Raw genomic sequence first — 224328 nt, 5'->3', positions numbered from 1 at the left:
TCCGCTCCCTTCCATATGGTATTCTCAAAATATATAGTTCTATAAATACCTTAAATTACCACTATATTCAAGGTATATATAATATAAGTATATATTGTAAATTTATAACTCTTACTATATAATCTTGTAGAAAACGTAAAAAAAAGGAGAAAATTGATGAAAAAACTGGGGACAATTTTATTATCATTTCTGCTGTTTGTTGGCGTATTTCCAACGTCTTCATTCGCAGCCGCGTCAACATTTGACGCAGACTTCAACAAATATTTAAAATCGGTAAGCCAAACGCGAGGTTTTGAAGTAACCAAAGACGACGTTGAATATTCACTTTCACTGTATGACGATAGTCTTGAAAACTACGATACAATCGCAGATTTAGAAGATTTTTTAGGTGAACCGATTGCAGCTGACTTACATAATGTGCAAGATTTGTATGCAGATTTTGACTTAGACAAAACAAGCTTAAATGCGTTATTAAAAGAGAACGGCCAAAGCTTAGACGACTATGTGTACCTAGATGATTTATACGATGATGTCGGCTTCTATCTAGAAGGCGATGACTGGTATGAAGATGATGAGTCATATGACGAAGAAGACACTTCTTACGATGATGAATTAAGTGAAGAAGATTTAAGCGGCTTACTATCATTTATGCAGTCTGAATTAGGCTTAACTTCAGAAGAGTTAAATCGAATTGAAGCACATTTTACATCGTTAGAAGATGAGCTTTCAAATGAAGCAACGCTTAACCGCTTAGATCAATTAGGCGAGCGCTTAGCGGCATTCGAAGATTTTGATACAGCAACAGAATTATCTGCTGATCAAATCGCTGAATTAATGTCTATTTATAAAGAAATGCTATCAATCTTCCATTTAGACGCTAAATTTTCACTTGTACAAGGCGGAAATGAAAGACCGCTTTCTCTTACTGATTTAATCAACTTAGAAGAATTAAAAAATGCAAGTCTAAAAATTTCTCTTTATACAACAGACGGTGAATTTTTAGCAGACATGGTGATCACAGGCGATATGTTTAATTCTGATATCATCACAGATACAGGAAAAGAAGTAGAAAAATCTGCTGAAGCTGTAGCAAAACCAGCTCAAGCGCAAAAACCAGCAGTAGAAAAGAAACAAGAACCGGAGAAGCAACAAACGAATAGCGCTGTACAAAAAACCGTTAAAGGCGGAAAACTTCCGGAAACGGCTTCTAATTATGTAACAAATACATTAATTGGATTAGTGCTTGTAGCCGCTGGCTTTGTTCTTTTCCGCAAAGTGAGACGCGCATAAAATGGAACCAAGAAAAACAAGAAGAACAATCAATCGTAAAAAGCGGTTGATTGTTCTTTCCCTTTTAGCCGCTGTCATCTGCTTTGGTCTTTGGTTTACAACAACAAACGCCTATAAATTTGCAAGAGGCTATTTGGCATTTAAAACAATGGATACAGAAGAACCAGCCGCAGCTTCAGTTTCTAAAAGCAAGGACTCATCAACAGCAGACTCTTCTGCTGAAGCTTCTTCTGTTGAACCAAAAAAAGCGGTACACTCTCGTACTGCTAGCTCAGAAAAAAAGCCGAAAGTGTCAAATGTGTCTTATCCGAAACAGCCAAAAATCGGTGATTTAATGGGAGAACTATATATTCCTAAATTAAATGCGAAGCTGCCAATTTATCACGGTACGAACGAAGATGAATTAGAAAAAGGCGTCGGTCATTTTGCGGGAAGCGTGCTGCCTGGTCAAAACGACAATTCTGTTCTATCAGGACATCGCGATACGGTTTTTCGTAAGCTTGGCGACGTGGGTGAAGGCGATTCGCTTGTGGTAAGTACAGCAGCAGGCACCTTCACATACAAAGTAAACAAAGTACGAATTGTGGATGCGGATGACCGGACCGTTATTGTGCCAAAACCTAGAGCCACTTTAACCGTCAGCACCTGTTATCCATTTAACTACGTTGGTTCAGCACCTGAACGCTATATTTTAGTCGCTCACCTTGTTGCATCAACTACAAAATAAAAAAGCTGCCCTTAAAGAGGCAGCTTTTTTTAATGAATAGATTTCATTAGTAAATCAAACCATATTTTCAACGAAGTCGCCGTAATAACGACTGCTAAGATCACTTGCAGCGACGCTACCTTCGTCTTTTGCCCGACAAAAGCGCCAATCGGAGCTGCTAGTAAGCTTGCTCCAATAATCATAAGCGCCGGAAGCAAAAGGACTTGATGTGTCATTACTTTACCGAATGTTGTTCCCATAGACGAAATAAACGTCACGGCTAATGAGCTTGCAATCGTTACGCGCACAGGAATTTTTAACACGGTAATCATAATAGGAACAAGTAAAAATGCGCCTCCTGCTCCGACAATCCCCCCGCAAATTCCAACTAAAAACGCCAGGGCTGCTGCCAAAGGTTTTGAAAACGTCACTTCGAATGAATCGGCCGCTGGATTATTTTTTTTGGGCATAAACATTAATCCTGCAGCAATTGTTGCCATCACGCCGTAAATGAAATTGATCATTCCTTCTGAAAACGAGTTTGATAGCGTTGAACCAATGAGACTACCAACTAAGACACTGACGCCCATATATAAAATTAACGGTTTATTCAAATAGCCGCCCTTTTTATAAGCAAGAGCTCCTGAAACGGAGGCAAACAGCGACTGCACAGCTCCTATACCAGCTACTTCGTGCGCGCTGAATATTCCCACTCCTACAAGAGGCGGAACAAATAGCAACAGCGGGTACAAAACAACTGACCCTCCAATTCCAAGCATACCTGCTAAAAATGACCCGAAAAACCCGAGTGCAAATACCGTTATTAATAGTTGTACATCCATGTTTTTACCACCTGCTTTTATCAATCCAATATCATGTTTGTTAGAAAGTATGTATACATACAACGCCTTATCTCTTCTTCCATTGTATCACTGTATATGCTTCTTTTCTGTAAAAATATTGATAAAAGTGCTTTCAATTATTAATTTTTTTAATCATTAAAATCCTATCGACTTTATGCGTTATTTACGTTTAGCTCAAACTTCCTCGTTCTCGGCTCTGCTACTTGTGGTAGAATAAAGAAAAACTAGATGTTAGAACTGCCTACACGCTACGCTTATCTCAGCAGGCCCATCATCACAGGAGGCTTTCGTATGTTTGAATACAAAATTGATGACGAAGTTAGTTTGCATTTAATTGAATCAACTGACGCTTTCCCCTTGCTTTCTCTTATTAACGAGTCAAGACCTTACCTAAAAGAATGGCTCCCATGGGTAGATAGCATGCAAAGTATTGCTGACTATGATGAACTCATCCCTGAATGGAGAGCTCAATACTATAATAACCAAGGGTTCCAGGCGATCATTCGGTACTACGGAGAAATCGCCGGAATGATTGGTTTCCACGGAATTAATTGGGGAAATAAAAGTACAAGTCTCGGCTATTGGATTGGACATGATTTCCAAGGAAAAGGCATTATGACAAGAGCAGTACACGGATGCCTGAATTATGCATTTAATACGTTAAACCTTCATCGAGTCGAAATACGCTGCGGCATTAATAATGAAAAAAGCAAAGCCATCCCTACGCGTCTAGGTTTTACGGAAGAAGGCATTTGCAGAGAAGGTGAATATCTATATGACCACTACCACGATCTTGTAATTTATGGCATGTTAAAACACGAGTGGAAGCAAGCTCCTTATGCTCCGTGGCTTCTTTCTTAAAAAGCAGGATCATTTGTACAAGCTATCGTTTAAATAGGGTATAGTAAAAAGATTAAAAGAAGCTGGGACAACAATATGTGAGTTGAAGAGAAATCCGAACGAGGTTGATTCTTAATGAAGAATCAACCTCGTTCGGATTTTTTATTGTGATGCTGAACACAGGTTTCATTCAATGCAGGTGATACCAGCTGTTGATTGGAGGGCAAGACGAAGACTCCTGCGGGAAAAGCGGAATAGATGAGACCCCGCAGGGGAGAAGCGACGAGGAGGCTCATCGGCCGCCCGCGGAAAGCGAAGTCTTGTACGGAAATCAACAGCGGTGTAACAAGCGGTTCAGCTCATGTATCCAATTTGTTCGCCTTTTGATTGGAGCGATTTCGTTATGTTTCAACCTATTTTTTAATTAAAATATTGAAGCTGTTCGCGGCGAAGCTTATCTTTTTGTTTGTCCGAAATTGAGTAGTCGTAGTTATAAATAGCTCCTTCCCAATCTCCATACATTGGATTTGGAAACACAATTAGCTTTTGACCAAATGCTTCTTTTTGTTCTTCTACAAGCTTATTTCGATCGTTCATCGACTTTTTATCAAAGCCGCTAAAATCAGATAAGTTATCACCAAACAGCAGGACTACATTATGATTCGTCGCTACTTTTTGACGGCGCGTTTCTTTTCCTTCGTCTTTTGGACCTGTCAACAGCACATGGTCTTTGGTTGCTTGAGGAATATGTAAATTCTTTAGGTTTTTAATTGTTGCCTCAAGCTGAGAAGTTGTACGGCCTGAAATGTAGTAAATATCTACACCTTTTTGATCTGCATACGTCAAGAAATCGACAGCACCTGGCACTGCTTTCGCTTTTGCTGCTTGCACCCATTCATCCCACTTATAAGGGAATCCTTTACCCGTTTTGATGGCTGAAGCTTGAAATGGGCTATTATCAAGCACGGTTTCATCTAAATCCAAAATAATGGCAGGCTTTTTATCGGTACTTTTTGCAAGCGTCTTATCTAAACGAAGCTTCCCTGTATTATAGCCTTGGTAATACAAAGCTTTCATCTCGCCGGATGTCTGGTACCAAGCGTCCGCCATAATTTGCTGATCAGCTAGATTTTGAACGGGTTCTTTTTTCTCAGCAGAAACCTCTTTTTCCTGCTGAGGGGCACATGCTGTAAGCGAAAAAGCAAGTACAGCCACCCCTGTCAACGCTGATAATTTCTTATTCATTTTGCATCCACTTCCATCTCTACATATTTTCATGCTAATAATGTTATATATTACCTCAATCAAACAAAAAATCAACACAAATACGAATAATATTTTAATTAATAATTAAAATAGTTCGTTTTAACTGATATTCCTTCCCTTTTTTTGACCATTATCCAAATATTTGTTTATACATTTTCCAAAATCCGTTTTTCTCATTCTTTCTTTTTAATTTTTTTTTAGAAACATATCGGCTTATCACTCATTTGCTCCAGAAGAACTCAATAAATCTGAATTATCTAACTTTTTATCTTGTGTTAGATTCTCTCACAAAAGTGCTTTTTTTTGAAAAGATATATAGTAAAATAGATTTTGTGAATTAAAAGACGGTGTTTTCTATCGAAAGTATTGTATAAATATACAAAAGGGGATGGAGATATGAATCACGTAAAACAATGGGGATGGATTACCTTTGGCTGCTTATGCGTTGCCATCGGAATTCAATTTTTAACCGCTTCTAACCTCGTTATTGGCGGAACGGCAGGACTTGGCATTGTGCTGCAGCATTTAACCGGTATTTCATTTGGGGTATTGTTCTTTATCATCAATCTACCGTTTTATTTTATGGCTCTTACACAAATTGGACTGCAGTTTACGATAAAAAGCTTCATCAGCGTTAGCTTGATGTCAGTGATGTCCGATTTATTAGCTGCCAACTTTTCATTTGCACTTCCGCATCCGCTTGTAGCCGCGGTTATGGGCGGCATTATCGTCGGCATTGGACTAATCTTTTTGTTTCGTCACGGCTCTTCTCTTGGCGGAATCAACATGCTATGCGTGTTTCTTGATAAGAGGTTTGGCATTAATCCAGGTAAAACAATGCTTTTGACAGATGTGTTGATTGTAGGCTCTGCAACAGTGGTATTCGGCGTAGTTCAAGTTCTTTATTCATTAATCGGTATCTTCATCATGACAGGACTGCTTGGACGCTATCACAAACGCTCGCCAATCGAACGAACTGGTGAACATATCGAAGAAGAAGCCAAGCAACAAACGGCTTCAACTATGTAAAAAAACCGTGCGGAAATGATCCCGCACGGTTTTTTTACGCTTATTCTGCTACTTTTACAAGCTGTTTTCCTAAGTTTGCTCCTTTGAATAACCCAAGGAACGCTTCAGGTACATTTTCAAAACCTTCTACAACGTTTTCGCTGTACTTGATTTTCCCTTGCTGCACCCATTCGCCTAACTGCTTAATGCCTTCAGGGAATTTGTCAGCATAGTCGGCTACGATAAACCCTTTCATTAGCGCACTGTTAATTAATAAAGGTGTTTGAACACGTGGTCCAACATCTTGTTTTTCTAAGTTATACAGTGAAATTTGGCCGCAAAGTGGAATGCGCGCAAATTTATTTAATAAGCTAACAACTGCATCTGAAATCTCTCCGCCGACGTTTTCAAAGTAAACATCAACTCCATTAGGACACGCTTCTTTCAATGCTTCTTTCACATTTCCTTTTTTATAATTAATCACTTCATCAAATCCGAGCTCATCTTTTAAATAAGCAATTTTATCTTCAGAACCTGCGATGCCGACAACACGTGCGCCTTTAATTTTAGCGATTTGACCAACAACAGATCCAACAGCACCTGCTGCACCGGAAACGACTACTGTTTCGCCTTCTTTTGGCTGACCGATTTCAAGCAGTCCAAAGTAAGCTGTGAGACCAGGCATACCAAGAACGCCGATAGCCGTTGTAATTGGCGCTAGCTCTGGATCAACTTTCTGTAAGTTTTTTGCTTCTGCGGCTGAATAGCGTTTCCAAGGAAGCATACCTGTCACGATATCGCCTTCTTTAAAGCGATCTGATTTTGATTCCGTTACGCGTGCTACAATGCCGCCTGCAAGCGGTGCGTTTAGCTCAAATGGAGGAACATATGATTTTGTATCGTTCATGCGTCCTCTCATATACGGATCAACAGAAAGGTAAAGTGTTTGAACAAGTACCTCGCCTTCTTTCGCTGTAGGCATTTCAATTTTTTCGTATTTAAACGTATCTTTTGTTGGCATTCCCTTTGGGCGTTCTGCTAATAAAATTTGTTCATTCATCGATATCGCTCCTTTTTATTTCTCTGTTTTTTGTAAAATGTGCTAAACTTACCTTTGTTATTTTAAATTATATATTGTGCACAATGCAAAAAATATGATTGTGCAATAACACCGAAGGAGAAAAAGACATGGAGCTAATGCGCTGTAAAGAAAATGTTGTTAAAAAACTAAACGAGTTTGTTGAAGTAACTCCCCCCGTTATTTTGTTTAAAAAAGGCAATATGTATCCGATTAAAATGGATATCAACTATAACTGGATTGCCACGGATGAACAAGGTCATGAGCATATTGTCGCTTCAAACACAAAGAACGTGCAGGACGACTACTGGTTTAGCTACCATTTTGACTTATATTAAGGAGTTTCCCGGATTTACTCTTCATAAACGTTATATAAATAAAGTGTTGTATTAGTAAAAACAGCGCCAGAATTCTGGCGCTGTTTTTATGTAGTAATCGCAATTGTACGGGTGGTCGTTTGAACGGTCACCCCAGTTGAAGAACGGACAAAAAATTCCATTCTGACTGAGTACGTGTATGTACCAATTGATGCTACTGTATCTACCCATGTAAAAGAAAGAACATTTTGCTGAGTGAATGATAGTGTTAAAACGGCTGCAGCTCCTTGCTGTAAATTCTGTGAAAACAAAAGCTGAGAATTTCTATATACTCTAAGTGTTACCCCGTATTGATAACTAGTTAATCCAAGAGGAATGTTTGCTTCAACTGTAGCAAATCCATCTATCTTCATCTTCTGATTGTTTTTTTTGGTCTCAGCATTTACTGTTAAAATGCTCGTTTCAGAACCGTAAGTCAACGACTGCACGTTTTGAGACTGCGATGAAAATATATTCAGCTGGCTTTGAATCAAGTCTCCCATTACTTTCCCTCCCTTTATTTATATGGAATATACGGTAATAAAGTATATACTTACCTTTTGGTTTACATGACTAAGAGTTCAAAGACCTCCTTAAACCAGCTTGTTAAAACTATTTCTTAATTCACAAAAGCTGGCTACTGTAATGTTCCATTTTCTGCATCGATATCTACTTAAGATTATGTTACAATCACGGTAAAGTAATTTATGATTGATAGAATAAAAGCTAGAGCTTGAAAAATTCGAGGTGGATTATGCAAGGTAAAGTTGTATATAAAGAAGGATTTTCAGTGATAGGCATAGCAAAAAACGGAGAGTATCAAAAAGAGAATCTTTTGAAGCAAATACTTAAAGAAAAAGAAATGATTACTTCTTCAAAAGAACCTCATATGATTACAGGCATTTGCATGGCTCCGAAAAGAGAAAATTATTTTTATATTGCAGGTACAGAAGTGGCTGATACGGCTTGTATTCCAAGCGGTATGAGCGTTCATACGTTTCCTTCGTTTACATACCTGCAGTTTAAACACAGAGGTCCCATTACATCGCTTGGGTCGACGTATAACAGCATCTGGAATGAATGGCTGCCGAACTCTCCTTACAGCATGATTGAAGGTCCTGCTCTTGAAATTGTAAATACAGCTATACACGGCAATTTATATAGTGATACATATGAAATGGATATTTATATTCCCATAAAGCTTGGACATTAAAAAAGGTGAACTTACGTTCACCTTTTTCCTATTTTTGCAGCTGTTTATATAAATGATAAAGAGTAAAAACGCACTCTGGATGACGCTCTTTATGGTTAAAAAAGCCATGGGGAAACATGAGTGAAAGATTCCCTTTTTCAATTCCGGTCACATACTTGTTTTCCATAAGCGGATATTCTTTCACAACCCAGCGCGCTTCATCAATCGTAGACGTAACCACCTCACCAAAGTATACGCCCATACACTCTTCGAATTCTTCTTTTGTTATTGAAAAACAGTCAAAGCGATCGCCGTCTTCTAGATCATAGTAAAGAAGCTCTAATATTTTCAAACTTTCATCTGTAAAATCAACGGTGAATTCAGCTACCGCTTTGCTTATTTCATGAATATGATTCATGCACTGTTCGCGCACTTGATGATAGTAATAGCTAGCTTCAAACTGATGTTCACACGTCACTAGCGATTCTCCGTATGATGCTGTTAGATCATGATGCTTGCTCATGCTGACACCTCCACGCTAAGCTTATGGAGCAAGTATAACATTAACCAAGCTACTATTGAGCATCTTCCATTAACAACCTATTCGCGGCAATATTAGGTTCACTTCTTACTCATTATTCTGCCGTACACAAATCCTCCGCTAACAAGAAGAATACCGCTAATTAATACGCTGCTTAAAAAGATTTGCGAATGCATCAAGTGATTATACATCATCCACACGCTCATTTCGTCATCTCCTTTTGGCCTTTTTTAACTAGTATCCCCGATTTTCTTGCCGCACATGCCGGCATTTTCATCATTTTTTCATCAAGCCTCTATATAGTTAAAGCCGTGAAGCCAACTATCTTTTTTCATCGTTTTACTCCTTAAAAAGCCTGCTTATGACTCTAAAGCAGGCTTTTTTTATAGGTTGAAACAAGTAATTAAGCCGTCTATCCCCACTAATTGTGCATAGTAAGGTATAATTAAAGATAGTTTCACTTTTCTAAAGTGAGAAATACATAGGAGACATCAAAGGAGACATGCAAATGACAGAACTCGAAAAAGCGAAAATTCAGCACCGAAAGCTGTCCAAGGGGCAGGTATTTGGTAGGGCTATCGCCATTGCGATCGGTGCCCTGCTCATGGCCACAGGACTTGAAATCTTCCTTGTTCCAAACCACGTTGTTGACGGAGGAATTACCGGTATTTCCATCATGCTTTCGCATATTACCGGCGTAAATCTAGGAATCTTTCTTTTTGTACTAAATCTTCCGTTTGTATTTATCGGGTACAAGCAAATGGGAAAAACATTTGCCCTTTCCACTATTTTTGGCATACTGGTTGTATCCATCTTAACTTCTATGTTTCACCATGTCCCCGCGTTTACCGCAGACGTTCTTCTTGCTACCGTTTTTGGAGGGATTATTCTCGGAATTGGAATTGGACTCGTAATTCGCTACGGCGGAGCGCTTGACGGTACGGAGATACTTGCTATTTTAATCAGTAAAAAAATTCCGTTTTCTGTGGGAGAAATTGTAATGTTTTTCAACTTCTTCATTTTAGGAGCAGCGGGATTTGTGTTCACGTGGGACCGCGCCATGTATTCCATCCTTGCGTACATCATTGCGGCTAAAGCCATTGATACAGTTGTAGAAGGATTGGAAGAATCAAAATCAGCTTGGATTATTAGTGATCATTCTGATGACATCGGCGATGCGATTAATGCGCGTCTAGGTCGAGGCGTTACCTATTTGCACGGTGAAGGTGCTTATACGGGCGATGATAAAAAGGTGATTTTCTGCATCATTACGCGCCTTGAAGAATCAAAGCTAAAAACCATTGTTGAAGATTTTGACCCTACTGCCTTTTTAGCCGTTGCAGATATTACCGAAGTCCGCGGCGGACGCTTTAAAAAACGAAACATTCACTAAAAAAAACGCGCAGAAAGCATGATGCTTTCTGGGCGTTTTTATGTAAAAGAGACTTTTTGAACCCGCTTAAACCATTCATAACAAAGAAGTACAATTAAACATAAGTCGATTAAATCGCCTCCGTAATACATCAGCATAGCCCCTTGCTGCGCCTCTTCTACCGAGACGTGCATAGGCGGGTGAGCGTACACATATTTTGATAAAATACCGTGAGCGGCAAGAGCAAGACCCAATACGAACGCTCGGTGCGTAAAAGCTTTTTGATGCGGCGAAGGATCAATTGAAATCATCGATACGGTGAATAAATAGCCGGCTAAAAATACGTGAATATGTACAGCGACATGCACGAAAAAAGAGTGATGCATCATGCCATACAGACTTGTTGTATAAAGAATCCAAAGTCCTCCTACGTTAAGAACAGAAGCTGTCACCGGACTGCTGATGAACCGAACAAACCGCCCTTTTAAAAATTTTGACACCTTTCTAGCTGCATGAACCGGAAGCGTGCGAAGCAGCAGTGTAAAAGGTGCTCCTAACGCCATTAAAAGCGGAGCTAGCATACCTAAAAGCAAATGCCCTGTCATATGCGCGGTAAAGTCCATATGAGCACGAGCTGCGAGCGGTCCTGCTACAGAAGATATGGCGCATAAAATACCAAGTGTCCAGCTGGACGTCCTATATAATGACCATTTTCTATACGTTGCATTTGAAGACGTTACAGCCCACACGTATAAAAAAAAGGCAGCGACAAAAGGCAGGGCTAATAAAAGCTGAGATAGTACTTCATATTTAATCATGATGTGCACCTTGTTTACGTGTAAACCATGTTAACATGATGCCAATAAGCAGCATCAAACATGCAAGTACATTCCACGTAATGTCGTAAGGTGCAATCTTCACTCCGTACCGAATTTGGTGAAGGCCCATAAGCTTATGCTGAACGGTCCCGTCATAAAGCTGAAACGCCCCCGCTCCAAGCAATACTCCTCCTATCCACCTTTTCACCCACCAGCCGCCCCGGCGCCTTAGATCTGCCACCATAAAAAGTGATGCGATTGTAGCGAACCAGCTGAACGCATGAAACAAACCATCCGACACTAAACCAGCGGCCGTTGTGGACTTATCATAAAAATGATGCCAATGAAGCAGCTGATGAAACACTGCTTCATCAATAAAAGCAACTAACCCTACGCCAAACAAAAAGCCTGACCAGCTATTTCGAGCGCGGTGAACCACGCGCTGATTTGCAGTTGCTTCGTGCTTCTTTTCCATATATATATCCCTCCCTGCCAGTTCTTTAAGTTTATATCGATTCTAATGAACGTATACCCTATTAAAGAGAAATGAATCTATAATATGGAAAAATAGGAGCTATAACCTAACCTCGTTTTCATTATCTTTTCACCATAAAGGTATAGGATAGTATTTACGAAGCCAATTAGCATATTTTTTCATAGTTTTACTCCCTTTCTAATGACCTGTTTCCCCAAAGCAGGTCTTTTTTATATCCCGCTTCTCTTTTCACCATTTTTTCACCATAAAGGTATAGGATAGTACTTGCGAAGCCAATTAGCATATTTTTTTCATAGTTTTACTCCTTTTGAAGACCTGCTTCCCCAGAGCAGGTCTTTTTTTATATCCAGTTTCTTTTTTCATCATTTTTTCACCATAAAAGTATAAGATAGTACTTGCGAAGCCAATTAACATATTTTTTCATAGTTTTACTCCCTTTCTAATGACCTGTTTCCCCAAAACAGGTCTTTTTTATATCCTGCTTCTCTTTTCATCGTTTTTTCACCATAAAGGTATAGGATAGTACTTGCGAAGCCAATTAGCATATTTTTTTCATAGTTTTACTCCTTTGTGAAGACCTGCTTCCCCAGAGCAGGTCTTTTTTTGTTTGATGTTTCTTTTCACTGTTTTTTCACTATTGGGCGGTAAGATAGTACATGTAAAGCCAATTAGCATATTTTTTCATAGTTTTACTCCCTTTCTAGTGACCTGTTTCCCCAAAACAGGTCTTTTTTTATTTTTTCTAAAAGCTTCCATCTTTTCACCGTTTTTTCACTTTTCTTTTGTATACTAAGTTTGTCAAAGCAATTTCATCATTTTTCATAAATGACCCCTATTTATTCCCCGCTTTTTGTGAGCGGGGCTTTTTTTATAAGAAAAGCATATTTTTTAAAAAAGCTTTTCTCTTTTCACCGTTTTTTCACTTTTCTTTTATATACTGTTCTTGTCAAAACAATTTCATCATTTTTCATAGATGTACCCTATTTGCACCCGCTTCTTGTAAGCGGGACTTTTTTTGTTTTCAGATAAAAAAAGCTTAACCCGGAGGTTAAGCTTTTTTCATCTGCTTGCGAAGAACAAGCATCATAATCGTAATAATGGTAAACGCAATAAACGCTAAAAAAGGAATGGTGATAAATCCAAGCCAGTTAATATATTGACCTGAGCAAGGAACACCGCTTGTACACGTTTCAAATGCTTTAAGAGCCGGTATCTTCTGCAGGCAATAATGATAGCCTGAAAGCGCCATACCAATCACCGAAAACGGCAGGACGTATTTGTAGATGAACGTATCATTCCGGTACACGGCTACGCCTAGCACAATCGCGAGCGGATACATTAAAATTCGCTGATACCAGCAAAGTTCGCACGGGATGAAGTGAAGAACTTCACTAAACGTCAAGCTTCCAAGCATCGCGATAAGCGCTGTAATCCACCCGAAAACCAAAGACTTGTTCATTATTTGTTCTCCTTAGCCGCATCTTTGACCATTTGATCAAAGTCATCGATTGTTTTTCCTTCGAATTTTTTGCCGCCTACATAAATGGTTGGTGTACCTGTGATGCCTAAGTCATTGGCTGTCTTCATATCTTGATTAAACGCATCTTTTCCTTTTCCGTCTTTAAATGCACTCGCTACTTTTTTCGCATCGGCATCGCTTGACACTTCTTTCAGCGTATCTTCTAAGTAGGATTCCGTTAAGACATCTTTCTTTTCGTCCGCTGCGTTTTGCTTTTTATAAAGAAGTTCATGGAATTTCCAAAATGTATCGTTTCCAAGCTCTTTGTATACCGTTTCGGCGAATTCTGCTGCACGAGAGGAGTCGTTGTTGATAAATGCATAGTTCATAAAGTAGAATTTCACTTTACCTGTATCCACATAATCTTTTTGAATCAGCGGGAAAAAGGATTCCGTGAAGTTTTTGCAAGCCGGGCATTTGTAATCTCCAAACTCTACCACTTCTACCGGAGCTGACTCTTTTCCAAGATACGGCTGATTATCATATGTAAGAGCGGCCTTTTCATCTCCTCCGCCCTTTGACATATTCGAAAGGACGATTAACCCTAAAATACAGACCGCAATAATTCCAATCACCCAAAAAATCCACTTGCTTGAGGATGTTTGCTGATTGGGCGTTACTTTTTTCTTTTTCTTTGCTTTTGACACAATCTCATCTCCTTCTTTTCTTTCTCTCTTACAAACTTACAAAGCTGTTAGAGCTGTAAAAATCAGCGCACACAAAATAAAAAACACGTATAGCGACGTCAGCGTTAAAATAACAGGAGGCTGCATCGGCATTTTCGTTTCCGGATTTAAAATATATTGAATGCGATAATTAACAGACGTATCAGCAAACGATACGTGCGCACACGAGAGACTTGTCTGTCCCGTTTTCACCATTTTTAAAAGCGCGCTGCCGATGTGAGCAGGCGTGCCATTTTTCACAATGGCATCTTGATCAGCCAGCACTTCACGCATAACTTTGAAGCGTTTATGGCTCCATTTAATAAATGGAATATACCATAATGCAGAGGCAAGCGTACTTAGCAAAAACGTTTTGAGCGGGTCTTTGTTTGCAACGTGCGACTGCTCGTGATAAATAACGGCTTCGAGTTCATTTTCATCAAGCACCGACAGCAACCCTGTAGACAGGACGATATGCGGTGTAAACAGCCCCATCGTTAAGGCAATGGGCTGATCTGTTGTTAAGACCGTTAAATCCTTTCCGTACGCTTTTTGCAGGTCAGCCGTTGTTGTTTCATCTCGCAGCTTCGTAATCATTTTACGGACTTTCCGCATTTGAATCACTTGCTTTACAGCTTTAATGAACAGTACAAACATCGTGTGAAAAATAACGGCATTCAGCATGTATTCAATAAAAAACAAGCCGAAAAAGTGGGCTACTTTGTTACAAAGTAAAATTAAGTTAAACGATAAATTCCATCCAAACAGCAAATGCAGCACATACATCCCCATTTGCATAAGCAACGTCACGGCAATAAAAAAGCACAGGTTAAAAATAAGCTTAGAACGCTTTAGTATTCCTTGATTCATTGATTATTCATCCTTTTTTAACTGTTTGACTTTTGATTCGAGCATACTTAACAGTGAATCATCGACTTCTTCTAGCGCATCAAGCATATGAGTAACAGCAAGCGAGCCAAATTCATCGATCAATTCGTGCGTTAACTCTTTCGACTGAGCGTCGATAAATTCCTCTTTAGAAAGAATCGGCTGATACATCGACGTACGTCCTTTTAAACGCTTTTGCAACACGCCTTTTTCCACCAATCGATTCATAACGGTCATAACGGTGTTGAAGTTAACTGTTTTTTCTTTCTCAAGCACGTGCTGCACGTCTTTAATGGACATTTCACTTCCGTTCCATAAAGCCGTCATAATTTTTGCTTCAAGCGGGCCAAAAAAGCGATTAAGGCCGGTTTCGTTAAATTTGAATTTTTCAATTTTCATATTCGACACCTCACACTACTAATTGTAGTGTGAGGTGTCAAATCCGTCAACTTTTCCATGACAACCGCCTTACAATTGTCATAATCACTTTTTTACTTCATCGGTTAAATGCTGAATGGACAGCACAACTGTATCGAGCTTGGCTTCGATTCGGTGAAGTAAATAAAGCGTCACCACAATAGGAAACCCAACGTCTGAAACAAGCGTAAACCACTCTGCCATCTTCCTCTCTCCTTTTAAAAAAGCCCTTCGCACCTAAGTGGAAGGACTTTCATTTTTAAATCGTAAATTCGGTTACATTTCGCTCGACAATTTGGGCGCCTTTTCTGGCAACGAGCGCTCCGCCGCTTGAAGTAAAGACATCGCTTGCGATCAGCGCGTTCATTGCTGCTGTGATGGCTGCTGCGTCTAACGTATCTTTTGGTGATTCAATCGATAGGCTTACTGCTTTTTGTGACTCATTCAAAAACTGCATCGTTAAAGTTTTCATACTCTACCTCTTTTCTTATTTTAAAAGTGAAAACGTGACAACTTCGTTGATTTCAACAAGCGGCAGCGACTGCAGGCTGGCAATGGTTTCGCTTGCTGTAATGAGTGCATCTGCAGAACTTCCCGGCTGAATGTTCATATAGGATTTTGTCTTTAAATCGGGTTTTCCATCCTCTTTTATTCCTTGTTCTAATACTAAGCGAAGCTGGCTTGAATGCTGAATTTTTTCTGCCATCTTTTATTCCCCCTTTCACTTTATATATAGAAATGGAAATAGGAAAGAGGGATGATGGAAACACAAAAATTTTTGGTTTATAATGGGAGATAGTCTGAGTTAGAAAGAGGCTTTGGTAATGAGAAAGTGGAGCTTTTTATTTTTTGTTCTAGCATTCATGCATCCAGCTTCAGCACTTGCTGATGACGGTGCAGATGAAAAAAAGCTTGGTCCGTTTTACTACACGGTTTCTCATGATTATAGTCGAGAAAAATGGGATGTAGGGGTGTTAAATCAGCAAGACAAAACGAACATTCCTGAGACTGATTTGAACGATGAAACGCTAAAACTGTTTCAAAGCACGGTTGATGATTTAGCAGAGCTCGCGATTCGATTTGCTGCTATGAGCGTACTGCTTGTATGTTCACTCGTTGTTTTTACGTACTTTCGCATTCAAAAAAAACGCCCTTTTCTCCGCTTGTTTTTTATTTTTTCAAGCGTTGGCTTTCTATTTTGCGTCTATACATCATTGGAGTTATTTAAAAAAACTGAACAAGCAAAATCTTTATTTTACTTACTATGACTTGAAACCCCAAAAAAACCAGCCGATCGGCTGGTTTTTTCATGCATTTCTTACGGTTATGTAGTTCTGTTCATACGTCATTTCTTCCGTTTGCTTTTGCTGCTCCAAATGGTAATAAGCAGCGCATACTCCTCCTAGACCAGCAAGTGCTAGGACAATTAGAAGTATGGATGTCGCTTTTTTCATTACTTTTTCTCCCCTTATGTTTAACCCTACCTAGCAACGGCAGCTGTAAAAAAGAGTCCCCTTTCTCTTCTTTACTTGCTCATTACTTACGAAAGATATTATCATACTTTTTTTCATTTTTGTCATTTTTTTAGCTATTGTCAAAAAATTGTATATTTTATACTCGGTTTAACGAATGTTTAAGAAAGTCCATGGACTGGTTTTTTGAAAGCCCAAACGCCGTTACGATATAATCAACGTAGGCAAGAAGCTCGACGTTTCCCCCTAGTTTTGTTGTTTTAAATGATTGATTAAACCGATACTGCTTTTTATCTGAAAAGACGAGCCCTTCTTCTTCTAGAAATGTTTGAAACTGCTGATGCGGAAAGTAAAGCACATCATTTCGAACGTTCTCTAAATCAATTACAATAATCATGTCTTCGAGCTCAGTTTTTAATTCCATCATACAATCGATGTATCCGCCGATGCAGCTGATTAAAGATGTAAGAAAAAAGGGTCCGTTTATATATTGAAACTGCTCAAAAATCGTCTCATCAATGTAGCTTGAAATGCTGGATTTCAGCACGTCATGAATTTGTTTTGGTTCTTCCATATACGGAATAGGAATGTGAAACTTAGCTGATCCGTTATAAAACTGCTCCCACGCAATTGTTTTATCATATGCATCAATTACATCTGTGCTTCGAAAAATGATGGATTCCGCTGAATAAGAAGCTTTGACAAACGGTGTATGCAGCATCACCGTACTCTCATCGTCCAAACGATAGTGTTTTGGTTCGCTAGACTTGCTTAAAATATATTGCTTTAACCGTTCTTCTTCCATTTGTTCAATTAAATGCAAATCATATATTGGCAGCACGTACATATTACACATCCCGTAATGAATATAGCTTTTCCCGTGCATCGGCCACTTTCTGTTATAGATAGACAGTTCTTTTGTGCAAAATTCCTCTATTCGCTGCGTTTGATCCTCCGATTTTTGATAAAGACGATCTAAATGATAGCGATCATCGATTTCCGTAACCGGAGATGTGCCGCTTCCAATTCTTCTGTAAATTTTCCCGTAAGACATGTACGGAGGGTTCGGACCTTCGGGAATCCAAATAACAAAAACACCTTGCCCGGGGTGATCTTCAGGTGATAAAAAGCGCGTAACGATACGAGGAATGGGATTGGTGACATCTTTCAGCATATTATTAATAAACAGCTCATATTCCTTGCGCTCGAGCAGGTTAATGGAATGGTCGTCTTCATCTACGCCAAAAATAAGCCACCCTCCTTTTTCATTGGCAAACGAAGCGATGATATTTGGGATTTTCCGTTTGACCGTTGAGCTTACTTCGCGCTTGAACTCAAGCTGATAGCCTTCTTCTAAATGTTTTTCCATCATGCGCTGCACATCTGAAAACTCAATTTCTCCAATTGTTTTTTTCTTTCCTTCTTCGCTTATAAATGGTGAATAAAACGATTCTTCGTTCACTTGTCTTCCCCCTCCTCACCACTTCTATTTAACTTATCCATATGATGAGAAGTAAAAAGACAGTCATATTTCTTTGATTTTTTTCAAAAAACAAAATTTTTACCAAATTCATCCTGTTTTATATTATGATAGAAAAAGAGGTGAATAACATGATTGAAGCAATATTTTTAGACCGAGACGGAACGATTGGAGGCAGTAATGACATTCAATATCCAGGTGATTTTCAGCTGTTCCCCCAAGCAAAGCAAGCGATTAAAGACATAAAAAAACAAAACATTCCGCTGTTTTCCTTCACAAATCAGCCCGATGTTGCAAAAGGAAAGGTAAATAAATCACAGTTTATCTCTGAACTTTTAGCTTTTGGATTTGATGATGTTTACCTTTGTCCTCATGAAGATTCAGACGCCTGTTCGTGCCGCAAACCAAACCCCGGCATGCTGTTAAAAGCAGCGGAGGAGCACAGCTTAAATTTGGCTAACTGCATCGTGATTGGCGACCGGTGGAAAGACCTAGTAGCGGCCAGTGCAGCAGGCGCTCACTGCATTTTAGTGTTAACAGGTGCCGGGCATGACACGTTACATGAACGAGAAAAGTGGGCTGATGTACAACCAACTCTTATTGCAGCCGATATACAGAAAGCTGTTGAATTTATCTTTACATCACTGAGTTCACAGCCGATACTATCGCATTCACATACTCGTTGAACAGCTGCTCATCCTGTAATAATTGTTCATACTGCGGAGTGGTGATTTCAAGCTGCAGTCCTTTATTCCGCTGATTGTCGTTGGCGATATTTCGAGGTGAAACGCCTTTTAAATGTACGGGCGTTTCACTGATCGGAAAATTCGAAAGTGCTTGACGCACCGCTTTTTCTAACTTTTCGTCTCTTCCTCCAATATAAGTTGTACAGACATCGCTATAGGCACCGTGAAGAGAAATTGTGATCTCTGATTTTTTCACAAGATGACGCGCCATTTCTTCATCGTAGTTTGCAGACGTAACATGTAATTCAAACGGATTTTCTGTTTTCAGCGTTTTAAATACGTACACCGTTGCGTTCAGCTTTTCTGCTATTTTTTCCGCTACTTCTTCTGTCCCAATTTCCATCGTTCCTCCGTGAATCGCAAGCACGACAATTTCTCTCCGGCGAATGACACACTCTATTTCGTAATCGATTCCGGCTCGTTCACACTGAGATAATTCTTGAAAACTTTGATACACATCCCTCATCTGTTTCTTCACACCTTTCTTTTATCTTTCATATACCCAGGCTTTAATTTTCCTTTTTCTTCATATAGTAAAAGTAGTAAACGGATTAACCCTTTGTTTACGCGTTCATTTTTGTTTTTATACTTTATATTTTAGTGTGCACAAAAATTTTTTTTGAAATTCGAAATAAAAGTATTGCCAAACAAACCGTCCAGACGGTAAAGTATTCTAGGGAAAATCAAAAAGGAGGAAATTCATGTGTCTACATATGATGATATATTGCTTGCGGCCACTCAGGTTGTGCAGCGTGACGGCGTTGGAAATTTGACGCTTGAAAAAGTAGCAAAAGAAGCCGGTGTTAGTAAAGGCGGCTTGTTGTACCACTTCTCATCAAAAGATGAATTGATTCAGCAAATGCTGTATTCAGTCACCAAGAAATATGATGACGGACTAAACGTACAAGTTGAACATGACAATTCTCCTGGCAAATGGAGCCGGGCTTATCTCGCTGAGACCCTTCATGACCTTCAGCGTGAACAAGCGATGAGCGCAGGGTTGCTTGCAGGTATTGCAACGAATCCTGAACTTCTGCAGCACCTTCAAAAACACTACGAAAAGTGGCAGCACCATATTGAACAAGATGGCATTGACCCTGTCCTTGCTACCATTGTGCGCTTAGCAGCCGATGGATTATGGTTCAGCCAAATGTTTGGGCTCGCACCCGTGGATCCAGACATGCAAAAACAGATTCAACAACAACTTCGGAAATTAACAGAGGAGGGTTTTCGATGAAAGCCTATTTATTTTTAGCAATTGCAATTAGTTCAGAGTTATTTGGTACATCTATGTTAAAAGCATCAAACGGATTTACAAAATTTTGGCCTAGTCTTGGTGTTTTATTAGGATTTGGTCTTGCTTTCTATGCGCTTTCCACATCGCTTCAGCACATTCCGCTCAGCGTTGCATACGCCATTTGGTCTGGTGTAGGAACTGCTGTGACAGCTGTGATTGGTGTAGTCATTTGGAAAGAAAGCGGCAGTCTTACGATGGTATTTGGCATCGTATTAATCATTGCAGGAGTCATTCTTTTAAATTTAAAATCAGTGGCTCATTAAAAAAAGAGCCAGTAAATACTGACTCTTAAGCAAAGGAGGAAAATCGACTGTCTACTTATGAAAGTAGTATGTATCGTTTTCCTTTTTTTATACTCTTTTATAGATTAAACGGATCTAGGAATTTAACAGATGGATATTTGTCCTGGAACAAACGCCATACAAAATCGTTTTCAAACATAAGAACAGCATGCTTATCACGATCTTCTACTAGCATCACGCGAGAATCTAGCATGCGATCTTCAATTGTTGCTTTGTCTACCCATTTTGCAATGTTGTGAGACATGCGTGTGAATTCAAGATCGACATTGTACTCACCTTTCATACGATGTTCAAATACTTGGAACTGAAGTTCACCGACTGCTCCTAAAATATAATCTCCAAAGAACGGCGTACGGTAAAGCTGTACCGCCCCTTCTTGTACAAGCTGATTAATTCCTTTTTCAAAGTGCTTGGATTTCATTGCGTTTTTCGCACGAACTTTTACAAACAGTTCAGGCGGGAACTTTGGAAGAGCGTCGAATTCGAATACTTTTCCCTCTCCTACAATGGTATCGCCAATTTGATACGTACCTGAGTCATACAAGCCAATGATATCCCCTGGATACGCTGTGTCTACTGTTTCACGGCTTGATGCCAAGAACTGATGAGACTGCGCTAGCTTCATTTTGCGGTTCGTTCTTGCTAATGTTACGTTCATTCCACGCTCGAATTTTCCTGAACATACGCGTACGAACGCAATGCGGTCGCGGTGAGCTGGGTTCATGTTCGCTTGAATTTTAAAGATGAAACCTGAGAAGTTTTCATCGGTAGGCTGAACGGTGCCATTCGTTGATTCACGAGGCTGCGGCGGTGATGTTAATTGTAAAAATGAATTAAAGAAAGACTGTACGCCGAAGTTCGCAATCGCACTTCCGAAGAAAACAGGCGTTAATAAGCCTTGCTTTACTTTTTCAATTGAAAAATCATTACCTGCTTCGTCTAATAGAGATAAATCATCCACTAAGCCTGGTAAATACATTTCATCGACGTGTTTTTTAATTTCATCGTCGATATTTTCACCGTCAAAGTCTGCAAAATAAGACTCTTTGTTTCCTTGATACACTTCAATTTGCTTTGAAAAACGGTCATACGTTCCTTGGAATCGTTTCCCCATGCCAATTGGCCACGTTACAGGGTATGATTCGATACCAAGTACATCTTCAATTTCTTCAAGCAGCTCAAGCGGCTCTTTTCCTTCACGGTCTAATTTATTGATAAACGTTAGGATGGGAATACCGCGCATACGACAAACTTTAAAAAGCTTAAGCGTTTGTGCTTCAATTCCTTTTGTTCCGTCAATAACCATGACCGCACTATCTACAGCTGTTAAGGTACGATACGTATCCTCACTGAAGTCTTCGTGTCCTGGTGTATCCAAGATGTTAATAAAGTGATCTTTATACTCAAACTGCATAACACTTGATGTAACTGAAATTCCACGCTGTTTTTCAATTTCCATCCAGTCAGATGTAGCAAACTTGCCTGATTTTTTTCCTTTAACCGTTCCGGCTGAACGAATCATTCCGCCCAGTAACAGCATTTTTTCTGTTAACGTTGTTTTCCCGGCATCCGGGTGAGAAATAATGGCGAATGTACGACGTGAATCGACCATCGTTTCTTGAAGTTGGTTGCTCATACGTTTTAAAATCCTTTCTGCTCTACAATTCCTATTTTCATCATTTCATTATACGCTTTTTTTATACTGCGTGACTAGTTTTTTTCATATTTGAATACTTCTGCAAAATCAAAGAAATCGTCAACAAGGTGTAAAAAGCGAACAAGAAAAGACCCCTTTTATAAAAGGGGCCTTCTCCCAGTTTAGTTTAACGACCGACCAGAGAAACGTTCTGCTGATCGGCTTAAACTTTATAAAAAAAATTACTTTTGAACGTTAGCAGCTTGTGGTCCACGGTTGCCTTCAACGATTTCAAATGTAACTTCTTGACCTTCTTCTAAAGTTTTGAAACCTTCGCCTTGGATAGCAGAGAAATGAACGAATACATCGTCTTGTCCTTCTACTTCGATGAAACCGAAACCTTTTTCAGCGTTGAACCATTTTACTTTACCTTGTAACATATCTCTTTTCCTCCTTGTGTGACAATCCACACATTGTGTATTACTCTATTCCTGCTCTTACAATAAGTCAAGACGAACACTTCGAACTATCCTTACCGAACAAAAATAAGCACCTTTATTGTAACAAATCCTCCAAAAAATTTCAAAGGAATTTGCACATTCTTTTTGTTCGCTTCTATCCCTTACCTACAGCCTTTCTAGCCCTTTTTAAGCAGCCGAATATGAACGAATTATCCGCACTTCCTCTTGATGTTTTTTCTTGTATAACGATCCTTTAAATGGATAACGCTATAGAGATAGATACTCTTTCTATTTATGAGAAAGCAGGTGACATCACAACCTATGGAAGACATTCTCATGTCCCTTCTTAGGACCTTTGTTTCTTTTATTATCTTAAGCATTACAACTTTCCTGATTGGAAAACAAATTAACACCCATAACAATCATTTTACGTTTGCGATGTCCATCATTATTGGGTCGTTCATCGCAAATATGGGATTTGATTTAAAATTAAAATTTCTGCCGATGTTCGCTTCTTTTGCTTTTCTTGTGGCTATTCATTTTCTTTTAGCATCAACAGCTCTAAAAAGCAGGCGCTTGCGAAAATGGATTACAGGACGCCCGACGGTTATTATGGAAAAAGGAAAGCTTCTTGAAGCAAATATGAAAAAAGTCAAATATTCCATTGACGACTTGAATCAGCATTTACGAGAACTAGGAACGTTCAACATTGCTGAAGTAGAATTTGCTGTTTTAGAAGTAAGCGGAAAACTGTCGGTATTAAAGAAAACTGCTTATCAAAACATTGCCAAACAGGACGTTTTGTCTAAGCCGTTTAAAGAAATGAATTTACCGGTAGAACTCATCATGGACGGAGAAATTATTCATAAAAATTTAACACCTCAATATACCGAACAATGGATCAACCTTGAGCTTTCAAATCGTCAGCTTCAGTTGAACCAAGTGCTGTATGCAGTTGTGTCAACAAACGGCATGCTCTATGTAGATGAGTATAAAGATCAGCTGTCCGCTCCTACAGACAGAGAATAAGGTTGAGACATAACTAAACGAGTTTAATTCTCCATAAAGAATCAAACTCGTTCGGATAAAATACGTTTGTCCCAGTTTTACTGCGCCATTTCTTCAACTGTTCCTTCTTTTAAGCCATAATAGTTCCGCTCAAATCGCTTTATTTCTTGATCATAGCGGCGTACTTTTGCATCGGCTAGCTGGCGGCTTTGTTTTGTTTCTTCAAGCAGCTCGACCTGCTGATTAATTTGAAAAATAGTCGTCGTCAGCTCGTCTTGATAATCATAAATTTCATTTTGAATATCCACGCATACGGGCAAGCGATTTGCTAAAATAAAGTCCGTCATTTGCATAAGCACTTTTTTACGCTCTACTTCTTTCACTTTGCTTTTGACAGCTCGTTCTGCAGAACGGAACGTCAGCCTTACTTTAGAGAAGAAGTCACCTTTAATCGAAAGCTTGCGCTGCAGTTCTTCTACATCCTGTTTTAATGATTCATGCTCTTCAATCATTTTTTGAAGCACAAGCCCTCCGTTTAACGATGTGAGCTCCATTTCATCAAGCTGATGGCGAATGGCTGTTTTGAGCGTTTCAATTTGTTTCACCGTCTTTTTCTCCGTAGCGCGGAGCTGCTTAACATACTGCTCTGTTTTATAAATAAAGTTGTCTAACCGTTCACGATCAAACAGTGACTGCTCTTTCTTTTTTACATAATCTTGATACGTTGTGTGTACAGATGACCACTTGATCAATAGAGACTGATAATTCAACAGCTCATCCTGATGCTCAAGCTTGTACGTCCACATCAGCTGAACAACTACTAATAACAGTGGTAAAAACGTTCCAGCTTCTTTGCGTTTTGCAATAATTTCATGACTTTCAAAGCTCGCCATTAAAAAAAGCGGCGCATTCATACTAAATAGCAGTGCTGGCGGGTAATTAACGGGAATAAAGATACTCATTACGGTTGCCATAAGGCCTGAAATAGCAGGGTATGCGTGCGGAGGAAGCTGTTTGTATAGCTCGATTGTCCCTTTTTTTTGCAGCAGTTTCACAAGCGCTGCCTGCTGATAGTCTCCTAATACATCAATCATTCTTTCTTGATACATGGGAGGAAGCTGCTCAATCCAATTCATCAGCTGCTGCTGAAACACAGCTTGCTGACGATTTGTAGCAATCATGTATTGCGAATCAATTAGATGAAAGAACAGTCGGATTTGATGGCGCATCACGTCTTCTAGCGTATGACAGCGTGCAATTGAAAACAGCTCATTGTATTTAGATACAAGCAAATTTCCAATGTTATCGCTTAACTCGTACAGCTCGCCATTTGTTGTAGCATGAGAAACGGGAAGTTCAAAAAACTTCGCCATTTCAAGCAAAATATGCAGATGCATGTCTACTTCAGGCTGTTTTTCAAGCAATTTCATTTCTTCTACCAATGATGCTTGAAAATCCGTATGCTCCGTTTGCTGATACCGTGCTGACATTTCCGTATAAATGCGGTGGTCACATAACACATAAGCAGCTCTTAGGATATCGCCTTTAGACGTAAGCAACCCATACAATAACTGTTGTCCGTTCATCTTCACACCGTCCTTCATTAAATTTTCTTACTATAGCTTTCTATCATTTTATACTTTTTCTATAAATTCGATGCAATAGTTCAAATTTCCTGTTATCTTTCTTCTTGCTTTCTTAATACGAAGAGTGCCGTCCAACATGACATCAGTGCAGGCGGGATCATCCAAGTCATATATCGCCACTCACCCGTCACAAGCGCCATAATGAGAAAGATGAGCGGAAAACCTATTAGTACTATGATAACACGTGCTCGGCTTACCGATTTTTTCATCGTGCATCGCCCCTTCTGTTCGTCCCTTATTCTTATAATACCCTTTCGCTTCTATAGCATTAAACACCTTTATAAACCGTTCGTACATTTCCTTGTTTTCTAGACAGTCTATGACATAAGTTTTAAAAAAGAACAGAGGATACCTCTTACTTTGATGAATCGCGTAAGCAGCTTTTATGTTTTGACAAGCTAAATCGAGAAAAATGTGTTATGGTAAAAGAAAATTTCGTTTTTACTACCTACATTGAAACGAAAGGGTTGATCGTATGAACATTTTTTTGATTGGCGCAAGCGGCAGGACCGGACAGGAAGTAATCAAGCAAGCGATTAAAAACGGACATTATGTAAAAGCTTTTGTGCGAAATCCATCTAAGCTTAAGATAACGCATGCGAACGTACACATCATACAAGGCGACGTGCTGGATTATTATGAAGTGTGTCAGGCTATGCGAGGGTCTGATGCAGTCATTTCTTGTCTGGGAACCGAAAATCTAGGGCATTCTACCCTTTTAGTAGAAACGACAAATCTGCTGATTCAATGTATGAACGAAAACGGAATTCAGCGTATCGCCTACACGGCTTCAGCCGGAATCGACGGAGAAATTCCAGGCATGACGGGCTGGCTTGCTCAGCGTATTTTAAAAAATGTGCTTCGCGACCATCACGAAGCCGTGAAGCTCTTGAAGGTAAGCGGACTCGACTGGACCGTTGCTCGGCCAATGGGTCTAACGAGCGGTTCGTTAACCACGTATTATCGTATAGGAGAAGCTAGCATACCAGAAAACGGACGCAACATCAGCCGTTCTGATGTCGCTCATTTTCTCCTTCAAGCCGTAGAAAACAACAGGCACATAAAAAAATCACTAAGTCTTTCGTATTAAGTGTTCTAAAGGAGTGTTGATAGTGAACCTATCAAAAATTTTTCTAAAAATAAGTCTTGTACTTTTAATGGCATGCGTCTTTATTGAAGGTAATTTTCAAGTGGCGCTTGGCATCTTTGCTGCTGTTTGCATGCTTGTCATCATTTTTGCCAAGCCTCTTTCAAAATCGCTGCTTCCTGCTAATAAAAAAACAGGAAAAAAAGACCGCGAAACATTAATGATGGTCATTGGTGTCATCATTTTTATTTCAGGAAGCTTTTTTATTGCGTAGTAGCATTATAAACATCCACATTTTTAATCATATAAAGGGCTGTGCTGTAAGTCGAATATTCGCCTTATGGCGCAGCCTTTTTAGCTTTCATGAGGTCTCTTTCAGCAATAGCTTCTGTACCATTCCATTATTTAAGCAAATTACCTGCCAAACCCTCTTATGCTTTTTTTCATCAACTCACATAATATATGTAGAAGATATCGTAAGACAAGCGTCAAAAGAAAGAGGAGGAAGATAAATGAAATGCCCCCATTGCGCTTATTCTAATCCGGAAGGGGTAAAATTCTGCTTAAATTGCGGCCATGAAATCGTGGACCACGATGAAAACTACAGCATATTCTACTTGTTTGCCCATCGTGTTGATAAAATTCCAAGAAATGAACGTTCGGTTGAACCTAAATTTCGAAATATATTCTCTCGAGTCTTCCGACAGCACAGTGAAATGGAAGCTGAACGGCTTTTTATTGTAGGAACAGGGCTTACGACTCCTAAAATAGAAGAGGTTGTAAATACATGGCCAAAGCCTTGGCTTTTTGCAAGGGTCTTTCTTATTGCGCTTGTCGCATACTTAGGACTATATCTAGGCGTAAGCTTATTCGAAAACATCAACTTTATACCCGGTCTTATTGTAGTCGGTGCTTTTGCAGTGCCATTTACTACGCTCATTTTCTTTTGGGAAATGAACGCTCCGCAGAATATTGCTATTTACAAAATTGTTTATGTCGTTTTTATTGGCGGAATCCTCTCACTTTTATTAGCACTTGTGTTTTATGATATTCTTGGAAATAACACAAACGTGATCGTGATTGGAATATGTGAGGAACTGGCTAAAGTTATCGCTGTTATTTATTTTGTACGCAATCTTAAATATAGATATATCCTTAACGGACTTCTCTTAGGAGCTGCAATAGGAGCTGGTTTTGCTGCTTTTGAAACCGCTGGCTATGCTTTGCGAGCACTTCTTTCCGGCAGCTTTCACATGCTCTATTCTACAATACTCTGGCGCAGTATTTTTGCTCCTGGAGGACATGTGGCTTGGGCTGCCTTGACTGGCGCTGCCATCTGCATCGTGCAAGGAGATAAGAAATTTCAGTGGAGCATGTTGATAAAACCAAAATTTTTCGGTGTATTTTTGCTTGTCGTTTTTATGCACGCTCTTTGGGACTCACCTGTACTAGGTATTTTCCCAGCTGGACATACGATTTTAACGGTTATATTATGGATTTTGGTATTCAGTATGATTCGTATTGGGCTAAAAGAAATCGCGGATAAAAAGCTGGAGTTGACCTATTACAAAGAAAAGCCTACACCCTCATAGGAAATGTTCAGCTTGCGTTTAGCTGCTCGTTTTAACTTTTTATTACCTTTATGTTTCATTTTGAAAATTGTTGTTACAAATTGTAAAAAACAGTATTCAAATTACCTGGACATGGTATGATAACCTAAATAACATGAAAGGGTGACTTGGTGGATGAACCTAACTGAAATTAAGCATATGATAGCAAATTTAGTAAATTATAGAGATAGCGACATTACTCATACTCTTGCCAATAGGTTTACACTAAGTTATTCAAAACAATTAAACAGTTTTCAAATCTGCGATGTTGAAAACGATATCATTTATCGTTATGAAGAATCAGAAACAACTGCGTTAGCTCTGTTTAACATGATCCATACTCTTCCCAAGACCATTTACAGACATACTAATTCGTTTGAACAAGTTTAAAGCAGGCAAAAAAGCTCATTTATTAACTAACATGAGCTTTTTTCTAGTTTTTGTCTATTTCAGTTATTTATAACCTTCTTCAAAAGAAGAATATCCTTTTTAATTGCCCGTCTAATCTCTTCAGCTTTACAGCGTTTGTATTCTTGTACTAAGCGATAGAGCTCTCTTTTAAATAAAAATTCATCTTGTTGACTACTCATAGCAGCATGCCCCTTATTAGCTTTCTATCACAAGTGATTAAAGAAAGTATTCCCTTTTCTTCTTATAAAAAACAAGTAAATTCACAAATAGATGTAAAACAACCGCTTATCCCGAGTTTATGTAAACGGCGGGATGTTCTTGCATTCAGAGGAACGACAGCTGAAGAAACATAAAAAAACATTGACTACTAGCTCTCAGTCAATGTTTTTTATTTGCTTTAGCTCTAATTCATTAAAGCTAATTTGCATATTTTTATGCGTTCATGTCTCCAAGACCTGGAGCGTGCTCATTTGGCATTTCAGATAAATGAGGGACTGGAAAAGCTTCCGGTGGAGGTGTTACGCTTAGGTCTCCGCCATTTCTGCTTGGCGTCTGCCCTTGGAATATTTCTCCCATTCGATGCGGATCTAATCTAAAATCAAATTGCGTGTTATGATAGCCCATTTCGACAAATTTTCTGCATTCAGGATATTTGTTGATATCGTAATTTGGAACAGGAAAAAGCTTGCCCCAGTCCACGCCCAATGTTTCGAGAGCTTTTGCAAACGCATTTTGATGAGCATTATCTCGAACAATTAAGAAACCTAGCGTTTCTCTTAACGTTTGGTTAGAACTCATTTCGTATATTCTTGTTTTTTGTAAAACACCGGTTGATTCTAATACAACGTTATTGAGCAAATCAGCTACTAAATTTCCGTGATTATAAACCCATGATCCGTTCCATGGATTTCCGCCTGCATCCACTGGCAGTGAGCTTTGAGCGCCCATGATATAGTGATGAGGATTAGCGTGTTTTACGGCTTCATCAAGAGGAGCCTGATCTGAACCTTGACTTCCTACGCCGGCTCCGCCGGATTCATCTAACAATGCATTGATGGTATTTTGAACGAGTTCTACGTGAGCTATTTCTTCTAAAAAAACGCCTTTCATTAAATCTCGGTACTGCGTTTCTTTTCCTCTGAAGTTAGAGCTTTGGAAGAAATATTGCATCATCGTTCGCATTTCACCAAACTGACCGCCTAAGGCTTCTTGCAGTACCTTCGCAGCCGCAGGATCGGGCTTATCCGGTTTAATGCCATTAATTAATCCTTCTTTGTAATAATACATATGAAACACTCCTTTTATTGACATTGCTTGTTTTTTGAACTAACTTATGTAGAGTTTTGTCCGCTATAGGATTTTTCACTGTTTCTTTTCTCCCTAACATATTCTAGCGTGCCGTCTTTCTCATATCTGCACATAACTACTGTTTCCATATGCGACCTTTTTATTCTGGGTAGCTAAAGTACAACTTCATTGAAACATGTGGATAACACCTTTTGTTATAAGCAAAAAACTGCTCGTAGCGGTCTTTTTACAGTCACGGAACCCTGAATACTTTAAATGCAAAAAAAGAGCTGGTCAAACCCAGCTCTTTTTTTCTATTACTTCTCTATTCCTGCTTTGATTTCTTTAATCATGCCTGCCATTGACTCAAGGCCTCCTCCAGATAAATACCAAAGACCTGGATCAAGATACACAACGTGATTGTTTTTCACTGCATTGACTTCTTTTACATACTCATTTTCAACAATTTGTTTAGCGGATGATTTTTCACCAATTGCTGCGCCGCGGTCAACCACGAATAAGTAGTCCGGGTTTTGCTTAACTAAATATTCATATGCAATGCTTTGACCGTGCTTAGCCGATGGATCTAGGCTGTCGTCTGCTGCTTTGATACCAAATACATCATGAATTAATCCGTATTTAGACCCTGGACCAAATGCTGTCATTTTGCTGTCATTTGCCATCATTACAAGCGCTTTTTTATCTAGTTTGTCCGCTTGTTTTTTCAAATCTGCAATTTGCTTATCAATTGCTGCTAGCTCTTTTTTCGCTTGATCTTCTTTATCAAAAATTTGTCCTAGTACTTTTGTGTTTTCTTTAAATGACTTCATATAGTGCTGGTTGTCCGTATCGATATAGATCGTCGGCGCAATTTTTGAAAATTCATCAAATGAATCTGCTTGGCGGCCTTGAATAATAATTAAGTCTGGCTTTAGTTCTGCAATCTTTTCGAAATCAGGTTCTTTTAAGCCACCTACATTCGCATACTTATCATCTTGATACTTTGATAAATACTCAGGAATCGCTTGTTTTGGCAAGCCCGCTACTTCAACGCCTAGTTTATCTAGCGTATCAAGTGCACCCATGCTGAATACTACAACTTTTTTAGGATTTTTCTCAATTTTAATTCCGTCTTTATTGAACTGATCGGTTACCGTTACCGTTTCTTTTTGCTTACTTTCTCCACCTGTTGTTTCTTTTGCTCCTTGATTACCGCAAGCGGCCACAACAATCGCCGTTAAGACTGCTACAAACATTACTAACACTTTTTTCACTTTTGTCACCTCATGAATAAATTTTATGAAAAATAAACGCAAATACGCTGTCCGCCAACCGTTTCGATTGGAATATCCATATCGTATATATCCTTTAATACAGATGTTTGAATGATGGTTTCTGTTGGGCCTTCACGGATCACTTCACCGTTTTTAAGCGCCACGATGTAATCCGAATAGACAGACGCAAAATTAATATCGTGAATGACAATCACAATGGTTTTGCCTAAGTCTTCTACGAGACGTTTCAACAGCTTCATAATTTCAACAGAATGCTTCATATCTAAGTTATTGAGCGGTTCATCTAAGAAGATATACTCCGTGTCCTGTGCGATGACCATAGCGATAAAAGCTCGCTGACACTGTCCTCCGCTCAGTTCATCTAAGTATTTATCTTGAATACTTTCAAGCTTCATATAACTCAGCGCCTGATCAACCGCTTGTTCATCGCTTTTTGTTAACCGGCCTTTTGAATAAGGAAACCGGCCAAAATTTACGAGTTCACGTACGCTAAGTCTGATATTCAGCTGATTGGACTGTTTTAAAATGCTCATTTTTTTGGCTAAATCCGAGCTGTCAATATTCTCTATATTTTTTCCTTCTATTGATATTGATCCTGAGTCGGCTTTAATAAGACGGCTCATAATGGAAAGCAGCGTACTTTTCCCTGCTCCGTTTGGGCCGATAAATGACGTGATTTTTCCTTTTGGAATCACCACAGATGTTTTTTCTAAAACGGTTTTTTCTCCGTATTTTTTACTGACATTTGTTACTTCTACCATGATCTATTCTCCTTTAGCAGCAAATAAATAAAGTAAATTCCGCCGGCAAAGTCAATGATGACGCTCAGCGTGGTGCTGAAGGTGAACACTTTTTCAACAATAAATTCTCCTCCGACGAGGGCTATAACACTAAGCAGCAGTGATCCCATCATAAGATAGGTGTGCTTGTACGTTTTGAACAGCTCTCTCGCAAGGTTCACAACAAGCAGTCCAAGAAAGGTAATCGGCCCAACTAAAGCTGTAGCCACTGAGACAAAAATGGCGATCACAATCAGCATTTTTTTGACAAGCCTGTCATAATCAATACCTAAATTTACCGCATGTTCTCTTCCTAACGACAGAACATCAAAAATGGAGGTAAAACGCCATACGTAAATGCCAAGCAGGATAAAAATAACCGCTGCTATGTATAGCAAATCAGTATTGACATTGTTAAAGCTTGCAAATGATTTATCTTGTACAATTTGAAATTCATTCGGATCAATCAGCATTTCCATAAATGAAGACATGCTTTTAAATAACGTGCCGAACACAATTCCAACCAGTAAAACAAAGAAAATATTCTTACCGGCTTTTTTGAATATCAGTATGTAAAGCAAGACCGAAAAGATAATCATCAGCGAAACGCAAAGAAGAAAGTTAAGATTTTTGTTCATGATGACAATATTCGTCGAGCCAAAGATGTACACAATAAACGTTTGCAGAAATAAATACAGTGAATCCAGTCCTAGAATACTAGGAGTTAGAATTCGATTATTGGTAATCGTTTGAAAGATAACGGATGAAAACGCAATCGCTCCTCCGGTTAAAACAATCGCAGCGACTTTTTCAATTCTTCGCGGCAGCGTGTACTGCCAGTAGCCTAAATCATAGCTGATAAACAGCGCAGCCGACAAAATAGCCAGCGCGGCGAGAATAATAATTTTATATTTGTTATGCATAACGACCTCTCCTTATCAGCATAAAAAGAAAGATCGCACTTCCTATTACACCGACCATTAACCCAATAGAAACTTCATAAGGGAAAATAATGACTCTGCCTAAAATATCGCACGCAAGTACGAATACAGCTCCAAGCACCGCTGTATGAGGCAGGCTTTTTCGCAAATGATCTCCACGGTAAATCGATACGATATTTGGGATGATTAATCCTAAAAAAGGCAGCATGCCAACGGTCAAAATCGTAATCGACGTAATAAGCGAAACAATGACTAATCCAATGTTTACGATTTGTTTGTATTTCACGCCTAAATTGATTGAAAAGCTTTCTCCCATACCAGCAACCGTGAACTTATCTGCGTAAAGATAAGCAATTATTAAGAGCGGTATACTCAGGTATAAAAGTTCATATCGCCCTTTGACTACTAGCGAAAAGTCGCCTTGCAGCCATGAAGAAAGGTTTTGAATCAAATCGTATTTGTAAGCGATGAAGGTAGCTAGGGAACTTACGATACTGCCGAGCATTAAACCAACTAGTGGAATATAAATCGTATCGTTAAATTTAATTCTGTCTAGTATTCTCATAAACAATAGATTGCCCGCAAGTGAGAAAATGAAAGCAATGCTCATTTTTAATAGAGGACTTGCTGAAGCAAATACTAGTAGAGAAATCAACACACCAAGTCTTGCCCAGTCCATCGTTCCTGCAGTTGTTGGAGAGACAAACTTATTTCGCGTAATTTGCTGCATAATTAATCCGCAAATACTAAGGCTCATTCCCGCCATAATAATACTCAAAAGCCTAGGAAAACGACTAAAAAACAGCGTTTGGCTTTCTTCTTTTGTTAAATGAAACAGATCCATCGCTGACAGGTCTTGTACTCCTACAAAAAGAGACGAAACCGCTAGTACAGCAAACACAAGAATTAACTGATAAAACTTCAACTTTCCTTGCTCCTTTCTTTCATCTAGAAGTCTAGTTATCTCCTCCTCTATATCATATGTAAATGATTATCATTATCAATTGACTACCCCTATAATACCATTATTCTCTAAATAATCAATGGTTTTCTTAAAATTAAAGCAAAAAAATGTCTTAACAGATGGATCTGTTAAGACATTTTAAGGTTCAATTAAACTTAAGAAGAGCTGTTTCTCTCTTCATACATAAGAGATTAAAACATACCTAACTCGCCCTCATTTAAAGACGAATAATAGGAATAAATGATCTGGACTGCTTGTTTCACCGCTGTTGATTTCCGTGCAAGGCCTCGCTTTCCGCGGGCGGCCGATAAGCCTCCTCTTTGCATGGGCTCCTGCGGGGTCTCATTTGTTCCGTTTTCTCCCCAGGAGTCTTCTCCTTACCCTCCAATCAACAGCTAGAAGTACCTCTACATATACGAAACCTACGTTCACCATAACAAAAAAATCCAAACTATCAATATTAATAGTTTGGATTTTGCTTTAACCAAGATACTTTTGTAACAGACTCTTTGTATGAATATTACATATATATGAAATATATGTTTATATTTGAAAGAAATCTACTTATTTTGCAAATACATGGTTTCCGATAACTGCCGTTACTTGCTGCGTTGCAACCCATTGGCTTTCAGCGATTTTCGGATTATAGAAAAACAGCGCATCGTTTTCATGCGGGTTTGATAATGCTTCGCTTACCGCTCGTTTTGATTCTTCTGATGCAGGTTGATTAATTGCTCCGTTTGCTACTGGTGAAAATTGATACACGCCGTTTCCTAGCTGCTGATAAATAACGTCGTGAATGCTATTTGGGAATTCCGGTGAAGCTACACGGTTTAATACCACAATTGCTACCGCTACTTTTCCTTGGTACGGCTCACCTTTTGCTTCTGCCTCTACTAATCTAGCTAGTAAATCTTGATCTTGTGCAGAAGCCGATGTAGACGGAGCAGTTTGTGCCGGCGCCGGTGCTTCTCCTTGAAGTTTTAATGTTTGTCCGATGGTAATGATATCACTTTGTAAACCGTTAACAGCTTTTAACTGATCCACAGTCATGCCGTTTTGTGTTGCAATATGATATAACGTTTCGCCTTGTGCTACTGTATGTACAGATGTTGCCGGACTAGCGGCAGATTGTGCTTGTCCCTGGTCAGGAATCGTTAATGTTTCTCCAACGTAAATCATGTCGTTTTGGCGGTTATTAGCGCCTTTCAGCTCATCTACCGTAACCCCATTTTGTTGGCCAAGCCCCCACAAGGTATCTCCTTTTACGACTTTGTGCGAAGCTGCTGCTGATGCTGTTCCTTGACTTGCTAGAAATGCTACAGACGCTGCAGAAGCAACTGCCCATTTTTTTACACGTTTTTTACTCACAAAAACTACCTCCTAAAATTTGAACCTGTTATTACCTTAGCACATAGATTCGCCTTTTCATTAAAAAAAACAGTAACATTTGTTCTAATTGGATTAAGTTTCTTACAGTGCCATTCATTATGTTACAACTTTTACATGACCCTTAAAGAATATGTAGAAATATGACGATTTCATTGCGAAACGCGCTTTTTATCTGTTTACTTACATTCCTCTTTCTGTAAAAAACTTGATTTAATTATGATTAATCGCAGAGATTAAAAGGAAAACAGCAGTCAAATAGAGAAATAGTGTAACTATTGAGGAATGATTCAGCGCTTCTTTGTCAATTTACGTTTGTTTATTAATAAAGGAGGTCCATTTGGATGTGTGCAAATAAAATGTATGTAACGTATAATACGGAAAAACCGGCTATTACGATTCAAGGAGCTTTTTATCATACGGGAGGAACGCAGGAAGAGTTTTTGCGGGAATTCAAGTACTGGCTTGAATCTCACGGCTGGTCATTTATGGGCGTAACAAATGAAACGACCATGACAACGGCGAACAAAGAGTTAAAAGAAACGATGGAACAGCATAAAATAGAAGGCAAAAAAGTTCAAAGACTAGAAGATTTATAACGATTGCTTCTATGACCCTTCACACATGTCCAAACGCCAATATGTAAAAAAGCCTTTAGATGAGCTAAAGGCTTTTTTACATTAACGAGAAAGGGCGACCACCTTCTGATTTTCTACTCTCTCTTCAACAGGCTTTCTCATTTCTTTTTCCGTCCATACGCCAATGCGTTTTTGTCTTTTCCCAAGAGGCTGTTTTTCACATGCATAGCAAATTTCTGAAATATCATCAAAATGAGCTAACGACATCTTTATCCCTCCTTTTCTAAATATACACAGGCAAGTTAGTATGTTTCTTCCCTTATTTTCCAAAGCTAAACTGCTTCATCTTATATTTAAACAATTTATAAACAAACGGAATAAATAATTTCTACTTCATTATCATTTAGATTGTTTTATTTAGATATATACGGGTAAACAAAAACTACCCCACCTCACACCCTGAAGTTTGAAACTGTCACGTAAAAAAGCTGCTTTCTATACATTGCATGTATAGAAAGCAGCTTTTTTATGTAGCTAGAAAAAACGCATTGATGCATCAGCTATAACAACAGGCAACCCGCCCTTTATTTTCTAGCAGTTCATTTTTTGTAGCGGTGAATAGTATGCATGGATTCATTAAAATCTTTCATTAGACGATAAGGCTTGCTCACTAACCTTATCGGAATTCCAGTTAAAAATCTATTTATATCTTTTTTATATTCTTTTGATACTCGGTTAGGTTTAGTAGAGACACGCTTGTAGACCTCTTTATAGAACTCTTTCAAAACATCAACTTTAAATACCATTGTACGCCTACATTCTTGACACTCTACGCGTACAATTTTGCCGTTAATATAGTAAACGTGGTGAGGAAGCTCTTCTTTGCAACTGTTACAATATAAACCGGCTTCCATTTGCGTATCTTTCACACTTCCTCCCTCCCCTGATTTACATTATTTATATAGTTCATTTCTACGACTGAACAAGTACTTTTATTTCATTACCTGATAGAACGGCTTCGAATCCTTGACGCCAATAATCTAGAGGCACAATTTTAGTGATCATTTTCTCTGTATTAATTTTCTTCTCTTCAAGAAGTTTCAAAGCAATATGCCAAGAACTTGGTTTCTGAGAACGCGTGCCGATATATGTAATTTCTCTTTGAATGATAGATTCTTGATCTAAAAGGTTTAATTTTTCGGAGAAAATCCCTACTTGTACAAACGTTCCTTTTTTCTTAACCAGAGGCAAGCCTTGGTTTAACGCCTGAACAGCACCTGAACACTCAAATAATTTGTCAACACCGTATCCGTCTGTATAGGTCAGCACCATTTCTTCTAAGCTTTCTTTTTGGATATCTACCGCTACGTCAACTCCTAAGGACTTAGCTAGCTCCAATCGCTTCTGATCTTTTGTAATACCTGCTAATATAACAAACGCGCCTTGTGCTTTTACAACTTGTGCTTGCAGTAAACCAATGGGTCCTGGACCAAAAATTAATACTTTATCTTCTTTTTTAACAACTGTCTTTTCTAAAGCTGCATGGACGCAGCAAGCTAGAGGCTCAGTTAAAGCAGCTGCTTTTAAGTCGACTGTATCCGGCAGCACATGGACACTTTCTTCACGTGAAATAACATATTCAGCAAAGCTGCCGTTTATTTGTGTACCTATTCCTTTTCGATGAGCGCACAGATTATAGTCTTTTTCTAAGCAGTACTCACACTCTCCGCACGTCACAAATGTTGTTTCACTCGTTACTTTATCGCCAACTTTTACTTTTGTTACATCTTCTCCTACCTCAACGACTATACCGGAAAACTCATGCCCGAGCACAACCGGCGTCTGGGAATTTTTATATTGACCTGTAAACGTGTGGATATCCGTACCGCATATTCCGGTATACGCTACTTTAATCTTCACTTGGTTTTTCTGAACTTCTGATTCAGGGATTGTTTTTAACAGCATATTATCGTAGCCTGGCTCTACCTTCATGACTGCCTTCATTTTTTTCACTCCTTATTTGGAATTATTAATACTTTTCCATAAGCTTCTTCTCGATTAATAATCATATTAAATGCTTTTTGCGTGTCTTCTAACTTGAAGCGATGAGAAATTAACTCTTTTAATCTAATCTTTCCATTTAAAACAAAGTCAACGCTTGTTTCCCATTCTTTCCCAGGGAACGGTGCAGAATAAGAGTTCCAGAAACCTTGTAACGTAAGCTCTTTTCTAAAAATACTCTCAAATGCTGCTTCAGATAAACACACATCTGAATAAGCAATACCTAAATATCCAACTTTCCCTTTTTTACGAGTAACGAGCAGGCACTGCTCTTGAGTGACAGGGGAACCTGCGCATTCGAGTGCAAGATCCACCCCTCTCCCTTTTGTGTATTCATTAATTTTTTCAAAGACATTTTCATAACGGGCATGAATCACTTTTTCGCAACCCATGGCCCTTGCTTCTGCAAGCTTTTCACTAGAAATATCGATGGCAATGATTTCTTTTACACCTGCAATTTTCAGCCATTGAATCGCCAGCATACCAATGACTCCTGCTCCAAAGACCGCTGCGGTGTCTCCTATTTGCGGATGAATATTAAGTACTCCATGAAGCGCTACTGCTAAAGGTTCTATCATCGCTGCTTCTTCAAAGTCCATCTCTCCTACTTGTATAACATTAGAAGCTGGAATATTGACATACTGAGCAAATCCACCAAATGCTTGAGCACCAATCATTCCGTAGTTTTCGCATAACGAATACTGTCCTTTTTGGCAATATTCACATGCGTTGCACGGTTTAAACGGAATAGCAGCTACTCTGTCCCCAACGTTCAAATCTGTTACTTTTGCCCCTTTTTCAACGATATATCCAGCAAACTCATGACCCATAATGGCAGGCAACGGATACTTCCATCTGCTTGTCATTTTGTGTGTATCTGATCCGCATATTCCTGCTGCCATTACTTTTATTTTGACTTCATTCGCTCGGCAGGAATCAATGCCAATATCTTGATAAATAATTTCATTTTTTTCATGCAGCACGGCCGCTTTCATTGCCTTACCTCCTGTTTATGCCTATTTTAAAAAATAGAAGCCCACAGCTGAGAGAACTTAAGAATAAGCCAGTTAAATAAGTTTCCTCCCATGTCTAAACTTGAAATTCGTGTTGCACCTTCCGGCATCGAAAACTGAGCTCCTGATAACATTTGCGTATGCACATCTGCGAAATTCGTTGCCATGTAAAGTGATAGCGCTACCATAACGGTGCCCGAAATAAGAGAGTGTATAATATTTCCTCTTAATGAGCCCACAACAAAAGCTACATAGAAAGGAATGGTAGCCAAATCCCCAAACGGCAATACTTTATTCCCAGGCAGAATGACAGCTAAAAGTAATGTAATGGGGACAAGTAATAGTGCTGTAGCCATAACGGATGGATGTCCTACTGCAAGAGCGGCGTCTAATCCAATATATATTTCACGATCACCATATCGTTTTTGAAGAAAAGAACGAGCTGCTTCAGAAATTGGAATAAGTCCTTCCATTAAGATTTTAACCATTCTAGGCATCAAAAGCATAACCGCTCCCATTGAAATACCTACCTGAAAAACTTTACCGAGGTCATAGCCTGCTAATATACCGATTACACATCCTAAGATTAACCCCATCATCATTGGTTCACCGAAAATACCAAAACGTTTTTGAATAGATTCGGGATCTGCATTCAACCTTTTAATCCCTGGAATCCTTGATACACCCATACCTACCAAAATACCAATTGGTCCAAACGCAGCTGTAGAGCCCGTAGGAAGAGAAATTCCTTCTAACCCGTAAAATTTTTGAACCATTGGCGCCGTCTTATCTGCTACAAATAAAACAGCAATTTCATACAGAACGGTACACAATATTGCAAACCACCAGCTTCCTGTGACGACGTATCCTGTTGCACCAGCAGCGATAAAGTGCCAGTAGTTCCAAATATCAATATCAAGCGTCTTAGTCAGTTTTAATAAAAGCAAAATAATATTTACAAACAAGCAAACAGGAATTAGTATAGCTGCAACGGGAGATGCCCAAGATATTGCAGCGGCAGAAGGCCATCCTGTATCAATAACAGTTAGGTTTAGACCAAATCGTTCAACCATTGCTTGTGCTGCTGGTCCTAAGTTTTTTACAAGTAAATCAATAACTAAGTTGATCCCGACAAAACCGATTCCTATTGTAATTCCGGATTTAAACGCTTTTTTTGCACCTGTTTTAAATAACAGGCCTAAGATAAAAATGGCAATTGGTAAAATAACTGTAGGTCCTAGATTTAATACTGCCTGCACACCTGATAGAAGTTTATCCATATCCATCCCTCATTTTTCTTTGTCATTTTCTAAAATGGAGGCAACACGTGATACCTATGCTTGTAAATGCGTCAGAATTTTTTGATCCAGTGCTTCCATACCAATTCCCGTGATATAGGAGGTTGCGCTTAATGCTGGAATGCTGTACGTTGTAGGTAAAATCGTTGTCGATACAATTAAATCTGCTCCTTCTTGACGAGAGGCTACCTCAGCGATCTTACACTGCACAACTTCCGCGTTAATCCCGTTGTCTTTTAATAGATTTTCTACTCGTTCACACACCACTGTTGATGTTGCAATTCCTGCTCCGCAAGCTACTAATACCGTATATTTTTTCATTCTACTCATCTCCCGATTTATTATTTTTAATTTTCTGACTAATCAATTTGCAACTGGTTTATTTAAGGCATCTATTATTTTTTGGTCCAGTGCTTCCATGCCAATCCCTGTGATATAGGAGGTTGCGCTTAATGCCGGAATGCTATATGTTGTAGGTAAAATCGTTGTCGATACAATTAAATCTGCTCCTTCTTGGCGAGAAGCTACTTCGGCAATTTTACACTGCACAACTTCTGCGTTAATGCTGTTGTCTTTTAATAAATTTTCTACTCGTTCACACACCACTGTTGATGTTGCAATTCCCGCTCCGCACGCTACTAATACCATATACTTTTTCATTTTACTTCTCCCCTTTTGTAATAATATTTTCAACTCCGTTAAAAATAGCTTGAACGTCCCTTTGATTTTCAGCCTGTAATAATTGCTCTATTTTTTGCTGATCTTGAATTGTTTGCATCAGCTCCTGAAGTACTGTTAACTGGGTGTGAGGCTGGTTTAAACCTAATAGAAGCACAATGCGCACATCCACTTTTTTTGTATTGTCATCCATTAAATAAAACGATACAGGTTTTTGTAAGGTAACCAAACTAATAAATTGTTCAAAAACGTGCTCTGGATCTGTATGAGGGATTGCTACGCTGTAATCGCCTATTTTAAGACCTGTCGGAAAAGATGCTTCTCTTTCTTTAATTTTTGTCAGAAAATTTTCACTGACATACCCTTTGCCAAATGCCTCTTTGTACACCATTTCAAAGATATCGGTTTGATCTTTACATACACTATTTAACTTCAGTAACTCTTCTTTTAAAAAAGGCTGTAATGTCACGATTGTATCCTCCTTGCTATACATTCTGTACCATGATTAGATAGAGTGCGTTTTAATTATTTCATAGATTTTGTATTTTTCATTTAACCGTTTCATCTCATTTATTACCCCGTTCATTTCCGCTAATTTCATCAGCTGCAGCATAGCGTTTAAATGTTTCTTTTTATCAATAGCTGCGATAACAACAATAAAATGAACTTTTTGCTCTCCGCATAATAAGCCTTCTTTTAACTTAAGTAAGCTCATGCCTACTGCTTGAACACCGTCCTCAGGGCTTGCGTGAGGTATTGCAACATTAAGTCTTAGTACAATATGTGGAGACATAGACGGATATTGTTCCTGCATTTTATCAATATAAGCTTCAGTAATAATACCTTTATGTAAAAGCGGGGCAGCGGCTATTGAAATAGCTTCCTTCCAGCTTTCCACTTGATCGCGCAGCACAATTGTTTCAGGTGTAATTAAATCTGCTAAACTGTATTCTTGATTTTTACTTGTTTCGTTTAATACTTGGAGAGAAAAATAATCTTGCAGTGCTTTTTGAAGTTGAGACTTCTGATCAACTTTTGCGTATTTTTCAATGACACTTATTAACTGTTCAATGTTCACCACGGATGTATTTAAACCGAATATGGTTTGAATGACTCGCTGCCGAAGCTGGAGCTTTTGAAAATCGGAAATAAATTGTTCCACAATAAATAAATGTTTAGAAGTCTGGACAGGAACAGGAGAAAATACCATATCAAATTCAGCTTTTGATTGATCAAATTCTCGAATCGAAAGAGCTTCGTAGAAATAAAACTCTGGAAATAAATCGCGCAGCGTGTGCTCCATCAAATGTGAAATGGATACCCCGTTAGGACAAACAACCACCGCTCTCTTTTTCAGCTGTATCGTTTCGCCACTGTTAATTAAATGTCCGCCAATAAAAACGGTAATGAACATCACTTCGCTTTCAGGAATAGGGCAGCCAATATAAGTTTCAAAAGGCTTTAATGAATCTTTTACAATGTAGTGAATGGCTTCAAACTCTTCACTAACTTTTTCAATTATTGAATAGTTAGTAGTTAGCTGATATTTAATGCGGTAGTAAGCTGGTTTCATATGCAGCACTAATTTTTGAAGCAGCTTCTCTTTTTCTTTAAAAGTAATACATGCTTTTTTCTCAAATAACGCAAGGCTTTTTTTTAATGAAGATTTTAATTCAAGAGTTTCTTCATCTCTTAAAAATTGGGAGGATAGAACGTTAGAAGTAAGCAATTGTAATGTAATAAATAAACGTTCTTCCTTTGGGATACAAGCAGCATCTTCAATTAAAATTTCGGCAGCCTCAAACTCTTTTGTATCCGACAGTTCTTCATAGTCGATATGATAAGAATCTTTAATTAAGTTTCCTTTTTTAATTCGTTTTAACAAAATAGCTATTGTATATGGAAGAAGTTTTATTTTTTGATCGATAAATTGAAGTGCTAAACGCTTTTCTACTTTTTCCATTTGCTCTTTTAATCTCTTAATTTCTTCTCTTGAAATTCCTGTATATGCCTGAATATACGTCTCGCCTTGATACATGTCATATACGGTCCGGAGTACTTCAATAAGCAGCTTCCTTTTATTCCACTCACTTCCTACTATGTCGTATCCGTGCATTCGCGAATAAATAATTTCAAGATGATAACCATTTACAATTCTCTGTGTATATTTCATATCTCTTAATACCGTATTCTTACTCACTGATAGCGAGCTGGAGAAATGAAGTAAAGATAATTCTTCCTCGCTGCTTAATAGCATTAGCAAAACCAATTGAGCTCTTTCTTTTTCAGACGGAATATAACTTCCAGCAGAGTGTTCGACTTTTTCAGTAAACAGTTCCATTAGAAGAGGATCAATAATAAATTTCCCCCCGTTCGTTCGCTGAATTTTTGGGTAGTTATTACTCTTTAACCAGTCATTAATTTTTGTAAAACTGTAGCTAATCTGCCTCCGTGAAAGATGATATTTTCTCTCTAATTCTGAATTGGAAATACCTGGATTGTTAACCACTCGTTTTAAAATTAAATTGCTCCTTTCATCTAGATGCATCAATTGCTCCCCCCTTGCTTAAATTTATTCTATCACTGATCTTCACCAAAATGTTTACGCTTTCATTACCACTTCTGGTCGAATTGTTGTGCAACTTGATGGTTAACTCTTCCTTACCATTGTAGACATTTCTCTAGTACTCAGAAAGAAAAAGAAAAACTGTTTTTGACTACGAATTTTGTGTCAAAGGGAATAAAAAAACCCGACTGTTTAGTCAGGTTTTTTGTAGATATCGATTTTTATTGGCGCTCTCCTATTCCAAATACTTCTGCTACGTGATTTTGTAATTTATGCTTGTAGTGATCAATGTTTGGATGTTTAACTACATCGTGAATAGAGTATGTTGGAAGTGGACTCATACCGACGTACTGATTCATTTTATGCAAATGCATAATGGCTTCGTCTAAACTTTTTCCTTCATAGAAAGCTTCGTCATTGTTAAAAATCGCTCCCGGCGCATTCCATGTAAGAGAAAACATGTATTGTTTCCTCGTTAATAAGCCGCCTCGCCCGTATTGATTGGAACCTTTAAAGAAAATGTTATCCATATACACGCGATCAATATATTGCTTAAACTTTCCGGGAATGCTGAACCATTAAATAGGCGTCTGCATAATCACAACATCAGCCCATAGCCACTTTTCAATTTCTTCTTCTAATTCGTAGCCTTTATCAACTACCGTTGTTTTAATGTCAAATTGATCAGCGAGTAAATGCTGCATTTCATTAAAAATCGTCTGATTCAACTCTCCTTTTGACTTTTTATAATACTCGTGTCCATTAATGATTAATACGTTTTTCATGCTGACCTGCTCCTTTCCAAAATCCTTACTTCTTTATCTTCATATATCTGTGTACCCATAAAAACTGCTTATCTATCAGTACTACCTCTTACTTTGAAGTAACAAAAGGTCTAATTTACTGATTCCTTAGAAGATGTTTAACTTGTATAAAGCAAATCGTTTTTTTTAAAATCAGTTCTTTTAACCCAACAAAAAAAGCTGGCGAATTAAATTTCGCCAGCCTTTTTCCCTTTTTTTATTTCGGTTCGCCCACTTCATTTAACGGATAGTAGCGAAACTGCACTTTTCCGATCACTGATTTTTGTGGAATGAAGCCAAATGCTCGTCCATCATGACTTACAGGACGGTTGTCACCCATTACAAACAGTGAATTTTTCGGCACTTTCACTTTGCCATCAGTTGCGGGCAGCGTTTGAAGCGTAAAATCTTCCGTGAATTTTTCATTAGGTGCAAGAGATTTTTTAGATTCTTTTAAATACGGCTCTTTATAAGCTTTTCCGTTAATATACAGAACGTCGTTTTTCATTTCTACCGTATCTCCTGGCAGTCCAATTACACGTTTAATATAATTTTCATCTGCATCCGGTGCATGAAATACAATCATATCAAAGCGATCAACATCACTGATTTTATTTAAAATAACGCGATTTGAATCTTCAAACGTTGGATACATCGATTCACCGTGAACCGTAGTTGGCGCAAATAAAAAATGGCGAACTCCCACTACAATAACCAATGCAATAACAATGGACTTAATCCATGAAAACACTTCTTTTTTTACGTTATTTTTGCTCATTTCAAAACATCCCTTACGTCAAAATATACTTTCATCATAGCATCAAATAGAGGGAAAGTATAATAATAACCGAATAATCTTATTTATTACTCCCCGTTTATCACTGTGCCTTGATGGAAAAACAAGCGCCACTTTTCTTCTCTTTTTCGCCAAATAGAACTGCGAAGCGTCTTTTTTTCTGCCGTATGGTTCATAAGATGATAGGTAGTTAATACGCAGTCAGGAGACAATACGTCTACATGAAAATGAGAGATCTCAAATACATCTGGCGAAAGTACATGATTGTGATTGTAATCTTTTCGTTTCCATACCCTTCCTGAACTGCCAAACTCCACGTAACCATCTGCAAGAATGTTTGAAAGCTCTTTAGCAGAGGTTCGTATCTCTGATTTTAAGTGGCTGCATTCCAACTCATAAAATGTTCGGGTGATATTCGCTTTTTCCACGTTCACAGTCTCCTCTCATTCTTTCTTACATTTATTATAAAGGAATACTGCCGTTTTGCCTTAAACAAATAATACTCCTATCTCAAATAGACAGGAGTATTGTTTGTTTAGCTAACGCTATAGCCTCTCTTCTTACCCGCAATCCAATCGCTAATCATTTTCACGACAATTCCCATGACGAATACGGTAAGAAATGAATAAAACATCGACCAGTTCAGCAATTGGTACAAATACAGCGCTTTGAATATCGGAATGCCTATAAAAGCAATAACGGCAGACGTAATAATATGTGCGATAAAGAAAAATTTCCATTTGCTGAAAAATTGGTAGACGAGTGCGATACTTACCGGAATAATAGCAAAGTCAACCGTATTGAAGCGATCGGTAAATGGAAGCATCTGGTGAGGATAGCACCACAGATTAAAAAATTTACCGAATTCATCTACCAAGCCGACTATATCAAAGCTGATAAAAAAAACGAGAAGCATAAAAAAGAGATGCTGTCTATCAATAAAAAAGTAAAAAAGCAGCAGGAAAAGTGCATTTATCACTACTATGAGCCACCACTGAAAACTAAAAAGATCTTGATGAACCCAATAAGAAAATTCTTTTTCGTTTAAGACTTGTTGCATCATTTTAATCATTTCAAACATAGAAATCCCTCCTATCTTAGAAAGTCTTTCCATGAGGGTTTCACTTCAAACTAAAATAAAACATCGCACACAGTGCTTTTGCACCTCCTCCTTCTTCAAAAGCAGATTGTACCTACTTAGAGATTTCTATCTGTCTAGTAAAAATTTTTGTAAGAGCGCTCTTTTCATCTCAGAACCTATTGACTATTATTTTCATTTCATACAAAATTAACAATTGTGCATGGTTTACATGTTAATACGAGCAAAAAGATACTGTTTTGCAACATTAAAGGAGGAACAACATGAACATCGGTACGATTAAAAGAGAAGCTAAAGCTTCTTTAAAGAATCGCTGGGGACTTGCGATTCTACTGACGGTGGTGACGTACGGAGTATATACGCTTCTGCCTATTCCATTTGAAATTGTGGCAAGCGGAGGCTATGACAATTGGATGAAAGATGAATCTGATTCCGCTTCATGGATTTCAACTGCCTTTGCTATTGTCTTCTCGCCTCTTCTGATGGCGAACTACTGGGCATTTTTAGGTCTAGCACGAGGTGAATCTGTTCAATTGGGGCACTTGTTTAAAACATTCCAAGACTTTGGCCTTTATGTAAAGTCATTAGGAATTTATGTACTTATGACTCTTTATGTGATGCTGTGGTCGCTGCTTTTACTGATTCCTGGAATTATTAAAGCACTGGCATATTCACAAACGTACTATATTTGTAAAGACAATCCTACTTACTCGATGAATCAAGCGATTACAGAAAGCCGCAGGTTGATGAATGGTTATAAAGGACAGTACTTCCTGCTGCTGCTAAGCTTTCTTGGCTGGTTTTTATTAAGTATTATTACAGTAGGAATCGGCTTTTTATGGTCTATTCCATACCTTTCTGCTTCACTTGCTCGTTTTTATGAAAATTTGTTAAACGAACGTTCATCGCATGCTGAATAATAAAAAAATCCTCTTCATCGTGAAGAGGATTTTTTTATAAGAACACGGTTTGCATAAGTGAAGCTCTTATGTCATAAAGCTTACTAAGAGTATAGAAGAAAGGCAGGGGCTTATATGTATACTACAAGTGAGATATGTCAGCAGTTTGGGCAGATTTTAAACGCTAAAAGCAAAGTTAGTCCAACAGGATGCTCAGTGTCGCTTAAAAGAAGCTTTCAGGCTTCTGTTCAAGGGCGGAAAAGCAGCTCTGTCGTTCCTGTTGGCGTATCATTTGAGGCGATAGACGCGCAGGGAAACGCGTTAAACTTGGCTGAGATTGCTATTTTACAAGAAGAAATCCCTCGTTTTACAGAAGCTGCTGCGCGGCAAGGTCTTATCGTAAGCGCTTTGCATAACCATTGGCTTTTTACAGAACCGGTCCTTATGTATCTTCATATTCAATCTGTAGAGCCTCCTTTACATTTTGCGAAAAAAATGGCTTTTTGTTTTACAACGCTCAAGAGTCTTCCCATTCCGGCAAAGGAATAATTTATTAAACACGTCTCTTGGGTACATTAGAGAGGTGAGAGATGTTTTTTACACCTATAGATTACTAATATAGCTAAAGGAAACGTCCTTACCTTTTAAGTCATTAACAAAAGGGAGCTATGTATTGTTGAGAAGCTGCATAAAAACAAAAGCCCAGCACTTTCCTACAAGTGTTGGGCTTTTGTTTTACCTATTTTTCCGTATATCTTTTTCAATTTTCCGCAATGCTTTTTTTGATCCTCGCTGCAGATCATGCTGCTCTTTTCGATCTTTATAGCTAATAAATAATGAATCGAGGTCATAGCCTTCGGGATATAATTCAGCAGCTTTGATTTCAAGAGCTACTCGTTTAACGTTTACTTCAATTAACTCATTTTGATAGAGTACGACTATATTGTTTGTGTTATCTTTAGACTTATACACAATCGCATGATTTTCATAATCTAACAGCTTGACTCGATCTCCCATTTGGTATTCAACACGGTCTTTTTTCTTTTCCTTCAAAATAGTTGGTTTTTTTATTTTATTTTCTCTGACAACTTCTGTATCATACGATTTGCTTTCCATATAGAACTTTGCTTTTTGTAAAATCTCTTCTTCTACCTTCATCTTCTTTGAAATCCAAAGCGCATTGCTTTCTCCAGATGTGCCAATTAACAGCTGATACAGCGGTTCTAATGTTTTACTGTTGAACTGCATCGCGGCATTCATAAAGTCAGGATGAATTTCTGAGAAACGCTTAATTTCTCCGTAATGCGTAGTCGCGACCGTTATGCAGCCCATATGATAAAACTTCTCTAAAATTGCAATCGCAAGTGCAGCTCCTTCATTCGGTTCGGTGCCGCTGCCAATTTCATCAAATAGGAGCAGCGTATTGTTCGTTGCTTTTTGCAAAATAGCCGATATATTTTTCATGTGTGAGGAAAAGGTGCTCAGCGCATTTTCAATACTTTGGTTGTCGCCGATATCGACAAAAATATGCTCAAACAATGCAATTTCTGTTCCTTCATCAGCTGTAATATGAAATCCTAACATTGTAGCGAGTGTCAGTAGCCCAATCGTTTTTAAGACAACAGTTTTTCCTCCTGCGTTAGGTCCCGTAATAATTAAGCTTCGATAATTCTTGCCAATTTCGAAGTGAAGCGGAACAATTTTACCAGTTAACAGCGGGTGATATGCGCCTTTTAAATGAATATATCCATAATCATTAATTTTAGGTTCAATTCCATCTGCCTGTTTACTGTATTTTGCTTTGGCAAACACCATGTCGTATTGGCTAATTAGCTCTAAATTAATATGAATATCAGCTAGCTTCTCTAACACTAAACCTGTTAAAGACGCTAAAATTTGATATTCTTCTACCTCTTCTTCTGCTTTCAAAATCGCTAGTTCCGCATTCAGCTTTGTAATAGACGCCGGCTCTATGAACACTGTTGACCCTTTAGAAGATGTTTCAACAATCGTTCCTCCAACATGATTTTTATAGGATGCCTTGATCGGAATCGTATAGCGGTCTCCTTTTTTACTGATGAAGAAGTCTTGAATATACTCTTTGTTTTTACCGTTTCGTAAAAATTTTGCAAGCTGTTCTGAAATCTTAGCTTCCGTTCCTTCTATATGTCTTCTGATACGCTTGAGCTCTTTGCTTGCCGCAGCGTCTACTTTTCCAGCTTTAATCGCAAAATTAATTTCCTCTTCTATACTTGTCAGTTCTTTCATCGAATGGGCATAGGAACTTAAGAGCGAAGCAAAAAATTCTTTATCCACCATATATTGTTTTACTTTTCTACAGCCTTTTAAAAAATCGGATACGCGCATTAGCTCTTCGGGCTCTAAAATCATGCCTTTTTCAAGCTTTTCGATGACTCTTCCTATACCTGAGACACCTGACAGGGGAAGTGATTTCTCAGCATCTAGAAGTCTTCGTGCTTCCGTTGTTTCTTTAAGTCGGTTTTTTACTGTTTTAAGAGATGTGCTCGGCTGAAGTTTATCCATTAATTGTTTTCCCAGCTCACTTACGCAGTGAGCTTTTACGATTTCTTTTAATTGATGATACTGCAATTTTTCAAATGTCATCGTATTCATGGTTTTTCTCCTCACTATGATTTGTCATCACATATGAAGATACCTATTTATTAGAAGGCAATGAAAAAGGTAAACAAAAAAAGCTGTGGTGATCCCACAGCTTTTTGCGTTCATAAGGTGTCTAAACACATATCACGAAAGAAAGCTCTGTAAAAACAGACGCCTTTTTCGCGACAAATGCCGAACCCTTTATAAAGCATTGTAGGTATCTTCATAGGCAGTGAAATAAATCCATAAGCAAATAAAAGGTACCTTTACTCTCAAAAAAATACCCGTCTTGCTTATTTAATTTATTTCATTCAATTGTTCCTATTTAGATACTACTCCGCTCATAAAAGCACCTCATCTATATTTTAGTTTTCATTGGCTTCTAATTTACACTCTTATCATACTATATGAAAAAGCGTGCGTAAAGGAGACAGTAAAAAAGCTCAAGAGCATAACTTGAGCTTTCATGAAAAAAGAAAAAAACGAAGCAGCGCCATCATTCCAACTCCGCTAATAACGGTGAGAGATAAACTTTTTGTTTTCAGCGCAATCAGTAAGGTCGGAATGACTACGATGATGACGGGCCAGTTAATTTTCACACTGTCATTTGTTTGAATGATAAAGTTCTGTACAACAAGTGCTGTTAAAATACAAATAGGAATATAGGACAGCCATTTTAATACGGGTTCTGGCAGCGCGATGTTACGCACAACTAAAAACGGAACAATACGAGGAACTACGGTAACAAGGGCACACCCTAAAATAATGATAAGTGTTGAATAGTGGATACTCATTTATCCGTCACCACCCCAATCGTCGCTACAATAATCGTTGAAATTAAGACAGCTACATGTGAAGGTACCAAAAAAGACAGCACAATCATAATAATCGCCATATAAAGAATTAAACGTAAATAATGATTAAGTTTTGAAGGTAACACGCTTTCGATTTGTAAAACAAGCAGAGCTAAAAACATAGCCGTTAAGGCAAAATCAAATCCAAAGGCTTCCGGGTCAGATAGCAAATGCCCAAAAATGGCTCCCATCGTACAGGCGATAATCCAGCTGACGTAAGCCGTTATATTTAATCCGTTCATCCAGCGGTCATTAATTGGCTCCCCTTTTGCAATTTTATTTGAAGACACTCCAAATGATTCATCCGTCAGAAGTGCTCCAATTCCGACGTTTTTTAATAACGAATATTTTGTAAATTTAGGCGCAACCGTAGCACTCAAAAGAAAATGTCGTAAGTTAACGATGAATGTTGTGAGAATAATAGCTGAAATTGAACTGTTTGCAACCATCAGTGCACAAATAATAAACTGAGCAGCCCCGGCATACACGAGCGCTGATAATAAAGTAACTTCCATAACGGAAAGATGCGAGGACACGCCGACAATCCCGGCGGCAAGCCCTATGCTTATGTAACCGAGTAGCGTAGGGACACAGTCCTTGGCCCCTTGTCTGAACGTTAGATCCACTTTTTCTCTCTGCTGTACTGCTTTTTCTGCGATCACCGTACTCCCTCCTTTTCTGCTATATTATACATCTATACGTTATATTAAACAACGGTATGTTATACTATCTTTATAATCATTAAAGGAGTACAACAATGGACGCGATTCAAGATATTATTGCTAAAAATCTTGTTAAACTACGAAAAAATCGAAATTTGACGCTTGATCAAGTTTCTGAATTAACAGGTGTGAGCAAAGCAATGCTTGCACAAATTGAAAAAGGTAAATCCAGTCCGACAGTTACTACGCTTTGGAAGATTGCGAACGGCCTTCAAGTCTCTTTTTCTGTATTTATAAAAGAAGACACTCCGGATGTGCAGAAAGTAAGCATAAAACAGCTAGATCCCATCACGGACAACAAAGGTGATTACTTAGTATATTCTTTTTTTCCTTATCACCCGGAAAAAAAGTTTGAAATTTACATTGTCACATTAAAGCCCGGATGCGTGCATGAAGCAAAAACTCACTTAGGAGATGAATACTTACTTATTAAAGAAGGAGAATTAACGGTTCGTTTTGAAAGTGAAGAACATGAATTAGTCTCAGGAGACGCTCTGCATTTTTCAGGAAATACCTCTCACAGCTATATCAATTCATCTGTAGAAGAAGCAAGCTTTTTTTTACTTATGCACTATCCCGAATCATGAAAAAAGAGCGTACGGATCATCCGTACGCTCTTTTTTTATTAAGCTGCGTGGGCTTGTTCTTTTTTCATTTTTTTGTTTTTCATGTATCCAATACTTACAACTGCAATCGTTAAGATAACTTGAACAGCAAGATGTAAAGCTGTACTTGGAACAAATCCACCAATAATTTTATCTTCAACAATCATTTTTCCAGCAGACCATGCGAGCATCGCCGCTCCAGCGTAAATGATAATCGGAAATTTTTCCATTGCTTTCATAATAAAGCTGCTTCCCCAAATAATAATCGGAATTGAAATTAATACACCAATCATAATTGGAACAAATTCATGAGCTACACCAGCTAGAGCTAATACGTTATCTAATGACATGACCGCATCTGCGATAATAATCGTTTTAACCGCACTCCATACCGTTGCTCCACCTTGAGGGTTATCGCCGTGTTCGTGATTATCGGCTAATAATTTATACGCGATCCAGACTAGCATCAAGCCGCCGACCGCTCCGATTAATGGAATTTTTAATAATGGGACAATAATAGCCGCAAATAATAATCGAAGACCAATCGCGCCGCCTGTTCCAATTAAAATCGCTCTTTTTTGTAAGTCTTTTGGTACGTTACGAGCCGCCATTGCAATCACAATCGCGTTATCTCCGCTTAAAATTAAATCAAGAAAAATAATTTGCAGCAAACCTTGCACTGATACGCCAATTAGTTCCTCCATAGTTACCTCCACCTTCTCTTTTTATGTAACGTTTCTCCTCTAAATGTCCGAGCCTTTTCCTCCTTTTTTATAATTGAATACAAAAAAGACCCTTACCAAATAAGCGGTAAAGGTCTTGCTAACAACATAATGTCGCCAACAAAGCCGAGAGATAATCTCTGTAATGACGACTTTGCTGTTAAAGCTACTCCCCTTTAGGAGATACGTTCAATTATTTGTTTGTATTTACACCATTCATACTATAGCATCTCCTACATTCTGTCAATCATTTTTTATGTAAAACGATTGTCAACGCTTTCTCTTTCAATCAATTCATAGTTTGAAAGTGTAAGCTTTTCAACTTCTTCGCCGTTAACTAGCTTGATAATTCGCTGTGCTCCCATTTGACCCGCTTCTTTATAGTAATATTTTACGGTTGTTAAGCTCGGATGAATCACACCTGTAATTTCATAGCCTCCAAAGCCCGTAATGGATACATCTTCAGGAACGCGCAGTCCGTTTAAATAAGCTGCCTTTAACGTACCAAGCGCAATGTTATCGGTCGCACATACAATCATGGACGGGTTAAATTCTTTCATCACTGCCGTAGCTGCTCCGATTGCATCGCTCATGTTAAAGCTTGTTTCATAACAGCGGATCTCGCAATCGCTGTCTTTAAGACCTTGCTTTACCCCTTCTTTTCTCTTTACACCTACAGCTATGTCTTTTTCAGTTACGCCTAAAAAAGCAATTTTTTTATGCCCTTTTTCCCCTATGTACCTTCCAATGTCGCATGCAGCCTCGTAATCTTGGTGAATTAAACTGTGAACTTCTTTATGCTCTTGTCCAATTAGCAAAACGGGAATTGAAATCGTACGGAACGCTTCCAAATGAGCTTTTGTAATCTGAACGGCAAGCAAAATAATACCGGCTACCTTCTGCTTAGCCAGCGTATAAATATTTTCAATTTCTCTTTCTAAATCTTGATTAGAATTGGAAACAATCATTTGGTAGTGGTGGTCTCTAAGTTCTTGGTCAATACCATCTAATGTGCGGGAAGTCGCAAAAGAACCCATGCGAGGAACAATGACACCGATGATATTTGTTTTTTTTGCTTTTAAGCTTTGAGCAAAAGCATTTGGGCTATAGTTTGTTTCTTTAATAATTCCTTCAATTTTTCGTTTCGTCGCATCGCTCACAGATCCTCCGTTAAGGTAGCGGGATACAGTGCTTTTTGCTACTCCTGCAAGCCGAGCGATATCTGCAATAGTTGTCATTCTCTCATCTCCGTATTTTGTTGCTGCTTCTTTCACAGTATACACGAATATCGCGTGTATATTAAGTAACTGCTTTACTTTTTGATTCATAAGCGGTATGATAACCTAAACATGGATAATCATTATCCACATTGTACACATATGGCAGGAGATGATGTTTTTGCATATGAAAACAGGCGTTGAGCAATCGGTGTATGCCATTTTGCTGCTTACGTTTTTACCTGAAAAAGCTGTGCTGCCAGGAGATGTTATCAGCACTCAGCTTGGGGGTTCGCCTACGTATTTTCAAAAGCTTCTTCGCAAGCTGGTTAGCGCTGATTTACTTGCTTCCGTTCCTGGTAGCAAAGGTGGATTTCGCTTAAAGAAAACACCGGAAGAAATTCGTATTTATGACGTATACGTAGCCATTGAAGGCAAGCAGTCTCTTTATTCATCAAGCGGTATTTTTCACGATATGCTTAATTTAAAAGACAAAGATATTTGCTTATTATCCGATTTAATGGAAGAAGCCGAATCTTCGTGGCAGTCCATTTTAAAACGGCAAACCATTGCCACGCTTACAAATGAAATTCATAAAAAATGTCCAAAAGAAAACCTGGATAAGCTAAAAGCAACTGTAGAAGAAAAAATGGTGCTGTAGCACCCAAAGGAGATTATCATGGAAAACTTAAATAGATATTTTGATTTATTCGATCAATCACGTACAAGCGAACAAGCATTTGAAGAATTGGTGAGCCTTTTTTCAGACGATATCGTATTTGTCTTAAACGGCCACGAAAAGCAAGGCATTGAAAACTGGAAGCTGTTTGTGAAAATGGTTTTTAAAGAAAATGCTGATATTAAGCATATGTTCGAAGGCTGGAAAGCAGTTGAAGGTACGGACATGTTTGAAACGCCTTGGGCAGTATGCGGAAAACGTGCATCTGGCAGCGTATTTACTCAAACAGGAAAAGATATTGCTAAGCTAGATAAAAACGGGAAGATCAGTTATTTAGAAAACGTACCTGATGACACAAACATGTTTGATACGTATAAAAATTAATATGGAGAAAAGAAGGGCTATATAGGCCCTTCTTTTTTTACGGTGCAAACCCTTCTTGAGAAAGATAAATCATCGAAGAAGGATAAAATTTTTCAAAATAACGAATGGCTTTGATATGAATGTCTTTGTCATACCAGTCTAGGAAACCGTGCTGATCAAATAGTTCTGGCATCCCTAGCCTTTTAGACGTTTTGCCTAAGGAACCGTCTCCTAAGTACAAGGTATCAATGCAAATTCGGTCCATCATTCCTTTTATTTTCTCAGGAAATTCAGGCGTGAAAGGAAGCATTGGAGCAATGGCTACTTGCGTTGAAATTCCGCTTTCTTTTACTTCTTTCAACGCATTCATACGAAGTTTCATCCCCGGAGCATAAGGAGAAAAAATTTGTTTTACATCTTCTCGGTCCGTTTCAACAGTCATCGATACGCGAAGATCACACACTTTTTGAAGTTCTAAAAGCAAATCAATATCTCTCGTCACAAGGGGAGACCTGGTTTGAACCAATAAAAAATCAGGTGGATGATTGATCATCGTTTCTAAAAGGGCGCGCGTGATGCCTGCTTTACGCTCAGCCGGCTGATAGGGGTCTGTCGCTGAAGACATAAAAATGCGCATCGGCTGCTCTTTTTTTCGCAGTTTTTGTATTTCTTTTTGATAGACTTCAGCTGCGTTGACTTTCAGCTCTAACCACGTCCCCCACTCCATTTCTTTAAAACGCTGAATTGGCAGTTCTCGCACGTAGCAAAATTTGCAGGAGAATGTACATCCAGCATACGGATTTAAACTATGAGTATAACCGGATGCCAAAAAGCCGGTCGCTTTTGTTAAAATACTTTTCGAAACCACGTCTTTTTGGTTCATCTTTCTCACCTCTTTGTCCAATAAGTATATCAAGTTCACAAATGAAAAAACTACTTTCCACATGGAAAGTAGCCCTCTATGTTTTCAACTCATCAACTTTGATTTTCTTTTTTTTCACTTGTCGTTTCAAGTAAAGAGGTTAAATATGAATTTAACTCAAATTGGTCCTTTTCAATAAAATCAGATAATACCGGCTGCTCTTCTTTTCTCATCTTTCTCCACTCCCTTTGTTTTTTATGTATGTGTTTTCATTCATCAATGGATAAAAGTAATGTACTTAACTCTACCCGTATTAAAACAAAAATAATCATGGTATTTTATACTATTTTTTAATTTATGCACGTTTTATTTGTATATTTTTTACAATGTAACGTAAATTAATAGCAAGATTAGTAAACGTATAAACTTGATTAACAGCTCACTTCATAGAAGGAGGAATGACAAACATGAATCATGAACAAAAATCTACGCTGTCTCCTGTTTCACAAGAGCAGCAAAGCCCCGATACTCAACTAACGGAAAAAGAAGAGCGTATGCCGGAGTATACGCATACTTCGCTTAATCCAGACTCATAGAACAAAAAGAGAAATGCCTCGGCATTTCTCTTTTTGTTCTATACTTTTCTTCATTAATCATGACGTTGAGACAAATAAAGGTAAAGATAATGAACATGGCGAATGAGTACCATTATCTATTAATGACAAAGGAGAACGAGCATGAAGAAAAAAGTGATGGGAGCAGTTTATGCTCTTTTAACGCTGTTCATTTTAAGTGCCTGCAGTACCGAAGACGTTGTGACAAATAATTCAGATCCAAAAGTTTCTGTTTCTACTACAGTTAAACCGCTGACGAAAAAAGAATTTAGTGAAGTTGGAACATCAGGGTTAACAGGCCCTTCTAAAAAAGATTTTCACAAAGTACATATGACTCTTACTTTACGCGGTACGAACTACCTGTCGGATATTCAAGTTAAGCTACCTAACTATAAAGAAGCTTTTAATAACATGAAAGACGATCAGCAAACAAGATATTGGTTTGGCAGCGGTGCAGATGAAGAGCAAGAAAACAAAAACATCTATACAAGGGAATTTGTCCTTTATACGAAAGGCTTAACCGATAAGCAAATCAAAGATATTTTAGCAGCAGCTAAGGTAAAGACGTCCTGGGTGGTAAAGGATACAAAAGCGAAGGATCAATCCGAATTTGCAGCTGGTAAAAACATAAAATTTGAAGCAAAATGAGACATGCACCAATTAGCAAAAGCCCTCTTTATGAAAAGAGGGCTTTCTCTTATTATATGAAGAAGAATTACCTTGTCACCTGCAGCTAACGGTTTGGATTTGAGGCCAGACTCTCAAAGCGCAGCATATCTTCTAAGCTATCTACCCGTTATAAACGCTAGCGCATGTTCCAGGCTTTGGCTCATAGTAGCAATGATTTTTGTATTGACCAGAAGCGGGTTGACCGTACCATGTTGGAGGGCATGGAGCGGATGGATTAAAGTACCACAGTGCATATTTCCCCGGGTGTTCTCTCCAATAATCCAAATTCTTTTTGGCTAACCTTTTTTCAACACCTCTTGCTCGTTGATAAAATACATTTCCTTTTTGAACAGCCTCGAACGAATAGTTGCCTCCCTGCACCTGATAAATAACTTGCGGAACGGATCTTAAATTCTTGAAATCTAAACAGTTTGCTTTAAGGCGATTTACAATGACATTTCCAACATACAGCATGCCTTGTTTTCCTTCGCCTTCAGCTTCTGCTCTCATCATCCTTGCCATTAAAGCAACGTCTGAATCTCGATAATTTACTCTTGGCATTTTTTCACCCCAAAAATATACTATGAAAAAAAGCCGGTCTTGATGTCATTGTCCCTAAAATAACAGTAATTGAATGCTCCGCAAAAGGCTTATCCTCTTTTGTAATACAGCTGAGCAATTTGTCCGTACTGCTTCATATTAGTGAGCTTGAAGTTCATTTCTGGAATTCCTGGCTTAAACAATGGAATACCATCTCCAAGCAAAACGGGAATAACCGATATAATAAATTCATCCACCCTCTTTGCTTTTAAGAAATCAGCGAGAATATCAGCACCTCCCACCAGCCATATTTTTTTCGTATCTTGATTGAGGTTGTGGAGAAATGACGCCACGCTTTCGTTTATAAACTCCACATACTGATCTTTTCCTTGAGCTGAGCGGCTAAACACGTAGCACTTTTTATCGAGATACGGAAACTCGGGTGTGAGCTTCAGCACGTGATCGTACGTAGCCTTTCCCATAACGACCGCATCACACGTTTGATAAAACGCTTCGTAGCCGTTGTCTCCCTCTCCTTCTACACTTTCTAGCCAGTCAATTTCTCCGTTTTCTCTTGCGATATACCCGTCTAAGCTTGCGGCAATATATACGACGATTTTTTTCTTCATTCCCTTTTCTCCTTTCAACTTTACTGTTTCTGTATGATATCATCTTAATACGACACTTTTTGTCATATTAAAAGAAAAAAGGTGAAAATAAATGGCTAAGTCTAGACGGCTTGTTGATATGCTTATGTTTATTAATACAAAAAGAACGTTTACGGCAAAAGAACTAGCGGAGGAATTTGGCCTTTCTGTACGGACCGTTCAGCGCTATTTGCTGGACTTAAGTGAATTAGGACTGCCTCTTTACAGTGAAAAAGGACGGAGCGGTGGTTACAGAGTGTTAAAAAACCGTATTCTCCCTCCTATCTTGTTTACGGAAGAAGAAGCTATTTCGATCTTTTTTGCTTATCAAGCTCTGCAGTATTATCATGACCTTCCGTTTGATGCAGAAATTCATGCGGCTCTTCAAAAATTTTATGTGTACCTGTCTGAAGAAACGAAGAAAAAAGTAGATAAAATAAGTGCTCATATTGCGTTTTGGAATCCTAAAAGAAACTTAGACACTCCTTATTTAAAAGAGCTGCTAGAAGCAAGCCTTACAGGAAAATATATTAAATTTCTTTATGATTCAAAGACGGGTCAAACAAGAAAAGAAGTCAAACCCCTTGGCATTTATGCTCATAACGGCTTGTGGTACTGCCCTGCTTATTCCTGCGATAAGCAAAAAGTATTATTGTTTCGAGCAGATCGTATTCACTCGTTAAAAGTTTTAGAAAAAGACGAAAAGATGTCTCTTACGTTAAAAGAATGGCTTGAGACAGAACCGGTAAACTCACAGCCGATTTCGTTAAAAGTAACCTTGACGCACGAAGGCGTTCGTCAGTGTAAAGGCGTTCCGTGGCTTGAAAATCATGTGAAGGTAGCGGAAGACGGGGGCGGCTATATCGATACGATAACTGATGGAAATGAATTAAACTACATGGCTTCTTTTTTCTATAACTTAGGTGCTCATGCTTTAATTGAAGAACCTCAGGAGCTAATTGAAAAAATTTGCTGTCACGCAGAAGAAACGCTAAGGCGCTATAAATGAGGTGGGTTTAGTCATGTCTCAATCTGGCTATAAAAAATAACCTCCGCTAAATAGCGGAGGTTATTTTTTATTTACCCAGCCCACACGTCTTTTGCGTATCGGCCCTTTTCTTCTAGCTGCTGCAGCCATAAGCGAGCGTCTGCTTCACTTACTTCATGAACATCAGCATAGCTTTTAATAAGCGTTGCTTCAACGTCAGGTGCCATTTGGCTTCCGTCTCCGCAAATATAGAAGTGCGCTCCTTGATCAAGAAGTTCAATCAATTTCGTGCCGTCTTGTTTCATAACATGCTGAACGTATGTTTTCGGCTGATTTGGTACGCGTGAAAAAGCGGTATGAAGCGTAATGACACCTTCATTTTGTGCGTTTTCAAGCTCTTCTTGATACAGATAGTCTTCATGAGGTGAACGGCAGCCAAAGTATAAATGCGCTTCTCCAAGCGACTGTCCTTGTTCTTTTAACTGCTTGCGAGCCTGCACAAAGCCTCTAAACGGCGCGACGCCTGTTCCTGGTCCGACCATGATAATCGGTGTTTCAGGATCTTTTGGCAGCGTAAAGCCTGACTGCGGTGTGGAAACAAAGCACGTAATTGTATCTCCTTCTTGCAGCTCAGCAAGATAGTTCGACGCAATTCCTTTATATTCTCCATATCCGCTCCACGCCTCTCCTGAGACGACGCTAACCGTGATGCTTGCTTGTTTTTCATCGACGCGAGGTGATGAAGAAATGGAGTAATAGCGCGGACGCATGCTTGGAAGAAGAGCGATAAATTCGCTGAATTCCATTTCACACGCCGGATATTTTTCAAGCAGTTCAAGCATTGTCAAGCGTTTTGCCAGCACCTTTTCTTTGTACGGTTGCTTTTCAAGCAAGGCTTCAAGCTCCACTTTATGCGGCGGGCAGACCGTTTTAGCAGCCATTGCGCGAAGCTGTGTGCGCGTAACAGGATCTTGAAGCTCCACATATTGCAGAAGCTCTTCTACTGATACGGTTTTACCGAGTGGCAAATGTGCTAATTTTTCTTCTTCAGCTTCCAAACGGATTTGCTGTGATGCATCTAGACCGAACCGTGTCGTTACACGATTTACTATTCCTTCATAGTTGCGAGGAATAATACCTAAATGATCTCCTTCTTGATAAGAAACTTCTTTTGGAAGCTCAATTTCAAGATGACGCGTGCTTCGTTCACTGCCTGGTTTTTGTAGTTCTTTGCTTGCTACAACGTTCGCCGAAAAAGCACCGTGCATTTTCGCAAGCGGCATGTCCGCAGCGCTGTCGACAAATTGAAGTGAAAGCGTAGATTTATTATCTTCACTGTTTTCTATGTCGAGGTTAAAGTAAGCTGCTACGTCACTCCACATATGTTCACGCCATTCTTCGTATGTGCCTTCAAAGTCGTCGCTTGCATCTGCTTCGCCGCGTTCAGCTATGTTTTCTGCCCCTTTAGCTGCAAGCGTTTCATCGATAAAAGCAGGCACTTTTTGATACGTAGTAGCCCAGTTTTTATCGCCGCATCCAAATACGGAGTAGCGAACGCCTTCGACTTCATCAGCAGACGCTTGGTCTAACCAGTCGACAAACTGCTTTGCGTTATCAGGCGGATGTCCGTTATAAGAAGCCGTTACAATTAAAACAGCTCCTTCACGCGGAAGATTTCCTGCATGGGAATCAAGCGTTGCAACCTGAGGTGCGAATCCTTTGCTCATCGCAATATCTGCTAAATCCCTCGCCGTTCCTTCAGCTGTTCCCATATTTGAACCGTATAACACAAGCAGCGGCGTATTATGAGCGTTCTCTACCTTTTTGCATGCTTTTTTAGCAGGCTGTTCCGTGCTAGGTGAAGGAATGCCACCAAGCGGAATTTTTTTTGATTTTGCTTTTACAACAAAGCCTTCAGGTTTTAACGTTAAAGTTTCTTTAATATCCATCTCGTAGTTTGTATGATCTTCAAAATCAAAATGTTTTAGCATCATACCAAGTACAAGCGTTGCTTCATGAAGAGCGAACTGCTGACCGATACACGCACGCTGACCGTTTCCAAACGGTTTAAACGCATGCTGCGGAATCGCGCTTGGATTTTCAAAACGCTCTGGGCGGAACTCTTCCACATCGTCTCCCCAAATCGTTTTATCACGGTGAAGCTGAGGAATTAGAACCATCAGTTCATCGCCTTTTTCTAACGGATATTCTCCTCCAAGCACCGTATCCTCTTTTGCATATAGAGAAAATGCAGGAGCTGTCGGCCATAAGCGCAGCGCTTCGTTTAAGACCATGCCGACGTATTTAAGCTGTTTCACTTGTTTATAGCTTGGAACAGGATCTACTAAAACTCGTGCTGCTTCTGCTGCTGCTTTTTGTAATACATGTGGATTTTTCACTAAGAAATACAGCGCAAATGATAAAAGACCACTTGTTGTTTCGTGTCCCGCAATTAAGAACGTAATAATTTGATAGCGAATGTTCTCATCATCAAGCGGCTCACCTGTTTCTGGGTCTTTTCCGTTTAGCATATGCGTTAATAAATCATCGCTTTGTTCACCGCTTGCCTTGCGATCTGCGATAATTTTATCTACTAGATCGTTCATCACCTTAATATCTTCTTGAAACTGACGCTTATTTTCATCGTAGGCAGGATCATCTGGATTTGCTCGCTGCAGCTTGTTCATCGCTTCGTCCAGTGCACGAACCATACTTGTAATAAACGGGTGCGGCTGATCGCGATAAAAGCTGTTAAAGCGGTAATTAAAGCCGCAAAGACCGATTGTATCAAGCGTTAAGCGCGTCATATCTTCCGGTACTTCAATATGCTCATCTGCATTTAGACGCTCCCACTTTTGAATAAGCTGCACGGCGATATCGACCATCATCGCGTGATAGCCTTTCATCGCTTGCTGACTGAAGCTTGGAAGTAAGATATTATGCGCTTTTTTCCAGTTTTTTTCGTGCGTCCAGCTTGTAAATAAACCGTCTCCTGCAAAATCACGCACAAATTTAAGCGCTTGACTTAAGTTTTTATCAAAGCGGGATTCATCGCATGCTTCTTTAATTAGACGCTGACTGGATAAGTAGCGCGTCACACGTCCAGGCGCTTCAAATTTAAAGATTTCCCCTAATTCATCTGCAATTTTCATCAGCGTTTGAATCGGTTTATCTGTGTTTAATAACGGTAAGTTTTTAAGCTCTCCAAATGTTTTTGGCTGAGGCATTTCTTTAATTGTCATGTTATCCCTCTTTCACTTGTTAAGTTTCATGATTGTCTGCTAAGTGCTGCCCACAGACTCTCTTCTACGCCGGCAAGAAGTTCATCAGTTAAAGATAAATAGTCATTTTCAATCATTTCATATACTTCCATAAAGCTTCCAAATAAAATAGCAATGAGCGCATTTTCAGGAAGGTTTCTAATAATGCCTTGCTTTTGTCCTTCTCTGAAGAACGTGCAAACAAATTCCACCAGCTTTTGATAGGCTAAGCGACTCTCTTCTGTTAAAAAAGCTCCTTGACTATGAGTTTTAATAAAGCCAAGCGCACGAGGATGATTTTTAGTGAATGTCACCATACCTTCAAAGATATGATGAAATCCATCTCGATATCCTTCTCTTTCGTTAGCCAGGCCGCTTTCAATACACTGTAAAAACTCGTTTACATGCTGTTGAAATAATTCATTTACAAGGCTTTCTTTATTTTTAAAGTAGCGATAAATTGTTCCTGCTCCTACTTTGGCATTTTCTGCAATCATTGGCATCGTTGTTGCATCAAATCCTCTTTCTGCAAACAGCAGAAGCGAAGCAGAAAAAATCGCTTTTTGTTTTGTTGGAGTAGATTCCACTTTATCACCTCTTTCCAAAGACGGAATGAACGTTCATTCCGCTACAATTACAAGTATAAAAAACTGCTTCTTAATAGTAAAAAGATAACCAGACAAGTGGAAAGAAAAGGTTCTTTCAATCTAATTTTATACCATTTAAAGGTAAATAATGGAGTCTTTCAGAATATTTTATGCTTACAGAAAATTAGTCCACTTATCCCCTTGATTAACATAATTTAACACAACCTATTAAAGGAAGAAGTTTAAAGGAAAAGTAAGGTGGAAATAGAAAAGGGTTACACAAGGCGTAAAGGAGGATTAAAAATGAACCAAGCAAGAGTGATAGAATACGAAGAAATGCTTCGCTCAGCCATGCTTTCTAATAACGTAGAGTTATTAGAAGAATTACTTTCAGATGAGCTTATTTTTGTGAATCACTTTGGGCAATGGTTGTCAAAAGAGCAAGATATAAATGCTCATCGTTCAAAAAGTCTTGATATAGCGGGCATCGAAGTGTTGGAACAAGAAATTAAAATGTTTCAAGAACTTGCCGTTACGGTTACAAAAGTAGCGTTAAATGGGTCGCTGGCAACTGGTGAATCTATTGGAGGCGAATACTGCTATACGCGAATTTGGAAAGATGTTGAAGGAACATTAAAGGTTGTTTCTTGTCACTGCAGTTCTAGCGCATAATCAACGCTGCCATAATAAAAAACATCCCTCCTTTCATTTGCATTCGCAAAGAGGGATGTTTTTTGCTAGTTAAAAGATTTTCTTCCTGTCTCTGTCATCTTTTAAAATCTCCACGGCCTCACGGAAACGCTGTGAATGAACAATCTCTCTTTCTCGTAAAAATCGTAAGCTGTCGTTTAAATCAGGATCATCTGATATATCAATTAACCATTGATATGTAGCTCTTGCTTTTTCTTCTGCCGCTATGTCTTCATAAAGATCTGCAATCGGATCTCCTTTTGCCTGTATATACGTAGCGGTAAACGGAACGCCAGCAGCATTATTGTAATAAAGTGCACTATCATGGTTTACATAGTGTTCTGTCAATCCAGCTGCCTTCAGCTGCTCCGGCGTTGCATCTTTTGTTAGCTTATAAATCATCGTCGCAATCATTTCAAGATGAGCAAACTCTTCTGTCCCGATATCGTTTAGCAGTCCAACAACTTTATCGGGAATGGTATAGCGCTGATTCAAATAACGAAGTGCAGCTGCAAGTTCTCCGTCCGCTCCCCCGTACTGTTCCATTAAATATTTGGCAAGCGTTGGATTACACGTACTTACTTTAACTGGATACTGCAATTTCTTTTCATACACCCACATATAGTCCCCGCCTTTATCTGCTTATATTTGCCATGGCCAAGGGCTTGTTCCCCAGCTCCACTTCCCGTCGGTATAGCTGTTTCCATACTGCTGGAGCGGCCCGTACTTTGTTTCAAAGTTTCTTTTTAACTGCATAGCCTGCTGCGCGTATTCGTTAAACTGCTGCATAGCCTGCTGGTCATTTGGATGGGTATCTAAATACAGCGTTAATTCTACAAGTGCAAAATCAATCGCCTGTATTTCTTCTAAATCCTGATAGTACTCCGGAGGTAGTTTTTTCATTCTTCATCCCTCTTCTTATCTTTGTATGGATTTTCATAGTAGTCCCAAAAAGCCGGCCACAGCGTTCCTTTTTTTAGCGCTTCTTTCGGTGAAAACTGCTGCAGATTCGCGGGCTGAAATCCCATGTATAATTGAGGCGGCGTAGAATAATATTTAACTCCTATCGGCCGGCACGGATCATAGATACTGTGGAAAGGTTGATAGGTCTTAACCGGTGTAAACATCTTTTTTGGATTGTTATCCATGAAAAGTCCTCCTCTAAAAACACACTCTGTTTTATCCTATTCAGTTTTTATCGAGTTCATGAAGGAATTCATTCCCGACTTAAGAACCAAACTTTTCTTCATAAAAAAGACCTATGTAAAAAAAGCTATAGTTGCCCAATCCCTTTAGGCAGCTTTCTCATACTTTATAAAATAGTGATTAAGAAAATAGAGGTGCTTAAAAAATGGACATTAATTACATGGATTTTTATTTTTACCCAGCACGATTTCCTGGACCTCAACTCCCGCCCGGTCCACCTAGACCACCAGGCGGTTTACCTACACCTGACCCGCAGCAAGCTCCAACTTCCCCTCCGCCGGCATTTATTCCAGCTCAGCAAACGGCAACTCCATTTGCTGTTGACCCAGGAGCCATTTCTCTTTGTCTATTCCGCAATACGTTCATATGGCTTAGAAACGGCTCTAGCTTCTGGTATTTCCCTATTTTTGTAGGACCGCGATCGGTTGCAGGATTTAGATGGAACGGACGTTTTTGGACCATTTTCGGTGTCGATACACGACAAATTGTTTCGTTTACGTGTTTTTAAACGTTAAGAAAAGAGATTGAGATATAGCTAAATCAATACAATTTAAAGACGATAAAATGAATACATGAACTAGTATCGGTGGCTTGTTACACTGCTGTTGATTTCCGTGCATGGCTTCGCTTTCCGCGGGCGGCCGGTGAGCCTCCTCGTCGCTTGCGCTTCTACGGGGTCTCACCTGTTCCGCTTTTCCCGCAGGAGTCTTCGCCTTGCCCTCCAATCAACAGCTAGAAATAACTGAATAAATATACGAAGGCTATGTTCACCATACTAATAAAAAATCCGAACGAGTTTGATTCTCCATCAAGAATCAAACTCATTCGGATCTTCCTTCAACTAACATATTTTTATCCCAGCCTCTTTTTTGCTTACTAGCTACTATTACACGATTGTTCTTATTCCAAAACCAATCAGCAGCACTCCGCTGCATCTCTGAAAAGCTTTTTGAAACATCGGTTTTTTAAGCCATTTTTTCACGTAATCTACTACATACACTAAGATTAAAAACCAACTTACCGCTATGAGGGTAAGAATAAAACCAAGCATAAGCAGCTGCTGATTCGTGTGAGCATCCAAGTTGATAAACTGTGGCATGAATGTAATATAAACCAATACCGTTTTAGGGTTAAGAAAATTACTAAGAGCTCCCTGTATGTATGATTCTTTATAGGCGTGATTAGATGAAGGCTTAACAGCTTTTTCTTCTTCTGAAATGTGCTCCAATGAGAGCGTATTTTTTGTCAGAAATACCCTGATACCTAAGTAAAATAAATACGCGGCACCTATATATTTAATGGTGTTGAACAGATACACCGACTGCGCGATAGCAACAGACAAGCCAAGCACAGCAATTAACGTCCAAAACGTGAGGCCTGTAGCCATGCCGAGTATGGTAAAACGTCCTGCTTTTGCTCCGTGATGAAGCGTATTTTTCATGATAAGAATCGTATCAGCACCAGGTATCATTGACATAACCAGCGCCATCAGCATATAAGCAGCTAAATGATCCACAGCTCTTCTCTCCTTTTTAAGCTATTACTAGCATTCTGTTTTCTTTTCACTTTCAAAGATTTTCATGTATTGTTTTGGCGTTAGCCCCACCTGACTTTTAAAAAATCGAGTCAAATGACTTTGATCACTGAATCCAGTTAAAAAGGAGACGTCAATCGGTTTTTGTCCCTGTTCTAGAAGCTTTTTAGCCTGATTGATTCGAACTGTTTCTAAATAGCTGTATGGAGAGATTCCTTTTTGCTTTGTAAAAGAGCGCAGCAGCCGGTATTTGCTCCATCCAATTAGCTGACTTAATTCATCCAGCGTGATCTTGTTTGTATAGTTGTCTTCCAAATAGCTGCAGATTGTTTTGATTTCATAAGACGTGTCAGCAGCTGACGAAAAAAAGGAAAGGTTTGAATGATCGTGCATGAGTTCTTCTAGCAAATATAAAAATAACTCTTCTTTCTTAAACTCATGTTCACCATTTAAAATTTGCAAATGAAGCTCTTTTAAACTAGAGACAGCCTCACTTCTTTGTACCACATTGCTGTTAAAACGCGGAAGACTTTCACTGCCGTTAATGTCAAAAACAGCTTTTTTCATCGCGTCTGGCGTTACGTTAATACAGCGATAATCAAGTGTTTTGCCGTCTATTTGTTCACAGCTATGAACATCATACGGATTAAACAGCAGCAAATCGCCTGGATTAATGATGTATTCTTTGCCTTGGCAAATTAAATGACGCTGACCTTCTTCAATAAATCCAATCACATAATACTCGTGAAAATGAGCAGGAAACTTTTGCATAATTCCTTTAAAACGGTAAGCTTCAATATGTAAATCAGCGTCAACGTGCGCTGTCCGAATTTCTTTTGCCATTAATAAATCACTCCTTGTCACATCTTAAGCTTTTTAACCATACCATTGACTCGAGAATTTTTCTTGTATGATATTGCAGATAAGATTTTCTTTATTCACTTTATCCACTCACCCCTAAGAGTGATTTCTCTTCTTTCCTCTAGTAATTTTCCGCTCAAATGATAAAATATAGACACATTTTATGGATGAAAGAAGGGATACCGTGAAATATAGACAAATTAAATGGCTGATTTTGCTTCTTCCAACTCTGACCATCGCACTTTGGGAGTATGTTCGCCATGCCTTTTTGCTCCCTTACATCTCAATGGACATGGGAAATGTTCTTTCTCCGCTGCTTGTCTTTTTTGTAACGCTTGTGTTTGTCCGCTATTTATTTTCTATTTTAGAAAAAATGCAAGAGGAACTAAGGCAAGAAAAAGAAAAGAAAGCTGCGCTTATTGAGCGTGAAAAATTAGCTCGTGAACTGCATGACGGCATTGCGCAGTCGCTGTTTCTCCTATCTGTTAAAATGAACAAGTTTGGAAGAAAAAACAACTTAGAGCAGGATCCTGATTTTATCCGAATGAAGCAAACTCTGCAGCATGTTCATGACGATACGCGCCAAGCGATTACAAATTTAAAGCACTCTCCTTCAGACTCTTCAGAAAGCTGGACTGAAAGCATTCATCAATACGTCGATGATTTAACACATACTCATTTACTAGATGTCAATTTAGATTGGAGACTGTCAGAAACAACGCTTTCGAGAAAAGAAAAAAATGAGCTGTTTGCCTGTGTGAAAGAAGCTGCTATGAACGTCATTAAACATGCAAAAACAAATAAAATCTGGATTACAGCCGGTGAAACGGCAGGCGGATGGATTTGTGAAATTACAGATTTCGGTATAGGTTTCACCTCTGAATCTCTTAAGGCCGGTCTTGGCCTGCAAATTATGAAAGATCGTGCCAAAGATATGAACTGGGACTTTTCCATTCAACGAAAACAGAACCAGACCATTGTTAGTATTAAAAAGGAGGTTACGTAAATGCAGCCGTTTCGTATTTTGATTGTAGATGATCACGCTCACGCAAGAGAAGGCATTCGCGATATTTTAGAAGAATATGAAGATTTTATGATTGTTGGCGAAGGAACCAACGGGCAGGAAGCAATCGAACTAACCGAAAAATTAATGCCTGACATTGTGCTAATGGATATTAAAATGCCTGTGATGAATGGATTAGAAGCCACAAAACAAATTAAGCTTCAGTTTCCGTATGTTAAAATTGTGGTCATCACGGTTTCAGACGATATTACGGATTTGTTTGATGCGCTGAAAAAAGGCGCCCAGGGCTATTTGTTAAAAAACCTGCAGTCTGAAGTGTGGTACGACTATTTGCGTGCGTTCGCTTTAGATGAAGTTCCTATGTCAAAAGAAATTGCGTTTCAAATTTTAAAAGAGTTTCCGCAGGAAACATCGATTACAAAGCCAGACACTCCCCTTTCTGCACGGGAGCTTGAAGTGCTTCAATTAGTGGCTAAAGGGCTGTCAAACCGCGATATCTCGGCGCAGTTATTTATTTCTGAACACACGGTAAAAAGCCATTTGAAAAATATTTTAAGTAAGCTTCATTTAGAAAACCGCGTGCAGCTGACAAGCTATGCGTTTCAAAATGGCTTAATGAACTAACAGCTTTCACGAGCTGTTTTTTTATTACCCCCTTCCTCTTATAAACCCCAACAATCACTCTCAGGGGTGATGGCTAATTCTCCCTTTCCTTCTATAATAAAAGCACGTTAGTTAGTAAAAAGGAGGAAAAAACGATGCAGGAAAAGCGCGAAGAATCAGCAAGTACAACGAAAAAAAGCACGGCGCGTTCTCAAGGTCTATACAAAGCCATATGGCGCTGGCATTTTTATGCAGGTTTAATGTTTACTCCGTTTCTTCTTATATTAGCTGTTACGGGCGGGATGTATTTATTCAAGCCTCAAATTGAAGAAAAACTGTATCACGACTTCTATCATGTACAAGCTCAGTCACAGTCCGTATCCCCTTCAGCACAAGTACAGGCTGTAAAGGAAAAGTATCCAGACGCTGATGTGTTGACGTATAAGCCCAGTGATCGCTCTACTCGTTCTTCAGAAGTAGGAATTTCATTAAAAGACCATACATATACGATGTTTGTTAACCCTCACAATGGTCACATCATAGGAAAAGTAGATGATTCCAGTCGCTTGATGAATCAAATTGAAGAATTTCACGGAGAGCTGATGGCGGGAACAGCAGGTGATCGTATCGTAGAACTTGCGGCCTGCTGGGCAATTGTCTTAATTGTAACCGGCGCTTTTTTATGGTGGCCGCGCAAAAAAGACAAAATAAAAGGCGTGCTGATTCCTCGTTTTTCAAAAGGTAAAAATGTACTGATACGTGACCTTCATGCAGTACCGGCCTTTTGGATTTCAGCCGGGATGCTTTTTCTTGTACTAACGGGACTTCCGTGGTCAGGACTGTGGGGCAATGCGTTTCAGCAAGTCGCCACAAACGCAGGTGTTGGGTATCCTCCGTCTGTTTGGGTAGGCAGTGCTCCTACTTCAACCGTGCAAACAAAAGATGTTGCGGACGTGCCTTGGGGAGCTGAAACGTTAGAAGTGCCAAGCTCCACAGCTTCACAATATACAAAAGTATCGCTTGATGACATTGTAGGTATTGCAAGAGAACAGCATATGCACGACGGCTACACCATTTCTATTCCGCACGACGCTCAAGGTGTGTATACGCTCTCCGTTTTTTCACCAAGAGCTCAAGATGAAGCAACCATTCACCTTGATCAATATACCGGAGCTGTGTTAGCCGATTATCGGTACGACAACTATGGATTTATGGGCAAATTGATTGCGCTTGGTATTACGCTTCATAAAGGCACACAGTTTGGATTTATCAATCAGCTTATGGGCCTTATTATTTGTATCGGAATTGCTGGTATCGCTATCAGCGGAGCCTTACTGTGGTGGAAACGAAAACCAGCTAAAAACATGGGGGCTCCTAAAGTTCCTGAAGGAAATGCAATGCGAATCGTGACGTGTATAATCGTCGTGTTTGGTATCCTCTTTCCTTTAGTCGGACTGTCTTTGATTATCGTGTGGCTTTTAGATTTTTTTGTTATCAAACGAATTCCAGCATTGAAGCGATTTTTAAACGCATGATTGATGAAACGATGTGAGGTGCAGTGACAATGAATAAATGGAAAATGTCCGGACTAGTCATACTCAGTACGCTTGTGCTTTCCGCGTGCTCTGTAAACAGTGACGCAGACCAGCTCTACAAGCAGCAAAAGCCTCTGTCGGCGCATGTGATGCTTCCTGAAAATATAGAGCCACAGAGCACACAGGTACTAAAAGTGCACGTAATGCAAGAAAATAAAACGGTGGATGGTGCCAAAATCGTTCAGTTTAACGTGTGGAAAAAAGATGCTCCCGGTAAAGTTGAAACAATAAAGGCACATTATGACGGCAGTATGTATAAAGCAAAAGCTGCCTTTAATGAGGATGGTATTTACTATATTAAAACCGATATTAATGCTCGCGGTGAGCACATTCTTCCTACTCAGCAAGTCGCAGTAGGCAAATTATCAAAAGAAGAGTTACGTTCACTGCAGCCAGCTGAAAAAGAAACGCATCATCACCACTCTCATCATTAGACATAAGCTCACGTTCAGCAGCTGAACGTGAGCTTATGTTGGTCTTATGAATTCTAGCTAGTTCCATTATATGTTTTTACATTTTTTTCTTATTACTTTACAATAAGAGTGATAAACGTTTTATAAAGGAGTTTTACAGGTTGAAAAAAATTGTTTCTGGTATTTTAATTTTAGTAATAGCCGTTATTGTTATGATTGAAGGAAATCCGTTAGAGCAGAACTCTTCAACGAATCCCTCCTACGATGAAGTAATTACCTTCCCTGCTGATCGTTACCCTGAAACTGCAGCGCACATTCAACATGCAATCGATAAAGGAAAATCGGCTGTTTGTACAATCGATCGAGACGGTGCTGAAGAAAACCGCCGTGAGTCTTTAAAAGGCATTCCGACTAAAAGCGGCTATGACCGAGATGAGTTTCCGATGGCCTTTTGTGAAGAAGGCGGAAGCGGCGCAGATATTGAATATGTAAAGCCTTCAGACAACCGAGGCGCCGGGTCTTGGATTTCACATCAAGTAGATGAGTTTCCAGACGGTACGAAGGTTTTAATTGAAGTGAAGTAAAAAGAATGGTCATTGCGACCATTCTTTTTTTATGTTGAAAGCCTGTATAAGAAAAAGAATAAAAAAGGAAGAATTGTTCTTGCCTAAAGATACCCTTCACTTTTAAAATAAAAATGTATGTTATACATATATGCATCATCGTTTTATAGGAGGAATGAGTTTCTTGGACAATCTATGGCAGCAGTTACTTCCTGCCTCATGGCAATTAACTTTATTTATTTTCTTTTTTGTCTATATCTTGCGCTACAAACAAGAGAATAAATTCAGCATGCAGCTTCACGTGCTGCTTAAGTTTCTTTATGCCGTTATTTTAATTTTAAATGCGGTGTTGTTTTTAGTGGAAAGTCAGCGCAATTTTCTTTTTTATGCAACGCTTTTCATGAGTATCCTGACAATTATTTTGATGGAGTTCACGCTTTCTGCAAAAAAACAGAACGAGCTTGATTTTATTTCAGCCGTTTCTTGCTGTGTTCTTCCGATTTTTATTTCTTTACTTGAACTTAGTTAATGAACCAAAGGCCTCTGGTGATTCAGAGGCCTTTTTATGTTATTGATCTTTGTTGTTACGATCCATCATATCTTTTGGATCTTCTACAATATCTTCCGGATCACGGTTGTTGTCTTTTTCATCATCTTTATAGATGTTGTCATTTTTATCTACACCAGGTACGTTATTGTTGTTATTCATATTGTCTAAACCCGTGTTGACAAACGCCACGTATACTTTGTCAATTTTACTATCTGCTTCTCTCACGCGGTCCGCAATTTTTTGTTCAAAATCAGTTGAAACTTCATGATAAGTATCGCCGTTATACGTTACGGTGTTCACCTTGCCGTTATCATTGTTGTCCGCTGCGTCATTTCCAGCTAGGTCTACTGTTACATAGGCGTTGTTATTATCACGAAGCACATATGCATCATCAACTTCCTTCATATCTTCTACATTTTGCGCTGCTTCAACTGACTTGGTCGGCTGATCGGTATTATCCATTGGGATATTGTTATCAACTCCGTCGTTTGTAGAAGTGTTGCGTAAATCATTTTGAGTATTGTCCATTGCGTTATTGTCTTTATTTCCTCCGCACGCAGCTAGGCCTGAAAGGAAAAGAACCGAAGAAGCAATGATAAGTCCTTTTTTCATTTTTTCCATCTCCTTAAATATAGTTTGCAGTCGTATTATGCTTAATTATTGCAAAACTATTCAAAAGAGACGGAGAAGTGACACACCATTTTTCTAAACATACCTAACACTGCTGGCAATACTAAGAGGAATTTTCAAGGTTGCAACTTTATTTATTCTCCTAACAGCTTTCGGACAGCTATTGACAGCGTGTTTATATGACGCTCTACGTTTGTCTCCTCTGCAGCTTGTTTCTGTCCATCTACGTTGTAGACCAGAGCTGGATTTTGCGTAATTCCGTTGATCGCTGTAGCCATAAAAGCTAGCAGATCATCTGTTGGTACAGCCGGAGAAAAATTTTTTACTTCTATTTGTTCCGTAATAAAGTCGTGAAGCTTTTTTTGAATATATTTAAGGTTCGATACTTCAACTAGCTGATCTTCAATTTTCATAAAACGCTGAGGGTCTTTTGAATACAATGCTACTAGTTCAAAGTAAATTTCTCCTCCTGCTGTCATCGATTCTTGGATATGCTCTCCAATATACATAATGAAATCATGCAGCATTTCAAAGGAGTCTTTCTTTGTCTGAAGCAGGGCTTCAATTTTATCTTTTACTTTATAGCTGACGCTTTCTTGATTAAGAAGTCCGACAAATACTTCATCAAGGTTTGAAAAATATTTGTACACGCCTCCTTGACTCATTCCAGCTTCCAAAACGATATCTCGCATGGCTACATCATGCACCGGTTTGCTCTTGCATACTCTTTTGGCTGCTTCTAAAATCTCTTGCTTCTTTTTTTCAGCGTATCCTTCCCTTACTTTTGGCATTTTTTTCACGCTCGCTTACTTTTTATTTATTCCCGAATGTCTCGAGTGTATTAATAATCACCTGAGCTGCTTTTTCGGCTCCTTTTTCAGCTCGGATTTGTTTTCCGATTTCTTGTGCTTTGGATTGAATTTCATTAACTTGTGTATAGGAAATAGCTGTGGATAATTTTTCAGCCGTCAATTCTTTTCTCGGAATGGCTTTTGCTCCAGCTCCCAGCTCATAAATTTTTCTTCCCCAAGCGAATTGGTCATTTCCATAAGGAATAATAACACTTGGAACGCCAGCTCGAAGGCCTTCGGCTGTTGTTCCCGCTCCTCCATGATGAACAACGGCAGACATTTTAGGAAACAGCCACTCATGAGGGATATCTTTTACAAAGAAAATGTCTTCTGCTATCCCCTCCGTGTGATTCATTCCACTTCCTCCTGTATTGATGATACCTCGTTTCCCTGCAAGTTTTAAGGCTTTAATCACTAAAGCAGTCGTTTCGTCTGCGTTTTTTTTATCCCCAACACTTCCAAACCCAATATAAACCGGCGGTTCTCCAGCCTTTAAAAATCTTTCCAGCCTCTCTTCCGGCTGATAGCTATGATCACTGTCCATAAACCAATTTCCGTAGGAATGAACGTGTTCAGGCCAATCTTTAGATACGGAAAATACGGCGGGACTTGATGAAACAATGGTTGGGTTAGCTGCTGTACGCTGCTTTGGGTACGGACATAAAAAATCGTTAGGTCCTTCTCCATGCTGCTGAACCCAATATTTTTTTAAAGGACCACTTACTACCTTCCAAAATCCCCATTCAAAAATACGGTGCGTCAGCTTGTTATATGTTTTTCCAAACCGTGGTCGATCATAAAAGATCAACGCTGGATAATCTTTTGTTGGTGTCATTGGAAAAGGGCTCGCTAGAATGCTTGGTATATTCATCTCTTTAGCAGCAAAATAACCAATTGCCGCACCTGGATGATATACAATTGCATCGGCTCCTTTGCATGCTTTGTGCAAATCTTCTTGTATATTAATCATCATACCCATCATCTTTTCATTTTTTAAGCTTGAAAAAAATTTGAGAGGATTGTCTGCATTAATTGCGTCGTCAGCTGCTCCGCTCTCTATAATTTTAGAAACATCTCCTCGAAGCATGGCATATTCAAACCCGTACGATTCTATGAAGTTTTGGTAAGCTTCTGAAGCGGCAATTCGTACACGGTATCCTTTCTTTTTTAGCTCTAATCCTAAAGCCATAAAAGGCTGGGTGTCTCCTCGAGTTCCTGTTGTTAACATCGTAATAAGCATCATTTCAGCCTCCTTATATTAAAACGACAACTATGTCGTTTTAATATAATGTACCCTTCTCCGATTAATTCGTCAATAAAAAACGACAATATTGTCGTTTTTTATTACTATCCTTTATTTTCCTAAGGCTCTTTTCGTAAAGATTGTTGCTTTTAATTATAACCAGGAAAAATTTACTCTTTATAGTAGTGTATAAAGAGAGGTTCATTCAGCTAACGGACAGTAATGTTGAATAAGATAGGATTTACTTATCCTTAAATAAAATTTTTTCAAAACATCATAAAAGGAAGTGTGTACTATTGGGTAGTGAAAGTAAACTCACTATTTCTCCATTAAATAATGACTTAATAGAGGATATCAATATAACAAATGATTATTTTAAGCTATATGGTAGAGTTGTCCCCAGTTTACAATCAGGCAAGTGGTCTTATAAAGAAGTTCTTTTTGATGAAGCTAGAGAAACACGTTTTCCAGATGACAAACTTGATTGGAACCAATATATAAACCAAGAGGATAAATCTTTGTTTTTAGCTTATATGAATACTACTTGCATAGGACAGATTAGAATAAGTAAGGATTGGAATCGCTTCTGTTATATTGAAAACATTGCTACTAAAAAAGATTATAGAGGCAGTGGAGTCGGAAAGTTGCTTTTAAATAAAGCAGAAGAGTGGGCAAAACAAAGAAAACTTATAGGAATGTCCTTGGAAGCACAAGATGATAATCTTGGTGCATGTAGATTTTATGTGAAACAAGGGTTTATACTAGGTGGAGTTGACACACTAAAGCAGTCATATAATCCTACTATTGAAACCACTTTATATTGGTATAAGTTATTTAAGTAACAGGTACTTTAGCGGAAAGAACCTTTCCTAAAGATAAAACCGCTCTTTATAAAAAATGAAAAAGATGCTTCGCGTTTTAAGCGAAGCATCTTTTTCTATTGCAGTTATGAATGCTTACCTACTTTTTAAGTCAAACTGCTCGTGAAGCAGCTAATTTCTCGATTGGGGCTTGTTCAATGTCTGCTGCTGAAATATGCAGCAACTTTTCTAAAATAGCCGTTATGCCCTCATTTGTTTCATTACTTTTTTTGCAGTCATTAATATGCTGGTTTAATTGCTTTTTATAAGCCTCGGTATGAATGAGCCACTGACTTAAAAGCTCTTTTGTTGCCGTTCTTTCGTCTTCGCTTTTAGCTCCAAATAAGCTCTCCATATCAGGTTCTTGAATAATTAGCTTACTAAAATCTTCGCTTACTGCAAGCCAAAAATAGTTTTTTTCGTATTCGTAATATCTGTGTTCTTTTAATAAAAAGTAGCCAATTTCAAATTCAATGCGATAGAGCGGCTGATTAACTTTCGGCGCATGAAGGCTTTTAAAGTTAATATGCTCTGCATCGTCTACATAAACTTCTGAACCGTATTGGGTTTTAATAATTTTAGCGTCTACTGTATTCATGATGTTTACCTCTTTAAGGATATTATGAGAGAACGCGTGCATTCTTTTTCTAGAATGCGCACGTTCTTTATCTTTTACTTAGTTTTGAACAGCGTTTTTCCAATCAGCCGCAAACTTTTCAATTCCTTGTTCGGTTAAAGGATGTTTGACAAGCTGCTCGATTACTGAATATGGAATAGTTGCAATATGAGCTCCGGCAAGGGCTACGCGTGTAACGTGATCCGGATGTCTTACAGAAGCCGCAATGATTTGAGAGTCGATATTTTGAATGCGGAACAGCTCGGCAATTTTAGCCACAAGCTGCACGCCGTCTTCTGAAATATCATCAAGGCGACCAAGGAACGGAGATACATATGTTGCACCTGCACGAGCTGCTAAAAGCGCTTGGTTTACAGTGAAAATAAGCGTTACGTTTGTTTTTACACCTTTTTTAGCAAGGTAGCGAGTCGCTTCTAATCCAGCAATTGTCATTGGAAGCTTAATCGTAATGTTTTGATCCCCGCCGTTAATTTTGATTAGTTCTTCTGCTTGGGCAATCATGTCTTCTGCTGTTTCGGCATCCGGCGTCACTTCTGCTGAAACGGATTCTACTTCTGGAACGGTTTTTAAAATTTCTTCAATACGATCTTCAAATTTTACGCCTTCTTTTGCAACAAGAGAAGGGTTTGTTGTGACGCCAGATAAAACGCCCACTTTGTATGCTTTTTTAATATCGTCAAGGTTTGCAGTATCAATAAAAAATTTCATTTTTTCATTCCTCCATTAGTTTTTTTACTATACCCACTATTTCACTTGTTATTTCTTTTCCACAGCATGACCGCCAAACTCGTTTCGAAGCGCGGAAACTACCTTTCCTGTAAAGGTATCATCTTCAAGCGAGCGATAGCGCATCAGTAAAGACATCGCAATAACCGGCGTAGCTGTTTGAAGGTCTAGAGCCGTTTCTACCGTCCATTTCCCTTCACCAGAAGAGTTCATAACTCCTTTGATGTCATCTAGCTTAGCATCTTTAGAGAATGCATTTTCGGTTAATTCCATGAGCCATGAACGAATAACAGATCCATTGTTCCACACTCTCGCCACTTTTTCGTAATCGTAGTCGAACTGGCTTTTTTCAAGAACTTCAAATCCTTCTCCGATTGCAGCCATCATGCCGTATTCAATCCCGTTATGAACCATTTTTAAAAAGTGCCCGCTGCCTGCTTCTCCAGCGTATAGATATCCGTTTTCTACTGCTGTATCGCGGAAAATAGGTTCAACAATTTCCCACGCTTCACGATCTCCGCCGATCATATAGCAAGCGCCGTTACGAGCGCCTTCCATTCCGCCGGATGTTCCAACGTCCATAAAGTGGATTTTGTTTTCTTTTAACTCGTTATAGCGTCGAATAGACTCTTTGTAATGAGAGTTTCCGGCTTCAATAACGATATCTCCTTCAGCTAAAAGAGGCGTCACTTCACTAATAACAGAATCAACAACGGTATGAGGAACCATCAGCCATACAACTCTTGGTGTTTCGAGTGACTGAACAAGCTCCTGTAAGCTTGATACTCCTGAAGCACCGTACCCTTTCATTTGTTCAACTGCGTTTGAATTTACGTCAAATGCTACAACGTCATGACGCTGATCCAGTAAGTTTTGTCCTAAGTTAATCCCCATTTTCCCTAAACCAACTAATCCTACTTTCATGTGAACCGCTCCTTCTATTTATCTTTTTATCTTCTTATTTAAGCCTTTAGTAATTCATTTGCCTGTGCTACTACGTTTTCTTCTGTAAATCCAAACAGATTCATCACATCAGCTCCGGTTCCTGAAGCACCAAATGTGTCAACTGCTAAAACTTTTCCTTTTGGCCCTACAAAGCGTTCCCAGCCAAGTGAAATTCCCATTTCTAGAGAGATTCGTTTTGAAACAGATTCAGGCAAGACGCGATCTTGATACTCTTTTGACTGCTTGTTAAACAGCTCCCAGCTAGGCATCGCTACAACTCGTACGGATGTACCTTCACGTTCTAGCTGAGCTTTTGCACTGACCGCTAGTGCTACTTCAGAACCTGTGGCGATGAAAATCATCTCCGGGTTATCGTTTGTTTCGGTTAATACGTAAGCACCTTTAGCTAGGTCGTTGATATTTTGTTTTGTTTCTTCAAATACAGGCAAGTTTTGACGGCTAAGCACTAAGGCTATAGGACCTTCCGCTTGCTGAAGCGCATAAGCCCAAGCGCTTGCTGTTTCGTTTGCATCAGACGGACGGATTACGGTAAGCCCTGGAATTGCACGAAGAGAAGCTAAATGTTCAACCGGCTCATGAGTTGGTCCATCTTCTCCTACTGCTATGGAATCATGAGTAAACACATATGTGACCGGCAGCTTTTGCAGTGCAGCTAAACGAATCGCTGGACGCAAGTAATCATTAAAAACAAAGAATGTGCTGACAAACGGCTTCACACCGCCGTGAAGGGCCATTCCATTACCGGCCGCTCCCATTGCATGTTCACGTACGCCGAAATAAATATTTCGATTACCGAAATATCCGGGTGCGTAAGGGCCTTCTTCTTTAATGTCCGTCATCGTGGAATGCGATAAATCAGCACTGCCTCCAAAAATAGATGGCACAGATTTAGTGAAATAATTAATCGCTTCCCCGCTTGCAACACGAGTCGACATCGCTTTTTCTGATGAGAATGTTAAAATATCATTCACTTCAATTAACGCTTCGCCCGTAATGGCACGCTCTAATTCATCAGCCAGCATAGGGTATTCTTTTTGGTAAGAAGCAAACAGTTCGTTCCACTCTGCTTCTGCTTTCATCCCTTTTTCTTCTAGCTTTTCAAAATGAGCTTTTACTTCTTCTGGAACATAGAAGTTTTCTTCCGTTTTCCAGCCGTAGGCTTGTTTTGTTGCTTTTGCTTCTTCTTCTCCAAGGGGATTGCCGTGTGCTTTATTTGTTCCCGCTACTTTTGGACTTCCGTAGCCAATAATTGTTCTCACTTCAATGAGCGTTGGCTGTTCCGTGTTCTGTTTCGCTTTTTCGATGGCGCTTGTGATTTCATCCACGTCATTTCCATCTTCTACACGTAAATACTGCCAGTTTGCAGATTCCGCTCTTTTTTGGATATTTTCGCTAAATGAAAGATTTAATTCCCCGTCTAACGAAATATCGTTGGAGTCATATAAAGCAATAAGTTTACCAAGCTTCATATGGCCAGCCATTGACATCGCTTCATAAGAAATGCCTTCCATTAAGTCACCATCGCCTACTAACGTATACGTATAGTGATCAATAACAGAGAAATTTGGTTTATTAAATTTTGCTGCTAAGTGGGCTTCTGCCATTGCCATTCCGACTGCATTTGCAATTCCTTGACCTAAAGGACCTGTTGTTGCTTCTACGCCATCCGTATGGCCAAATTCAGGATGACCCGGTGTTTTACTATTTAGCTTGCGGAAGCTTTTTAAATCCTCTACTGATACATTGTATCCGCTTAAATGCAGCATGCTATACAGTAAGCTTGAGCCATGACCGGCTGATAAGATAAAACGATCTCGGTTAAACCAGCTTGAATTTGCCGGATTATGCTGTAAGTGATTCGCCCACAGCGCATAGGTCATCGGAGCCGCTCCCATCGGAAGTCCAGGGTGTCCTGAATTAGCTGCGTTCACCGCGTCAATTGACAGGGTGCGAATCGTATTAACTGCGAGTGTATCTATGTTGGTACTCATGTGTCATCCTTCTTTCAATTTGTTTGTATTAAACTGGCTGTACTTCTCGTGATTGACTTGCTGTTTCTTCATCCAACCACCATTTAAAACCGTCTTTTTCTAAAAGCTCATTTGATGCGTCAGGGCCGTGTGAACCAGCAGCATATTTGTGAAGCGGCACTGTATTTTCCTGAAATGCTTCAAGAAGCGGCTGAACCCATTCCCAAGCTAGCTCTACTTCTTTCCAATGAGCAAAAAATGTAGAATCTCCGGCGCATGCATCTGCAATAAGGCGTTCATATGCTTCCGGCGCTCCTTCTTGCTGACCTGAAAAATTAATTTGTACAGGCTCAATATGACCATGATTAAATGGATTTTTGCTGTTTAACTGCAGCGTAATATTTTCGTGCGGGTTAATTTCAATGATCAACAGATTTGGAGATGTTGTTTCTCCTTTGTCTAAGTACAACTCTTTTAGCGAGTCTTTGAATTCAATAACAATTCGCGTCGCTTTTTCCGCCATTCTTTTCCCTGTACGAATGTAGAAAGGAACGCCTTTCCAAAGCGAATTATCGATATATAGTCTGGCTGCTAAAAACGTGTCCGTCTGAGAAGATGGTGATACACCGGGCTCATTTATGTAGCTCGGCACTGAAGCCCCGTTTATTTTTCCAGCCTCATATTGACCGCGAACAACGTCTAGATCCATATCTTCTTTTACAAGCGGACGAAGCGCTTTTAACACATTTATTTTTTCGTTTCGAATATCATCAGCGCTAATGCGGGCCGGTAAGTGCATAGCCGTCATCATCAGCATTTGCAGCATATGATTTTGAACCATATCTCGAATGGCTCCTGAATGGTCATAATAGCTTGCTCTTTCCTCTACGCCGACCGTTTCACTTGCTGTAATTTGTATATTCGCAATATGTTCGTTATTCCATAATGATTGAAGAATAGGATTAGCGAATTCCAGCGCTTCTAAATTTTGTACCATCGACTTGCCAAGATAGTGGTCAATGCGGTAAATCTCTTCTTCTTTAAACGCTTTGCTTAAGTTTTCGTTTAATTGACGAGCTGACTGTAGATCATGACCAAACGGTTTTTCAATAATTAACCGTTTCCAACCTTTTGTAGCACCTAAGCCACTGTCTTTAATATGCTCGGCAATCGTACCAAAAAATTCTGGTGCAACGGATAGATAAAACATTCGGTTGCTTGGAATGTTTCGTTCCTCTTCGCGTGCTTCTACTAGATTTAACAACTTTTTATAATCTTCAGCATTCGTTGCATCCAATGGGCTGTAGCGAAAAGCTGAAAGAAAATGCTGCATAAGAGATGAATCTTTTTCGACGCGACGTGAAAAAGTATGAATAGACTCTTTTACTTTTTCCTGAAAGTCAGCGTCGGACATCTCCCTTCTGCCTAGTCCTACAACAGAAATTGATTTAGGGATTTTCCCGTCTACAAATAAATTATAGAGTGCAGGATAAATTTTGCGTTTCGCTAAATCACCTGTTGAACCGAATAAAACAAAAGTCATCGCTTCCATATCTCTTCCTCCTGTTAGGAAAAATATAATCTTTAAAAAGTAACTTTTCTTTCATTCGTTACTTTATGTAACCTATCTTATTCCTGAAATATTTTTTCGTCAAGATATAAAACTCATAAAAAATCATTTCAATTTTCTTTTGTTCTTTAAACCTTATAGCCGCTTATCTTAGATAATTTATGGAAAAATAATGAAAATACTTTTTAGTTGAATTTAAAAAATAAAACTGTTTTAATGGATTTGATAGAATTGTATGAAAGCAAAAACGCACATAATGTCTACATATGTGTCAGTGAAAATATCAAAAGGTGGAAGTAATATGGAAGCTCAGCTAATGAAGACGTTTGAAGACTTATCTGTTTTTTACATAGAAAAATCGTAAAACCATTTAAGGGAGAAAGAAAGTTTGACCTCTTTCTTTTAAGCTGCACGCACGTCTTTAATGCGTAGCTACAGCAAGAAGTATAACCATCATATAGAGACTAAAAACAGCCAGTAAAACAAGAACGGTATAGACTAATTTTTTACCTGTTTTGCCTAAAAAGTAGATGTTTACTAAACTAAAATACACGCCTGCTGCGCATAAAACGAATGCAAGAAATTCCTTGCACTCACTGGGCTTCATTTGAAAATCTGGATTATAATAAATTCCGAGGTTGTTACTAATAGCGAACGGAACAGTCCACCATCTGATTAAAACCCCTATAAACATAAATATTCCGATTACATTTAGCGTAAATTGCAGCGTTCTCTCCTTTTTCACGCTTCTTTTTGCAGATTCTTTAAAGTTTACCCGCATGCATTTCCCCCCTGATGTTTTTAACACAGTAACTGTTTTGAACAGATCTATATAAACGTTCCTTCTTCTAATTTTATACACGCTAGGTCTTACAGATGACATGATTGATATAAGAAAAGCTTCTTCCAGTTATAAAGGAAGAAGCCTTAAATAATGAGACTATATTAATCAATGCTTTCGTTCACCTCTGTATTCTTTTCTATTACAGCTCTTACTACGATGACTTTCCCATTCTCTTCGCAGAATGCCCATTTTAATGCTGTCAAAATAGTTTCCATTTACAATACGTGCTTCTCTAATTCACGCTTCTCTTAACAACACTTTTTCTCCTATTAGTTTTATCATGAGAGGCATCACCCCTTGATTTATAATAACGACGCAGAGTAACTCACCCTGCCCCACATGTAAAACACCGAGAGTGAATGCTCCCGGTGCTTTTTCTTTTCCCTTTATTTATGATCCACGTTTTCCATAACTGCAAAATAGTTACCTTCACTGTCTGAAAAATTAAAGACTTTTCCTGAAGGCATCGATACCATTTCTCCCACCGTTACGCCTTTAGCCGTTAAATCGCTGTATAATTCATCCACATTTTCTGTAAAAAACAGAAGCGAAGGAGTTCCGACGTTTAATTCTGGCTGCATTTTTGCTATTAGCTGTTTGTTATGAAGGATAATGGTTGTTTCAGCACCCGCTGCCGGCGCTAGCTCAATCCACTTCATGCCTTGTTCATTATTTTGTTCGGACATAACCTGAAATCCCATTTTTTCTGTCCAAAACTTTACCGCTTGATCTTGATCGTTTACATACACCATAATTTGACCGATTTTTTTAATCATTGCTTTCACTCCTTCGATATAGATGAAATAATTTCTTTTGCTACTGTATCTGCCGACTTTTCCTTTGTGTAAATTGTTTGCTTTGCCAGCAGCTCATTTGACGGATGCGTTACAAAATGTTTGTTAAGCTTAAAAACATCTTCATCATCCGTTATTTGCTGCAGTCTTTGATGTAATAGTTGTATGGACTCTTCTTTATCAGCACTGGGAAGCAATAAAAATAGAGACTGATAAGGTTTTAATATCTTTTCTACTTGCTGAAACAGTCCCATGTCTTCGTAGACCGAGTGACCGGCGCCAAAATCAATGACCGCATGCCTGTAATCTTCTAGTATTCTTTTAACGGCATAGGCTTCAAACGGCTTCCAATAGGCGTACATACCCTGAAACCCTTGTTTTTGTCGAATGTCCTGCTGTGTTTCTTTGCTGAAACCTATTTCCTCGTAGTAAGAAAATCGTACTTCGTCCATTGAGCACTGAGGAATACTTAGTTTTTGCGCTACTTTTTCACCAACCGTCGTTTTACCCACGCATATAGGTCCAATGAGAATAATAGGGGGTTGCATAGGCTCTCTCCTTATTTCACTTCCAATACAAACGCGTACGATGCATCTCCATTAGATACATTTTTTTGACTTTCATCCATCCACCACACTGAATATGAGTAGTAGTAGGTGCCTGCTTCAGAAGGTGCTTTCAGCTTATTTTTCTTCAGTGGTATTTCCATTTCATGGTTGTTTTGTATTTGTGCCATATGCTTTTCGTTGGGCTGTCGTTTATACTCGATAACAAGCGATAGCGATTCATTTGCTTTTACTTTAATAGGCTTTTCGTTTTTTAATAATTCCAAAGGGCCTGCTTTATCCACACACGTGTTTTTCCAGCAGTAAGTGCCAACTTTTGTGTCATAAAGATGGTTGCTTGCTTCAAGATACGCTTTTGGCGGAGATTCTTCAAGAACTCCACTGCTTGAACATCCTGTAAAGCTTGCCATGACAAGTCCAAACGCGGCTGTCTTCCATGTTCTCATTATTTCATCACCTTTTTATTATTTCTTCATGGCTTTTTCATTTCCTGTGTCTTATTTTCTTCTTTCCTAAATAGCATTGTCTTATGAGCTGAACTGCTTGAGACACCGCCGTTGATTTCCGTGCAAGACTTCGCTTTCCGCGGGCGGCCGCTGAGCCTCCTCGTCGCTTACGCTCCTGTGGGGTCTCATCTGTTCCGCTTTTCCCGCAGGAGTCTTCGTCTTTCCCTCCAATCAACTGCTAGAAGGAACAAAACAGATAAAACGATAGGCACTATCACAAAAAAACGAACCGCTCATCAAACATGTTGATGAATAGTTCGTTTTTCACTTCGTCTAACATACTTTTGTCCCAGCCTCTTTTTTAAACTTGCACGCTATCTGATTCCACTAATTTCCCATCTTCCATCCACACAACGCGGTCACATAAATCCAACATTCTTTGGTCATGGGTAACCATTACAGCCGCTTTTCCCCTTAGCTTCACTTCATCTGCAAGCATTTGAACGACCGCTCTTCCTCGCTCTGAATCCAAGCTTGCCGTCGGCTCGTCTGCGAAGATAATTTCAGGGTTATTCATCCACGCTCTTGCAATCGCTACCCGCTGGCGCTCTCCGCCGGATAGACTTTCAGGATAGTGATGTTTTCGATGGGCAAGCCCGAGCTTTTCAAGCAAATCATCCGCTCTTTTTTTTGCTTCTTTGTTTCGGTTTCCTTCTAGTTCCGTGACAAGAAGCAGCTGATCGCGAACCGTTAAATACGGGATTAAATTAGCTGATTGAAAGATAAAGCCAATTTTTTTAAGACGAATGCTGTTCATTTGCGCTGAAGACATGTTATTAATCTCGTCTCCGTCAATAATCACGCGTCCACTAGACGGTGAAAGCAGCGCGCCAGCAATGGATAAAAAGGTACTTTTCCCAGAACCAGAAGGACCGACAATCGCCACAAGCTCTCCCGCTTTTACACGCAGCGATAGATCATTTAACACATCTACAGCGTTTTCTCCGTCTCCAAACGACTTGCTAACACTCTCTAAAACTAATTTTTCTTCACTCATTAAACAGCCCTCCCAATCGCTTCAACCGCATCTACTTTTGCTACGCGATACAGCGATAATAATGAACTCAGTACAGAAACAGCTACAAACAGCGCTGAACACCCTGCGATTAGCGATACGTCTAAGTGAAACGGCATCGAATCCGGCAATACGGCTGCTACTCCGTACGTCAATCCAATACTAATAGCAAGACTGCATAAAGTTAAGACAACCACTTGAGATAAAATCGTTCGCGCTAAATAGCTTGTTTTTGCTCCTATCGCTTTTAACACGCCAAACTGATTCATTTTTTGAAGCGTCATCACGTAGAAGAAAACGGCTAGCACAAAAGCGCCAATGATAAACAAAAATGCGACCATCATTAAAAGCGAGCCTTGTTCTTCTTGATAACCTGGAATTCCTTTTAACGCTTCATCTTTACTAATCACGTCAATGTCAGACTCCTTTTTTTGAAGAGCATGTGCTTTTTTATCGTTCATGTTTAACACCACTGCATTAAACGCACCTGTGTTTTCAATTGTTTTCCACTCTTTAAGATTAATATGAATAACAGGCGCGTGACTAAACGACTGATTTTTTGTAAAACCAACAATTCTAAAGCTTTTTCCTGAAGCCGTATCTTTTATCGTATCACCTAGCTTTACTCCTTCTTCTTTTAGCGAAGAGTCCGCCACGGCTTCATGTTTCGCATCGTCCGTAATCATCTTCCCTTCTGTTACGTTCGGAGCTAAAAAGCCGCTTGTGCTTATGGCAAAAAACGAGGCGTCTATTTTTTTCGCTTTTCCATCATTTATAACGGCTGTCATCATCACACCAAGCGGCTCAGCTTTTTTCTTTCCACTTAGTTGTTGAATATCTTCTGTTTTGTTTATGGATAAAACAGAGCGCGTCAGGCGCTGATCCGCTTCTTTTTGAAGTACAACGTAATTTCCTTTCATTTCTTGAACAGCTGAAGCATTGTCAGAGGAAAGCCCCTTTGCTAAGCCCGATACAAAAAGTACAAGCCATACAATTAACACCATAATCACGCCAATGAGTAAGTAGCGCAGCTTCGCATGTTTTAATTCACGTAAAGCCAAAAACATCTTTCTTTCATCTCCTTTTTTCATTCTATTTAAAGTATAAAAACAGAAAATGAATGGAAGATGAACGGCTCATTACATTTTCGGAAGATAGACGTGAAAAGTGCTGCCTTTTCCTTTTTCGCTTTCAACGTGAATGGAACCTCCGTGCATGTCGACGATTTGCTTCACAATCGCTAAACCAAGACCGCTGCTTCCTTCCGTCCGGCTTCTTGCTTTGTCTTCCTTATAAAAACGATTAAAAATATGCGGTAGGCTTTCTTTTGACATGCCGATTCCCGTATCTTGAAACTCCACGTGGCAATACGTATCTTCCATACCAACGCGAAGAGACAGCGTTCCTCCTTCTTCCGTGAACTTTACGCTGTTAGTAATCAAATTTGTCCACACTTGATGAAGCAGTTTTTGATCGCCTGAAATCATCGTTGAAGGAAAATCCATTTCAATGGCTAATTCTTTTTCACGCCAGCTCCACTCCGTCATAAACAGCACTTGCTTGATTTGAGTTGCAACGTCAAACGTGCTTTTTTCGATATGCTCACTTTCTTTATCAAGTGAAGCAAGCGTAAGCAGCTGTTTGCTGAGGGACGACATGCGCCGGCTTTCTTCTTCAATAATAGACAGATACTCATTTCTTTGTTCATCTGAAAGGTCAGCAGAACGGAGCGTTTTCGAAAACCCTTGAATGGACGCCAGCGGAGACTGAATTTCATGTGACACGTTCGATACAAATTCCTGGCGCATCTCTTCAAGCTGCTCTAAACTTTTAGCCATTTCGGAAAAATGTGAAGCAAGCGCGCCGATTTCATCTCGGCGCTTTACGTACAGCTCAACGTTGTATTTTCCTTTCGCCACTTGCTTTGTTGCTTCCGTTAGCTTGACGATTGGTTTTACTAAATAACGCGTGCTAATAAGTACAAACAAAATACTTAATACAATCATCAGCAGTAAAATGACCGAGAAAAAAATGCGCATTTCCCCGAACTGCAGCTGAATATCAGGGCGAATAAACAGCGCTTGCTGCTTGTTACCCTCTCCTTTTAACGGCACGCCGATGGTATTAGCTAACACATTATCAAAAAACCCCGTCACAAACACCTGTGAAGGAAAGTTTGCAATTCCGTGATACATTTTGCCTTCTAACACTTGTTTGACAGCACTCTTTTCTAAGTGCTGGTTTCTAAACTCTCGTCCGTAAAACGTCTCATGTCCAGTGCTGTCCACTACATATATTTGATAGCCAAGTTTACTAATATGCTGTAAATAAGACTGTTGATCTACGCCTCTATTGCTTTCGTAAAAGCTCGCAATGTCTTTTGCCATACGCGTAAGCTTTTGATCGTTATAAGGCTTTAAGCTGTACTGATAATAAACGTTTGCTAAAATAAACGCTAGGAGACTGCTAAATACCATTACAGCAATGGTTGTCAGGACAATCCGCAAATAGAGCGTCTTCATTTTGCCGTCACCTCAAGCTTATAGCCGACGCCTCGAACCGTCGTAATGACAAAATCATCGGTATGTCCAAACCTTTCGCGCAGCCTTTTTACGTGTACATCGATTGTGCGGTTATCTCCGTTAAAATCCGCTCCCCATATCAGATGAATTAATTCTTCTCTTGTGAAAATTCTTCCTGGATAGTTCGCGAGCTGAGCTAATAATTCAAATTCTTTCATTGGAAGAATGAACAGTCGTCCGCTGCAGTGCACTTCATAGCTTTTTCGGTCAATAGAGGTGCTGTTCAGCACGATCATCTTTTCATTTACCACTTCGTATCGGCGAAGCAGTGCTTTGATTCGGAAAATCAATTCTTTTGGTTCAAACGGCTTTGTCACATAGTCATCCGTTCCTGCTAAAAAGCCTTTTTCTTTGTCTTCGAGCTGATCTTTTGCTGTTAATAAAATAATGGGAAAATCATAGTAGCTGCGTATTTCTTCGCAAACTTCATATCCGTCTTTATGGGGCATCATAATATCGACAACCGCTAAATGAATGTGCTGCTTAGCAAGCAGACCCGAAGCTTCTTCCCCGTCTTTTGCTTCATGCACCATATAGCCTTCAAGCTGCAAATAGTGACGAACCAATTGCCGCATATGCTCATCGTCATCCGCCAGTAAAATGTGAATCATTTTTTCTGCCACTCCTTTTATCAACCATTCAAAATGGCGGCCTTTTGGCCGCCATCATTTATTCTTTCAGTATCTATCTGTTTACTAGTGTAACCAAACGTAGTAGTCCTATTGCGTTTTTATTAGGATAAGGACTTATTATGAACAGCAGATGAACAGCTTGTTACAAAATCCATTCACCGCGCGCAATCATCTCTACTTTTCCGCCTACTTTAATGTGAAAAGCCTCTCCATCATAACTAGCTTTTACATACAGCAGTGAAGGTCTTCCTATTTCGTATCCTTGTTCTACACATATGTCAATAGCTTGCTGATTAAAATAACCGTATTTGACTAAATATGCTGCTAAACAGCCGTTGGCGCTGCCGGTTGCCGCATCTTCTGGAACGCCGTAATAATCAGCAAAATCTCGCACATTTACGTGATGATCTTGGTGATAGGTTTCCGGCGAAAAGACCATAATTGCTTTTGCTTCCGTGTTTTCTATCAGCTTGAAATATTTTTCTTTGTCTACATTTATCTCTTTAGCAGCTTCTAATGATGTTAAAGGGACAAGAATGACCGGCAGACCCGTGGATACTTCTTGAACGGGAAAACGCATATCGATATAAGTTTCATCAAGGTTTAACACGTCCGCCACCTGCTTTTTATCTAACACTTTCCCAAACGTCGGCTGACCTTGTGTCATCCACAGTACATCTTTTTGTTCATCGTATGTAACAGGCGTAGGACCTGCTTTATAATGAAGAGTAAGCTCCTCTGTATCTTTTTCTTCTAGTTCTTCTCGGATAACATAAGCGGTACCGAGCGTCGGATGGCCTGCAAATGGCACTTCTTCAGTAGGCGTAAAAATCCGTACATCATATTCTCCTTTTACAGAAACCGACGTAATAAACGTCGTTTCAGAGAAATTAATTTCTTTAGCCATTTGCTGCATCTCTTTGTCTGAAAGTCTTCCGGCGTCTTTAAAAACGGCGAGCTGATTTCCCGTATATTTTCTCTGTGCAAATACATCAACAATGGAATACTGAATAGTTTTCATTCCTGTGTTCCTTTCTAACGCAAATTTTTATGTACAAAATGGGTCATTACTTTTTTCTTTAAAGCCTCATATTGCTCCTCATTCGTATCCATAAACGCTTCTTCCCGACTGGATAAAATGTCTGCGTAATGGAGAGGCTCACGAAATTGTTCTTGTGTAAAATCATAGCGCTGTTCATCAAGCTGATTATAAAAATGCCAGCCTTCTTTACAAGGAGTTTTTAAAATAGCTCCTCCTTTGATATCTTGAACGACAAGAGCTGTCACTCCGCACTGTCCTTTGGCAGGATTGTCAGCCGTCCACTTCGTGCTTGAATGAATTGACCACGATTGCTGCAGGGCTCTCTTTAAACGATTCACGTTGAGCAGCTCCTTTTTCTTCAAATCTACCATATTCTTCTTTTTTATGAAAGTTCCCATTAAAAAATACACAGCGCAAATATTCTTACTTTAAAAATAATTTAAGGAAGAATAGAAAAATACTAGAAATAATGTATAATAATAGAGTCATTTTAGATGATAGATTATAACCAATGAAAGGTGTTTTAAATGGAAGAACAAGCAGTAAATGAACTCCTGTCTTTTGAAGAAGAGCATAAAGTAGTTCGAACAAATACGTCTTATTATGATTTAAAATGGGGAAAAACAGCCAATCCAGCTAAAAGCAACACGTGGAACTGGGCAGCCTTTTTTCTGACAAGCGCTTGGTTTGCATACCGAAAAATGTATAAGCACTTTTTTATTTTAACGCTTATTGAAGTAGTTTGGTTTTCCCTTTTGTGCTTTGTAGACATACCAGAGTGGTCCGATGCAATTGTGTTCGGCGGTGCTTCACTTATTACAGGGCTATGTGCCAACCGCTGGTATTATAAGCACGTTAAAAACGTGTTAGCTCGAGCCGAAGCTCAGCCGGAGCAGCGGAAAGAAGCTTATTCGCAAATAAAAGGCGGCACTCATATCGGAATTGCTATTGGTTTAAGTATCTTAGCGCTTGTGATTACGTTTGGAGTCGGAGCGGGATTATCATATTTACCAACAAAAACGAATATTAAAGATGTAGTTCGCTACGGCGATGAAGCACCCACGCTTGAAACGTATACTGACCATCCAAAATGGAGCTACATCAAGCAAGAAGGCCGTCATCACGTTGTACAATTTACCGGCTACGATTATACAGAAAAAGAGCATGTGCGCATTGTGTTTAACGTTTATTTGGATAAACAAATTTACGAGTGGGACAAAATTTACATCAACGGCAAAAAGTTAAATAAAAAAGATGCGGAAGACTATGAATACTGGATTGAAGACAGTTCAGCATATTAAAAAGGTCAGCAAAAAAGAAAGGATGAGTGCTTGCTCTCCTTTCTTTTTTGTTTTATCTTAAAGCGTCAAAGGCAGCTTAACCGTCACTACTGTCCCATTCTCATCACTTTCAATTGCAAGCTTACCGTTATGCTCATTGATGATCGTTTTACAAATAGAAAGCCCTAACCCCATGCCTGTTCCATCTTTTGTTGAGAAAAATGGATTTCCTACTTTATTAATAATAGATAGCGGAATCCCAGAGCCGGTATCTTGAATGTCAATAAGAGCCCAACCTTCCCATTCTTTGATAATAAGATTTACTTCCCCGCGTTTCTTTTTCTCCATTGCTTCAATAGCGTTTTTCAAAAGATTCATAAACACTTGTCTCATTTGAGCAGGATCGATTGATACAAGCGGAATGGCTCCTTCTATTCTTACGTTCATTTCGACATTATACAGCGCAGCTTCACTTTTCAAGAAAGCAACGGTATCATGAATAACTTCTACAATCGATACGATTTCTTTTTTGGGCGCTGTTGGCTGCGTGACAAGCAAGAAGTTGTTAATGAGTTCATTCATACGATCCAGTTCATCAAGAACAATTTTTTGAAAAGGTTCTGCCTGTTCATTTTCATTAAATAAAAATTGAATAAAGCCGCGCACCGACTGCATCGGGTTTCGAATCTCATGCGCTAACCCTGCTGCTAGCTGTCCTACGAGTGCCAGCTTATCAAGCTGCAGAATTTTCTCTTCAATTTTCGGCAAAACAGCCGCTTGATTTTTATAAATAATATGAGACAAAATACCAGCCAGACGGTTTAACCCTTGAATTTCACTTTCGCTAAACTGATAAGGATCCGGATCGACCGCACATAAGGTACCAAACATTCTCCCGTCTTCTAGCACAATAGGTGTTCCTAAATAAGAACCTACCCGGGCACCATCAATGATGGCTAAATTAGACGTTCTAACATCGCGTTTTGTATTGGGAATAACAAGGGGTTCATCACACGTGACTAAGTTGCATACCGCAAGCTCTAGCGGCAGCATCAGTCCATCCTCTACAAGGCTTCCCCCTTCTTTATTAAAGGCTTTCATAACTGAAAATTGTTCGTCGAAAATCCCTACAAACAGCGTCCTGCTTCCGACTACTTCGCTAGCCATCTGCAATACATCCCAAACGGCTTTTTCATTGATGTTCCTCTCTTCCATTACCTTAGTCACCTACTATTTAAATATAGACTGTTCTATTCTCTTATTCTCATTATAAATTTTAAATGTAAAAACGTATATCAAAATTTTAAGAACTCGTTATTTCTTCTATTTCATCATTAGGGTTAAGGATAGCCAAGACTTGATGATCTTCCCATATGCCATTAATATTTACATTTTTTCTAGCGATTCCTTCTCTATGAAATCCTGCTTTTTCGAGTACGCGCTGAGAAGGCACATTACGTGGCATGACGCCGGCTTCAATGCGGTGAAGATGCAGCTCTTCAAACGCATAGTCAACAAGTGCTTTTACGGCTTCTGTTGCGTACCCTTTCCCATTATGATGGTGATCTAAAAAATAGCCGATAATTGCGCTTTGTAAAGATCCCCGCATCACTTGAAAAAGACTAATGGTGCCAATTAATTTATTATTCTCTTTTTGAAAAAGACCAAAATAGTATTCTTGATCGTTTTTTCTGTTCTCTTCATGGCGCTTAATTTGTTCTACTTGGCCTTCTAACGTATAAAAAGAATCCTCTCGAATCATAGAAAACTGTTCAAAAAAGCCGCGATTGTCATTTTGCAGCCGAAAGCTGTTCTGCGCATCGCTGACAGTTAACGGGCGTAAATAAAGAGCGTGACCATCTATCATACTATGTCTCTCCTCTACTTCAAGAAATGTATGTATGTAAAAAAAGAAGGCTTTTTTAAAAACCTTCCATTTTCTCACATATTAAACTTTTCTTGTTTGAATGTAAAGTTCTAAATCACTGCTTTTCTTCGTTGTAATATGTTCTGCTATGATTTTAGCTAGCACCATATTATACACCGTTCCGTTATCCCCATATCCGCTTAGAAAGTAACAGTTAGGCATTTCTTCATATATTCCGATAAGGGGAAGGCCGTCATGAGTGCCTCCGTAATAAGCGCTTATGTAATAATCAGCCTCGACTTGAATATGAGGAAAAAGCTTATTGAACTCTTTTAAAAGTTTGTCTCTTTTATGAATGAGTTTGGCATCACGTTCTTGCGGCACAATCGTGTTTTCATCAAGACCTCCTATAATGACTCGGTTATCGGAAGTGGTTCTCATGTAAATATACGGTCGAGCGGTTTCCCAAATTAAATTTCGGTTTTTCCATCCTGTAAAATCTTTTACAGGATTCGTAACGATAGCATAGGAACTTGTGAGTACAGCTTTTTTCTCTCTCTTAAATTCTTGATTTTCATAGCCTCCTGCCATAATGACATATTTAGCTTTGATTTGTGATTTATTTTTGGTGAAAAACACCGCTTCATCTTTTTCTAACTTTTGACCGACAATTTCCGTTTCTTCAAACACCCGAATCCCATGCTGTTTTCCATACTCCAACAGACCAAGTGTAAAACTGTAAGGGTTCAGCTCTGCATCATTTTTAATAAGCATTGCCATTCGTTTTTTAAATCCATAGTCTTTTTCAATTTGTTCTTCTGATAAGATTTCAGCTTCAAATCCATGCTTTTGCATATAAAAATAGTCTTTATTTATCTTCGGGATATCTTCTTCATAACTTGCGTAATACAAGCTGTCTCTTCTTATAAATTGTGCATTAATCGGAAGCTTTTTAGCTGCTTCCTCAATATCTGTAATGGCCTGTTCGCACAACTTATAATGACGGACTGTTCTTTCTTCTCCAAACGTGTTGACTAATTCGTAAAACAATTTATCTCCTAAATATTGAATAAGAGAGGTATTTACAATTGTACTTCCATGCCCTGCTTTACGTTTATCAACAACCACAACATCAAGCCCCTGCTCACATAAATAGTAAGCACACTGTGCACCTGAACTTCCTCCTCCGATAATGAGAACATCGCACTCAATATCTTCCTCTAGAGACGGGTATACAGGCGGCTTCGCTACTGTTGTCTGCCAATAAGGTTTCCCAGATAATAAATCCATGCAAACGCCTCCTTTCCTCTCTCTATTATGCCCAATATCAGCTAATTTTTGCATGCAACAGGAAAGGTATTGATAAACATCATGTCGTAATCTTCTGCTTTAGACATAGACCTCCAGTAAGTGCGTAAATATATAACTTCTTTCCTACATAAAAAACTCCACGCAAAAACCACCTGGAAAATCACCAGATGGTTTTTTACATTAAGTGGGATGCACGCTCTGATTAACTGTGGATGGACATAAAGCCTTACGCTCCAAAACAGATTTCTTTATAGAAAAGAATGAGGTGAAAAATACTTCTTTTAGGATTCTTCTTTTATTTACGTTTAACAGCAGCCGCCGAAGCCATAGCCGTAACCGCCATAGCCACCGTAAGGATAACCACCGTAGCCGTAACCGCCATAGCCATATGGTGATAACAGTGAACCTGCTACTAGCCCTCCTGCTAATCCTCCTAAAAATGGACCTCCAAAACCATAGCCAAATGGTCTGCCAAAACCATAGCCAAACGGGCGTCCGAAGCCAAACGGGCGTCCGAAGCCAAACGGTCTGCCAATAAACCTTTCATCTGCGTGTTGAAGTTGATGATGATCTTGAGAATACATAGTAGGTAAAAAATGCATTTCTGAATTCATAAGAGAAACCTCCGTTTTTTTGTTTTTGCTTTCACCCATGAATATGCATTTACCTATTCGCTGTCTTGGGCAAATATCTTGGTTATGCTGAAAATAAGGGAAAAGAATTACGAAAAAAAAGCAAATGACTAGGTGTATATGAAAATGAGCTTGATTTCTCTTTAGTACCTAATACATACAAAAAGAAACGGACCCTGACTTAGAATGTTATAAGGAACGTACTAACGTGTTTATTTCATCGTAAAAAACAAGAAGCCGAAGAAAAAATTCTTCGGCTTCTCCTTCATTATTATGTACGCAGGCTAAGGAGGAAGTGGTATTAGCCTGCTTCGTTATAACATGGGGGCTCATATATGAGATCTTGGGATGATTCATCCTATGTAGGAAGTGCAAAAAAGTACCGTGTCCATCTTATTTTCTTATCTTTTTTTATTTTCATTGAAATCGTTGGATATTTTTGGAGCACTTTTGCATTTCAGGCATATGTTAAAAATGTACTCAGAACTTGGAGGTGAACTATATGGGCTTCTATGGTGGCTGTGGTTATGGCGGTTACGGTTACGGCGGTGGCGGCTGCGGATTTGGCAGTGGCTTTGCTTTGATCATCGTATTATTCATTTTATTAATCATCATCGGCTGTGCTTGCTGGGGAGGATTTGGCGGTTGCTAATCATTAGAAATAATGATGAACAGCTTCATTTTCACTAATTTTTTACCAAAAGCTAGCTTTCCACTTTATTATGAAAAAGCAGTGTCCACATAATGGGCACTGTTTTTAAGTGTGCTCATAATGAGACTCACCACTGAGAAAAAACAACATGCTTTTTAATTTACCGTTCCTTGTTTACGCCTTTTCATTACCTTATTTTCCTTGTTCATACTTCCCTTTCTTCTACATATTAATAGATAAAAAGATTAATTAAAAAGAGAGCCACTCTGCAGCTCTCTTCCCGCTTTATGTACAAAATTATACAAACGATTTTTTCAAGACGACCCGCTGATCATTTACAGTATAGCCGTTTCTTTCATAAAAAGCCTGTGCAGCTCCTCCAGTCGCCGTCAAGAGATACAAGCTGTCGATATCGTGTCTTTGAAGTTCGTTCTCAAACCGGCTTAAGATAGCTGAACCGTATCCTTTTCCCTGCACGCTTGCGCTGACGCAAAGCTCGGCCACGTAAAAGGTCATACCGCTGTATGATTTTTTCGCGTGACCTGCAATCATGCCAATTAAATTTCCTTTGTCATAAAATAAATAGCCGATAAATTTAGGCGTGTTCAGTAAATCAGTCAGCCTTTCTTTAGCTGATTTTTCCGTCCATGGTTCACCCCAAGGCTTTTTTGTAAATACATCTAGATACAAGTCAATGCACTGCTGCATATTCTCTGCAGTGAAAGGTACTACTTTTTCGATCATTTTTACGCTTCCTTTTTTGTTTAGTTTGAAGGCTTATTAACAATTCGCTCGTACATTTCCGGCAGGTGCTTGATTTTATAATCAATCGTCTCAAGCTTGTGATGAATTTCTTCAATTTCTTTTAGCACTGCTTTTTTATGATCCATCAGCATTTGAAGACTTTTATCAAGCACGGCATTCTCAAGCGTACAGTTTTCAATAAGCGTCCGAATGTCCTTGATTTGCATACCCGTGCTTTTTAAACAGCAAATTAAATCAATCCATTCAATATCTTGTTCTTTAAAAATACGATTCCCTGACGCTGTACGATCTAAAAATGGAAAAAGCCCTTCTTTATCATAATAGCGAATGGTATAAATTGTCACGTTCAATTTTTTTGCCACTTGTGAAATGGTATACGTCATACTGCTTCCTCCTATACCTTAAACTTCTCAGAAAAACATGATGAGTTTGTCTTGACCTCTAGTTATCTCGAGGATTTATTCTTTTATAGTCTTCTTCATTGCGCACTTTATGCTGCAGACTTTTTGTACAAGCAGCAACATACATTCAAATCAGAAAGGATGAATACGATGAATACTGCTCACATGATGCTTACCATTGTAATTGGTGGTTTTATTGCCTTTTTGTTAGGTCTTGGCGTCACAAAAATAATTGAGCTTCTGCTAAATCTTTTTCTAGCTTAACCAGTAGTTACTTATCGTAAAACGCAGGTAACTCCGTTCCATATCCGAACGGAGTTACCTGCTTTATTTTAAGAACTGCAGCGCTTAAGGTACCATGTTGCCAGCGGCTTTATAAATATCGTACCACTCTTGGCGCGTTAACTTGATTTCTGAACCTTTACTTGCATCTTTCATACGTTGAATATTTGTCGTACCAAGCACTACTTGGATGTTTGCAGGATGCGTTGTAATCCACGCAACGGCAATCGCTGTGTTTGTCACGCTATATTTATTTGCGATGCGATCAATCACTTCGTTTAGCTTTCCAAATTTCTCTTTATCACCTAAGAAAGGTCCTTCAAAAAATCCGTTTTGGAATGGTGACCATGCTTGAAGCGTGATTTCATTTAAACGGCAATATTCAAGCACGCTGCTGTCACGGTTCACAGCTTGGTCGATACCCATATTTAACGAAATACCAGAGTCTATGATTGGCGTATGTGCGATGCTGAACTGCACTTGGTTTACGACAAGTTTTTGGTTGATGTATTTTTCAAGCAGCTGAATTTGCGCTGGGTTGTGGTTCGACACACCAAAGTGACGTACCTTTCCGCTGCTTTGAAGTTCATTAAATGCTTCTGCTACTTCTTCAGGGTCCATTAGTGGATCTGGACGATGCAGTAATAAAAGATCTAAGTAATCTGTTTTTAAACGCTCTAAGCTGCCGTTAACAGAGTCTATGATATGCTTCTTTGAAAAGTCATAGTAATTTTCCGCTGCGTTAATGCCGCATTTGCTTTGAATCACCATTTTTTCACGAAGACTTGGGTTCATTTGTATAGCATTTGCAAAATATTCTTCGCATTGTCCTACATAATCAGGACCGTAAATATCAGCATGATCAAAAAAGTTAATTTCTTCTTCCATCGCTGTGCGGATTAGCTTCTCTGCTTCCGGTAAAGAAAGCTCTGTTAAACGCATATTTCCCATAATTAAATTTGATACGTGTAAGTCAGTATTAGCAATTGTATGATACTTCATATAAAGCCCCTCCTTGAAATGATACTACTACAAGATAAACCATAGAGTTAACTCTAGGTCAAGCAGAAAGAATAAAAGATTTTATAAGCAGCGACGATAAAACACCCTATCTTTTTTGGTAAAAAGATGAAATACTAGGTTGTGGTGTGATAAAAATCACTGCCGCTTTGCATTTCATTTAGTAGTATATGTTACGTTCTTTTCTTCCTTTTTATCGAAGCTTATTTCATACCAACACATTAATCTATCAGGCAAAGGAGCTTATCAATCACTATGCAGAAAACGAAAGCAAAACGATTTGAAATACAGTATTCCGTTCTAAAAGATGAAGCCAAAATCAAAGGAACTTTTGTGATAGAATCTGCTAAAAACCGAGATGACGCATCAAGACTTGCTAAATTAAATGTCTCTACAAAAGAAAGAGTGTTTATTCAATATGTAAAGATTTTAAAAGTTAAACGAGTTTCTACAGATTCGGCGGCAAAGTGACATTGGTTTGCTTCTTCTTTTAGCAAGCCCCCATTTATGCTGAAAGTGTCGTCTCAGAAGATACTTGTTTCGTTCGTGTGAGTAATAGAACTAATCCAATAATACAAGCTGTGCCCATCCATTGATAAAAACCAAAAGGCTCTTTCAGCCAAACAACGGTTGTGATAACAGCGGCTAAAGGTTCTAAACTTCCAAGCAAACTCGTTTCTTTAGGTGAAAGACTTTGCAGACTTTCTACATAAAACCAAAAAGCAAGCATCGTGCCAAAAATAATGACAAATAAAATATATCCCCAGGTTATTGGTGATAAGCTTGATGCTTCCCAAGGAGGATGAATAAAGCTCATTACGCTTCCCCCAATTACCATTGACCAGCCAACGATGACAAGCGAACTGTACTTTTTGATCAGCGGAACTGCATACAGCGTATAAAAAGCAGCTGCTACGCCTGACAGCACTCCCCAAACAACGGCAGATACAGGAACAGACAGCTGAGAAATAGAGCCGTTTGTTAATAAAAAAAAGCAGCCCCCCAGTGCCAGCAGAACAGTGATGACGTCTTGTCGCGTAAATATAGACTGCTTGCGCAAAAGCAAATAAATGATAATCATCACCGGTGATAAATACTGTAGCAGCGTAGCTACTGCTGCATTTCCATGCTTAATAGAAGCCATATACGTATACTGAACGGCGAGCATACCAGCTATGGCAAAAACGACGAGCTGAAAAGCTGACTTTCGGTTCTTCCATACTCCAAGTACGTGAGAATGATTCCTTTTTATACATGAAATCATTAGCAGCAAAAAACCCGCAGTGAGCAGCCGTACTGAAACAAGCCAGTCTACACTGATTTCAAATTCTTGAAAAAGCTTTTGAGCAACCGTTCCTCCCATCCCCCAACATATAGCTCCCGTTGTTACAAAAAAGAACCCTTTTTTTCTGCTGAGATCGTTCATCTTTCATCCCTCACTTTTATTATAAGAATAGTGTTATAATAAATGAAAAACGGGGCAGAAAATACGCATATTGCATTAAAAAATATAAATATATTGAGGTGTCCATGTATGCCAGCAGCGCATTTTAAAATTGATGAAAACTTAAAAGAGCTAACGACCCATCGCACTGTTGAGCTGCCAGTGGCATGTTATCAAACAACAATCAGTGATCACATAAACGGCTACATCCCTCTTCACTGGCATGATGAGCTTCAATTTGTATTGGTTATAAAAGGTAATGCGTCTTTTCAAATAAATGAAAAAACAGTGACTGTAAAACAAGGCTACGGACTGTTTATTAACAGCGAATGTCTTCATATGGCTGAAGACATACACAAATCTGGCTGCGTGTACATTTGCTTAAATGTTTCTCCTCATTTTCTTGTGCCGCAAGAGCTTTTCACAAATTACGTTTATCCCTACATTCATGCAACGAATCTATCACATTTATTCATCAGTCCAAAGCAAGCGTGGGGGAATAACGTGTTAGATTCTATACATAAGATATACACATGGATCCATAAGCAGCCGCTCCACTATGAAATAGAGATTGCCTCTGAACTCAGCATACTTTGGAAAAATGTAATTCTTAACGGGCTGCAGCTAAAATACAACGAAAAAGAAATGATCAAAAATCAGCGGATGAAGCAAATGCTGAATTGGATTCATTTGCACTTTGCTGAAAAGATTACGCTTGATGATATTGCCAAAGCGGGACAATTAAGCCGTTCTGAATGCTGTCGATATTTCAAGAAAATGTTAAAAAAATCGCCTTTGACCTATGTATTAAACTATCGAATTCAGCAAAGCTTAGTTATGCTGCAGCAAGCAGAAGCAAATGTGACGGACGTCGCCTATCAAGTAGGATTTAATAGTACAAGCTATTTTATTAATCAGTTTCGAAAAGAAATGAAGATGACTCCGCTCATGTATCGAAAAAAGAAGCTGCATATCTCATCACATCACTAAAAAACGGCGGGGCACTCACCCCGCCGTTTTTTATGAACTCTTTTTACTCGTTGATTTTGCATCAGAAATCTTCCCTAAGAAGAATCCGTCTACTTCTGCTATTTTTCCTCTCCAAAAGATCTTTCCTTTTGAAGGAGTAGACTTACTGTCTCCACAGTAGATCTTTGTATTTTTTAAATGAATAAAATGGGCTTCTGCTTCTCCGTTTGATTCGCTCGCTTCGCTTGCTAAAGAGAATTGTTCGCTTAGCGCCTGAGCCACTTCACTGCCTTCTTCAAACGTTTCGCTTAAGTAATCAAAGTATTCTTTTGCTGAAATCATGGTACCGGAAATCACAGCGCCGTTTACATTTAATGAAATATCAAGTGAAAAGCCGTGTTTATTAGAAGCTTTCACAAAGTATTCAAGCGTATTGTCTTTAGTTGAAAAAGAAGGGCCTGTACTCATGTATTTCTTTCCTCCTTTACGTCTTAGGCTGTTGTATCGTCTTCACTAGAAAGAGATGTTGCGTCATCATCTTCTTCATCCGTGTTTTTCTTTGCTTTTGTATTTTTTGATTTTTTAGCTGTTGACTTTTTTGGTTTCGCTTCCTTTTTTTCTTCTTCACTTTCCTCTTCTTCGTCTTCTTCTTCTGTTTTTACTTTTTTATTTTTTTTGTTTGAACGAGAATCTTCCTCTTCTTCCTCGCTGTCTTCGTCACTTTCACTTTCTTCTTCCTCTTCTTGCTCCTCTTCTTTTTTGTTCTTTTTACGAGGCTTAGATGTTTCTTCTTCGTTTTCATCGTCCTGCTCGTTTTCCTCGTTCTCATCGTTCTCTTCTTCGTCGGAATCTGTATCTTCCGCTTCTTCGTCTTGATTTTTATTGAGGCTAAGCTCAACAAGCATGTTCATTTTTTCTTCAAGCTGTGATAAACGGTCTTGAAGAGTTTGATTTTCTTCTTTTAACTCATCGTACTCTTGAACGTTATCGTCTTCTGTTTCGCTACTAGAAGAATTTACGTTTTCTTCATCATCTTTTGATTTATCTTTTTTAAACAAGCTTCCCGCAGATGTTTTCAGGCTGGCCACGCTGCTTTTTGATTTTTCTTTTACCTTTGTTCCTAAATCAGATGCTTTGCTTTTTAATTCGTCTGTATCAATGCGGTCAAGGAGACTTTTTCGATTTTCAGGAGTCGATACATATCCAATCGTTGCACCGATGATGCCTCCTGCTACCGCTCGTTTGATTGGCCCGCTGCTTGTTGTTTTGCTTGCTTTTGAATCGGTCTTTTCTTTTGAACCGTTTTCCTTGTTTTTGTTTTCCTTGTTTTCTACCTGTTCGTTATTTAATTTAGTTTCAGTTGCCATTGTAAATCCCTCCATTTTTTAAGTAGCGTACAGTTTTTAACGTTCTGTTTCTATTTTTTCTTCAAGCGTTTTTAACCGCTCATGCAGCATTTTATTTTCTTCTTCGAGCGCTTTACTATTGGCTCCTTTTGAACTGAGATAGGGATCATTTTCCCACCAGTCCATGCCGATTTCTTTTGCTTTATCAACCGAAGCCACAATCAAGCGGATCTTTATCGTTAATAGCTCGACATCTGCAATTCCTACGGTGATGTCCCCCGCTATGACGACTCCTTTATCCAAAATCTTTTCGAGCACATCTACAATCGTACTTGACTGCATATTATGTTCGACTGCCATACTGTTCCTCCCACTGACCGCTTAAAGCAGGCTGCCTAGCGGTCCAAGATCAATATTTAAATCTTCTGCGTCCAGACCGAACACCTCTTTCAACTCGTCCATTTTTTCTTCTAAGTTCATTAGTGCAATTCCTAAGTTTTCAATTTGTTCGTCCGTCAACGTTCCACCCTCCACCCGCCTCATGGCATGACGTTCAACGATTTGCCTCAATAGTTCAATAACTGTCATCACAAGCTGCGCTAAGCCTTGTTCAGCTTTATCAGGATCCAAGTGGATTCGTCCATTTGCTTGGCTGACCGGTTGCATCCAGTAATTCCTCCTTTTGTTTATCAAATTGTTCAGAAGTGATGGGTTTGCGATTTCCTTCTTTTGCTTGCACCAACGTTTCAACCGAAGAAATTAGCACCCGCAAATCCAAATACACTAAATCGACGCCGGCTATGGAAATGATTAAGTCTCCTTTAATGGCGACTCCTTTATCTAAAATGACATCTAAAATATCAATAAGAGCAATATCTTTATTCTCCATGGATTGTTTAAGAGACATAATGTTAATTCCTCACTTTACGCAAAGCTCGAGAAATGATAGGGCGGCCATGGTCCCGTCACTTCAAATTTCCAGCCTTTATTTTCAAGCTTTTGCTGAAGCTCTTCTATTTCGTTTACAAACTTAGTGATCTGGAGAGACGGGAGAAGAAACACACTGTTCCACGCCATTTGTTCAGCCGCGCCCGTTACGTCCTTGCTCCAATTCTTTTTAACAGAGTCATAAAGCGACAGTTCTTTTAGCTTGTCATGTATCTCTTCACACACTTTGTTTTTGTGAAGCTCTAATTCTCTTTCAATCAGCTGATCTATTTTTTTCTTTTCAAAAAACTGTCTTCCTGGTGACAATTCACTAATTTCTTCTTTTTTTGCTTTCACGCTTTCATTCGTCTCGCTGATTCCTTTTTTAAGCTCTGTATCATCACAGTAAATCTTCACGTTCCACTCTTCATTTCCTTGAAGCAGCGTCAGTGAATTCTCTAGCTTTTCTTTGTTAAGCTCAATAGCTGCCTGCAGACTTTCTTTACTTTTATAAATGGTGCAAAATTTTAATGGAATGATCGTAAATTCTTCGTACAAAGCGGCTACCGTTTCGTGATGATGAAATGCTTTTTCCTGCAGCCAGCTCATATCCTGCTCCATTTTTTCTTTAATCACTTCTTCTGAATAGGCGTCAGCATCCAGCTTAGAAACGACAGCCGTCACCTGATCAATCGTTATTGGGTACAGTGAATGTTCTCCGTCAAACCCTTTATAAGATGGAAACGGCTCTCTGGCTGCTGCTTCTTTTGTTGGAATTAAACCGTATAAATACAGTAATTCTCCCATCTAGGATTCCTCATTTCTTTTTTTTGTCAGTTCTTCCCATTGTTCAATTTCTCTGCGTTTCGCGATTTCGTACCTCATTAACAATTCATCTTCTTTTTCTTGAAACGCTTCTTCCGGAATTTCACCAAGCTCAAACATCATTTGAAGCTGAATGAGTTTTTGCTGAATCGTCGGAAGGTCATATAGCTGTTTATCAGCTTCTTCCTGTACTTTTTCGCCGATTTTTACTACAAGGTTAATAGGTGCGGTTACTAATTTGTGAAGCACGTTATTTCTCTTCTACTTTTAGGCGAATGTTCACAAAATTATAAGCAGGCCAAGGACCGCTGTAATGAAAATCGGCTTTGTCTTTCCAGTTTTCATGCGCTTCATTCACTTTTTCATCAAACGTCGCTTCATCTTCTCGGTTAATTAAGAAAGAAGCGTTTAAAAGCATTGTTTCGCCCGTTGGCTCATTTGCTTTTGCTGCTTCCGCTGCTTCTTCAAGCGGAGAGAACACATCTGTCTTGACTTCTTTTTGCAGGGAAGTAAACATCTTTTGAGCCATTCCTCCAAGCTGAATACGCTCATAATAACCGGCTGCTTCTGATTTTCCTTTTACGGATGCTGATACTTTTTCAAGTTCAGGATTTTCGTTTACTTTTTTCTCGAGCCATTCTTTTTTTCCAATTACTTTTAAACCAACTTCAATTTTTCCTTTGATCGCTGGAAACAGCTTTTCAAACTGCGGATAAAGGTTTTCTAAAAGAACTTTTACGTCTTCTTTTGATTTGAATACATTCCCAAAGCTGATTGGAATAACCGTATCATTTTTGTCCATAATCGCTGCTACTGCGTGTTGATGCATTAATAGATTTTGGCGATTAGGATGATAAATTTTCATCGGCACTTCAGCTGCTACCATCGCCGCGTCTTTGTAGCGAATCAAAAACGTTTCAGCTTTTGTTCCTTCTACTTCTACCGATCCAAAATCTTCGTCTTTATCCGTTTGAATGGCGCTAAAAATATAAATGCCCGTTTCGTTTGTTTCACTCATGTTTTCAAGCTCCTTTACTTTTCTTCAGTGTCTATATTCTTACACTCTTCTAAAATGATTTTTTCGGCTTTGCTTTTTGCATTTTTCTCATCTAAACATTTGGTAAGCGGATGATGCAGAATATCCATACATAACGTTTGAAAATCTTCATCATCTCCATCGATAGCAATGTCTTGCTGCGTAGCAAGGGTAGCGATCATAAGCGAAGCCCGCAGGCTAAGCCCGCTGCTGTTTTCGTCTCCAGAGCGGTTTCTCACATTTGCTACGAGCGTTACAATTGTGCGCGCTTCGTCTTCTTCTACATCCGTTTTCTCCGTTAAAATCGCTGTCTCTCTGTCGATGTCTTTATAATCAATAAACATAGTAATTAACCTGTCAAGAAGCGCATCTTGCGTATCATATACGCCAGCATACTCAGCTGGGTTGCTTGTGAAGATGACGCGGAAATCGGGGTGCACGCGTACAAAAGGATCGGTCATTTTCACTCCATACAGCGGCAGCACGCCTTCTTCTAATATTGATAGAAAGATATTATTCGTCGCAGGCTTAGACCGAGTAAATTCGTCGTAAATCAGCGTATAGCCGTTTTTTACGGCTTCAAGCAACCGTCCATCCTGCCAGTTTTCACTTACTTGTTCATCTTTTTTATAAACAGAACGAACATACTGGTCGATTACTTTTTTGCTCGTATAGCCCGTAAAATCGCCAATTAAATCTTTGTTGTTGAGCTCGTGATTCCCGTGCATCAGCATCACAGGACGCTTTCTCTTTTTAGCAAGCGCTCGCGCTAAAGAGGTTTTACCTCCGCCGGCAGGACCTGTAAAATGAATGGAATAGCCGGATTTTAAATAGCTCAGCGCTCTTGAAAGAACCTCTTTTGTCTCGTCATCTTGTATAAAAGCTCCACTGCCTTTTTTCCTTTTGTCTGTTAAGACGGTCATTTTTACGTTCCTCCTGCCATCTTATCGTTTATGCTTCAATGCCAATGGCGCTTCTATATCTGACGTCGAGTCGTTTGAATGAAATGACTTCTTTTTCTTTATTTAAAAAGCACTCGTATGTTCCAAGCATTTCATCTTTGGCGTATTTTTTCATATATTCTCGTTCTTCAATGACTTCAACAATAACTCTCCAGCCTTCATCTTCAGTAACTTCCACCGAGGTAATTTTATGAGGAGGAGCTACGTTTTCAGCAAAAAAGTCGTTCACGGCTTGCATAATTTTTTTAATTTCCATCTTTAGTAGCCTCCAATAGTTAGATCTAAAAGCTGGAACCACCCTCAAAAAGGAAGGTTCCATACCACTTCATATTAAATACTAAAACGCGGCTGCCCTTCACTTGAATTTGAACGTTCAGGAAGGCCGTTTTCTTCTACGTCGTCACGAAGAAGACCCACTGCTTCTGCATAGCGTAACCATGTATCAACACTGGCAATAACCACTCGTGCTTCAATTGTTAAAATTTCAATTCCTACAACAGACACTCTTGCAAACGCATCAATAACAATTCCTTTATCTAAAATACGGTCAATGACTTCTGCTAAACTTGAACTATTAGTACTTTTTTGAATAGACATATCCCATTTCTCCTTTCGCTTATGATCCCATTGTTTTTAAATCTGTAGATGATTTAATATCATTGGAACTTTTAATCTTAGTAGAGCTTTTAATATCCGTTGCTTTTTTAATCTGATTTACGCCTTTTATTTTCCGCTTGTTTTTTGACTTATCTTTATCGTCTGAAGAAGAAACTTTTTCTTGAAAGTCTTCTCCAGCTTCTTTCACATCGCTAAGCTTATCTTTTACTGATAATAAGACGTCTTGAAGCTTTTCTTTTGCGTCTTCTCCTTTGCCGTGTACCTTTTGGGCATTTTTTTCTTTCGTTTCCTGCAGTTTTTCTGACGCTTCATCCGCTTTTTCCTGCAGTTTCCCTTCGGTTTTTTCGACAAACTTTTCTTTCGCTTTTTCTTTAACCTTTTCTTCTACTTTTTCCTTAACAGGTTCAGGCGTGTGCTCCACTATTTTTTTTCCTGCTTTTAAGGCTGCTTTCTCCACATCTTTTTTATCCATGAAATTCCCCTTCAGGACGGATATCTTACTTCTTCGCGTCCATGAGTTTGTTTAGCATCTCTTCAATGCGCTGCAGCTGATCGTTCATATTTTTATTTTCTTCTTTTAGCTCTTCATACTGAGACGTTTCCATTTCTGCGCTTGCGCTGACTTCTTCCTGTGAATCTCCCTGTTCATTTGATGTTTCTTCTTTTTTCTTTTTAGGTGCCAGCAGTTTGCTTAAATTGTCTTTTTCAAGATAGCCTGTAGCCGTCTGTCTTAACGCTCCCATCGCTTGCTGCGTTAAAATATCCTGTGCGTTTCTTCTTAACTCTTGTCCTGTCGCACGTACAATTTCTGATTGTCCTAAGCGACTGAGTACTTTTTTACTCGTTTGCGGACTTGAAAGAAGTCCAATTCCCGCTCCTACTACGCCTCCTAAAATGGCAAGATTCAAAGAGTTTTGCGTTTTTTCTTCCTGCTGCTGATTTTCTTGTTTTTCACTTTGTACATTCTTATCAGTTGTTGACATATTTCATCCTCTTTTCTCTTATTATTATTTATTTAATGAATTTTCTTACGATTAAAAGACTTAAAAGCTAAACCCTGCTCCTCGCTCCTCTGTTCGACCAGGCAGCCCTTCTTCCTCTACTTTGTCGGTTAATAACCCGACCGCTTCCGCGTAGCGAAGCCACGTATCGACACTTGCAATAACGACTCGTGCTTCAATTGTTAAAATTTCAATTCCTACGAGTGATACTCGAGCAAAAGCATCGATGACAATTCCTTTGTCTAGAATTCGATCAATCACTTCTGCTAAACTTGAACTGTCTGTACTTTTTTGAATACTCATTTTTTAGCAGCTCCTTTCGAGATTTAACTAAATGAATGATGCTACTAAACAACCTGCTTAACTTTTTTTAGTAAACATACTTTTGAAATATACTTTTTAGCCCTCTTTCAAACATGAATAATTTGCTAAAAATTAATTCATGAAAAATAATTAGAAAATTATTCTACTTCGTATAATAGTTTACAGTTAATTTATGGATGTATTTTGCGCGTAAATCCCGTTGTTAAAGCTTTTATCGAAACTCAAATTCCAAAATAAAACAATAAATAAATTATTGTTACAATAATATTACATTATAATTTAAGGCATATTATCTTTCAGGTTACCCTCAAATACTTTGATATTTTTAACTATTATGGAATATTATTGTGCATGTAGTTCTTTTAAATAAAACCAGCGCATAAAAAAAGCTGCCGCACTGCGACAGCTTTCTCCTATACATAATAAGTTCTATAAAACCATTCCGGTTAAAGGCGCTTTCGGGTTTCCATCATGATCTGAGTCTTCTTTGTCTACTAAAACAAGCAGGCTGCCTTCTTTGACTGACTCATTATAGTGCTCGGCCTGCTGTTTTGGAATTCCCATACCGACTAAAATACCAGACAGACCTCCTACACTCGCACCAGCTGCTGCACCTGTTAATGTAGCTACAATCGGACCAGCCGCTACAATTGGGCCTATTCCCGGGATTGCAAGAGCTCCGGCACCTGCTAATATTCCGGTCAAGCTCCCTAACGTACCTCCGGTAAGCGCTCCAGTTGCTGCCCCTTCTGCTTTTGTATTCGTTTCTTTCTGAACTTTTTTGGTCTTTTTATGTTTACCGATGATAGATATTTCTTCTGATGCGTATCCTTCTTTTTTTAAATTCTCTACAGCATGAATTGCTTCTTGTTCCGTTTCATATACCCCCACAACATTCTTTGCTTTTGCTTCCATACTATCTCCTCCTCATTAATGTTGTGTGTACCCGGGAGTATGGCTTTGAAACGTTTTAGAGGATAAGAGGTCTTCTCTATTCTTAAATAAGTAGCCCTGCATCACTTTTCATTTAGTGACTTTCTTCTCTTCTTACCGAACAGCTTTGCACAACAAAACCCTAAGAAAATAGGCGTTCTTAGGGTTTTGACTTAAGCCGTTGCCGGATTCTTTTTCACAAATTTCATAAACAATCCGCGAACTAAAGGTCCCATAATGAGAAGCTGAAGCGGATAGGCTACGATAAAGTTTTTCATAACGATAAATGCATAGCTTAAAAGAATCGGCTCTCCGTCTAAACCTTTCGTAAGTGACATCGTAATTAATCCATATACAGACATGGAAAGCACCATTCCAATAACCATGCATGATGATAAAATCAACACGACTTTTAACTGTTTAGACTTATCAAACGGCAGTGAAAATGCTACTTTTTTTGCTACGGGACCTACTAAGAAAGTTTCGACAGCCATGGCAACTACAAATGTGATAACCAAGTTTAAAATACCTTCTGCAAGTGTGATATGCCCGATGACATCATTTATGAACATGTTATACATCGTCATCACAAGCACCATCCCTCCGCACATCATCATTCCAAAATACATACTTTCTTTTTTAGTTGTGGGCATATTCCTCATCCTTTTCATGTTTTTTACTTGGCTTAGTATAGCTTTTTATCTTCCTTCTTCGTAAGTGAACAATTTGTGAACATTCATCTAAAAAAAAGCCCTGTGACCGTAAAACAGTCACAGGGCTTTTTTTTAGACTTAAGCGGCTGGTGCTTTTTTTTAAGGAGGGCTGAGTATGGAAAATTACTCTAGTCTACATCGTTAATAAATGTTTGGAGACTTAACAAAAAACCCCCGCTCTATGAGCTAAAGCGGGGGTTGGTTTTATAGAGATTCCGTGTGGGATGCAGGCGGAATTGGCGTTTGGGTTCGAAATACTTTTTCCCATTTCGAGACGACGATACAGGCAATGGCGTGGCCTGGAACGTTAACTCCTGTTCTGGCCATATCCATGATGCGGTCCACTCCTGCAATGATTGCGACTCCTTCAGCCGGCAGACCTACTGCGTTGGCTGTAGCTAAAAGCACAACAAGTGAACCTGACGGGACAGCCGCAATTCCTTTACTTGTCATTACGAGTATAAGCATCATAAATAATTGCTGAGTTAAGGGCATGTCAATATTAAAAGCCTGTGCTAAAAAGACGCATGAAACGGATAAATACAAAGTAGATCCATCACAGTTTAACGACAGGCCGGACGGAATAACAAACGACACCACTCGTTTAGGACATCCGTACTTTTCCATACGCTCCATCAGCTGTGGCAGCACCGTCTCTGTACTTGTTGTTGAAAACGCAATAAGAAACAAGTCCCAAATCATTTTGAAGACTTCAAAATAGTTGAATTTGAACAAAAACCCAACAAGCGGAAATAAAACAAATAAAATAATAAAAAGGCCTAAAAAGACGGTTCCAATTAGCTTCAGCATCGGAAGCAGAAGGACAATGCCGTATTGCCCCACAGATGCAGCCATTAGCGCTAGTACACCAAGAGGCGCTGTGACCATCACAATTTGCGTTAATTTAAACATAATTTTAGCGGTTGATTCAAAAAATTTCATTGCAGGTTCGGATGCTTTCCCAACTCCTGAGGCGGCAACACCGAATAAAATAGCAAAGAAAATCACGGCCAGCAAATCATTTTTTGCCATCACATCTACGATATTCGTTGGAATGATGTTTAAAATCATTTGTTTAAAGTCCACGACCTTGTCGGTATACTGAGACAATTCACCGATATCTTTTTTAACAAGATGAGAAAGATCGAGGCCTACTCCGGGCTTTAGCAAATTCACTAACAGCAGACCAATCCCTAATACGATGGTAGTAATAATTTCAAACCAAATAATCGTCTTTAACCCTAGACTCCCCATCTGTTTCATACTGCCGCTTCCCGCAGCACCTATGACGATGGTTGAAAAGACAATCGGCACTACAATCATTTTAATGAGCCGGATAAACCCGTCTCCTACCGGTCTTAAAGCCATCCCGAAGTCCGGAAAAAAGTGCCCGATAACAGCTCCAATTACTAATGCAATTAAAATTTGAAACGCTAAAAATTTTTTCACATTTCTCCCTCCCCTTTGTCTTCATGAAACGGACATCAGTTCCATTAATATCCAAGTTCTCAGACACTTTAAGTAAATTCGGGACATTTAGCTAAATTCCTTCTAAAATAGACAAAACGGTCTATATATTTCACTTTGTCCGTTAAGATACATAGAAAAAAGCCAGGATGAAAGTCTTCTTCATCCTGGCTTTTTTATCGTTATGCTTTTTTCACAAACTGAGATTTTAGGCTCATCGCTCCAAATCCATCAATCTTGCAGTCAATGTTATGATCGCCTTCTACTAAACGAATGCTTTTTACTTTCGTTCCGATTTTTACAACCGATGAGCTTCCTTTTACTTTTAAGTCTTTGATGACAGTAACTGAATCTCCGTCTTTTAAAGCATTACCGTTTGCATCTTTTACAGTAAGCTGTTCTTCCGTGCTTTCTGCTTTTTCATCTTGACCCCATTCATGCGCACACTCCGGGCAGATGAACAGGTTTCCATCTTCATATGTATACTGTGATTGACAGCTTGGGCAATTAGGTACATTCATTTTCTTTTCCTCCAGCAGCAGCCCGTAACCAATGGTACGATCACGAGATTACGTTTTTTATCTGTTTTATACTGTCACATTTTTATACGTTTAACAAGCTTTTCTATTTTCTCTATGCTGATGTTTTCTTTTCCAAATAAGTGAGCCGATAAACAGAACAAAACCCGCTCCAAAGACAAGAAGCTGATCTAAATAAAGGTCACCTGTCTTTACATACCGTATAATAAATAATCCTCCAAACATGAGCATCAGCATACATGAAAACCGAATGAGGTATGAATTGATTTCCATTTTTCATTCCTCCTTTTTGTAAGACTTTTTTGTTACGAACAAAACGCGAACCATATGCCGAATGTAACTGCGTATAACGGCAAAATGACGGCTAGTTTTTGCTTCCACCCTTTAAAAAAAGAAGAATTATGAGGTGCAAACCAAAGCTCTAACGTACCGTATACCAGCAGTGCTCCCGCTGCTAGTATCGCCATCACAGTCTCTCCTAGGTCCATAGCTATTCCTCACTTTCATTCTACGCGCTTGAAACTAAACGCTGCGTCTATAATCAGTGTCATTATTATAAAAGAACTTCTAATACTCTTTTTAAACATACAATAATTACCATTATATCATAATAAAAGCACTTTTGAGACTTTTTATACATGTAAATTATTGTATAATGAAAAGTAGACACAGAGAAAAAAGGGGAGGATTTTTTGAAGAGAACTCAGCTTATTTTTGTTATTACCCTGCTTATTGAAGGGGGATTAACCTATGCGTGCTCATCATTTTTATCCGTTCGCTTTATTGAGCTTATGTTTTTTAGCGGACTTTTGTTTTCAGTTTTAACTTTTTGGTTTTCAAGCAGCGGAAGCAACAGCGCTCATTCTCACTATAACACTCACTCCATGAGGTTAATGTCTGGAGCTAATGTCGAACATAATCCGTTTCGTTTGCGCTGGACGGCTTATTTTCTTGCTTCTTTAAGCTTTACGGGAGTTGGCCTGATTTTTTTCATTCTGTTGCTGACGGACGTTATTCCTCCAGTAAGCTAAAAAACCTGCTCTTCACAGAGAGCAGGCACTTACGAGAACAGCTTGAGAAGCAGGCATTTTCGCCTTACTTTATTCGCAACAGCTTGAGTCACATGATCTTTTAAAGGCCGAGTCAATATTCGTTTCAGCGGATGTTTTAGCATTCGTTTGCTAATGGGAACTTTAAAAATGATGCTGAGAACGACTGTTGCAAAAACCGATAGCAGCAAGACCGCAAAAGGCTTTTTTTGAAACCATCTCGAAAAGATAAGCATCATTACATAAATAAGTGCTGACCACCCCAAATGCCAGCCGTGTCTAAATGTAATCCCCTTACACCTCAGACCAAGCCATTCTACAAATGAAGCTGTACATACCCATTTTACGATATATTTTACCTGTTTAAGAAGTGTAGACGGATAAGTAGCTAAGAACGACAAAATCATGAGAGGTGTAATAAACATAAGGTGTAAAATACGCAGTACTTTTAATGAAAGATGAGAAGATTTAAAATCCCAAAGCAACTTATCGTTACATAAAAAGTAATAAAGAATATTAAAAAAGCTCACGTATAAAACCCCAGCATATAGCTCGTGAATTTTTTTCCACGTTTTCTTCTGGATATTTTGAAAAATCAGCCATAGAAGGACAGAAATATGCACCTTTGTTCACCTCTCTAACGTCGTTTTTAGAACCAATGTTATTTTATTTTATTTTCATTTCGTCCTGCTTCTTTTCAATTTTCCGAATCCATCCAATCAGCAGCCGGTTAAGGTAGGATTTTAACGTTACGCTAATAAAGGTGTGGTACCACATCCAGCCTGTTTTCCATTCGATGAGCTTCGTTCGTTTTTCAGCCCATAATTCAATAAAAAACATGGGAATCGTAAAAAGTACAATTTTATATAAAATCTTTAACCCTTTATCGTGATACGTAGCCTGATTAATCATAACGGATATGCTAGGATACAGTAAAAAGTCGAACAACACATTAATTCTAAACTGTTTTTTCAGTAAGCGAGTTGGATATCGAAGAAGGCCGTGAGAGACAATAAATTTATCAATAATACCATTTGTTAAGGCATTAAATGCATAAGCCAGCAGCCAGTCTTTGATCGGTGGTTTTCTAAATAGAAAAGGGAGCATTCCCAGCCCTATAATCAGCATTGTACGTAAAAAATTCACTTCAAATTTTTTATTTCTCATAACCTTTTCGCTCCTTTCACCAAGTGTTGTTAGTATACCTTCGTGTCGATTGGCAGCTTAAGACGGTTGTTCTAATCCCGTTCTCTTTACGTACGTACATGTTTGTTTTAGTTTTCAGTTTTTTGAAGAGATTTATACATATGGTTGAGACATGAAAAAAGCCCGACTCTAATCAGTACGGGCTTCTTTCTTGATCTATTTTGTTCTTACCATCCAGCTACACAACCATCCGTTCGTGATTCACTTCCTCCGCATAGCACGCCGCTTTCAGGGTCTCTCCAAATAATCTGTCCGCGCCCAAATGCCATCGAATCCACGGCTACTTCAATTTTATGTCCTTTTCGTTCAAGCGCTTGTGCTACGTGTGAAGGAAAAGTCGGCTCAACAAGCACCGTTTTATCTTTTTTCCACTGCCATCTTGGCGCATCTAAAGCGGCTTGAGGATGAAGGTGAAAGTCAATCGTATTCATGACAACTTGCATATGTCCCTGCGGCTGCATAAAACCTCCCATCACGCCAAAGGGGCCTACAGGTTCATTATTTTTAGTCAGAAAACCTGGAATAATGGTATGAAACGTTTTTTTAGTAGGAGCAAGACAGTTATCGTGATTAGGGTCCATTGAAAAATTGTGACCGCGGTTTTGCAGAGCAATTCCCGTTTCTGGCACAACAATTCCAGAACCAAAGCCCATATAATTACTTTGAATAAATGAAACCATATTTCCTTCTTCATCAGCCGTTGCTAAATACACTGTTCCGCTTCCGACAGGTTCTCCTGCTTCAGGCTGCAGAGCATGTTCTTCTATAAGGCTGCGGCGATAGCTTGCATATGTATCAGACAGCAGTTCCCTGACAGGTACGTTCATTTTCGCTTCTTCGGTAATGTATTTTGCTCCGTCCGCAAACGCAAGCTTTATCGCTTCGATTTGTTTATGATACGTATCGACGGCGTCTTTTTCTTGAAGCTCAAAGCCTTTTACGATATTTAATGCCAGTAACGCAATAAGCCCTTGTCCGTTCGGAGGGATTTCCCAAACATCATATCCACGGTAGTGAGCGGAAATAGGATTTACCCACTCCGGTTCGTAAGCTGCCAAATCTTCTTTTGATAAAAAGCCGCCATATTTTTTGCTGAATGCATCCATACGTTCTGCAAGCTCACCTTTATAAAAGGCTTCTGCATTTGTCTCACCAATGAGCTGAAGCGTATGAGCATGATCAGTAGATGACCACATCTCTCCTGCTTTTGGTGCTCGTCCATTCGGCGCAAACGTTTGAAACCACGATTCAAATTCTTCGCTTGTATGTACTCGTTTAAACGTATCGTACGCTTGTTTCCATTGTTTAGCGAGTGTAGGCGCTAACGGAAATCCTTCTTTAGCATATTGAATAGCAGGCTCCAGCACTTGAGAAAGAGGCAGTTTACCAAATCGCTTTGATAAAGCAGCCCAACCAGCCGGAGCACCGGGAACCGTAACGGGCATCATTCCGTACTTAGGAATTTCTTTGTATCCTTTTTCCTTCAGCGCATCAATGGAAATAGACTGCGGAGAAGGTCCGCTCGCGTTTAGTCCATACAGCTGATTATTCGTCCAAACAAGCGCAAACGCGTCTCCTCCGATCCCATTAGAAGCCGGCTCTAATACGGTAAGACTTGCCGCTGTCGCGATCGCTGCATCAATAGCATTGCCTCCTTTTTTTAAGGTATCAAGACCTGCCTGCGCTGCAAGCGGCTGAGATGTGGATATCATTCCTTTCTTTGCATAAACCGGCACTCGGTAAGATGGATATGGATGATAATGCGGATCATAGTTCATAAAAGCTCCTCCTCTTTTACACTTCTTAATTTATTTTAATTTTCTAAATAATTTAACTTCTTTATTTTACCATATTTATAGCCCAGCGCCTTTCTTTTTATCTCAGAATGACATGACTTCATTTACCTAAAATTGGTATACTGATAGAGTAAAAGAATCGTCAAGGAGGATGATCTATGAAAAAAGTAAAAGCTGCCCTTCCACTCGCTGTTTCTTTAGCTCTCGGCCTTCAAGTACTTCCTATGTCCACTTCAACCATTCAAGCTGAAGCAGCGGCGAATGCTGCTCATCACTCAGCAAAAGTTGAAGTCAAACGAGCTAATTCATTTCTAACCAATCTATCGAACGGAAAAATAAAAGAAGCTACGCGCTACTTTTCCCGCAGCCTGCAGGCAAAAATGAGTGAAGATAACCTAAAAACGTGGTGGTCATCTTTAACCGCTCAGCTTGGTGCTGTAAAAAAGATTGGTACAGCTGTACAAGGCGAAGTCAATACCGTTCATCGAAATATAGACATTCCCATTAAATTTGAACACGCATCAGCTACTTTAACCGTTCGGTTTAGTCAAAATCGTCAAATTGATGACTGGCGAATTGTACCGGACGAGCGCCAGTTTTCATTTTCCACACCGCCTTATGACACCTCTAAGAACTACAGTGAAAAACAGCTTTCAATCGGCAAAGCACCTTACGAACTTCCAGCAACGCTCACTCTTCCAATACGTTCAAAGCATCAAAATGTCCCCGTTGTCATTTTAGTTCACGGATCAGGTCCTTCTGATCAAGATGAAACCTTTATGAGCTTAAAGCCGTTTCGAGATCTGGCTTCAGGACTGGCTTCTCAAGGAATCACCGTTTTACGCTACAACAAGCGTACATACGAACATACAGCTAAAATGTCCGGTGAAAGTAAGATAAGCGTTGACGATGAAACAACTGATGATGCCGTACTCGCAGTCAAAGCAATGGCGAAACAAAAAGGCATCGACAGCCGTAACATTTTTATACTAGGACACAGTCAAGGCGGCATGATGATGCCTCGAATTTTAAATCAAACGCCTGATAAAAGCGTGCGGGGCTCTGTTTTACTTGCTGCACCGAGCCGCACACTTCCAGAGTTAATGCTTGAACAATTTGCCTATCTTGTATCGCTGAATCAGCTTCCGAAAGAGCAGCTTTCTTTTTTCCAGCAGCAGTTTGCCATTTTACAAGACCCAAGCTTTTCGCCAGCTCAGCCGCCAAAAGAATTTTTGCTTGGCACGCCTTATTTTTGGTATGACTTAGCTCACTGGCACCCCGCAGAAATTGCAAAATCTCAGAAAACGCCGCTGCTTCTTTTACAAGGAGCGCGTGATTATCAAGTAACGACCGAAGATTTTGAAGGCTGGAAGCAAAGCTTGTCTCAGCGTTCCAACGCTTCTTTTAAGCTTTATCCAAAGCTCAACCACTTTTTCACAGAAGGAACTGGTGAAAAAAGCACGCCCGATGAATATTCTGTTTCAGCCAACATTCCTTCTTATGTCATTGATGATATTGTGAAATGGGTTCGTGAAACGCAAAAGTAAAGAAAAAAGAGCGGCTTTGTCCGCTCTTTTTTGTCTATTTTCTATTTAAGATGATATGCGACTGATCAGAAGAAGCGGTGGATTTTCTTCCTTTTCCCCAGCCTACAGCTTCTCGGTAACTTCCGAGCAGGTGATGATTAATTAGGTGCTGTTCATCTACTTCTGCAGTTTGTTCAGCTAAAGGCGTCACGTACAAAGCATCTACCGGACAATACAGTTCACACATAAAGCAAGTTTGACAATCGGATTGACGAGCTATGGAAGGAGCTCCTCCCATGCGAGAGCGATCAAAAACATTTGTTGGACAAACGGATACACAAAGATTGCAGTTAATACACCGGTCTTCACTAAGGAGCTCAATCATTAAATAACCCCCTTTACGTGATTAGAAGACTTTGTTCCTAAGGGTCTCGCCCAGACTTCTTGCACGCCTCCGCTTAGAATCCGGTAGTGCTGTTTGGAATCCATAAATGGAAAATCGTCACGCCGGTGCATCCCTCTCGTTTCTTTTCTTTCTAATGCACTTGTATACATCCATCGCGCCGTTGCAGTCATTGACGCAAGCTCTCGACTTCTCACGATGTTTCTTTCTTTATCATACACTCCGTTCTTCAACTCATTCCACACCGCATTTAACCTCGTCAAAGAATCTTGCAATCTTGCTTCTGAACGAAACCAGTTTCGATCATATGGAAAGACTTCGCGCTGAACCGATGCTATCATTTCTTTCGTATCAGCTGAATCAGAAGAAGCTACTGACTTTGTGATTCCTGACGCTTCTGATAAGCCTTTGGCATGTCGACTTGCAGTATTTCTCCCTTGCTTAACAGCAAATGCTGCCGCTGCTTTTCCTGACCAGCAGCCTGAAGAGATAGCCCATGCTGCATTATGGCTGCCTCCTCCGGTAAATCCTCCGCAGATTAATTCGCGTGTTGCCGCATCTCCGGCTGCATATAACCCTGGAATGTCGGTTCTACACGTTTCGTCTATAATGTGAATACCGCCTGTTCCTCTAACGGTTCCTTCAAAACGCAGAGTGATTGGAAACATTTGAGTAAAGGGATTCATATGAAGACGATCAAACGACAAAAAGAAATTTGGCTGTGATAAGCGCATTGCTTTTTGAATACGTTCATCCGCTTTATCCAGCCTTGCATAAACAGGCTGGGTCATTAACGTTCTGGCTATGATGGAACGCCCTTTATGAGAACCGGCTCCTTCAATCACTGTACCGTCTTCATAATAAAATGTAGCCCATTTATAAAATGCTGATTTTGTGATTGGAGAAAAAGCTGGCGAAATTGAATAAGCATTTGAAAACTCCATGCCGGAAAGCGACGCACCTGCTTCTGTAGCTAATAAGTAACCGTCTCCTGTTAAAACATTTGTACCGAGTGCTCCGCTCAGAAATGCACAGCCTCCAGTTGCAATCACAACTGCAGCAGCCTCCACTCTCCATGTTTCTTTCGTTTGATTATTGATTCCGCAAGCACCTGCCACACCGTGTTCATCTGCAAGAAGCTCCAGTGCCGGGCTATGATCTAAAATCTGTACGCCTGCTTTTTGAAGCTGACGCCGCATTAGCCTCATATATTCAGGCCCTTGAAGTGTCGTTCGCTGAGAAATTCCTTTTTCATCTACAGGAAACGGATAGCCAAAATGAGCTAATTCATTTACTTGTTCAAACGTACAATCAAGCACTCGTTTCATCCAGCTTCTTTCAGCTAAATATCCCCCCAGCTCTTCTCTGCTTTTCATTGCTTCCAGCTGTTCATCAGAAGTAGGTTTCACATACCAAACTCCTGTACCCGAAGGCGCAGTTGCTCCGCTCGTTCCGCAATATCCTTTATCAACAAGTACAGCTTTTGCACCTTCTTTAACTGCTTGCAGAGCTGCCCATGCACCGGCAGGGCCTCCTCCAATAATTAATACATCTGTATGAAAATGAAAGTCGGCAGTCATATACGGATCCCCCTCTTAAAATGTTTGCGCTCTCAAAAACCTTATTAAGAAAAACCTTGCTTATTATCCACTCGACTATTTTGCTCATCGCTAAATCTATACCAACTATTCCGTTCCAGAATCCAACTCTTCCATAACACCCATTCAATATAAAAAGGAGACCAGTCCATTTGTTTCACCACAATGGTCTGGCCTCCAGTTGCCTAGTAGGCGCTTTTTCGTACAGTATCATCAATACCAAGTAATTCACTTTGTTTAATTATATATTAAAAGTTTATGCTACGATTGTCAATGATTATGTTATTCTTAGAATTTATTTGAATCGTTTGTATCTCGTATTGACAACTCTATGAATTTTTTGGTAAATTAATCTCACTAAACATATAGGATTTAAAAACCGACCAGACAACTGGAGGCTCTCATTCTTTTTAATAGATGAGAGTCTTTTTTGTTTCTTTGGTTAAGGGTTTTAATACGATAAGGAGGTCAAGTATGGCAAGTGCTCAACCACACGTAATTCAATCCCGTCAAGACATTATCAACTTTGTTAATTCAAATCCAGTTACCTCTAAAAGCTGGAAAATCATTTTAGTAGCTTTAGGGGGCATTTTTGTCGATGCCTACGACTTTACCAGTCTCGGAATTGGAGCTGATCAATTAAAGGAACAATTTAACCTTTCTCCTGCCGGCCTTGGAAGCCTTACAGCTATTATGGCCTTTGGCGCTTTGCTAGGAGCTACTGTAGGAGGATATTACACGGACAAATTCGGCCGCAACAAAATGTTTTTAATCGATTTATTTTTCATGGTATTCTCTGCTCTTGGCGCTGCTTTAGCGACTGATTTAGTTTGGTTATTTATCTTTCGGTTTTTAATGGGCGTAGGGGTAGGACTAGATGTTCCGGTAGCGCTCAGCTTTATTGCTGAGTTTAGTAATTTAAAGAAAAAAGGCCAATACGTGAACTTGTGGTGTCCCCTGTGGTACGTGGCCGCAACTGTTACTGGACTTGTTGTTCTTCCTTTTTACCTGCTCGGGCAGCACGAAGACATTTGGCGTTGGTCGGTAGGATTTGGAGCTGTTGCTGCACTAATCGTGTTAATTTTGCGCTACCGCTACATGGATGAAAGTCCAATGTGGGCGGCTCATCATCTTCCGCTTAAAGAAGCTGTCAAGGTGTTAGAAAAAACCTATGACATACAAGTCACGGTGGCTAAAAACGCAAAAGAAGAACCAGTATCTCGTTCAAAAAAACTGTCTTACAAAGCTATTTTCCAAGGAAAGTATCGGGCTCGGACATTTCTAGCTTCCATCATTACGGCTACTCAAAGTATGCAGTATTTTGCAGTTGGCTTCTATATTCCAACCATCTCCACGCTTATTTTGGGCAAAGGAATGATTTATGCAATTATCGGTACTCTTTTCTTTAATTTATTTGGGATTATTGGCGGCTTTACACAATCACGGCTAACTGAACAAGTTGGCATAAGAAAACTTGCGATTACAGGCTATATCATTTGTTCTTTAAGCTTGGTCCTGATGGGACTAACAGGTGATACTCATTTTATTGCGCTGCCCATTTTATTTATTGCTTTATTTATTTTTGGTCAATCTTTTGGCCCGGGAGCGCAAGGGATGACAATGGCCACTCTTTCTTACCCTACTGAACTGCGAGGGCTAGGCTCTGGATGGGGGCAAGGAACAACGCGTATCGGCAGCATTTTAGGTTTTTACTTATTCCCGGTTGTCCTTTCGATTGGCGGAATTTATACAACATTTCTCGTCCTTACAATCGTTCCCGTTATTGGTCTGATCGCGACGTTTCTTATTAAGTGGGAGCCTATTGGCACAGATGTCGAAAAAGAAGAAGAACAAGGATTTGAAATCAATAAAAGCTTTAGTGAAAAAAGTGAGGTCTATCACTAACTATCATTCTAGTAAAACAGGCGAAACGCAAAACACCTTCAAGTATAGTGTACTTGAAGGTGTTTTTTTCTTTAAAGATCGATAAAAAAATCCTCGTAAAAAGCTATGCAAAGCGCCCCATCACTACTGTATTATAGTACTTCTCGTCTGACAGCACCTTGTCATTTTTTAATACTCCTTCTACTTCGAATCCGAACTTTTCATATAAATCAATGGCTTTTTTATTCGTTTCTAACACATTCAGCGTCATTTTCTTCATGCTCGCGCTCTCTGCCCACAGTATGGATTGCTGCAAAAAACCTTTGCCAATTCCGTATCCCCAATATTCTTTTGCGACACATACACCAAACTCTACTTTATGAGCCAATCGCTTCAACTCATTACCTTCACATCTTGAAAATCCGACAATTTCATTATGTACAACCGCTACTAAAAATAAGTTTCGTTTACTTTCTGTGTCACGTCGAATAAGTTTTCCAAAGTCGGATTCGTCCATATACCCTTCTCCTGATTCACGATCTAAGTTTTCCGTTTCTCCATCTAGCTGAACTCTTAGGTGAGACAGTTCGTTTGCATCGTTAATGTGAGCTGAACGGATGATGTACCGAAGTCCTTTTACATGGTAAATCTGCTGGTTGATGACCATCTTATACCTCCACACGTATTTCTTTCATTCAATCTATCAATTAGTTTTAATTTCCTTTATTATAAATATTATACATAAAGAAATGAAAGAGAGTTGAAGGAATTGCTTTGGTTATTGCTTTTGATTCTATACGGCATTTACAAGTTGTATAAATCAAGGAGACCGCTAACGAAGTTTGATCATTTTTACGAGAGAGCGTTTGAGCTGGAAGAGAAAAAGCGCTATGGAGATGCGCTTGATATACGTAACCAAGGAATTGAACTCCATACCCTTACCGATTTAGAACGAGCTGATTTACATTTAGCGAACGGGCGTATGCTTTTAAAACTAAAGCAATATGAAGAATCAACGAAACACTACGATGCATCATTTAAACTCGCAAAATACGAAAAATTTCCTTACTCAGAGGGATTCGACGAAGTTATTGAAGCCTACTTGTATGCGGGGCGTAAAGAAGATGCGCTGATAATAACCAATGACATGTTAAAACGGCAAAGCTATGATCAAAAATTTAAGAAGCTCGAGCCTTTAAAAGAAAAGCTTCTTTCATACGAAGACTCATGGTAAAATTAAACAAATGAAAGCGTATTATTAAGAGCGATTGAGGTGAGCATAGTGGTCATAACGATTATTGTAGGAGTGCTGGGTTTAATTGGTTTAATTGCAGCAGGATTTGCGACGAATTATAAAGATACGAAGTAAGGATACATAAAAAAGAACAAGAACCAAATAGGTTCTTGTTCTTTTTTTAACGAGCCAACAGCTTTTCAGTAACGCACAAAAACATCTTTACTCCGACTTCAAGCGAGGCTTCATCTATTGTAAACTTCGGATGATGATGAGGGTATACGATGTCATGTTCTTCATTTCGGGCTCCGATGTTAAAAAAAGCTCCTTCCGTTTCCTGCAGGTAAGCTGAAAAATCTTCTCCTCCCATTTTAGGAGACAGTGTCTTTACACGGTCTTTTCCGTATTCTTCAATGGCTGTTTCTTCAATTAACCTTGTAATTTCTTCAGAGTTAATGACAGGGTGATAGCCTTTTTCATACGTAAACGTGTACTCTGCACCGTAGGCTTCTGTTAGTCCTTTTACAATCCGGTCGATTTGTGCCGGAACTTTTTCTCGCAGAGCCGCGTCAAAGCTTCGAACGGTACCGTTCAGCTGCACTTTATCAGGAAGTACGTTGTACGTAGTTCCTCCGTGGAATTGTGTAACCGATACGACTAATTTATCGATTGGATTCGTCGTTCTTGAAACAATCGTTTGAAGGTTTGTCACAATTTGCGCTCCTACAACGATGGCGTCAACTGCTTCATGAGGCGCTGCGGCGTGCCCTCCTTTTCCTTTAATCGATATATTAAACGTGTCAGGCGAAGCCATCATAGGACCTGCAAGCACGCCGATTTCTCCGACCGGAAGACCAGAATTCAAGTGCGTACCAATTACATAATCCACACCTTCCATCACGCCTTCTTTCACAAGCTCCTGCGCTCCCCCAGGCAGCAGCTCTTCTGCGTGTTGAAAAATTAAGCGAATTTCTCCTTTAAATTCATTTCCTAACTGAGAAAGCACAGAAGCTACTCCTAGCAAAATAGCCGTGTGACCGTCATGTCCGCATGCATGCATCACGCCTTTATGAACCGAAGCAAATGAAAACGTATTTTCTTCTTCAATCGGCAGCGCGTCCATATCCGCTCGAATCGCAACTACTTTTCCCTCTTCTTTCCCTATTAATCTAGCTACCACGCTTGTTGGTGTAGGACGCGTAATGATAAAGCTTTCAAACGAACGAAGCGTATCTTCAACAAACTGAGCCGTTCGGTGCTCTTGAAACGATAATTCAGGATAGCGATGAAAATGTCTTCTCCACTCAATTACCTGCTTCTTTAAGCTTTCTGTGACGCTGTATTCACCGATTGATTTAACTGTCATATACAAACTCCCCCTTTGTTTGACTATATCGATTGGCTGGAACGGAAAGGTTCAAATTCCCGCGCAGCGTACTGCTTTCGTATGAAGTGTCGTAAAGACCACGCTCTTGTAAAATAGGCACTACTTTTTCCACAAATTGATTAAACGTCTCGCTCATAAAAGGACGAAGCACAAATCCATCCGCTGCTTCTTGCTCATGCCATTTTTGCATTTCATCCGCTACGTGCTCTGGCGTTCCTGAAAACGGCGAACGCGGCAATATTGTTTCAAGCGCCACTTGTCTTAACGTTAACTTTCGAGCAGCCGCCGCTTGTTTAATTTTATTTGTCGTGCTTTGAAAGGCATTTGCTCCGATATCCCCTAACTCTGGAAACGGTGCGTCTACGTCAAATTGATGAAAGTCATAATCATCAAAAAAACGAGCTAAATATGTAATGGCATGATCAATTGGAATTAAAGCAGCAAGCTCTCCATATCTTCTTTCTACATCTTCCTCGCTATCTCCTATAATTAAATCAATACTTGGAAAAATGAGAAGCTCTTCGGGATTTTTTGCTCTATTTTTCATATCTTGATAGAATGCCTGCGCCTCTTCTAGTGTATGTGCATTTGTGTAAATCGCATCCGCATTTTCCGCTCCGAAACCTCTTCCCCTTTCTGATGAGCCAGCTTGAAACACAACCGGATGTCCTTGCTTTGAACGAGCAATATTTAAAGGCCCTTCAACTTGAAAATGCTTGCCTTTAAACCCAAGCGTATGCATTTTTTTCGGATCAAAAAACTGACCGGTTTCTTTTTGATAGATAAAAGCATCGTCTTCCCACGAATCCCACAGCCCTTTTACTACGTCGAGATGCTCTTTTGCCATTTCGTATCGTTCGCTGTGAACAGGAAGATATCCTCTGCTGTGATTACGCGCTGCCCCTTCTTGCGGAGAAGTAACTAAGTTCCATCCTGCTCGGCCACCGCTGATATGATCAAGAGACATCAGCTGACGAGCGATTGTAAAAGGCTCACTGAAACTTGTTGAAACCGTTCCAACTAGTCCGATGTGACTCGTAGAAGCAGCAAGAGCTGACAGCAGCGTAATTGGCTCAAAACGATTTAAAAAGTGAGGAATAGACTTTTCAGATATGGCTAATCCATCCGCAATAAAGACAAAGCTGAAAAGTCCTTTTTCTAATATACGCGCTTGTTTCTTATAAAACTCAATATTAATGCTCGCATCAGGCTCTACGTCCGGATGTCTCCATCCATCCGTCGTATTTCCAAGTCCTTTAATATTTGCTCCTAGCTTTAGCTTTCTTTTTTTACTCAACGTATACTTCCTCCTTTTCACGACAAATAAAAAGAGATGCTTTGATTGTTCAAAGCATCTCCAGTCGTCTGGTCGATTATTTTTAAACGGCTATTTATTTAGAGAAAATAGCTGCTGACCTCTCATTTATTTAGCATATTTGAATAGTATACTCACTATTCCTATAAGTCAAGTTTGTTTTTGATTGAAATAGATGATTTCTTCCTTCTTTAGTTAAACTTAATTACGATTTCATTTCTTTTAAATTCCTTAAAACTCACTTTGACTATCGGAATAACCGGTGATATAACTATATGTACATTCAGCATCCATACCGCCTGTCAGGCTACTGAAGGCTCTTATTTTCTCTTCAACTTGAAGAGGGATAAGAGCCTTTGGCATTTAAGGAGATGAATGTTTTCCCCAGCTCATTTATTTTCACTACTTAACTAAGGAGGCGTTACATATGAGTTTACAATTTGCTTATTGGGCCCCGAATGTAAGCGGAGGCCTTGTCATTTCCAACATTCCTCAAAAAACAGAGTGGTCATTTGAAGCAAACAGCCGGTACGCACAAATTGCCGAGCAGGTAGGCTTTGATTACGTTCTCTTGCAAACTAGATTTTTTGCAAGCTACGGCGCTGAAAATCAACTAGAAGCTGCGACTCTCGCTTCTGCACTGGCCGCCACTACTAAAAAAATCAACATTATTACAGCGGTTCTTCCGGGGTTATGGCATCCCGGCGTATTTGCTAAAATCATTTCGACTATTGATCATATCAGCAGCGGGCGCGTCTCTGTGAACGTGGTAAGCGGCTGGTTTAAAGGCGAATTTAACGGCTACGGCGAACCGTGGCTAGATCATGATGAGCGCTACCGCCGTTCTGAAGAGTTTATTAACGTGCTTCGAGAACTATGGAAAAACGAAACGACTACGTTCAAAGGAGACTTTTACCGATTAAATGACGCACCTTTAAAACCAAAGCCTCTTCAGCCGCCGAAAATATTTCAAGGAGGAAACTCTAAAGCTGCGCGTGAAATGGCAGGCCGGGTGTCAGACGTCTATTTCATGAACGGCAACTCGATCGAAAACTTAAAAAATCAAATTGAAGACGTAAAAGCAAACGCAAACGGCCGTGATGTTCAATTTGGCGTAAACGGGTTTGTCATTGTCCGTGAAACAGAAGAAGAAGCAAAACAAGTGCTAAAAGAAATTGTTCTACAAGCAGATAAAGAAGCCGTTGAAGGGTTTGAAAGTCAAGTGAAATTTGCGGGCAAAGCTTCTCCTCAAGGTGAAGGCATGTGGGCAAACTCTTCGTTTGAAAACTTAGTTCAGTATAATGATGGTTTCCGAACTGGCCTTATCGGAACAGCCGAACAAGTCGCCAATCAAATTATCGAACTGAAAAAAATCGGTGTGGATATTATTTTGACAGGCTTTTTACATTATGAAGAAGAAATCAAAACGTTTGGCGAAACCATTATTCCGCTCGTAAGACAAAAAGAACAGGAACTAAAAGAAAAAGCGGGTGCATTATAAATAGTTTATCGTAACGAACATTAAAATTTTTGGAGGTATGTTATGTCAATCGAAGTTTCTGAAGGTCCTGTATACAATCAATCAACGCGCGCTTATTACGCATCTATCCGAAAGAAAATTGCTTCTCTTGTAGATGAAGTGATCCGGCCTAATGCAGCCCGTACAGATGAAGAAGGCGTTTTTCCACGAGAAAATTTAGAAGCGCTTATTAAAGCAGGCTGGGGAAATATTCTTGTACCAAAAGCATACAGCGGCTTAGAACTTGATCACGTGGCTTTTGCGATTGTAGCTGAGGAAATTGCAAAAGCTTGTGCTTCTACTGCTTTAGTTTACGTGATGCATGTCGGAGCGATTCAAACTATTACGCTGTACGGAAACGACGATCAAAAGAAACGCTGGTTAAAACCCATTGACCAAGGGCTGATTGGTACGTACTCTACAAGTGAAAAAGCCTCAGGAGGACACTGGTGGTACAACTTCAGTCAAGCGCAGTGAAATGGTGAAGATTATGTAGTTAATGCTGACAAATCGTTTACTACGAGCGCCGGGCAAGCTGATTTTTATATCGTCCAAACACGCAGTCCTGAAGCACAAGAAGCAACGGATATTAGCTTTTTTATTGTAGACGGGAAATCAGACGGCATTACTGCAAGTCCATGGGAAGCTCTGGGCGTTCGCGGTAATCACAGCGGTCCGATTTCTTATAAAAATGTACACGTGCCAAAAGAAGATCTTCTAGGCAGTGAAGAAACAGGTAAAGAAATCGTCTTAAACGGCGTTTCCCCTATTTATTTAATTGGCCTTGGTTCTGCTTGGCTTGGCGTAGCGGAACATGCGCTAGAGCTTGCGGTTAACCACGCAACGCGAACGATTCATCGCGATTTTAATAACCAGCTTAGCGACTATCAAGTCATTCGCCAGCAGATTGCCGAAGCAAAAGTGCTCATTGAAAGCACAAAACCATGGCAAATTGACTTGGCAGAACAACTTGATATTTTACAAGCGGAACAAAAAGCACAGGGTGTTCTTACCCTTCCGCTGACTGAATTTAAAGTTCATGCTTCAGAAGTAGCTAACAAAGCGACGCGAATTGCCTTGGATGTAAGCGGCGGATACGGCTATAAAAAAGGCCCTATTGAACGTTTGTTCCGCGATGCCAGAGCGGGCATTGCTATGGGCCCTTCTAATAATATTGCCAGAGAATGGATCGGAAAGAATCTTGTAGGACTTCCGCTTGAACTTTGGATTAAAGGCGGAGAGTAACGTTTAATATCGTAAAAAAGAGGATCTTTTAAAGAGATTCTCTTTTTTACTTTTTTAACGTAACGACTACGCTCCCTATTTTATGTCCGGTTTCTACATACTCATGAGCTTCTGGAATTTGTTCTAAAGAGTAGCATCTATCAATCACTGATTTTATCTGCCCTTCTTCCATCAGCTTTTTAAGAAGCAATAAATCTTTCGTCTGCACTTTGGCAATTCCTTGCCCTTCGACCGAAACAAAGCGTCCATTTAAGGCTAACGCTTCCTTGGACTGGTTTTTTGTGATTTTCCCAACGGCATCAAAGATAAGATCGTATTTTTCTTCTTTTTCAGTAAAATTTTCGTATTGGTAGTCGATGACGCGGGCTGCTCCTAAAGACTTTACTAGTTCACTATTTTTAGCACTGCACACGCCTGTCACTTCAGCTCCGTAATAGTTAGCAAGCTGTACAGCGGCAGTTCCTACTGCACCTGAAGCACCGTAGATAAGCACTTTTTGACCAGCTTGAATGTTTCCTTTTCTAAAAAAATGCAGAGCCGTCGTGCCGCCAAAAGAAATAGAGGCGGCTTCTTCACAGGTTACATTCTCTGGCTTTACGGCTATTGTCCCCTTTTTTGGTAAGCAGATATATTCCGCATATCCTCCGAACTTCATACCAGTCATCGCAAACAGCTGGTCGCCTTTTTTGAACCGCGTTACGTTCTTTCCGACGTCCTCTACTTCTCCGGCCAGCTCTACGCCTAGTATTGATTTTCTAGGCTTCCGTAATCCTAAAACTATTCGCATTGGAAGCCACAACAGCAGTGGACTGTTAAAGCTCCTCACTCTGCAGTCGCCCGATGTGACCGTGGTGGCATGAATTTTTATCAGTATTTCATTCTCTTTTGGAATAGGATTTTCCACTTCTTCAAGCTGAAGAACATCTGGTTTACCATACTTTGTACATACCATTGCTTTCATAACAGCTCTCCTTTTTTCACTAGAGTTCAATATATGTTTATAAACTATGCTCGTCGAAAGCTATTCTTTCACATTTTATAAAGAACGCCGGTGAATCTACTGTCACATATGGTAAATAAAAGGATATTGCTATAAAATAAGTATAAAAACAGAAAGCGTGGTACGTGTTATTGTTTAAACTTCTTTTAATTGAAGATGATGTAACGCTGTTTAACGAACTGAAAGAGCGGTTGGAGCAATGGTCATATGATGTTTATGGCATCCGTGATTTCAGTAACGCTATGCAGGAGTTTAGCGAGGTAAAACCTGATTTAGTGATTATGGATATTCAGCTGCCGAAGTATGACGGATTCCACTGGTGCAGAATGATTCGCTCTCACTCGAAAATCCCTATTATATTCCTATCTTCACGAGATCATCCTTCTGATATGGTCATGTCTATGCAGTTTGGAGCCGACGACTTTGTGCAAAAGCCGTTTCATTTTGATGTGCTTGTAGCAAAAATACAAGCCCTTCTCCGCCGCGTGTATAATTACAGCGTTGAACAAGTAAGCCTTCTTTCGTGGCAAGGCGCAACGATTGATTACGAAAAAAATAAAGTATCAACGGAATCTAAAGCTATTGAGTTAACCAAAAATGAAATCTTTATTTTAAAATGCTTAATATATAAAAAGAATACGATTGTAAGCCGAGATGAGCTGATTAATAGTTTGTGGGAAGATAAACGGTTTATCAGTGATAATACCCTAACGGTAAACGTCAATCGCCTGCGAAAAAAGTTAGATGAAATTGGACTGGGAAGCTTTATTGAAACAAAAGTCGGTCAAGGCTACGTAGCGATTGAAGAGGAACGCTATGATTAAACTCTTTATTCGCGAGCGTCTAAGCTGGATTCTTTTCTTTTTTATGATGCATCTTTTAATGCTTTTTATCGCTTATATTGATGAATCCATTCCTCTGTCTTCGATTCTTTATATCGTGTTTTTATCATCGATTATCTTTCTTATTTTTTGCGTCTTCCGCTATCAGAAAGAAACGAAATTTTACCAAGGGTTAAAAGATGAAGAGGATTTCTTTGATTCTTCTACTCTTTCTCATCCGCTGCGCCCCTTTGAAAAGATTGTTCAGCAAAATCTGATGCAACAATTAGAACAGGCGAAAAAAGATGCGGTGCAAACCCAGCTGCACGTGACGCAGGAAAAAGATGAAATGTTAGCTTGGATTCACGAAATTAAAACGCCGTTAACTGCAATGCATTTAATAATTGAACGCTTAGAAAATCGAGAAGTTAAAGCAAACTTGACGTTCGAGTGGCTCCGTATTCACTTTTTACTTGATCAACAGCTGCATCAAAAGCGCATTTTCTTTATCGAAAATGATATGTATATTGAACATCTGGATTTAGAGTCCCTTATTTTCACTGAAATCAAAACGCTGCAAGCTTGGTGTATGCAAAAAAATATTGGGTTTGATGTGGACATACAGGCAGAACGTGTACTGTGTGACGCAAAGTGGCTTTCGTTTATTATGAGACAGCTCTTAACAAACGCAGTCAAGTACAGTGAAGCATCTGACGTGATGATTAGAAGCTACAAGCACCATGGTCAAGTGTACGTCGAGATAAAAGACAGCGGACGCGGCATTTCTCCTCAAGATATGCCGCGCATTTTTGAGAAAGGTTTTACCTCCACTACTCAGCATGAAGACAGCCGTGCCACAGGTATGGGTTTGTATCTCGCTCAAAAAGCTGCGCACGCTCTTTCTATTCACATTGGCGTGCAGTCAGCTCTTAACGAAGGCACGACGTTTACACTTGCCTTTCCTAAATCAAATGATTTTGTTGATATGAAAAGCATGTGACAAAAATGTCACATGCTTTCGTCATTTGTTCGGTGAATCAAAGGAAAACGCAAGGCTCTTTTTTTATAATAAACGTATCAGATTAAAGGAGTGAGTACATATGAACATATTAGAAGCTACTAATATTCATAAAAGCTACGGAAATAAATTTAATAAACAAGAAGTATTAAAAGGTGTAGATATTACGATTATGAAAGGAGAATTTGTAGGAATTATGGGGGCTTCCGGCTCAGGTAAAACGACGCTTCTTAACGTGCTTTCCTCGATTGATAAAATCAACGGCGGAACCATCAAAATTGAAGGAAATGAAATTAGCAGAATGAAAGAAAAGCAGTTAGCAAACTTTCGAAAAACACATTTAGGCTTTATTTTTCAAGACTATAACTTACTGGATACACTGACAGTCAAAGAAAATATCCTCTTGCCGCTTTCTGTTGTCAAAACTCCTTCAGCAGTAGCTCACAAAAAATTTGACGCGCTAGCCAAACAGCTTGGCATCTATGAGCTCAAAGATAAATATCCAAATGAAATTTCGGGCGGACAAAAACAGCGTACCTCTGCCGCAAGAGCCTTTATTCATGAACCAAGCATGATTTTTGCTGACGAACCAACCGGTGCACTTGACTCAAAAGCAGCCAGCGATTTGTTAAACAAACTGACCGAGCTTAATGATAAAAGAAGCGCAACGATTGTGATGGTAACGCATGACCCAGTGGCAGCCAGCTACTGTAGTAAAGTCATTTTTATAAAAGACGGACAAATTTATACGCAGCTGTATAAAGGCGACCAAACGCGAAAAGACTTCTTTGAAGATATTATGAAAACTCAAGGCGTACTAGGCGGAGTCCAAGATGAATATTAATCAGCTCGTTTTCCGCAACTTCAAAAAGAATGTAAAAAATTATTATTTGTACGTTTTTGCACTGGTTTTCAGCGCAGCTTTATATTTTGCTTTTGTCACGCTTCAGTATGATCCTGCTCTTGATGCAACCAAAGGCTCCATTAAAGGAGGCGCAGCCGTTCGGGCCGCTTCTGTTTTACTTGTAGCCATTGTTTCTATCTTTCTATTATATGCAAACACGATATTTATCAAACGGCGCAGTAAAGAAATTGGCTTATTTCAGCTAATTGGCATGACAAAAACAAGAATTTTTCGTATCTTGACGGCTGAAAATTTTATGCTGTACTTTAGCTCATTGATTGTCGGCATTTTAATCGGATTTTCATTTTCAAAAGTAATCATCATGATTTTATTTAAAATCACCGATACAAAAGGCATTGCCAAGCTTCACTTTTCAGAAGAAGCCTTGATTCAAACGCTGATTGTGTTCGGCGTCATCTATTTGTTAATCATGACGATGAACTATCTTTTTATTAAAAGACAGACCATTTTAGCCCTATTCCGAGTTACTTCATCGACAGAAGGCAAAACGAAAAAAATTAGTATATTTGAAATTATTATTGGAATTCTTGGCATGATCTTTATTGTTTCCGGCTACTATATTTCTGCTAAATTGTTTGACGGATCTTTTACAAGCATGAATGCTTTGTCAATCGCCATGTTATCTATTTTAGCTTCAGTTATCATAGGTACTTACTTGTTTTATAAAGGCTCGATTCGATTTTTATTAAATCTTATGCGTAAAAGCAAAAAAGGCTATTTATCGATTAACGATGTATTATCTCTTTCTTCCATTATGTTTCGGATGAAATCAAACGCACTGTTGCTGACGGTTATTACAACCGTATCGGCTCTTGCTATCGGTTTTCTATGTTTGAGCTACATTTCCTATTACTCTGCTGAAAAGTCGGCTGGAGACTATGTACCTAACGATTTTTCGATCAATAATACAAAAGACGCTGCTTCGTTTAAAGCCGCGCTGGATCAAAAGAAGATAGCATATACGGAAAAAAAGATTGACGTCATCCAAGTAAAAGCAAACGTAAAAAGCATCTTAGAACATGAACTAAAAAGTCCAATGGTCGACTCATCTGCTATGACGATTCCGATGATTAGTGAAAAATCAGTTAATGGCTTAAATCTAGCTCAAAACGAAACCTTGTTTACCGGGTATAATAATATGCTTCAAAAAACAATGGCATTTAAAGATTCGGGACAAATTGAGTTAAAAGGAAAGCAAAAAGTAATTCCACAAAAATTTGTAGGATTAAATCGAGAATTTCTTCTACCTATTTATTTTACCGGGGGCGGTTTGCCTACTGCCATTGTAGACACTCACGTATTTAATGAGCTTAAAAAGGATGCGGACCCTTCTATTCAAAAAGAATCGTCTATCTACACTGGAATAGACATATCAAATGAAGATAACATACAAAAAGCAAATGAGCTTTTCGGAGAAATGAAATTTAGCAATAACAGCTTAAATGATTCCCGTATGGATATGATGGGGAGCCAAAAGCAGACTATGGGTCTAATTATGTTCATTGTTGCTTTTCTAGGACTGGCCTTTTTAATCACGTCAGGGTGCATTCTTTACTTCAAGCAAATGGACGAAAGTGAAGATGAAAAGCCAAACTATACCATTCTTAGAAAGCTAGGTTTTACCGAAAAAGACTTACTAAACGGAATAAAAATTAAGCAGCTCTTTAACTTCGGCATTCCGTTAATCGTAGGGTTGCTTCACAGCTATTTTGCCGTACAATCCGGCTGGTTCTGGTTTGGAACAGAGCTTTGGACACCAATGATTATCGTCATGATTGTCTATACGGCGCTGTACTCTATTTTTGGTATTTTATCTGTTCTTTACTATAAAAAAATTATTAAAGAAGCTCTTTAAAGATAAAAAGCACAAGCTATAGCTTGTGCTTTTTATCTTTACATGCCATTAATTGCTGGCATTTTCTTTATTTCCCTGACTGGCTGCATGTAAAAAACCTTCTAGTCGCTTTTTGACAAACGGCCACTCGTCGTCAATTACACTGAAAATAACCGAATCTCGTACGTATCCATCAGGTAAAACCATGTGTTTTCTGGTGATGCCTTCTTGCGTGGCACCCAAGCGTTTAATAGCCGCTCTAGACCGCTTGTTTCGCACATCCGTTTTGAACTGAACGCGGTGAAACTTCAGCTCTTCAAAACAGTATTTTAATAATAAATACTTACACTCCGTGTTGACTCGCGTTCGCCACACGGATGGATGATACCACGTCCACCCTATTTCTACGCTTTTGTTAGGAAGTGATATATCTAAAAATCTTGTGCTTCCTACAATCGAATGTGACTCTATATCAAACACAGCAAAAGGCAGCTCTCTTCCTTCCTGCTTTGCTGTTAAAGCACTTTCAATCAGCTGTTTCATATCACTTAGACGATGAACTTTTACCGGGAGATGCTCCCAAATTTCTTTCGGTTTTGCAGCTTCATAGAGTCCTTGCTCATGCATTTTTTCAAGGGGCACTAGCTTTACCGCTGTTCCTACAAGTTCAACTGACTTTAGCATAACCTCACTCCTTTTTGATACGTTTAAAGAAAATGTTAATACAGGTATATGTACTGAAAAAGGGTCAGTTTCTGCTTATTGCAAGGTATCACTTTCAGCGTGTATAGCTAGTGATCAGCTAAGTGCTTTTCGAGAAAGTCACTTACTGTTTGGAAGGCTTCGTCCGCTGATTCTTTATTAAAGGTTTGTGAAAAAGGATTCATAAACCCGTGAAATCCATAAAACTTTTTGATTTCCAAAAGCGGCTCTCTTTTTTGCTCTAGTGAGTTTATTAAACAGTCTACATCAAATGTTTGCTCTTCAGCGGGAAAAATAAGAAGAGTTGGACACACAGGACGTCTATTTATATAGTCTCTGATGCGCGATCCGTAACAGCCAATCACAAAGTCACACAAATTGTTTTCACTGCATAGCCACGATATTGTGGCTCCTACACTAAATCCCATGATCCCTACTTCTTCATATTCTTGTTTTAGCTGAATTAACATGTTAGTAATTTGTTTTGAACCCTCGTCAATCCCAATGTTTTGAACAAAGTTCTGATAAGCAATTGCTTCTTCTTCATAACTATAAGGAATGTCTCTAGATAATAAGTGAGGGCAGATAATATCTGCCCCTAACTTAGACAATTCCTGTTTTACAAACTTCATATGATCGTTCACACCGTATATTTCATGAATTAATAAAATGGCTTTATTTGATTTTTTCATTTCTTTTATAAAACAGTCGTTTCTCTCGCCAGTTCACGGTGCAATACGTCTCCCATGCGCTTCATGCCTTCTACGATTTGCTCCGCAGACATATTCGAATAATTCAAGCGCAGCGCGTTGTTTCTTGTACCATTTGGAAAGAAAGGAGTTCCCGGCACGCAGGCTACGTTATTTTTTAGACATTCTGAAAAGATATGTGCTGAATCGATTCCTTTGGGCAGTTCCACCCAAATAAACAATCCGCCTTCTGGCTTACTGTAAGACAAATTCTCCGGGAAAAATTCTTCAATGCACGATAACATTTGCGTACATCGCTCTTTGTATACGGCTTTGATTTTTTGAATGTGCTCTTCGATATCGTAAAGCTCCATGTACTTAGCCGTTACGCGCTGAGCAAAGCTGTCCGTATGCAAGTCAGCCACTTGCTTAAACGCTACGTACTTATCAATGAAAGCTTCATCTGCGCACACCCAGCCGATTCGAAGACCTGGCGCAAAAATTTTAGAGAATGTGCTGATATAAATAACTCTGCCTTCTGTATCAAAATGCTTAACCGGCGGCAGCGTTTCTCCTGCAAATCGAACGCCTCCGTACGGATTGTCTTCTACAATCAGCACGTCGTATGCATTCGCAAGCTCGATCATTCGCTGACGTCTTTCTCGCGTTAAGGTGCGTCCTGTAGGGTTTTGAAAATCTGGAATTGTATAGATAAATTTAGCATGCGGATTTTCTTGAAGTTTTTTCTCCAGCTCTTCCATAATCATTCCGTCTTCGTCCATATCTACTTCTACAAACGTTGCATTGTAAGATTTGAAGACGTTGATGGCTGCTAGGTACGTTGGACTTTCACAGATTACCACGTCTCCGTCATCAAGAAAAAGTCTTCCTGTAAGATCGATTGCCTGCTGAGATCCGGACGTAATTAAAATGTTTGAAACAGCAGACTCGATGCCGATATGCTTCATTCGTGTCGAAATGGCTTCTCGTAAAGGAATATACCCTTCAGTTGTACTATATTGAAGCGAAGCGGCTCCGTCTTCATTTAATACGGCGCGGCACGCATCGTTCATTGCTTCAACGGGAAACAGTTCCGGAGCTGGAAGTCCTCCTGCAAACGAAATCACTTCTGGTCGTTCCGTTACTTTTAAAATTTCGCGCGTTTCAGAGGATTTTACAAGACTAGCTCGTTGGGCAAATTTATCTTTCATTGATGATCATTCCTTTTTTAGATTTTAAACTTTTGCAGTGACTCAAACTTTCAATGGCAAAACTAATTATTCGAATAGTCAGAAAAATTAAGACGGATGCTTCTATTCATGAGATTATGCAGCTTTTACAGCTTGAAAGATGCCTTTTTAACAGACAACTAGCATGTGCGTCCTCTCTGACTCTCCCTTTCTCCTTTCAATATATATTTTCTTATTCCCTATCTGTAATACAATTCAAAGGTCGTACGATAAATGTGGCCTTATATTTAATGTATGTTAAAAAGGATAACATAAAATTCAAATAAATAAACAATAAATTCTACAAATTCTTAATTTTTTATACAAATATATTTATTTCAGTAAACCATTATGTAAGATTCCTTTCCCTTTTCATTGACCTGCCGTATAAAACTCGTTATAATCCTTATTAACTCGATAAGATTTAAAGGTTTTAGTACAGGAGTGATGAAAAGTGAAATGGTTTCATTTTCTGTTTAATGAACGATGCCCAAAATGTAAGCAAGTGTTAAATACATCAAAATCTAATGCACTTCACGCGACTGTAGTGAAAGTGTGTCCGTCTAACCACTATCAAAAAGAATTTCACCCTGCGCTTGAAACGTATGTAGAAAGTAATGGAACAATATAAAAAAAGCTATGGGAATCCATAGCTTTTTTATAGTAGCCCCCACCAAATCTTAATTGCCGTTGCTAAAATCAAACCGGCAAGGATCCACTGAAGCACTTTTGTATTCATTTTCTGACCAACTTTTGCACCGACTGGAGAGGCAATTAAACTTGCCGCAACTAAAATAAGTGCCGGTATAAATGGGACTTGATGGGTCACCAGCTTTCCAACCGTTGAACCAATGGAAGAAATAAAGGTAACGGCTAGTGAAGTTGCGATGGTTATTCGAGTTGGAATTTTAAGCACCACAAGCATCACAGGAACTAAAATAAAGGCTCCCCCTGCTCCTAACACTCCTGCTACGGCTCCAATAAGCAGTGATAAAATAGAAGCTAGTCCTTTATTGAATTGAAGTTCGCCTTCTTTTATCTTATCTACATTTTTCTTTGGAATAAACATCATCATAACCGCAATAAGAGCTAAAACTCCATATACAACATTTAATCCTTGTTCACTCATATAATGTGAGAGGTAGCTTCCAAGCATGCTCCCAATTAGAATATTGCTGCCCATGTATAAAATTAATGATTTGTTTAAAAATCCGCTTTTTCGATACGCCCATACGCCGCCTAATGTCGCAAAGAATACTTGAATGGCTCCTGCACCTGAGACGTGATGAGCCGTTAATGCTTCTACTCCTACTAATGGAGGAATATACAACAGCATCGGATAATTAATAACAGACCCGCCAATACCGACCATACCGGAAATGAACGACCCAATAAATCCAATAAGAAAAAGCGTGATGATAAATGTAAGATCCATCTATAGTCGCTCCGTTTCATATAAGGAAAGGGTACCTTTTACAAGAGATACCCTTTTCGTCTATTATTTCTTATCCTTTTTTAATCCAAAATTTAAGAACGTCGCCTTCTTCTGTATGAAGAAGCTCGTGACCGCCAGATTTTGCCCAGGCTGCAAGGTCATTTTTTGCCCCTTTATCCGTTGCGTGAATTTCTAATACTTGACCTGCTTCTAGTTCATTCATTGCTTTTTTTGTTTTAACAATCGGCATTGGACATGCCATCCCTTTTGCATCTAGTACTTTAGTTGATTCCATTTCTCTCTCTCCTTTGTTTAGGTTTTAGCGAATCGCACAGCGGTTTGGTCCAATTTCCATTTCACGCTGTTTTTCTTCATCTGGGCTTACTTTTCCCATGTTGGTTTCACGAATTTCTTGATACGCATTTGGCTGCGGCGGTAAATTATCTGTTACTAAGTGTCTGAACTCTGCTTCGTCTTCAATATTTAATCCGTGATTTTTTGCAAACAACGTACCTAACTTTTCAGCTACGCTGCCGTTGTCATTTAGCTCATCAATAATCATAAAATGAGCTGGCAATACGATTAACTCATCTGACAATGCTTTATAACGTGTATAAAGCGTTTCTCTCAAATCGCCTACCCAGTCTTCAGCCATACCAGCTAAATCAGGACGTCCAATTGAATCGATGAACAAAATATCACCTGAAAGCAAATATTGATCGTCTATGATAAATGAAGTTGACCCAATCGTATGACCCGGTGAATAAAGAGGCTGAATCGTAATCGTTGTGTTACCAATTACGACATCGCTGCCTTCTTCTAAAGCCTTGTAGTCAAAAATCACTTCTTGTGCATCTTTTGGAGGCAGCCAGTACGCTGCATTTGTTGCTTCCGCAATGACTCTTCCTCCTGAAATGTGATCTGCATGAAGGTGCGTATCAAACACGTGCTTAACAGTGACACCAAGTTCTTTGGCAAAGTCGATGTACACATCTGCCATACGCGTCGCGTCAATAATAGCAGCTTCCCCGTTTGATACAATCATATAAGATAAGCATCCTTTACCGATACGAACAAACTGATAAATTTCTCCGCCGTCTTTTAAATCGCCAACTTTAACAGGCTCTAAGTACTCACTCCACGCTTTCATACCGCCTTTTAGGTACGATACGGTAAGACCAGCTTCTGAAAGCATGTCAGCTACCATCACGGATGAACCTTCTTTAGCACAGACAACTAACACTTCTTTATCAGAAGGGATTTTTTCTAAGATTTCTTCTACTCCGTCTAAAAGATCGAAGTATGGAACATTTAAATGCTGAAATTGATGACCTTCAATTTTCCAATCGCTGAAATCACTTTCGTTACGAACGTCTAAGATAAATAGCGGTTCTTTATTGATAATTTTAGATGTAACTTCTTTTGCAGTAAGCACATGCACTGTCATATTAAAATACCTCCTTAGGTATATAAACTATCAAAATTTTTTAATTCGCTATGTTCAATTGATTATTCTACTTTACCCGTCCAGTCACGCATACCGGGAACCACGTTAATTAAATGTTTAAATCCTTGCTTTTTCATTGTTTGGCCTGCCATTTCACTTCGTCTTCCAGAGTGGCAAATAATATAAATTTCATCTTCTTTATTTAACTCATTGAAACGTTTTTCTACTTCACCAAGCGGAATATGAACCACGCCTGGAATATGAGCTTCATCGTATTCTTCTACTTCACGAACGTCTAAAATATGAAGATGTTCATCATTCTCTACTTTTTTCGCAAATTCTTCTAATGAAATTTCAGGAATTGGCGTTACGTTTTCTTCAGCTCCGCCTTTACGAAGAAAGTGGTGAAGAACGTCACCTGCTGCCTCGGTACCTAAATACTCATGACCTGTGCTTTTTGCCCACGCTTGTAAGTCCGCGGTAGAGCCTTTATCCGTTGCTTGAATTTCTAGCACTTGACCTGCTTCTAATTCATTCATTTTCTTCTTTGTTCTTACGATTGGCATTGGACATGCTAACCCTTTTGCATCTAATACGAAGTTTGCTTGCATCATTTCTTTTTCCTCCTTGGTTTAAATACTGGTAGGGGTATATTTTTATCTAAAAAAATTAGACCGTTTCCCCTTTCCACTCCATCATGCCGCCGGTCATATTCGTTACACTGTAGCCTTTCTGCTCAAGAAAACGAGCTGCCATTCCGCTTCTGCCACCAGAACGACAGACAACAATATAATTCTTTGCTTTATCTAACTCATGCATACGGAATTCCAATAAAGGAAGCGGAATATTTAACGCGTTTGGTATTTTACCTGTTTTTACTTCCTCTACTTCACGCACGTCTAAAATGTGAATTTGTTCTTGCTTTTTTACTAAGTGTTCTACTTCTTGTGCTGCTATTGTCTTCACTCTGCGTCTCCTCCTTCTTGATTTATCTCCACGTATTCATGCCGCCTTTAACGTTGGTAATGGATATAAAACCTTGCTTTTTCAACAGCTTACTTGCTTTCATACTTCTCATTCCGCTTTGACAAATAACGACTACTTCTCTGCCTTTTGAAAGCTGACCTGTTTGCGCTGGCAATTCTGATAAAGGAATGTTTCGAAACCCTTTAATATGTTTGGTACGAAATTCATGTGGTGTTCGCACATCGATAAACTGGTTATCTTTATTTTTTAACTTTGCTTTTAACTCCGTTGTGGCTATTTGCTGAATACCTTTTACTGTTGCAAAACGCTGATACAAAAACCACAGCAGAAAAACGATAATAAGCGCATTGATAATCATATTAACCCTCGCTTCATGAGCTATCTTTTAGATGAATAAGTTTACGTTTCCGTCTTCTGCGTCGGCTAAATACGCCGCTACGCCTGCATATTCAATATTATCTAGCAGCTCTTTTTCCTGTAACCCTAGAAGATCCATCGTCATTGTACAAGCTACTAGCTTAACGTCTTGTTCCTGTGCCATTTCGATAAGCTGCGGCAGCGTTAGGGCATTATGCTTTTTCATGACATTTTTAATCATTTTAGGTCCCATACCTGCAAAGTTCATTTTAGATAAGCCCATTTTATCCGCACCGCGCGGCATCATTTTGCCAAACATCTTTTCTAAAAATCCTTTTTTCACCGGCACCATTTCTTCTTTACGAAGCGCATTCAATCCCCAAAACGTATGGAATATCGTCACTTCATGGTCATAAGCAGCCGCTCCGTTAGCAATAATATAAGCTGCCATCGCTTTGTCATAATCACCGCTAAATAATACAATTGTTGTTCGTTTCTTTTGCTCAGTCATGTTGTTCCTCCTATTACCCTATGGGGTATATTTAATTCTAAAAAAATTAGCTCTTTTGAATGTAAAAGATAAATGTGCTTCCTTCTTCTTTAAAATCAATAAGCTCGTGTCCTGTTGATTTTGCCCAAGCTGTTAGATCACTTTTAGCACCTTTATCTGTCGTTTGCACTTCTAATACTTGGCCTGTTGTTAAAGTATCCATTGCCTTTTTTGTTTTTACGATTGGCATTGGACACGCTAATCCTTTTGCATCTAAAACTTGATCAATTTTCATAATGATTATCTCTCCTTTTATATACATATACCTGTAAGGGTATATTATATTAAATAATGATATTCGTCAACCTTAAATAAGGTGACAACGATTAACGACTTTTCACTAACAGCTGTACAGCTTCTTTCACTAACCCTTCCGTTGGCTCTCCTTGCTCCAGGCTTTCTCTGACGCACTGTTCAAGATTACTGCTCACAATAACTCCCATTGTGCGATCAATGGCACTTCTTGCAGCAGATAATTGAGTCACGACGTCTCGGCAGTCTTTTCCTTGTTCCATCATGCTAAGCACGCCTTTTAACTGCCCTTCGATTCGGCGCAGCCGATTTTTCACTTGTTGGTTATACTCCATAATCGAATACCCCTTTCTTTCCTTTACGTTGACACTTACACGCTGCTAACTCATAGCTGCGCACTTGAAAACCTCTTTTTCGTAAGAACCGTACGCCTAAATTTAATTCCACTCTATCTCCAGCAATCAGATGAACGCTTCCCTGTGGAATTTCTGAATAAAAGCGTTTGAGATACGCATACGGAATAACTATACTAATCGAATCATGAACTTCATGATAATGACGAATATCTACAACCGTTCGCCCAAGTTCTTTTGCTTCAGATTCCCGTATGCACTGTATTCCTTTAACTGGATAATAACGTCTGTATGCAATAAATAAAGTAGCAAGCAACAATACTGCTATATAGAGCATAACAATCACCGCCTTGCTATTGAATTGATGTTGTTTACACGCTTTATATTATACCCCTATAGGTATATTGTCAAGCGAGAAAATTATATTTAATTTTACTTATTTACATGAATCCTTTCATACGAATCAATCCACTTTATACACCTTAGGAATCATGAATGTTTTCTTTAATCTCCTTTACTGTGTGTACCCCCTCCCCTATAGACCAAACAGACTTTTCCGTTTTCATGCATCACCTGGGCTCATATAAATGACTAAAAAATAAGCTTACTGCACCATTCACCATCTGCGCACAAAAGGTCCAGTTCTCCTTGGGAACTGGACCTTTTGTGGTAAAAAGCTGATTAGCTTTGATGATAAATATTATGCCATTGATTCCACGAACTGTGTGGATGCTGCTGGTGCCACTGATTCCATGGCACATATGGATTTTGCTGATGCCACTGATTCCACGAACCGTGCGGATACTGCTGATGCCACTGATTCCAAGGTGTGTATGGATGTTGTTGATGCCATTGATTCCATGTGCCGTGCGGATACTGTTTGTGCCACTGCTCCCAAGGGACATGAGGATGTTGCTGATGCCATTGATTCCACGTGCCTTGAGGATGCTGATGATGCCATTGTTCCCATGGAATATAATGTTGCTGTCCTTGATGCATATTTCGTCAACTCCTTTTCCTTTGCCACATCATATGTTCTTTTTAGAATTTAGAGCTTATCTATTTTAAAATATAGGCGTTTGATTAATTATGAATTAAATTACGTATTTCTTCTCTTTACTTATAGGCATGAGCTCTTGTTTTACAAGTGGAAGCACGTATTTATCTAGAAGTATAGAATGAATATTTCTTTAAGGGATCTGTGTTTTTTGGGATGCATTTGTCTTCCCATGAAAAAAACACCTTCTCATTCGAGAAGGTGTTTTGCAATTAACCTACAATATTATAGCCAGCGTCTACGTGTACGATTTCTCCTGTTACGCCGCGTGAAAGGTGGCTCAGTAATACAACCGTCATGTCGCCAACTTCTGCTTGCGTTACGTTACGCTTAAGAGGTGCTTTTTCTTCAACTTTGTGAAGAATTTGGTTAAAGTCAGAAATGCCTTTTGCTGCAAGCGTACGAATTGGGCCTGCTGAAATCGCATTTACGCGGATATTGTCTTTTCCTAAGTCTAATGCTAAGTATTTTACTGAAGACTCAAGTGCTGCTTTCGCTACGCCCATTACATTATAGCCTTCAACTGCACGTTCTGCACCAAGATAGCTCATTGCTACAAGAGAACCGCCTTCTGTCATAAGAGGTTTTGCTGCTTTCGCTACAGCGATAAATGAATAAGCGCTTGTGTCTTGAGCAAATGCATATCCGCTTCTTGACGTATTAATAAACTCGCCGTTTAGATCTTCTGAATGAGCAAACGCAACAGAGTGAATCACTCCGTGAACTGTACCTGCTTCTTCTCCGATTTTTTTGAACGCTGCTTCAATGCTTTCGTCACTGTTTACGTCACATTCAGCAATTAATGATGCTTGAATTTCATTTTTTTCTAAAAGCTTGTTCAATTTTCCTAGTGAACGTTCTTTACGGTATGTAAAAATTAAGTTTGCTCCTACTTGATGAAGGGCTTTTGCAACACCCCAAGCAATACTTCGGTCGTTGGCAACTCCCATAATCACAATGTTCTTGTTCTTTAATTGTAATAAATCTTCCATAATATCCTCCAAAAAAAATTAGTCATCAATGATGACTAATAGGTAATTGTATAGCTTTATTATAGCACAAAGATGCGCTTAGTTCCTAAGAGTCTTATGAATTAACCGATTTTACTCTATAAATAATCTCCTATTTATCCGAATCCTGCAGCCATGCTTGCGTTGTTTCAGCAAATTTTTTGGCTGCAGGTGAAAGATGATAACGAGTAGCTAGACCAATCGAACGGTAGCTATCCACTTGAAACGGAATCGCACGCAGCTCTTGCGGGATTGAATCCAAAAGCATTTCAGGTAAAATACTAATGCCTAAGTGATACGTAATCATCGATAGGATAGCACTTTCATCCATTAATTCAAAGCGAATTTCAGGCTGAACCCCCTGTTCTTCAAACAATTGCTTAATATCATGATATCCGCCGTATGTCGGCATAATAAACGGTTCTTTCTCTAAATCTTTAAAGGAAACGTTTTTTTGATGATACAAAGCACTTTGATTTGATACGACACACAGCAGCGGGTCTTTTTTTAAAGAAATAATATGAAATTGACTTGAATGCGTAATGTTAATAAAGCCGCAGTCTATTTCTCCGCTTAGCAGCCACTGTTCAATTTCAAGGTAGTCGCCTTCCTTGAGCTGAATTTGAATCTCAGGGTAGTTTTTTTCCATCAGCTGAATAATTTCAGGAAGCCATTTGGTCGACACGCTTTTAAAAATACCGATTTTAATGGTTCCTTTTGCAAGGCCTAAGAGACTGGCTGCTTCTTGATGAACTTTTTCATTTTCTTGCAGCACTTTCCGAATGGCAAGAAGCATCGTTTCGCCTTCTGTTGTTAAGGTAATACCTGATCTGTTTCGATTCACAAGCGGAAATCCAAATTCTGTTTCGAGATTTGTAATGGCATGGCTGACCGCTGACTGCGTTAGCGCCATCGCATCTGCCGCTTTTGTAAAGCTTTGCAATTCCACTACTTTGTTTAAAATTTCATATTTCACTAAGCTCATTTTATCCCACCCCAACATGAATTTAATTCACGTTCATCATTATAAAGATTCATTTTATTAATATCAAATTCCTTTGTATACTGTGGGTACATGATAAAAAATGGAGGGCTGAACGTGAGTTACCGCACACGAGCAAATATGATGATGATTGGGGTAAACGTATTTTGGGGTATGTCGTACGTGTTTATGAAAATGGGGCTGAGTTCACTCGGATCATTTACCATTATTGCGCTTAGATGTTTGATTGCTTTTTTCATTGCCGGGCTGTTTTTTCATAAGCCTTTACGGCAAATCACGCGCAAAACGATTTTATCATCCGCTATTTTAGGCTTTTTACTGTTTTCCGTTTTTGCATTTGTCACGTTTGGCGTCAGCATGACGTCTGCTTCAAACGCTGGATTTCTTGTCAGTTTAACGGTCATTTTTGTTCCGTTGCTCAACTGCTTGTTAGTGAAGAAGCTTCCTTCTTGGCCGATTGGGCTCGGAATCATCACTACCCTAACCGGTATAGGTGTGTTAACTTTAAAGCACTCCTTTCATATGAATACGGGTGATGTACTTTGCATCGGAACCGCACTATGTTATGCCATTCATATTACCTTGACCGGCACGTTTACGAAAAATGAAAACCCAATTGCACTCGGCATTTTACAGCTAGGGTTTGCTGGATTATTTGCACTGATTTGCAGCTTTTTATTTGAACACCCCAGCATTCCAACTACGTTATCATCATGGATTGCGATTTTAGGTCTTGGCGTTCTTTGCAGCGCGATTGGATTCATTTGTCAAGCCATTGCGCAGCGCTATACAACTCCTACTCACACAGGACTTATTTTTGCAACAGAGCCTATTTTTGCTGCGCTGTTTGCCGTTCTCTTTTTGCATGAGCTGTTTACGCTTAAAGACCTTGTTGGTTCTATTATTTTGATTGCGGGGATTTTAATTGCTCAATTAGACGATTTGCTATTTAAAAAAAGAGTTCATTACCAAGAGACTTTGCCAAAGTAAAAGCCGCTAGATAAGAACCTAGCGGCTTTTGTTATGAAGCTAAGATATAAGATTTCTTATAGCAGCCCCAACACTATTTCCACTTTTCTTTTAATAGATGCTAGTATTTTTTAAACTATATTGCTATTCTAGATGAAAATAGGTCTAGGAGAACGACTGTGAAGCTTATTAAACGAATACTTGCAACTATTGCTTCATCGATATGCGGCGGTGCGGTTTGCATTGAAATATTTGAATTAAATTCCCTTGGCTATACAAGTATAGTAGATTATTTATCGACTTTGCTTATTGGTGTGTATCTTACCGCTCCATTTATTATTATAGTAGGCATCCCTTGTTCAATAGCTATAGCAAACATCATGAAATACATAACTTCATTTCAAATATTAATTGAACTAATCCTATATCTTCTTTTCGGTATAGTGGGAGCACTCGCCGTATTAACTTTATTTTTGCTAAGTGACGGAATATCGGCTTTTAGTCTCTTTCCGCGAATCCTTATTGTAACGTTGAGCTGTTCACTGCCGTTTGGGCTATCATCTATCTTGATAAACAAGCTATCTAAAAAGACGGTCTATTATACATAGACCGTCTTTTTAGATGTTTTGCTACAGACACATCGCTATCGTTCATTACACTAACCGATATGATTTTGCATAATAGCACAACTTACACCCCATATGTATAAAACTTTTTATCTACGTTCATCACCGGAAAATTGGCAGGCAGCTTTTCTTTCTCTATACTTTGAAAGCCATTTTTCTCATAAAATCGATGCGCAGCCCTATATTGTAACGTCGTTCCTAAGTATATTCTTTCCACTTCCCTCTCTTTTGCCCACGCGATGGCTGTATGCAATAAACGGTGAGCTGTTTTGAAGGTGGCTCCTCTATAAGGTTTGGCTACAAACATTTTCCGTAGCGCTACTTGACGGTGTCCAATGTCTATTAAAGCTACGCTTCCTACTGCTTTTTCGTTGCAAACAGCAACCCAAAAGTTTCCGTTGCCCTGTTGATAAAAGCTTTCGATTTTAAATAAATCGGGCTGATTTTTCTCCGTTATTGGAATGTGATATTCTTGCTGCTGAATAGGAAGAATTAAGTCCACTACTTCTTGTTGATACTTACTAGCATATGGCTGAATGATGATACTTTCACTCAAAACCTCCACCGCCTCTAATCAGTTTACTCCACCTTATTTTTGACTGTTTTTAATACTGCACAACCTATGTTCATTATAAAACCAATTACGGCACCTGCAAGAATCGATATCACACCTACAGCGATAAAATCGCCTTTAGTCGGCTGAAATAAATTCATGGAAAGCAGACCAAATATAAAAAGCATTGGAATAAGGTAGCTCAGCATCTTTTTCAACTTAGCACCTCATTTCCTTATCTCTATAAACCCTGTAACCATTTTATCGTATATTAATTTCCTATTTATTACAATCTTTATCTTCTTTCATGTTTTTATCGAAGAAATGAAAAAAAAGTGCCTGCCTCTCGTTCCTTAGTAATTGAGAGACGGGCACTTTTTTATAAAACATGACTCGTTGCTTGTAAAAAGAACTGAGACTGTTCGTAGTTATATGTCACTTTTGAAAAGTCAAACGGCTGGCCGTTCGCTAAATGAAAAAGTGTTTCAATAAATAATTTAGGATCGCCTTCTTTTAATCCTAAGTACTTTGCTTCTTCTTCGTTCAGCTTGCCGACGTGAAGATATAGATCAGAAAACCCGATTTTTAAGCCAAGGCCTTCTTTAATGTAATGAAAAATAGACTGAGAAACAATTTCGTTATTTAAGTACGTAACGATGGACTTATTATAAAACGATTCTTCTAGACACAGCGTCTGGCCGTTAATATACCGTACTCTTTTGACATAATAGACGTCACTATTTTCTTCTATGTTTAAATTTAACGCCGCTTCTTGCGTCGGCTTTCGTACATCTAGCTCAATCACTTCCGAAGTTAACTGAAAATCTTCAAGTTCACTCGTAAATCCTTGATTGGAAAGCAAGCCAATATATCCTTTCCGTTTATGACGACGGACAAAAATGCCGCTTCCTCTCACTTGAAAAACCACGCCTTTTTTTTCTAATAGATCTAAGGCCTTTGTTACTGTACTTTTACTCGCCTCAAATTGTGCCATCAGCGTTTCTAATACCGGCAGCTTGTCTCCTTGCTGAAGCTTGTGTTCTTCAATATAGGTTTCAATTTCAATTGCAATTTGTTGGTATTTGATCATAGCTATACCTCTTTACTGAATTTGTCTCAAGAATAACACGATTATACCATAATCTAACTCCATCCCATAAACTTAAATTATTTATTGATTATTATTTTATTTGGGTATTGATAAATTGTATCGATACAATTATACTGAAAGCGTATACTCAACAAGGGGGTTGAACATATGGGAGGGAAAATTAGAGATTATCACAAGCTTGCAGCAGATATTTTAGATGCAGTAGGCGGCGAAGAAAATATCGTAAGCGCTACACGCTGTGCTACGAGGCTGCGAATTGTATTAAAGCGCTCGAAGCCAGAAGCCAAACGTAAGGTGTCTTCTATGGCTGGTGTCATTACGGTTGTTGAAAACAGCGGGCAGTTTCAGGTCGTTATTGGACAGCACGTAGGAGACGTTTATGAAGAGTTTGCTAGTTTAGTAAATTTGGATACAGCAGAGGAGCAAACTGAAAACAAAGGCACGATTTTAAACCGTGTGATTGCTACAATGTCCGCTGTGTTTGCACCGTTTGTATACATCTTAGCAGCGGCAGGAATTTTACAGGGCTCGTTAATCTTAATTAATTTGTTTTCGGATAGCTTTGCCAAAACGGGCACCTATCAAGTATTAAGCTTTATTTCGTGGGCACCGTTTGTTTTTTTACCTATCTTTATTGCCATCACAGCATCCAAGCATTTTAAAACCAACACCTACATCGCAGTGGCGTGCTGTGCCGCATTAGTCAGTCCAACATGGGCAGAAATGGCGGCCAAAATTGCCGACGGAAGCAGCATTTCGTTTTTCGGTCTTCCCTTATCCGAAACAATCTATACTTCTTCTGTTTTACCGCCTTTATTTTTAGTATGGATTTTGTCTTACCTTGAAAGGTTCCTAAACAAGAGCATTCATGAAGTGGTTAGACCGCTGTTTGTTCCGTTTTTATGTATGGTGATTATGGTTCCTATAACGATTTTACTCATTGGCCCCGTTACAACGATGGGAGCTAACGGAATCGCTCACGGCTATAACTTTTTAGCTGAAAACGTACCTGCCTTAGCTGGAGCAATCATTGGCGGCTTCTGGCAAATTGTTGTTATCTTTGGAGTACATTGGGGAATTACGCCGATGGTGCTTGCAAACTTTGATTTAAACGGCAGAGATTCATTTCAAGCGTATCAAACAATTGCCGTAGTTGCTCAAGTTGGAGCGGTGCTTGGGGTTATTTTAAAAGCAAAAAGCCAAGAAGCACGTAAAGTAAGCGTATCAGCCGGAATAACAGGATTATTTGGTATTACAGAGCCAGCTATCTACGGCGTAAACTTACGTTTTAAAAAGCCGTTTATCTTTGGATGCGTTTCAGGTGCTATTGGTGCCGTTGTAGCAAGTTTCTTTCACCCATATTACTTTGCTTACGCAGGATTGCCTGGACCGTTGACCATTGTAAACGGTATTAGCCAAGACTATCCGATGTCAATCTGGGGAATTTTAATTGGATGTGCTATTGCGATTATTCTTCCAGTTGTGCTTATTCAAGTATTTGGCTACGGAGAAGACGCAGCAAAAGAAGCTGCAGCTGCTCCTTTAAACGAAGTAGCTGTCAGCAACCCGAACGAAAATGAAGAAACAATCAGCGCACCGTTTAGCGGGAAAGTTATCCCACTTTCTAGCGTACCGGACGAAGTATTCAGCTCAGGTGCGATGGGAGAAGGATTAGCGATTGATCCTTCAGATAACAAGCTTTATGCACCTTTTGACGGAACTGTAGTCATGGTAGCACCAACGAAGCATGCTATCGGCCTTCGTTCAGAATACGGCGTTGAGCTGCTTGTTCATATTGGATTAGATACCGTTACGTTAGACGGCAAGCCGTTTACCCTGCACGTAGAAGACGGTGTAAAGTTTAAAAAAGGCGATTTACTAATTGAATTTGATAAAGAATTTATTGAAACACAAGGGTTACAAACGATTACACCGGTTATTATCACAAATTCAAACGCTTACCGAGAAGTAATCGTTGAAGATGTTGAAAATAGCGGACTAAATCAAACATTATTTACCGTAGTGAAATAAGGAGGAACTAACAATGACAAAGATGCCAAAAGATTTTTTATGGGGCGGCGCATTAGCAGCTCATCAATTTGAAGGTGGATGGAATCAAGGCGGAAAAGGACCGAGCGTAGTAGACGTTATGACTGCAGGTGCGCACGGTGTACCGCGACAAATCACTGAAGCAGTGGAAGAAGATAAATTCTATCCAAATCACGAAGCGATTGATTTTTATCACCGCTACAAAGAAGATATCGCACTGTTTGCAGAAATGGGCTTAAAATGTTTGCGAACGTCTATCGGCTGGAGCCGTATTTTCCCTAAAGGCGATGAAGCTGAGCCAAACGAAGAAGGACTAAAATTTTACGACGATGTATTTGATGAACTGTTAAAGCACGGGATTGAACCGGTTATTACGCTGTCTCACTTTGAAATGCCTCTGCATTTAGCTCGAGAATATGGCGGATTTAGAAGTCGAAAAGTGGTAGATTGCTTTGTGAAATTCGCTGAAGTTTGTTTCGACCGCTATAAAGACAAAGTCACGTACTGGATGACGTTTAATGAAATCAACAACAAAATGGACGTAAACAATCCTCTATTCTTATGGACGAACTCAGGCGTTTCTGTAAAGCCTGGTGAAAATGCAAAAGAAGTGATGTATCAAGCAGGACATCATGAACTTTTAGCAAGCGCTCTTGCCGTATCAAAAGGAAAAGAAATCAATCCAAATTTCCAAATCGGAGCAATGGTGTCACATGTGCCAATCTATCCGTATTCTTCAAACCCTGAGGATGTGATGTTAGCAGAAGAAACAATGAGACAGCGCTACTTCTTCCCTGACGTTCAAGTTCGCGGCTATTACCCGAGCTACGCGTTAAAAGAATTTGAACGAGAAGGCTATCACATTCCGTTTGAAGAAGGTGACGAAGAAATTTTACGAGACGGAAAAGTAGATTATTTAGGCTTCAGCTATTACATGTCCACAACGGTTAAAAGCGACGTTGAAGCTGATAATACGGGTGATATCGTAAACGGCGGATTGCCAAACGGCGTAGCAAACCCTTATATCAAATCAAGCGATTGGGGCTGGTCGATCGATCCAACGGGCTTGCGCTATACATTAAATCGCTTCTACGACCGCTATCAAATTCCGCTATTCATTGTAGAAAACGGATTTGGCGCCATCGATACGGTTGAAGCAGACGGTTCCATTCATGACGCATCGCGAATTGAATATTTAAAATCGCACATCGAAGCGTTAGAAAAAGCTGTAACGTACGATGGTGTTGATTTAATGGGCTACACGCCGTGGGGAATTATTGATATTGTTTCCTTTACAACAGGCGAAATGAAAAAACGATACGGGATGATTTATGTCGACCGTGACAACGAAGGAAACGGATCGATGGAGCGCTACAAAAAAGATTCCTTTAACTGGTATAAACATGTAATTGAAACAAACGGTGAAGAACTATAAGAAATCAGAAAAGCCGGTTTCCTGCGTGAAGACACAGGAAACCGGCCTTTTTAAATGTAAAAATAAATGCAAATACGTTATCTCGGTTTATCTACTAGCTGCGTTTGCGCAATTTCTGTTTGCTTAATTCCCGCTCGTTGAATTTCATCAGCAAACGATTCATGTTTCAGCGTTTTGATTACCTTTTCGCTTCCATCTCGAAGAGTATACACTCTAAATTCATACATACTCTGCCCTCTCCTTTAAGCTATGATTGATGCAATACATTAGATGCGCTTCTGTTCAAAGCAACTCCTAATAGAGGTTACTTTTTACTCTTCTTTACTTTACCCACTTTTTAGGAAACTAGACAAAGAGATTTACTCTGACGCGATAAAAGAAAAAGCCTTTGCCGTAAGCAAAGACTTTTATCTATTGAATATTATTGTTCAAAGATGGTTCCTTTTTTGAACTTTGAGTGTTTAAAAGCAAATTTCGTTAAAAGAATATACGCAACTCCTGCGACTACTACTCCTATAATCCAGCCTAAATCAACTTCAATAAACGCAGCGCCTGCACCGATGAGCATCGCAAGCAAAGCGCATGGATTGTAGCCGGAAAATGGCCCTTTTTCTTGATACAATTCCTCTACATTCACTTTTTGCTTCCGTAAAATATAGTAATCGACTAGTAAGATAGAAACAATCGGCCCTAAAAAAGCAGAGTAAATCAAAATGAACAAACCAAGACCTGCAGCTGATGAATCTTGAACAAGCACCCAAGGGAACGAGCAAAAGGCAAGCAGCCCGGTAATCGTAACCGCTACTTTATAGTTTGCTTTTGTCAGCAGCGTAATGACATACGTAGGCGGAATAATGTTTGCCACCATGTTTACGGCAATCACGCCAATCACAATAAATGCTGATACAGCAACAGTGATATACGAATTATCGACTACAACCGCGAACGCTTTAACTGGATTGGAAATACCCGTAGCAGAAGCAAGCATAGCCCCGATTGTAAGAACAAATCCGTAGGCTACTAGAATTGGTGTAAAATATAAAAATCCGCGTTTCTTGTCGCTAATGCCTGGCTTTAGCTCTCTGGAGTAATCGGCTGCGCTTAGAAAAATCGCCGCATAATTACCCATAAACATCATGATGAAAGAAAAGAACGGAAGTCCCCACGAGCCTTTTGTATGTACCCACTTCTCCCCTACTACTTCACTATGAGACGTTAAAAGAACACCAAATACATACACAAGACCAAGCAATATAATGATCGACGCAAGCATCTCTACCCATTTAACCGCGTGGAAGCTGTACAGCGAAAGAACAATTTGCAGCAGTTGAATGATAATAAAACAAAGAACAAGATTGTCAAAAGACCCTTTGCTCACAATTTTACCAATTTCGTTTAAAGCTGTACCCCCTGTCCAGCTTTGGAAACCATACCAAATGATAGCTGGAATACCTCGTAAAAGAGACGATATAACGGAGCCTTTTATGCCAAAAGACATTCGAAGCTGCATCACATACGGTATACCCGTCTTATAGCCAATTCGATCGTTTAACACAAAAAAAGTAGAAATAATACCAATAGCAATAATGGCTGCCACAAACGTTTGAAAAAGATTTAATACCGCTGTACCCGCAATTACTAAGCTCGCACCAAGCGTCATATTTCCTAAATTAACGCCGTCTCCAATCCACATAAACATATAGGACAGCGGAGTTAGCTTTCGATCACTTTCCGCTTTTGGCTTTAGTGACGGATCAAGACCCCTATCTTGATGAGAATGTACCTCTTCTATGACGGTACTTGTTGCATTTGTAGACACTATACACTCAACTCCTTTTTTATGGTGCTTACACGCCCTAAACTAACATCTAATGTAAGTTAACTTAACATGTACATAGTGTATACGAATCGCAGTGCAAGTTCATCATTATTTATGTGAATTTTCTGATATTAATTTGTGCAACTTGACTAATTGTTGACCTCAGTTCGTAACAAACAAAAGTTGATAACAAAAAATCCAAGCGCTTACAATAAGCGCTTGGATGAGTCACTCAGTATTTATTTTTCACAGGCAATGTAGTCTTTATCTCGATCTAGCTTTGTATTGGCATCATACAATGCTTTTGATACGTACGGTTTGTACTTTGTTTTGCCGCCTTTATTCTTTACATTAGCCGCACGAGCTACGCCGCCTTTGTAGTCTTTGTTTAATTCGGTACAGTTTTTGTAAGATTTAGCTGCCGCATCTACGTTTGAAACCGTGCCAAAAGATACGCTTGTTAATAAACCGAAAAATAGAACAATTGGAAAAATCTTTTTCATAACAGATACTTCCTTCCTATATTTTGTCTCATTAATAATAGAATGTTCTATCAATCTTTTCAATCTTTTTTTTACATTTAAACTACTATTATCCAATTTTTTTATTTATAAGTAGCTTTAAGAGCCTTGACCGCTTGTTTAGCCGCTTCTGCAATCAGTTCATCATGATACTCCGCATCTTTTTCCGTACGATCGGAAAGGATCGCAAGAACAATTGGATCTCCATTTGGCGGCCAAAGAATGGCAATATCATTTCGCGTCGCGTAAGAGCCTGCGCCTGTCTTATCAGCTACTTCCCAGCTTTTTGGCACGCCCGCTCGTATCAAGGCATCCCCTGTCGTATTTCGTTTCATCCAATCCGTTAAAAGTGCACGTTTGTCTTCAGGAAGTGCCTGTCCAAGTACATACGTTTGAAGACTTGTAGCCAGTGCTCTTGCTGTACTTGTATCATGAGTTTCTCCTGGATTCACTTCATTTAAATCCGGCTCAAAGCGCTCAGGCAGCGTCACTTCGTCTCCTATGTTTTCTAAAGCTTCTTTAAACCCGTCCGGTCCGCCCAGCTGCTGCAGAATTAAGTTCCCTGCCGTATTGTCGCTATAGCGAAGCGATGCATCCGCGAGTTCTTTAAGGGTCATGCCTGTATCCACGTGTTTTTCTGTAATAGGGTTATAGTTCACAAGGTCATCGCGCGTATAAAAGATTCGTTCGTTGAGATCTTCAATTGATTTCTGCTGTAAAAGTGCACCGACAGCAAGAGCCTTATGGGTAGACGTATAAGCAAAACGCTCGTCCGGATGATACGTTACCGTTTTGTTTGTACCGGTATCTAAAGCAAAAACGCCAAGATTCGCATCATATTTTTCTTCAAGCTTAGCAAACTCTCGATCACTTTTCGTTTCTTGTTTTTGACACTTCACCGTTTCAGCCTGTACTCCGCTGCTTGAAAAGCCTACAACCGCCGCGCATGATAGAGCCAGTGCAGGCATCATTTTTTTAAGCTTTGAAGTGTAAAACATCTCTTTCCATCTCTTCATTACCTTTCAACACCTTTCCAAAAAGTATTTAGTATGTAGTCTCTTAGGTAGAGGTTACCAACAATTCTATTTTATCAATTGTTTACTCTCACAAACATGATAGTTTTATCACATTTATATAATAAAGTACCCGATAATGAAGAATAACTAGCATACCACCTATTAATAAATTTAAAATACCGGCGGCGTAACGGAAAATAAAATAACGGCTTTCTCATCAAACGGATTGTCCCATTTGTGCTTAAGATGCGAAGGGATTTTGACGCTATCTTCTTTTTCTAGCACGTATACTTCCTCGTCCAAATACACTTTAATTTTCCCTTCTAAAACGTATGCCACTTCCTCCCCTTTATGTGCTAAAGGAGTATCAGATGAAGACATCATGGGAGGGACTTCCATAATCGCCGTAGCTAGATTTCCAGTAAAATCTGGTGATACTAGCGAATACGTTAACTCTTTTACCTTCATCGTTTTACGTTCATTCGACCTTACAACTAAATGGGAGGTATTTATTTCTTCGAGTAAAAAGCTGAATGTAGGCACGTCGAGGCATTTAGCTAACATTTTTAGCGTTGAAATAGACGGATTAGCTAACCCTCGTTCAATTTGACTTAGCATAGACGGCGTGATATCCGCTAATTTTGCTAATTCACGACTGCTTAGTCCCTTTTCTTTTCGAAATTTCTCTACTTTTTTTCCAATATCTATGTTTTCCATGATGATTCCTCCGTAAAAGATGTTTAATTATATTTAATTTTATTAAATTAAACTTAATAAACAGCGTTACTTATGTTAAATTATATTTAATAAATAAATTATAATTTAATACTATCACAGCGAGGAGGAAGAAAAAAATGAACGACATCTTGACCTTTTTGGTTCTTACATTGTTTGTTATTATGAGCCCTGGTATCGATACGGCTCTTATCACGAAACGAACGATGGCAGACGGACAAACGGGCGGCTATAAAATGGCTTTAGGCTTAGCGAGCGGCTCTTTAGTTCATACGCTCGCCGCCACGTTTGGTTTATCGGCTCTTCTCCTTCAGTCAGCTCTTGCATTTGAAATCGTAAAATACGCAGGAGCCCTTTACTTAATGTACTTAGGCATCTCTGCCTTCCTTTCTAAAAAAAGCAATGCATCTTCTTCTGAAAAAGAGGAGCAGTCAAAAGAAACGTCCGCTTTTCGTCAAGGCCTTGTCTCAAACGTTCTTAATCCAAAAGTAGCGGTGTTTTTCTTAACTTTTTTACCTCAATTTGTTCAAAGCGATCAAAACGTAACGCTTCAATTGCTTCTTATGGGAATAACGTATACGATCCTTGCGATCACGTGGTTTTTCGTATTCGTCTTTTTTATTAACTATTTAAGAAAATGGCTTACAACACCTAGCGTGCAGCGCTTTATGGATAAAGCAACGGGCGTCGTGTTAATCGGATTTGGATTAAAGCTCGCTTTTGAAAAACATAAATAACAAAAGTATGTTAGTTGAAGAAAGTTCCGAATGAGTTTGATTTTTGATGGAGAATCAAACTCATTCGGATTTTTTTATTAGTAGGGTAAATGCAGGTGCTTCTAGCCGTTGATTGAAAGGCAAGGCGAAGACTCATGCAGGAAAAGCGGAATAGATGAGACCCCGCAGGAGCGCAAGCGACGAGGAGGCTCAGCGGCGAGGAGGCTCAGCGGCCGCCTGGGGAAAGCGAAGTCTTGCACGGAAATCAACAGGCGTGTAACAAGCAATTCATACTCGATCATTTATCTCAATTGTTATTTATGCACGTCAGGTTCATAGAGATAGAGTTTAAGATCAAGTCTTCCCTCCGAAGAAACGAGTATTCCTTCCGCTTCGAGTGAAAGTTTTTGGACAACATGCATTTCTTCGTCTTTAAATCCAATTTCTCCTTTAGAATTGATCACTCGGTGCCAAGGAAGATTATGTTTCTTACTCATTGAGTGGAGTACTCGTACAACTTGCCTTGCACCTCGAGGGCTTCCAGCCAGGCGGGCAATTTGTCCGTATGTCATGACTTTCCCGCGAGGAATTTGTTTAATAAGGGCTACTGCTCGCTCTGTAAAACTCATGCTGTCCCTCCTTTTATTGTTTAGTACAACATTACCATAATTAATAAACCGTGAAGTAATCACTCGATTTTTCTTCAGCAACATTATAAGATAATACATAAGAAGTACGCTCATCATTGTGCAACATTCTTCAGGTAAATGCTTGTATTTCCTATTCTTCAACTAGCAAATCTTTGCGCGAGTGGCAGCTTATCCCTTATTTATGACACTGTGATTATAAAAACGTTACAGAAATCAACACAGCAAAGTACGTAGAAGCGTTACGTGATAAGATAAACAGTAGATACTAGTACAATTTCAAATTGATGCTGACGAATAAGTAATCATTTAAAAAGTGGTGAGAAAATGACAAAATGGCTTAGTGTAAAAGAATTATCTGAAGAAACGAGTATTCCTACTTCAACTATCAGAAGATACATAGATAAATTCGAAGATTTCTTTATACAAAAAGAAGATCATCGACCAAAACAATATGAAGCTGCAGCTGCGACCGTTTTACTGAAAATTAAGCAGCTTTATGATGAAGGCTGTCAAGCAGAAGAAATCAATGAAGCGCTGCAAAAAGAATTCTCTTTGACTACAAGCGAGGATCAAGCTGCCGTGTCTCTTGACGAAGACAAAGAGGACACAGCAGAAGCAGCTGACCAGCCCGAGGCCGATGACCAGCAGCCGACACCTCCCGAACAGCCGGTACAGCCTTCACCCCAACAAGAGCCTGATACAAAACAAATTCTTCAGGAAAAAGATAAGCAGCTTATTCAATCTTTGCGTAAAAGTCTGCGTGAACAGCAGGCCATTTCAGAATTAGTAGAAGCTTCAAAAGAAAGCAGCGTAGTAGGTAAAAAGAGATCGATTTTAAAACGATTATTCCAACGAAAAAAGGACTAAGTTTATAAACAAGCCTAGGCCATGAAGCATCTTTATTTCTGATCATTAAATTTATGTAAAACAAAGTTTCTAAACTGTTGAACAGCCGGTGATAGATATCTTCCTTCAATCCATGCTAGTCCAATGACTCGGTGGCAGTTGGCCTTAGCTAATGGGATTTTCACTATTTTGCTTTGATCGATTCCGTGTAAATCTGGAAGGATAGAAATCCCTAAGCCGGCTCCTACTAGTCCCGCTACGGTATCAGCTTCCTCTCCTTCAAACATGATGTGAGGCATTCTTCCTGACTCTTCAAATAACTGCTCAAACGTAAGACGAAGAGAAAAGCCTTCTTTTAAGTGAATAAATGATTCCTCAGCAATTTCTTCTAGTGTAATACATTCACGATCAGCATACCGGTGATTTTTCGGTACGATTACAAACAGCTCTTCACTCCAAAGATGCTGCCATTTAATGAACGATTTCTTTTCCATCGGCGCAATCAAACAAAGATCCAGTTCGCCGAGCTCCAGCTGTTCAAGAAGCACGTGCGAAGGACTTTGCCTCAGCTGAAAATTCACCTTAGGATATAAACTACGAAACGAAGCGATTAAATCTGGAATCAAATCCGTGCTGAGTGTATGTAAAAATCCAAGTGATACCTGCCCTTTTTCAGGATCTAGCAGCGCTTGAATTTCCTCTTGTCCTTTATCAAATTCTTTCATTATGTTATCTACACGCTTTAAAAAAACTTTACCATATTGATTTAATATAATGGAACGTCCTTGCCGGTCAAATAGCGGTGCTCCTACTTCCTCTTCAAAACGAGCGATTGAACGACTGAGCGCAGGCTGCGTAATTAACAGCTCTTCTGCCGCGCGCGTCATATGCTGCGTACGTGCTAGCGTTTGAAAATATTTAAACTGCTGCCACTCCACTTTGTACCATCTCCTTATTAACCGTTCTATCCATTACATAGATGTATGAAAAATATGATTATAATGAATTATACATTATAAATAGAGGATGCTAGTATAAAATATGGAAACGTACTTGAGGATATTTCAGTAAAAACAGCCTTTCTTATTCAGCCAGTTTTAGAAAATGACAATTGCCGAATAAATAAGCAACACGCACATTATTACATTTATTTTTTTATCATATTTTGCAAATAGTTTTTTAAATACAGAACCAAATGCAGTCCACAGTAGCAATGCGGTGCACCCTATAAATATCGTTAGACACACCAAAAAGAGTACAGCTGGTTTTGAATTAGTATAAGGGAGCACAAAAGTTGTCATGGCCGTTAAAAAATACAAAATACTTTTTACATTGAGAATTTGAAAAAACAGCCCCGAAAAAAAAGAAGAATGTGTACAGGAATCATCCTCTTTTTTCTTCTTAGAAAAAGCCATTTGCCATGCTAGGTAAACTAAATAGGCCGCACCAACGATCTTAAAGTAAGGTTCTACCATTGGTATCCACTGATACAGACTTGTTGCTAATAATGCGGTTACTACACCTAGAATAATAAACCCCAACATAATTCCACCGCTGAAGCGTAGGGATCTTCTGAATCCAAACCTTCTCCCTTCGTTCATTACCAAGATATTACTTGGACCTGGAGTAAAAGATGTAATAATTAAATAGGAAAGGAATGCTGTAAAATTCATATAGTTAATTTCTCCTCTTACTAAAAAATTGTTGAATGAGTTACGTGCTTCATTGTAATATAAGCCTATCTATTGGTAAAATTGAAATAACAAATAACTACTATCGTTTTTTTAAATAGATAAGAGGAGTTTATGACCAATGGAGATACGACAATTTACTACGTTTCGAACGATTATCGATGTGGGGAGTTATACAAATGCGGCTCTAAAATTAGGCTATACTCAGTCAACTATCACTTCTCATATTAAAGCATTAGAACGCGAAGTTGGCGGAGAGTTATTCACTTATACTAAACGAGAGTTAAAATTGACTGCTCTAGGAAAAGAATTAATACCTTTAACCGACGAACTGTTATATACGTATAAACGTATATCCCATCTAAAAATTCATAATAAGGTCAGCGGCGAGCTGAAAATTGCTGCACCTGAGTCGCTAACTATTTCAAGATTAGGACCTATTCTAAAAAAATATTCAACTAAGTATCCCGATGTTAAGGTTATATTAAGCAATGGAACTTGCGGGCAAAATCAAACAGATCTTATGAGCGGAGATGTTGATGTTGCGTTTATGGTTTGGCCAAAATTAGAAGCAGATAATTTCATTCATCATGAGTTGCATAAAGAAGAAATTGTTTTAATTACAAGCCCGGATAAAAATCAGCACTTTGATGATTATAAAACCGATGGAACTACTGACTTCTTTATAACAAACGAAGAGGGATGCAGTTATCGTTCGATGTTTGAAAAGTATGTGGCTGCTCATAAACTGCCTAAATTTCAAACAATGGAGCTATGGAGTTTAGAAGCAATCAAACAGTCGGTAATGAGCGGATTAGGGTTTTCTGTACTTCCTTATATCACCGTAAAAAATGAGGTTGAAAAAGGATTATTAAACATTCTTGAACACAATGAACAATTTGAGCCCTTTTACTCGCATCTACTCGTCAAGTCAAAAAAGTGGCAATCCCCTGCTGTTGAAAAATTTATTGAGTTAACTCTAGAATCCGTATAAACACAGCCTCGATAAAAATTAATAAACTTTTTTGCATACAAAACTGCCCCTCCAGTTGTCAGTCATTCTAATTAGAGGGGCCAGTTTTTTTATCACAGCACATACTCGAAACCAAGTTAAAAGTAGTAAATTTCTAGATGAATACAAGCCGTTTTTATATAATGATACGTGGAACGAACTGATGCCAATCTATGACCTAAGTTTACTGTCTACTTGCTATCAATAGTGTTCGTGTTAGCTATAGATGTATTATGGCAAGGCTATTTTTATTAAAAACCTGACTGCAAAACACATTCTTTCTTGTATGTACCCCTTTAAAGTAAACTTTTTTAGAGTTTAACTCGTTCTACTAACTGCAGCAACTCATCATTAGGTCCGTGAAATAAAATCATACGTCCGCCTTCGAGCGTTGGCTGAGGCTCAGATGATAAAAATTCAATTCCTTTGCTCTTATAATGTTGAATCGCCTTATTTATATCCTCTACTGTAAAGGCAAGATGGTTAACAATCCCGCTTTTGGTATACTCGCCAATCGGATCAATATCTCGAATGAGCTCAATTTCAATACCCGGCTGTTCTTCAAGATACAAAAAAGCCATCTCTCTTTTTTCGGTAGAGCCTTGAAGGCGAACTTTAAAACCAAACATATCCCCGTAGTAGTGAATCGTCTCATCCATATTTCCAACAATAATTGCTGTATGTTCCATTTTCTTAATCATCGATATTCTCCCTTTCCCCATATTTAGTAGGTACAAGTAAACTATACCGCAATTCAGGCAATATGTATTTCCATATACCTTGAGTCCTCATACTATGGTTGAAAAATAACAAACAAAAAAACAAACCCCATTGGTTTGTTTTGGTTACATAATTATAGTTAGACTCTGTTTCAACAACGTTCGATAAGCCATGTTTTGTACCTTTGTACTGCAAACGATTTTAATCTCGTACTCAGGCGGTAATCATCTATCTACGATTACGCATGTAACCGTCCGTCTCTCCGTTAAATTCCTTCAAGACAATTCCCCTACCATTGTTTGGGTTTCTCGCTCGTGGGGTTTACCGCGTTCCACCTTTGCTGTTTCCAGCAAAGCTTCGTCACTGTGGCACTTTCAGGGATACTCGACCCTATCCGAGGACTTAGGTGGTTTTTCCCGCCGTCAGCTAAGCTATAAGCCAAGCTGCCCTAGCTTATTTTTTCACTAGGCACGAACACTACGGGCATTTCAGCACCGTGCGAGCATGGACTTTCCTCTACATCAAATGATGCAGCGATTACCTGAACGTTGTTTCAGATCGTGTATGAGTAGTATATGCGTTTTAATAAGCCAAATCAAATGTAACTTTTGGAACGGATTCCAATTCAATTTTTACAGCAAATTAAATAAAATAACTTGTTTCTGTACACTCTTTTTAGTAGATGAATCACCCGCAAATTCAAGAAATATTCTCTTCAGCCATTTCTACGAGGGATACTTTGTTTCTTTGTAGAATATTCTATACACCACACAAAAAGATGACAGAGGTGATGAAACATGAACGCTGATTTAAAATTTGATTTTCATACCCATCACGACCGATGCGGACATGCTCGCGGAACGATTCGAGATTATATAGAGGCGTCTATTGATAAAGGCCTTGATATTATTGGGATTTCGGATCATTCTCCTTATTTTGCAAGCGAAGAAGAGCAGCCGTATCCTCACATTGCGATGGAAAAAAGCGCATTCTCCGGATATGTAGCTGAGATTTTGAAACTAAAAGAAGAATATAAAGAGAAAATTGAAGTGCTGTTAGGCGTGGAGTCTGATTTCTTTCCTGAGCATGCGGGAATATATCAAAGCCACTATGAAAAATATCCGTTTGACTACATAATCGGCTCTGTCCATCAAGTTGATGAAATCAGTATCTTTCATAAAACGCGCTGGGAAGGACTTTCTCAAAAAGAAAAACAGCGCACGAAAGAAACGTATTATCAATTGATCCAAGAGTCCGCCCGAAGCAGAATGTTTCAGATTCTTGGCCATATTGATGCCATGAAAGGATTCTATCCCTCCTTTTCTTCTATCGAGACAGCTGTAATCGATCAGACGCTATAAGTGATTTCGGCACATGACATTGCTATAGAAGTGAATACATCAGGCAAAACCAAAGACTGCGGAGGCTGGTATCCTGCAGACGATATTTTAGAAATAGCCCTGCACTACGGGGTACACATTACATTTGGTTCCGATGCTCATGACCCAGGGCGTATTGGCGACGACTTTGAATTAGTAAAAAAGCGTCTTAAAGAAATCGGTTTTACGGATTGGGTCTTTTTTAGACAGAAAAAAATGCAGATGACACCTTTATAAAACTTAAATAGAACTCCAATAAAAATATGCTTGAAGACACGGAGATGAAGGACATCTCGTGTTTTCAGGCATGTGTTTTTCACTGAGAAACTTTGACTTTTGTAGATGAAGATAAATCTTCTCCGTTTGTTTCAATTACTTGTTGTTTAGGCACCATTTTTTCATCGTCTTGAACTACCCTTGTATTCCCTGCACTACTAATTTCCTACATAAAATATCCACATTTCATTTCAACTGTGCTACATTTAACTAAAAATGCTTTCTTGATGAGGGATACAATTGTGAATTTAGATTTAACAGCTTATATAACGCTTATCTGCACGTCAGGTGTTCTTAATCTATACTTATGTTTTTACGTATTTATTAAGCGTCACCACTACGCTAACATTGCGCATTTATTTATTCTTCATACAGGTTTCACCACCATTTATTGTATGGGTGCGGCGTTTAGCTTACTATCCGTTAACCTCGGAGAAATGAAATTTTGGACCGTTATTCAATACGTGGGCATGCCTTTTTCGCCTCCTGCAGGACTGCTGTTTGTTATGCAGTATGTCGGCATAAAGGTAAGAAAAAAACATATTTTTACCCTTTTTATCATTCCATTTATTAGTTTGATTATGGTCGCAACAAATGACTGGCATCACCTTCATTACCGCGTGTTTGAAATTGATCCCGTTCTAGGTGCTCCTTACGTTCATCAAGAAATTGGGCCATGGTACACAATTCACGGCATGTTCATCTTTTCGTCTATGTTCGTTGCTTTTTTGCTCGCCGTTTACCGCTGGAAAGAAACAGCCAAAGCTTACCGCCTGCAGTTAATTTCATTAATGGTCGGTCAATTAGTCCCTATCGTCACCGCTTTTATCTATTTAATGGGCTTTACGCCGCAGGGAATTGATCCAGTTCCTATGGTTTTATGGGTCTCTTCATTTTTATATTTATGGTCCATTAACTCATCGCGTATGTTTACAGTTATGCCCGTTGCGAAAGACGCGATATTTAACAGCATCAATGACGGCGTTGTCGTGCTCGATGAAAGCTACAGATTAATTGAATTTAATCTAGCGTCTAAAAACATGTTTCCGCAGCTAAAAAAGTCGATGCTTGGAAAACATTTTGCTGATGTTTGGGTGACGCTGTCCGGCCGTTCGTTTCCTTTTGCATTAGAAAATACAAAAAGCAGTCATGAACTGGAGCTTTTTTCTGAAGATCAATCTTCGTATACGTATCAAGTTCGCACTTCTCCTTTGCAGTATGCTAACAACAGTCACGGCTTGCTGCTTATTTTTACAGATATCACGGAGCTAAAAAGACTTCAGCTAAAGCTTGAAAATCAAGCTTATTACGATGAGCTGACGCAAATTTATAATCGCAGGGCATTTTTTCAGCACAGCAAGCAAGCGTTCGATGAAGCAAAAAAGTCCGCATCTTCTTTTACACTTCTTTTACTTGATATTGATTATTTTAAAAAAGTGAACGACACGTATGGTCATTATGCCGGCGATCAGGTGCTTGTACATGTCGTAAAAGCCTGCGAGTCCGCATTGCCGCAAGGAGCCCTTTTTGCTCGGTACGGCGGTGAAGAATTTGTACTCGCGCTAAAGGGCCATACTTTATCTGAAGGCGAAACGCTTGCTGACCAAATTCGCCGTCACGTCGAGACTCAGCCCTTACTGATTAATGAAAAAACCATTTCTGTTACGCTAAGTCTTGGAGTAGCACAAGCGGAAAAACAAGAAAATGAAACGTTAGATGAGCTGTTGAATAAAGCAGATATCGCCCTGTACGCTGCCAAACAACATGGACGCAACCAAGTATGTGTATATAAAGAAATAAAAGAAATCTTAAAAAGAACCTAAACAGCACTGTTTCGGTTCTTTTTGCTTTTGACTAATATTCTTTCATTTATCAAGTAAAAGTGCTAAAAGACTTGATTTTGTTTATGTATTTGAAAACAGCTCATCCTATAAACTAGAGGTAGATCAAAAAAAGGAGAGATAGAGATGAAGATTACACACATTCGAAATGCTACTTTACTTGTTGAATACGGGGGAAAAACGTTTTTAATTGATCCTATGTTAGCGGAAAAAGGCACGTACCCTCCCTTTCCAAATTCGATCAGACAAGATCAAAACAATCCTTTAGTAAGCTTACCTTTATCCGTTGAAGAGATTATTGATGGTATTGATGCCGTCATTCTCACTCACCTTCATTTGGACCATTTTGACGATGCCGCTAAGCAGGCGTTGCCAAACGATATCAAAATGTTCGTTCAAAATGAAGAAGATGCCGCAGTAGTAAGAGCTGATGGTTTTAAAAATGTAGAAGTACTAACAAAGAACACGGTCTTTGAAGACATCCAATTATCCAAAACAAAAGGTGAACACGGAAGAGGAGAAATTTTAAAGCGTACTGGTTTAGTATGCGGCGTTGTTTTTAAACACAAGAGCGAAAAAACGCTTTATGTAGCTGGAGATACGGTATGGTATTCCGCTGTTGAAGAAGAAATCAACACCCATCAACCGGATGTCATTGTCGTAAACGGCGGCGATAATCAGTTTTTAGAAGGCGGTTCTCTTGTGATGGGGAAAGAAGATATTTACGAAGTGCACAAAGCGGCCCCTCATGCTACGATTCTTTCTGTCCATATGGAAGCTGTCAATCACTGGACCCTATCAAGAGAAGAATTAAAAAGCTTTATCAAAGAAAAAGACATGACATCTCACGTCTTAGTTCCAGATGATGGCGAGTTTTATACTTTTTAAGAGAGAAGATGAGACAAAAGTATTTAAGTTGAAGAAAGGTCCGAAAGAGTTTGATTCTTGAGTGGGAATCAAATACGTTCGGATCTTTTCATTGATGTAGTTATGTCTCCCTCTCTCTTTTATAGCTCTTTAATTTATCAAGTAGTCGTAGTAGTAGCAACTGCTGAAGTGCTCGCAATAACCGCTAGCATAGCTGCTTGCTGAGCTTGAATAATCGTTTCGATCGTTGTATAGATGCCCGTTTCGACCACTCTAGAATCCTTCAGTTTTTCACTGATAACCAAATTAACCCCCAGCATAACATTGACGTCTTTCTGCCATTTAAAAAGTTTATCTGCATTTAACTGCTTCACTACTTCATGGATAAGTTCAATTTCAGTTTCTGGTTTTTCAAACAGTGCTAATAAGCCAATTACCGGATAATGCATCGCTTTTACTTTCATGCCTGCCGATTCACAGGCTTCTTTTACTGATACGCATCTTTCAATAAGAGTATCTGCATCTAAATTTTTATCGATTGAAAGAATATGACTTAAAAATTGAAGGTCATTTCCTTTTTTAAATCCATGCTGCGCCAATGTTGTATAGAAGTGTTCAATTTCATGCATGAGATCATCAGTAGACTCGCTCGTTTCAGCTAATAAAACGGCAAGAGGTACATCGCCGCTTGACGTAAGGAAAAGATGCTTCTTTTTCATGCCTTGATAAATTTCTGCGGATCTTCGGACCATTTCTTTATGACTTCGGCTTGACTCATTCGACAGCATAGCCGAAGCCGCAATGTACGTAAAAGCGCCTCTCGTAAATCCGCCTTGTATCAATTGATCATATACGTCAAGAAACTCATGAAACGTTTCTTTTGGATTCTCATAGCGAGTATCAAGCATAGCTGCTATTGTAAACCGCTGTGATGATTTTAACGTAGAAAACATCCCTACTTGATTTTTAATATAGTCGCTTAACTCGAGATAATCCTGAAGCTCGAGCGATTTACCTTTCACTGCATACATAGAAGCGATAGCCATAAACTGCTTGTGATCTGCCGCTTTCCATTTGAGCTCATTTTTTAAGCTGATATAAAAACCTCTATACTGATTTATTTTTTGTTGAATATTCTCTGGCACCATCTCAACACGTCCTTTATTAGGTGTTAGCTTATATACGTAACACTTCAACAAAAGTTTCAATATTTGGTAAATGTTCTGCGCATTTATTGCAAAAAAAAAAGACCTCGGAATATTCCGAGGTCTTTTTTTTCAGTTCTATTTATTAACCTCTTCCCGCTTGAAAAGAAGGATATTTTGTCATACCGCCATCCGCAAATAATGTAATACCTGTTACATAGCTTGCTTGTGATGATGCTAAGAATGCTGCAACTGACGCGATTTCTTCCGGGTTACCGATGTAGCCCATTGGAATCATACTTTCTACGTCTGCACGCTGTTCTGGATCAGCGAATTTTTCAGCGTTAATTGGTGTATCAATTGCCCCAGGTCCAATGTTATTCACGCGGATTCCTTTTGGTGCATATTCAAGAGCCAATGTTTCCGTCATTAGCTTCATGCCGCCTTTACTTGCTGCATAGTGAACAAATAATGGCCAAGGAATCATTTCGTGAACGCTAGACATGTTAATAACGTTTCCTTTGATATTATTTTCAACAAAATATTTAATCGCTTCGCGGCTGCCTAAAAACGCGCCCGTTAAGTTTGTATCAATTACTTGATTCCAGTTTTCTAATGATAATTCATGAGAAGGAACCGGGTTTTCAACACCAGCATTATTAATCATAACGTCTAATGTGCCAAATTCTTTAACAGCTGTCTCTACAAGGTTCACAACGTCTTCTTCTTTTGTTACGTCGCCTCGAACAATAATTGCTTGACCGCCAGCTTGTTCAATTTCTTTTTTCACTTCTAGCGCTTCATCTTCATTGCTGCGGTAGTTTACAACTACTTTTGACTGCTCTTGACCAAAACGAACGGCCATTGCGCGACCCAATCCTTTTGATCCACCTGTTACAACTACTACTTTACCTTTTAAATCTGTATACATCTTGAAGTCCTCCTACTTTTCCTGCGTGATATGTCTTGTTATACTGTACTAATTATAGATACAGTTTAAGTTTTAAAAAGAGAATAAACATTTTTCTATCTCTTCTTTCTCAAACTGTCATTCATTTAAAAAGTAACAAATTCACTTTTGTTTCTTTTCGTTACTTATCGTAACCAAGAGAAATAAAGTAGTCAAACTTTTTGTTTGATCATTTTTATCATTTCTTTTTTCCTTACTCTCTTTGTAGTTGTTTGTTCCCTGGAGAATGAGTCTTCACACTTCCAATTCACACCACTTCAAAAGTTTAAACTTTTTCCCTTGCAATTCTTAAATCAATGTATTATATTGTTGATGTATCAATTATTGATATGTCAAACAATTGTCCACAATCAAAAATATGGAAATGACAATAAATATGTTTAACGCCTAAAAAGAAAGGAATAATGACTATGACTACAAAAGACTTTAACGAAATTGCTTTAAAACGTCGTTCAATTAAAAAATATGATCCTTCAGTAAAAATTAGCCGTGAGGAAATGGAGGAAATTCTTACAGAAGCTATGCGCGCTCCTTCTTCTGTTAATATGCAGCCGTGGCGCTTTGTTGTAATTGAAACACCGGAAGGAAAAGAAAAGCTAGCTGAACTTGCGAAATTTAACAGTGAACAAGTTCATACATCTTCAGCTGTTATTGCCGTGTTTGGTGATATGAATAACGTTGAATATGCAGATGAGATTTTCGGCAAGGCCGTAGAGCTTGGCTATATGCCTCAAGACATTAAAGAACAGCAGCTAAATTTCTTTAAGCCGATTTACGAAAACATGCCAAAAGCAGATATGAAAGACATCGTGCTGATCGATTCAGGTCTTGTGTCTATGCAGCTTATGCTTGTAGCTCGTGCTCACGGGTATGATACAAATCCAATCGGCGGATACGAAAAACACTTAATCGCAGAAGCATTCGGTCTAGATAAAGAACGTTATCTTCCAATTATGCTTATCTCAATCGGAAAAGCAGCAAGCGAAGGCCATGCTTCTTACCGTCTACCGGTCAATACGGTTACGACTTGGAAATAAGCAGCTAGTTCTATTCAATAAGTAAAGAGCTAAAAATGTGAAGTAAAAGGAGACTTTCTGATGAATAACTATCAAGAACTTACAAAAAAACAGCTTTCATTCTTTAATAGCGGTAAAACAAAAGACGTTGCATTCCGTATCGAAACGCTAAAGAAATTGAGAGAACTTGTTGTCCGACATGAAGACGACATTTTAAAAGCAGTAAAAGCTGATCTTAACAAACCAGAAATGGAAGCAAAACGTGCAGAAGTTGGTCTTGTACTAAGCGAAATCGACTTTGCAGTTGAGAATCTTGCAGAATGGGCATCGCCAAAAGAAGTAGAAACACCATCTACTCACGCTGGAGCAAAAAGCTACATTTATCAAGATCCATACGGTTTAGCTCTAGTGATTGCACCTTGGAACTATCCGTTCCAACTTGCTGTATCACCAGTAGTAGGCGCGATTGCTGCAGGTAACTGCGTGGTGTTAAAGCCTTCTGAATTAACACCTCATACGTCAAGCCTTCTTGCTAAGATGTTTAATGAAAACTTTCCTGAAGAATACTTGACTGTAGTCGAAGGTGAAGTGGAAACAAGCACGGCTTTACTAAAAGAAAACTTTGATTACATCTTCTTTACAGGAAGTACAATGGTCGGCAAAATTGTAGCAGAAGCTGCAGCTAAACATTTAACGCCTGTTACGCTAGAACTAGGCGGAAAAAGTCCTACAATTGTACACGAAGATGCTAATATTGAAGAAGCAGCTAAACGTATTGCGCGCGGTAAATTTGCAAATGCTGGCCAAACGTGCGTAGCGCCAGACTACATTCTTGTTCAGCGAAATGTAAAAGACGAGCTGCTAGCTAACCTAAAACAAGTCGTAACAAACACGTACGGCGAAGATGTTTCACAAAATCTAGACTTCCCTCACGTAGTGAGCGAAAAGCATTTTGATCGTCTTAACAGCTTCTTAACAAACGGAGATATCGTTTTTGGAGGCAAAACGGACCGTTCTCGTCTGTTTATTGAACCAACTGTTCTTGACAACATCTCATGGGAAGACAGTGTGATGCAAGATGAAATCTTTGGACCAATTCTTCCAATCATCGTATACGATGAAATCTCAGAAGTAATCCAAGCAATCGTAAAACGTCCAAAACCATTGGCACTTTATCTTTTCTCTGAAGATGAAGCAGTCCAAGATCACATCTTAAACAGCGTGTCATTTGGCGGCGGTTCTATTAACGATACAATTAATCACATGACATCTCACTACCTTCCATTTGGCGGCGTTGGTGACAGCGGAATGGGTGCGTATCACGGAAAAGCAAGCTTTGATACATTTTCACATGCTAAAAGCATCTTAAAACGTTCAAATAAATAAAGAAAAAGCCGAAGTCAGCGTCTGACTTCGGCTTTTTTTATTCTTTCATTTGTTTGGCGATTTGTTCATACTGCTCTTCTTTTTTTGTGGAAACCGCTAAATCGCAAAGAATATGTAAAAAATATTTTTTATCTTGAACAAATAAATACTCTTCTTCAAAGCCTTTAGAAATGTATACGGCAAACTCCCAGATGTCGTCATAATAAGCTGGCCCAATGGCCTCAGCGAGATTTCCAAGCGTTTTGAGCAGCTCCATCGTAATGATAATATTCCGTCTCGCATAGTGCCGGATATTAGCAAATCCATCATATAAAAAGTCCTCAAACTTTTTGTCAGGGATCACCATTCGTATCACGCCTTTATCATCAACTAAGTAAGAAGAAAATTGACTCGCGGCACAAATTTCCCGAAGAATATCGCTAATTTGGTGAATGGAGTTAACCGCCGTTTTGAAGTCATCATTTCCTAGTGATTTAATTGCCATCTCGACAAACTTGGTAATAATATACGTCGTGTCTTGAATATCAGTCTGGGATTTCCCTACATGGATATATTGGTGAAAAACGGTGCAATCCATTTCATCGTGCTCCGTCGAATCTCTATGCCAATAATAAAACAATACGGTTCCGCTGAGCACATAATCCCCTACTTCACGCTCCATTTTTATCACTAAATTATGCTCTTTGGCACAGTGAATCAATTGGCTGTAGTTCAACGTTTGAATATAGCCAGATGTTTGAATACATACCGGCTTTTTCTCTCCTTGTGGAAAGGAAAATTGTTCGCTATGACTAGACTGCGTTCGATGAATCTCCAGTTCCTCGCGAATCGTTGTCTTAATCGCTTTTATGGACGCTGTTTTCATCGATTGAGTCATATGATTTACTTGCAGCCACTTAACAGAATGATTAATGAAGTAGACAAACGTGCCCGCACTAAAAACAGAAAGGGCTGTCGTCACAAACGGAATCGCAAAATATCCGTCTACTTGAGAGCTGTTTAAAAAAAGAAAGACAAAAAGTGTATACAAAAAACTCCCTATAAAAATACCTAAAATTCGCTGAGTAGACTTAGAAGAAGCAAAGTTTTTTAACACGCGAGGAGAAAACTGAGCTGCAAATGATGTAAACACAACAAGCATTAAGTTAAAGGTAAATGTGGTGATCGATAAAATCCCGGGCATAATCGTACTCACTAACGTATTCGTTAAATCCATGTTGATTGAAAAAAATGAAGGGACCTTCTCTCCTACTTTGCAATAATAGTCAAGAAACAGCGTCAGTGCAGCTAAAAGAACAGAAAAGAAAGCATAAATTAAGGGACTAAACCAGATTTGACTAGTTAACTCATCTTTAAACGCGCGAGGAGAAAGCTGTTTCCTTGCCGCTATCCATCTAAATGTATTCATATAAAACCTTCCTTTTTATTTGTAAATCTCTAACTTTTTTCTTAGTTCCCTAATTTTTTTTGATTATGCTTATACAATAGAAAAAATCTATTTTTTAAGATATAGGCACACAAAGCAAAAAAGAGGTTGAGATACCCCTAATTATTTCATCTAAATGAGTACAAATAGAATACATGAGCTGAACCGCTCATGACGCGGCCGGTGAGCCTTTCCCCCCAGGAGTCTTCGTCTTGCCCTCCAATCAACTGCTAGAAGTAACTGAATGAAGATATGAAAGCTAGGTTCACCATACAAACAAAAAATCCGAACGCGTTGAATTCTCAATCAAGAATCCATCACGTTCGGATTTTCTTTCAACTAACCTAATTTTATCTCAGCCTCTTTTAACTCTTATCTTTTTACCAGCCTCGGCTCGCTCCGCCGCCTCCGGAGCTGCCGCCTCCCCCTCCGCGAGGACCGCTTCCACTGCCGCCACCTCCGCCGCCTCTTCCTCCAAACATGACAAGGAAGTTTAGCAGAAATTGAGTGATGGCTCCTTTAAAAAAGACAAAGTCAAGGATAAGCAAGCCCACAATAACAGCTGCAATCAGCAGCGTTTGAAGGGTTGTGAAATGAACACCGCTATCAGAAGAAGCGGATGCTTTTGGCACTTTTTGTTCAAAATCTTTTCCTAAATCATACTCTTTTACGACTTGGTTATAAACAGCTTTATATGTAGTTTCTAGCGCCGTATCGTATTTGCCGTTTTTTAAGTTAGGAATAGCATAAGAGTCAATGATTTCTCCAGATTTGATATCGGTGATAGCTCCTTCTAACCCATACCCTACTTCGATTCGGATTTTTTGTTCTTTTTTAGCGAGCAAAATAAGAACGCCATTGTTCAGCTTTTTATCACCGAGTTTGTACTTTCGAAACGCTTCATTTGCGTACTCTTCTACATCCGAATCACCTAATGAATTCACCGTAAGAATCGCTACTTGAGCTTTCGTTTCATCATCTAACTTTCTGCCCATTTGATTGATATCCGCTTTTTCCTGGTCATTTAACAGATGAGCAAAATCTTGAACGTAAATATCGCCTACCGGATTTGGGATATCAGGTGCAGCAAAAGCAACGCTTACCGTATTACATAAAAGAGATAATAATAAAGCAAACGAAGCAAGAAATTTCATCACTTATCGCTCCCGAAATCAACTTTCGGCGCTTGTTTTTCTTCATTTGTTACTTCAAAATATGATTTTTCATCAAACCCAAACGTGCGCGCAAACATGTTTTTAGGAAATCCCTTAACGGATTTATTATATTTTGCAACTTCATCATTATAGTCTTTACGCGCTACAGCGAGTCGATTTTCCGTTCCTTCTAAGCTATCCATCAAGCTTCTGAAGTTTTCATTTGCTTTTAAATCCGGATACTTTTCAACCACTACAAGCAGGCGATTTAACGCGCCGCTTAATTGCTGATCTGCATCAGCTTTATCTTCAGGCGTTTTCGCTCCCGCTAGCTGCGCTCTTGCCTGAGTGACTGAATCAATTGCTTCCTGTTCATGCTTAGCGTAGCCTTTTACCGTTTCCACTAAGTTAGGAATTAAATCAGATCGTCTTTTTAGTTGGTTATCCACTTGGGAAAATTTATTATCTACATCTTCCTCTGCGCTAACGAGGCCATTGTAAGAGCTTATTCCGTAAATTACAATAAGCACTAACACAACAATCGTAGCGATCAAACCTTTGTTTCTCAATGTATTACCTCTTTTCTTCATAAAAATTATGTATCTATTTACTAGTACGAATCATACTCTAAAAAGATTCATTTTTTTCCAATTTTATTTATGATGACCACATGTTTTAACGATCACTCTCTCTATAAGTTGAAATACTTTTATACTACTCTCACCGCAAACTCCTCATTTCTCAAACACGTTTCTCTATCTAGTCTTTCTATAACCTAATACATGTAATCCTTATCCATTTTATCTTATTTCATACATCTAAAAAAGGAATGACTAAGAACCATTCCTTTTTCTACTTAAGACCAACCTTCAATCTTGTATGCGACTCTGTGAAATTCAGGAACCGTTACAAATTGATAGTCGTTCTTTATTAAATACTTAATGAGTTTTGGCAATGAAGCAACAATATGGTCCCGCGCTCCGCTGCCATATCGATCTCCGTCGTGCATGACGATAAGATTCTTTTCTTGTAGATTTTTAATCGTATGTTTGCATATGGCCAGTGGATCTTCTTCACGCCAATCCTGGCTATCTATATTCCATAGAACAGACGTCATTCCCAATTCTTTAATAGCAGCAAGAGCTGTATCATTTATCAAACTGTAAGGTGGACGAAACAGCTTGGGAGAATAACCGATGATTTTCTCTATTTGAGCATTTGTAGAAGTGATTTCTTTCCACAATTCATACTTAGAAAGAGTTGTAATATCAGGATGACTCCACGTATGATTTCCAATTACGTGCTTGTCTCTATGAATACGTTGGATCAGCTTTGAAAATCTTTCTACTTCCGAACCAACGACAAAAAAGGTCGCACGTACATTATATCTTTTTAGAATTTTTAAAATGGCAGCCGTGTAAGCTGAGGGGCCATCATCAAACGTTAACGCAACATACTTTGGTGAATTTTGATTCATGTTTTCTCCCCTTATATAAAATAGATATAGAAATAAACCCCTCAATTTGTGGGTGTAAGCTGAGGGGCTTTTACGACGAGATAATTTTTAAGAGATGATATTATATCTTTTTCTTCATATAATAGTGCTATAGGTAATAGATTTGTTCAAAAGAACTCGCCAAGTACTCAAATCCACGAGGGCGCAGTGTTTCGAACTGCTGAATAATTTTTATTCTTTCCTCTGATCCTCCTGGGAGATCGTAAAGTTTCGTCACGGGCTGTCCACTATTTAAATATTCAATGATTCTATACAGCATGACGCGAAAAGCATGTTTAAATTCCTTATATTCATCAGGAAAACGCTGCTCCAGCGCTTTATATTCAACTAATGTTTTATGCATATGCATAAACGGAAGCTCTTTCCATTCGAGAGATAGAATAAGAACGTCTATATTCGGATGTTTTTTCACAAAACGATAGTGATTGCCCCATTGCTCTTTCACTTTTCGCTTCGATATCCCATGTTCCTGATGATAAGCAACTGTTGAAGGATCTAAAACAAATTGTGCACCATTTTTATACAATCGATATCCAAGCTCCCAGTCTTCTGCCCCGTAGCCAACAAACGTTTCATCAAAAAGACCAGATTTTTTTAAGTTCCCTTTTCTCACTGATACGTTTCCACTTAAAAATGCAATATAAGGTAGCGTAAATCCCTCAAGTCGCTCTCCGAAATGTTTTAGCCCGCTGTTAAGGAAATAGCGATTAGGAAATGATAAACGTTGAAAACGGTTTGTATCAATGTCTTCTTTTGTTACAAGAGGATAAGGAACGTTTGAATGCCACTTCGTCTGTTCATAGTTTTCATACAATCTTCTATACTCAGGATCCCCGCCGACCAGTTCTTTTAAGTGCGCCATTTGATCTTCATTATAGTCTGGCATAATAAACGTGTAGACTCCTTCATAATGCATAGCTCCAGTAACCACAAGATCGGATTCATGCACATGATGTTTATAGTGATTTTCAATAAAAGCAGGAGGAGCTAGCATCTCCCCATCTAAAAAGATTAAAAGATCTCCTTCAGCATGGTTAATTCCTATATTGCGCACAGATGAGCGCCCTTTATTTTGTTTCATGCGGATATACTTAAATTTGAACGGGACATCAGCTTCTTTTAAAATGTTAGGTGTGTTGTCAGAAGAAGCGTCATCCACTAGAATGACTTCATACTGAGCGTGGGGAAACGTTTGTTTAGATAAACCGTAAAGCGAAAGAGAGGTTTGGTGGTATTTATTATAAGTAGGCATAATAATACTCACTTTAATAGGTTGTTTATGATTATTTTTTATACTCATACTATATAATGAATGGTCTGCTTTATTTATTTTATTTTTGGTCTCTTTTAAGGGATTTGGACTCTTTTTTTTCTTTTTAATATAGTATTTTCCATCGGAACGGTTGTAATAGGAATCATATAATTCTATTTTAATCATCCTTTCTTTGTTTTTCCTCTATATACTATTCAATAAATGACGGGGTGCTTGTACAATATATAAATTTTTTTAGAAAAGGCGTATATAATAGATTCACGAACTTTAGTAGATCATTCTATTGAATTAGAAACACATTCTTTTATCATAAATAAGTGTTCTACTTCTCAGCATAAAAAAGCTGCTTATAACTTCATGTGTTATAAGCAGCTCTCTTTTATAGCTGATTTCCATATACCCCATCAATATTCGCAACAGCCGTTTGATCAAATATATCTGCATCCATATTTGTATTTTTCATTCGCGCACAAGCAGCTGAAATGTCTCCATAGGTTGAGTTGATTCCAACAGATTTAACATCCGCTGTGTGTCCGTTGTGAAGAACTTCTCCAAAATTCATCGATCCGTTTCTTGCCATACCATTAATTCTCGTGTTACAGATGTTAATAACTCCTGCCATGACCATACCACCTTTTCTTAAAATGAATTCGTACATCGTATGTTGTGACAAGCCTATGTGTGAAAAGTTTTTATAAAACAAAAGGCAAGGTACAAACATTAGTGAATTTATTCATTTCACCCTGCTTCACCCAAAGTTTCCACATGTTTTTACGCTTTTTCTGTTACAATAAATGCATAAGTTATTTTTCATCCATATTGTTTGAAGGAGGATACGTAATATGGACGAACCAAAAGATATTCAACCTAAAGTAGAAAAAAGTTTCGAACTGATTGGCAAGAAGTGGACAGGATTAATCATCTATGTGCTTATGAGCGGTCCTAAACGCTTTAGTGAATTAAATGAAAGTATACCAGCTTTAAGCAGAAGGCTGTTGACAGAACGGATTAAAGAGCTTGAAGACCACGGAATCGTTGTCCGAAATGTCATTCCCGACCGCCCTATTCGTTCTGAATATTCGCTGACTCAAAAAGGAACAGAGTTAGGTAAAATACTAGGACCAATTAGCCAGTGGGCAGAAAGCTGGGTCCAAGATTAATAAAACTACTCCATAGAAAGGATGAGCATCATGGCAAATGTTCTCTATATTACTGCACACCCTTTAGCTGAAGACGAATCGCTTAGCATGGCTGTAGGGAAAGAATTTATTGACGTGTATAAGCAAACCCATCCAGAAGATGATGTGGTTCATTTAGATTTATATCAAGCAGATATTCCATACTTAGATGCAGACGTATTTAACGGATGGAAAAAGCTTCGTTCTCACTCCTCCATCCAGGATTTATCAACGGATGAACGATTAAAAGTGGGACGGTTAGCCGAACTAGGCGGACAGTTCGTACTCGCTGACAAATATATTTTTGTCACGCCAATGTGGAATTTTTCCGTTCCTGCGATCATGAAAACGTACATTGATGCGATTACCGTGTCAGGTAAAACCTTTACATATACAAAAGAAGGCGCTCAAGGATTGCTTAAAGGAAAAAAAGCACTTCACATTCAGTCCCGCGGAGACGTGTATTCAGAAGGCCCTGAAATGGCAAGAGAAATGGGCCACCGCTATTTAGAAATCATGATGGACTTCTTTGGTATTGAAGCGTTCGAAAGCATCATTATTGAAGGGCAGGTAAAATTTCCGGATCAAATTCCGCAAATTAAAGAAAAAGCACTTCAAAAAGCGCATTCAATGGCCAAAACATTTTAAATGCAATAAGAATCAAAAAGACTTCGAAGCAGATCGAGGTCTTTTTCTTTACTCTCCCCTCCCTTATATTTCCCTTGAAATAATGATCACCTTCCTGCTCGTTTTACGCTGAAAATAGGTTTAAAGAAAAGATGAAACGCTGTTAGTTTTTGTTACTATTAATAACGTATGAAACAAAAATACATAATTTTTCTTTTTCTTTTTTTAATTATCTACGTTCGAAAAAGATAGTTCCTCTAAATAAATAACGTTTAAATTTACCTTTCAAACTGAAAAAAATCCCTTACTCTTAAAGGATTCAGCCATAAAACCCAAAAGCGTAATACTCTTAAAAATGTTTGTGAACATGATAAAACCAAATAAAAAACCTTTGACTAAATTCGTTACTTAAGTTACTATTAATAACGTAGTAGATGTTTTCGAACACATTATCTTTAATTCATAAAACAACATTTATATATTGAAAACAGAAAGGTGAAAAGAATTATGGCAAAAGTATTATATATTACAGCAAACCCTAACGATGCTACGCAATCATTCAGTATGGCTGCGGGAGATGCATTTATTAATGAGTATAAAGAAGTAAACCCAACGGATGAGATTGTTCACGTTAACTTATATCAAGAGCATATCCCTCACATCGACGGCGATGTATTCAGCGGATGGGGCAAACTTGGAAGCGGCGCAGAATTTGATACACTTACTTCTGAAGAACAGCGCAAAGTTGCTCGCTTAAACGAGTTAAGTGACCAATTTGCTCAAGCAGACAAATATGTATTTGTTACACCAATGTGGAACTTTTCATTCCCTCCAGTGATGAAAGCATACTTAGATGCTGTAGCAGTAGCTGGAAAATCATTTAAATACACTGCAGAAGGTTCTGTAGGTCTATTAACAGATAAAAAAGCATTCCATATTCAAGCAAACGGCGGTATCTACTCTCGCGGCCCTGCTGGTGAACTAGAAATGGGTCACCGCTATATGCGCATTATGATGAACTTCTTCGGGGTTCCTTCTATCGGAAGCCTATTTGTAGAAGGACAGGCTGCAATGCCAGATAAAGCACAAGAAATTAAAGAAGACGGTATTGCTCGCGCTAAAGAAGCTGCACGTACGTTCTAATAGCAAATATAGGCACAAAAAAAGGAACATCTCCCCATGTTCCTTTTTTTGTGCTTACAATTATATCTTTGCTTCCCCGCGCAGCAGCGAATAAACATATGTATCAAACGGGATATTGTTTTGATATAGGTACTCTCTTAACGTCCCTTCTTTTTTAAATCCTACTGTGCTTAACAAAGCGATAGATCCGCTATTTTGCGTAAATACAATCGCTCCTATGCGATTGTATTGAAGTTTGTGGAAGCCATAAGAAATCGCTTCATGAACGGCTTCCGTTGCGTATCCTTTGTTCCAGTGCTCAGGAAAAAGAGCATAGCTTATATTTGCTTTTTTATGCTCTGAAGACCACTCTTGAAACCCTATTGTGCCAATCAGCTTTTCGTTTCCTTTTAGCTGAATCCCCCATTTAATCAACTGCTTTTCTTCGTAGCCTTTGGAAAAATTCTCAATGATCCCTTTCACTTGGTCAATCGATTCTAAAGATTTTTGCCCGTAATAGCGCAGCACGTCTTCATCAGAAAAGCATTCTAAAATCTCACCCGCATCATTTTCTACAATTTTTCTTAATATCAGCCGTTTTGTCTCTAATTCCGGAAACATTTTCTTCCCTCTTTTCTGTGCAGCTTATCTATCTACGGTAAACCATACTATTCTCCTCTCAACTAGCAATATCCTGCTAAAACCTCACCCGGGAGGGCCCATTTCCTATCCAAATAGTCGATTTACAGCAGAGATAGTGGTATTTTATATAGTGGGCATACGTTGCTTTTTATCAATACAGAGGCGGTGAACGCAGAAATGAACCAAGATAAAGAATTGCTGTCCACGATACACGCTCTTCAAAAAGAGCTGCAGCAAGAAAAAGAAAACCGTGCGTATATGCAAAAAGATATGGACGAGCTAAGAAGCGCTTTATTACAATCAGAACAAGTAAAACAAAACTTAATCGATCAGCTAGAAAAGAAAGTTGATTTGATTTTAACGTTGATTCAAAAAGGAGACGCATAAAGGAATGGATTTTTTTAAAAACAGCAAAATACTATACACCATTGTAGCACTTGTGATTGCTCTCATCGCTGTATTTACCAACAATTCACCTATTTCCCTCATTCAGCAGCATGAAAATTCAAGCAGCACATCCAGCAGTACATCGGACACTACATCAAGCAACGAATGCTCTGCAGAGACTCAAAGCGACAGGTTATTTACCGGCAAAGAGCTTGTCTTACAAGAAGGAAATGATAAATACGGATATTGCCACATTGTCGCGCATATGCAAAAACCAGGAGCGGACAATTACCATGGTAAAAGCCAATTTAGCAAGTATTTAAATGAAAACCAAGCCATGTCTATTGCCGAAGAAGTCATTAACGAAGGTGAAGACGGCACCAATAATAAATCTGGCAATTACGTTAAAGAAAAATATATTAGTTCTTTAAACCAAGAAGTTAGAGTTGTGTATACCGACTACAGAGGCAAGGACTACGACTATAGTGTAACGACCATGTATCCAATAGGTCATTAACACTAATATATACAATGAAAAAAGCAGGCTCACGCCTGCTTTTTTCATTGTACCTCTTCTCATTATCTACAGCTCTAAAAAGTTAATAATTGATTTAAAGTCTATTTGATATGTAAAAAATCCAAATTTAGGCTGTGAAATTTTAGAGATATGACAGTAGCACTTTTACCTCTTGGACATATTCTAAGTATAAAAAAGAAACAGCCCTTTGCTTCTTTTTTAAGAAAGAGGTTTAAAAATGAGTAACAAATATAAAGTCAGAAAAAACGTATTACATCTTACAGACACCGAAAAAAGAGATTTTATTCGTGCCGTGCTAATACTAAAGGAAAAAGGAATATATGACCGCTATGTAGCCTGGCATGGTGCAGCAGGTAAATTTCATACGCCTCCGGGCAGCGATCGAAATGCAGCACATATGAGTTCTGCTTTTTTGCCGTGGCATCGTGAATACCTTTTGCAATTCGAACGTGACCTCCAGTCGATCAATCCAGAAGTAACCCTTCCTTATTGGGAATGGGAAACGGATGCACAGCTGCAGGATCCATCACAATCACCAATTTGGAGCGCAGGTTTTATGGGCGGAAATGGAAATCCCAAAAAGGATTTTATCGTCGATACCGGGCCATTTGCAGCTGGGCGCTGGACGACGATCGATGAACAAGGAAATCCTTCCGGAGGGTTAAAACGTAATTTTGGAGCAACGAAAGAGGCGCCTACACTCCCTACTCGAGATGATGTTCTCAAAGCTTTAAAAATAACTCAATATGATACGCCGCCTTGGGATATGACCAGCCAAAACAGCTTTCGTAATCAGCTTGAAGGATTTATTAACGGGCCACAGCTTCATAATCGTGTACACCGTTGGGTTGGCGGACAGATGGGCGTTGTCCCTACTGCTCCGAATGATCCTGTCTTCTTTTTACACCACGCAAATGTGGATCGTATTTGGGCTGTATGGCAAATGGTTCATCGCAATCAAAACTATCTGCCGATGAAAAACGGGCCATTTGGTCAAAACTTTAGAGATCCGATGTATCCTTGGAATACAACCCCTGAAGACGTTATGAACCATCGAAAGCTTGGGTACGTATACGATATAGAATTAAGAAAATCAAAACGTTCCTCATAACCAGTTCTAGAAACAGCGTTATACAATTTAGAACAGGTAACCCCCTTCCCTTCTGACATAACTTATAAGGCCACAAGCATTGTAAAACTAACTGCTACATTTCCATTCACCATAAAATATAGTTAATCAACCATAATTGGGCTGTGAATAAGCTTCATATGAGGACCTTCGAACATATGAATAAGTTATCAAAGCTTTATAAAAGTTTTATAAATGAAGGGAAGATATTAAAATGCACAATAACGTAAACGCACCTTTTAGTTCTAATGAAAATATGCCGTTCTCACCTGCTATGGCTCACCACGCCTATACTGCTCCTGCTTATGACCATATGATTCCACACTGCGGATACACAATGCCGGACTATGGATATATGGTTCCTGAATGTGGATATGGCGTTCCTCATCATGGATGTAATGGTTTTGCCATTATCATCGTACTGTTTATTTTACTCATTATTATTGGTGCATGTGGTTGCGGTTTCTGGCAAGATGAGTGTTAACCTAAAAAACTCCAGTATAAATACTGGAGTTTTTTCATGTCTCAATAGCCACAAACCTTATAGCGTTTCATCCAAATCTAGCGGTCTCAGCTTCGCTTCAATTTCTTTGCGCTTCGGCTCTAAAAATGGGGGCAGCGCTAGTGTTTGACCCATCGTTTCAAGCGGTTCATCGGTCGCAAATCCAGGTGTGTCCGTTGATAATTCAAATAAAATGCCGTTTGGTTCTCTGAAATAAAGTGCTTTGAAATAGTATCGTTCTACTTTACCGGAATTCGGCAGACTGTTTTCATTTAGTCGAGTTGCCCACTTATTGTATTCTTCTTCATTTGGAACACGGAAGGCAACGTGATGAACGCCACCGCGCCCTAAGCGAACTTTCGGCAAATCGGGTCTCGTTTCAATATGAACTTCGGCTCCGCTTCCGCCTTCACCCGTTGCATAAACCAAAATATCCTTTTGATTTTCTGCAAAAGATGGATAAGAACCCACATAGCGAAATCCCATAATGTTTGTCAGAACATCGACTGTTGGTTCTGCCGTGCCCACCGTTAGCGTGACCGGTCCTAAGCCGATAATGGCATGTTCTAACGGAATGTCTTCGCGCTTCCACGGCACGCCTGCTCTTACCCCTTTTTCACCGTTGTCCGCAACAAGAAGCAAACGTGTACCTTCATAATCTTTAAATGCTAATGTATCACGATTAGCTCGTTTAGCTATTTCTTCATATTCCACTCCGTGCTGCTCGAAGCGTTCTTTCCAAAAGTGTAGAGAATCCGTACTTTTAACGCGAAGCGACACAGTCGAAATATCAGATGCACCTTCATGCGTTCTTGCAAGCCCTGGAATATCAAAAAACGTTACTTCCGTTCCTGGGGTCCCTTCTCCATCTGCATAAAATAAGTGGTAAGACTGAGTGTTATCTTGATTCACCGTTTTTTTTACTAATCGCATGCCTAAAACTTTAGTGAAAAACTGATAGTTTTTCTCAGCTTTCCCTGTCAAAATAGATACGTGATGCAACCCTAACAATTCCATCTGCTCCGCCTCTTTTCATAATGTATAAATTTTCTAACTTCCTTTAAAATTATCTTTAATTTAATTATCTTTAATTAAAGATAATTTTAAAGGATATACAGCCTGTTTGTCAATAACAAGAAAATGTTGTGAACATAAAAAAGAAACTAAACACATAGTTAGTTTCTCTTTATCTTCCCTTTAACAAACTGCTGATCTTTTCCAACAGCGGTTACTTCTTAAGCACGCGCTGCACATTTTGCTTCATCAGCTCCGCAATTTTTGTTTCATTTTCACGAGACGTCTGCTCTAATTTTTCTATGACTAACTGCTGTCTCTCTGCTGAATGATTTTGACTTATCTTTTGCTTGCCTTCCATTTTAATAATATCGATCTTAAATCCAACGATTCCTTTGCTTAAACCATTCATATAAGCAGGGTCAACGTCATTTAGTGTATATGTACTGCTCGGGCTTTCATACTTCGCTACCATCTTGCTCAGCAGTCCAAGCAGCTCTTTAGGTTCTTCAATCATTTTCATCGTGCCATACACGTGAACAGCTTCGTAATTCCATGTCGGCACAGCTTGATTCGTTTCATACCAAGACGGTGAAATATAGCAGTGAGGCCCTTGAAACACAATCAAAATTTCTTGATTTTCAGCATCTTTCCACTGCTGATTCGGACGAGCGAAATGCCCGTATAAAGCTTTTTCTTTCGGATCTAACATCAGAGGCAAATGAGTAGCATAAGGCTTTTCATTATGATATGAAAACAAAGTGGCAAATCCATTGTCTTCAATAAAATCATACATGATTTGTTCATCATTTACTTTAAAATACTTTGGAATATACATCGGCGCTTCTCCTTTATCTTTTATGTAGTAAAGAATATAATAATACAGGCGTTTGCAACAGCGTCAGTTATAAACTTTTTATGGAGGTCAGCAAACATTTAATCGTTTATGAATCGATTTTTTAAGAAGCTTATGCTACACTGCTGTGATGTAAACCGCTGATTTTTAATATGTATTTATTTAGCACATGATGCAATTAGATAGTTGTTGGTTAAGCAAAGCGTTGGGGATCAAAAAAAGAAGAGCCCGTTTAAAACAGCTCCTTTTTCTCGCTTATCTATACAATTGAGGATTTTTTTCTCGTTTGATAGGTCCGCCTTTGGCTACATGCCACACAATGACGCAATCCGTCAAGCGATCGTATACGTCGTCTTCTAAATACGGATCTTCTGCTGAAGTAAGCAAGGTGTGAACATCGGCTTTTATTTCGGCTAGCATAGCTGCGCTGAATACGTCCGGGTCATTTAATACGTCTAGTATATATAGCACCAGCATCTCAAACCCGCTGTCCCAATTGGCATTTCCGTTTCCTTGAGCTTCACAGCGAAGCTTTTCAATGGCTCGGAGGACCTCTCCTTCTACAATATCCGACTGCCCATTTCTCGGGACATAGTTTACCCATAGTTCTTTTGCTTCGTCAAAATATTTCATTCTCTACTCCTTTCTTCAGAAATCTATTCCTTATTGTTTCTTTGATTCATCGTCGTTCCAAAAACAACCCCTAATGAGGTCCCAATCGCAATACCAAACCCCATATTATCCTTCAACATTCCAAGAGAAGCCCCCATCACAACGCCCAGACCTAATCCCATTCCTAGATAATTTGCCTTTTTCTTTTCTTCAGACAAACAGCCACTCCTTTTTCTACTATTTTATTGATACCTTTTATACGTAAAAACCTCGCTAAAAGTTTCATAAAAATGGAAAAAACAGTCGCTGTAACTGCTTTTTAAATGATGAGCTGATAAACGGCCTCTCCGAGCAGCAAAATCGACGTAAACATGCAGATTACACCGAATACATACATTGTTTTGCGTGCAGAAAAATACAAACAACTCAACAGGGAAAGGTATCCAAACCTTAAGAAAAGGGCATTTTAAAAGTAACGAAATTTTGCTTACTTAAAAAGGATGGATTACATTGACACCAAACCAACAGGAATATCTAAAAAAAATACATAGCATACAAGAAAATCTAGCCAAAACGTGGGCTGAATACTGGCAGCAATACTCCACTCCAGGCTCTTGGCAGTTTTGGGTGACCTTGAGTGCTTTTATTTTGCCTTTAGTCATTCTCTTCTTTTTAATTGATCGAAAAAAAGCCTTTCATTTAGGGTTTTATGGATTTAACGTGCACGTTTGGTTTCACTATAGTGATACAGCCGGAGTTTATAACGGGCTGTGGACGTATCCTTACCAAATCAACACAATCATACCCGTAAGCTTTAGCCTAGATGCTTCGCTTATTCCTGTCTCTTTTATGCTGCTTTACCAATGGACAATTAACCATCATAAAAATTACTATTTATACGCAACGATTCTTTGCTTATTTTTTGCTTTTATTTTCAAACCGTTATTAACAGGGATTGGCTTTTTCCAGCTGCATGAATGGGCTACTTACCGTCATTTATTTGTATTTTATCTTGGTGTGATAGTGCTATCAAAATGGATTACCAATCTTTTTCTTTATTTTGAAAAACAGAATTGAATATGTTGCGTGCATGTAAAAAAACGTAAGCTTCTTTAAAAAGACCTTACGTTTTTTGTAGTGGCTTTATTTGCTCGCTGTCTGCTTCCTCAAAAGATAGCACGCTTTTTTCATCTCATAGTATCTCTTTTGCAGACAGCCCATTTTGATTGTGTGAATTTAGAACATGTTGCATCTAGCAATAATAAAACTTTTGTTAGGAAAGAAAATCTCGCTTTTCCTAAGCTTTACTTAAATTAGCGTTGTATAAGTCCATTAAACTGCTTAAATCATCTAACAGCGGGCAGTGGCCTACACCTTTCATAATTTTTAACGTTGCATTTTCCCCTATGCCTTTCGCGATGTCAGATGCATCTCTTGTTGAAACCATCTTATCTTCATCTCCTTGAATAACCATAGTAGGAATCGTGATTTTTTCCACCTCTCCTGTCCCTTGAACAACACCATTAAAGTCGTTTGAAATATTAAATCTCATGAGTGCGTAATTGATATCAATTAAGTTGCGCTGCTTGATCGTTCCTTCTAAATACTTTTCAAATTGATCAGCAGACGGCTTATTTTTTGTATATAAAAATTGACGCAGCATCATTTTTAAAAACCATGTGTTTTTTGTTTCTTTCGCGTTTTCTACCATTCTAAATGCTTCTTTTACTTCTTCTTTGGTTTGTATAAAGTTGTTAGGAATAGGCAGTTCTAGGAACGTTCTTCTTGGAATGGGATAGCCTTTGATGTTGACGGAGCTTAATAGAATTAAATTCTTGGCATCATTCGGATGATCAATCACATATTGCATAGCAACTGCTCCTCCTAATGACCACCCGCTTATTGTAAAAGCAGACAACTTTAAAGCATCCGCAAACAGTTTGACATCATCTGATAAGTCTTTGATTGTGTGGATAGGTGTATGGTAAGTGGAGTCTCCAAACCCTCTTAGGTCGATGGCATAAGCTGTGATATGTTCTGGAAGTTCGTTCATTAACACATCCCAGTTAAGGGAAGAATTCATGTTTCCGTGAATTAACAAAAGCACCTCTTTTCCGCCTTTTTTCATTCGGTAATTTACTGTTTCTCCATTTGATAATTCTACTTTTGCTTGTCCTAAAGCACATACGGTCATCGCTATTTTCCTCTTTTCTTATATAATTAGAACGATCGCTAGCATTTATTTTTCAATACCCTATTTATCAAGATTTAAGCAGTTAGAAAGAAGTTGTGCAAAAGCCAAAACAATTCTATGTCATTCTATTTGCTAAAAAAGACAGCCAAATACGCGATTTGGCTGCCTTTTTATAATGAAGAAATATACGAATGAGCAACAAGGCCATTACTTTTTCGGGGCGTCTAATGCTTGATAGGCAAGCTGATATTTCCCGCCTTCAGCCACTTCTGCATGGTATAAAGCTTTAAGAGCAAAGTTTTTTTCTAGACTGTGCTCTTTCATCAAACCGTTCAGCTTACCTTGCAGTTCCTGATTGTCTTTAATGAGCTGCTTCATCTGTGATTTTAAATATTTCATGGTGTTTTCCGCTCCTTTCACTTGATAAACCTTCATCAAGTATATCACTTAAGGATAGGATAATGGTAAAACAAGTTACGATTGAGCGATTAAATTTGTACCGCTCTATTCTTTAAGCGCGCTACAAGCGGAACAACGATGATACCGGCTATCACAACTTGCATCACATTTCCTGGTACAGAGCCAAGCGGAACGATCCAGTTACCATAAAGAATCACTTCAGCAAAATAGTAGCCGACGACTTTTACAATCAGCGCAGCAACAACTGCCAGTGTGTTGACAAGTGCTCTTTTACCAGGTGCTTTTTCAGAGATAAGACCTGCTAAAAAGCCCATGGCCCCTACAATAATAAACGTAAACGGCGCCCATGCTGTCCAGCCGGAGATCAGATCGAATAACCCCATTCCAAAAGCGCCGGCGATGGCTCCTGTTTTTTTACCGTAAATAAAGGCCGCTATAAAAAGAGGAACGTTGCCTAAATGGATGAGGCCTCCGTTACCCATAATAGGAAGCTTGATGTTGATAAACATTGTCGCTACAAACGTCAGTGCGATAAAAAGCGCATGCATGGATAAAGCTTTAATTTTTGTGGATTCTCTTGGTGAGTATGTTGAATTCATCTGTTGACCTCTTTCTTTTTTTACTACTATCATACTCCTAATTGGACACTTAATAAATATGTAAAACTATTTATTTAGTAAGGTATATCATTCTAGCAGCACACAAGAATCCTCCAAATTCAAAAATTGCCCTATCCCTTCTTTAAAAAATAAAGCTGACTCTGCTTCTTTTAGCAGACTGCGGCGCCTAATTTTTGTTATGGCAAAGTGTCTGTTCGGACATAATATGAGCAAATCGTTCTTTTTCAAGAGTTGACGAAGGCTGATAAATATGAGAAGTTATATGTTTGTAGAAATGAATGGAATAACTTAGAATTCCAGCGGAACCTGTTACTATAATTGTACTGATATTGACCAAGTCCGTTCAGATTGTGGCAGTCATAATTTTTACATACAGCAAGCAAGTTATAGGAGGAGCAAGAATGGATAATAACGATATTTTAATTAGATTACGATATGCCTTGGATTTAAAAAATACAGAAATGGTAGAGATCTTTAATCTTGGCGGAGAAGATGTAACCAAAGAAGACGTATTAAAAATCCTTACGAGAACACCGGATGAAGAAGACGAGGATGCAGTTCATGAGGACGATCATATACCGTGCACGAACAGTATGTTAGATTCTTTTTTAAACGGTTTTATTACCTTTAAAAGAGGACAACAAGATCCTAAACCAGGGCAAGCACCTCCAGCGCCGGTTCAGAGCAATCAAAATATGTATAATGTCTTATTAAAGAAAGTGAAAATCGCTTTATCCCTAACAAGCGAAGAGATGTTAGAAGTATTTGACGACGGTGGAATACGTGTATCTAAAGCAGAATTAGGTGCTTTATTACGAAAAAAAGGCCATAAAAATTACAAACCGTGCAAAGAGAATTTTGCTCGAAAATTCCTAAGAGGCTTAACCGTACAATATAGAGGATAACATGATACACACTTTTTCAAATCAGAGTATCCATTATGAAATACGATATAAAAACCGAAGTTCTTTTGCAATCAAAGTAGACGGATACGGAACGGTCGAAGTCCTTGCTCCTAAAGGAACCTCTACTGAACAAGTACGTATGTTATTAGAGAACAACTGGGCATTGATTCAGCAAAAAATAAATGAAATGAAAGATAGAACGCATGGACCCAAGAAAAAAGTCTATGAACACGGAGAAAGCTTTTTATATGTAGGAAAAAACTATCCGATACAGATTCATCACGATTCGACCATTACAAAGGATTCTGTAGTGTTTGAAGCGAACACGCTTCAGATTTATGTCAATCAGCACGACGATGAAGCGATAAAACAAGCGCTCAAACGTTTTTACTATCAACAATGTAAAGCGCTCGTAACCAAAAGTGTCTCCTCCTATCAAAAACATTTTAAAACAAAGCCGCGATCCATCTCGATTTCCGATAGTAAAAAAGCGTGGGGCACGTGTGATTCTAAGCGTCAGCTAACCTTCAACTGGCGGCTGGCAATGGCACCGCAGCACGTCATTGATTACGTAGTCGTTCATGAAATGTGCCACATGGTTCACATGAATCATGATCGTTCCTTTTGGCGTCTTGTCGGGAAAATTATGCCCGATTATCGTGAACAAGAGCACTGGCTGGAAATGTCGAGCTGGGAAATGACGGTGTAGTACCGCTAAATAAAAAAGAGCAGACGCCCAGGGGCATACTGCTCTTTTTTTTAGCTTTAACTATAGCGATATTTTCGTAAATCTTTTAAAATCGAAATTTCTTTTAACAATTCCTCTCCAACGTTTGTTTCTAAAACCATTTTTCTTTCTAGTTCTTTATCAACTAATCGCTTTACGGATAAGACGTCCGTTCCTTCTAATAAAATCTCTTCTTTTGAATTAAAGTGTTTGTGAGCGACTAGCTGCATGCCGTAAGAATTATATAATAATGTATATCCAGCGATACCTGTTGTGGATTGATACGCTTTTGAAAAACCGCCGTCAATAACAATCATCTTTCCATTTGCTTTGACCGGGTTTTCTCCTTCGATTTCTTTGACAGGCGTATGACCATTAATAATATGACCGTGATCAGGATTCAAATTAAATTCTGCGAGAATGTTTTGGCAGACTTCCTCATTTTCCCGTAAATAGTAGTATGGATTTTTCTTCTCTTTATGCGTTGCTTTATCACTGATAAAATATCGTTCAAACGTCGTCATGGCACGTTTCCCAAAGAGTGATGAATATTCTCCTGTCCATAGGTACCAGACCATGTCTGTTGCCAAATCATCCGTTTCTTCAGGATGTGCAAAAGCCTCTTGTAAATAATGTTCAAACACATCAAGCAAGTTACGGCCTGCATACGTTTTATCTTCTATCGTCATTTTTTCCATGTTTCCTTCTTCATCTAAAGGAATGCAGCCGTGTATTAATAAGTTTCCGTTATATTTCAAATAAAGGCTGCCTTTTTTCATAAGAAACTTCATATGTCTCGCCAGCTTTTCCGAATGCTGCACGGAAAGCAGCAGTCTTTCCATTACCTGCTCTTCTTCTTCTAATAGCTTATCAGGCTGCGCCGGATCCACCGTTGCAAAGCAGCTGTTTTCTAGCGGATACGTGTTTCCGTATATCGTAATTTCATTTTTATCATAATCAATTTTTTCAAGCAGCAGCCTTTCTGACATATTAAAGAAAGGACGTCTTTTTATAATCGGACTTTCAAGCTTGAACTGAATCATCGCAATGGCCTGATGAATTTTCGTAATTTGTAGTCGCTCGTGATCGGATAGTTTGTCACTCGAGCTTACTTTTGGTCTAAAAGCAGGATTATCATCATAATATTTCTCCGCCAAGTTAAGCAGCGGTCTCAGGTTAATGCCATATACGTCTTCAATAATATCTAGATTGTCGTATCTCGCGCAGATCCGAATAATATTGGCAAGACACACTTTCGAGCCCGCAAAAGCGCCTAGCCATAGCACATCGTGGTTTCCCCACTGAATATCAACGGAGTGATAGTTAATCAGCGTATCCATAATTTTATCCGGTTCAGGTCCACGATCATAAATATCCCCTACTACGTGCAGATGGTCCACAACCAACCTTTGCGTCGTATAAGCTAGCCCTATAATAAGCTTATCGGCTTGCCCTAAAGAAATAATCTGCTGAACAATCTTTGTATAGTACTGTTCTTTATTTGTAAATTCATCCGTTTTATATAGCAGCTCTTCAATAATGTACACAAATTGATCCGGCAACGCTTTACGCAGTTTAGAGCGCGTGTATTTAGAAGAAGCGTACGAGATGAGATTAAGCATACGATCGATGATTTCTTTATACCATTCATATAGTTCTCGTTTGTTTCGAAACTGCGCTTTAATCAACGGTAATTTTTCTTCAGGATAATACACTAATGTCGCAAATTCATTGATTTCTTTGTCAGATAATACATTTTTAAAAAGGTCTTTGATTTTCTCTTTTACATTTCCTGAACCATTTCGCAGCACGTGCTGAAAAGCTTGATACTCGCCGTGTAAATCACTGACAAAATGTTCAGTCCCCTTTGGCAGATGAAGAATAGCTTCAAGGTTAATAATTTCGGTTACCACTTTTTCTTCCGTATCATACTTTTGTGCAAGTAAATCTAGATATTTTGTGTTCAAAACTATGTATCCCCTTTCAACGTTCACCATTTAGTACAATCACTCATCAAGCTTGTGATTATGATGTTAAATACCTTTTATTTAACTCTTCTCTTTTCTCTCCACGCCTCACCCCTTTATTTTAACCTATTTTACGTATGGGTAAAATGGTATAAAGTCTATTTGTCTATAAAGATTAACCGGTCTTGCCCGCTTGAAGAGGAGAGCTAGCCCATAGCATAAAAAAACCTGCTGATCTTAGTCAGCAGGTTCGATACATATGAAAGAAGCGCACATAATTAAGAAAGTTTACTCCGACCTCTACACAATAACAGAGTTTTTCTTCCCTCGCTGTGAGAAAACGCACAGCGCCAAGTCCTTGGTGGTGGTACGATAAAGATGACCTTTCTGAGACAGGAAAAGTCATCCTTTGTATGATATAAGAATCATCATTCTGTTGAATCTCTGTTCTTCTACGTTCAGAGATTTTTTCTGTTGGCTTTGTTAAATACAGCACGAGAGGAAAGTGAATACAAATACATATGGTACACGTAGGCTATCTGAGTCTGCTGTTTGACGGCGGAAGAAGTTGTATGTGGCTTTTTTCAGTAACAAGTGCTTCTATTATAATATGGAACGCTGTTGTCAAATTTCCAAAGAAGAAATACAAAGGAAAAATCATTACGTGAATGTCTTCAGGTACCCTATCTACTTTAACTCTGACCGTCTCATTTTTTGAGCATATCCGATTTTAAAACCCTCCGCTCAGCAAGTGGATTTTACGATAAGAAAAAGCAGCGGATGTAAAACATCACGCTGCTTTTTCTTATCTCTACACGCCTAAGTAAAAAAGGATATGGTAGAGTGTTCTTACGATGTATTGATGATGTTAGTGAATATTATTCTTTCGGAAATTACCGCCTTTAACTTCGGCTACGTCATATACCGTAACAAAAGCCGTCGGGTCAATTTCATTGATAATTTCTTTCATTTTGCTTTCTTCCAAGCGGTTGATTACACATGTGATTTCCTTGAATTTCTCATGAGAGTATCCGCCGTAAGCTTCTTTATATGTAGCGCTTCGACCTAAACGATCACGTATTGTCTCTACCATTAACGCAGGCTGAGAAGTGATAATCTGGAAGGTTTTCGATCCGCTTAGACCTACTTCTACGATGTGAATAACTTTGGATGCAATAAAGTATGCAATTGCAGAAAGAATCGCGCCTTGCAGACCAAATACTAATGAAACAAAAATAAAGACAAACGCATTTAAGAACAAAATAAGATCACTTGTTCCAAACGGCAATTTTCGAGAAAGCAGTACAGCTAGCATATCGATGCCATCTAGCGCGCCGCCATTACGCAGTGCGATTCCCATTCCAAAACCAAGGATAATACCGCCGACAACGGTTACGAGTAGTGTATCTCCTTCAATAATCGCTGGAGTGTGATGCATGAGGCTTGTACCGACAGCTAGTGAGACGATTCCGAGGATGGAAAATATAGCAAAACTTTTCCCGATTTGTTGATACCCTAACCATACAAAAGGAATGTTAATAACGGCAATTAGAACACCTAGTGGTAATCCAAATAGGTTTGACGCAACGATACTAATGCCTGTTACCCCTCCATCTGAGACGTGGTTTGGAATTAAGACAGTTTCTAAGCCGTAAGCTGCAATAATCCCTCCGATAATGACCATTAGTGCTCGGAAAGCAATTTTTAGCCGCTTAGGCCTGTGGTGTTTTTTAGTTGTGTTCATATAATTCCTCGCTTTTAAATGTTTTTTACTATTTAAGTGTACCACAAACATTCTCTTTATTTGAACTGAGGAGGCTTACGTATCGTTTTTTAGCTCACATAGTGCAAAATAGACAAAGGAGAACTTCTAGCTGTACAAACTCTATCCTTGCAATACGTCATCATTTCTGTTAAGTTTAAGGAGAATTATTTTTGTTCGGTAAAGATTGATAAGTTACATAACTTTCGTCTGTAGATTTGAGCAAGGATAGTAACACAATGTGTGCGTGTCACACTAGGAGGCAACAATTATGGAACAAGGTAAAGTAAAATGGTTTAACGCAGAAAAAGGTTTTGGATTCATCGAACGCGAAAATGGAGACGATGTATTTGTACATTTCTCAGCAATCCAAAGCGAAGGCTTCAAATCTTTAGACGAAGGTCAAGCAGTTACATTTGAAGTAGAACAAGGTCAACGCGGCCCTCAAGCTACTAACGTTCAAAAAGCGTAATCCGTCATAAATAGAAAAAGACAGACTCCATGGAGTCTGTCTTTTTCATTACTTTGAAAATGTAATAATAAAACCCTATCCACTGAGGAATAGGGCTTATTAATACAAAAATAGTAATCGGTAATACAAATGGTAAACTCAGTATAGCATAGTATTGGCGGAATCCAAACTATAAATCAATATTTCTTCATGAATAATTATGATTCGTGCTTCATTAACTCTTCTTCAAAGAAAAATGTACTGGGATATTTATCAACTGTATAAGAATATCTTTTCATATTTTTCACATAATGACTTTTTAAGATGATCACTACTTCATTAGATGCTTTTATACTTACTGTTTCTCCATTAGCAAATAAGCTTATACTCATATCCTTCATCCTCTCTCATATCAAAACCAATCAAATTTTTAACTTTATTTATCGGGAAATATAATGTGCAGCTTATATTTGAGACGTTATCAGCATTCTGATAGTCAGCAACCTTTTCCAACGGCTAGTCCAATGAAGGTTAGTTATATTTGATACCTTAATACCTGCTCCTAAAGCCTATCGTTCTACAGCTATAAGGCATTCTTTTCTATTTATTTACGACACAGGATATAGGTAGCTCTTCTTTACTGGCTTTTGTCTCCAATGTCTATACTTATGTTTAAAGTAACCTTTTTAAAATCATTTCTTTTTTAATGATTAAAATCCAAAGCAAAAAGACCCCTATGTGGAGTCTTTTTACGTTGGATTAATTATGCTACTTTATGAACGTTAGCAGCTTGTGCTCCGCGTTGACCTTGTTCAATGTCAAACGTTACTTTTTGACCTTCTTCTAACGATTTAAAGCCTTCACCTTGAATAGAGCTGAAATGTACGAATACATCGTCTCCGCCTTCAACTTCGATAAAGCCGAAGCCTTTGTCTGCATTAAACCATTTCACTGTACCTTGTTCCATAATAGTGCCTCCTGGTGTGGAATACTCCACGGTTGTATTACTACCCTTGTCCAACCATACTATCTTAAGATAAAAAATTCTATTGAAGAGATTTCTCTTCTCTCAATCCTATACCGAACAAAAATAATTAATTTAATCGTAACATACGGAACCGCAGATAGCAAATACAGGAAATGGAATAAATCATCGAACGATAAAAAGAGCCTTCTCTTTGTAGCTCTATACAAAGAGAAGGCTCTTTTTGAGTGTTCCTATTTTACGCAGCAGTGAATGTAGCAGCTGCTTATTATTTACTTTATTTTTCTGTTTGCTCTGTGTGCCACCATAATGAATCTTTTGGATTTTCAACCGCTTCATTGTACTCAGACTTAGAAGCAACTGTAGGGTATGAACCTTTCAGTGATTTTCCTGCAGTGTTCGCGAACAGGAACAAGATTACGAAAAATCCGATGATGCTCACAATCGTTAAATAGAATGCTGGAGCTAAATGATTGCCCGTTGCGTGAACTAACCATGTCGCAACTAATGGCGTCGTTCCACCAAAGATAGAAACTGAAACATTAAACGTAATCGCTAATGTTCGGTAGCGAATATCTGTGTAGAACATCGTTGGCAGCGTTCCTGGCATTGTTCCTTCATACGTAGCAAGTAAAACACCTAGAATTAGAATACCGATTGAAATAAAAACCAAACCATTTAAGTTGATTAAATAGAACGAAAAGGCTGACAGTAAGCTCAATCCGCCTAGACCGATTAAGAAAACTTTCTTGTTTCCGATTTTGTCGCTCAGTTTTCCAAACATAAGAGCAAGCGGCACCATTAAAATCATAACTGCCGTAATTAATACCGTACCAACTGTGTTTGATAAACCAATAATTTCATTCAAATAAGAAGGCATGTACGATAATAGCATATAGTTTGTAATGTTAAAGAAAGCCACGGCTACGAAACAAACAAACACATCTTTTTTGTGATTTTTTAAAATAGAGAGGAAGCTTTCTTCTTCAACTTCGTCTTCGTTGGAAAGTTCATTTTCAAAAATAGGTGTTTCCCCTAAACTTCTTCGTAAATAAAAACCAATAAGTCCTAAAGGCAATCCTAATAAGAAGGGAATTCTCCAGCCCCATGAGGCCATCTGTTTATCCGAGAGAACAAAAAACAGTAAGCTGGCTAGCAGTGAAGCAAGAATATAGCCGACAAGTGTACCGATTTCTAGTCCACTTCCAAGCACATTTCGCTTATTGTCTGGAGACGATTCTGCAATATACACCATCGCACCAGCATATTCACCACCAGTTGAAAAACCTTGAATGATTCGTGCAATTAATAAAAGGATGGGTGCCCATATACCGATTTGATCATATGTAGGTAACAACCCAATGAGTAATGTGGAAAAGGCCATTAAAATAATGGTGGTGGTTAAAACGACTTTCCTTCCTAACTTGTCTCCAATTTTACCGAATATAACACCGCCTAATGGACGCATTAAAAAGGCAATCGCAAATGTGGCAAATGTGAACACTAATTTGAGCTGATCATTTTCAACTGCACTAAAAAAGTTTTGACTAATAATAACGGCTAAATATGAATACAAGCCAAAGTCAAACCATTCCATCGCGTTTCCTACTCCTGTAGCAAAGACGCTTTTTTTAGCTTTGTCAATATCTACGACGTTAATTTTTTTCTTGTTAAACTTCATTTCATCACGTCACCTCCGCGGTATACGATTATACAAGACTGAGTAGTAAAGTCAAATTTGACTCACTGTATTTCACATGCAAATGTGTTGGAACACTACTTATTTTTAAGTAAAAAACGAAAACTATTCATGTGATGTTAAATATTAAAAAAGGTTATGGCTAAAGGGTTTGAAGCCAAAAAAAGCTGAGGAAGAAACATTAATAAATAAATGAATTAAAACCAAAATAAACTTTTTTTATTTCAACGTACAATTCGTTGCTACTAAAAAAACGTTTTTTGCCTAAAAATAGGGATCGCTTTTGATGGAATTACAATCGCCGAAATAGTAACTAGTCATTAAAGATAGCGCATTTGGTTTACAATGTTCTTGGTAGCAATTTCCACTCAGGTTATCTGACAATTATTGTTTCAACCCATTAGATATAAGCTTTATTTTGTAATAGATACACTGTTTCTATTACAAAAATTATGTAGCTTCAAAAATAAATATAAAGCTCGTTCTAACAAGTGCAGCACTGGATGATTCGGTCCATAGAATAAAACTTTAAGAGTTGGCTGGGGTTCTAGGGATAGAAATTCAACTCCTTTCTCCTTATAATCGTTCGTGGCTTCAAGTAGGTCTTCTACTGTAAAAGCAAGCGGGTTTACAATGCGACTTTTGGCATATTCTTCAAGTTGAGTATATGACAAATGAATTCAACTTCCTCACCAAGCTGTTTCTCTGGATGTAAAGATGCCATCTCTCCTTTTTCGAATACCCCCTGAGACAAACTTTAAACCTAAATGTATCCGTATTATATTGAATATAAAGATTCACAACTATAACAATAATTTACATATAATACTTTTTTTACATTTTTTCTATGATAAATGAAAACGTTTTACAAAATGCGGCGTGCTGTTTTTAAGTTTTTATTTTCAAGAAATTACTTTTTATGATAAGTCATATTTCTTTAACTGAAGTCACTTTGATACTTATTGACTCTCCCATATCTTAGAAATATCATAAAATAAAACATACTTTTTCGATAAGAATTACATGTTTTATTATACATAGAACTGGAAGTGATAAAAAAGTTTACTGGTTTTGCACAAAGAAAATATAACTTGGGGTGGAAAATGATGAAAAAAATGACTGGTTTAGTGTTAACAATGACTTTTGCTAGCTTTTTATCGGCATGTGCACTAAATAGTAGCACAGATGAAAAAGCTAATAAGGAAACAACTTCTGCTGTACAGACGGCCGACATTAAACAAATAAAAGATCAGGTAATAAAGGCTTCTAACACAGGAAATATTCCAGCCAAAGCGCTAGAAAGAAAAGATACGTTTATTGCTGGAATGTCAGCTCCCGGAGGCGTCTTTTTGCCTTATTTCTACGACAACGGCTGGGATGGAAACGCAACAAGTCCTATCTTTAGCCCTTTAGTAGATTTAGATAAAAACGGAAAACCCATTCCGATTTTAGCAAAAAGTTGGGAAATCTCAGATGATCAGCTTGTTTATACGTTTCACTTAAAAGATGATTTAAAATTCAGCAACGGCTCCCCTCTTACTGCCGATGACGTAGCTTTTACATTAACACTTCTTCACGATCCAGCTTATGACGGATGGGGTGACTTAGCGACCGCTACAATTAAAGGTGGAAAAGACTATAAAGATGGAAAAGCAAAAACAATAGAAGGAATCAAAGTGGTTGATCCTTTAACAATTAAAATCACAACGGAAAAAGTAAACGCAAAAGCTCTTTTACTGCTAGGCGGTATCGTGCTATCAAAAGATTATTACGGAAAAGACTATACGTACGGCCATTTAGATTATTTAAAAAACCTTTACTCTAAGCCTGTAGGATCCGGCCCTTACAAGCTAGAAAAATATATTCCTGGTCAAGAAATACGCTATGTTGCAAATAAGAACTATTATGACGGCCCGCCTAAAGTAAAGAATTTCATTTATAAAGTAACCACGCCGGAAACAACTTCTCAACTATTTGAAGCAGGCGAAACAGACTATGACCGTTTTCCAGCAGAACCGGAAAGCGTAGAGCAGCTTAAAGAGCTAGGTTTTGCAAATATCAAAGTGACAACCGCTAACTCTTATAGCTACGCGTATATTAACAATACTAAGCCGTATCTAAAAGATAAAGCCGTCAGACAAGCATTGATATACGGCCTTGATCGTCAGAAAATTACCGACGTTACATATAAAGGATACGGCACTGTTGCTAATGTACCTGTTTCTCCTGTCTCGTGGGCATACACAGAAGATGGCATCAACAAATATAAATATGATGTCAAAAAAGCTAAAAAGCTATTAGATGACGCAGGATGGAAAGTTGGAAAAGACGGAATACGAGCTAAAGGTGGCACTAAGCTGAAAATCAGTTATTTAACAAGCAGAAATGACGACGATTTTATTCCAATCGCAAAAGAAAATTACAAGGCGCTCGGCATTCAATTTAACCCAGAAGTATTAGACTTTAATACTCTTTTGACGAAGCTGAATAAAAAAGATTACGACTTAGCTGCTGTTTCTACCCCTATGCTTACTGACCCTGACGATGCAGTCGCAGATTTAGCTTCGACTCACCCTGATAATTCAGCAGGATATTCAAACCCTAAGGTAGATAAATTGTTAGAAGAAAGCGTTGGCACTACGGATATTAACGAACGCAAAAAGATTTACCATGAACTGTATAAAGAATTATCTGATGATCCGCCGGTTATTTTACTGAATTACCGTAAAGTTATTCACGCTAATAATGCACGCATTAGCGGACTTAATCCAGATAATTTTACTGGGATTTCTGCGAGCCTTCCAAACCTTTCAATCAAAGAGTGAAGTCTGCTTTCATGTATAGGTAAAAAATAGTGCCTGGTCCTAGCCGCCGGGCACTTTTAGGGAGGAACACGTATTGAAACAATATATTTTTTATCGATTTTTACAAATGATTCCTATTTTAATTGGCACCTCTTTTCTTATTTTTGTTCTTTTTGCTTTATTGCCCGGGGATTATATCGACTCAAATCCTAAACTGACTCCGGAAAGAGCTCAGGAACTACGAGAATTATATGGACTTGATAAGCCGATTTTAGAAAGATACGTAAGGTGGTTTACAGATTTAGTAAAAGGTGATTTTGGTTTTTCATTAAAGTACCAAGAACCTGTAACGTCATTATTAAATAAATTCATTTGGAACTCATTTCTTATAGCTGCAGTTTCTCTATTTTTCACCTGGACAATCGCTCTATTTACAGGGGTTATTTCAGCTGTAAAACAATATTCTTGGTTCGATGGCTTTGTTACACTTGGTGTTTTTGCTGCTATGTCATTCCCTTCTTTTTTTATTGGTTTATTGCTTATTAAATTTTTTGCTGTTGATTTAGGGATTCTTCCAATTGGAGGGATGATTGATACAGGCAGTAATACAACAAAGCTAGCTTATCTGCTAGAAGTGAGTAAGCACATGGTGCTCCCGGTGGCGATTTTGACACTTCTAAGCGTAGGTTCATTAACTAGATATTTTCGTACCGGAATGCTTGAAGTCATTCGGCAAGATTATATACGAACAGCACGTGCAAAAGGATTAAAAGAACGTTCTATCATTTTTAAGCACGCGTTAAAAAATGCGTTGCTTCCTGCTATTACACTGTTAGCTTTTGAACTGCCCGGGCTATTTTCCGGTGCGATTATCACTGAACAAATTTTCAACTGGCCCGGGGTGGGCAGAATTCAGCTCGAAGCATTAAGCTTTAGGGATTATCCAGTCTTAATGTCTTTTACGATGTTACTTTCTTTCTTAACGATTATAGGTAACTTTTTAGCAGATATTACATATGCAGCGGTCGATCCGCGAATCCGGTTAAAGTAGGCGATTATTGTATGGAAACTTCATTAGTAACAGATCAGCCGCAAAAAGACGCAGTTTCAAAACCAATATCACTATGGAAACAAACGTATATGCGGCTGCGAAAAAATAAATTAGCGATAAGCGGATTATTCTTTTTGCTTGCCATGATTGCTTTTAGTTTTATTGGCCCTTTGTTTTCTCCTTATGTCAACAGTACTGTAAATGTTAATTTAATGAATCATCCGCCAAGCGCAGAGCATTGGTTAGGTACAGATAAGTATGGAAGAGATGTACTCACCCGCTTGATGCTTGCTGGTCAAATTTCTCTCACTGTAGGAATTGCTTCTATGATTCTATCCGTTTTAATTGGCTCTGTTTTAGGAGCTGTTGCTGGTTTTTACCGAGGTATCATTGATCAAGTGCTGATGCGGCTAGCTGACATATTGATGTCTATACCTGGCCTTCCTCTTTTGTTGATCATGGGCGCTATTTTATCAGAATGGAAAACGCCTTCTGAATACCGTATTTATATTATTATGCTAATGCTCAGTTTAATTGGCTGGCCTGGACTTGCAAGGCTTGTTCGCGGCCAAGTTCTTTCACTGCGTGAACAGCCTTTTATTCAAGCCACACAAATATTAGGTTTAAGCGATAAAAGAAAGATTTTTTATCATTTAATCCCTAATATTTTCCCTTTGTTACTGGTCGTTGCTACTTTAAACGTAGCAGGAGCTATTCTAAGTGAGTCTGCTTTAAGCTATTTGGGGCTAGGCGTGACTCCCCCTACACCTTCTTGGGGAAATATGATTGATGCAGCTAATAATTTAGTTGATTTTAAAAAACGACCTTGGCTTTGGATTCCACCAGGCGCTGCCATCTTTTTAACGGTCATTTCTATTAATCTTCTTGGAGACGGTTTAAGAGATGCGCTTGATCCTAAAATGAAAAGGTAGGTAATGAATAGATGAATACACCTTTACTAGAATTAAAAGACTTACACACCTCTTTTCATACGGAAGAAGGTACGGTTACAGCAGTAAACAACGTCAGCTTTTCCATTACCCCTGGTGAAACGGTATGTATCGTTGGTGAATCAGGATGCGGGAAAAGCGTAATGGCTCTATCCATTATGCAGCTACTTTCTGATTCAGGGGAAATTACAGATGGTCAGATTTTATTTAATGGATCCAATCTATTAGAAAAAACAAAAAAAGAGATGAGAAAAATTAGAGGAAAAGACATTGGGATGATTTTTCAAGAACCGATGACATCTCTAAATCCAGTATTCACTATTGGAGACCAAATTACCGAGACTCTATTAGAGCATCTATCTATCAGTAAAGCTGAAGCTTATGATAAAGCCATTGAACTTGTTACGCTTTTAGGGATACCCAATGCTAAAAAAATAGTAAAAAGTTATCCGCACGAGCTAAGCGGCGGTATGCTTCAGCGGATTATGATTGCGATTGCACTCGGGTGCAACCCTAAGCTATTAATTGCCGACGAACCTACTACTGCTCTAGATGTAACGATTCAAGCTCAAATATTAGATCTATTACAAACTATAAAACATGACCTTCGTACATCGATCTTATTTATCACACATGATCTCGGCGTTGTAGCTGAAATGGCTGATACCGTAATGGTGATGTATGCAGGTAAAATCGTAGAAAAAGCACAGGTAGTTGAGCTATTTCAAAATCCAAAACATCCCTATACCAAGGGTCTGCTTCGCTCAAAACCGGTTATCGGCAAACGAACACAAAGGCTGCATTCAATACCAGGGCAAGTACCAAAACTTACAGACCTTACAGAAAGCTGTTATTTCAGCCAGCGCTGTGAACACTGTATGGATATTTGCAAAACAAAAGCGCCTCCCTTCATTTCAGAAAACAATCATTACACAGCCTGCTGGCTTTATAAGGAAGGTAAAGATCAATGAGTGAAACGCTGTTAGAAGTAAACAACTTAAAAAAATTTTACTCCTCCAAATCTACGTTATTTACATCAGCAAATGAACAGGTAAAAGCAGTGGACGGAGTAACATTTTCAATTAAAAAAGGTGACATTTTCGGATTGGTTGGTGAGTCAGGAAGCGGTAAGTCTACTTTAGGAAAAACCATTTTAAGACTTCATAATAAAACAAGCGGAGACGTATTTTTTAAAGGAAAGAATGTTTTTAAGCTGTCAAAAAAAGAGCTGATTCATTACCGTTTGCAGTCACAGCTCGTCTTTCAAGACCCTTTTAGTTCTTTAAATCCTCGAATTAGAATAGGCGAAGCGATTGGAGAAGCGATGATTGAACATAAGTTAGCTTCACGAACTAACGTAAGAGATCACGTCTTGTCGATTATGGAAAAATGCGGTTTATCTCCTTACCATATAGACAGATACCCACACGAATTTTCAGGCGGACAGCGTCAGCGAATTGTCATTGCCAGAGCCATGGCTTTAAATCCTGAATTTCTTGTAACAGATGAACCGGTATCTGCACTGGATGTATCAATTCAAGCTCAAATTATTAATTTGTTTAGTGAACTTCAAGAAAAAGAAAATTTGTCTTATCTGTTTATTTCACATGATTTGAGCGTCGTCGAGCACCTGTGTAACAAGGTTGCTATTATGTATTTAGGAAATATTGTGGAGCAGGCATCAAGAGATGAATTATTCAAAAATCCACTGCACCCTTATACAAAAGCGCTGTTATCTGCCATACCGATACCTGATCCAACCATCAAAAGAGAAAAAATCATTTTGAAAGGTGAAATACCAAGTCCGATTACCCCTCCCTCTGGGTGTAAGTTTAGGACAAGATGCCCGATAGCCCAGAAGAAATGTGCAGATATTCCACCTGACTATAAAGATGTCGGTTCTAGTCACTTTGTAGCGTGTCACTTTGTATAAAGACTCATTAGAAAAGGTTGAGACATAAAGAAATCTCTCCAATTTAAGACGAACAAATGAGATAAATAATTTAGTATGAATCGCTTGTTACACTTCTTTTGATTTTCGTGCAAGACTTCGCTGTCCGCGGGAGTCTTCGTCTTGCCCTCCAATCAAAAGCTAGAAGCAATTGAATACATGAAACCTCTATTCGCCTTAACAATGAAAAAATCCGAACGAGTTTGATTCTCCCTCAAGAATCAAACTCGTTCGGCCCTTCCTTTAACAAAAATACTTTTGCTCCAGTCCCTTCTTGCTGTAGGTGAGAAACTTTTCCCCTAGCTTTCTTTTAAAAGAAATATACTCATACGAGATAAAAGCATAAATTTATCCCCCAACCGTTGAAAACTGATTAACTGGACGCAGCAAACCTAAATTTTAAGTTTACCATTTATAATTTGGACAAGATAAAATTATAAAAATAGATCTCCGATTAGACTGCTTAAAGTCGGAGATCTATTTGGATGTTTCTTATTTTATTTTTTAGTAAGGCTGCCATTTCGCTCTAAAATAGGTACTTCAATATCTACCGTGTTTGGATATTTAACTCCAAGCCCTGTATTTAAAGCCACAACCGTTTCGTTTTCTTTGATCCATCCTTCTTCTCTTAAACGGCGTGCAGCTAAGAATGTAGCAGCACCTTCAGGACAAATGAACGAACCTTCAAGCTGCGCAACCTTTTTTTGTTCCTCCACAATCTTATCTTCGTCCACCGCAATCGCGCATCCATTTGTATTGTAGACTGCTTCTAAAACAAGAAAGTCCCCGATTGCTTTTGGTACGTTGATACCAAAGGCGATGGTTGAAGAATCCGGCCAAAATTCAGATTCTTGTTTTCGTTCATTCCATGCTTTTACAATAGGCGCGCAGTTTTCAGCTTGTACCGCAACTAAACGAGGAAGATCACCTTTAATCCAGCCAAGCTCTTTTAACTCATTTAACGCTTTATAGATTCCAATTAAGCCAACGCCTCCTCCTGTTGGATATAAAATCACATCAGGAAGATTCCAAGAAAACTGTTCAGCAATTTCTAAGCCCATAGTTTTTTTACCTTCGATTCGGTACGGCTCTTTAAGCGTAGAAGCATCATAAAGACCCCATGCTTTAATAGCCTCACCGACAATTTTACCCGCATCGCTGATGAGTCCATCGACTAAGTAAAGGTCAGCTCCAGCGACAGCACACTCATTTCGTGTAATAACAGGCGCATCTTTTGGCATCACAACGGTTGCTTTTATGTCAGCGCGCGAAGAATACAGCGACCAAGCAGCTCCGGCGTTTCCATTTGTAGGCATGGCTAACTGTTCAACGCCAAGTTCTTTTGCTTTTGACACCCCTACAGCGGCGCCTCTAGCTTTAAATGATCCCGTTGGAATAATGCCTTCATCTTTCATATATAAGTTTGGAATGTCCATTTCTTTACCTAGCTTAGGCATTTTTATAAGCGGAGTCATCCCTTCGCCCAATGAAACAACGTTTTCTGGATCTTCTACTGGAAGAAGCTCATGATATCTCCATAAATTTGGTTCCCTGCTTTGAACATCTTCTGGAGTCAAGTTAGGTTTCAATCTCTCTAAATCATACGCTACCAATAGCGGTGAGCCACATTCACATAATTGATGTTTTTCTTTTGGACTATATTCTTTTTTGCATTTAGGACAATATAAGTGAGAAACATAACTAAACGGCATCATACACACTCCTTTAAATTCTGTAAACATAATAACATATATAAAATATAATTTATAGTATTTTTATCAGAATTATAAGGTATGACTTATTCATGGTTTTATAGATCATTAATAAAAGCGTAAAAACCTTAAAATATCAGGGTTTTTACGCTTTTTCTAACACTGCTTATATTACTTTTTTTAACATTAAAACCATCAATTTTAGATAAAAACCCGAAGAATAAACAAAATCCACACTTTACTTATAGGAATAATTGTTTTAGTATGTAAAAAGATATTTTAAGGAGGTATTTTAGGTGAATGCACTTTCGATAGTGAATAAGCATAATAATAGCATGTGTACTTGTCTAATTCTCAAAGGTTACTAAAGCAAAAACAATACTACACTACAAGGAGAATTGGACAGATGGCTGCAAAAAAGAAATTTAAGCTTAATTTAGGATTAAAAGTAATTATCGGATTAATTCTTGGATTGATCGTTGGTTATGTTAGTAAAGAAGTTGGTTTAAAGTTAGAAATAGTAGGAAAAGCGTTTATCCAGCTTATTCAAATGGTGATTGTCCCTCTTGTTTTCCCATTGATTGTATTAGGAATCACAGGGATGCATGATACAAAAAAGCTGGGACGAGTAGCGTTTAAAACGCTTCTCTATTTTGAGATTGTGACTACAGTATTAATTATATTAGGAATACTCATTGCTAAAGTAACAAATGTAGGTGGACATATGCATGTAGGTGCAGTGGATACTTCCTCGTTAGGAAACCTAGCAAAAGGCATCGACTTTGGAGAGTTTTTCTTAAGTATTATTCCAAGCAATATTGTAGAAGCAATGGCACAAGGAAAGCTGTTGCCGATTATTTTCTTTGGTATTTTTGTAGGGTTAGCTCTTACATCACTTGAAGGTAAAGCGAAGCCGGTTATTACATTTTTTGAAGCATGGCTACAAGCTATGTTTAAAGTAGTAGAATACGCGGTATCGTTTGCCCCAGTTGGCGTATTTGGATTTATCTCATTTAGCGTGGCTAAATACGGGATTGGCAGCTTGCTTTCTTTAGGCCAATTTGTAGGTATTACGTATTTATCTTTTGCCATTACGGCATTTGTTGTGTTTCCGATTATCGCACTTATTTTCCGTATCCCTTATAAGGAACTGTTAAAAAGAACCGGAGATTTGATTTTATTAACGTTTACAACGCGCAGTTCAGAGGCTTCTATGCCGCTGCTCATTCATCGATTAGAAAAGTTCGGAGTGTCACGTTCTGTCACTTCTTTTGTATTACCAACCGGCTACTCTTTTAATCTAGATGGAGCTAGCATCTATATCAGTGTAGCAATTATTTTTCTTGCCAATGTATATAACTTACCTCTTAGTCTTGAACAAATTATTGTGATTATTGGTTTATTAATGCTTATGACGAAAGGATTAGCAGGCGTCCCTTCAGCTGTCATCGTTGTACTGTTAGCTGCGGCTAAAGAAATTGGCTTACCTGCAGAAGGAGTCGCTTTATTATTAGCAGTTGATTTCTTTGTAGACATGGGCCGTTCAGCATTAAATGTCGTAGGAAACTCTTTAGCTACGGTCGTCATCGCAAAATCTGAGAAGTCATTTCATTTTAATGCCGAGGATAAATAACCATACCCCCTCATCATTCAAAAACACGATAGTGAGAAAGAAGTGTTAGTTTGTTTAAACAGAAAAAATCTTTTGAAGAACTAGTAAAAGAAAATAAACAAGCATTATTAAAAGATAAAAAAGCAATGGAGAAAATCGAAAAACGTATTGAAAAACGCCATGAAGTGATAAAGCTAACTTAGTACAGTTAGCTTTATCACTTTATTTTGTAATCATATCTTTTAGCAAACTTACTTAATCAAGTAAGGGATTTCTATAGAATATACAGCTTTTATGCATATGTTTAACTTTGTCAAAGTATCTTTTTTATAAGAAATTGACATTTTAGTAAGGTACCTTTATTATTTGATAAGGTACCTTATTTTTATTTCAAATGAATCCTTCCTATCTTATTATAAGGATAAAATTTTTTATGTAGATAAGTGCAGCGTTAAATTAGTAAGGAGGCTTTTATCATGAATGAAAGAGATAACGAATATTTACACGAGCAAGATTTGATTGATCAATTTTTCAGGTTCCAGAGACAGCTGGCAAGATACCAGCGACACTACTTTGTTAATCGAAGAGATGCTGGAGCACTAGGTGATCAGCACCGGGGGCAAGGACGGATATTAAAATTATTAAAATTGCAGCCTAAAACTACACAAAAAGAGCTGTCGTACTTACTGGATATGAGACCTCAGTCAATAGGTGAATTACTTAGTAAGTTAGAAAGAAAAGGTTACATTGTTCGTACGCCATCTGAGAAAGATCGGCGAGTACTTTCCGTTGAGCTAACAGAAGCTGGACTAGAAGCTATCGAGGCTACGGAGGAACAAGACAATAACTCAGGCATCTTTGATGTTCTTTCAGAAGAAGAGCAGGATACTCTTTCACATTTAATGCAAAAGTTAAATACTTATTTAGATGAAGAAATGTTAAAACAAGGTCATGATGAAAATCAAGAATTTCGACGCCATAATGACCTACGAGGATTTGGACCTCACCACAGATTTTTTGGTGGTGATCCAGAGCATGGTCCAAGAAGTTTTGGGCGCGGACCTTGGGGAGACGGTGCTGAATTTAGAACACCGAGATTTAGAAACCGAAATCCCCGAGAGACTAATAGAGATAATAACGAGAAATGATTCACATGCTGTTTAGTGATCATTTCTAATAATTTCACGAGAGGAAACGCAATATGGAAAACATCTCAAATGTTGGAGAACAAGTTTTAAATAATAAAAACAATAAAATACTAGTAATGACTGGATTAATGATTGGAATTATTTTTTCTGAGCTTGATGAAACAGTTGTAAATACAGCCATGCCAACGATTATACGTGATCTTGGCGGATTATCTATGTATGGCTGGGTTGCAGGCATCTATATGCTAGCTCTATCTGCTTTCATGCCTATACTAGGAAAATTAGCCGATTTATTTAGTCGAAAAAAAGTCTACTTCGCTTCTATGGCTTTCTTTATTGGAGGCTCCATTATATGCGGGCTTTCTCATTCAATGATTATGCTTTTAATTGGAAGAGGAATTCAAGGACTTGGCGCGGGTGGCCTCATGCCATTAGCCATGACGATTTCGAGTGATTTGTTCCCTGTTGAACAACGAGCAAAAGTTCAAGCGTTTATGGGACCAGTAATGTTTATCCCTATGCTTTTAGGCCCACTAATGGGAGGCTTTTTTGTAGATCAAGCAAGCTGGCATTGGATTTTCTTCGTGAATATTCCAGTGGGATTAATAGCAGTCATTTTTTTAGCAAGTGGGTTAAAAGAAGTACATGAAAGAAAAAAAGTAACAATTGATTGGGCAGGAGCTATTCTTCTAGTAGCTGCAATCATTTCGTTATTAATTACGCCTGTTTTAGTCGAGAACGAAGGGTATACGTGGAGCTCTCCATTTATCGTTTCGCTACTATATGTAGGCGTGATTTTAATTGGACTGTTTATTTGGGTGGAATCAAAAGTGATTGAACCTATTGTACCGCTGCATCTATTTAGAAATCGTAATATTTTAGTATTGTCACTGCTTGTTTTTACTGTAGGCTGTGGATTGATGGGCTCATTCTCATCTTTCCCTTACTTTGCACAAAATGTATTAGGCCTTACTCCTACAGAATCTGGGTATTTAACTTTGCCCATGATGGTAGGTGCTGTTGCAACCTCAATCGTTTCTGGATTTCTATTAACAAAAGTTCGGTACCGCGAATTATTCGTGATTTCTTTCATTATGCCTGTTATCGGTTTTTATTTATTTTCTAAATTAGATATTAGTACCACTACCCTGCAGGTCATTATTTTCTTTTTTATCACCGGTCTTGGTTTAGGCGTTATGTTCGGTGGAGATAACTTAATTGTTCAAGAATCTGTAGAAAAAGAACACAAAGGAATTGCCTTGGCAACTGTTCCATTGTTTCAGTCTATTGGCGCAACTGTCGGAGTAAGTATGTTTGGGACGCTATTATCTTCCACACTTACGTCAAATCTAAGCAGTTTAGGCGATGAATTGCCTAAAAGTATGGCAAATAATATGAATAGCCTGGCAGCAGGAGGAATTCCAAGTGGACTTACTCCAGAATTATTTATGAAAATTAAAGTTTTATTTATTGAATCGTTTCAGCATATCTATACTTACGCATTTGTACTTACGATCATTGCCTTTGTTTTATGCTTCTTTCTAAAAAAAGAAGTGCTATCTTCAAAATCAGAAGAGTAATAAAAGAGATTCTTGCTGTAGCCAAAGGTGTATTTGTACAACAGTCGTTCCGAAAAATGCAAAAGCCAATTCGAATTTAACACGAATTGGCTTTTTTTATTAATAGATTAAAGGTTTTACCTTAGTTATTTCGGATTTATATTACCATCAATTGTACTCTTGATTGTTCCTTCTTTTTTTAAATAGATTTATTCACACTCTCTTTTTTAAAGACTCCTGTTAAAAGCGCAACGAGTCCTATTAAAAAGAAAATAGGAAACAATAACATCATTAATGCAACTCCTGCAAAACCTTCTTCCTGACTAATTGCAAACAAAATTGAAACGGCCCACGAAAAGAACGGAGCTATGATTAATATAGTTGTTGTTCCCCACACCATATATTTTCTTTTAGCTGTTTTCCCTCGGCTTAGTCCGCTTGCAAACATAAGCCCTACTACTAAAACTGTTAATGCCACTCCAATTGCCATTTCATCACCGCCTTTAGCAGCCAGTTTCTCTTTTACTTTACACCGTTTTTTTTTTTGCCTCTTGGACGGAAATAAATACGCTTGTAGCAACAAGTAAGAGTAAACCTTCTCCTATAATGATTAAACCTTTTATTTGAATGTCTAGAGCATCAAGCCCGCTTATTTTCGCAAAAGCGTAAAAAAGTAAAAATGAACCGAATAACACCGTAACAAAGGAAATAACAAGGGCCACTATTCTTTTTTTAAACGCAATACTTATAAAAAGGATTACCGTAAATACGATACTAATGGCCATACAATTATTAAGAATGAACGACATAAGCATCCCCTTAAACACCTTTTTACTCCATTACTCTTACTCAAACCTAAACCCAATCCCACCATCTACAATAATATTTTGACCCGTAATAAAAGATGCGTCATCCGAAAGAAGCCACTTTACTGCTTTTGCCGCTTCAAGCGGATCACCAATTCTGCCCAGCGCATTGAGCTTTTGATAGGATTCATTGAGCTTTACTTTTTCCTCTGAAGATAAATCTGAAAATCTTTCTTCTAACATAGGCGTACGAAATGCACCTGGGCACAAAGAGTTAATTCTTATATGTTGATGACCATATTCTTGAGCAACTGATTTTGTTAAAGCGATCACACCGCTTTTCCCAGCCGCATATACGCCTGTCCCTGCTGAACATAAAATAGCGTCCATTGACGACGTATTCACAATGACACCGCTGTTTTGTTTGGTCATTACCTGCAGCTGATATTTCATACAAAGCCATACGCTTTTTAACGTAACGTTTATTAAATGGTCAAAGTCTTCTTCTTTGAATTCATGGGTAGCATTAGAAGCTGCCTCCGTGTTAGCCGCATTATTAAAGCCCACATCAATTCTTCCAAAAGTAGAGTATGTGTGGCTCACAAGGTTTTTGACATCTTGACTATTCGTTACATCCGTTTTGATAAAAAGAGAGTGAGGAGACCACTTTCTTAATCTAGAAAGAGCTTCTTCTCCTTTTTCACTATTTCTAGAAGCAATCACAACATGCATGCCCTCTTTTGCGAGTAATTCCGCTGTTGCTAAGCCAATCCCTGACGTTCCACCCGTAATAATCCCTACTTTTTCTTCAAACATACGTTTCTCCCCTTTTGCGTTTAATAAAATCTCAACAAATTAAATTGAGTAACACTAGCCATAGAAGTTATTCAGCTTTGGGTAGATTAATCCCTGCTTTAAAACACTAAAAAGAGACTGGGACAAAAGGAGATTAGACGAAGTGAAAAATGAGTCATTGATCAATACTTTTGATTCGTGGTTCGTTTGTTTGTGGTAAACATAATTTTCATGTGTGTAGGTTTTTCTAGCAGTTGATTGGAGGGCAAGGCGAAGACTCCTGCGGGAAAAGCGGAACAGGTGAGACCCAGCAGGAGTGTAAGCGACGAGGAGGCTCATCGGCCGCCCGCGGAAAGCGAAGCCTTGCACGGAAATCAACTGCGGTGTCAGAAGCGGTTCAGCTCGTGTATAGTAGTTATTTGTCTTTAGGTTGGGCTGGTTTCGTTACATCTCCACCTCTTTTTAACTAGCTACTAATCTGATGGTGAGAAACAGATAAAGTAGATTTTCGGTTCCATAAATAAAAGGCATATCCGCTTAAAAATAGAAGCAGCGCGTAATTAACAAATAAAGAATCATTTGCGTTGACAGGGCTTGTAAACTGGAGAAAATTATTTAAGCCGTGAAATACAATCGTCACTCCAATCGATTGACCGTTAACGATCAGTAAAGCCAAGACCAACCCAATAACAAATGCAAATAGAATTTGAAAAATTGTATTTGCTACCGATTGACTGCTTAACATATTCAAACTGTGCGTAAAGGCAAATAGGAACGATGATAGAAGAACCGCTACTTTATAGCTTTTTGATAACAGCAAATTCAGCATAAATCCTCTAAATACCATCTCTTCTACAAATGCTATGACTAGAGTTTGGGTAAGCAAAATAAGAACAATATCTGCAATGGAACTTCCGTGTACACCTTTGTTCCCGATGAGGATAATAAGCAAATACAAAAGAAGCGGAGAAAGAACGAGGATTCTTGTTCTAAAGGACATGTTTTGTTGAAAGGAGAAAAAATGCTGCCACTTTTTTGTTTTTGTTAGATAAAAAGCTATTCCTATTGCTAAAGGGACAACTCCTAAAAACTGAAGATAATGTGCAGTAGGATGCGTCATGCTCACGTATGCACCGTTTACCACAAACCAAAAGATAACTAAGATTTCTAGGCCAATAACTTTCCACAAAAGCTTTGACTTGATCATCACTACACTACCTTTCTACTTTAGGTTTCATTGATAACCTATATTCGTTTTAAGGATTTTATATGTTTTCACCTTTTTATCATTCAAGCTCAAAAACCATGTGAGGCAACGCTTCTTCCTTTTAAAATAAGAAGATCGTTCCTCCTTTTTTACTGTGATTACACACGGTACAAAAATGCACAAAATCCTGCCCACGTGACGTAATCACTGAACTCCATTTTTTTACCGCCTCTAACAAGTACATTTACAGCCCAATTCAAAGCACTTCCCTCGGACGTTTTAGCTACATACTTTCTCGCTAAAGCGTATGCTCCCACTCGAAATAAGTAATAGCTGACTAAACATAAAAAAGAGATGGTCATAAAATTTAAATTTAACTCTTTCACTTGGTACACCTCATCGTTTTTGTGTTATTACATAACATTGCTTTTTATTTCTGTTCATAAAAATCTTTTTTGACACCTTTCAAAAGCTTTAAGATTTCTTTATAAAAACAGATAATTAACATTCCAGCGATGTTTGTCACCATCATAATCATAAGATTGCCGATGATGAGACTCAGAAAATTCCCAAAAAACATGAGGCCAATTCCGATATAAAAGCCTGGGTGAAGCAGCTTATCGTCGTCTTCTTTTTCTTCTTCCTGAATGTTTATTCTGTTTTGTAATGCAGCATCCTTTTTAATAAATTCATCAATGGTTGTCTTGTAGATGTCTCCTAGCTTTAAAAGATGCTGAATGTCAGGATAGCCCTGATTATTTTCCCACTTATGTATGTTTTGTACAGGGACACCTACCTGCGTAGCAACCTCTTCTTCTGACATCTTTTGTTCTTCTCTTAATTTTTTTAATTGCTTTCCTAACCTCAACTCATTCACCTCTATAACTATGGCAGCGTATAAACAAAATTTGTTTGCACTACGTTTTCTCGTTTTCTACCATTCTAACATATTGTGGTAAAAAAGAGAGAAACAGTAACGAGACGTATAAACCATAAAACGACAATACTAAAAAATAGTGAGAATTCTCATGTGTAAAAAATGAAAGAATGCACTTTTATCTACAGCCTTTTAGTGTTTATACTAAATAGTGGATTGTACGAACATAGAAATGAAAAAGGAGGCAACATGACGATGGAAATGCTACTGATTTATCTATTTGTTATCGCTCTTATTGGATTCATTATCTGGAGAAAAATGAAAAAGAAAAATAAGCCCATTAAAAAGAATGGACTTGGTATATTAGCTCCTATTTTGTTCATATTAATTGCATTTTCTCTTAGTCTAAGTCAGCTGATACCGGGCCAGTCCTTTCACTTACCACCCTACTGGGAAATGATGATTGCTGGTGTATTAGGTGTGATATTCGGGCTCATTATGCTTAGCCAAACGGACTATGAAATAAGAGAAGATGGCTTTATTTATTCAAAGCCAAATAAAAATTTTAAATATGTGATTATCGCCATTATTTTTATAAGAATGGCTTTGAGCCAGTACTTCAAAGGCTTAGATTCCATAGACTTCGCGGTCTTGACGATGACATTAGCTTTTATTTATATTGTGATTTGGCGAGTTGGCAGCTATTTAAAATTCCGTAAATTAAATGGTGATAATTACAGTGTAAATGCTGGATAATCATCAATATGACTAGTCCTTCTTCCTGTTTGGAAAGAAGGATTTTTTGTCATAGTGAGTAAAAGTCTCGTGTGTTGTGTAAGACAACCTATATATTGTATAATGCAATATGTGTTTTTTATAACAGAAGTCTATCTATAAAAACAGATTATAGTAAAACTGTACCTAATCACCAGCTGTTTGATTTACAGGTATATAATGAAAGGAATCGTCACATGACATTTATCAATTCTGTAACAGGCCCAGTCAGCACGTCAGAACTAGGGCTAACACTAATCCATGAACATATGCGCGTTCGTTCTGAGTCTGTTCACGCACAGTTTCCTCATTTATATGATGAAGAACAAGAAGTGGCAAAAGCAGTCGAACAAGTAACTCGTGCAAAGAAGCTTGGAGTTAAAACAATCTGTGATCCTACGGTGATGGAACAAGGACGCGATATTCGTTTTATTGAGCGAATTGCCCGTGAAACAGATACTCAAATCATCGCAGCCACAGGAATTTATACGTATAACTACATCCCTACTCACTTTCAAACTCGTAGCATTGACTATATGGCAGACCTGTTTGTTCGAGACATTGAAGTCGGCATTCAAAACACATCGATTAAAGCAGGCTTTTTAAAATGCGCTACGGATGCACCTGGCGTAACGGCTGATGTAGAAAAAGTAATGCGCGCTGTCGCAAGAGCTCATAAAAAAACGGGCGTACCAATTATGACTCATTCACATCCTGCAAGCGGCACAGGCTTAAAGCAGCTGGACATCTTACTCGATGAAGGCGCTAATCCAAATCAAATTCTGATTGGACATACGGGAGATACAGATAACCTTGAGTATATTTCAAACATATTAAATCAAGGTGCCTTTATCGGTATGGACCGCTACGGCCTGACAAGAGAATGTTCAACTGAAAATAGAAATGAAACGGTCATTGAATTGGCTAAACAAGGCTATTCAAACCGCATGTTTCTCTCACAAGACTACTGCTGTACAATGGACTGGTTTCCAGAAGGCGTGATTGAAGAACGTTTTCCAAAATGGTCGATGAGCTTTGTATTAGAAGAAGTCGTGCCTGAGTTAAAAAGAAAAGGCGTAACGAAACAGCAGATTCAGCATATGCTTTTTGATAACGCCCGCTGCTGGTTTGAAGGAAAGTAATTAAAATATTATAAAAAAACCCCACTGTGCAAGCTTACAGTGGGGGTTTTCCGCGTATTATTCTACCTTACGTTAACCTGTTTTTCTTAATAATTTCTGCTTTTCTTTGCTCTTTTTTATCATAAAGTGGGCACCCGACAGGCATAATCCAACGGCGATTCCGATCGTCAAGTTTGTAAACACCGTTAGCGAAAATGTCGTAAGTAAAACCAATGAATGAAATGATTTTTCTTTTATCACCTTTGAGAACTGTTCTTTTTTACTGATATTCCACGCTACGACCATCAATACGGGTGCGAGACTCGCAAGCGCCACGTATGAAGCATATGGAGCAAGCACTAGCAGCACAATCAACACAAAGATAGCGTGCGTGATTCCTGCAATTGGAGATGAAGCGCCGTTTTTAATATTGGTAACGGTCCTTGCAATCTCTCCTGCTGCAGGAATACCTGAAAACATCGGCGTTACCATGTTTACGATTCCCTGGCCAATCAGTTCTTTTTTGCTGCTGTGCTTTGACTTTGTCATTTCATCCGCAACGCGAGCTGTCAGCAAAGACTGTAACCCTACAAGTACAGCAATTACAAACGCAGAAGGTAAAAGAGTTACCACCCTCTCCACTGTTATATCTGGAAACGCTGGCGCCGGGAAATGACGAGGTATCTCTCCGTAAATCGAACCAATCGTTTCAAACTGATTTGCAAAGAAAAAAGATGCTAATCCCGTTGATACAATAATTCCAAGTAAATAGGACATTCCCAGCGACTTAGGCGAAAAGTAAAGAACTATTAAAATCGTAGCTAAGCACAATCCTGCTGTAGCGATACTATAGATGTTGATGAAGTGTAAATTACCAAAGATCTCTTTTATATTCAAATGAAAAAATTGAAATTTGTCAATCGCGTGCAGCCCAAGGAAGTTTGGAATTTGTCCGCTGAAGATAATCAGCGCAATTCCTGACTGAAATCCTACAATAATAGAAGACGGAAAATACTTGATTAAAGCTCCTACTTTACATAGCGCAAAGATAATGAGGAGAATCCCTGACATAAAGCCGGCAATTAATAAGTTTTCATAGCCATATTGCAACACAATTCCTAATAAAACAGGAACAAACGCACCCGTAGGTCCCGCGATTTGAAACCTACATCCACCTAAAATAGCAATTAACAATCCTGCTACAATCGTTGTATACAGTCCTGTAACAGGCGATATTCCAGAAGCTATCGCAAATCCTAACCCTAAAGGTATAGCTATAATGCCAACAACAATACCCGATAGTATATCTTTCTTCAAATGCTGCAAGGAGTAATTTCGAAAAACCTCTAGATTCATAAGTGTACATCAGCCTCCATTTTAAGTAGTGAGGTTACCCATTCGTATTTTGGTCATACAACCTTATTTCACTTCCATTCGTTCAAAATAAGGTGGGCTACTCGATTACTTCTATCTTAAAGGAGACAACTTACAAAAAAATAAAGAGGAAATTAGAAGTTTCTTAGACAGTTATTAAAATTTTCTTAAAAATTCTTACTTTTTATTCTTTTAGTTATTTTTTAGATAAAATGCGGTTCTTTGTTGTAAATAAAGCAAGATAACTAGACCCTATAGTAACGATAGAATGAATGGATGTGGACAGGCTGTGTTTAAAAATCTTTAAGTTTAAGTAGACGACACGCCTACCTCCATTCGTTTAACTATATTCGAATTCATAGGAAGCTCGGTTATATAAGGCCAATTAATTACAAACGTGAACACTAAAAGACAGGAGCTTTGAATCATAATTCAAAGCCCCTGTTTTTACTAATAAGATATATAATACCAATTCTTTTGTATCTTTTCTATTTCATCAAACTTCATACCAAAATCGCCCGATGAAGGTTTACGGTTTTTTGGGTCATACACAAAACCCGAGAAATGGCCGAATAGTCCACTGCTTGTAAAGAAAAGTACGGAGATTGCCTTTCCTTTGGTTTCTACTGCAACATCATCTCGACCTCTGGACACACTCGCATACTCTTTCGGTAGATCAATCAGCGATGAGTTGTCGGGTTCATTGGAGAAAGGAATGAGCGATGGGTAGTCGACTCCATCGGCTTTCAAGACGCCACTTTGTATGTGAGCTGCCACTTCTTCTCTTTTCTGCTGATGGAGTTTAAAGTTTATGTCTAAATTAAGCTGCTCAAACGGAATGAAGAACCACAGCACAAAGGTTATCACTTGAATAACTAAAGGTAGCCACTTTCTACTACTAAAGAGATAAATCAATGTCCACAGCGTTAGTAATAAAAAGAAAGGAAGGACAAAGAATAACCATATATATGGACTTACGTATTTCCCTATACGATCATCTAAATCCCATTGAAACAGGGACAATAAAAAAATGAACAAACTGCTACATAACGATAAAAGCAAAGTTAAATGACGTTTCACATATTTCCCTCTCTCTGAAATAATTCTTTTTAACCTTCACTCTTTATCATTCATTATTTACTATAGTTCTGTGAATCCGCTTTAAGAATTCTCTTATTATTCTAGAAAGCCCATTATTGGCGTTATAAAAATACCCAAAAGAATAAGTTTTATAGTGCGGAGGAGCAAAGTTAACGACTACATATTGATTACTTCTAGATAAACCAGCATCTGTTTTAAATGCGTAGTCAAATCCTATATTTATTGCCGTATTATTTTCCAATGTATGACGAATTGTATCTACATTATTGGTAGTAAACAAGATATCACATGGCAGTGAACTAAAACCTTTCATAAATTCCTGAATATACTTGTCGTTATATAAAACAATTGGCTGGTTAATTAACATCTCTTCAGTAATGAGTGTTTGTTTGGCTAATGGCGACTTCTTATTTACTGCAGCTACCATATGACCATCCAATAACTTTTTAAATACCAAGTTCCGATACTTTTTTTCTTCTTTTTCTGTATAAGTAATGAAACCTACATCTACTTCCCCATCTAGAACTTTATCTATAATATACTCGGTGCTATTTTCATAGACAGAAGCCTTTATGTTCGGATATTCTCTTTTAATTTCTGTTATTAAGCGAACGAGAATCTCCATTGGTCCTGGGTAGGTTGCAATCTTTATTTCACCATTCATTGTATTTGTATACGCTTCTGCTTCATCCATAAATTCTTGAATTTTCAATAAAGCAGCGCTGGCCTTTTCAATTAACCTATGACCTTCTTCAGTTGGAATAGATCCTCTTCTGGAACGATGAAAAATCATTATATTTAGTTCTTTCTCTAAATTTTTTATAGATTGGCTTAATGCAGGTAACGTAATATGAAGGTTACCTGCTGCTTCTTTTAGTGAACCCGTTTTATCTATTTCCACTATATGTTTTAATTGTTCAATATTCATAATGCCCTCTTTTTCTTTTAGTTAAGTATTACTTAACAATCGTTAATATTAACTAAATTTACCATAAGTATATCTGGTTGTATACTGATAGATATAGTAAAAGAAATGACACAAGGAGATGGAGTATATGAAGGCGCTAAGATGGCATAATCAAAAAGATATTCGTCTTGAAGAAATAAATGAACCAGTTGTACAGGCTGGTCAGGTAAAAATGAAAGTTAAATGGTGTGGAATTTGCGGTAGTGATTTGCATGAATACTTAGGTGGTCCCATCTTTATTCCAGTTGATAAACCGCACCCTCTCACTAATGAGGTTGCTCCAGTGACGCTTGGACATGAATTCTCAGGTGAAGTAGTAGAGGTTGGAGAAGGTGTAACCCATTATAAAGTTGGTGATCGTGTGGTTGTTGAGCCAATCTTTGCTACACACGGACACCAAGGTGCTTATAACCTAGATGAACAAATGGGATTCTTAGGTTTAGCCGGAGGCGGTGGCGGTCTTAGTGAATATGTCGCAGTAGACGAAGAACTTTTATTCAAACTTCCAGATGATTTATCTTATGAACAAGGTGCTCTAGTAGAACCAGCGGCAGTAGCTCTTTATGCAGTACGTTCAAGTAAAGTGAAAGCCGGAGACAAAGTTGCTGTATTTGGATGTGGACCAATTGGACTTCTTGTCATTGAAGCGTTGAAAGCAGCAGGTGCAACTGATATTTATGCAGTTGAATTATCCCCAGAAAGACAAGCGAAAGCAGAAGAATTAGGAGCCATCATCATTAATCCTGCTGAAGTTGAAGATACGGTAGCCGAAATTGCTAGATTAACTGACGGTGGCGTAGATGTATCATTTGAAGTAACAGGCGTACCTATTGTATTACGTCAAGCCATCCAATCGACAGGAATTGGCGGAGAAACGATTATCGTTAGCATATGGGAAAAAGGAGCAGAAATTCTACCGAATGATATTGTAATTAAAGAACGAACTGTTAAAGGAATCATTGGCTATCGTAACGTGTTCCCAGCAGTATTGTCTCTTATGCAAAAAGGCTACTTCTCAGCCGAAAAGTTAGTAACGAAAAAGATAGCTCTAGACGATGTAATTGAAGAAGGGTTTGAAAGCCTGATTAAAGAAAAAAACCAAGTCAAAATTTTGGTTAAATCGGAACAGCAATAACAATCATCAACAATGAAGATTTCTCTAAGCCACTGATTGTAATTAGTGGCTTTTTATTTCTTTAATCGGGTCCAGCCGAGAGATGTGTAAAATTTCACTAACACAATTTTACAGTTTAGAAGAATGAACGAGTCAACTACATCACGATGCCCATTGATTTAATTACATTTGAATCCATGAGACGTTTGGTTATCTGAATCTCATGCATTACAGAATTGATCACCTAAAAAACGTTTCTAGTCTAGTGTTGACGTACCAATGGGTTAATCGACGAGGACCAGACAGATATAAAATACATATGCCCGCCCTTTTTAACCACCGTAGTAATACTTTAAAAAGTTTAAAATGGATAACAGGATAATCAAAATAACCAAAACTCCTCCTATTAATATCCTTCGTCCTTCTTTTGGGGATTTCTTTTGTTTTTTATGGGCATACAAAATCAGTTTTCGAAAGGCAATGTGCAGTAAAATAACGAAGGCAAACAAACCAATCTTTACAAGGGTAAACAAATTATCACATCCATTTCAACAAACTAAAGACCTAAAAGGCATTCGGCAAACAACTTAGCTATGAAACTTTTTATTTTCTTTGTTCTTTTGATACTCTACAAAAAAGGATACTGGAACTGCTCCAATACCTATACCAATCGAAATAAACAGCGACTGGTTCATCTGAAGACTCGAATTTGCCGCTGTCTTACTATAAATGATAAAACACACAAAGCTTAAAAGGCCTATAGCTAAAGGAATGAGCGCGTGCTTGTACCATTTCATTGTATTAGCCTCCCCTCTTTTTCACCCCACCTAGCTTGATAGTCTCAGCATACGATTTATTTGTCAGCAATTAAGAGATGCACCGATTAATAGCACAATCCTGTTTAGGTAAAATGACTTCCCGCTATAGCGCTGGCTAAAAGAACGATTACGTCTAGCCCTCTTATCATATAGGTTTGGCTTTCACTCAAAGGTTTCCCCTTTCTTTCACTCATAACAGGGTAAAAATAAAAAAGATAAAAAGATAAAAGAAAACCCATACCCGCTGTCACAGCTATGATCATTTCCAAATTATCACATCTCCTTTTTCTTCCTTTTCCTTCTTTTCTTCTTGTTAAACAAGTTTAGCCAAATAGTCAGCGGCGCCTCTCCAGAACATACGAGTCCTGTTGAAATCATACAAAAATAAAAAAGGCAGGATTTCTCCTGCCTTTTTGCATATGTAATTCCTCTTTACTATGTCAACTCAGCGCTTTTAGCGAGCATAAAAGCAGAGATACTAAACAAAACAATCAATAAAGAAGCGGCATGTAACAGTAAAAAAAGAAATTTTTGGCCGCCTTTAATGAAGCACGAATAAATCATTCCTAGGATTGTTACTAAGATTAAAAGTGCTGCTGCTATTTTAATTACTATAGCAAAGAAAGCTCCGGCAAATACAATTGACGGAATAAAACACGCTACAATAATTATGTACAAAATCAGTGTAGCAATAAAAGCGGTTTTTGATACGTTTGAAGCCCGTTTAAACAAATTCCCCATATGATCTCCTTTCACATTTTAAAACTGCATCTTTTACTATAATACATGTGCTTAGAGGACACAATTAACTTTTTTAAAAGTGCCCATCACTTAAGCTTTATCACCAATAATACCGGTTATATTTTTGAGATCTTCTTTGCTTGGTTTATCAAACGTTGTGGCTGTTTTTTTATTTGAACTATTGGTTGATAAATAGCCTTAAAGAACGCTTTGTAGTCTTTACTTCAAAATCAATTCACACTAAAATTCTCTCTTCCGGTAGATAGACAGCGCAATAAAGTAAGAAGCAATATACATTACCATCCCAAAAAGAGTATATAAGATAGGAACATGCAAAGAAGAAGCGATCGGTAAGCTGGATGCTGCTAATATTTCAACTATATACCCAACAACTCCTTGTAAAGCAATCGCAACGAAAAGACCTCCCATTCCACCTCCAAGTACTATTCCGTCAGATTTCTCTGCTCCGAATACATAAAGAAGCGGATAAGCAAGTGCACCGGCAAAAAGGACGATAAATGTACCAAATGAAACGATATTTACTATATTCTCTACTGCACTCTTAGAAATAAGCGAATACATTGAGAAAACACCATAGGACAGGATGGTTCCGATGACGACAATTAAAAAGTAAAAAACATAGTGGCTTTGCACCACATTTTTTCGGCTAATTGGAAGAGTGAGCACGTATTTGTCATAGCCGGTCTTACTTTCTAATTTGATCACTTCAAGCGCGGGCATTGCCATTAACAAAATAATTAACATCGCTATAATACGGTAAAATGAAGGATCCGCAAAATAAAAGATGACCGCAGAAATGACTATGGCAAGCGCTGTGTACGTCAAAAAGCTTCGGTGAATGAGGTAGTAATTCGTTAACAATAGACCTTTCATTTACGTTTCACTCCTTGTTAAAAGCACGCTTAGTTCTTCCATCGACATCGGTTCAGTTACAGTTCCTTCTGGCAGCTGATGCTTATCTGATACGAGTACACGGACAGATTTATCATACGTTCTTTTTGCTACTACTATCTCTTCGGGAAGTACGTTTAGCTGCTCTTCATTCATAACGGCAATTGCGTACTCCTCAAACACTTTCTCTTTTTCTTCATTTAATAAAATTTTTCCGCTTTTAATCACAACAAGATGGCTCGCGATTTTTTCAACGTCGCTCATAATGTGAGATGAAAGCAGTATTCCGCTGTTGCCATCGCTGACAAAAGCTTTTAACTCATCTAATATTTCCTCTCTAGACGAAGGATCAAGTCCTCCTGTCGCTTCATCTAACAGCAATAGTTTAGCACCGTGGGACAGCGCTACTGCTAGAGATAATTTCATCGACATGCCTCGTGAAAACGTATGTATTTTTTTATCTTCCGGCAGTGAAAAAGAATGAATCAGTCGGTAAAAATCAGCTTCTTCCCAAGAATGAAATAGCTTCTTAAAAACGTTGTTTAGCTGTTTTATTGTTAAAGAAACCGGCAGATTAATCGCATCAAACACGACGCCAATGTCTTCTTTAATCGTCGCATCTTTATTCAAATTGTCTTCACCAAATATTTCGACCGTACCGCTATCTCTCGAAATTAATCCTAGTACTGCTTTAAACGTCGTCGATTTCCCCGCTCCGTTATCACCAATAAATCCAACAATCGACCCAGGAGGAACATGAAAAGAAACATCTTTTAAAACCTCATTTCGGCCAAACGATTTTGCCATGTTTCTAACTTCTAAAAGATTTGTCATGTGCTCACTTCACTTTCTCTATTAGTAGTTAGTGTAATCTAATCGCTATGATGATTCGTAATATCACCTTTTTTTTACAAAAATGACGATTCACTACCAATTATAGCTAGTAAACTATAAAAAGTCGATGACGACATAAAGCTTTGTTTCTAACTCATTCATTTTTTATGACCGTAATATGTATGACAACATCTGCCTGTACTATTCTTGCCTTACCTTTTTACCCAAATCACAAATAAAAAAAGGATCTCCCATAAAAGATCCTTTTCCTTCACTATAATTGATGACGCTGCTTTTTTTCTTTTTCACTTAATACGTAGTCTGCTATAAAACCAAGAATAAGTCCAACGGCTACCGGTATCAAACCGCCTTTTGCTTCCATTTGAAAATTTTCCGGTTCATTTACATAAAGCCACTGAACTGAAAGTAACGAAATATGAAAGGTATTGCCAATAAAAAATAAAAGTGCTATCGTGCCAATTGTTACGCCGAATGAAAGAATATATTTTTTCACCGTACTCCTCCTTTCATTAAAAGGCTGCTTCAAGCAAAGCAACCTTTTAATTTATTCATTTTGCTTCAAGCACTGCCTTTTCTTGAAAAACCTTCTTTAATACGAGAGACTGAAAAATCATAAACAAACTGCCTGTCATCCAGTATAAAACGAGACCAGACGGTGAAAATACCCCAAATGAAAGCACCATGACAGGCGAAAGAATTTGAGATAACACTGCGTGCGATCCATTCATTCCTGCTTCATCCTTTTGCATGACTCTTGTCTGCAAATACGTAGCTAATGCCGCAGCGATTGGAAGGATAAAATACGGATCCGCATGTCCTAAGTCAAGCCACAAAAAAGATGATGCGCTAATTTCATCTATTCGTCTAATCGCGTAGTACATAATTGAAAAGACCGGAAGCTGGACAAGTAAAGGAAGGCAGCCCATAAGAGGATTGGCTCCATTTTCTTTAAGCAGTTCCATCATTTTACGCTGATATTGCTGCTGACTCTCAGGATCTTTATTTTTGTACTTCTCTTTTAGCTGTTGAAGCTGAGGCTGTATACGTTTATTGCTCAGCTGATTTTTATATTGAAGAATGTTTAAAGGCGCCAACAGCATACGTACACCAACGGTCACAAGCATGATGGAAAAGCCAACGCTTTGATGAAGCCACGTATTTCCTATAAACAAAATGAGCAGTGAAAAAGGATAAATAAAATAGTGATCCAAAAAGTGCGTGTGCGAACTTTGAATCACGTTTGCTGAATCACAGCCGGCAAGTAGAAAAACGGAAACAGCAATAAAGAAAAGCTTCTTTTTATGTTTTAACATTTATATTCCTCCAGTATTTTTTTAGTTAACCGAAAAAAATACTGGCGAATGCGGACCTTCATCATCTTGTTCACCTATTGCTTCTTGTCTGTGAACAGAATGTATAAATTTAAATTTGTGATACACGCAGCATATGAGATTCTGAGCGCATAACAGATTTACGTTTTGTATGAGATACATGTCTTTTTGCTGCAGGCAAACATGCTTATGTAGCGTTTGAAAGGTAGCTAGTTTAATAGCCGCATGTACAAAAAAGGCCGTCATAATCGCAAATGACACATACAGAAAGGCATCCGGTATAAACAATTCCATTTATTCACATCCTTATGGATTATTGTATCATATTTTCCTTAATTTAGGTTAATTGATTTTATGGCGCAGAATCTGCTATCTCAGTAAATATACTCTACAAAGCTGGTTTTCTTATAGGAAAGTCAAAAGCTACGTTTCTTTTGCACATACCTTCATACGTTTGATGAAACAACGAATAGAACATATACTGGGACACATATAATTCTAAAAATTTCTACTTTTATTAGTAAAAAGGATATTATTCCTTTTTATGGTATAATCAAAAAATATAATTCATAGGGAGTGAATTCATTGGAAACTAATACAAAACCTCAAGTAAACACCAACTCTATTGTTTCTCTAACTCTAGGTATCGTATCTATTTTCATTCCAATCATTGGGTTTATTACAGGGATTATTGGAATTATCTTCTACAAAAAAGCATCTAATCAAATAGCTGCTACGAATCAAAGCGGTAAAGGACTCGCGATTGCCGGTCTGATTTGCAGTATAGTAGGCATGATTTCTCAGCTACTCTTTATATTAGGAATTATTACGTTTATGTTTGGAGGAACAACGGTTGACTATGAATAAAACAGGTCAATTAAAAATGTAAGAAAATCGAGATTTAGATAGGATTATTGAATTTTCTATATGAAAGAATAAAAGCTTGATTTTCGACTATCCGAAAATCAAGCTCTTGAAATTTAAACGTCCACTTATGACTCATTGTTACTACGCCTATAGCTCTTAATATAAATTGCAAAGGAGAATGAAAAATTAAATCTATCGTTGAATCTAGAATAAAAGAAATCATAATTGTTCTACTTACTTTACTACTAGTAATCTCTGTGTTGATCAACTGTTCTAACTATTTTAATAGTTCAGAGATAAAAACTTTGACCTCAAGATGTTATGATAACGGCAGAGAAGCCATAGTAGAAATACATAATCCAATTATTAATGATTATTCTTTTGAATGTAAATAAAAAAGAATCAAAAGTCCTGTAAGGGTTCTAGCTGTAAAACAAACGCTGACAAATGAATCTTAGCGTTTGTTTTGTTTGTCTTTACAAAGTAAATAATTAATTATTTGTTTATAAAAGAGTCTATCGATTTATACTTTATTGCTGATTAGCATGCAAGGTGTTTGTAGACAGTAAATTCTTGCGTCTATAAATACTCAACACAATTCCTATTAAGAATGCATTTAACAGAACCGGCATCCATCCATAGCTAATAAACGGTAAAGACATATTGGTCATAGGAAAGAATCCGACAATCATTCCTACGTGACCAACAAGTTGTACCGTATAGATTATTATAACTCCTACTAGCAGCAGTTTAGTATACGAATCACCAATTCTCTTAGCAATAAGCACTATTCTGACGACAACTAAAGAAAGAACTAGAAAAAGAATAGATGCAAACAGCCACCCATAATAATAAGTAAAGCTTAGAAATACAAAGTTCGTGTCAGCTTGAGGAATCATTTGATCGACAAATGAATGTTTTCCAAACCATCCTGCATCCATAAATAAATGATGAACCTTTGAAAGACCAAAGTACTCTTCTGAATTATAAGGGTTTATAAATGAGAGAACTCTATACTTCTGATAATAAGCAACGGTCATCCATCCAATTATGCCCCAAGCAGCGACTAACGCAAAGCCAGATCCTAAGACAATGGCTATTTTCTTTTTATTTAACTTACTCCACCAAATCATTGTAAAGGTCAAGGTTACATATATAAAGAGGGTTGTAAGGCCACACTGCAAAAAGAAATACAGTGACAGAAGAAATAAAAGAAGGAATTTCCACATTTTAAAGCGATTGCTTTGAAAGAACCCTGCCCATGCCAAAAAGAAAAAAGGAATGGCCATTAAACCTTCAATTTTTAGAGGCCCTACTTTGAAAACAGATTGACCTTCTGT

264 protein-coding genes, 1 other RNA gene and 3 pseudogenes (1 of these 268 running past the window's edge) are annotated in these 224328 nt (G+C 38.7%); 86 read left to right on the top strand and 182 right to left on the bottom strand.

The window, feature by feature from the left end; genetic code table 11:
• Positions 1-156: 156 nt before the first annotated feature.
• Together SCI76_RS24595 and SCI76_RS24590 are read left to right on the top strand one after the other, a co-directional pair.
• The gene (locus tag SCI76_RS24595) at positions 157-1290 is read left to right on the top strand and encodes a processed acidic surface protein (protein ID WP_048018943.1); all 1134 of its coding nucleotides are present in this window, start codon (positions 157-159) and stop codon (positions 1288-1290) included.
• 1 nt (position 1291) lies between these two features.
• A complete protein-coding gene (locus tag SCI76_RS24590) occupies positions 1292-2017 on the top strand; it encodes a class D sortase (RefSeq protein WP_028414436.1) in 726 nt (241 codons plus the stop codon).
• 29 nt (positions 2018-2046) lie between these two features.
• Here SCI76_RS24590 and SCI76_RS24585 read toward each other — a convergent pair whose 3' ends face one another.
• Positions 2047-2838, bottom strand: a complete 792-nt coding sequence (locus SCI76_RS24585) for a sulfite exporter TauE/SafE family protein (RefSeq protein WP_033580552.1) — start codon at positions 2836-2838, stop codon at positions 2047-2049.
• A 312-nt stretch (positions 2839-3150) separates the two neighbouring features.
• Between SCI76_RS24585 and SCI76_RS24580 the strand changes: the two genes are divergently transcribed.
• Entirely contained in the window at positions 3151-3720 is a 570-nt protein-coding gene (locus tag SCI76_RS24580) for a GNAT family N-acetyltransferase (RefSeq protein ID WP_034270344.1), read from the top strand.
• A gap of 191 nt (positions 3721-3911) precedes the next feature.
• Entirely contained in the window at positions 3912-4127 is a 216-nt protein-coding gene (locus SCI76_RS24575; protein WP_168760335.1) for a hypothetical protein, read from the top strand.
• Here the strand turns inward: SCI76_RS24575 and SCI76_RS24570 are convergent.
• The gene (locus SCI76_RS24570; protein WP_168761010.1) at positions 4120-4944 is read right to left on the bottom strand and encodes a 5'-nucleotidase, lipoprotein e(P4) family; all 825 of its coding nucleotides are present in this window, start codon (positions 4942-4944) and stop codon (positions 4120-4122) included. The two genes, SCI76_RS24575 and SCI76_RS24570, sit on opposite strands and share 8 nt — an antisense overlap.
• A 417-nt stretch (positions 4945-5361) precedes the next feature.
• Here SCI76_RS24570 and SCI76_RS24565 point away from each other — a divergent pair, with 417 nt between their 5' ends.
• Positions 5362-5994: a YitT family protein gene (locus SCI76_RS24565; RefSeq protein ID WP_028414439.1), complete on the top strand. Its 633-nt coding sequence runs from the start codon at positions 5362-5364 to the stop codon at positions 5992-5994.
• Between the two features lie 40 nt (positions 5995-6034).
• Here the strand turns inward: SCI76_RS24565 and SCI76_RS24560 are convergent, their stop codons facing one another.
• Positions 6035-7033 (bottom strand): NADP-dependent oxidoreductase, encoded by a 999-nt coding sequence (locus SCI76_RS24560; RefSeq protein WP_168761011.1) that lies wholly within the window; start codon positions 7031-7033, stop codon positions 6035-6037.
• 128 nt (positions 7034-7161) lie between these two features.
• Between SCI76_RS24560 and SCI76_RS24555 the strand changes: the two genes are divergently transcribed.
• Positions 7162-7389 (top strand): hypothetical protein, encoded by a 228-nt coding sequence (locus tag SCI76_RS24555; RefSeq protein WP_048018940.1) that lies wholly within the window; start codon positions 7162-7164, stop codon positions 7387-7389.
• Positions 7390-7475: 86 nt separating this feature from the next.
• Here SCI76_RS24555 and SCI76_RS24550 read toward each other — a convergent pair whose 3' ends face one another.
• Positions 7476-7910 carry a hypothetical protein gene (locus SCI76_RS24550; RefSeq protein WP_063247342.1) on the bottom strand — a complete coding sequence of 145 codons (435 nt, stop codon included), beginning with the start codon at positions 7908-7910 and terminating at the stop codon, positions 7476-7478.
• Between the two features lie 251 nt (positions 7911-8161).
• Here SCI76_RS24550 and SCI76_RS24545 point away from each other — a divergent pair, with 251 nt between their 5' ends.
• Positions 8162-8620, top strand: coding sequence for a GyrI-like domain-containing protein (locus tag SCI76_RS24545; RefSeq protein ID WP_047750500.1), 459 nt, complete (start codon positions 8162-8164; stop codon positions 8618-8620).
• A gap of 28 nt (positions 8621-8648) precedes the next feature.
• On the opposite strand, the gene SCI76_RS24540 is transcribed toward SCI76_RS24545, so the two are convergent.
• Both SCI76_RS24540 and SCI76_RS24535 read right to left on the bottom strand, forming a co-directional pair.
• Positions 8649-9122 (bottom strand): hypothetical protein, encoded by a 474-nt coding sequence (locus SCI76_RS24540; RefSeq protein WP_328175037.1) that lies wholly within the window; start codon positions 9120-9122, stop codon positions 8649-8651.
• A 98-nt stretch (positions 9123-9220) separates the two neighbouring features.
• The gene (locus SCI76_RS24535; RefSeq protein ID WP_016764808.1) at positions 9221-9346 is read right to left on the bottom strand and encodes a hypothetical protein; all 126 of its coding nucleotides are present in this window, start codon (positions 9344-9346) and stop codon (positions 9221-9223) included.
• Positions 9347-9648: 302 nt separating this feature from the next.
• Between SCI76_RS24535 and SCI76_RS24530 the strand changes: the two genes are divergently transcribed.
• Positions 9649-10533 carry a YitT family protein gene (locus tag SCI76_RS24530; RefSeq protein ID WP_028409242.1) on the top strand — a complete coding sequence of 295 codons (885 nt, stop codon included), beginning with the start codon at positions 9649-9651 and terminating at the stop codon, positions 10531-10533.
• A gap of 38 nt (positions 10534-10571) precedes the next feature.
• On the opposite strand, the gene SCI76_RS24525 is transcribed toward SCI76_RS24530, so the two are convergent.
• The 9 genes from SCI76_RS24525 to SCI76_RS24485 all read right to left on the bottom strand — a co-directional run bounded on the left by SCI76_RS24525 (position 10572) and on the right by SCI76_RS24485 (position 16021).
• Complete coding sequence (locus SCI76_RS24525) at positions 10572-11330, bottom strand: cytochrome c oxidase assembly protein (protein WP_168761014.1); 759 nt, start codon at positions 11328-11330, stop codon at positions 10572-10574.
• The gene (locus SCI76_RS24520; protein ID WP_047750497.1) at positions 11323-11805 is read right to left on the bottom strand and encodes a DUF2243 domain-containing protein; all 483 of its coding nucleotides are present in this window, start codon (positions 11803-11805) and stop codon (positions 11323-11325) included. The genes SCI76_RS24525 and SCI76_RS24520 overlap by 8 nt, the downstream gene beginning before the upstream one ends.
• A 1069-nt stretch (positions 11806-12874) precedes the next feature.
• Positions 12875-13285, bottom strand: coding sequence for a disulfide oxidoreductase (locus SCI76_RS24515; protein ID WP_028414446.1), 411 nt, complete (start codon positions 13283-13285; stop codon positions 12875-12877).
• The gene (locus SCI76_RS24510; RefSeq protein ID WP_033580543.1) at positions 13285-13992 is read right to left on the bottom strand and encodes a thioredoxin domain-containing protein; all 708 of its coding nucleotides are present in this window, start codon (positions 13990-13992) and stop codon (positions 13285-13287) included. Before SCI76_RS24510 ends, SCI76_RS24515 begins: the two co-directional genes overlap by 1 nt.
• Before the next feature lie 36 nt (positions 13993-14028).
• Positions 14029-14880, bottom strand: a complete 852-nt coding sequence (locus tag SCI76_RS24505) for a M56 family metallopeptidase (RefSeq protein WP_028414448.1) — start codon at positions 14878-14880, stop codon at positions 14029-14031.
• A gap of 3 nt (positions 14881-14883) precedes the next feature.
• A complete protein-coding gene (locus SCI76_RS24500) occupies positions 14884-15297 on the bottom strand; it encodes a BlaI/MecI/CopY family transcriptional regulator (protein ID WP_028414449.1) in 414 nt (137 codons plus the stop codon).
• Positions 15298-15381: 84 nt separating this feature from the next.
• The gene (locus SCI76_RS24495; protein ID WP_028414450.1) at positions 15382-15519 is read right to left on the bottom strand and encodes a YvrJ family protein; all 138 of its coding nucleotides are present in this window, start codon (positions 15517-15519) and stop codon (positions 15382-15384) included.
• A 55-nt stretch (positions 15520-15574) separates the two neighbouring features.
• Positions 15575-15787 (bottom strand): DUF2922 domain-containing protein, encoded by a 213-nt coding sequence (locus tag SCI76_RS24490; protein WP_013057867.1) that lies wholly within the window; start codon positions 15785-15787, stop codon positions 15575-15577.
• A gap of 15 nt (positions 15788-15802) precedes the next feature.
• Positions 15803-16021: a DUF1659 domain-containing protein gene (locus SCI76_RS24485; RefSeq protein WP_013057868.1), complete on the bottom strand. Its 219-nt coding sequence runs from the start codon at positions 16019-16021 to the stop codon at positions 15803-15805.
• Between the two features lie 118 nt (positions 16022-16139).
• On the opposite strand from SCI76_RS24485, the gene SCI76_RS24480 reads away from it, so the two are divergent.
• Positions 16140-16583 (top strand): hypothetical protein, encoded by a 444-nt coding sequence (locus tag SCI76_RS24480; RefSeq protein WP_028414451.1) that lies wholly within the window; start codon positions 16140-16142, stop codon positions 16581-16583.
• Between the two features lie 39 nt (positions 16584-16622).
• Here SCI76_RS24480 and SCI76_RS24475 read toward each other — a convergent pair whose 3' ends face one another.
• Both SCI76_RS24475 and SCI76_RS24470 read right to left on the bottom strand, forming a co-directional pair.
• Positions 16623-16769, bottom strand: a complete 147-nt coding sequence (locus SCI76_RS24475; protein WP_165351766.1) for a hypothetical protein — start codon at positions 16767-16769, stop codon at positions 16623-16625.
• A gap of 157 nt (positions 16770-16926) precedes the next feature.
• Positions 16927-18249, bottom strand: a complete 1323-nt coding sequence (locus tag SCI76_RS24470) for a helix-turn-helix domain-containing protein (RefSeq protein WP_407544612.1) — start codon at positions 18247-18249, stop codon at positions 16927-16929.
• Positions 18250-18398: 149 nt separating this feature from the next.
• On the opposite strand from SCI76_RS24470, the gene SCI76_RS24465 reads away from it, so the two are divergent.
• Positions 18399-18953, top strand: a complete 555-nt coding sequence (locus tag SCI76_RS24465) for an HAD-IIIA family hydrolase (RefSeq protein ID WP_047750495.1) — start codon at positions 18399-18401, stop codon at positions 18951-18953.
• Here the strand turns inward: SCI76_RS24465 and SCI76_RS24460 are convergent.
• Positions 18904-19479, bottom strand: a complete 576-nt coding sequence (locus SCI76_RS24460) for a poly-gamma-glutamate hydrolase family protein (RefSeq protein WP_394556404.1) — start codon at positions 19477-19479, stop codon at positions 18904-18906. The genes SCI76_RS24465 and SCI76_RS24460 overlap by 50 nt on opposite strands.
• A 237-nt stretch (positions 19480-19716) precedes the next feature.
• On the opposite strand from SCI76_RS24460, the gene SCI76_RS24455 reads away from it, so the two are divergent.
• Positions 19717-20250 (top strand): TetR/AcrR family transcriptional regulator, encoded by a 534-nt coding sequence (locus tag SCI76_RS24455; RefSeq protein WP_048018933.1) that lies wholly within the window; start codon positions 19717-19719, stop codon positions 20248-20250.
• Positions 20247-20573 (top strand): multidrug efflux SMR transporter, encoded by a 327-nt coding sequence (locus SCI76_RS24450; RefSeq protein ID WP_013057875.1) that lies wholly within the window; start codon positions 20247-20249, stop codon positions 20571-20573. Before SCI76_RS24455 ends, SCI76_RS24450 begins: the two co-directional genes overlap by 4 nt.
• A gap of 97 nt (positions 20574-20670) precedes the next feature.
• Here SCI76_RS24450 and SCI76_RS24445 read toward each other — a convergent pair whose 3' ends face one another.
• The gene (locus SCI76_RS24445; protein WP_028414456.1) at positions 20671-22248 is read right to left on the bottom strand and encodes a peptide chain release factor 3; all 1578 of its coding nucleotides are present in this window, start codon (positions 22246-22248) and stop codon (positions 20671-20673) included.
• Between the two features lie 242 nt (positions 22249-22490).
• On the bottom strand, positions 22491-22688 hold the full coding sequence (gene cspD, locus SCI76_RS24440) for a cold-shock protein CspD (protein ID WP_013057877.1): 198 nt from the start codon (positions 22686-22688) through the stop codon (positions 22491-22493).
• Positions 22689-23015: 327 nt separating this feature from the next.
• Between cspD and SCI76_RS24435 the strand changes: the two genes are divergently transcribed.
• On the top strand, positions 23016-23738 hold the full coding sequence (locus SCI76_RS24435; protein WP_231099203.1) for a DUF421 domain-containing protein: 723 nt from the start codon (positions 23016-23018) through the stop codon (positions 23736-23738).
• Between the two features lie 77 nt (positions 23739-23815).
• On the opposite strand, the gene SCI76_RS24430 is transcribed toward SCI76_RS24435, so the two are convergent.
• The gene (locus SCI76_RS24430) at positions 23816-25303 is read right to left on the bottom strand and encodes a hypothetical protein (protein WP_048018931.1); all 1488 of its coding nucleotides are present in this window, start codon (positions 25301-25303) and stop codon (positions 23816-23818) included.
• Between the two features lie 535 nt (positions 25304-25838).
• Between SCI76_RS24430 and SCI76_RS24425 the strand changes: the two genes are divergently transcribed.
• From SCI76_RS24425 to SCI76_RS24415, 3 genes are all read left to right on the top strand, one after another.
• On the top strand, positions 25839-26453 hold the full coding sequence (locus tag SCI76_RS24425) for an SDR family oxidoreductase (protein ID WP_328175039.1): 615 nt from the start codon (positions 25839-25841) through the stop codon (positions 26451-26453).
• 22 nt (positions 26454-26475) lie between these two features.
• Positions 26476-26724 (top strand): hypothetical protein, encoded by a 249-nt coding sequence (locus tag SCI76_RS24420; protein ID WP_033580533.1) that lies wholly within the window; start codon positions 26476-26478, stop codon positions 26722-26724.
• A 238-nt stretch (positions 26725-26962) separates the two neighbouring features.
• Complete coding sequence (locus tag SCI76_RS24415; RefSeq protein WP_047750491.1) at positions 26963-28042, top strand: PrsW family intramembrane metalloprotease; 1080 nt, start codon at positions 26963-26965, stop codon at positions 28040-28042.
• 467 nt (positions 28043-28509) lie between these two features.
• On the opposite strand, the gene SCI76_RS24410 is transcribed toward SCI76_RS24415, so the two are convergent.
• The 8 genes from SCI76_RS24410 to SCI76_RS24375 form a co-directional block, all read right to left on the bottom strand.
• Positions 28510-28650 carry a hypothetical protein gene (locus SCI76_RS24410; protein ID WP_176343797.1) on the bottom strand — a complete coding sequence of 47 codons (141 nt, stop codon included), beginning with the start codon at positions 28648-28650 and terminating at the stop codon, positions 28510-28512.
• A gap of 253 nt (positions 28651-28903) precedes the next feature.
• Complete coding sequence (locus tag SCI76_RS24405) at positions 28904-29758, bottom strand: manganese catalase family protein (protein ID WP_013057886.1); 855 nt, start codon at positions 29756-29758, stop codon at positions 28904-28906.
• A 317-nt stretch (positions 29759-30075) separates the two neighbouring features.
• Entirely contained in the window at positions 30076-31032 is a 957-nt protein-coding gene (locus SCI76_RS24400) for a siderophore ABC transporter substrate-binding protein (protein ID WP_033580631.1), read from the bottom strand.
• Positions 31033-31055: 23 nt separating this feature from the next.
• Entirely contained in the window at positions 31056-31814 is a 759-nt protein-coding gene (locus SCI76_RS24395) for an ABC transporter ATP-binding protein (protein ID WP_028414465.1), read from the bottom strand.
• Positions 31808-32755 (bottom strand): iron chelate uptake ABC transporter family permease subunit, encoded by a 948-nt coding sequence (locus SCI76_RS24390; protein WP_328175040.1) that lies wholly within the window; start codon positions 32753-32755, stop codon positions 31808-31810. The genes SCI76_RS24395 and SCI76_RS24390 overlap by 7 nt, the downstream gene beginning before the upstream one ends.
• Complete coding sequence (locus tag SCI76_RS24385; RefSeq protein WP_028414467.1) at positions 32748-33698, bottom strand: ABC transporter permease; 951 nt, start codon at positions 33696-33698, stop codon at positions 32748-32750. Before SCI76_RS24385 ends, SCI76_RS24390 begins: the two co-directional genes overlap by 8 nt.
• Before the next feature lie 230 nt (positions 33699-33928).
• Positions 33929-34063 carry a hypothetical protein gene (locus SCI76_RS24380; protein ID WP_255219778.1) on the bottom strand — a complete coding sequence of 45 codons (135 nt, stop codon included), beginning with the start codon at positions 34061-34063 and terminating at the stop codon, positions 33929-33931.
• Positions 34064-34301: 238 nt separating this feature from the next.
• A complete protein-coding gene (locus tag SCI76_RS24375) occupies positions 34302-35108 on the bottom strand; it encodes a cell wall hydrolase (RefSeq protein WP_048018930.1) in 807 nt (268 codons plus the stop codon).
• A gap of 362 nt (positions 35109-35470) precedes the next feature.
• On the opposite strand from SCI76_RS24375, the gene SCI76_RS24370 reads away from it, so the two are divergent.
• Positions 35471-35725: a hypothetical protein gene (locus tag SCI76_RS24370; RefSeq protein ID WP_013057893.1), complete on the top strand. Its 255-nt coding sequence runs from the start codon at positions 35471-35473 to the stop codon at positions 35723-35725.
• Positions 35726-35806: 81 nt separating this feature from the next.
• Here SCI76_RS24370 and SCI76_RS24365 read toward each other — a convergent pair whose 3' ends face one another.
• From SCI76_RS24365 to SCI76_RS24305, 13 genes and pseudogenes are all read right to left on the bottom strand, one after another.
• Entirely contained in the window at positions 35807-35971 is a 165-nt protein-coding gene (locus SCI76_RS24365; protein WP_013057894.1) for a hypothetical protein, read from the bottom strand.
• A 332-nt stretch (positions 35972-36303) separates the two neighbouring features.
• Positions 36304-36633, bottom strand: a complete 330-nt coding sequence (locus SCI76_RS24360; protein WP_057244395.1) for a hypothetical protein — start codon at positions 36631-36633, stop codon at positions 36304-36306.
• Between the two features lie 43 nt (positions 36634-36676).
• Positions 36677-37708: a zinc-binding dehydrogenase gene (locus tag SCI76_RS24355; protein WP_063247353.1), complete on the bottom strand. Its 1032-nt coding sequence runs from the start codon at positions 37706-37708 to the stop codon at positions 36677-36679.
• Positions 37709-37713: 5 nt separating this feature from the next.
• Positions 37714-38760 carry a galactitol-1-phosphate 5-dehydrogenase gene (locus tag SCI76_RS24350; protein ID WP_063247354.1) on the bottom strand — a complete coding sequence of 349 codons (1047 nt, stop codon included), beginning with the start codon at positions 38758-38760 and terminating at the stop codon, positions 37714-37716.
• A 26-nt stretch (positions 38761-38786) separates the two neighbouring features.
• Positions 38787-40058: a PTS galactitol transporter subunit IIC gene (locus SCI76_RS24345; protein ID WP_063247355.1), complete on the bottom strand. Its 1272-nt coding sequence runs from the start codon at positions 40056-40058 to the stop codon at positions 38787-38789.
• 54 nt (positions 40059-40112) lie between these two features.
• Positions 40113-40397 (bottom strand): PTS sugar transporter subunit IIB, encoded by a 285-nt coding sequence (locus SCI76_RS24340; RefSeq protein ID WP_013057899.1) that lies wholly within the window; start codon positions 40395-40397, stop codon positions 40113-40115.
• A 42-nt stretch (positions 40398-40439) separates the two neighbouring features.
• A complete protein-coding gene (locus SCI76_RS24335) occupies positions 40440-40736 on the bottom strand; it encodes a PTS sugar transporter subunit IIB (protein ID WP_063247356.1) in 297 nt (98 codons plus the stop codon).
• Position 40737: 1 nt separating this feature from the next.
• Entirely contained in the window at positions 40738-41223 is a 486-nt protein-coding gene (locus SCI76_RS24330) for a PTS sugar transporter subunit IIA (protein WP_063247357.1), read from the bottom strand.
• Between the two features lie 36 nt (positions 41224-41259).
• The gene (locus SCI76_RS24325) at positions 41260-43302 is read right to left on the bottom strand and encodes a BglG family transcription antiterminator (RefSeq protein WP_063247358.1); all 2043 of its coding nucleotides are present in this window, start codon (positions 43300-43302) and stop codon (positions 41260-41262) included.
• Between the two features lie 239 nt (positions 43303-43541).
• Positions 43542-44105: pseudogene (locus tag SCI76_RS24320) on the bottom strand (NAD(P)H-dependent oxidoreductase).
• Between the two features lie 235 nt (positions 44106-44340).
• Positions 44341-44901, bottom strand: coding sequence for a signal peptidase I (gene lepB / locus SCI76_RS24315; protein ID WP_025751067.1), 561 nt, complete (start codon positions 44899-44901; stop codon positions 44341-44343).
• An 86-nt stretch (positions 44902-44987) separates the two neighbouring features.
• A complete protein-coding gene (locus SCI76_RS24310) occupies positions 44988-45347 on the bottom strand; it encodes a DUF4440 domain-containing protein (RefSeq protein WP_063247360.1) in 360 nt (119 codons plus the stop codon).
• 107 nt (positions 45348-45454) lie between these two features.
• Positions 45455-46000, bottom strand: coding sequence for a CBO0543 family protein (locus tag SCI76_RS24305; RefSeq protein WP_063247361.1), 546 nt, complete (start codon positions 45998-46000; stop codon positions 45455-45457).
• Between the two features lie 281 nt (positions 46001-46281).
• On the opposite strand from SCI76_RS24305, the gene SCI76_RS24300 reads away from it, so the two are divergent.
• Both SCI76_RS24300 and SCI76_RS24295 read left to right on the top strand, forming a co-directional pair.
• Positions 46282-46938, top strand: a complete 657-nt coding sequence (locus SCI76_RS24300; protein WP_063247362.1) for a DUF975 family protein — start codon at positions 46282-46284, stop codon at positions 46936-46938.
• A gap of 114 nt (positions 46939-47052) precedes the next feature.
• Positions 47053-47466, top strand: a complete 414-nt coding sequence (locus SCI76_RS24295) for a DUF1259 domain-containing protein (protein ID WP_063247363.1) — start codon at positions 47053-47055, stop codon at positions 47464-47466.
• Positions 47467-47652: 186 nt separating this feature from the next.
• Here SCI76_RS24295 and SCI76_RS24290 read toward each other — a convergent pair whose 3' ends face one another.
• From SCI76_RS24290 to SCI76_RS24280, 3 genes are all read right to left on the bottom strand, one after another.
• Entirely contained in the window at positions 47653-49551 is a 1899-nt protein-coding gene (locus tag SCI76_RS24290) for an endonuclease MutS2 (protein ID WP_407544599.1), read from the bottom strand.
• Between the two features lie 452 nt (positions 49552-50003).
• A complete protein-coding gene (locus tag SCI76_RS24285) occupies positions 50004-50333 on the bottom strand; it encodes an AzlD domain-containing protein (protein WP_048018926.1) in 330 nt (109 codons plus the stop codon).
• A complete protein-coding gene (locus tag SCI76_RS24280) occupies positions 50330-51055 on the bottom strand; it encodes an AzlC family ABC transporter permease (protein WP_033580524.1) in 726 nt (241 codons plus the stop codon). The genes SCI76_RS24285 and SCI76_RS24280 overlap by 4 nt, the downstream gene beginning before the upstream one ends.
• 95 nt (positions 51056-51150) lie before the next feature.
• On the opposite strand from SCI76_RS24280, the gene SCI76_RS24275 reads away from it, so the two are divergent.
• The gene (locus tag SCI76_RS24275) at positions 51151-51702 is read left to right on the top strand and encodes a helix-turn-helix domain-containing protein (protein ID WP_048018925.1); all 552 of its coding nucleotides are present in this window, start codon (positions 51151-51153) and stop codon (positions 51700-51702) included.
• 38 nt (positions 51703-51740) lie between these two features.
• Here SCI76_RS24275 and SCI76_RS24270 read toward each other — a convergent pair whose 3' ends face one another.
• Together SCI76_RS24270 and SCI76_RS24265 are read right to left on the bottom strand one after the other, a co-directional pair.
• Positions 51741-52424 (bottom strand): TerC family protein, encoded by a 684-nt coding sequence (locus tag SCI76_RS24270; RefSeq protein WP_028414478.1) that lies wholly within the window; start codon positions 52422-52424, stop codon positions 51741-51743.
• A gap of 272 nt (positions 52425-52696) precedes the next feature.
• Entirely contained in the window at positions 52697-53680 is a 984-nt protein-coding gene (locus SCI76_RS24265) for a LacI family DNA-binding transcriptional regulator (protein WP_028414479.1), read from the bottom strand.
• Between the two features lie 160 nt (positions 53681-53840).
• Between SCI76_RS24265 and SCI76_RS24260 the strand changes: the two genes are divergently transcribed.
• Both SCI76_RS24260 and SCI76_RS24255 read left to right on the top strand, forming a co-directional pair.
• A complete protein-coding gene (locus SCI76_RS24260; RefSeq protein ID WP_045294225.1) occupies positions 53841-54320 on the top strand; it encodes an Rrf2 family transcriptional regulator in 480 nt (159 codons plus the stop codon).
• 18 nt (positions 54321-54338) lie between these two features.
• On the top strand, positions 54339-54722 hold the full coding sequence (locus tag SCI76_RS24255; RefSeq protein WP_028414480.1) for a nuclear transport factor 2 family protein: 384 nt from the start codon (positions 54339-54341) through the stop codon (positions 54720-54722).
• Between the two features lie 37 nt (positions 54723-54759).
• On the opposite strand, the gene SCI76_RS24250 is transcribed toward SCI76_RS24255, so the two are convergent.
• The gene (locus SCI76_RS24250; protein ID WP_063247365.1) at positions 54760-55584 is read right to left on the bottom strand and encodes a radical SAM protein; all 825 of its coding nucleotides are present in this window, start codon (positions 55582-55584) and stop codon (positions 54760-54762) included.
• A 446-nt stretch (positions 55585-56030) separates the two neighbouring features.
• Here SCI76_RS24250 and SCI76_RS24245 point away from each other — a divergent pair, with 446 nt between their 5' ends.
• Positions 56031-56159, top strand: coding sequence for a hypothetical protein (locus SCI76_RS24245; RefSeq protein WP_255219776.1), 129 nt, complete (start codon positions 56031-56033; stop codon positions 56157-56159).
• 141 nt (positions 56160-56300) lie between these two features.
• A complete protein-coding gene (locus tag SCI76_RS24240) occupies positions 56301-56825 on the top strand; it encodes a hypothetical protein (protein WP_033580515.1) in 525 nt (174 codons plus the stop codon).
• A gap of 141 nt (positions 56826-56966) precedes the next feature.
• Here the strand turns inward: SCI76_RS24240 and SCI76_RS24235 are convergent, their stop codons facing one another.
• Together SCI76_RS24235 and SCI76_RS24230 are read right to left on the bottom strand one after the other, a co-directional pair.
• Complete coding sequence (locus tag SCI76_RS24235; protein WP_013083968.1) at positions 56967-57407, bottom strand: cell wall hydrolase; 441 nt, start codon at positions 57405-57407, stop codon at positions 56967-56969.
• Between the two features lie 89 nt (positions 57408-57496).
• On the bottom strand, positions 57497-58015 hold the full coding sequence (locus SCI76_RS24230; RefSeq protein ID WP_063247366.1) for a dihydrofolate reductase family protein: 519 nt from the start codon (positions 58013-58015) through the stop codon (positions 57497-57499).
• A gap of 91 nt (positions 58016-58106) precedes the next feature.
• On the opposite strand from SCI76_RS24230, the gene SCI76_RS24225 reads away from it, so the two are divergent.
• A complete protein-coding gene (locus SCI76_RS24225) occupies positions 58107-59042 on the top strand; it encodes a YafY family protein (RefSeq protein ID WP_063247367.1) in 936 nt (311 codons plus the stop codon).
• Between the two features lie 71 nt (positions 59043-59113).
• On the opposite strand, the gene SCI76_RS24220 is transcribed toward SCI76_RS24225, so the two are convergent.
• Both SCI76_RS24220 and SCI76_RS24215 read right to left on the bottom strand, forming a co-directional pair.
• Positions 59114-62263, bottom strand: a complete 3150-nt coding sequence (locus tag SCI76_RS24220) for a bifunctional cytochrome P450/NADPH--P450 reductase (RefSeq protein WP_407544592.1) — start codon at positions 62261-62263, stop codon at positions 59114-59116.
• Positions 62264-62289: 26 nt separating this feature from the next.
• The gene (locus tag SCI76_RS24215; protein WP_028414486.1) at positions 62290-62868 is read right to left on the bottom strand and encodes a TetR/AcrR family transcriptional regulator; all 579 of its coding nucleotides are present in this window, start codon (positions 62866-62868) and stop codon (positions 62290-62292) included.
• A 303-nt stretch (positions 62869-63171) separates the two neighbouring features.
• On the opposite strand from SCI76_RS24215, the gene SCI76_RS24210 reads away from it, so the two are divergent.
• Positions 63172-63540, top strand: coding sequence for a nuclear transport factor 2 family protein (locus SCI76_RS24210; protein ID WP_394531916.1), 369 nt, complete (start codon positions 63172-63174; stop codon positions 63538-63540).
• A 69-nt stretch (positions 63541-63609) separates the two neighbouring features.
• On the opposite strand, the gene cotJC is transcribed toward SCI76_RS24210, so the two are convergent.
• The 3 genes from cotJC to SCI76_RS24195 are packed head-to-tail and all read right to left on the bottom strand — an operon-like array spanning position 63610 to position 64706.
• Positions 63610-64179, bottom strand: a complete 570-nt coding sequence (gene cotJC, locus SCI76_RS24205; RefSeq protein ID WP_025751043.1) for a spore coat protein CotJC — start codon at positions 64177-64179, stop codon at positions 63610-63612.
• Positions 64180-64200: 21 nt separating this feature from the next.
• Positions 64201-64461: a spore coat protein CotJB gene (locus SCI76_RS24200; RefSeq protein ID WP_025751042.1), complete on the bottom strand. Its 261-nt coding sequence runs from the start codon at positions 64459-64461 to the stop codon at positions 64201-64203.
• Positions 64458-64706 (bottom strand): spore coat associated protein CotJA, encoded by a 249-nt coding sequence (locus tag SCI76_RS24195; RefSeq protein ID WP_033580510.1) that lies wholly within the window; start codon positions 64704-64706, stop codon positions 64458-64460. Before SCI76_RS24195 ends, SCI76_RS24200 begins: the two co-directional genes overlap by 4 nt.
• A 203-nt stretch (positions 64707-64909) precedes the next feature.
• Between SCI76_RS24195 and SCI76_RS24190 the strand changes: the two genes are divergently transcribed.
• Positions 64910-65272: a hypothetical protein gene (locus tag SCI76_RS24190; RefSeq protein WP_033580509.1), complete on the top strand. Its 363-nt coding sequence runs from the start codon at positions 64910-64912 to the stop codon at positions 65270-65272.
• 378 nt (positions 65273-65650) lie between these two features.
• Here the strand turns inward: SCI76_RS24190 and SCI76_RS24185 are convergent, their stop codons facing one another.
• On the bottom strand, positions 65651-66280 hold the full coding sequence (locus SCI76_RS24185) for a LysE family translocator (protein WP_048018916.1): 630 nt from the start codon (positions 66278-66280) through the stop codon (positions 65651-65653).
• Between the two features lie 27 nt (positions 66281-66307).
• Entirely contained in the window at positions 66308-67141 is an 834-nt protein-coding gene (locus tag SCI76_RS24180; RefSeq protein WP_168761020.1) for an AraC family transcriptional regulator, read from the bottom strand.
• Positions 67142-67343: 202 nt separating this feature from the next.
• Between SCI76_RS24180 and SCI76_RS24175 the strand changes: the two genes are divergently transcribed.
• From SCI76_RS24175 to SCI76_RS24150, 6 genes are all read left to right on the top strand, one after another.
• On the top strand, positions 67344-68165 hold the full coding sequence (locus SCI76_RS24175) for a sensor histidine kinase (protein WP_028414492.1): 822 nt from the start codon (positions 67344-67346) through the stop codon (positions 68163-68165).
• The gene (locus SCI76_RS24170; RefSeq protein ID WP_033580507.1) at positions 68166-68807 is read left to right on the top strand and encodes a response regulator transcription factor; all 642 of its coding nucleotides are present in this window, start codon (positions 68166-68168) and stop codon (positions 68805-68807) included.
• Positions 68808-68941: 134 nt separating this feature from the next.
• Positions 68942-70321: a PepSY domain-containing protein gene (locus SCI76_RS24165; RefSeq protein ID WP_168761021.1), complete on the top strand. Its 1380-nt coding sequence runs from the start codon at positions 68942-68944 to the stop codon at positions 70319-70321.
• A 29-nt stretch (positions 70322-70350) separates the two neighbouring features.
• Positions 70351-70815: a FixH family protein gene (locus SCI76_RS24160; RefSeq protein ID WP_407544586.1), complete on the top strand. Its 465-nt coding sequence runs from the start codon at positions 70351-70353 to the stop codon at positions 70813-70815.
• Between the two features lie 191 nt (positions 70816-71006).
• Positions 71007-71378, top strand: coding sequence for a DNA-entry nuclease (locus SCI76_RS24155; RefSeq protein WP_372454473.1), 372 nt, complete (start codon positions 71007-71009; stop codon positions 71376-71378).
• 163 nt (positions 71379-71541) lie between these two features.
• A complete protein-coding gene (locus SCI76_RS24150) occupies positions 71542-71886 on the top strand; it encodes a DUF1516 family protein (protein ID WP_407544584.1) in 345 nt (114 codons plus the stop codon).
• A gap of 39 nt (positions 71887-71925) precedes the next feature.
• Here SCI76_RS24150 and SCI76_RS24145 read toward each other — a convergent pair whose 3' ends face one another.
• The 3 genes from SCI76_RS24145 to SCI76_RS24135 form a co-directional block, all read right to left on the bottom strand.
• Positions 71926-72519: a hypothetical protein gene (locus tag SCI76_RS24145; RefSeq protein ID WP_028414498.1), complete on the bottom strand. Its 594-nt coding sequence runs from the start codon at positions 72517-72519 to the stop codon at positions 71926-71928.
• A gap of 152 nt (positions 72520-72671) precedes the next feature.
• Positions 72672-73328, bottom strand: coding sequence for a TetR/AcrR family transcriptional regulator (locus SCI76_RS24140; protein ID WP_048019653.1), 657 nt, complete (start codon positions 73326-73328; stop codon positions 72672-72674).
• Between the two features lie 22 nt (positions 73329-73350).
• Positions 73351-74631 carry a glycosyltransferase gene (locus SCI76_RS24135; protein WP_240962097.1) on the bottom strand — a complete coding sequence of 427 codons (1281 nt, stop codon included), beginning with the start codon at positions 74629-74631 and terminating at the stop codon, positions 73351-73353.
• A 296-nt stretch (positions 74632-74927) separates the two neighbouring features.
• On the opposite strand from SCI76_RS24135, the gene SCI76_RS24130 reads away from it, so the two are divergent.
• Entirely contained in the window at positions 74928-75473 is a 546-nt protein-coding gene (locus tag SCI76_RS24130; RefSeq protein ID WP_048019606.1) for a GNAT family N-acetyltransferase, read from the top strand.
• A 130-nt stretch (positions 75474-75603) separates the two neighbouring features.
• On the opposite strand, the gene SCI76_RS24125 is transcribed toward SCI76_RS24130, so the two are convergent.
• The 16 genes from SCI76_RS24125 to SCI76_RS24050 all read right to left on the bottom strand — a co-directional run bounded on the left by SCI76_RS24125 (position 75604) and on the right by SCI76_RS24050 (position 89712).
• Entirely contained in the window at positions 75604-76089 is a 486-nt protein-coding gene (locus SCI76_RS24125; RefSeq protein WP_033580500.1) for a hypothetical protein, read from the bottom strand.
• Positions 76090-76167: 78 nt separating this feature from the next.
• The gene (gene fsa / locus SCI76_RS24120) at positions 76168-76836 is read right to left on the bottom strand and encodes a fructose-6-phosphate aldolase (protein WP_014459236.1); all 669 of its coding nucleotides are present in this window, start codon (positions 76834-76836) and stop codon (positions 76168-76170) included.
• Between the two features lie 48 nt (positions 76837-76884).
• A complete protein-coding gene (gene gnd / locus SCI76_RS24115; RefSeq protein ID WP_047750468.1) occupies positions 76885-77778 on the bottom strand; it encodes a phosphogluconate dehydrogenase (NAD(+)-dependent, decarboxylating) in 894 nt (297 codons plus the stop codon).
• Positions 77779-77816: 38 nt separating this feature from the next.
• Positions 77817-79811: a transketolase gene (gene tkt, locus SCI76_RS24110; protein ID WP_048019605.1), complete on the bottom strand. Its 1995-nt coding sequence runs from the start codon at positions 79809-79811 to the stop codon at positions 77817-77819.
• Between the two features lie 28 nt (positions 79812-79839).
• Entirely contained in the window at positions 79840-81342 is a 1503-nt protein-coding gene (gene zwf, locus SCI76_RS24105; RefSeq protein ID WP_048019604.1) for a glucose-6-phosphate dehydrogenase, read from the bottom strand.
• Between the two features lie 439 nt (positions 81343-81781).
• The gene (locus SCI76_RS24100; protein WP_310883953.1) at positions 81782-82141 is read right to left on the bottom strand and encodes a hypothetical protein; all 360 of its coding nucleotides are present in this window, start codon (positions 82139-82141) and stop codon (positions 81782-81784) included.
• Between the two features lie 449 nt (positions 82142-82590).
• Complete coding sequence (locus tag SCI76_RS24095; protein WP_033580495.1) at positions 82591-82980, bottom strand: VOC family protein; 390 nt, start codon at positions 82978-82980, stop codon at positions 82591-82593.
• 5 nt (positions 82981-82985) lie between these two features.
• A complete protein-coding gene (locus SCI76_RS24090; RefSeq protein ID WP_063247378.1) occupies positions 82986-83546 on the bottom strand; it encodes a shikimate kinase in 561 nt (186 codons plus the stop codon).
• Between the two features lie 11 nt (positions 83547-83557).
• A complete protein-coding gene (locus SCI76_RS24085; RefSeq protein WP_231099205.1) occupies positions 83558-84010 on the bottom strand; it encodes a hypothetical protein in 453 nt (150 codons plus the stop codon).
• Positions 84011-84047: 37 nt separating this feature from the next.
• The gene (locus SCI76_RS24080) at positions 84048-84245 is read right to left on the bottom strand and encodes a hypothetical protein (protein ID WP_080968613.1); all 198 of its coding nucleotides are present in this window, start codon (positions 84243-84245) and stop codon (positions 84048-84050) included.
• A 126-nt stretch (positions 84246-84371) separates the two neighbouring features.
• Positions 84372-85067: an ABC transporter ATP-binding protein gene (locus SCI76_RS24075; protein ID WP_243494875.1), complete on the bottom strand. Its 696-nt coding sequence runs from the start codon at positions 85065-85067 to the stop codon at positions 84372-84374.
• Entirely contained in the window at positions 85067-86152 is a 1086-nt protein-coding gene (locus SCI76_RS24070; protein ID WP_034265368.1) for an ABC transporter permease, read from the bottom strand. The genes SCI76_RS24075 and SCI76_RS24070 overlap by 1 nt, the downstream gene beginning before the upstream one ends.
• A 72-nt stretch (positions 86153-86224) precedes the next feature.
• Positions 86225-87607, bottom strand: coding sequence for a cell wall metabolism sensor histidine kinase WalK (locus SCI76_RS24065; protein ID WP_243494876.1), 1383 nt, complete (start codon positions 87605-87607; stop codon positions 86225-86227).
• Entirely contained in the window at positions 87604-88278 is a 675-nt protein-coding gene (locus tag SCI76_RS24060; RefSeq protein WP_407544577.1) for a response regulator transcription factor, read from the bottom strand. Before SCI76_RS24060 ends, SCI76_RS24065 begins: the two co-directional genes overlap by 4 nt.
• 163 nt (positions 88279-88441) lie before the next feature.
• Positions 88442-89320 carry a PhzF family phenazine biosynthesis protein gene (locus SCI76_RS24055; RefSeq protein WP_243494878.1) on the bottom strand — a complete coding sequence of 293 codons (879 nt, stop codon included), beginning with the start codon at positions 89318-89320 and terminating at the stop codon, positions 88442-88444.
• A gap of 14 nt (positions 89321-89334) precedes the next feature.
• Positions 89335-89712, bottom strand: a complete 378-nt coding sequence (locus SCI76_RS24050; protein WP_243494879.1) for a hypothetical protein — start codon at positions 89710-89712, stop codon at positions 89335-89337.
• A 156-nt stretch (positions 89713-89868) separates the two neighbouring features.
• Here SCI76_RS24050 and SCI76_RS24045 point away from each other — a divergent pair, with 156 nt between their 5' ends.
• Positions 89869-90642: a DUF2628 domain-containing protein gene (locus tag SCI76_RS24045; RefSeq protein WP_407544575.1), complete on the top strand. Its 774-nt coding sequence runs from the start codon at positions 89869-89871 to the stop codon at positions 90640-90642.
• Between the two features lie 57 nt (positions 90643-90699).
• Here the strand turns inward: SCI76_RS24045 and SCI76_RS24040 are convergent, their stop codons facing one another.
• The 4 genes from SCI76_RS24040 to SCI76_RS24025 all read right to left on the bottom strand — a co-directional run bounded on the left by SCI76_RS24040 (position 90700) and on the right by SCI76_RS24025 (position 94413).
• Positions 90700-91836: a sensor histidine kinase gene (locus tag SCI76_RS24040; RefSeq protein ID WP_063247385.1), complete on the bottom strand. Its 1137-nt coding sequence runs from the start codon at positions 91834-91836 to the stop codon at positions 90700-90702.
• Between the two features lie 88 nt (positions 91837-91924).
• Positions 91925-92488, bottom strand: coding sequence for a GNAT family N-acetyltransferase (locus SCI76_RS24035; RefSeq protein WP_407544572.1), 564 nt, complete (start codon positions 92486-92488; stop codon positions 91925-91927).
• An 81-nt stretch (positions 92489-92569) separates the two neighbouring features.
• Positions 92570-93778 (bottom strand): FAD-binding oxidoreductase, encoded by a 1209-nt coding sequence (locus SCI76_RS24030; RefSeq protein ID WP_048019593.1) that lies wholly within the window; start codon positions 93776-93778, stop codon positions 92570-92572.
• A 326-nt stretch (positions 93779-94104) separates the two neighbouring features.
• Positions 94105-94413 (bottom strand): hypothetical protein, encoded by a 309-nt coding sequence (locus tag SCI76_RS24025; protein WP_080968612.1) that lies wholly within the window; start codon positions 94411-94413, stop codon positions 94105-94107.
• Positions 94414-94933: 520 nt separating this feature from the next.
• On the opposite strand from SCI76_RS24025, the gene yjcZ reads away from it, so the two are divergent.
• A complete protein-coding gene (gene yjcZ, locus SCI76_RS24020) occupies positions 94934-95083 on the top strand; it encodes a sporulation protein YjcZ (protein WP_014459214.1) in 150 nt (49 codons plus the stop codon).
• A gap of 297 nt (positions 95084-95380) precedes the next feature.
• Here yjcZ and SCI76_RS24015 read toward each other — a convergent pair whose 3' ends face one another.
• The 3 genes from SCI76_RS24015 to SCI76_RS24005 form a co-directional block, all read right to left on the bottom strand.
• Entirely contained in the window at positions 95381-95827 is a 447-nt protein-coding gene (locus SCI76_RS24015; protein WP_048019592.1) for a GNAT family N-acetyltransferase, read from the bottom strand.
• Between the two features lie 20 nt (positions 95828-95847).
• Positions 95848-96231: a MerR family transcriptional regulator gene (locus SCI76_RS24010; RefSeq protein WP_014459212.1), complete on the bottom strand. Its 384-nt coding sequence runs from the start codon at positions 96229-96231 to the stop codon at positions 95848-95850.
• A gap of 366 nt (positions 96232-96597) precedes the next feature.
• Entirely contained in the window at positions 96598-97533 is a 936-nt protein-coding gene (locus SCI76_RS24005) for an aldo/keto reductase family oxidoreductase (RefSeq protein WP_048019591.1), read from the bottom strand.
• A gap of 273 nt (positions 97534-97806) precedes the next feature.
• Between SCI76_RS24005 and SCI76_RS24000 the strand changes: the two genes are divergently transcribed.
• Positions 97807-98022, top strand: coding sequence for a hypothetical protein (locus SCI76_RS24000; protein ID WP_013057984.1), 216 nt, complete (start codon positions 97807-97809; stop codon positions 98020-98022).
• A 34-nt stretch (positions 98023-98056) separates the two neighbouring features.
• On the opposite strand, the gene SCI76_RS23995 is transcribed toward SCI76_RS24000, so the two are convergent.
• On the bottom strand, positions 98057-98977 hold the full coding sequence (locus tag SCI76_RS23995; protein ID WP_048019590.1) for a DMT family transporter: 921 nt from the start codon (positions 98975-98977) through the stop codon (positions 98057-98059).
• A gap of 108 nt (positions 98978-99085) precedes the next feature.
• Between SCI76_RS23995 and SCI76_RS23990 the strand changes: the two genes are divergently transcribed.
• Positions 99086-99985, top strand: a complete 900-nt coding sequence (locus tag SCI76_RS23990) for an AraC family transcriptional regulator (RefSeq protein ID WP_048019589.1) — start codon at positions 99086-99088, stop codon at positions 99983-99985.
• A gap of 30 nt (positions 99986-100015) precedes the next feature.
• Here SCI76_RS23990 and gvpU read toward each other — a convergent pair whose 3' ends face one another.
• The 20 genes from gvpU to SCI76_RS23890 all read right to left on the bottom strand — a co-directional run bounded on the left by gvpU (position 100016) and on the right by SCI76_RS23890 (position 111122).
• Positions 100016-100432 (bottom strand): gas vesicle accessory protein GvpU, encoded by a 417-nt coding sequence (gene gvpU / locus SCI76_RS23985; RefSeq protein ID WP_013057987.1) that lies wholly within the window; start codon positions 100430-100432, stop codon positions 100016-100018.
• 23 nt (positions 100433-100455) lie between these two features.
• On the bottom strand, positions 100456-101331 hold the full coding sequence (gvpT, locus tag SCI76_RS23980) for a GvpT/GvpP family gas vesicle accessory protein (RefSeq protein WP_063247391.1): 876 nt from the start codon (positions 101329-101331) through the stop codon (positions 100456-100458).
• A gap of 36 nt (positions 101332-101367) precedes the next feature.
• Positions 101368-101670, bottom strand: a complete 303-nt coding sequence (gvpJ, locus tag SCI76_RS23975) for a gas vesicle protein (protein ID WP_028414528.1) — start codon at positions 101668-101670, stop codon at positions 101368-101370.
• A gap of 21 nt (positions 101671-101691) precedes the next feature.
• Positions 101692-101976, bottom strand: a complete 285-nt coding sequence (locus SCI76_RS23970; RefSeq protein ID WP_028414529.1) for a gas vesicle protein K — start codon at positions 101974-101976, stop codon at positions 101692-101694.
• Positions 101930-102217: a gas vesicle protein gene (locus SCI76_RS23965; protein WP_033580320.1), complete on the bottom strand. Its 288-nt coding sequence runs from the start codon at positions 102215-102217 to the stop codon at positions 101930-101932. The genes SCI76_RS23970 and SCI76_RS23965 overlap by 47 nt, the downstream gene beginning before the upstream one ends.
• Before the next feature lie 17 nt (positions 102218-102234).
• Complete coding sequence (locus tag SCI76_RS23960) at positions 102235-103044, bottom strand: GvpL/GvpF family gas vesicle protein (protein WP_048019587.1); 810 nt, start codon at positions 103042-103044, stop codon at positions 102235-102237.
• Entirely contained in the window at positions 103045-103311 is a 267-nt protein-coding gene (locus SCI76_RS23955) for a gas vesicle protein GvpG (protein WP_013084016.1), read from the bottom strand.
• Position 103312: 1 nt separating this feature from the next.
• Complete coding sequence (locus SCI76_RS23950) at positions 103313-104080, bottom strand: GvpL/GvpF family gas vesicle protein (RefSeq protein ID WP_045294303.1); 768 nt, start codon at positions 104078-104080, stop codon at positions 103313-103315.
• A 14-nt stretch (positions 104081-104094) separates the two neighbouring features.
• Positions 104095-105021 carry a gas vesicle protein GvpN gene (gene gvpN, locus SCI76_RS23945; protein WP_033580318.1) on the bottom strand — a complete coding sequence of 309 codons (927 nt, stop codon included), beginning with the start codon at positions 105019-105021 and terminating at the stop codon, positions 104095-104097.
• 28 nt (positions 105022-105049) lie between these two features.
• A complete protein-coding gene (gene gvpO / locus SCI76_RS23940; RefSeq protein WP_033580317.1) occupies positions 105050-105316 on the bottom strand; it encodes a gas vesicle protein GvpO in 267 nt (88 codons plus the stop codon).
• A gap of 74 nt (positions 105317-105390) precedes the next feature.
• On the bottom strand, positions 105391-105657 hold the full coding sequence (gvpJ, locus tag SCI76_RS23935; protein WP_013057997.1) for a gas vesicle structural protein GvpA: 267 nt from the start codon (positions 105655-105657) through the stop codon (positions 105391-105393).
• 19 nt (positions 105658-105676) lie between these two features.
• Positions 105677-106150 (bottom strand): gas vesicle protein GvpQ, encoded by a 474-nt coding sequence (gene gvpQ / locus SCI76_RS23930; protein ID WP_033580316.1) that lies wholly within the window; start codon positions 106148-106150, stop codon positions 105677-105679.
• Positions 106151-106175: 25 nt separating this feature from the next.
• Positions 106176-106661, bottom strand: a complete 486-nt coding sequence (gene gvpT, locus SCI76_RS23925) for a GvpT/GvpP family gas vesicle accessory protein (protein WP_048019585.1) — start codon at positions 106659-106661, stop codon at positions 106176-106178.
• A 60-nt stretch (positions 106662-106721) separates the two neighbouring features.
• The gene (gvpA, locus tag SCI76_RS23920) at positions 106722-106982 is read right to left on the bottom strand and encodes a gas vesicle structural protein GvpA (RefSeq protein ID WP_301862454.1); all 261 of its coding nucleotides are present in this window, start codon (positions 106980-106982) and stop codon (positions 106722-106724) included.
• A gap of 450 nt (positions 106983-107432) precedes the next feature.
• A complete protein-coding gene (locus SCI76_RS23915; protein WP_048019584.1) occupies positions 107433-107918 on the bottom strand; it encodes a general stress protein in 486 nt (161 codons plus the stop codon).
• Between the two features lie 191 nt (positions 107919-108109).
• A complete protein-coding gene (locus SCI76_RS23910; protein WP_063247393.1) occupies positions 108110-108589 on the bottom strand; it encodes a hypothetical protein in 480 nt (159 codons plus the stop codon).
• A gap of 264 nt (positions 108590-108853) precedes the next feature.
• Positions 108854-110098, bottom strand: a complete 1245-nt coding sequence (gene gltP / locus SCI76_RS23905) for a glutamate-aspartate/proton symporter GltP (RefSeq protein WP_029715022.1) — start codon at positions 110096-110098, stop codon at positions 108854-108856.
• 200 nt (positions 110099-110298) lie between these two features.
• Complete coding sequence (locus SCI76_RS23900; RefSeq protein ID WP_029715023.1) at positions 110299-110637, bottom strand: zinc ribbon domain-containing protein YjdM; 339 nt, start codon at positions 110635-110637, stop codon at positions 110299-110301.
• Between the two features lie 90 nt (positions 110638-110727).
• Positions 110728-110928, bottom strand: coding sequence for a hypothetical protein (locus SCI76_RS23895; RefSeq protein ID WP_034263931.1), 201 nt, complete (start codon positions 110926-110928; stop codon positions 110728-110730).
• A 32-nt stretch (positions 110929-110960) separates the two neighbouring features.
• Positions 110961-111122, bottom strand: a complete 162-nt coding sequence (locus tag SCI76_RS23890) for a hypothetical protein (protein WP_394531940.1) — start codon at positions 111120-111122, stop codon at positions 110961-110963.
• Between the two features lie 225 nt (positions 111123-111347).
• Here SCI76_RS23890 and SCI76_RS23885 point away from each other — a divergent pair, with 225 nt between their 5' ends.
• A complete protein-coding gene (locus tag SCI76_RS23885) occupies positions 111348-111686 on the top strand; it encodes a hypothetical protein (protein WP_048019577.1) in 339 nt (112 codons plus the stop codon).
• A 29-nt stretch (positions 111687-111715) separates the two neighbouring features.
• Here SCI76_RS23885 and SCI76_RS23880 read toward each other — a convergent pair whose 3' ends face one another.
• The 3 genes from SCI76_RS23880 to ggt form a co-directional block, all read right to left on the bottom strand.
• Positions 111716-112327 (bottom strand): CBO0543 family protein, encoded by a 612-nt coding sequence (locus tag SCI76_RS23880; protein WP_034263929.1) that lies wholly within the window; start codon positions 112325-112327, stop codon positions 111716-111718.
• A 43-nt stretch (positions 112328-112370) separates the two neighbouring features.
• Entirely contained in the window at positions 112371-112871 is a 501-nt protein-coding gene (locus tag SCI76_RS23875; RefSeq protein ID WP_034263928.1) for a CBO0543 family protein, read from the bottom strand.
• 206 nt (positions 112872-113077) lie between these two features.
• A complete protein-coding gene (ggt, locus tag SCI76_RS23870; protein WP_407544560.1) occupies positions 113078-114688 on the bottom strand; it encodes a gamma-glutamyltransferase in 1611 nt (536 codons plus the stop codon).
• A 176-nt stretch (positions 114689-114864) separates the two neighbouring features.
• Between ggt and SCI76_RS23865 the strand changes: the two genes are divergently transcribed.
• Complete coding sequence (locus tag SCI76_RS23865) at positions 114865-116253, top strand: alpha/beta fold hydrolase (RefSeq protein WP_407544558.1); 1389 nt, start codon at positions 114865-114867, stop codon at positions 116251-116253.
• Between the two features lie 34 nt (positions 116254-116287).
• On the opposite strand, the gene SCI76_RS23860 is transcribed toward SCI76_RS23865, so the two are convergent.
• Positions 116288-116617: a ferredoxin family protein gene (locus SCI76_RS23860; RefSeq protein ID WP_048019574.1), complete on the bottom strand. Its 330-nt coding sequence runs from the start codon at positions 116615-116617 to the stop codon at positions 116288-116290.
• Positions 116617-118215: an FAD-dependent oxidoreductase gene (locus tag SCI76_RS23855; RefSeq protein WP_048019573.1), complete on the bottom strand. Its 1599-nt coding sequence runs from the start codon at positions 118213-118215 to the stop codon at positions 116617-116619. The genes SCI76_RS23860 and SCI76_RS23855 overlap by 1 nt, the downstream gene beginning before the upstream one ends.
• A 492-nt stretch (positions 118216-118707) precedes the next feature.
• Here SCI76_RS23855 and SCI76_RS23850 point away from each other — a divergent pair, with 492 nt between their 5' ends.
• Positions 118708-120138 (top strand): MFS transporter, encoded by a 1431-nt coding sequence (locus tag SCI76_RS23850; protein ID WP_407544555.1) that lies wholly within the window; start codon positions 118708-118710, stop codon positions 120136-120138.
• A 103-nt stretch (positions 120139-120241) separates the two neighbouring features.
• Here SCI76_RS23850 and SCI76_RS23845 read toward each other — a convergent pair whose 3' ends face one another.
• Entirely contained in the window at positions 120242-120784 is a 543-nt protein-coding gene (locus SCI76_RS23845; RefSeq protein ID WP_407544553.1) for a GNAT family N-acetyltransferase, read from the bottom strand.
• Positions 120785-120886: 102 nt separating this feature from the next.
• On the opposite strand from SCI76_RS23845, the gene SCI76_RS23840 reads away from it, so the two are divergent.
• A complete protein-coding gene (locus tag SCI76_RS23840) occupies positions 120887-121351 on the top strand; it encodes a hypothetical protein (RefSeq protein WP_028414549.1) in 465 nt (154 codons plus the stop codon).
• 181 nt (positions 121352-121532) lie between these two features.
• On the opposite strand, the gene SCI76_RS23835 is transcribed toward SCI76_RS23840, so the two are convergent.
• On the bottom strand, positions 121533-122717 hold the full coding sequence (locus tag SCI76_RS23835; RefSeq protein WP_407544551.1) for a M20 family metallopeptidase: 1185 nt from the start codon (positions 122715-122717) through the stop codon (positions 121533-121535).
• Positions 122707-124035, bottom strand: coding sequence for an LLM class flavin-dependent oxidoreductase (locus SCI76_RS23830; RefSeq protein WP_407544549.1), 1329 nt, complete (start codon positions 124033-124035; stop codon positions 122707-122709). The genes SCI76_RS23835 and SCI76_RS23830 overlap by 11 nt, the downstream gene beginning before the upstream one ends.
• Positions 124036-124480: 445 nt before the next feature.
• On the opposite strand from SCI76_RS23830, the gene sfnG reads away from it, so the two are divergent.
• Both sfnG and SCI76_RS23820 read left to right on the top strand, forming a co-directional pair.
• Complete coding sequence (sfnG, locus tag SCI76_RS23825) at positions 124481-125554, top strand: dimethylsulfone monooxygenase SfnG (protein WP_338704796.1); 1074 nt, start codon at positions 124481-124483, stop codon at positions 125552-125554.
• 42 nt (positions 125555-125596) lie between these two features.
• Positions 125597-126817 (top strand): annotated as a pseudogene (locus tag SCI76_RS23820) (acyl-CoA dehydrogenase family protein).
• 46 nt (positions 126818-126863) lie between these two features.
• Here SCI76_RS23820 and SCI76_RS23815 read toward each other — a convergent pair.
• On the bottom strand, positions 126864-127778 hold the full coding sequence (locus tag SCI76_RS23815) for an NAD(P)-dependent alcohol dehydrogenase (RefSeq protein WP_407544546.1): 915 nt from the start codon (positions 127776-127778) through the stop codon (positions 126864-126866).
• Between the two features lie 170 nt (positions 127779-127948).
• Here SCI76_RS23815 and SCI76_RS23810 point away from each other — a divergent pair, with 170 nt between their 5' ends.
• The 4 genes from SCI76_RS23810 to SCI76_RS23795 all read left to right on the top strand — a co-directional run bounded on the left by SCI76_RS23810 (position 127949) and on the right by SCI76_RS23795 (position 132436).
• Positions 127949-128641: a response regulator transcription factor gene (locus SCI76_RS23810; RefSeq protein ID WP_063247539.1), complete on the top strand. Its 693-nt coding sequence runs from the start codon at positions 127949-127951 to the stop codon at positions 128639-128641.
• Positions 128634-129638, top strand: coding sequence for a HAMP domain-containing sensor histidine kinase (locus tag SCI76_RS23805; protein WP_099000399.1), 1005 nt, complete (start codon positions 128634-128636; stop codon positions 129636-129638). Before SCI76_RS23810 ends, SCI76_RS23805 begins: the two co-directional genes overlap by 8 nt.
• Positions 129639-129738: 100 nt before the next feature.
• Positions 129739-130500, top strand: coding sequence for an ABC transporter ATP-binding protein (locus SCI76_RS23800; protein ID WP_014459175.1), 762 nt, complete (start codon positions 129739-129741; stop codon positions 130498-130500).
• Positions 130490-132436 (top strand): FtsX-like permease family protein, encoded by a 1947-nt coding sequence (locus SCI76_RS23795; protein WP_407544543.1) that lies wholly within the window; start codon positions 130490-130492, stop codon positions 132434-132436. Before SCI76_RS23800 ends, SCI76_RS23795 begins: the two co-directional genes overlap by 11 nt.
• Positions 132437-132484: 48 nt before the next feature.
• Here the strand turns inward: SCI76_RS23795 and SCI76_RS23790 are convergent, their stop codons facing one another.
• The 3 genes from SCI76_RS23790 to SCI76_RS23780 form a co-directional block, all read right to left on the bottom strand.
• Entirely contained in the window at positions 132485-133099 is a 615-nt protein-coding gene (locus tag SCI76_RS23790; RefSeq protein ID WP_407544541.1) for a GNAT family N-acetyltransferase, read from the bottom strand.
• A 107-nt stretch (positions 133100-133206) separates the two neighbouring features.
• Positions 133207-133749, bottom strand: coding sequence for a dienelactone hydrolase family protein (locus SCI76_RS23785; protein ID WP_407544539.1), 543 nt, complete (start codon positions 133747-133749; stop codon positions 133207-133209).
• A 65-nt stretch (positions 133750-133814) separates the two neighbouring features.
• Positions 133815-135017, bottom strand: a complete 1203-nt coding sequence (locus SCI76_RS23780; protein WP_407544537.1) for a PLP-dependent aminotransferase family protein — start codon at positions 135015-135017, stop codon at positions 133815-133817.
• Positions 135018-135489: 472 nt separating this feature from the next.
• On the opposite strand from SCI76_RS23780, the gene SCI76_RS23775 reads away from it, so the two are divergent.
• Positions 135490-135666, top strand: coding sequence for a hypothetical protein (locus SCI76_RS23775; RefSeq protein ID WP_014459168.1), 177 nt, complete (start codon positions 135490-135492; stop codon positions 135664-135666).
• A 27-nt stretch (positions 135667-135693) separates the two neighbouring features.
• On the opposite strand, the gene SCI76_RS23770 is transcribed toward SCI76_RS23775, so the two are convergent.
• The 13 genes from SCI76_RS23770 to SCI76_RS23710 all read right to left on the bottom strand — a co-directional run bounded on the left by SCI76_RS23770 (position 135694) and on the right by SCI76_RS23710 (position 143468).
• Positions 135694-136470, bottom strand: coding sequence for a sulfite exporter TauE/SafE family protein (locus SCI76_RS23770; RefSeq protein WP_394531968.1), 777 nt, complete (start codon positions 136468-136470; stop codon positions 135694-135696).
• 70 nt (positions 136471-136540) lie between these two features.
• Positions 136541-136765, bottom strand: a complete 225-nt coding sequence (locus tag SCI76_RS23765) for a sulfurtransferase TusA family protein (RefSeq protein ID WP_301862423.1) — start codon at positions 136763-136765, stop codon at positions 136541-136543.
• Between the two features lie 24 nt (positions 136766-136789).
• A complete protein-coding gene (locus tag SCI76_RS23760; RefSeq protein WP_407544534.1) occupies positions 136790-137917 on the bottom strand; it encodes an MBL fold metallo-hydrolase in 1128 nt (375 codons plus the stop codon).
• Positions 137918-137979: 62 nt separating this feature from the next.
• Positions 137980-138531 carry a sulfurtransferase TusA family protein gene (locus SCI76_RS23755; protein WP_034263896.1) on the bottom strand — a complete coding sequence of 184 codons (552 nt, stop codon included), beginning with the start codon at positions 138529-138531 and terminating at the stop codon, positions 137980-137982.
• Between the two features lie 55 nt (positions 138532-138586).
• A complete protein-coding gene (locus SCI76_RS23750) occupies positions 138587-138883 on the bottom strand; it encodes a rhodanese-like domain-containing protein (RefSeq protein WP_407544532.1) in 297 nt (98 codons plus the stop codon).
• A gap of 22 nt (positions 138884-138905) precedes the next feature.
• The gene (locus SCI76_RS23745) at positions 138906-139262 is read right to left on the bottom strand and encodes a rhodanese-like domain-containing protein (protein ID WP_407544530.1); all 357 of its coding nucleotides are present in this window, start codon (positions 139260-139262) and stop codon (positions 138906-138908) included.
• Between the two features lie 27 nt (positions 139263-139289).
• Entirely contained in the window at positions 139290-139772 is a 483-nt protein-coding gene (locus SCI76_RS23740; protein ID WP_013058040.1) for a DsrE/DsrF/DrsH-like family protein, read from the bottom strand.
• 46 nt (positions 139773-139818) lie between these two features.
• Complete coding sequence (locus SCI76_RS23735) at positions 139819-140046, bottom strand: sulfurtransferase TusA family protein (protein ID WP_028414566.1); 228 nt, start codon at positions 140044-140046, stop codon at positions 139819-139821.
• 91 nt (positions 140047-140137) lie between these two features.
• Positions 140138-140398 (bottom strand): metal-sensitive transcriptional regulator, encoded by a 261-nt coding sequence (locus SCI76_RS23730; RefSeq protein ID WP_028409367.1) that lies wholly within the window; start codon positions 140396-140398, stop codon positions 140138-140140.
• On the bottom strand, positions 140388-140753 hold the full coding sequence (locus SCI76_RS23725; RefSeq protein ID WP_221832501.1) for a sulfurtransferase: 366 nt from the start codon (positions 140751-140753) through the stop codon (positions 140388-140390). Before SCI76_RS23725 ends, SCI76_RS23730 begins: the two co-directional genes overlap by 11 nt.
• A 344-nt stretch (positions 140754-141097) precedes the next feature.
• Positions 141098-141415 (bottom strand): hypothetical protein, encoded by a 318-nt coding sequence (locus SCI76_RS23720; protein ID WP_045290693.1) that lies wholly within the window; start codon positions 141413-141415, stop codon positions 141098-141100.
• A 270-nt stretch (positions 141416-141685) separates the two neighbouring features.
• Entirely contained in the window at positions 141686-142465 is a 780-nt protein-coding gene (gene fabI, locus SCI76_RS23715) for an enoyl-ACP reductase FabI (RefSeq protein ID WP_014459159.1), read from the bottom strand.
• A gap of 130 nt (positions 142466-142595) precedes the next feature.
• On the bottom strand, positions 142596-143468 hold the full coding sequence (locus SCI76_RS23710) for a LysR family transcriptional regulator (RefSeq protein ID WP_221832499.1): 873 nt from the start codon (positions 143466-143468) through the stop codon (positions 142596-142598).
• Positions 143469-143582: 114 nt separating this feature from the next.
• Between SCI76_RS23710 and SCI76_RS23705 the strand changes: the two genes are divergently transcribed.
• Positions 143583-144476, top strand: a complete 894-nt coding sequence (locus SCI76_RS23705; protein WP_221832484.1) for a DMT family transporter — start codon at positions 143583-143585, stop codon at positions 144474-144476.
• A 158-nt stretch (positions 144477-144634) separates the two neighbouring features.
• On the top strand, positions 144635-145063 hold the full coding sequence (locus SCI76_RS23700; protein WP_048019553.1) for a hypothetical protein: 429 nt from the start codon (positions 144635-144637) through the stop codon (positions 145061-145063).
• Between the two features lie 82 nt (positions 145064-145145).
• On the opposite strand, the gene SCI76_RS23695 is transcribed toward SCI76_RS23700, so the two are convergent.
• The 3 genes from SCI76_RS23695 to SCI76_RS23685 all read right to left on the bottom strand — a co-directional run bounded on the left by SCI76_RS23695 (position 145146) and on the right by SCI76_RS23685 (position 146724).
• Positions 145146-145637, bottom strand: a complete 492-nt coding sequence (locus SCI76_RS23695; RefSeq protein ID WP_328175061.1) for a GNAT family N-acetyltransferase — start codon at positions 145635-145637, stop codon at positions 145146-145148.
• Between the two features lie 23 nt (positions 145638-145660).
• Positions 145661-145843 carry a hypothetical protein gene (locus SCI76_RS23690; protein ID WP_260505744.1) on the bottom strand — a complete coding sequence of 61 codons (183 nt, stop codon included), beginning with the start codon at positions 145841-145843 and terminating at the stop codon, positions 145661-145663.
• A gap of 170 nt (positions 145844-146013) precedes the next feature.
• On the bottom strand, positions 146014-146724 hold the full coding sequence (locus SCI76_RS23685; protein ID WP_014459154.1) for a GntR family transcriptional regulator: 711 nt from the start codon (positions 146722-146724) through the stop codon (positions 146014-146016).
• Between the two features lie 168 nt (positions 146725-146892).
• Here SCI76_RS23685 and SCI76_RS23680 point away from each other — a divergent pair, with 168 nt between their 5' ends.
• Together SCI76_RS23680 and bglA are read left to right on the top strand one after the other, a co-directional pair.
• Positions 146893-148776 (top strand): beta-glucoside-specific PTS transporter subunit IIABC, encoded by a 1884-nt coding sequence (locus SCI76_RS23680; RefSeq protein WP_407544524.1) that lies wholly within the window; start codon positions 146893-146895, stop codon positions 148774-148776.
• A gap of 13 nt (positions 148777-148789) precedes the next feature.
• Positions 148790-150229 carry a 6-phospho-beta-glucosidase BglA gene (bglA, locus tag SCI76_RS23675; RefSeq protein ID WP_168761044.1) on the top strand — a complete coding sequence of 480 codons (1440 nt, stop codon included), beginning with the start codon at positions 148790-148792 and terminating at the stop codon, positions 150227-150229.
• 77 nt (positions 150230-150306) lie between these two features.
• Here bglA and SCI76_RS23670 read toward each other — a convergent pair whose 3' ends face one another.
• The 5 genes from SCI76_RS23670 to SCI76_RS23650 all read right to left on the bottom strand — a co-directional run bounded on the left by SCI76_RS23670 (position 150307) and on the right by SCI76_RS23650 (position 154302).
• Positions 150307-150456, bottom strand: a complete 150-nt coding sequence (locus tag SCI76_RS23670) for a hypothetical protein (RefSeq protein ID WP_013058052.1) — start codon at positions 150454-150456, stop codon at positions 150307-150309.
• A 194-nt stretch (positions 150457-150650) separates the two neighbouring features.
• Positions 150651-152048, bottom strand: coding sequence for an NCS1 family transporter (locus SCI76_RS23665; RefSeq protein ID WP_394556457.1), 1398 nt, complete (start codon positions 152046-152048; stop codon positions 150651-150653).
• 239 nt (positions 152049-152287) lie between these two features.
• Positions 152288-152551, bottom strand: a complete 264-nt coding sequence (locus tag SCI76_RS23660; protein WP_407544521.1) for an excalibur calcium-binding domain-containing protein — start codon at positions 152549-152551, stop codon at positions 152288-152290.
• A gap of 101 nt (positions 152552-152652) precedes the next feature.
• The gene (gene bla, locus SCI76_RS23655; RefSeq protein ID WP_407544519.1) at positions 152653-153585 is read right to left on the bottom strand and encodes a class A beta-lactamase; all 933 of its coding nucleotides are present in this window, start codon (positions 153583-153585) and stop codon (positions 152653-152655) included.
• A 171-nt stretch (positions 153586-153756) separates the two neighbouring features.
• On the bottom strand, positions 153757-154302 hold the full coding sequence (locus SCI76_RS23650; protein WP_407544517.1) for a helix-turn-helix domain-containing protein: 546 nt from the start codon (positions 154300-154302) through the stop codon (positions 153757-153759).
• A gap of 137 nt (positions 154303-154439) precedes the next feature.
• On the opposite strand from SCI76_RS23650, the gene SCI76_RS23645 reads away from it, so the two are divergent.
• Complete coding sequence (locus tag SCI76_RS23645) at positions 154440-155057, top strand: LysE family translocator (RefSeq protein WP_034263872.1); 618 nt, start codon at positions 154440-154442, stop codon at positions 155055-155057.
• A 293-nt stretch (positions 155058-155350) separates the two neighbouring features.
• On the opposite strand, the gene SCI76_RS23640 is transcribed toward SCI76_RS23645, so the two are convergent.
• Complete coding sequence (locus tag SCI76_RS23640; RefSeq protein ID WP_048019543.1) at positions 155351-155665, bottom strand: MGMT family protein; 315 nt, start codon at positions 155663-155665, stop codon at positions 155351-155353.
• A 345-nt stretch (positions 155666-156010) separates the two neighbouring features.
• On the opposite strand from SCI76_RS23640, the gene SCI76_RS23635 reads away from it, so the two are divergent.
• Positions 156011-156553: a MerR family transcriptional regulator gene (locus SCI76_RS23635; protein ID WP_063247429.1), complete on the top strand. Its 543-nt coding sequence runs from the start codon at positions 156011-156013 to the stop codon at positions 156551-156553.
• A gap of 32 nt (positions 156554-156585) precedes the next feature.
• On the opposite strand, the gene SCI76_RS23630 is transcribed toward SCI76_RS23635, so the two are convergent.
• Positions 156586-157470 carry a LysR family transcriptional regulator gene (locus SCI76_RS23630; RefSeq protein WP_407544514.1) on the bottom strand — a complete coding sequence of 295 codons (885 nt, stop codon included), beginning with the start codon at positions 157468-157470 and terminating at the stop codon, positions 156586-156588.
• Between the two features lie 159 nt (positions 157471-157629).
• A complete protein-coding gene (locus tag SCI76_RS23625) occupies positions 157630-158205 on the bottom strand; it encodes a LysE family transporter (RefSeq protein WP_014459139.1) in 576 nt (191 codons plus the stop codon).
• A 139-nt stretch (positions 158206-158344) separates the two neighbouring features.
• Between SCI76_RS23625 and SCI76_RS23620 the strand changes: the two genes are divergently transcribed.
• Entirely contained in the window at positions 158345-159217 is an 873-nt protein-coding gene (locus SCI76_RS23620; RefSeq protein ID WP_063247430.1) for a LysR family transcriptional regulator, read from the top strand.
• Positions 159218-159546: 329 nt separating this feature from the next.
• Here the strand turns inward: SCI76_RS23620 and SCI76_RS23615 are convergent, their stop codons facing one another.
• Both SCI76_RS23615 and rnpB read right to left on the bottom strand, forming a co-directional pair.
• Entirely contained in the window at positions 159547-159936 is a 390-nt protein-coding gene (locus SCI76_RS23615; protein ID WP_182029763.1) for a VOC family protein, read from the bottom strand.
• 179 nt (positions 159937-160115) lie between these two features.
• An RNA gene (rnpB, locus tag SCI76_RS23610) (RNase P RNA component class B) lies at positions 160116-160504 on the bottom strand.
• Between the two features lie 248 nt (positions 160505-160752).
• Here rnpB and SCI76_RS23605 point away from each other — a divergent pair.
• From SCI76_RS23605 to SCI76_RS23595, 3 genes and pseudogenes are all read left to right on the top strand, one after another.
• A pseudogene (locus SCI76_RS23605) lies at positions 160753-161571 on the top strand (histidinol-phosphatase).
• Positions 161572-161852: 281 nt separating this feature from the next.
• The gene (locus SCI76_RS23600; protein WP_407544510.1) at positions 161853-163433 is read left to right on the top strand and encodes a diguanylate cyclase; all 1581 of its coding nucleotides are present in this window, start codon (positions 161853-161855) and stop codon (positions 163431-163433) included.
• 144 nt (positions 163434-163577) lie between these two features.
• Positions 163578-164339: an MBL fold metallo-hydrolase gene (locus SCI76_RS23595; RefSeq protein WP_407544509.1), complete on the top strand. Its 762-nt coding sequence runs from the start codon at positions 163578-163580 to the stop codon at positions 164337-164339.
• Between the two features lie 137 nt (positions 164340-164476).
• Here SCI76_RS23595 and SCI76_RS23590 read toward each other — a convergent pair whose 3' ends face one another.
• Together SCI76_RS23590 and gdh are read right to left on the bottom strand one after the other, a co-directional pair.
• Positions 164477-165466, bottom strand: a complete 990-nt coding sequence (locus SCI76_RS23590; protein ID WP_407544507.1) for a DUF4003 family protein — start codon at positions 165464-165466, stop codon at positions 164477-164479.
• A gap of 142 nt (positions 165467-165608) precedes the next feature.
• The gene (gene gdh, locus SCI76_RS23585; protein ID WP_394531995.1) at positions 165609-166394 is read right to left on the bottom strand and encodes a glucose 1-dehydrogenase; all 786 of its coding nucleotides are present in this window, start codon (positions 166392-166394) and stop codon (positions 165609-165611) included.
• A gap of 449 nt (positions 166395-166843) precedes the next feature.
• Here gdh and SCI76_RS23580 point away from each other — a divergent pair, with 449 nt between their 5' ends.
• Together SCI76_RS23580 and SCI76_RS23575 are read left to right on the top strand one after the other, a co-directional pair.
• The gene (locus tag SCI76_RS23580) at positions 166844-167470 is read left to right on the top strand and encodes a nitroreductase family protein (RefSeq protein ID WP_080754489.1); all 627 of its coding nucleotides are present in this window, start codon (positions 166844-166846) and stop codon (positions 167468-167470) included.
• A 60-nt stretch (positions 167471-167530) separates the two neighbouring features.
• Positions 167531-168835: an aldehyde dehydrogenase gene (locus tag SCI76_RS23575; protein ID WP_407544505.1), complete on the top strand. Its 1305-nt coding sequence runs from the start codon at positions 167531-167533 to the stop codon at positions 168833-168835.
• Between the two features lie 37 nt (positions 168836-168872).
• On the opposite strand, the gene SCI76_RS23570 is transcribed toward SCI76_RS23575, so the two are convergent.
• The 6 genes from SCI76_RS23570 to SCI76_RS23545 form a co-directional block, all read right to left on the bottom strand.
• Positions 168873-170243, bottom strand: a complete 1371-nt coding sequence (locus SCI76_RS23570) for a DUF2254 domain-containing protein (RefSeq protein WP_048019533.1) — start codon at positions 170241-170243, stop codon at positions 168873-168875.
• Positions 170244-170641: 398 nt separating this feature from the next.
• Positions 170642-171415, bottom strand: coding sequence for a YgcG family protein (locus tag SCI76_RS23565; RefSeq protein ID WP_048019532.1), 774 nt, complete (start codon positions 171413-171415; stop codon positions 170642-170644).
• Positions 171415-171984, bottom strand: a complete 570-nt coding sequence (locus tag SCI76_RS23560) for a LemA family protein (protein WP_080754488.1) — start codon at positions 171982-171984, stop codon at positions 171415-171417. Before SCI76_RS23560 ends, SCI76_RS23565 begins: the two co-directional genes overlap by 1 nt.
• A 287-nt stretch (positions 171985-172271) precedes the next feature.
• On the bottom strand, positions 172272-172892 hold the full coding sequence (locus SCI76_RS23555; RefSeq protein ID WP_048019531.1) for a polysaccharide deacetylase family protein: 621 nt from the start codon (positions 172890-172892) through the stop codon (positions 172272-172274).
• 127 nt (positions 172893-173019) lie between these two features.
• On the bottom strand, positions 173020-174369 hold the full coding sequence (locus SCI76_RS23550; RefSeq protein WP_063247437.1) for a glycosyltransferase family 2 protein: 1350 nt from the start codon (positions 174367-174369) through the stop codon (positions 173020-173022).
• 214 nt (positions 174370-174583) lie between these two features.
• Positions 174584-174826: a spore germination protein gene (locus tag SCI76_RS23545; RefSeq protein ID WP_013084095.1), complete on the bottom strand. Its 243-nt coding sequence runs from the start codon at positions 174824-174826 to the stop codon at positions 174584-174586.
• A gap of 220 nt (positions 174827-175046) precedes the next feature.
• On the opposite strand from SCI76_RS23545, the gene SCI76_RS23540 reads away from it, so the two are divergent.
• The 3 genes from SCI76_RS23540 (at position 175047) to SCI76_RS23530 (ending at position 177152) form a co-directional block, all read left to right on the top strand.
• Entirely contained in the window at positions 175047-175364 is a 318-nt protein-coding gene (locus tag SCI76_RS23540; protein ID WP_013058076.1) for a helix-turn-helix domain-containing protein, read from the top strand.
• 30 nt (positions 175365-175394) lie between these two features.
• On the top strand, positions 175395-176030 hold the full coding sequence (locus SCI76_RS23535) for an FMN-dependent NADH-azoreductase (protein ID WP_063247438.1): 636 nt from the start codon (positions 175395-175397) through the stop codon (positions 176028-176030).
• 486 nt (positions 176031-176516) lie between these two features.
• Complete coding sequence (locus SCI76_RS23530; protein WP_048019528.1) at positions 176517-177152, top strand: FMN-dependent NADH-azoreductase; 636 nt, start codon at positions 176517-176519, stop codon at positions 177150-177152.
• Between the two features lie 60 nt (positions 177153-177212).
• On the opposite strand, the gene SCI76_RS23525 is transcribed toward SCI76_RS23530, so the two are convergent.
• A complete protein-coding gene (locus SCI76_RS23525; RefSeq protein WP_255901846.1) occupies positions 177213-177752 on the bottom strand; it encodes a GNAT family N-acetyltransferase in 540 nt (179 codons plus the stop codon).
• A 198-nt stretch (positions 177753-177950) separates the two neighbouring features.
• On the opposite strand from SCI76_RS23525, the gene SCI76_RS23520 reads away from it, so the two are divergent.
• The 4 genes from SCI76_RS23520 to SCI76_RS23505 all read left to right on the top strand — a co-directional run bounded on the left by SCI76_RS23520 (position 177951) and on the right by SCI76_RS23505 (position 180311).
• Positions 177951-178160, top strand: a complete 210-nt coding sequence (locus tag SCI76_RS23520; protein ID WP_014459119.1) for a hypothetical protein — start codon at positions 177951-177953, stop codon at positions 178158-178160.
• Positions 178161-178164: 4 nt separating this feature from the next.
• Positions 178165-178677, top strand: a complete 513-nt coding sequence (locus SCI76_RS23515; protein ID WP_221832463.1) for a hypothetical protein — start codon at positions 178165-178167, stop codon at positions 178675-178677.
• 238 nt (positions 178678-178915) lie between these two features.
• On the top strand, positions 178916-179809 hold the full coding sequence (locus SCI76_RS23510; protein ID WP_407544499.1) for a tyrosinase family protein: 894 nt from the start codon (positions 178916-178918) through the stop codon (positions 179807-179809).
• A 232-nt stretch (positions 179810-180041) separates the two neighbouring features.
• Complete coding sequence (locus SCI76_RS23505; RefSeq protein ID WP_048019524.1) at positions 180042-180311, top strand: YjcZ family sporulation protein; 270 nt, start codon at positions 180042-180044, stop codon at positions 180309-180311.
• A gap of 57 nt (positions 180312-180368) precedes the next feature.
• Here the strand turns inward: SCI76_RS23505 and SCI76_RS23500 are convergent, their stop codons facing one another.
• The 4 genes from SCI76_RS23500 to SCI76_RS23485 all read right to left on the bottom strand — a co-directional run bounded on the left by SCI76_RS23500 (position 180369) and on the right by SCI76_RS23485 (position 183029).
• Positions 180369-181346 (bottom strand): ring-cleaving dioxygenase, encoded by a 978-nt coding sequence (locus SCI76_RS23500; protein ID WP_048019523.1) that lies wholly within the window; start codon positions 181344-181346, stop codon positions 180369-180371.
• A 211-nt stretch (positions 181347-181557) separates the two neighbouring features.
• On the bottom strand, positions 181558-182181 hold the full coding sequence (locus SCI76_RS23495; RefSeq protein WP_048019522.1) for an FMN-binding negative transcriptional regulator: 624 nt from the start codon (positions 182179-182181) through the stop codon (positions 181558-181560).
• Positions 182182-182454: 273 nt separating this feature from the next.
• Positions 182455-182832 carry a hypothetical protein gene (locus tag SCI76_RS23490; RefSeq protein WP_407544496.1) on the bottom strand — a complete coding sequence of 126 codons (378 nt, stop codon included), beginning with the start codon at positions 182830-182832 and terminating at the stop codon, positions 182455-182457.
• 23 nt (positions 182833-182855) lie between these two features.
• On the bottom strand, positions 182856-183029 hold the full coding sequence (locus SCI76_RS23485) for a hypothetical protein (protein ID WP_168761048.1): 174 nt from the start codon (positions 183027-183029) through the stop codon (positions 182856-182858).
• Between the two features lie 292 nt (positions 183030-183321).
• On the opposite strand from SCI76_RS23485, the gene SCI76_RS23480 reads away from it, so the two are divergent.
• Positions 183322-183888: a CBO0543 family protein gene (locus SCI76_RS23480; protein ID WP_048019520.1), complete on the top strand. Its 567-nt coding sequence runs from the start codon at positions 183322-183324 to the stop codon at positions 183886-183888.
• Between the two features lie 220 nt (positions 183889-184108).
• On the opposite strand, the gene SCI76_RS23475 is transcribed toward SCI76_RS23480, so the two are convergent.
• The 3 genes from SCI76_RS23475 to SCI76_RS23465 form a co-directional block, all read right to left on the bottom strand.
• On the bottom strand, positions 184109-185005 hold the full coding sequence (locus SCI76_RS23475) for an alpha/beta fold hydrolase (protein ID WP_048019519.1): 897 nt from the start codon (positions 185003-185005) through the stop codon (positions 184109-184111).
• A 207-nt stretch (positions 185006-185212) separates the two neighbouring features.
• Positions 185213-185404: a hypothetical protein gene (locus SCI76_RS23470; protein WP_013058089.1), complete on the bottom strand. Its 192-nt coding sequence runs from the start codon at positions 185402-185404 to the stop codon at positions 185213-185215.
• A gap of 89 nt (positions 185405-185493) precedes the next feature.
• Positions 185494-186024 carry an ECF transporter S component gene (locus tag SCI76_RS23465; RefSeq protein ID WP_048019649.1) on the bottom strand — a complete coding sequence of 177 codons (531 nt, stop codon included), beginning with the start codon at positions 186022-186024 and terminating at the stop codon, positions 185494-185496.
• Positions 186025-186446: 422 nt separating this feature from the next.
• Between SCI76_RS23465 and SCI76_RS23460 the strand changes: the two genes are divergently transcribed.
• The gene (locus tag SCI76_RS23460) at positions 186447-186950 is read left to right on the top strand and encodes a DUF1456 family protein (RefSeq protein ID WP_048019518.1); all 504 of its coding nucleotides are present in this window, start codon (positions 186447-186449) and stop codon (positions 186948-186950) included.
• A gap of 1 nt (position 186951) precedes the next feature.
• Positions 186952-187659 (top strand): M48 family metallopeptidase, encoded by a 708-nt coding sequence (locus tag SCI76_RS23455; protein WP_048019517.1) that lies wholly within the window; start codon positions 186952-186954, stop codon positions 187657-187659.
• 56 nt (positions 187660-187715) lie between these two features.
• Here the strand turns inward: SCI76_RS23455 and fbp are convergent, their stop codons facing one another.
• Both fbp and SCI76_RS23445 read right to left on the bottom strand, forming a co-directional pair.
• A complete protein-coding gene (gene fbp / locus SCI76_RS23450) occupies positions 187716-189644 on the bottom strand; it encodes a fructose-1,6-bisphosphatase (protein WP_048019516.1) in 1929 nt (642 codons plus the stop codon).
• An 868-nt stretch (positions 189645-190512) separates the two neighbouring features.
• Positions 190513-191388 (bottom strand): YitT family protein, encoded by an 876-nt coding sequence (locus SCI76_RS23445; protein ID WP_013058095.1) that lies wholly within the window; start codon positions 191386-191388, stop codon positions 190513-190515.
• 289 nt (positions 191389-191677) lie between these two features.
• Between SCI76_RS23445 and SCI76_RS23440 the strand changes: the two genes are divergently transcribed.
• Positions 191678-191878, top strand: coding sequence for a cold-shock protein (locus tag SCI76_RS23440; protein ID WP_025908891.1), 201 nt, complete (start codon positions 191678-191680; stop codon positions 191876-191878).
• A 197-nt stretch (positions 191879-192075) separates the two neighbouring features.
• Here SCI76_RS23440 and SCI76_RS23435 read toward each other — a convergent pair whose 3' ends face one another.
• The 4 genes from SCI76_RS23435 to SCI76_RS23420 form a co-directional block, all read right to left on the bottom strand.
• Positions 192076-192249: a hypothetical protein gene (locus SCI76_RS23435; RefSeq protein ID WP_168761049.1), complete on the bottom strand. Its 174-nt coding sequence runs from the start codon at positions 192247-192249 to the stop codon at positions 192076-192078.
• 371 nt (positions 192250-192620) lie between these two features.
• The gene (locus SCI76_RS23430) at positions 192621-192824 is read right to left on the bottom strand and encodes a cold-shock protein (protein WP_014459099.1); all 204 of its coding nucleotides are present in this window, start codon (positions 192822-192824) and stop codon (positions 192621-192623) included.
• A 295-nt stretch (positions 192825-193119) separates the two neighbouring features.
• On the bottom strand, positions 193120-194523 hold the full coding sequence (locus tag SCI76_RS23425) for an MFS transporter (RefSeq protein WP_033580232.1): 1404 nt from the start codon (positions 194521-194523) through the stop codon (positions 193120-193122).
• A gap of 431 nt (positions 194524-194954) precedes the next feature.
• Positions 194955-195215: a hypothetical protein gene (locus tag SCI76_RS23420; RefSeq protein WP_155404462.1), complete on the bottom strand. Its 261-nt coding sequence runs from the start codon at positions 195213-195215 to the stop codon at positions 194955-194957.
• Positions 195216-195644: 429 nt separating this feature from the next.
• On the opposite strand from SCI76_RS23420, the gene SCI76_RS23415 reads away from it, so the two are divergent.
• The 5 genes from SCI76_RS23415 (at position 195645) to SCI76_RS23395 (ending at position 201279) form a co-directional block, all read left to right on the top strand.
• Complete coding sequence (locus tag SCI76_RS23415) at positions 195645-197366, top strand: ABC transporter substrate-binding protein (protein ID WP_155404461.1); 1722 nt, start codon at positions 195645-195647, stop codon at positions 197364-197366.
• A gap of 73 nt (positions 197367-197439) precedes the next feature.
• The gene (locus SCI76_RS23410; RefSeq protein ID WP_048019514.1) at positions 197440-198396 is read left to right on the top strand and encodes an ABC transporter permease; all 957 of its coding nucleotides are present in this window, start codon (positions 197440-197442) and stop codon (positions 198394-198396) included.
• Positions 198397-198407: 11 nt separating this feature from the next.
• The gene (opp4C, locus tag SCI76_RS23405; protein WP_048019513.1) at positions 198408-199328 is read left to right on the top strand and encodes an oligopeptide ABC transporter permease; all 921 of its coding nucleotides are present in this window, start codon (positions 198408-198410) and stop codon (positions 199326-199328) included.
• 11 nt (positions 199329-199339) lie between these two features.
• A complete protein-coding gene (locus tag SCI76_RS23400; RefSeq protein ID WP_048019512.1) occupies positions 199340-200317 on the top strand; it encodes an ABC transporter ATP-binding protein in 978 nt (325 codons plus the stop codon).
• Entirely contained in the window at positions 200314-201279 is a 966-nt protein-coding gene (locus tag SCI76_RS23395) for an ABC transporter ATP-binding protein (protein WP_048019511.1), read from the top strand. The genes SCI76_RS23400 and SCI76_RS23395 overlap by 4 nt, the downstream gene beginning before the upstream one ends.
• A gap of 515 nt (positions 201280-201794) precedes the next feature.
• On the opposite strand, the gene SCI76_RS23390 is transcribed toward SCI76_RS23395, so the two are convergent.
• Complete coding sequence (locus SCI76_RS23390) at positions 201795-203009, bottom strand: threonine synthase (protein WP_048019510.1); 1215 nt, start codon at positions 203007-203009, stop codon at positions 201795-201797.
• Between the two features lie 406 nt (positions 203010-203415).
• On the opposite strand from SCI76_RS23390, the gene SCI76_RS23385 reads away from it, so the two are divergent.
• From SCI76_RS23385 to SCI76_RS23370, 4 genes are all read left to right on the top strand, one after another.
• Positions 203416-204642 (top strand): dicarboxylate/amino acid:cation symporter, encoded by a 1227-nt coding sequence (locus SCI76_RS23385; protein ID WP_168761051.1) that lies wholly within the window; start codon positions 203416-203418, stop codon positions 204640-204642.
• Between the two features lie 50 nt (positions 204643-204692).
• Complete coding sequence (locus SCI76_RS23380) at positions 204693-204824, top strand: FbpB family small basic protein (protein WP_013058107.1); 132 nt, start codon at positions 204693-204695, stop codon at positions 204822-204824.
• A 273-nt stretch (positions 204825-205097) separates the two neighbouring features.
• A complete protein-coding gene (locus SCI76_RS23375; protein ID WP_016766587.1) occupies positions 205098-205769 on the top strand; it encodes a MarR family winged helix-turn-helix transcriptional regulator in 672 nt (223 codons plus the stop codon).
• A 53-nt stretch (positions 205770-205822) separates the two neighbouring features.
• On the top strand, positions 205823-207349 hold the full coding sequence (locus tag SCI76_RS23370) for an MDR family MFS transporter (protein WP_168761052.1): 1527 nt from the start codon (positions 205823-205825) through the stop codon (positions 207347-207349).
• Positions 207350-207527: 178 nt separating this feature from the next.
• Here SCI76_RS23370 and SCI76_RS23365 read toward each other — a convergent pair whose 3' ends face one another.
• From SCI76_RS23365 to SCI76_RS23355, 3 genes are read right to left on the bottom strand one after another with little or no spacing between them, the layout of a single operon-like run.
• Positions 207528-207818 carry a hypothetical protein gene (locus SCI76_RS23365; RefSeq protein ID WP_048019508.1) on the bottom strand — a complete coding sequence of 97 codons (291 nt, stop codon included), beginning with the start codon at positions 207816-207818 and terminating at the stop codon, positions 207528-207530.
• 37 nt (positions 207819-207855) lie between these two features.
• Positions 207856-208137 (bottom strand): hypothetical protein, encoded by a 282-nt coding sequence (locus SCI76_RS23360; RefSeq protein ID WP_168760337.1) that lies wholly within the window; start codon positions 208135-208137, stop codon positions 207856-207858.
• Between the two features lie 36 nt (positions 208138-208173).
• Positions 208174-208950, bottom strand: a complete 777-nt coding sequence (locus tag SCI76_RS23355; RefSeq protein ID WP_168761053.1) for an SDR family NAD(P)-dependent oxidoreductase — start codon at positions 208948-208950, stop codon at positions 208174-208176.
• Between the two features lie 233 nt (positions 208951-209183).
• Here SCI76_RS23355 and SCI76_RS23350 point away from each other — a divergent pair, with 233 nt between their 5' ends.
• Positions 209184-209399, top strand: a complete 216-nt coding sequence (locus SCI76_RS23350; protein WP_168760338.1) for a hypothetical protein — start codon at positions 209184-209186, stop codon at positions 209397-209399.
• Here SCI76_RS23350 and SCI76_RS23345 read toward each other — a convergent pair.
• The 3 genes from SCI76_RS23345 to SCI76_RS23335 all read right to left on the bottom strand — a co-directional run bounded on the left by SCI76_RS23345 (position 209396) and on the right by SCI76_RS23335 (position 211013).
• Positions 209396-210136 carry a CPBP family intramembrane glutamic endopeptidase gene (locus SCI76_RS23345; protein WP_168761054.1) on the bottom strand — a complete coding sequence of 247 codons (741 nt, stop codon included), beginning with the start codon at positions 210134-210136 and terminating at the stop codon, positions 209396-209398. The two genes, SCI76_RS23350 and SCI76_RS23345, sit on opposite strands and share 4 nt — an antisense overlap.
• A gap of 158 nt (positions 210137-210294) precedes the next feature.
• Positions 210295-210522 (bottom strand): hypothetical protein, encoded by a 228-nt coding sequence (locus SCI76_RS23340; RefSeq protein WP_168761055.1) that lies wholly within the window; start codon positions 210520-210522, stop codon positions 210295-210297.
• Between the two features lie 44 nt (positions 210523-210566).
• Positions 210567-211013 carry a helix-turn-helix domain-containing protein gene (locus tag SCI76_RS23335; RefSeq protein WP_275210968.1) on the bottom strand — a complete coding sequence of 149 codons (447 nt, stop codon included), beginning with the start codon at positions 211011-211013 and terminating at the stop codon, positions 210567-210569.
• Between the two features lie 255 nt (positions 211014-211268).
• On the opposite strand from SCI76_RS23335, the gene SCI76_RS23330 reads away from it, so the two are divergent.
• Together SCI76_RS23330 and SCI76_RS23325 are read left to right on the top strand one after the other, a co-directional pair.
• Positions 211269-211769, top strand: coding sequence for a CcdC protein domain-containing protein (locus SCI76_RS23330; protein ID WP_240962100.1), 501 nt, complete (start codon positions 211269-211271; stop codon positions 211767-211769).
• Between the two features lie 215 nt (positions 211770-211984).
• Positions 211985-212929 (top strand): phosphotriesterase, encoded by a 945-nt coding sequence (locus tag SCI76_RS23325; protein WP_168761058.1) that lies wholly within the window; start codon positions 211985-211987, stop codon positions 212927-212929.
• Positions 212930-213001: 72 nt separating this feature from the next.
• On the opposite strand, the gene SCI76_RS23320 is transcribed toward SCI76_RS23325, so the two are convergent.
• The 3 genes from SCI76_RS23320 to SCI76_RS23310 form a co-directional block, all read right to left on the bottom strand.
• Positions 213002-214264 carry a SulP family inorganic anion transporter gene (locus tag SCI76_RS23320; protein WP_063247446.1) on the bottom strand — a complete coding sequence of 421 codons (1263 nt, stop codon included), beginning with the start codon at positions 214262-214264 and terminating at the stop codon, positions 213002-213004.
• A gap of 468 nt (positions 214265-214732) precedes the next feature.
• Positions 214733-215362, bottom strand: coding sequence for a hypothetical protein (locus tag SCI76_RS23315; protein ID WP_168761059.1), 630 nt, complete (start codon positions 215360-215362; stop codon positions 214733-214735).
• A gap of 46 nt (positions 215363-215408) precedes the next feature.
• A complete protein-coding gene (locus SCI76_RS23310; RefSeq protein ID WP_063247448.1) occupies positions 215409-216311 on the bottom strand; it encodes a LysR family transcriptional regulator in 903 nt (300 codons plus the stop codon).
• Between the two features lie 127 nt (positions 216312-216438).
• Between SCI76_RS23310 and SCI76_RS23305 the strand changes: the two genes are divergently transcribed.
• Positions 216439-217485, top strand: coding sequence for a 2,3-butanediol dehydrogenase (locus SCI76_RS23305; protein ID WP_029714146.1), 1047 nt, complete (start codon positions 216439-216441; stop codon positions 217483-217485).
• Between the two features lie 566 nt (positions 217486-218051).
• Here SCI76_RS23305 and SCI76_RS23300 read toward each other — a convergent pair.
• The 7 genes from SCI76_RS23300 to SCI76_RS23270 all read right to left on the bottom strand — a co-directional run bounded on the left by SCI76_RS23300 (position 218052) and on the right by SCI76_RS23270 (position 222415).
• Complete coding sequence (locus SCI76_RS23300) at positions 218052-218261, bottom strand: hypothetical protein (protein ID WP_168761060.1); 210 nt, start codon at positions 218259-218261, stop codon at positions 218052-218054.
• A 456-nt stretch (positions 218262-218717) separates the two neighbouring features.
• Complete coding sequence (locus tag SCI76_RS23295; RefSeq protein ID WP_033580213.1) at positions 218718-219023, bottom strand: hypothetical protein; 306 nt, start codon at positions 219021-219023, stop codon at positions 218718-218720.
• A gap of 240 nt (positions 219024-219263) precedes the next feature.
• Positions 219264-219917, bottom strand: a complete 654-nt coding sequence (locus tag SCI76_RS23290; RefSeq protein WP_168761062.1) for an ABC-2 transporter permease — start codon at positions 219915-219917, stop codon at positions 219264-219266.
• Entirely contained in the window at positions 219918-220769 is an 852-nt protein-coding gene (locus SCI76_RS23285; protein ID WP_048019489.1) for an ABC transporter ATP-binding protein, read from the bottom strand. It abuts the gene before it with no gap.
• A gap of 274 nt (positions 220770-221043) precedes the next feature.
• On the bottom strand, positions 221044-221283 hold the full coding sequence (locus SCI76_RS23280; protein WP_048019488.1) for a hypothetical protein: 240 nt from the start codon (positions 221281-221283) through the stop codon (positions 221044-221046).
• A 55-nt stretch (positions 221284-221338) separates the two neighbouring features.
• Entirely contained in the window at positions 221339-222103 is a 765-nt protein-coding gene (yidC, locus tag SCI76_RS23275) for a membrane protein insertase YidC (RefSeq protein ID WP_048019487.1), read from the bottom strand.
• A gap of 21 nt (positions 222104-222124) precedes the next feature.
• On the bottom strand, positions 222125-222415 hold the full coding sequence (locus SCI76_RS23270) for a hypothetical protein (protein ID WP_407544479.1): 291 nt from the start codon (positions 222413-222415) through the stop codon (positions 222125-222127).
• Between the two features lie 291 nt (positions 222416-222706).
• On the opposite strand from SCI76_RS23270, the gene SCI76_RS23265 reads away from it, so the two are divergent.
• Positions 222707-222988, top strand: a complete 282-nt coding sequence (locus SCI76_RS23265) for a DUF4190 domain-containing protein (protein ID WP_033580207.1) — start codon at positions 222707-222709, stop codon at positions 222986-222988.
• Positions 222989-223518: 530 nt separating this feature from the next.
• Here SCI76_RS23265 and SCI76_RS23260 read toward each other — a convergent pair.
• A protein-coding gene (locus SCI76_RS23260; protein WP_048019484.1) for an FtsW/RodA/SpoVE family cell cycle protein crosses the window boundary here: on the bottom strand, positions 223519-224328 show its 3' portion. 471 nt of this gene lie beyond the right edge of the window; only the last 810 of its 1281 coding nucleotides appear in the window; its start codon lies off the right edge, out of view — the gene reads right to left on this strand; it ends in the stop codon at positions 223519-223521.

The sequence above is a fragment of the Priestia sp. HNGD-A6 genome (assembly GCF_045784335.1).
Classification (GTDB): Bacteria; Bacillota; Bacilli; order Bacillales; family Bacillaceae_H; genus Priestia; species Priestia zanthoxyli.
The sequence above is the reverse complement of the archived record's forward strand: the minus strand, read 5'-3'. Positions and strand labels throughout refer to the sequence as shown.

Bases quoted from the DNA above. Each gene is read 5' to 3' on its own strand.
- SCI76_RS23865 (WP_407544558.1), top strand. From the start codon at position 114,865: ATGAAAAAAGTAAAAGCTGCCCTTCCACTCGCTGTTTCTTTAGCTCTC.
- SCI76_RS24030 (WP_048019593.1), bottom strand. From the start codon at position 93,778: ATGGATTTATTATCTGGGAAACCTTATTGGCAGACAACAGTAGCGAAG.
- SCI76_RS24350 (WP_063247354.1), bottom strand. From the start codon at position 38,760: ATGAAAGCGGCCGTGCTGCATGAAAAAAATGAAATTATTTATCAAGAT.
- SCI76_RS24245 (WP_255219776.1), top strand. From the start codon at position 56,031: ATGAATCATGAACAAAAATCTACGCTGTCTCCTGTTTCACAAGAGCAG.
- yidC (WP_048019487.1), bottom strand. From the start codon at position 222,103: ATGTTAAAACATAAAAAGAAGCTTTTCTTTATTGCTGTTTCCGTTTTT.
- SCI76_RS23950 (WP_045294303.1), bottom strand. From the start codon at position 104,080: ATGAGTGAAACAAACGAAACGGGCATTTATATTTTTAGCGCCATTCAA.
- SCI76_RS24560 (WP_168761011.1), bottom strand. From the start codon at position 7,033: ATGAATGAACAAATTTTATTAGCAGAACGCCCAAAGGGAATGCCAACA.
- SCI76_RS23685 (WP_014459154.1), bottom strand. From the start codon at position 146,724: ATGATCAAATACCAACAAATTGCAATTGAAATTGAAACCTATATTGAA.
- SCI76_RS24465 (WP_047750495.1), top strand. From the start codon at position 18,399: ATGATTGAAGCAATATTTTTAGACCGAGACGGAACGATTGGAGGCAGT.
- SCI76_RS24225 (WP_063247367.1), top strand. From the start codon at position 58,107: ATGGCTAAGTCTAGACGGCTTGTTGATATGCTTATGTTTATTAATACA.
- gvpN (WP_033580318.1), bottom strand. From the start codon at position 105,021: ATGACCGTCTTAACAGACAAAAGGAAAAAAGGCAGTGGAGCTTTTATA.
- SCI76_RS23800 (WP_014459175.1), top strand. From the start codon at position 129,739: ATGAACATATTAGAAGCTACTAATATTCATAAAAGCTACGGAAATAAA.
- SCI76_RS24355 (WP_063247353.1), bottom strand. From the start codon at position 37,708: ATGAAGGCAGTCATGAAGGTAGAGCCAGGCTACGATAATATGCTGTTA.
- ggt (WP_407544560.1), bottom strand. From the start codon at position 114,688: ATGAACTATGATCCGCATTATCATCCATATCCATCTTACCGAGTGCCG.
- SCI76_RS24000 (WP_013057984.1), top strand. From the start codon at position 97,807: ATGCAGAAAACGAAAGCAAAACGATTTGAAATACAGTATTCCGTTCTA.
- SCI76_RS23660 (WP_407544521.1), bottom strand. From the start codon at position 152,551: ATGAAAAAGATTTTTCCAATTGTTCTATTTTTCGGTTTATTAACAAGC.
- SCI76_RS24485 (WP_013057868.1), bottom strand. From the start codon at position 16,021: ATGGCAGAAAAAATTCAGCATTCAAGCCAGCTTCGCTTAGTATTAGAA.
- SCI76_RS23385 (WP_168761051.1), top strand. From the start codon at position 203,416: ATGGCTGCAAAAAAGAAATTTAAGCTTAATTTAGGATTAAAAGTAATT.
- SCI76_RS23670 (WP_013058052.1), bottom strand. From the start codon at position 150,456: ATGTATGAATTTAGAGTGTATACTCTTCGAGATGGAAGCGAAAAGGTA.
- SCI76_RS23635 (WP_063247429.1), top strand. From the start codon at position 156,011: ATGACAAAATGGCTTAGTGTAAAAGAATTATCTGAAGAAACGAGTATT.
- cspD (WP_013057877.1), bottom strand. From the start codon at position 22,688: ATGTTACAAGGTAAAGTAAAATGGTTCAACGCTGAAAAAGGTTTCGGT.
- SCI76_RS23495 (WP_048019522.1), bottom strand. From the start codon at position 182,181: ATGTATATTCCAAAGTATTTTAAAGTAAATGATGAACAAATCATGTAT.
- SCI76_RS24445 (WP_028414456.1), bottom strand. From the start codon at position 22,248: ATGAGCAACCAACTTCAAGAAACGATGGTCGATTCACGTCGTACATTC.
- SCI76_RS24305 (WP_063247361.1), bottom strand. From the start codon at position 46,000: ATGTTTGAAATGATTAAAATGATGCAACAAGTCTTAAACGAAAAAGAA.
- SCI76_RS24230 (WP_063247366.1), bottom strand. From the start codon at position 58,015: ATGAAGAAAAAAATCGTCGTATATATTGCCGCAAGCTTAGACGGGTAT.
- SCI76_RS23570 (WP_048019533.1), bottom strand. From the start codon at position 170,243: ATGAATACATTTAGATGGATAGCGGCAAGGAAACAGCTTTCTCCTCGC.
- SCI76_RS24270 (WP_028414478.1), bottom strand. From the start codon at position 52,424: ATGGAGGAACTAATTGGCGTATCAGTGCAAGGTTTGCTGCAAATTATT.
- SCI76_RS24295 (WP_063247363.1), top strand. From the start codon at position 47,053: ATGTATACTACAAGTGAGATATGTCAGCAGTTTGGGCAGATTTTAAAC.
- gvpQ (WP_033580316.1), bottom strand. From the start codon at position 106,150: ATGGATAAAAAAGATGTGGAGAAAGCAGCCTTAAAAGCAGGAAAAAAA.
- SCI76_RS23710 (WP_221832499.1), bottom strand. From the start codon at position 143,468: ATGAGCTTAGTGAAATATGAAATTTTAAACAAAGTAGTGGAATTGCAA.
- SCI76_RS23970 (WP_028414529.1), bottom strand. From the start codon at position 101,976: ATGCAACCGGTCAGCCAAGCAAATGGACGAATCCACTTGGATCCTGAT.
- SCI76_RS24090 (WP_063247378.1), bottom strand. From the start codon at position 83,546: ATGCAACCCCCTATTATTCTCATTGGACCTATATGCGTGGGTAAAACG.
- SCI76_RS24085 (WP_231099205.1), bottom strand. From the start codon at position 84,010: ATGAGAACATGGAAGACAGCCGCGTTTGGACTTGTCATGGCAAGCTTT.
- SCI76_RS23815 (WP_407544546.1), bottom strand. From the start codon at position 127,778: ATGAAAGCAATGGTATGTACAAAGTATGGTAAACCAGATGTTCTTCAG.
- gnd (WP_047750468.1), bottom strand. From the start codon at position 77,778: ATGAAAGTAGGATTAGTTGGTTTAGGGAAAATGGGGATTAACTTAGGA.
- SCI76_RS24570 (WP_168761010.1), bottom strand. From the start codon at position 4,944: ATGAATAAGAAATTATCAGCGTTGACAGGGGTGGCTGTACTTGCTTTT.
- yjcZ (WP_014459214.1), top strand. From the start codon at position 94,934: ATGGGCTTCTATGGTGGCTGTGGTTATGGCGGTTACGGTTACGGCGGT.
- SCI76_RS23365 (WP_048019508.1), bottom strand. From the start codon at position 207,818: ATGGCAATTGGAGTGGCATTAACAGTTTTAGTAGTAGGGCTTATGTTT.
- SCI76_RS23780 (WP_407544537.1), bottom strand. From the start codon at position 135,017: ATGAAAGATAAATTTGCCCAACGAGCTAGTCTTGTAAAATCCTCTGAA.
- SCI76_RS24200 (WP_025751042.1), bottom strand. From the start codon at position 64,461: ATGAAAAAACTACCTCCGGAGTACTATCAGGATTTAGAAGAAATACAG.
- SCI76_RS23435 (WP_168761049.1), bottom strand. From the start codon at position 192,249: ATGAGTATAAGCTTATTTGCTAATGGAGAAACAGTAAGTATAAAAGCA.
- SCI76_RS23345 (WP_168761054.1), bottom strand. From the start codon at position 210,136: ATGATCAAGTCAAAGCTTTTGTGGAAAGTTATTGGCCTAGAAATCTTA.
- SCI76_RS24535 (WP_016764808.1), bottom strand. From the start codon at position 9,346: ATGAGCGTGTGGATGATGTATAATCACTTGATGCATTCGCAAATCTTT.
- SCI76_RS23415 (WP_155404461.1), top strand. From the start codon at position 195,645: ATGATGAAAAAAATGACTGGTTTAGTGTTAACAATGACTTTTGCTAGC.
- SCI76_RS23360 (WP_168760337.1), bottom strand. From the start codon at position 208,137: ATGTCGTTCATTCTTAATAATTGTATGGCCATTAGTATCGTATTTACG.
- SCI76_RS24100 (WP_310883953.1), bottom strand. From the start codon at position 82,141: ATGCGGGTAAACTTTAAAGAATCTGCAAAAAGAAGCGTGAAAAAGGAG.
- SCI76_RS23620 (WP_063247430.1), top strand. From the start codon at position 158,345: ATGGAGATACGACAATTTACTACGTTTCGAACGATTATCGATGTGGGG.
- bglA (WP_168761044.1), top strand. From the start codon at position 148,790: ATGACAAAGATGCCAAAAGATTTTTTATGGGGCGGCGCATTAGCAGCT.
- SCI76_RS24325 (WP_063247358.1), bottom strand. From the start codon at position 43,302: ATGCATCTAGATGAAAGGAGCAATTTAATTTTAAAACGAGTGGTTAAC.
- SCI76_RS24025 (WP_080968612.1), bottom strand. From the start codon at position 94,413: ATGAATTCAGAAATGCATTTTTTACCTACTATGTATTCTCAAGATCAT.
- SCI76_RS24250 (WP_063247365.1), bottom strand. From the start codon at position 55,584: ATGAACCAAAAAGACGTGGTTTCGAAAAGTATTTTAACAAAAGCGACC.
- SCI76_RS23765 (WP_301862423.1), bottom strand. From the start codon at position 136,765: ATGGAATCAACTAAAGTACTAGATGCAAAAGGGATGGCATGTCCAATG.
- SCI76_RS23890 (WP_394531940.1), bottom strand. From the start codon at position 111,122: ATGGCGATACTAGCAGCGGGAGCACTGCTGGTATACGGTACGTTAGAG.
- gvpT (WP_063247391.1), bottom strand. From the start codon at position 101,331: ATGGCAACTGAAACTAAATTAAATAACGAACAGGTAGAAAACAAGGAA.
- SCI76_RS23690 (WP_260505744.1), bottom strand. From the start codon at position 145,843: ATGCTGAGCTACCTTATTCCAATGCTTTTTATATTTGGTCTGCTTTCC.
- SCI76_RS24500 (WP_028414449.1), bottom strand. From the start codon at position 15,297: ATGAAAATTGAAAAATTCAAATTTAACGAAACCGGCCTTAATCGCTTT.
- SCI76_RS24095 (WP_033580495.1), bottom strand. From the start codon at position 82,980: ATGATTAAAAAAATCGGTCAAATTATGGTGTATGTAAACGATCAAGAT.
- SCI76_RS24430 (WP_048018931.1), bottom strand. From the start codon at position 25,303: ATGAACGGACAACAGTTATTGTATGGGTTGCTTACGTCTAAAGGCGAT.
- SCI76_RS23875 (WP_034263928.1), bottom strand. From the start codon at position 112,871: ATGAGAAATAAAAAATTTGAAGTGAATTTTTTACGTACAATGCTGATT.
- SCI76_RS23745 (WP_407544530.1), bottom strand. From the start codon at position 139,262: ATGATTATCAATGCGCTTATTATCGTTTTTCTGCTGTGGTTTTTGTAT.
- SCI76_RS24045 (WP_407544575.1), top strand. From the start codon at position 89,869: ATGGAAGAACAAGCAGTAAATGAACTCCTGTCTTTTGAAGAAGAGCAT.
- SCI76_RS24555 (WP_048018940.1), top strand. From the start codon at position 7,162: ATGGAGCTAATGCGCTGTAAAGAAAATGTTGTTAAAAAACTAAACGAG.
- SCI76_RS23455 (WP_048019517.1), top strand. From the start codon at position 186,952: ATGATACACACTTTTTCAAATCAGAGTATCCATTATGAAATACGATAT.
- SCI76_RS23395 (WP_048019511.1), top strand. From the start codon at position 200,314: ATGAGTGAAACGCTGTTAGAAGTAAACAACTTAAAAAAATTTTACTCC.
- SCI76_RS23900 (WP_029715023.1), bottom strand. From the start codon at position 110,637: ATGAATGTACCTAATTGCCCAAGCTGTCAATCACAGTATACATATGAA.
- SCI76_RS23465 (WP_048019649.1), bottom strand. From the start codon at position 186,024: ATGAATTCAACATACTCACCAAGAGAATCCACAAAAATTAAAGCTTTA.
- SCI76_RS23290 (WP_168761062.1), bottom strand. From the start codon at position 219,917: ATGAAAGGTCTATTGTTAACGAATTACTACCTCATTCACCGAAGCTTT.
- SCI76_RS24595 (WP_048018943.1), top strand. From the start codon at position 157: ATGAAAAAACTGGGGACAATTTTATTATCATTTCTGCTGTTTGTTGGC.
- SCI76_RS23270 (WP_407544479.1), bottom strand. From the start codon at position 222,415: ATGGAATTGTTTATACCGGATGCCTTTCTGTATGTGTCATTTGCGATT.
- SCI76_RS24460 (WP_394556404.1), bottom strand. From the start codon at position 19,479: ATGAGGGATGTGTATCAAAGTTTTCAAGAATTATCTCAGTGTGAACGA.
- SCI76_RS24070 (WP_034265368.1), bottom strand. From the start codon at position 86,152: ATGTTTTTGGCTTTACGTGAATTAAAACATGCGAAGCTGCGCTACTTA.
- SCI76_RS24370 (WP_013057893.1), top strand. From the start codon at position 35,471: ATGTGTGCAAATAAAATGTATGTAACGTATAATACGGAAAAACCGGCT.
- gdh (WP_394531995.1), bottom strand. From the start codon at position 166,394: ATGTATACAGATTTAAAAGGTAAAGTAGTAGTTGTAACAGGTGGATCA.
- SCI76_RS23475 (WP_048019519.1), bottom strand. From the start codon at position 185,005: ATGACCGTATGTGCTTTAGGACAAGCAAAAGTAGAATTATCAAATGGA.
- SCI76_RS23645 (WP_034263872.1), top strand. From the start codon at position 154,440: ATGAACGACATCTTGACCTTTTTGGTTCTTACATTGTTTGTTATTATG.
- SCI76_RS24195 (WP_033580510.1), bottom strand. From the start codon at position 64,706: ATGGATAACAATCCAAAAAAGATGTTTACACCGGTTAAGACCTATCAA.
- SCI76_RS24275 (WP_048018925.1), top strand. From the start codon at position 51,151: ATGGACGCGATTCAAGATATTATTGCTAAAAATCTTGTTAAACTACGA.
- SCI76_RS23755 (WP_034263896.1), bottom strand. From the start codon at position 138,531: ATGATGCAAGCAAACTTCGTATTAGATGCAAAAGGGTTAGCATGTCCA.
- SCI76_RS24590 (WP_028414436.1), top strand. From the start codon at position 1,292: ATGGAACCAAGAAAAACAAGAAGAACAATCAATCGTAAAAAGCGGTTG.
- SCI76_RS24265 (WP_028414479.1), bottom strand. From the start codon at position 53,680: ATGACAACTATTGCAGATATCGCTCGGCTTGCAGGAGTAGCAAAAAGC.
- SCI76_RS23310 (WP_063247448.1), bottom strand. From the start codon at position 216,311: ATGAATATTGAACAATTAAAACATATAGTGGAAATAGATAAAACGGGT.
- gvpA (WP_301862454.1), bottom strand. From the start codon at position 106,982: ATGAGTATTCAAAAAAGTACAGACAGTTCAAGTTTAGCAGAAGTGATT.
- SCI76_RS24395 (WP_028414465.1), bottom strand. From the start codon at position 31,814: ATGGTAGAAGTAACAAATGTCAGTAAAAAATACGGAGAAAAAACCGTT.
- SCI76_RS23425 (WP_033580232.1), bottom strand. From the start codon at position 194,523: ATGAAGTTTAACAAGAAAAAAATTAACGTCGTAGATATTGACAAAGCT.
- bla (WP_407544519.1), bottom strand. From the start codon at position 153,585: ATGAAGAGATGGAAAGAGATGTTTTACACTTCAAAGCTTAAAAAAATG.
- SCI76_RS23640 (WP_048019543.1), bottom strand. From the start codon at position 155,665: ATGAGTTTTACAGAGCGAGCAGTAGCCCTTATTAAACAAATTCCTCGC.
- SCI76_RS24495 (WP_028414450.1), bottom strand. From the start codon at position 15,519: ATGGCAGAGTGGTTTACGCTTGTTTCAGACGTTGGGTTTCCTATTGTG.
- SCI76_RS23760 (WP_407544534.1), bottom strand. From the start codon at position 137,917: ATGACAGTGCATGTGCTTACTGCAAAAGAAGTTACATCTAAAATTATC.
- SCI76_RS24405 (WP_013057886.1), bottom strand. From the start codon at position 29,758: ATGTATTATTACAAAGAAGGATTAATTAATGGCATTAAACCGGATAAG.
- SCI76_RS23580 (WP_080754489.1), top strand. From the start codon at position 166,844: ATGACTACAAAAGACTTTAACGAAATTGCTTTAAAACGTCGTTCAATT.
- SCI76_RS24060 (WP_407544577.1), bottom strand. From the start codon at position 88,278: ATGATTCACATTTTACTGGCGGATGACGATGAGCATATGCGGCAATTG.
- SCI76_RS23515 (WP_221832463.1), top strand. From the start codon at position 178,165: ATGGATTTTTTTAAAAACAGCAAAATACTATACACCATTGTAGCACTT.
- SCI76_RS24050 (WP_243494879.1), bottom strand. From the start codon at position 89,712: ATGGTAGATTTGAAGAAAAAGGAGCTGCTCAACGTGAATCGTTTAAAG.
- SCI76_RS24235 (WP_013083968.1), bottom strand. From the start codon at position 57,407: ATGCCAAGAGTAAATTATCGAGATTCAGACGTTGCTTTAATGGCAAGG.
- lepB (WP_025751067.1), bottom strand. From the start codon at position 44,901: ATGAGCAAAAATAACGTAAAAAAAGAAGTGTTTTCATGGATTAAGTCC.
- SCI76_RS24410 (WP_176343797.1), bottom strand. From the start codon at position 28,650: ATGAGTAGTCAACAAGATGAATTTTTATTTAAAAGAGAGCTCTATCGC.
- SCI76_RS23625 (WP_014459139.1), bottom strand. From the start codon at position 158,205: ATGAATTTTACAGCATTCCTTTCCTATTTAATTATTACATCTTTTACT.
- fabI (WP_014459159.1), bottom strand. From the start codon at position 142,465: ATGGAAGATTTATTACAATTAAAGAACAAGAACATTGTGATTATGGGA.
- SCI76_RS24515 (WP_028414446.1), bottom strand. From the start codon at position 13,285: ATGAACAAGTCTTTGGTTTTCGGGTGGATTACAGCGCTTATCGCGATG.
- SCI76_RS24530 (WP_028409242.1), top strand. From the start codon at position 9,649: ATGACAGAACTCGAAAAAGCGAAAATTCAGCACCGAAAGCTGTCCAAG.
- SCI76_RS24135 (WP_240962097.1), bottom strand. From the start codon at position 74,631: ATGATGCTTATTACGATGTTAACAACAGGAACTCGAGGAGACACCCAG.
- SCI76_RS23400 (WP_048019512.1), top strand. From the start codon at position 199,340: ATGAATACACCTTTACTAGAATTAAAAGACTTACACACCTCTTTTCAT.
- SCI76_RS24505 (WP_028414448.1), bottom strand. From the start codon at position 14,880: ATGAATCAAGGAATACTAAAGCGTTCTAAGCTTATTTTTAACCTGTGC.
- SCI76_RS23720 (WP_045290693.1), bottom strand. From the start codon at position 141,415: ATGCATCAAGGACAGCAACATTATATTCCATGGGAACAATGGCATCAT.
- fsa (WP_014459236.1), bottom strand. From the start codon at position 76,836: ATGAAATTTTTTATTGATACTGCAAACCTTGACGATATTAAAAAAGCA.
- SCI76_RS24480 (WP_028414451.1), top strand. From the start codon at position 16,140: ATGAGAAAGTGGAGCTTTTTATTTTTTGTTCTAGCATTCATGCATCCA.
- SCI76_RS24520 (WP_047750497.1), bottom strand. From the start codon at position 11,805: ATGGAAAAGAAGCACGAAGCAACTGCAAATCAGCGCGTGGTTCACCGC.
- SCI76_RS23445 (WP_013058095.1), bottom strand. From the start codon at position 191,388: ATGAACACAACTAAAAAACACCACAGGCCTAAGCGGCTAAAAATTGCT.
- SCI76_RS23995 (WP_048019590.1), bottom strand. From the start codon at position 98,977: ATGAACGATCTCAGCAGAAAAAAAGGGTTCTTTTTTGTAACAACGGGA.
- SCI76_RS23790 (WP_407544541.1), bottom strand. From the start codon at position 133,099: ATGCTAAAGTCAGTTGAACTTGTAGGAACAGCGGTAAAGCTAGTGCCC.
- SCI76_RS23330 (WP_240962100.1), top strand. From the start codon at position 211,269: ATGGAAATGCTACTGATTTATCTATTTGTTATCGCTCTTATTGGATTC.
- SCI76_RS23470 (WP_013058089.1), bottom strand. From the start codon at position 185,404: ATGAAATATTTAAAATCACAGATGAAGCAGCTCATTAAAGACAATCAG.
- gvpJ (WP_013057997.1), bottom strand. From the start codon at position 105,657: ATGTCTATTCAAAAAAGTACTAATAGTTCAAGTTTAGCAGAAGTCATT.
- SCI76_RS23835 (WP_407544551.1), bottom strand. From the start codon at position 122,717: ATGACAGTTAAATCAATCGGTGAATACAGCGTCACAGAAAGCTTAAAG.
- SCI76_RS24285 (WP_048018926.1), bottom strand. From the start codon at position 50,333: ATGAGTATCCACTATTCAACACTTATCATTATTTTAGGGTGTGCCCTT.
- gvpU (WP_013057987.1), bottom strand. From the start codon at position 100,432: ATGAGTACAGGCCCTTCTTTTTCAACTAAAGACAATACGCTTGAATAC.
- SCI76_RS23500 (WP_048019523.1), bottom strand. From the start codon at position 181,346: ATGGAATTGTTAGGGTTGCATCACGTATCTATTTTGACAGGGAAAGCT.
- SCI76_RS24065 (WP_243494876.1), bottom strand. From the start codon at position 87,607: ATGAAGACGCTCTATTTGCGGATTGTCCTGACAACCATTGCTGTAATG.
- opp4C (WP_048019513.1), top strand. From the start codon at position 198,408: ATGGAAACTTCATTAGTAACAGATCAGCCGCAAAAAGACGCAGTTTCA.
- cotJC (WP_025751043.1), bottom strand. From the start codon at position 64,179: ATGTGGGTGTATGAAAAGAAATTGCAGTATCCAGTTAAAGTAAGTACG.
- SCI76_RS24525 (WP_168761014.1), bottom strand. From the start codon at position 11,330: ATGATTAAATATGAAGTACTATCTCAGCTTTTATTAGCCCTGCCTTTT.
- SCI76_RS23785 (WP_407544539.1), bottom strand. From the start codon at position 133,749: ATGAAGTTTGTAAAACAGGAATTGTCTAAGTTAGGGGCAGATATTATC.
- SCI76_RS23680 (WP_407544524.1), top strand. From the start codon at position 146,893: ATGGGAGGGAAAATTAGAGATTATCACAAGCTTGCAGCAGATATTTTA.
- SCI76_RS24155 (WP_372454473.1), top strand. From the start codon at position 71,007: ATGATTGAAGGAAATCCGTTAGAGCAGAACTCTTCAACGAATCCCTCC.
- SCI76_RS24125 (WP_033580500.1), bottom strand. From the start codon at position 76,089: ATGAATACAGTAGACGCTAAAATTATTAAAACCCAATACGGTTCAGAA.
- SCI76_RS24475 (WP_165351766.1), bottom strand. From the start codon at position 16,769: ATGAAAAAAGCGACATCCATACTTCTAATTGTCCTAGCACTTGCTGGT.
- SCI76_RS23510 (WP_407544499.1), top strand. From the start codon at position 178,916: ATGAGTAACAAATATAAAGTCAGAAAAAACGTATTACATCTTACAGAC.
- SCI76_RS23990 (WP_048019589.1), top strand. From the start codon at position 99,086: ATGCCAGCAGCGCATTTTAAAATTGATGAAAACTTAAAAGAGCTAACG.
- tkt (WP_048019605.1), bottom strand. From the start codon at position 79,811: ATGAGTACCAACATAGATACACTCGCAGTTAATACGATTCGCACCCTG.
- SCI76_RS23530 (WP_048019528.1), top strand. From the start codon at position 176,517: ATGGCAAAAGTATTATATATTACAGCAAACCCTAACGATGCTACGCAA.
- SCI76_RS23320 (WP_063247446.1), bottom strand. From the start codon at position 214,264: ATGAATCTAGAGGTTTTTCGAAATTACTCCTTGCAGCATTTGAAGAAA.
- sfnG (WP_338704796.1), top strand. From the start codon at position 124,481: ATGAGTTTACAATTTGCTTATTGGGCCCCGAATGTAAGCGGAGGCCTT.
- SCI76_RS23390 (WP_048019510.1), bottom strand. From the start codon at position 203,009: ATGCCGTTTAGTTATGTTTCTCACTTATATTGTCCTAAATGCAAAAAA.
- SCI76_RS23615 (WP_182029763.1), bottom strand. From the start codon at position 159,936: ATGATTAAGAAAATGGAACATACAGCAATTATTGTTGGAAATATGGAT.
- SCI76_RS23325 (WP_168761058.1), top strand. From the start codon at position 211,985: ATGACATTTATCAATTCTGTAACAGGCCCAGTCAGCACGTCAGAACTA.
- SCI76_RS23355 (WP_168761053.1), bottom strand. From the start codon at position 208,950: ATGTTTGAAGAAAAAGTAGGGATTATTACGGGTGGAACGTCAGGGATT.
- SCI76_RS24380 (WP_255219778.1), bottom strand. From the start codon at position 34,063: ATGCAAAGAGGAGGCTTATCGGCCGCCCGCGGAAAGCGAGGCCTTGCA.
- SCI76_RS24075 (WP_243494875.1), bottom strand. From the start codon at position 85,067: ATGAGTGAAGAAAAATTAGTTTTAGAGAGTGTTAGCAAGTCGTTTGGA.
- SCI76_RS23850 (WP_407544555.1), top strand. From the start codon at position 118,708: ATGGCAAGTGCTCAACCACACGTAATTCAATCCCGTCAAGACATTATC.
- SCI76_RS23490 (WP_407544496.1), bottom strand. From the start codon at position 182,832: ATGAAATATTTTGACGAAGCAAAAGAACTATGGGTAAACTATGTCCCG.
- SCI76_RS24145 (WP_028414498.1), bottom strand. From the start codon at position 72,519: ATGAAAAAAGGACTTATCATTGCTTCTTCGGTTCTTTTCCTTTCAGGC.
- SCI76_RS24180 (WP_168761020.1), bottom strand. From the start codon at position 67,141: ATGGCAAAAGAAATTCGGACAGCGCACGTTGACGCTGATTTACATATT.
- SCI76_RS24335 (WP_063247356.1), bottom strand. From the start codon at position 40,736: ATGAAAAAGTATATGGTATTAGTAGCGTGCGGAGCGGGAATTGCAACA.
- SCI76_RS23770 (WP_394531968.1), bottom strand. From the start codon at position 136,470: ATGGATCTTACATTTATCATCACGCTTTTTCTTATTGGATTTATTGGG.
- SCI76_RS24390 (WP_328175040.1), bottom strand. From the start codon at position 32,755: ATGCATAACAAATATAAAATTATTATTCTCGCCGCGCTGGCTATTTTG.
- SCI76_RS24255 (WP_028414480.1), top strand. From the start codon at position 54,339: ATGGAAAACTTAAATAGATATTTTGATTTATTCGATCAATCACGTACA.
- SCI76_RS24035 (WP_407544572.1), bottom strand. From the start codon at position 92,488: ATGATAGATGGTCACGCTCTTTATTTACGCCCGTTAACTGTCAGCGAT.
- SCI76_RS24140 (WP_048019653.1), bottom strand. From the start codon at position 73,328: ATGCCAAAAGTAAGGGAAGGATACGCTGAAAAAAAGAAGCAAGAGATT.
- zwf (WP_048019604.1), bottom strand. From the start codon at position 81,342: ATGGAAGCGATGACTTTTGTTTTATTCGGTTCAACAGGTGATTTAGCG.
- SCI76_RS23305 (WP_029714146.1), top strand. From the start codon at position 216,439: ATGAAGGCGCTAAGATGGCATAATCAAAAAGATATTCGTCTTGAAGAA.
- SCI76_RS23505 (WP_048019524.1), top strand. From the start codon at position 180,042: ATGCACAATAACGTAAACGCACCTTTTAGTTCTAATGAAAATATGCCG.
- SCI76_RS24170 (WP_033580507.1), top strand. From the start codon at position 68,166: ATGCAGCCGTTTCGTATTTTGATTGTAGATGATCACGCTCACGCAAGA.
- SCI76_RS24345 (WP_063247355.1), bottom strand. From the start codon at position 40,058: ATGGATAAACTTCTATCAGGTGTGCAGGCAGTATTAAATCTAGGACCT.
- SCI76_RS23440 (WP_025908891.1), top strand. From the start codon at position 191,678: ATGGAACAAGGTAAAGTAAAATGGTTTAACGCAGAAAAAGGTTTTGGA.
- SCI76_RS23370 (WP_168761052.1), top strand. From the start codon at position 205,823: ATGGAAAACATCTCAAATGTTGGAGAACAAGTTTTAAATAATAAAAAC.
- SCI76_RS23855 (WP_048019573.1), bottom strand. From the start codon at position 118,215: ATGACTGCCGACTTTCATTTTCATACAGATGTATTAATTATTGGAGGA.
- SCI76_RS23430 (WP_014459099.1), bottom strand. From the start codon at position 192,824: ATGGAACAAGGTACAGTGAAATGGTTTAATGCAGACAAAGGCTTCGGC.
- gvpJ (WP_028414528.1), bottom strand. From the start codon at position 101,670: ATGGCAGTCGAACATAATATGCAGTCAAGTACGATTGTAGATGTGCTC.
- SCI76_RS23795 (WP_407544543.1), top strand. From the start codon at position 130,490: ATGAATATTAATCAGCTCGTTTTCCGCAACTTCAAAAAGAATGTAAAA.
- SCI76_RS23575 (WP_407544505.1), top strand. From the start codon at position 167,531: ATGAATAACTATCAAGAACTTACAAAAAAACAGCTTTCATTCTTTAAT.
- SCI76_RS23565 (WP_048019532.1), bottom strand. From the start codon at position 171,415: ATGAAATTTCTTGCTTCGTTTGCTTTATTATTATCTCTTTTATGTAAT.
- SCI76_RS24585 (WP_033580552.1), bottom strand. From the start codon at position 2,838: ATGGATGTACAACTATTAATAACGGTATTTGCACTCGGGTTTTTCGGG.
- SCI76_RS24220 (WP_407544592.1), bottom strand. From the start codon at position 62,263: ATGACAATTAAAGAAATGCCTCAGCCAAAAACATTTGGAGAGCTTAAA.
- SCI76_RS23590 (WP_407544507.1), bottom strand. From the start codon at position 165,466: ATGGTGCCAGAGAATATTCAACAAAAAATAAATCAGTATAGAGGTTTT.
- SCI76_RS23300 (WP_168761060.1), bottom strand. From the start codon at position 218,261: ATGAAATGGTACAAGCACGCGCTCATTCCTTTAGCTATAGGCCTTTTA.
- SCI76_RS23965 (WP_033580320.1), bottom strand. From the start codon at position 102,217: ATGTCTCTTAAACAATCCATGGAGAATAAAGATATTGCTCTTATTGAT.
- gvpO (WP_033580317.1), bottom strand. From the start codon at position 105,316: ATGGAAATTAAAAAAATTATGCAAGCCGTGAACGACTTTTTTGCTGAA.
- SCI76_RS23730 (WP_028409367.1), bottom strand. From the start codon at position 140,398: ATGGAGTATAACCAACAAGTGAAAAATCGGCTGCGCCGAATCGAAGGG.
- SCI76_RS24415 (WP_047750491.1), top strand. From the start codon at position 26,963: ATGAAATGCCCCCATTGCGCTTATTCTAATCCGGAAGGGGTAAAATTC.
- SCI76_RS24490 (WP_013057867.1), bottom strand. From the start codon at position 15,787: ATGAAAACTTTAACGATGCAGTTTTTGAATGAGTCACAAAAAGCAGTA.
- SCI76_RS23910 (WP_063247393.1), bottom strand. From the start codon at position 108,589: ATGCCCACAACTAAAAAAGAAAGTATGTATTTTGGAATGATGATGTGC.
- SCI76_RS24545 (WP_047750500.1), top strand. From the start codon at position 8,162: ATGCAAGGTAAAGTTGTATATAAAGAAGGATTTTCAGTGATAGGCATA.
- SCI76_RS24160 (WP_407544586.1), top strand. From the start codon at position 70,351: ATGAATAAATGGAAAATGTCCGGACTAGTCATACTCAGTACGCTTGTG.
- SCI76_RS23285 (WP_048019489.1), bottom strand. From the start codon at position 220,769: ATGACAAATCTTTTAGAAGTTAGAAACATGGCAAAATCGTTTGGCCGA.
- SCI76_RS24540 (WP_328175037.1), bottom strand. From the start codon at position 9,122: ATGAGCAAGCATCATGATCTAACAGCATCATACGGAGAATCGCTAGTG.
- SCI76_RS24165 (WP_168761021.1), top strand. From the start codon at position 68,942: ATGCAGGAAAAGCGCGAAGAATCAGCAAGTACAACGAAAAAAAGCACG.
- SCI76_RS23460 (WP_048019518.1), top strand. From the start codon at position 186,447: ATGGATAATAACGATATTTTAATTAGATTACGATATGCCTTGGATTTA.
- SCI76_RS23540 (WP_013058076.1), top strand. From the start codon at position 175,047: ATGGACGAACCAAAAGATATTCAACCTAAAGTAGAAAAAAGTTTCGAA.
- SCI76_RS24190 (WP_033580509.1), top strand. From the start codon at position 64,910: ATGGACATTAATTACATGGATTTTTATTTTTACCCAGCACGATTTCCT.
- SCI76_RS23295 (WP_033580213.1), bottom strand. From the start codon at position 219,023: ATGGGGAATTTGTTTAAACGGGCTTCAAACGTATCAAAAACCGCTTTT.
- SCI76_RS23525 (WP_255901846.1), bottom strand. From the start codon at position 177,752: ATGTTTCCGGAATTAGAGACAAAACGGCTGATATTAAGAAAAATTGTA.
- SCI76_RS24580 (WP_034270344.1), top strand. From the start codon at position 3,151: ATGTTTGAATACAAAATTGATGACGAAGTTAGTTTGCATTTAATTGAA.
- SCI76_RS24565 (WP_028414439.1), top strand. From the start codon at position 5,362: ATGAATCACGTAAAACAATGGGGATGGATTACCTTTGGCTGCTTATGC.
- SCI76_RS23550 (WP_063247437.1), bottom strand. From the start codon at position 174,369: ATGATTAAAATAGAATTATATGATTCCTATTACAACCGTTCCGATGGA.
- SCI76_RS23725 (WP_221832501.1), bottom strand. From the start codon at position 140,753: ATGCTCTATATAGCAGTATTGTTGCTTGCTACTTTATTTATTGCATAC.
- SCI76_RS24015 (WP_048019592.1), bottom strand. From the start codon at position 95,827: ATGATCGAAAAAGTAGTACCTTTCACTGCAGAGAATATGCAGCAGTGC.
- SCI76_RS23895 (WP_034263931.1), bottom strand. From the start codon at position 110,928: ATGGAAATCAATTCATACCTCATTCGGTTTTCATGTATGCTGATGCTC.
- SCI76_RS24010 (WP_014459212.1), bottom strand. From the start codon at position 96,231: ATGACGTATACCATTTCACAAGTGGCAAAAAAATTGAACGTGACAATT.
- SCI76_RS23915 (WP_048019584.1), bottom strand. From the start codon at position 107,918: ATGGAAGCAAAAGCAAAGAATGTTGTGGGGGTATATGAAACGGAACAA.
- SCI76_RS24240 (WP_033580515.1), top strand. From the start codon at position 56,301: ATGAAGAAAAAAGTGATGGGAGCAGTTTATGCTCTTTTAACGCTGTTC.
- SCI76_RS23805 (WP_099000399.1), top strand. From the start codon at position 128,634: ATGATTAAACTCTTTATTCGCGAGCGTCTAAGCTGGATTCTTTTCTTT.
- SCI76_RS24005 (WP_048019591.1), bottom strand. From the start codon at position 97,533: ATGAAGTATCATACAATTGCTAATACTGACTTACACGTATCAAATTTA.
- SCI76_RS23860 (WP_048019574.1), bottom strand. From the start codon at position 116,617: ATGATTGAGCTCCTTAGTGAAGACCGGTGTATTAACTGCAATCTTTGT.
- SCI76_RS23375 (WP_016766587.1), top strand. From the start codon at position 205,098: ATGAATGAAAGAGATAACGAATATTTACACGAGCAAGATTTGATTGAT.
- SCI76_RS24040 (WP_063247385.1), bottom strand. From the start codon at position 91,836: ATGGAAGAGAGGAACATCAATGAAAAAGCCGTTTGGGATGTATTGCAG.
- SCI76_RS24550 (WP_063247342.1), bottom strand. From the start codon at position 7,910: ATGGGAGACTTGATTCAAAGCCAGCTGAATATATTTTCATCGCAGTCT.
- SCI76_RS24290 (WP_407544599.1), bottom strand. From the start codon at position 49,551: ATGAATACGATGACATTTGAAAAATTGCAGTATCATCAATTAAAAGAA.
- SCI76_RS23595 (WP_407544509.1), top strand. From the start codon at position 163,578: ATGAAGATTACACACATTCGAAATGCTACTTTACTTGTTGAATACGGG.
- SCI76_RS24055 (WP_243494878.1), bottom strand. From the start codon at position 89,320: ATGAAAACTATTCAGTATTCCATTGTTGATGTATTTGCACAGAGAAAA.
- SCI76_RS23735 (WP_028414566.1), bottom strand. From the start codon at position 140,046: ATGAAAATTGATCAAGTTTTAGATGCAAAAGGATTAGCGTGTCCAATG.
- SCI76_RS24425 (WP_328175039.1), top strand. From the start codon at position 25,839: ATGAACATTTTTTTGATTGGCGCAAGCGGCAGGACCGGACAGGAAGTA.
- SCI76_RS23545 (WP_013084095.1), bottom strand. From the start codon at position 174,826: ATGGCAGGAGTTATTAACATCTGTAACACGAGAATTAATGGTATGGCA.
- SCI76_RS23535 (WP_063247438.1), top strand. From the start codon at position 175,395: ATGGCAAATGTTCTCTATATTACTGCACACCCTTTAGCTGAAGACGAA.
- SCI76_RS24300 (WP_063247362.1), top strand. From the start codon at position 46,282: ATGAACATCGGTACGATTAAAAGAGAAGCTAAAGCTTCTTTAAAGAAT.
- SCI76_RS23555 (WP_048019531.1), bottom strand. From the start codon at position 172,892: ATGAATCAAAATTCACCAAAGTATGTTGCGTTAACGTTTGATGATGGC.
- SCI76_RS23740 (WP_013058040.1), bottom strand. From the start codon at position 139,772: ATGACTGAGCAAAAGAAACGAACAACAATTGTATTATTTAGCGGTGAT.
- SCI76_RS24450 (WP_013057875.1), top strand. From the start codon at position 20,247: ATGAAAGCCTATTTATTTTTAGCAATTGCAATTAGTTCAGAGTTATTT.
- SCI76_RS24210 (WP_394531916.1), top strand. From the start codon at position 63,172: ATGAACCAAGCAAGAGTGATAGAATACGAAGAAATGCTTCGCTCAGCC.
- gvpT (WP_048019585.1), bottom strand. From the start codon at position 106,661: ATGTCAACAACTGATAAGAATGTACAAAGTGAAAAACAAGAAAATCAG.
- SCI76_RS23845 (WP_407544553.1), bottom strand. From the start codon at position 120,784: ATGGTCATCAACCAGCAGATTTACCATGTAAAAGGACTTCGGTACATC.
- SCI76_RS24365 (WP_013057894.1), bottom strand. From the start codon at position 35,971: ATGTCGTTAGCTCATTTTGATGATATTTCAGAAATTTGCTATGCATGT.
- SCI76_RS24340 (WP_013057899.1), bottom strand. From the start codon at position 40,397: ATGAAAAAATATACGGTATTAGTAGCTTGCGGAGCAGGAATTGCAACA.
- SCI76_RS23960 (WP_048019587.1), bottom strand. From the start codon at position 103,044: ATGGGAGAATTACTGTATTTATACGGTTTAATTCCAACAAAAGAAGCA.
- SCI76_RS23520 (WP_014459119.1), top strand. From the start codon at position 177,951: ATGAACCAAGATAAAGAATTGCTGTCCACGATACACGCTCTTCAAAAA.
- SCI76_RS23650 (WP_407544517.1), bottom strand. From the start codon at position 154,302: ATGGAAAACATAGATATTGGAAAAAAAGTAGAGAAATTTCGAAAAGAA.